General features: G+C 47.8%; 205 protein-coding genes, 3 tRNA genes and 4 rRNA genes (1 of these 212 cut by a window edge). 115 read left to right on the forward strand and 97 right to left on the reverse strand.

All coding sequences use genetic code 11. The annotated features are described in order from the left end of the window. From FCU94_RS02580 to FCU94_RS02595, 4 genes are all read right to left on the reverse strand, one after another. Nucleotides 1–82 (reverse strand): 16S ribosomal RNA (locus FCU94_RS02580); the annotation flags it as partial. A gap of 451 nt (nucleotides 83–533) precedes the next feature. Next, nucleotides 534–1,061 (reverse strand): menaquinone-dependent protoporphyrinogen IX dehydrogenase, encoded by a 528-nt coding sequence (gene hemG / locus FCU94_RS02585; protein ID WP_176287000.1) that lies wholly within the window; start codon nucleotides 1,059–1,061, stop codon nucleotides 534–536. 9 nt (nucleotides 1,062–1,070) lie between these two features. After that, nucleotides 1,071–2,528, reverse strand: coding sequence for a TrkH family potassium uptake protein (locus FCU94_RS02590; RefSeq protein WP_176287001.1), 1,458 nt, complete (start codon nucleotides 2,526–2,528; stop codon nucleotides 1,071–1,073). A 45-nt stretch (nucleotides 2,529–2,573) separates the two neighbouring features. Continuing rightward, nucleotides 2,574–3,197, reverse strand: a complete 624-nt coding sequence (locus FCU94_RS02595; protein WP_176287002.1) for a YigZ family protein — start codon at nucleotides 3,195–3,197, stop codon at nucleotides 2,574–2,576. Between the two features lie 255 nt (nucleotides 3,198–3,452). On the opposite strand from FCU94_RS02595, the gene fadB reads away from it, so the two are divergent. Both fadB and fadA read left to right on the forward strand, forming a co-directional pair. After that, on the forward strand, nucleotides 3,453–5,624 hold the full coding sequence (gene fadB / locus FCU94_RS02600) for a fatty acid oxidation complex subunit alpha FadB (RefSeq protein ID WP_176287003.1): 2,172 nt from the start codon (nucleotides 3,453–3,455) through the stop codon (nucleotides 5,622–5,624). 14 nt (nucleotides 5,625–5,638) lie between these two features. Then, nucleotides 5,639–6,811 carry an acetyl-CoA C-acyltransferase FadA gene (gene fadA, locus FCU94_RS02605; protein WP_176287004.1) on the forward strand — a complete coding sequence of 391 codons (1,173 nt, stop codon included), beginning with the start codon at nucleotides 5,639–5,641 and terminating at the stop codon, nucleotides 6,809–6,811. Between the two features lie 100 nt (nucleotides 6,812–6,911). On the opposite strand, the gene FCU94_RS02610 is transcribed toward fadA, so the two are convergent. Next, nucleotides 6,912–7,688 (reverse strand): transporter substrate-binding domain-containing protein, encoded by a 777-nt coding sequence (locus tag FCU94_RS02610; RefSeq protein WP_176287005.1) that lies wholly within the window; start codon nucleotides 7,686–7,688, stop codon nucleotides 6,912–6,914. Nucleotides 7,689–7,778: 90 nt separating this feature from the next. On the opposite strand from FCU94_RS02610, the gene FCU94_RS02615 reads away from it, so the two are divergent. Next, on the forward strand, nucleotides 7,779–8,519 hold the full coding sequence (locus tag FCU94_RS02615) for an amino acid ABC transporter permease (RefSeq protein ID WP_176287006.1): 741 nt from the start codon (nucleotides 7,779–7,781) through the stop codon (nucleotides 8,517–8,519). Between the two features lie 78 nt (nucleotides 8,520–8,597). On the opposite strand, the gene glmU is transcribed toward FCU94_RS02615, so the two are convergent. The 17 genes from glmU to FCU94_RS02700 all read right to left on the reverse strand — a co-directional run bounded on the left by glmU (nucleotide 8,598) and on the right by FCU94_RS02700 (nucleotide 24,036). Next, complete coding sequence (gene glmU, locus FCU94_RS02620) at nucleotides 8,598–9,959, reverse strand: bifunctional UDP-N-acetylglucosamine diphosphorylase/glucosamine-1-phosphate N-acetyltransferase GlmU (protein ID WP_176287007.1); 1,362 nt, start codon at nucleotides 9,957–9,959, stop codon at nucleotides 8,598–8,600. 146 nt (nucleotides 9,960–10,105) lie between these two features. After that, nucleotides 10,106–10,528, reverse strand: a complete 423-nt coding sequence (locus tag FCU94_RS02625) for a F0F1 ATP synthase subunit epsilon (protein WP_176287008.1) — start codon at nucleotides 10,526–10,528, stop codon at nucleotides 10,106–10,108. Between the two features lie 18 nt (nucleotides 10,529–10,546). After that, nucleotides 10,547–11,950: a F0F1 ATP synthase subunit beta gene (atpD, locus tag FCU94_RS02630; protein ID WP_176287009.1), complete on the reverse strand. Its 1,404-nt coding sequence runs from the start codon at nucleotides 11,948–11,950 to the stop codon at nucleotides 10,547–10,549. Between the two features lie 35 nt (nucleotides 11,951–11,985). Further along, on the reverse strand, nucleotides 11,986–12,852 hold the full coding sequence (gene atpG, locus FCU94_RS02635) for a F0F1 ATP synthase subunit gamma (RefSeq protein ID WP_176287010.1): 867 nt from the start codon (nucleotides 12,850–12,852) through the stop codon (nucleotides 11,986–11,988). A 42-nt stretch (nucleotides 12,853–12,894) separates the two neighbouring features. Further along, the gene (gene atpA, locus FCU94_RS02640) at nucleotides 12,895–14,436 is read right to left on the reverse strand and encodes a F0F1 ATP synthase subunit alpha (protein ID WP_176287011.1); all 1,542 of its coding nucleotides are present in this window, start codon (nucleotides 14,434–14,436) and stop codon (nucleotides 12,895–12,897) included. Between the two features lie 13 nt (nucleotides 14,437–14,449). Continuing rightward, nucleotides 14,450–14,983, reverse strand: coding sequence for a F0F1 ATP synthase subunit delta (gene atpH / locus FCU94_RS02645; RefSeq protein WP_176287012.1), 534 nt, complete (start codon nucleotides 14,981–14,983; stop codon nucleotides 14,450–14,452). A gap of 14 nt (nucleotides 14,984–14,997) precedes the next feature. Continuing rightward, nucleotides 14,998–15,468, reverse strand: a complete 471-nt coding sequence (gene atpF, locus FCU94_RS02650) for a F0F1 ATP synthase subunit B (protein WP_176287013.1) — start codon at nucleotides 15,466–15,468, stop codon at nucleotides 14,998–15,000. 72 nt (nucleotides 15,469–15,540) lie between these two features. After that, nucleotides 15,541–15,798 (reverse strand): F0F1 ATP synthase subunit C, encoded by a 258-nt coding sequence (atpE, locus tag FCU94_RS02655; RefSeq protein WP_000450922.1) that lies wholly within the window; start codon nucleotides 15,796–15,798, stop codon nucleotides 15,541–15,543. Nucleotides 15,799–15,842: 44 nt separating this feature from the next. After that, nucleotides 15,843–16,655 carry a F0F1 ATP synthase subunit A gene (atpB, locus tag FCU94_RS02660; protein WP_176287014.1) on the reverse strand — a complete coding sequence of 271 codons (813 nt, stop codon included), beginning with the start codon at nucleotides 16,653–16,655 and terminating at the stop codon, nucleotides 15,843–15,845. 8 nt (nucleotides 16,656–16,663) lie between these two features. Further along, nucleotides 16,664–17,053 (reverse strand): F0F1 ATP synthase subunit I, encoded by a 390-nt coding sequence (locus FCU94_RS02665; protein WP_176287015.1) that lies wholly within the window; start codon nucleotides 17,051–17,053, stop codon nucleotides 16,664–16,666. A gap of 186 nt (nucleotides 17,054–17,239) precedes the next feature. Further along, the gene (locus tag FCU94_RS02670) at nucleotides 17,240–18,121 is read right to left on the reverse strand and encodes a ParB/RepB/Spo0J family partition protein (protein ID WP_176287016.1); all 882 of its coding nucleotides are present in this window, start codon (nucleotides 18,119–18,121) and stop codon (nucleotides 17,240–17,242) included. Nucleotides 18,122–18,145: 24 nt separating this feature from the next. After that, nucleotides 18,146–18,919 (reverse strand): ParA family protein, encoded by a 774-nt coding sequence (locus tag FCU94_RS02675; protein ID WP_176287017.1) that lies wholly within the window; start codon nucleotides 18,917–18,919, stop codon nucleotides 18,146–18,148. Nucleotides 18,920–18,933: 14 nt separating this feature from the next. Then, nucleotides 18,934–19,566 carry a 16S rRNA (guanine(527)-N(7))-methyltransferase RsmG gene (gene rsmG, locus FCU94_RS02680; protein WP_176287018.1) on the reverse strand — a complete coding sequence of 211 codons (633 nt, stop codon included), beginning with the start codon at nucleotides 19,564–19,566 and terminating at the stop codon, nucleotides 18,934–18,936. After that, on the reverse strand, nucleotides 19,566–21,461 hold the full coding sequence (gene mnmG / locus FCU94_RS02685) for a tRNA uridine-5-carboxymethylaminomethyl(34) synthesis enzyme MnmG (RefSeq protein WP_176287019.1): 1,896 nt from the start codon (nucleotides 21,459–21,461) through the stop codon (nucleotides 19,566–19,568). Before mnmG ends, rsmG begins: the two co-directional genes overlap by 1 nt. A 476-nt stretch (nucleotides 21,462–21,937) precedes the next feature. After that, the gene (gene mioC / locus FCU94_RS02690; protein ID WP_176287020.1) at nucleotides 21,938–22,372 is read right to left on the reverse strand and encodes an FMN-binding protein MioC; all 435 of its coding nucleotides are present in this window, start codon (nucleotides 22,370–22,372) and stop codon (nucleotides 21,938–21,940) included. A 219-nt stretch (nucleotides 22,373–22,591) separates the two neighbouring features. Then, nucleotides 22,592–23,449, reverse strand: coding sequence for a hypothetical protein (locus FCU94_RS02695; protein ID WP_176287021.1), 858 nt, complete (start codon nucleotides 23,447–23,449; stop codon nucleotides 22,592–22,594). Nucleotides 23,450–23,652: 203 nt separating this feature from the next. Then, the gene (locus tag FCU94_RS02700; RefSeq protein WP_114730665.1) at nucleotides 23,653–24,036 is read right to left on the reverse strand and encodes a hypothetical protein; all 384 of its coding nucleotides are present in this window, start codon (nucleotides 24,034–24,036) and stop codon (nucleotides 23,653–23,655) included. A 93-nt stretch (nucleotides 24,037–24,129) separates the two neighbouring features. On the opposite strand from FCU94_RS02700, the gene FCU94_RS02705 reads away from it, so the two are divergent. Beyond that, complete coding sequence (locus tag FCU94_RS02705) at nucleotides 24,130–24,456, forward strand: helix-turn-helix domain-containing protein (RefSeq protein WP_080609421.1); 327 nt, start codon at nucleotides 24,130–24,132, stop codon at nucleotides 24,454–24,456. 135 nt (nucleotides 24,457–24,591) lie between these two features. Here FCU94_RS02705 and FCU94_RS02710 read toward each other — a convergent pair whose 3' ends face one another. The 8 genes from FCU94_RS02710 to FCU94_RS02745 form a co-directional block, all read right to left on the reverse strand. Then, on the reverse strand, nucleotides 24,592–25,290 hold the full coding sequence (locus tag FCU94_RS02710; protein WP_176287593.1) for a hypothetical protein: 699 nt from the start codon (nucleotides 25,288–25,290) through the stop codon (nucleotides 24,592–24,594). A 107-nt stretch (nucleotides 25,291–25,397) separates the two neighbouring features. Then, complete coding sequence (locus FCU94_RS02715) at nucleotides 25,398–25,907, reverse strand: hypothetical protein (protein WP_176287022.1); 510 nt, start codon at nucleotides 25,905–25,907, stop codon at nucleotides 25,398–25,400. Further along, nucleotides 25,907–26,485, reverse strand: coding sequence for a conjugative transfer protein MobI(A/C) (gene mobI, locus FCU94_RS02720; RefSeq protein ID WP_255199222.1), 579 nt, complete (start codon nucleotides 26,483–26,485; stop codon nucleotides 25,907–25,909). The genes FCU94_RS02715 and mobI overlap by 1 nt, the downstream gene beginning before the upstream one ends. Nucleotides 26,486–27,044: 559 nt before the next feature. Next, on the reverse strand, nucleotides 27,045–28,079 hold the full coding sequence (locus tag FCU94_RS02725) for a virulence RhuM family protein (RefSeq protein ID WP_176287023.1): 1,035 nt from the start codon (nucleotides 28,077–28,079) through the stop codon (nucleotides 27,045–27,047). A gap of 376 nt (nucleotides 28,080–28,455) precedes the next feature. Continuing rightward, nucleotides 28,456–29,679, reverse strand: a complete 1,224-nt coding sequence (locus FCU94_RS02730) for a restriction endonuclease subunit S (RefSeq protein ID WP_176287024.1) — start codon at nucleotides 29,677–29,679, stop codon at nucleotides 28,456–28,458. Further along, a complete protein-coding gene (locus FCU94_RS02735) occupies nucleotides 29,672–31,306 on the reverse strand; it encodes an HsdM family class I SAM-dependent methyltransferase (RefSeq protein WP_176287025.1) in 1,635 nt (544 codons plus the stop codon). The genes FCU94_RS02730 and FCU94_RS02735 overlap by 8 nt, the downstream gene beginning before the upstream one ends. 28 nt (nucleotides 31,307–31,334) lie before the next feature. Next, nucleotides 31,335–34,460, reverse strand: coding sequence for a type I restriction endonuclease subunit R (locus FCU94_RS02740; protein ID WP_176287026.1), 3,126 nt, complete (start codon nucleotides 34,458–34,460; stop codon nucleotides 31,335–31,337). A 21-nt stretch (nucleotides 34,461–34,481) separates the two neighbouring features. Then, nucleotides 34,482–34,694, reverse strand: a complete 213-nt coding sequence (locus FCU94_RS02745; RefSeq protein ID WP_176287027.1) for a helix-turn-helix domain-containing protein — start codon at nucleotides 34,692–34,694, stop codon at nucleotides 34,482–34,484. Between the two features lie 437 nt (nucleotides 34,695–35,131). On the opposite strand from FCU94_RS02745, the gene FCU94_RS02750 reads away from it, so the two are divergent. The 3 genes from FCU94_RS02750 to FCU94_RS02760 are packed head-to-tail and all read left to right on the forward strand — an operon-like array spanning nucleotide 35,132 to nucleotide 37,405. Then, a complete protein-coding gene (locus FCU94_RS02750; RefSeq protein WP_023584707.1) occupies nucleotides 35,132–35,323 on the forward strand; it encodes a helix-turn-helix transcriptional regulator in 192 nt (63 codons plus the stop codon). A gap of 12 nt (nucleotides 35,324–35,335) precedes the next feature. Further along, entirely contained in the window at nucleotides 35,336–37,009 is a 1,674-nt protein-coding gene (locus FCU94_RS02755; protein WP_176287028.1) for a DUF927 domain-containing protein, read from the forward strand. Nucleotides 37,010–37,069: 60 nt separating this feature from the next. Beyond that, the gene (locus tag FCU94_RS02760; RefSeq protein ID WP_069505198.1) at nucleotides 37,070–37,405 is read left to right on the forward strand and encodes a helix-turn-helix domain-containing protein; all 336 of its coding nucleotides are present in this window, start codon (nucleotides 37,070–37,072) and stop codon (nucleotides 37,403–37,405) included. 19 nt (nucleotides 37,406–37,424) lie between these two features. On the opposite strand, the gene FCU94_RS02765 is transcribed toward FCU94_RS02760, so the two are convergent. From FCU94_RS02765 to FCU94_RS02805, 9 genes are all read right to left on the reverse strand, one after another. Next, nucleotides 37,425–38,603: a site-specific integrase gene (locus tag FCU94_RS02765; protein WP_176287029.1), complete on the reverse strand. Its 1,179-nt coding sequence runs from the start codon at nucleotides 38,601–38,603 to the stop codon at nucleotides 37,425–37,427. 171 nt (nucleotides 38,604–38,774) lie between these two features. After that, nucleotides 38,775–40,136: a tRNA uridine-5-carboxymethylaminomethyl(34) synthesis GTPase MnmE gene (gene mnmE / locus FCU94_RS02770; RefSeq protein ID WP_176287030.1), complete on the reverse strand. Its 1,362-nt coding sequence runs from the start codon at nucleotides 40,134–40,136 to the stop codon at nucleotides 38,775–38,777. A gap of 121 nt (nucleotides 40,137–40,257) precedes the next feature. Further along, nucleotides 40,258–41,877, reverse strand: a complete 1,620-nt coding sequence (gene yidC, locus FCU94_RS02775; RefSeq protein WP_176287031.1) for a membrane protein insertase YidC — start codon at nucleotides 41,875–41,877, stop codon at nucleotides 40,258–40,260. A gap of 2 nt (nucleotides 41,878–41,879) precedes the next feature. Beyond that, nucleotides 41,880–42,137, reverse strand: a complete 258-nt coding sequence (yidD, locus tag FCU94_RS02780) for a membrane protein insertion efficiency factor YidD (RefSeq protein ID WP_176287032.1) — start codon at nucleotides 42,135–42,137, stop codon at nucleotides 41,880–41,882. Continuing rightward, nucleotides 42,104–42,427 (reverse strand): ribonuclease P protein component, encoded by a 324-nt coding sequence (gene rnpA, locus FCU94_RS02785; RefSeq protein WP_255199223.1) that lies wholly within the window; start codon nucleotides 42,425–42,427, stop codon nucleotides 42,104–42,106. The genes yidD and rnpA overlap by 34 nt, the downstream gene beginning before the upstream one ends. Nucleotides 42,428–42,473: 46 nt before the next feature. After that, nucleotides 42,474–42,608, reverse strand: coding sequence for a 50S ribosomal protein L34 (gene rpmH / locus FCU94_RS02790; protein WP_004735800.1), 135 nt, complete (start codon nucleotides 42,606–42,608; stop codon nucleotides 42,474–42,476). Between the two features lie 230 nt (nucleotides 42,609–42,838). Next, nucleotides 42,839–43,576 (reverse strand): amino acid ABC transporter ATP-binding protein, encoded by a 738-nt coding sequence (locus FCU94_RS02795; RefSeq protein ID WP_176287034.1) that lies wholly within the window; start codon nucleotides 43,574–43,576, stop codon nucleotides 42,839–42,841. Further along, entirely contained in the window at nucleotides 43,573–44,244 is a 672-nt protein-coding gene (locus FCU94_RS02800) for an amino acid ABC transporter permease (RefSeq protein WP_176287035.1), read from the reverse strand. Before FCU94_RS02800 ends, FCU94_RS02795 begins: the two co-directional genes overlap by 4 nt. 113 nt (nucleotides 44,245–44,357) lie before the next feature. Further along, entirely contained in the window at nucleotides 44,358–45,119 is a 762-nt protein-coding gene (locus FCU94_RS02805; protein WP_176287036.1) for an amino acid ABC transporter substrate-binding protein, read from the reverse strand. Nucleotides 45,120–45,526: 407 nt separating this feature from the next. Here FCU94_RS02805 and dnaA point away from each other — a divergent pair, with 407 nt between their 5' ends. The 4 genes from dnaA to gyrB all read left to right on the forward strand — a co-directional run bounded on the left by dnaA (nucleotide 45,527) and on the right by gyrB (nucleotide 51,620). Continuing rightward, a complete protein-coding gene (dnaA, locus tag FCU94_RS02810) occupies nucleotides 45,527–46,933 on the forward strand; it encodes a chromosomal replication initiator protein DnaA (protein WP_176287037.1) in 1,407 nt (468 codons plus the stop codon). 71 nt (nucleotides 46,934–47,004) lie between these two features. After that, on the forward strand, nucleotides 47,005–48,105 hold the full coding sequence (gene dnaN, locus FCU94_RS02815) for a DNA polymerase III subunit beta (RefSeq protein WP_176287038.1): 1,101 nt from the start codon (nucleotides 47,005–47,007) through the stop codon (nucleotides 48,103–48,105). Between the two features lies 1 nt (nucleotide 48,106). After that, on the forward strand, nucleotides 48,107–49,189 hold the full coding sequence (recF, locus tag FCU94_RS02820) for a DNA replication/repair protein RecF (protein ID WP_176287039.1): 1,083 nt from the start codon (nucleotides 48,107–48,109) through the stop codon (nucleotides 49,187–49,189). 13 nt (nucleotides 49,190–49,202) lie between these two features. Next, entirely contained in the window at nucleotides 49,203–51,620 is a 2,418-nt protein-coding gene (gyrB, locus tag FCU94_RS02825) for a DNA topoisomerase (ATP-hydrolyzing) subunit B (protein WP_176287040.1), read from the forward strand. A 266-nt stretch (nucleotides 51,621–51,886) separates the two neighbouring features. On the opposite strand, the gene FCU94_RS02830 is transcribed toward gyrB, so the two are convergent. Further along, on the reverse strand, nucleotides 51,887–52,645 hold the full coding sequence (locus FCU94_RS02830) for a DeoR/GlpR family DNA-binding transcription regulator (RefSeq protein ID WP_176287041.1): 759 nt from the start codon (nucleotides 52,643–52,645) through the stop codon (nucleotides 51,887–51,889). 315 nt (nucleotides 52,646–52,960) lie between these two features. Here FCU94_RS02830 and FCU94_RS02835 point away from each other — a divergent pair, with 315 nt between their 5' ends. From FCU94_RS02835 to FCU94_RS02855, 5 genes are all read left to right on the forward strand, one after another. Continuing rightward, entirely contained in the window at nucleotides 52,961–53,683 is a 723-nt protein-coding gene (locus tag FCU94_RS02835; protein ID WP_176287042.1) for a DeoR/GlpR family DNA-binding transcription regulator, read from the forward strand. A gap of 420 nt (nucleotides 53,684–54,103) precedes the next feature. Then, nucleotides 54,104–55,852 carry an L-fucose isomerase gene (locus FCU94_RS02840; RefSeq protein ID WP_176287043.1) on the forward strand — a complete coding sequence of 583 codons (1,749 nt, stop codon included), beginning with the start codon at nucleotides 54,104–54,106 and terminating at the stop codon, nucleotides 55,850–55,852. 80 nt (nucleotides 55,853–55,932) lie between these two features. Beyond that, nucleotides 55,933–57,381 (forward strand): L-fuculokinase, encoded by a 1,449-nt coding sequence (gene fucK / locus FCU94_RS02845; protein ID WP_176287044.1) that lies wholly within the window; start codon nucleotides 55,933–55,935, stop codon nucleotides 57,379–57,381. A 208-nt stretch (nucleotides 57,382–57,589) separates the two neighbouring features. Continuing rightward, nucleotides 57,590–58,243, forward strand: coding sequence for an L-fuculose-phosphate aldolase (locus FCU94_RS02850; RefSeq protein ID WP_176287045.1), 654 nt, complete (start codon nucleotides 57,590–57,592; stop codon nucleotides 58,241–58,243). 55 nt (nucleotides 58,244–58,298) lie between these two features. Beyond that, nucleotides 58,299–59,450, forward strand: a complete 1,152-nt coding sequence (locus FCU94_RS02855) for an iron-containing alcohol dehydrogenase (RefSeq protein WP_176287046.1) — start codon at nucleotides 58,299–58,301, stop codon at nucleotides 59,448–59,450. A gap of 37 nt (nucleotides 59,451–59,487) precedes the next feature. Here the strand turns inward: FCU94_RS02855 and FCU94_RS02860 are convergent, their stop codons facing one another. Beyond that, nucleotides 59,488–61,545 (reverse strand): polysaccharide lyase family 8 super-sandwich domain-containing protein, encoded by a 2,058-nt coding sequence (locus tag FCU94_RS02860; RefSeq protein WP_176287047.1) that lies wholly within the window; start codon nucleotides 61,543–61,545, stop codon nucleotides 59,488–59,490. A 159-nt stretch (nucleotides 61,546–61,704) separates the two neighbouring features. Then, the gene (locus FCU94_RS02865; protein ID WP_176287048.1) at nucleotides 61,705–63,528 is read right to left on the reverse strand and encodes an alpha-L-fucosidase; all 1,824 of its coding nucleotides are present in this window, start codon (nucleotides 63,526–63,528) and stop codon (nucleotides 61,705–61,707) included. 391 nt (nucleotides 63,529–63,919) lie between these two features. On the opposite strand from FCU94_RS02865, the gene FCU94_RS02870 reads away from it, so the two are divergent. The 3 genes from FCU94_RS02870 (at nucleotide 63,920) to FCU94_RS02880 (ending at nucleotide 69,193) form a co-directional block, all read left to right on the forward strand. Then, nucleotides 63,920–65,791 carry an ABC transporter substrate-binding protein gene (locus FCU94_RS02870; RefSeq protein ID WP_441351736.1) on the forward strand — a complete coding sequence of 624 codons (1,872 nt, stop codon included), beginning with the start codon at nucleotides 63,920–63,922 and terminating at the stop codon, nucleotides 65,789–65,791. Nucleotides 65,792–65,905: 114 nt separating this feature from the next. After that, nucleotides 65,906–68,236: a right-handed parallel beta-helix repeat-containing protein gene (locus FCU94_RS02875; protein ID WP_176287050.1), complete on the forward strand. Its 2,331-nt coding sequence runs from the start codon at nucleotides 65,906–65,908 to the stop codon at nucleotides 68,234–68,236. A gap of 519 nt (nucleotides 68,237–68,755) precedes the next feature. Then, a complete protein-coding gene (locus tag FCU94_RS02880; RefSeq protein WP_176287594.1) occupies nucleotides 68,756–69,193 on the forward strand; it encodes an Hsp20 family protein in 438 nt (145 codons plus the stop codon). A gap of 213 nt (nucleotides 69,194–69,406) precedes the next feature. Here FCU94_RS02880 and FCU94_RS02885 read toward each other — a convergent pair whose 3' ends face one another. The 3 genes from FCU94_RS02885 to glyQ form a co-directional block, all read right to left on the reverse strand. After that, a complete protein-coding gene (locus FCU94_RS02885) occupies nucleotides 69,407–70,657 on the reverse strand; it encodes a valine--pyruvate transaminase (RefSeq protein WP_176287051.1) in 1,251 nt (416 codons plus the stop codon). A gap of 210 nt (nucleotides 70,658–70,867) precedes the next feature. Next, on the reverse strand, nucleotides 70,868–72,934 hold the full coding sequence (gene glyS / locus FCU94_RS02890) for a glycine--tRNA ligase subunit beta (protein ID WP_176287052.1): 2,067 nt from the start codon (nucleotides 72,932–72,934) through the stop codon (nucleotides 70,868–70,870). Between the two features lie 13 nt (nucleotides 72,935–72,947). After that, nucleotides 72,948–73,865, reverse strand: coding sequence for a glycine--tRNA ligase subunit alpha (glyQ, locus tag FCU94_RS02895; RefSeq protein ID WP_176287053.1), 918 nt, complete (start codon nucleotides 73,863–73,865; stop codon nucleotides 72,948–72,950). A 452-nt stretch (nucleotides 73,866–74,317) separates the two neighbouring features. Between glyQ and FCU94_RS02900 the strand changes: the two genes are divergently transcribed. Both FCU94_RS02900 and FCU94_RS02905 read left to right on the forward strand, forming a co-directional pair. After that, complete coding sequence (locus tag FCU94_RS02900) at nucleotides 74,318–74,872, forward strand: TMEM165/GDT1 family protein (RefSeq protein WP_176287054.1); 555 nt, start codon at nucleotides 74,318–74,320, stop codon at nucleotides 74,870–74,872. A 159-nt stretch (nucleotides 74,873–75,031) separates the two neighbouring features. Then, nucleotides 75,032–75,292 carry a hypothetical protein gene (locus FCU94_RS02905; RefSeq protein ID WP_176287055.1) on the forward strand — a complete coding sequence of 87 codons (261 nt, stop codon included), beginning with the start codon at nucleotides 75,032–75,034 and terminating at the stop codon, nucleotides 75,290–75,292. 50 nt (nucleotides 75,293–75,342) lie between these two features. On the opposite strand, the gene tusA is transcribed toward FCU94_RS02905, so the two are convergent. Next, on the reverse strand, nucleotides 75,343–75,591 hold the full coding sequence (gene tusA, locus FCU94_RS02910) for a sulfurtransferase TusA (protein WP_176287056.1): 249 nt from the start codon (nucleotides 75,589–75,591) through the stop codon (nucleotides 75,343–75,345). A 135-nt stretch (nucleotides 75,592–75,726) separates the two neighbouring features. Here tusA and FCU94_RS02915 point away from each other — a divergent pair, with 135 nt between their 5' ends. Together FCU94_RS02915 and FCU94_RS02920 are read left to right on the forward strand one after the other, a co-directional pair. After that, nucleotides 75,727–75,918: a hypothetical protein gene (locus FCU94_RS02915; RefSeq protein ID WP_071985918.1), complete on the forward strand. Its 192-nt coding sequence runs from the start codon at nucleotides 75,727–75,729 to the stop codon at nucleotides 75,916–75,918. A gap of 153 nt (nucleotides 75,919–76,071) precedes the next feature. Then, nucleotides 76,072–77,013 (forward strand): LysR family transcriptional regulator, encoded by a 942-nt coding sequence (locus tag FCU94_RS02920; RefSeq protein ID WP_176287057.1) that lies wholly within the window; start codon nucleotides 76,072–76,074, stop codon nucleotides 77,011–77,013. Between the two features lie 147 nt (nucleotides 77,014–77,160). Here FCU94_RS02920 and acuI read toward each other — a convergent pair whose 3' ends face one another. From acuI to ilvG, 6 genes are all read right to left on the reverse strand, one after another. Next, nucleotides 77,161–78,141, reverse strand: coding sequence for an acrylyl-CoA reductase (NADPH) (gene acuI, locus FCU94_RS02925; protein WP_176287058.1), 981 nt, complete (start codon nucleotides 78,139–78,141; stop codon nucleotides 77,161–77,163). Nucleotides 78,142–78,338: 197 nt separating this feature from the next. Beyond that, nucleotides 78,339–79,868 (reverse strand): threonine ammonia-lyase, biosynthetic, encoded by a 1,530-nt coding sequence (gene ilvA / locus FCU94_RS02930; RefSeq protein WP_176287059.1) that lies wholly within the window; start codon nucleotides 79,866–79,868, stop codon nucleotides 78,339–78,341. A 2-nt stretch (nucleotides 79,869–79,870) separates the two neighbouring features. Then, a complete protein-coding gene (ilvD, locus tag FCU94_RS02935; RefSeq protein ID WP_176287060.1) occupies nucleotides 79,871–81,712 on the reverse strand; it encodes a dihydroxy-acid dehydratase in 1,842 nt (613 codons plus the stop codon). A gap of 31 nt (nucleotides 81,713–81,743) precedes the next feature. Beyond that, complete coding sequence (gene ilvE / locus FCU94_RS02940; RefSeq protein WP_176287061.1) at nucleotides 81,744–82,691, reverse strand: branched-chain-amino-acid transaminase; 948 nt, start codon at nucleotides 82,689–82,691, stop codon at nucleotides 81,744–81,746. A 12-nt stretch (nucleotides 82,692–82,703) separates the two neighbouring features. Then, entirely contained in the window at nucleotides 82,704–82,988 is a 285-nt protein-coding gene (ilvM, locus tag FCU94_RS02945) for an acetolactate synthase 2 small subunit (protein ID WP_176287062.1), read from the reverse strand. A gap of 1 nt (nucleotide 82,989) precedes the next feature. After that, nucleotides 82,990–84,636, reverse strand: coding sequence for an acetolactate synthase 2 catalytic subunit (gene ilvG, locus FCU94_RS02950; RefSeq protein WP_176287063.1), 1,647 nt, complete (start codon nucleotides 84,634–84,636; stop codon nucleotides 82,990–82,992). Between the two features lie 481 nt (nucleotides 84,637–85,117). Here ilvG and FCU94_RS02955 point away from each other — a divergent pair, with 481 nt between their 5' ends. Further along, entirely contained in the window at nucleotides 85,118–86,641 is a 1,524-nt protein-coding gene (locus FCU94_RS02955) for a YifB family Mg chelatase-like AAA ATPase (protein ID WP_176287064.1), read from the forward strand. Nucleotides 86,642–86,669: 28 nt separating this feature from the next. On the opposite strand, the gene FCU94_RS02960 is transcribed toward FCU94_RS02955, so the two are convergent. Then, nucleotides 86,670–87,647, reverse strand: coding sequence for a DUF2860 domain-containing protein (locus FCU94_RS02960; protein ID WP_176287065.1), 978 nt, complete (start codon nucleotides 87,645–87,647; stop codon nucleotides 86,670–86,672). Nucleotides 87,648–87,808: 161 nt separating this feature from the next. Between FCU94_RS02960 and FCU94_RS02965 the strand changes: the two genes are divergently transcribed. Continuing rightward, nucleotides 87,809–88,690 (forward strand): acyltransferase, encoded by an 882-nt coding sequence (locus tag FCU94_RS02965; protein ID WP_176287066.1) that lies wholly within the window; start codon nucleotides 87,809–87,811, stop codon nucleotides 88,688–88,690. A gap of 33 nt (nucleotides 88,691–88,723) precedes the next feature. On the opposite strand, the gene FCU94_RS02970 is transcribed toward FCU94_RS02965, so the two are convergent. The 5 genes from FCU94_RS02970 to FCU94_RS02990 all read right to left on the reverse strand — a co-directional run bounded on the left by FCU94_RS02970 (nucleotide 88,724) and on the right by FCU94_RS02990 (nucleotide 92,592). Then, nucleotides 88,724–89,314: a thiol:disulfide interchange protein DsbA/DsbL gene (locus FCU94_RS02970; RefSeq protein ID WP_176287067.1), complete on the reverse strand. Its 591-nt coding sequence runs from the start codon at nucleotides 89,312–89,314 to the stop codon at nucleotides 88,724–88,726. Nucleotides 89,315–89,343: 29 nt separating this feature from the next. Beyond that, nucleotides 89,344–90,330: a serine/threonine protein kinase gene (locus FCU94_RS02975; RefSeq protein WP_176287595.1), complete on the reverse strand. Its 987-nt coding sequence runs from the start codon at nucleotides 90,328–90,330 to the stop codon at nucleotides 89,344–89,346. Nucleotides 90,331–90,385: 55 nt separating this feature from the next. Next, nucleotides 90,386–91,804 (reverse strand): cytochrome c oxidase accessory protein CcoG, encoded by a 1,419-nt coding sequence (gene ccoG, locus FCU94_RS02980; protein ID WP_176287068.1) that lies wholly within the window; start codon nucleotides 91,802–91,804, stop codon nucleotides 90,386–90,388. 255 nt (nucleotides 91,805–92,059) lie between these two features. Next, nucleotides 92,060–92,326, reverse strand: coding sequence for a YihD family protein (locus tag FCU94_RS02985; RefSeq protein ID WP_176287069.1), 267 nt, complete (start codon nucleotides 92,324–92,326; stop codon nucleotides 92,060–92,062). Between the two features lie 98 nt (nucleotides 92,327–92,424). After that, entirely contained in the window at nucleotides 92,425–92,592 is a 168-nt protein-coding gene (locus FCU94_RS02990; RefSeq protein WP_176287070.1) for a hypothetical protein, read from the reverse strand. Nucleotides 92,593–92,886: 294 nt separating this feature from the next. On the opposite strand from FCU94_RS02990, the gene FCU94_RS02995 reads away from it, so the two are divergent. Then, a complete protein-coding gene (locus FCU94_RS02995) occupies nucleotides 92,887–93,684 on the forward strand; it encodes a sporulation protein (RefSeq protein WP_176287071.1) in 798 nt (265 codons plus the stop codon). Between the two features lie 92 nt (nucleotides 93,685–93,776). After that, entirely contained in the window at nucleotides 93,777–94,430 is a 654-nt protein-coding gene (trhA, locus tag FCU94_RS03000) for a PAQR family membrane homeostasis protein TrhA (RefSeq protein ID WP_176287072.1), read from the forward strand. Here trhA and FCU94_RS03005 read toward each other — a convergent pair. The 6 genes from FCU94_RS03005 to def form a co-directional block, all read right to left on the reverse strand. Beyond that, nucleotides 94,427–94,990, reverse strand: coding sequence for a DUF3157 family protein (locus tag FCU94_RS03005; RefSeq protein ID WP_176287073.1), 564 nt, complete (start codon nucleotides 94,988–94,990; stop codon nucleotides 94,427–94,429). The two genes, trhA and FCU94_RS03005, sit on opposite strands and share 4 nt — an antisense overlap. Before the next feature lie 9 nt (nucleotides 94,991–94,999). After that, complete coding sequence (locus FCU94_RS03010) at nucleotides 95,000–96,445, reverse strand: TrkH family potassium uptake protein (RefSeq protein WP_176287074.1); 1,446 nt, start codon at nucleotides 96,443–96,445, stop codon at nucleotides 95,000–95,002. 9 nt (nucleotides 96,446–96,454) lie between these two features. Beyond that, nucleotides 96,455–97,831, reverse strand: coding sequence for a Trk system potassium transporter TrkA (trkA, locus tag FCU94_RS03015; RefSeq protein ID WP_176287075.1), 1,377 nt, complete (start codon nucleotides 97,829–97,831; stop codon nucleotides 96,455–96,457). Between the two features lie 56 nt (nucleotides 97,832–97,887). Continuing rightward, entirely contained in the window at nucleotides 97,888–99,168 is a 1,281-nt protein-coding gene (gene rsmB / locus FCU94_RS03020) for a 16S rRNA (cytosine(967)-C(5))-methyltransferase RsmB (RefSeq protein WP_176287076.1), read from the reverse strand. Nucleotides 99,169–99,258: 90 nt separating this feature from the next. Then, nucleotides 99,259–100,206, reverse strand: coding sequence for a methionyl-tRNA formyltransferase (gene fmt / locus FCU94_RS03025; RefSeq protein WP_176287077.1), 948 nt, complete (start codon nucleotides 100,204–100,206; stop codon nucleotides 99,259–99,261). A gap of 26 nt (nucleotides 100,207–100,232) precedes the next feature. Beyond that, nucleotides 100,233–100,751, reverse strand: coding sequence for a peptide deformylase (def, locus tag FCU94_RS03030; protein ID WP_217906335.1), 519 nt, complete (start codon nucleotides 100,749–100,751; stop codon nucleotides 100,233–100,235). A gap of 224 nt (nucleotides 100,752–100,975) precedes the next feature. On the opposite strand from def, the gene dprA reads away from it, so the two are divergent. From dprA to FCU94_RS03045, 3 genes are read left to right on the forward strand one after another with little or no spacing between them, the layout of a single operon-like run. After that, nucleotides 100,976–102,085, forward strand: a complete 1,110-nt coding sequence (dprA, locus tag FCU94_RS03035) for a DNA-processing protein DprA (RefSeq protein ID WP_176287079.1) — start codon at nucleotides 100,976–100,978, stop codon at nucleotides 102,083–102,085. A 2-nt stretch (nucleotides 102,086–102,087) separates the two neighbouring features. Further along, nucleotides 102,088–102,567, forward strand: a complete 480-nt coding sequence (locus FCU94_RS03040; protein ID WP_176287080.1) for a DUF494 family protein — start codon at nucleotides 102,088–102,090, stop codon at nucleotides 102,565–102,567. 15 nt (nucleotides 102,568–102,582) lie between these two features. Continuing rightward, entirely contained in the window at nucleotides 102,583–103,167 is a 585-nt protein-coding gene (locus FCU94_RS03045; RefSeq protein ID WP_176287081.1) for a DNA topoisomerase family protein, read from the forward strand. A gap of 49 nt (nucleotides 103,168–103,216) precedes the next feature. Here the strand turns inward: FCU94_RS03045 and FCU94_RS03050 are convergent, their stop codons facing one another. Together FCU94_RS03050 and purE are read right to left on the reverse strand one after the other, a co-directional pair. Beyond that, nucleotides 103,217–104,350 (reverse strand): 5-(carboxyamino)imidazole ribonucleotide synthase, encoded by a 1,134-nt coding sequence (locus FCU94_RS03050; protein ID WP_176287082.1) that lies wholly within the window; start codon nucleotides 104,348–104,350, stop codon nucleotides 103,217–103,219. Nucleotides 104,351–104,354: 4 nt separating this feature from the next. Beyond that, the gene (purE, locus tag FCU94_RS03055; protein WP_176287083.1) at nucleotides 104,355–104,840 is read right to left on the reverse strand and encodes a 5-(carboxyamino)imidazole ribonucleotide mutase; all 486 of its coding nucleotides are present in this window, start codon (nucleotides 104,838–104,840) and stop codon (nucleotides 104,355–104,357) included. 191 nt (nucleotides 104,841–105,031) lie between these two features. On the opposite strand from purE, the gene FCU94_RS03060 reads away from it, so the two are divergent. The 4 genes from FCU94_RS03060 (at nucleotide 105,032) to FCU94_RS03075 (ending at nucleotide 107,708) form a co-directional block, all read left to right on the forward strand. Continuing rightward, complete coding sequence (locus FCU94_RS03060) at nucleotides 105,032–105,589, forward strand: L-threonylcarbamoyladenylate synthase (RefSeq protein WP_176287084.1); 558 nt, start codon at nucleotides 105,032–105,034, stop codon at nucleotides 105,587–105,589. Nucleotides 105,590–105,612: 23 nt separating this feature from the next. Next, complete coding sequence (gene hemF, locus FCU94_RS03065; protein ID WP_176287085.1) at nucleotides 105,613–106,530, forward strand: oxygen-dependent coproporphyrinogen oxidase; 918 nt, start codon at nucleotides 105,613–105,615, stop codon at nucleotides 106,528–106,530. 74 nt (nucleotides 106,531–106,604) lie between these two features. Then, on the forward strand, nucleotides 106,605–107,438 hold the full coding sequence (gene aroE, locus FCU94_RS03070) for a shikimate dehydrogenase (protein WP_176287086.1): 834 nt from the start codon (nucleotides 106,605–106,607) through the stop codon (nucleotides 107,436–107,438). 3 nt (nucleotides 107,439–107,441) lie between these two features. Beyond that, on the forward strand, nucleotides 107,442–107,708 hold the full coding sequence (locus tag FCU94_RS03075; RefSeq protein ID WP_176287087.1) for a DUF1488 domain-containing protein: 267 nt from the start codon (nucleotides 107,442–107,444) through the stop codon (nucleotides 107,706–107,708). On the opposite strand, the gene FCU94_RS03080 is transcribed toward FCU94_RS03075, so the two are convergent. Next, the gene (locus FCU94_RS03080; protein ID WP_176287596.1) at nucleotides 107,698–108,249 is read right to left on the reverse strand and encodes a gamma carbonic anhydrase family protein; all 552 of its coding nucleotides are present in this window, start codon (nucleotides 108,247–108,249) and stop codon (nucleotides 107,698–107,700) included. The two genes, FCU94_RS03075 and FCU94_RS03080, sit on opposite strands and share 11 nt — an antisense overlap. 500 nt (nucleotides 108,250–108,749) lie before the next feature. Here FCU94_RS03080 and FCU94_RS03085 point away from each other — a divergent pair. From FCU94_RS03085 to FCU94_RS03110, 6 genes are all read left to right on the forward strand, one after another. After that, nucleotides 108,750–110,301: ribosomal RNA gene (locus FCU94_RS03085) — 16S ribosomal RNA — on the forward strand. A gap of 90 nt (nucleotides 110,302–110,391) precedes the next feature. Continuing rightward, a tRNA-Glu gene (locus FCU94_RS03090) sits at nucleotides 110,392–110,462 on the forward strand. Between the two features lie 24 nt (nucleotides 110,463–110,486). Further along, nucleotides 110,487–110,562 (forward strand) — tRNA-Ala (locus FCU94_RS03095). A gap of 301 nt (nucleotides 110,563–110,863) precedes the next feature. After that, nucleotides 110,864–113,753: ribosomal RNA gene (locus tag FCU94_RS03100) — 23S ribosomal RNA — on the forward strand. A 91-nt stretch (nucleotides 113,754–113,844) separates the two neighbouring features. After that, nucleotides 113,845–113,960, forward strand: a 5S ribosomal RNA gene (gene rrf / locus FCU94_RS03105). 169 nt (nucleotides 113,961–114,129) lie between these two features. Continuing rightward, nucleotides 114,130–114,206: transfer RNA gene (locus tag FCU94_RS03110), tRNA-Trp, on the forward strand. Nucleotides 114,207–114,583: 377 nt separating this feature from the next. Here the strand turns inward: FCU94_RS03110 and suhB are convergent. Next, nucleotides 114,584–115,387: an inositol-1-monophosphatase gene (gene suhB / locus FCU94_RS03115; RefSeq protein ID WP_176287088.1), complete on the reverse strand. Its 804-nt coding sequence runs from the start codon at nucleotides 115,385–115,387 to the stop codon at nucleotides 114,584–114,586. Nucleotides 115,388–115,564: 177 nt separating this feature from the next. On the opposite strand from suhB, the gene trmJ reads away from it, so the two are divergent. The 12 genes from trmJ to fusA all read left to right on the forward strand — a co-directional run bounded on the left by trmJ (nucleotide 115,565) and on the right by fusA (nucleotide 126,497). Next, entirely contained in the window at nucleotides 115,565–116,296 is a 732-nt protein-coding gene (trmJ, locus tag FCU94_RS03120) for a tRNA (cytosine(32)/uridine(32)-2'-O)-methyltransferase TrmJ (RefSeq protein ID WP_176287089.1), read from the forward strand. Between the two features lie 113 nt (nucleotides 116,297–116,409). Then, entirely contained in the window at nucleotides 116,410–116,916 is a 507-nt protein-coding gene (iscR, locus tag FCU94_RS03125) for a Fe-S cluster assembly transcriptional regulator IscR (RefSeq protein WP_176287090.1), read from the forward strand. A 29-nt stretch (nucleotides 116,917–116,945) separates the two neighbouring features. After that, nucleotides 116,946–118,160, forward strand: coding sequence for an IscS subfamily cysteine desulfurase (locus FCU94_RS03130; RefSeq protein ID WP_176287091.1), 1,215 nt, complete (start codon nucleotides 116,946–116,948; stop codon nucleotides 118,158–118,160). Between the two features lie 49 nt (nucleotides 118,161–118,209). Then, the gene (gene iscU, locus FCU94_RS03135) at nucleotides 118,210–118,590 is read left to right on the forward strand and encodes a Fe-S cluster assembly scaffold IscU (protein ID WP_176287092.1); all 381 of its coding nucleotides are present in this window, start codon (nucleotides 118,210–118,212) and stop codon (nucleotides 118,588–118,590) included. A 69-nt stretch (nucleotides 118,591–118,659) separates the two neighbouring features. Beyond that, a complete protein-coding gene (gene iscA / locus FCU94_RS03140; RefSeq protein WP_176287093.1) occupies nucleotides 118,660–118,983 on the forward strand; it encodes an iron-sulfur cluster assembly protein IscA in 324 nt (107 codons plus the stop codon). Between the two features lie 56 nt (nucleotides 118,984–119,039). Next, complete coding sequence (gene hscB / locus FCU94_RS03145) at nucleotides 119,040–119,555, forward strand: co-chaperone HscB (RefSeq protein ID WP_176287094.1); 516 nt, start codon at nucleotides 119,040–119,042, stop codon at nucleotides 119,553–119,555. Nucleotides 119,556–119,573: 18 nt separating this feature from the next. Next, entirely contained in the window at nucleotides 119,574–121,427 is a 1,854-nt protein-coding gene (gene hscA / locus FCU94_RS03150; RefSeq protein WP_176287095.1) for a Fe-S protein assembly chaperone HscA, read from the forward strand. Nucleotides 121,428–121,438: 11 nt separating this feature from the next. Beyond that, nucleotides 121,439–121,777, forward strand: a complete 339-nt coding sequence (fdx, locus tag FCU94_RS03155) for an ISC system 2Fe-2S type ferredoxin (protein ID WP_176287096.1) — start codon at nucleotides 121,439–121,441, stop codon at nucleotides 121,775–121,777. Between the two features lie 25 nt (nucleotides 121,778–121,802). After that, nucleotides 121,803–121,997 (forward strand): Fe-S cluster assembly protein IscX, encoded by a 195-nt coding sequence (gene iscX / locus FCU94_RS03160; protein ID WP_176287097.1) that lies wholly within the window; start codon nucleotides 121,803–121,805, stop codon nucleotides 121,995–121,997. A gap of 150 nt (nucleotides 121,998–122,147) precedes the next feature. Then, nucleotides 122,148–123,446 carry an aminopeptidase PepB gene (pepB, locus tag FCU94_RS03165; RefSeq protein WP_176287098.1) on the forward strand — a complete coding sequence of 433 codons (1,299 nt, stop codon included), beginning with the start codon at nucleotides 122,148–122,150 and terminating at the stop codon, nucleotides 123,444–123,446. 55 nt (nucleotides 123,447–123,501) lie between these two features. Next, entirely contained in the window at nucleotides 123,502–123,927 is a 426-nt protein-coding gene (gene ndk / locus FCU94_RS03170) for a nucleoside-diphosphate kinase (RefSeq protein ID WP_176287099.1), read from the forward strand. 482 nt (nucleotides 123,928–124,409) lie between these two features. Then, entirely contained in the window at nucleotides 124,410–126,497 is a 2,088-nt protein-coding gene (gene fusA, locus FCU94_RS03175; RefSeq protein WP_176287100.1) for an elongation factor G, read from the forward strand. Between the two features lie 284 nt (nucleotides 126,498–126,781). Here fusA and FCU94_RS03180 read toward each other — a convergent pair whose 3' ends face one another. Further along, entirely contained in the window at nucleotides 126,782–127,714 is a 933-nt protein-coding gene (locus FCU94_RS03180; protein ID WP_176287101.1) for a LysR substrate-binding domain-containing protein, read from the reverse strand. A 97-nt stretch (nucleotides 127,715–127,811) separates the two neighbouring features. Here FCU94_RS03180 and FCU94_RS03185 point away from each other — a divergent pair, with 97 nt between their 5' ends. Beyond that, the gene (locus FCU94_RS03185) at nucleotides 127,812–128,018 is read left to right on the forward strand and encodes a DUF1127 domain-containing protein (protein WP_176287102.1); all 207 of its coding nucleotides are present in this window, start codon (nucleotides 127,812–127,814) and stop codon (nucleotides 128,016–128,018) included. A gap of 13 nt (nucleotides 128,019–128,031) precedes the next feature. Here the strand turns inward: FCU94_RS03185 and FCU94_RS03190 are convergent, their stop codons facing one another. From FCU94_RS03190 to FCU94_RS03200, 3 genes are all read right to left on the reverse strand, one after another. Beyond that, nucleotides 128,032–128,931 carry a LysR substrate-binding domain-containing protein gene (locus tag FCU94_RS03190; protein ID WP_176287103.1) on the reverse strand — a complete coding sequence of 300 codons (900 nt, stop codon included), beginning with the start codon at nucleotides 128,929–128,931 and terminating at the stop codon, nucleotides 128,032–128,034. Between the two features lie 109 nt (nucleotides 128,932–129,040). Then, on the reverse strand, nucleotides 129,041–130,726 hold the full coding sequence (locus FCU94_RS03195; protein ID WP_176287104.1) for an AMP-binding protein: 1,686 nt from the start codon (nucleotides 130,724–130,726) through the stop codon (nucleotides 129,041–129,043). A 126-nt stretch (nucleotides 130,727–130,852) separates the two neighbouring features. After that, nucleotides 130,853–131,590: a helix-turn-helix domain-containing protein gene (locus FCU94_RS03200; protein ID WP_176287105.1), complete on the reverse strand. Its 738-nt coding sequence runs from the start codon at nucleotides 131,588–131,590 to the stop codon at nucleotides 130,853–130,855. A 449-nt stretch (nucleotides 131,591–132,039) separates the two neighbouring features. Here FCU94_RS03200 and FCU94_RS03205 point away from each other — a divergent pair, with 449 nt between their 5' ends. From FCU94_RS03205 to FCU94_RS03275, 15 genes are all read left to right on the forward strand, one after another. Continuing rightward, a complete protein-coding gene (locus FCU94_RS03205; protein ID WP_176287106.1) occupies nucleotides 132,040–132,228 on the forward strand; it encodes a Flp family type IVb pilin in 189 nt (62 codons plus the stop codon). 121 nt (nucleotides 132,229–132,349) lie between these two features. After that, nucleotides 132,350–132,508, forward strand: coding sequence for a Flp family type IVb pilin (locus FCU94_RS03210; protein WP_176287107.1), 159 nt, complete (start codon nucleotides 132,350–132,352; stop codon nucleotides 132,506–132,508). Between the two features lie 22 nt (nucleotides 132,509–132,530). Next, nucleotides 132,531–133,046 (forward strand): prepilin peptidase, encoded by a 516-nt coding sequence (locus FCU94_RS03215; protein ID WP_255199224.1) that lies wholly within the window; start codon nucleotides 132,531–132,533, stop codon nucleotides 133,044–133,046. A gap of 24 nt (nucleotides 133,047–133,070) precedes the next feature. Beyond that, nucleotides 133,071–134,417: an AAA family ATPase gene (locus FCU94_RS03220; protein WP_176287108.1), complete on the forward strand. Its 1,347-nt coding sequence runs from the start codon at nucleotides 133,071–133,073 to the stop codon at nucleotides 134,415–134,417. Next, the gene (cpaB, locus tag FCU94_RS03225; RefSeq protein ID WP_176287109.1) at nucleotides 134,414–135,160 is read left to right on the forward strand and encodes a Flp pilus assembly protein CpaB; all 747 of its coding nucleotides are present in this window, start codon (nucleotides 134,414–134,416) and stop codon (nucleotides 135,158–135,160) included. Before FCU94_RS03220 ends, cpaB begins: the two co-directional genes overlap by 4 nt. An 8-nt stretch (nucleotides 135,161–135,168) precedes the next feature. Then, complete coding sequence (locus FCU94_RS03230; protein WP_176287110.1) at nucleotides 135,169–136,635, forward strand: type II and III secretion system protein family protein; 1,467 nt, start codon at nucleotides 135,169–135,171, stop codon at nucleotides 136,633–136,635. 8 nt (nucleotides 136,636–136,643) lie between these two features. Next, nucleotides 136,644–136,910, forward strand: coding sequence for a hypothetical protein (locus FCU94_RS03235; protein WP_176287111.1), 267 nt, complete (start codon nucleotides 136,644–136,646; stop codon nucleotides 136,908–136,910). Between the two features lie 16 nt (nucleotides 136,911–136,926). Beyond that, nucleotides 136,927–138,171, forward strand: coding sequence for a pilus assembly protein TadG-related protein (locus tag FCU94_RS03240; RefSeq protein ID WP_176287112.1), 1,245 nt, complete (start codon nucleotides 136,927–136,929; stop codon nucleotides 138,169–138,171). Beyond that, nucleotides 138,171–138,626 (forward strand): TadE/TadG family type IV pilus assembly protein, encoded by a 456-nt coding sequence (locus FCU94_RS03245; RefSeq protein WP_176287113.1) that lies wholly within the window; start codon nucleotides 138,171–138,173, stop codon nucleotides 138,624–138,626. The genes FCU94_RS03240 and FCU94_RS03245 overlap by 1 nt, the downstream gene beginning before the upstream one ends. Next, nucleotides 138,623–139,105: a TadE/TadG family type IV pilus assembly protein gene (locus FCU94_RS03250; RefSeq protein ID WP_176287114.1), complete on the forward strand. Its 483-nt coding sequence runs from the start codon at nucleotides 138,623–138,625 to the stop codon at nucleotides 139,103–139,105. Before FCU94_RS03245 ends, FCU94_RS03250 begins: the two co-directional genes overlap by 4 nt. Before the next feature lie 9 nt (nucleotides 139,106–139,114). Next, a complete protein-coding gene (locus FCU94_RS03255; RefSeq protein WP_176287115.1) occupies nucleotides 139,115–140,338 on the forward strand; it encodes an AAA family ATPase in 1,224 nt (407 codons plus the stop codon). Between the two features lie 27 nt (nucleotides 140,339–140,365). Next, nucleotides 140,366–141,841 carry a CpaF family protein gene (locus FCU94_RS03260; RefSeq protein WP_176287116.1) on the forward strand — a complete coding sequence of 492 codons (1,476 nt, stop codon included), beginning with the start codon at nucleotides 140,366–140,368 and terminating at the stop codon, nucleotides 141,839–141,841. Nucleotides 141,842–141,850: 9 nt separating this feature from the next. Beyond that, entirely contained in the window at nucleotides 141,851–142,819 is a 969-nt protein-coding gene (locus FCU94_RS03265; protein WP_176287117.1) for a type II secretion system F family protein, read from the forward strand. A gap of 2 nt (nucleotides 142,820–142,821) precedes the next feature. After that, nucleotides 142,822–143,766, forward strand: coding sequence for a type II secretion system F family protein (locus FCU94_RS03270; protein WP_176287118.1), 945 nt, complete (start codon nucleotides 142,822–142,824; stop codon nucleotides 143,764–143,766). 9 nt (nucleotides 143,767–143,775) lie between these two features. Further along, complete coding sequence (locus FCU94_RS03275) at nucleotides 143,776–144,777, forward strand: tetratricopeptide repeat protein (protein WP_176287119.1); 1,002 nt, start codon at nucleotides 143,776–143,778, stop codon at nucleotides 144,775–144,777. Between the two features lie 52 nt (nucleotides 144,778–144,829). Here FCU94_RS03275 and chrA read toward each other — a convergent pair whose 3' ends face one another. Beyond that, nucleotides 144,830–145,975: a chromate efflux transporter gene (gene chrA, locus FCU94_RS03280; protein WP_176287120.1), complete on the reverse strand. Its 1,146-nt coding sequence runs from the start codon at nucleotides 145,973–145,975 to the stop codon at nucleotides 144,830–144,832. 103 nt (nucleotides 145,976–146,078) lie between these two features. On the opposite strand from chrA, the gene FCU94_RS03285 reads away from it, so the two are divergent. Both FCU94_RS03285 and FCU94_RS03290 read left to right on the forward strand, forming a co-directional pair. After that, nucleotides 146,079–146,987, forward strand: a complete 909-nt coding sequence (locus FCU94_RS03285) for a LysR family transcriptional regulator (RefSeq protein WP_176287121.1) — start codon at nucleotides 146,079–146,081, stop codon at nucleotides 146,985–146,987. A gap of 130 nt (nucleotides 146,988–147,117) precedes the next feature. Next, a complete protein-coding gene (locus FCU94_RS03290; RefSeq protein WP_217906336.1) occupies nucleotides 147,118–147,837 on the forward strand; it encodes a helix-turn-helix domain-containing protein in 720 nt (239 codons plus the stop codon). Here FCU94_RS03290 and FCU94_RS03295 read toward each other — a convergent pair. Further along, nucleotides 147,782–148,690 (reverse strand): DMT family transporter, encoded by a 909-nt coding sequence (locus tag FCU94_RS03295; RefSeq protein WP_176287122.1) that lies wholly within the window; start codon nucleotides 148,688–148,690, stop codon nucleotides 147,782–147,784. The two genes, FCU94_RS03290 and FCU94_RS03295, sit on opposite strands and share 56 nt — an antisense overlap. A gap of 190 nt (nucleotides 148,691–148,880) precedes the next feature. Beyond that, a complete protein-coding gene (locus FCU94_RS03300; RefSeq protein ID WP_176287123.1) occupies nucleotides 148,881–149,798 on the reverse strand; it encodes a LysR family transcriptional regulator in 918 nt (305 codons plus the stop codon). 189 nt (nucleotides 149,799–149,987) lie between these two features. Between FCU94_RS03300 and FCU94_RS03305 the strand changes: the two genes are divergently transcribed. Then, nucleotides 149,988–150,869, forward strand: coding sequence for an aldo/keto reductase (locus tag FCU94_RS03305; RefSeq protein ID WP_176287124.1), 882 nt, complete (start codon nucleotides 149,988–149,990; stop codon nucleotides 150,867–150,869). A gap of 52 nt (nucleotides 150,870–150,921) precedes the next feature. On the opposite strand, the gene FCU94_RS03310 is transcribed toward FCU94_RS03305, so the two are convergent. After that, nucleotides 150,922–151,482 (reverse strand): gamma-glutamylcyclotransferase family protein, encoded by a 561-nt coding sequence (locus FCU94_RS03310; RefSeq protein WP_176287125.1) that lies wholly within the window; start codon nucleotides 151,480–151,482, stop codon nucleotides 150,922–150,924. 242 nt (nucleotides 151,483–151,724) lie between these two features. On the opposite strand from FCU94_RS03310, the gene FCU94_RS03315 reads away from it, so the two are divergent. After that, a complete protein-coding gene (locus FCU94_RS03315; RefSeq protein ID WP_176287126.1) occupies nucleotides 151,725–152,909 on the forward strand; it encodes an NnrS family protein in 1,185 nt (394 codons plus the stop codon). Nucleotides 152,910–152,971: 62 nt separating this feature from the next. Here FCU94_RS03315 and glpD read toward each other — a convergent pair whose 3' ends face one another. The 4 genes from glpD to FCU94_RS03335 form a co-directional block, all read right to left on the reverse strand. Next, nucleotides 152,972–154,525 (reverse strand): glycerol-3-phosphate dehydrogenase, encoded by a 1,554-nt coding sequence (gene glpD / locus FCU94_RS03320; RefSeq protein WP_176287127.1) that lies wholly within the window; start codon nucleotides 154,523–154,525, stop codon nucleotides 152,972–152,974. A 176-nt stretch (nucleotides 154,526–154,701) separates the two neighbouring features. Beyond that, a complete protein-coding gene (locus FCU94_RS03325; protein ID WP_176287128.1) occupies nucleotides 154,702–155,481 on the reverse strand; it encodes a DeoR/GlpR family transcriptional regulator in 780 nt (259 codons plus the stop codon). Between the two features lie 182 nt (nucleotides 155,482–155,663). Further along, a complete protein-coding gene (glpK, locus tag FCU94_RS03330; RefSeq protein WP_176287129.1) occupies nucleotides 155,664–157,184 on the reverse strand; it encodes a glycerol kinase GlpK in 1,521 nt (506 codons plus the stop codon). Nucleotides 157,185–157,465: 281 nt separating this feature from the next. Next, entirely contained in the window at nucleotides 157,466–157,990 is a 525-nt protein-coding gene (locus tag FCU94_RS03335) for a TetR/AcrR family transcriptional regulator (RefSeq protein WP_176287599.1), read from the reverse strand. Between the two features lie 336 nt (nucleotides 157,991–158,326). On the opposite strand from FCU94_RS03335, the gene FCU94_RS03345 reads away from it, so the two are divergent. After that, nucleotides 158,327–158,830: a DUF2867 domain-containing protein gene (locus tag FCU94_RS03345; RefSeq protein WP_176287131.1), complete on the forward strand. Its 504-nt coding sequence runs from the start codon at nucleotides 158,327–158,329 to the stop codon at nucleotides 158,828–158,830. A gap of 58 nt (nucleotides 158,831–158,888) precedes the next feature. Here FCU94_RS03345 and dapD read toward each other — a convergent pair whose 3' ends face one another. Continuing rightward, complete coding sequence (dapD, locus tag FCU94_RS03350; protein WP_176287132.1) at nucleotides 158,889–159,920, reverse strand: 2,3,4,5-tetrahydropyridine-2,6-dicarboxylate N-succinyltransferase; 1,032 nt, start codon at nucleotides 159,918–159,920, stop codon at nucleotides 158,889–158,891. Between the two features lie 329 nt (nucleotides 159,921–160,249). Then, on the reverse strand, nucleotides 160,250–160,861 hold the full coding sequence (locus tag FCU94_RS03355) for a peroxiredoxin C (RefSeq protein WP_176287133.1): 612 nt from the start codon (nucleotides 160,859–160,861) through the stop codon (nucleotides 160,250–160,252). A 199-nt stretch (nucleotides 160,862–161,060) separates the two neighbouring features. Here FCU94_RS03355 and FCU94_RS03360 point away from each other — a divergent pair, with 199 nt between their 5' ends. The 3 genes from FCU94_RS03360 (at nucleotide 161,061) to aceA (ending at nucleotide 165,670) form a co-directional block, all read left to right on the forward strand. Continuing rightward, entirely contained in the window at nucleotides 161,061–161,966 is a 906-nt protein-coding gene (locus FCU94_RS03360; RefSeq protein WP_176287134.1) for a hydrogen peroxide-inducible genes activator, read from the forward strand. Nucleotides 161,967–162,587: 621 nt separating this feature from the next. Continuing rightward, nucleotides 162,588–164,231 carry a malate synthase A gene (gene aceB, locus FCU94_RS03365; RefSeq protein ID WP_176287135.1) on the forward strand — a complete coding sequence of 548 codons (1,644 nt, stop codon included), beginning with the start codon at nucleotides 162,588–162,590 and terminating at the stop codon, nucleotides 164,229–164,231. A gap of 125 nt (nucleotides 164,232–164,356) precedes the next feature. Beyond that, on the forward strand, nucleotides 164,357–165,670 hold the full coding sequence (gene aceA / locus FCU94_RS03370) for an isocitrate lyase (RefSeq protein ID WP_176287136.1): 1,314 nt from the start codon (nucleotides 164,357–164,359) through the stop codon (nucleotides 165,668–165,670). A gap of 120 nt (nucleotides 165,671–165,790) precedes the next feature. Here aceA and FCU94_RS03375 read toward each other — a convergent pair whose 3' ends face one another. Next, a complete protein-coding gene (locus tag FCU94_RS03375; protein ID WP_176287137.1) occupies nucleotides 165,791–167,731 on the reverse strand; it encodes a HAMP domain-containing methyl-accepting chemotaxis protein in 1,941 nt (646 codons plus the stop codon). A gap of 239 nt (nucleotides 167,732–167,970) precedes the next feature. Beyond that, nucleotides 167,971–168,411 carry a CBS domain-containing protein gene (locus FCU94_RS03380; protein ID WP_176287138.1) on the reverse strand — a complete coding sequence of 147 codons (441 nt, stop codon included), beginning with the start codon at nucleotides 168,409–168,411 and terminating at the stop codon, nucleotides 167,971–167,973. Between the two features lie 388 nt (nucleotides 168,412–168,799). Between FCU94_RS03380 and queA the strand changes: the two genes are divergently transcribed. From queA to FCU94_RS03430, 10 genes are all read left to right on the forward strand, one after another. Then, on the forward strand, nucleotides 168,800–169,852 hold the full coding sequence (gene queA / locus FCU94_RS03385; protein ID WP_176287139.1) for a tRNA preQ1(34) S-adenosylmethionine ribosyltransferase-isomerase QueA: 1,053 nt from the start codon (nucleotides 168,800–168,802) through the stop codon (nucleotides 169,850–169,852). 142 nt (nucleotides 169,853–169,994) lie between these two features. Continuing rightward, complete coding sequence (gene tgt, locus FCU94_RS03390) at nucleotides 169,995–171,131, forward strand: tRNA guanosine(34) transglycosylase Tgt (protein ID WP_176287140.1); 1,137 nt, start codon at nucleotides 169,995–169,997, stop codon at nucleotides 171,129–171,131. Between the two features lie 174 nt (nucleotides 171,132–171,305). Further along, complete coding sequence (gene yajC, locus FCU94_RS03395; RefSeq protein WP_176287141.1) at nucleotides 171,306–171,635, forward strand: preprotein translocase subunit YajC; 330 nt, start codon at nucleotides 171,306–171,308, stop codon at nucleotides 171,633–171,635. Nucleotides 171,636–171,656: 21 nt separating this feature from the next. Further along, nucleotides 171,657–173,513: a protein translocase subunit SecD gene (secD, locus tag FCU94_RS03400; protein ID WP_176287142.1), complete on the forward strand. Its 1,857-nt coding sequence runs from the start codon at nucleotides 171,657–171,659 to the stop codon at nucleotides 173,511–173,513. 14 nt (nucleotides 173,514–173,527) lie between these two features. Further along, on the forward strand, nucleotides 173,528–174,475 hold the full coding sequence (gene secF / locus FCU94_RS03405) for a protein translocase subunit SecF (RefSeq protein ID WP_176287143.1): 948 nt from the start codon (nucleotides 173,528–173,530) through the stop codon (nucleotides 174,473–174,475). Between the two features lie 66 nt (nucleotides 174,476–174,541). Beyond that, nucleotides 174,542–175,036, forward strand: a complete 495-nt coding sequence (locus FCU94_RS03410) for a hypothetical protein (protein ID WP_176287144.1) — start codon at nucleotides 174,542–174,544, stop codon at nucleotides 175,034–175,036. Nucleotides 175,037–175,133: 97 nt separating this feature from the next. Beyond that, entirely contained in the window at nucleotides 175,134–175,466 is a 333-nt protein-coding gene (locus tag FCU94_RS03415; protein ID WP_176287145.1) for a DUF1904 domain-containing protein, read from the forward strand. A gap of 41 nt (nucleotides 175,467–175,507) precedes the next feature. Then, on the forward strand, nucleotides 175,508–176,371 hold the full coding sequence (gene mepA / locus FCU94_RS03420) for a penicillin-insensitive murein endopeptidase (RefSeq protein ID WP_176287146.1): 864 nt from the start codon (nucleotides 175,508–175,510) through the stop codon (nucleotides 176,369–176,371). A gap of 307 nt (nucleotides 176,372–176,678) precedes the next feature. Then, a complete protein-coding gene (locus FCU94_RS03425) occupies nucleotides 176,679–178,010 on the forward strand; it encodes a cytochrome ubiquinol oxidase subunit I (RefSeq protein WP_176287147.1) in 1,332 nt (443 codons plus the stop codon). Nucleotides 178,011–178,012: 2 nt separating this feature from the next. Next, nucleotides 178,013–179,005: a cytochrome d ubiquinol oxidase subunit II gene (locus FCU94_RS03430; protein ID WP_176287148.1), complete on the forward strand. Its 993-nt coding sequence runs from the start codon at nucleotides 178,013–178,015 to the stop codon at nucleotides 179,003–179,005. 47 nt (nucleotides 179,006–179,052) lie between these two features. On the opposite strand, the gene FCU94_RS03435 is transcribed toward FCU94_RS03430, so the two are convergent. The 3 genes from FCU94_RS03435 to rdgC all read right to left on the reverse strand — a co-directional run bounded on the left by FCU94_RS03435 (nucleotide 179,053) and on the right by rdgC (nucleotide 181,788). Beyond that, complete coding sequence (locus FCU94_RS03435) at nucleotides 179,053–179,307, reverse strand: YfhL family 4Fe-4S dicluster ferredoxin (protein WP_006959752.1); 255 nt, start codon at nucleotides 179,305–179,307, stop codon at nucleotides 179,053–179,055. A gap of 2 nt (nucleotides 179,308–179,309) precedes the next feature. Next, nucleotides 179,310–180,707 (reverse strand): prephenate-dependent tRNA uridine(34) hydroxylase TrhP, encoded by a 1,398-nt coding sequence (gene trhP / locus FCU94_RS03440; protein WP_176287149.1) that lies wholly within the window; start codon nucleotides 180,705–180,707, stop codon nucleotides 179,310–179,312. Between the two features lie 166 nt (nucleotides 180,708–180,873). Beyond that, the gene (gene rdgC / locus FCU94_RS03445) at nucleotides 180,874–181,788 is read right to left on the reverse strand and encodes a recombination-associated protein RdgC (RefSeq protein ID WP_176287150.1); all 915 of its coding nucleotides are present in this window, start codon (nucleotides 181,786–181,788) and stop codon (nucleotides 180,874–180,876) included. Nucleotides 181,789–181,996: 208 nt separating this feature from the next. On the opposite strand from rdgC, the gene phoB reads away from it, so the two are divergent. The 3 genes from phoB to FCU94_RS03460 are packed head-to-tail and all read left to right on the forward strand — an operon-like array spanning nucleotide 181,997 to nucleotide 184,963. Next, nucleotides 181,997–182,686: a phosphate regulon transcriptional regulator PhoB gene (gene phoB, locus FCU94_RS03450; protein ID WP_176287151.1), complete on the forward strand. Its 690-nt coding sequence runs from the start codon at nucleotides 181,997–181,999 to the stop codon at nucleotides 182,684–182,686. Between the two features lie 28 nt (nucleotides 182,687–182,714). Then, a complete protein-coding gene (gene phoR, locus FCU94_RS03455) occupies nucleotides 182,715–184,013 on the forward strand; it encodes a phosphate regulon sensor histidine kinase PhoR (protein WP_176287152.1) in 1,299 nt (432 codons plus the stop codon). After that, on the forward strand, nucleotides 184,013–184,963 hold the full coding sequence (locus FCU94_RS03460; RefSeq protein ID WP_176287153.1) for a PstS family phosphate ABC transporter substrate-binding protein: 951 nt from the start codon (nucleotides 184,013–184,015) through the stop codon (nucleotides 184,961–184,963). Before phoR ends, FCU94_RS03460 begins: the two co-directional genes overlap by 1 nt. A gap of 6 nt (nucleotides 184,964–184,969) precedes the next feature. Here the strand turns inward: FCU94_RS03460 and ppx are convergent, their stop codons facing one another. Both ppx and ppk1 read right to left on the reverse strand, forming a co-directional pair. After that, nucleotides 184,970–186,469: an exopolyphosphatase gene (ppx, locus tag FCU94_RS03465; RefSeq protein WP_176287154.1), complete on the reverse strand. Its 1,500-nt coding sequence runs from the start codon at nucleotides 186,467–186,469 to the stop codon at nucleotides 184,970–184,972. An 18-nt stretch (nucleotides 186,470–186,487) separates the two neighbouring features. Beyond that, complete coding sequence (gene ppk1, locus FCU94_RS03470) at nucleotides 186,488–188,596, reverse strand: polyphosphate kinase 1 (protein ID WP_176287155.1); 2,109 nt, start codon at nucleotides 188,594–188,596, stop codon at nucleotides 186,488–186,490. A gap of 193 nt (nucleotides 188,597–188,789) precedes the next feature. Between ppk1 and FCU94_RS03475 the strand changes: the two genes are divergently transcribed. The 4 genes from FCU94_RS03475 (at nucleotide 188,790) to phoU (ending at nucleotide 194,260) form a co-directional block, all read left to right on the forward strand. After that, nucleotides 188,790–190,973 (forward strand): ABC transporter permease subunit, encoded by a 2,184-nt coding sequence (locus FCU94_RS03475; protein WP_176287156.1) that lies wholly within the window; start codon nucleotides 188,790–188,792, stop codon nucleotides 190,971–190,973. A 27-nt stretch (nucleotides 190,974–191,000) separates the two neighbouring features. Continuing rightward, complete coding sequence (pstA, locus tag FCU94_RS03480; protein WP_176287157.1) at nucleotides 191,001–192,647, forward strand: phosphate ABC transporter permease PstA; 1,647 nt, start codon at nucleotides 191,001–191,003, stop codon at nucleotides 192,645–192,647. 2 nt (nucleotides 192,648–192,649) lie between these two features. Continuing rightward, nucleotides 192,650–193,468 (forward strand): phosphate ABC transporter ATP-binding protein PstB, encoded by an 819-nt coding sequence (gene pstB / locus FCU94_RS03485; protein ID WP_176287158.1) that lies wholly within the window; start codon nucleotides 192,650–192,652, stop codon nucleotides 193,466–193,468. A 93-nt stretch (nucleotides 193,469–193,561) separates the two neighbouring features. Further along, complete coding sequence (phoU, locus tag FCU94_RS03490; protein WP_176287159.1) at nucleotides 193,562–194,260, forward strand: phosphate signaling complex protein PhoU; 699 nt, start codon at nucleotides 193,562–193,564, stop codon at nucleotides 194,258–194,260. Between the two features lie 12 nt (nucleotides 194,261–194,272). Here phoU and ppk2 read toward each other — a convergent pair whose 3' ends face one another. From ppk2 to FCU94_RS03510, 4 genes are all read right to left on the reverse strand, one after another. Beyond that, the gene (gene ppk2, locus FCU94_RS03495; RefSeq protein ID WP_176287160.1) at nucleotides 194,273–195,055 is read right to left on the reverse strand and encodes a polyphosphate kinase 2; all 783 of its coding nucleotides are present in this window, start codon (nucleotides 195,053–195,055) and stop codon (nucleotides 194,273–194,275) included. A 59-nt stretch (nucleotides 195,056–195,114) separates the two neighbouring features. Next, nucleotides 195,115–195,861 (reverse strand): copper homeostasis protein CutC, encoded by a 747-nt coding sequence (locus tag FCU94_RS03500; RefSeq protein WP_176287161.1) that lies wholly within the window; start codon nucleotides 195,859–195,861, stop codon nucleotides 195,115–195,117. A gap of 140 nt (nucleotides 195,862–196,001) precedes the next feature. Next, the gene (locus tag FCU94_RS03505) at nucleotides 196,002–196,304 is read right to left on the reverse strand and encodes a YebG family protein (RefSeq protein WP_176287162.1); all 303 of its coding nucleotides are present in this window, start codon (nucleotides 196,302–196,304) and stop codon (nucleotides 196,002–196,004) included. Between the two features lie 81 nt (nucleotides 196,305–196,385). Further along, nucleotides 196,386–197,297 (reverse strand): LysR substrate-binding domain-containing protein, encoded by a 912-nt coding sequence (locus FCU94_RS03510; RefSeq protein WP_176287163.1) that lies wholly within the window; start codon nucleotides 197,295–197,297, stop codon nucleotides 196,386–196,388. Nucleotides 197,298–197,401: 104 nt separating this feature from the next. Here FCU94_RS03510 and FCU94_RS03515 point away from each other — a divergent pair, with 104 nt between their 5' ends. Beyond that, on the forward strand, nucleotides 197,402–198,373 hold the full coding sequence (locus tag FCU94_RS03515) for a TDT family transporter (protein ID WP_176287600.1): 972 nt from the start codon (nucleotides 197,402–197,404) through the stop codon (nucleotides 198,371–198,373). Here the strand turns inward: FCU94_RS03515 and FCU94_RS03520 are convergent. Continuing rightward, complete coding sequence (locus FCU94_RS03520; protein WP_176287164.1) at nucleotides 198,365–200,245, reverse strand: sigma-54-dependent Fis family transcriptional regulator; 1,881 nt, start codon at nucleotides 200,243–200,245, stop codon at nucleotides 198,365–198,367. The genes FCU94_RS03515 and FCU94_RS03520 overlap by 9 nt on opposite strands. A gap of 330 nt (nucleotides 200,246–200,575) precedes the next feature. Between FCU94_RS03520 and FCU94_RS03525 the strand changes: the two genes are divergently transcribed. From FCU94_RS03525 to recD, 9 genes are all read left to right on the forward strand, one after another. Then, entirely contained in the window at nucleotides 200,576–201,664 is a 1,089-nt protein-coding gene (locus FCU94_RS03525; protein WP_176287165.1) for an ABC transporter ATP-binding protein, read from the forward strand. Nucleotides 201,665–201,669: 5 nt separating this feature from the next. Then, complete coding sequence (locus FCU94_RS03530) at nucleotides 201,670–202,770, forward strand: ABC transporter ATP-binding protein (RefSeq protein WP_176287166.1); 1,101 nt, start codon at nucleotides 201,670–201,672, stop codon at nucleotides 202,768–202,770. Then, nucleotides 202,770–203,633: a carbohydrate ABC transporter permease gene (locus tag FCU94_RS03535; protein WP_176287167.1), complete on the forward strand. Its 864-nt coding sequence runs from the start codon at nucleotides 202,770–202,772 to the stop codon at nucleotides 203,631–203,633. Before FCU94_RS03530 ends, FCU94_RS03535 begins: the two co-directional genes overlap by 1 nt. Nucleotides 203,634–203,649: 16 nt before the next feature. Beyond that, nucleotides 203,650–204,468 carry a carbohydrate ABC transporter permease gene (locus FCU94_RS03540; protein ID WP_176287601.1) on the forward strand — a complete coding sequence of 273 codons (819 nt, stop codon included), beginning with the start codon at nucleotides 203,650–203,652 and terminating at the stop codon, nucleotides 204,466–204,468. Nucleotides 204,469–204,480: 12 nt separating this feature from the next. Continuing rightward, nucleotides 204,481–204,753, forward strand: a complete 273-nt coding sequence (locus tag FCU94_RS03545; RefSeq protein WP_176287168.1) for a DUF2160 domain-containing protein — start codon at nucleotides 204,481–204,483, stop codon at nucleotides 204,751–204,753. 109 nt (nucleotides 204,754–204,862) lie between these two features. Further along, the gene (locus FCU94_RS03550; protein WP_176287169.1) at nucleotides 204,863–206,581 is read left to right on the forward strand and encodes an ABC transporter substrate-binding protein; all 1,719 of its coding nucleotides are present in this window, start codon (nucleotides 204,863–204,865) and stop codon (nucleotides 206,579–206,581) included. A gap of 167 nt (nucleotides 206,582–206,748) precedes the next feature. After that, complete coding sequence (recC, locus tag FCU94_RS03555; protein WP_176287170.1) at nucleotides 206,749–210,213, forward strand: exodeoxyribonuclease V subunit gamma; 3,465 nt, start codon at nucleotides 206,749–206,751, stop codon at nucleotides 210,211–210,213. Between the two features lie 266 nt (nucleotides 210,214–210,479). Continuing rightward, nucleotides 210,480–214,094, forward strand: a complete 3,615-nt coding sequence (gene recB, locus FCU94_RS03560; protein WP_176287171.1) for an exodeoxyribonuclease V subunit beta — start codon at nucleotides 210,480–210,482, stop codon at nucleotides 214,092–214,094. Between the two features lie 2 nt (nucleotides 214,095–214,096). After that, nucleotides 214,097–216,190 carry an exodeoxyribonuclease V subunit alpha gene (gene recD / locus FCU94_RS03565; RefSeq protein ID WP_176287172.1) on the forward strand — a complete coding sequence of 698 codons (2,094 nt, stop codon included), beginning with the start codon at nucleotides 214,097–214,099 and terminating at the stop codon, nucleotides 216,188–216,190. 26 nt (nucleotides 216,191–216,216) lie between these two features. On the opposite strand, the gene FCU94_RS03570 is transcribed toward recD, so the two are convergent. Together FCU94_RS03570 and argA are read right to left on the reverse strand one after the other, a co-directional pair. Then, complete coding sequence (locus FCU94_RS03570; RefSeq protein WP_176286999.1) at nucleotides 216,217–216,474, reverse strand: hypothetical protein; 258 nt, start codon at nucleotides 216,472–216,474, stop codon at nucleotides 216,217–216,219. Between the two features lie 116 nt (nucleotides 216,475–216,590). Then, nucleotides 216,591–217,928 carry an amino-acid N-acetyltransferase gene (gene argA / locus FCU94_RS03575; RefSeq protein ID WP_176287173.1) on the reverse strand — a complete coding sequence of 446 codons (1,338 nt, stop codon included), beginning with the start codon at nucleotides 217,926–217,928 and terminating at the stop codon, nucleotides 216,591–216,593. 183 nt (nucleotides 217,929–218,111) lie between these two features. Here argA and FCU94_RS03580 point away from each other — a divergent pair, with 183 nt between their 5' ends. The 12 genes from FCU94_RS03580 to FCU94_RS03635 all read left to right on the forward strand — a co-directional run bounded on the left by FCU94_RS03580 (nucleotide 218,112) and on the right by FCU94_RS03635 (nucleotide 230,539). Then, nucleotides 218,112–218,528, forward strand: coding sequence for a DUF2850 domain-containing protein (locus FCU94_RS03580; protein ID WP_176287174.1), 417 nt, complete (start codon nucleotides 218,112–218,114; stop codon nucleotides 218,526–218,528). Nucleotides 218,529–218,615: 87 nt separating this feature from the next. Further along, nucleotides 218,616–219,719 (forward strand): murein transglycosylase A, encoded by a 1,104-nt coding sequence (gene mltA, locus FCU94_RS03585; RefSeq protein ID WP_176287175.1) that lies wholly within the window; start codon nucleotides 218,616–218,618, stop codon nucleotides 219,717–219,719. Nucleotides 219,720–219,787: 68 nt separating this feature from the next. Continuing rightward, nucleotides 219,788–220,597, forward strand: coding sequence for a tRNA cyclic N6-threonylcarbamoyladenosine(37) synthase TcdA (gene tcdA / locus FCU94_RS03590; RefSeq protein WP_176287176.1), 810 nt, complete (start codon nucleotides 219,788–219,790; stop codon nucleotides 220,595–220,597). Between the two features lie 12 nt (nucleotides 220,598–220,609). Then, nucleotides 220,610–221,038 (forward strand): cysteine desulfurase sulfur acceptor subunit CsdE, encoded by a 429-nt coding sequence (gene csdE, locus FCU94_RS03595; RefSeq protein ID WP_176287177.1) that lies wholly within the window; start codon nucleotides 220,610–220,612, stop codon nucleotides 221,036–221,038. A gap of 219 nt (nucleotides 221,039–221,257) precedes the next feature. Next, on the forward strand, nucleotides 221,258–222,385 hold the full coding sequence (locus FCU94_RS03600; protein WP_176287178.1) for a bifunctional tRNA (adenosine(37)-C2)-methyltransferase TrmG/ribosomal RNA large subunit methyltransferase RlmN: 1,128 nt from the start codon (nucleotides 221,258–221,260) through the stop codon (nucleotides 222,383–222,385). A 324-nt stretch (nucleotides 222,386–222,709) separates the two neighbouring features. Beyond that, nucleotides 222,710–223,669 (forward strand): cytoskeleton protein RodZ, encoded by a 960-nt coding sequence (rodZ, locus tag FCU94_RS03605; protein ID WP_176287179.1) that lies wholly within the window; start codon nucleotides 222,710–222,712, stop codon nucleotides 223,667–223,669. A gap of 8 nt (nucleotides 223,670–223,677) precedes the next feature. Then, the gene (gene ispG / locus FCU94_RS03610) at nucleotides 223,678–224,796 is read left to right on the forward strand and encodes a flavodoxin-dependent (E)-4-hydroxy-3-methylbut-2-enyl-diphosphate synthase (RefSeq protein WP_176287180.1); all 1,119 of its coding nucleotides are present in this window, start codon (nucleotides 223,678–223,680) and stop codon (nucleotides 224,794–224,796) included. 45 nt (nucleotides 224,797–224,841) lie between these two features. Further along, nucleotides 224,842–226,110, forward strand: a complete 1,269-nt coding sequence (hisS, locus tag FCU94_RS03615) for a histidine--tRNA ligase (RefSeq protein WP_176287181.1) — start codon at nucleotides 224,842–224,844, stop codon at nucleotides 226,108–226,110. A gap of 60 nt (nucleotides 226,111–226,170) precedes the next feature. Further along, nucleotides 226,171–226,785, forward strand: coding sequence for a YfgM family protein (locus tag FCU94_RS03620; protein ID WP_176287182.1), 615 nt, complete (start codon nucleotides 226,171–226,173; stop codon nucleotides 226,783–226,785). A gap of 9 nt (nucleotides 226,786–226,794) precedes the next feature. Further along, nucleotides 226,795–227,955: an outer membrane protein assembly factor BamB gene (gene bamB, locus FCU94_RS03625; protein ID WP_176287183.1), complete on the forward strand. Its 1,161-nt coding sequence runs from the start codon at nucleotides 226,795–226,797 to the stop codon at nucleotides 227,953–227,955. 165 nt (nucleotides 227,956–228,120) lie between these two features. Next, nucleotides 228,121–229,608, forward strand: a complete 1,488-nt coding sequence (der, locus tag FCU94_RS03630) for a ribosome biogenesis GTPase Der (protein ID WP_176287184.1) — start codon at nucleotides 228,121–228,123, stop codon at nucleotides 229,606–229,608. A 70-nt stretch (nucleotides 229,609–229,678) separates the two neighbouring features. After that, nucleotides 229,679–230,539: an alanyl-tRNA editing protein gene (locus FCU94_RS03635; RefSeq protein ID WP_176287185.1), complete on the forward strand. Its 861-nt coding sequence runs from the start codon at nucleotides 229,679–229,681 to the stop codon at nucleotides 230,537–230,539. A 30-nt stretch (nucleotides 230,540–230,569) separates the two neighbouring features. Here the strand turns inward: FCU94_RS03635 and FCU94_RS03640 are convergent, their stop codons facing one another. Beyond that, a protein-coding gene (locus tag FCU94_RS03640) for a DASS family sodium-coupled anion symporter (RefSeq protein WP_176287186.1) crosses the window boundary here: on the reverse strand, nucleotides 230,570–230,686 show its end. 1,290 nt of this gene lie beyond the right edge of the window; 117 of the gene's 1,407 nt are visible here — the last part of the coding sequence; its start codon lies beyond the right edge, outside the window — the gene reads right to left on this strand; it ends in the stop codon at nucleotides 230,570–230,572.

The raw sequence follows: 230,686 nt of genomic DNA on the forward strand, positions 1-230,686 counted from the left end.
AGACATCTCGTTTCCGCTCGACTTGCATGTGTTAGGCCTGCCGCCAGCGTTCAATCTGAGCCATGATCAAACTCTTCAATTTAAGATTTTGTCGGCTCAATGAATACTGAACATTACATAAAGTAATGTTTGAATTGACTGTGCTGAATCTTTCGATTCAATGGTCACTTCGTTTCATTGAAACCTAATTTGAAGCCTAAGCTTCTAATTGGATTATCATCAACGAGTGCCCACACAGATTGATAGGTTTATATTGTTAAAGAGCTTTCCAGTTGAGCATTGCTCAAGTGGACGGTCATTTTAGCGATATGAAGTTTAGTGTCAACCACTTTTTTCAAACTTTTCCCAAGCGTTTCCACTTGGCTAATTGACCTTGCTAATTGGCTTAACGTTCCTGTTGAAGCGTTGCCGTGTCAGCGAGGGGGCATTATAGAGATCGCAGCTTGCTTGGCAACCTCTTTTTTCATATTTTCCGCAGTTTTTTACTGTTCGATTAAAATTCGTCCTAAAGGACCTATAAAGAGCTTCTTTCTTTATAGATTTTTAAACTTTTCGGTAAATAGAGTGACTTTTTCCCAGTTCGTGTACTCAACTTCTTTCGTGGTATCTGTCTCGCCCCCCGTCATGCTCATTATGAACTTAATCATAGTTTTATCGAACCAATGGTATCGTGGATAATAGAGCGCTCCGGCAAACACACCGATCAGGCCTGGCTGCCAAGGTGACTTTTTAAGAAAAGTTTTAATGTAAGCACTTCCCTCAGGAGTATCTTTCCCTTGCTCTTCTTTTCTAGCCGTCAAATTAACGCAAAAGAAAGCGGCTTTACTGGTTTGTAGCCCAGACAAGTGACGATCAATAAACCGATAGAGCTTTTTGTTAAGATGACCGTAGCGAATGGAAGCGCCAACCAATACTCGGTCATATTGGTTTAAGTCGATGACGTCGACGGTATGTAGATCAACAAACTCGCACTCAAAATCTTGTAACTCTGCTTCTATGTGATGGAAAATTTTCTTTGTTTGCCCTTCGCGTGTTGAATATAGGAATAGCGCTTTAGCCACATCGTCTCCTTAGCTACGCCAAAACGTCGGCGTCAGTAAAATCAGTAGAGTGAAGATTTCTAATCGACCAAAAAGCATGGAAACGATCAGAACCCATTTTGCTTTGTCGTTGATATCACCAAAATGCAGCGCGACTTCACCCAGACCAGGCCCCAAGTTATTTAAAGTGGCCGCAACGGCTGAAAAAGCACTTAACTCATCCATCCCGGTCGCGATTAAACCCAGCATACACACCACAAAGACTAAGGCATACGCCGAGAAGAACCCCCAAACGGCGTCAACCACTCGCTGTGACAGCGCACTGCCTCCGACTTTAATGGTGTAAACCGCACGCGGGTGAACTAGACGCTTCATTTCACGCACGCCTTGTAAGGTGAGTAGTAGGATGCGTATAACCTTCATTCCGCCACCAGTCGAACCCGCGCAACCGCCTATGAAAGAAGAAAACAGCAGCAAAACAGGCAAAAACAACGGCCACTCGGAAAAACCAGTTGTAGTAAATCCTGCGGTAGTAGAGATGGAGACGGTTTGAAACAACGCTTGGTCGAACGCATCATAAACCGACTGATAAGAGTGATGGTTAAGAAGAATAAGAAAACATACGATAAACAGTAGCGCCTGAATAAAGAAGAAAGCACGAAACTCAGGATCTCGCCAATAGTACTTGGGATGTACACCACCGGATGCGAACGCAGCGAAGTGCAACGAGTAGTTACAGGCTGAAATGAGCAAAAAAACCACAGTAATGAGGTTGATGGCGTAACTATCAAAATAGCCCATGCTGGCATCGTGGGTCGAAAATCCCCCAATGGCAATGGTCGAGAAGCTATGACCTATTGCATCAAAAGGCGTCATACCCGCAAGCCAAAATGCAACGGCACAAGCGATGGTTAAACTTAGATAGATATACCACAAGGCTTTCGCCGTTTCAGCGATACGCGGGGTCATCTTTGAATCTTTGACGGGACCTGGGATCTCAGCACGATATAGCTGCATACCACCAATCCCCAATACAGGAAGAATAGCGACTGCGAGTACAATGATCCCCATACCACCAAACCACTGTAAGAACTGGCGATAGAACAGTATCGCTTTAGGCAACTCATCAAGGCCGACAATCACTGTTGCTCCAGTCGTGGTAAGTGCCGAAAATGACTCAAAAAACGCATCGGTTACCGATACATTTGGGTTATCCGCAATCAAAAAAGGCAGAGAGCCAGCACTACCGATAACCGTCCAGAATAGAACAACAATCAGAAAACCATCGCGCGCTTTGAGTTCATGTCGATGGTGGCGATTGGGAAACCAACATACGGCGCCACAAAACAGCAACACGAAAAATGTCGTCACAAAGGGAACACCAGCACCGTCTCGATAGATCAAAGCGACCAACGCAGGGGCTAGCATAGAGACACTAAAAAGGGCGAGTAATAGCCCTACGATACGAATAATTGATCGAAATTGCATGAATAGATTGAATTATGAAGCGTTGCTTCCGACTTCCTGATTATCTTATTGTTTGTCCAATACGGTAACCGCTACCTTAGCACCGCTTTTATTCACTATAGTCTGGGTAAAATCGCTCACATGACGCAATTCAATCTCTACCACTAACTTGACCTGATCACTATAGTCTGCACTAACTTGATCGGCCGAAAACTGCGTTAACAGAGCATGTAAGATTGGCATAAACCCATAGTCTAACTCTAGAAGCAATTGAGTGGTTATTTTTTTCTCAATAGTTTGAAGCGACTTGAGCGCTTGTTGCACTCCACCTCCATACGCTTTAACCAAGCCACCAGTACCAAGTTTGATTCCTCCGGAATATCGGGTCACGACAGCGGTGATCTCCCCAACCCCGCTACCGGAGAGTTGGGCGAGAATCGGCTTCCCCGCGGTCCCAGAAGGCTCACCGTCGTCACTAAATCCCCACTGCATCGAGTCTTGAGGACGACCTGCAACAAACCCCCAGCAATTATGCCGCGCGTCTGCATGGCGTGCTTTTATCTGATCCACAAAAGCTTTTGCCGATTTCACGCCCGGTGTATGAGCAAGATAAGTGATGAAAACACTTTTCTTGATTTCTTCTTCAAATTGAATGGGATGAGCAGGGATAGGATACGGCTGAACGTTCATAATGGGGTGACATTGCGAGTGATGCCGGCAGTGTAACATGAGTACGATTTACTCGTCGCGTAAGATCTGCACAAGCGCACAATGTTAAACACTTGTTTAAAAAATGTATTGAATTTAACCTACAGCAAGTCCAAACTAAAATAACTGGTCTAACCAGAATATAAATATAACCACTTTCCTTTATAACGCAGTGCACTCACTGTTCAGCACTGCGCTATACACACAATCCAAGATTGTATGTCATGGAGATAGACAATGATTTACCAAGCCGAAACCCTACAGGTAAAGGAATTACAAGACGGTATCGCAGAACTTAGCTTTTGTGCTCCGGCTTCTGTGAACAAGCTCGACCTTGCGACGTTAGAGTCTCTCGATAAAGCGCTTGATGCACTCAAAGCACACCGTTCACTGAAAGGACTTCTACTCACTTCCGATAAAGACGCATTTATTGTTGGCGCTGATATTACTGAGTTTCTTGGCCTATTCGCCAAGCCAGAACAAGAGCTCGACCAGTGGTTGCGTTTCGCCAACAGCATCTTTAATAAGCTAGAGGATCTCCCTGTACCCACCGTCTCCGCGCTAAAAGGACATACTCTTGGTGGCGGATGTGAGTGTGTACTTGCTACTGACATACGCGTCGGCGATAAAACCACCAGCATAGGCCTTCCAGAAACCAAGCTGGGCATCATGCCTGGATTTGGTGGTTGTGTTCGCCTACCTCGTGTCCTTGGTGCCGACAGCGCGATGGAAATTATTACTCAAGGCAAAGCCTGCCGCGCTGACGAAGCGTTAAAGATAGGTTTGCTCGACGCCGTAGTAGAAAGCGATACTCTGTACCAGTCTGCATTGACAACACTGCAACAAGCCGTGAATGAACAACTTGATTGGAAAGCACGCCGCCAGCAAAAGACCGCACCGTTATCACTGAGTAAACTCGAGTCGATGATGAGCTTTACCATGGCAAAAGGCCTGGTGGCGCAAAAAGCGGGACCACATTACCCTGCACCGATGACTGCCGTCATCACGATTGAGGAAGGCGCGCGTTTCGCTCGCGATGAAGCGTTAGATATAGAGCGCAAGTACTTTGTAAAGTTAGCCAAATCTGATGAAGCCAAGTCTCTAGTCGGCCTGTTCCTAAATGACCAGTACATTAAAGGCATTGCCAAGAAAGCCGCTAAATCAGCGAATAAAGATACTCAGCGCGCAGCTGTGCTAGGCGCGGGCATCATGGGTGGCGGTATAGCATATCAATCGGCGCTTAAAGGGGTGCCTGTGTTGATGAAAGATATCGCTCAACCATCACTTGATCTTGGTATGACTGAAGCGTCTAAGCTGTTAAACAAACGTCTATCTCGCGGTCGTATCGACGGTTTTAAGATGGCGGGCATTTTGGCGTCCATCACTCCAAGTCTTCATTACGCTGGTATTGAAAACTCTGATGTTATCGTGGAAGCGGTGGTAGAAAACCCGAAAGTTAAAGCTGCGGTTCTGAGCGAGGTAGAGTCACACGTGAGTGAAGAGACAGTGATCACTTCAAACACCTCAACGATTCCAATTAATCTGCTCGCCAAATCACTCAAGCGCCCAGAGAACTTCTGTGGTATGCACTTTTTCAATCCCGTACATCGTATGCCGTTGGTGGAAATCATCCGTGGCGAGCACACCTCTGACGAAACGATCAACCGTGTAGTCGCTTATGCGGCGAAAATGGGTAAATCGCCTATCGTCGTCAATGACTGCCCTGGATTCTTTGTCAACCGAGTACTGTTCCCCTACTTTGGTGGTTTTAGCAAGCTGCTGCGAGATGGTGCAGACTTCACGCACATCGACAAAGTAATGGAACGACAATTTGGCTGGCCAATGGGTCCTGCTTACCTCCTTGACGTGGTAGGAATTGATACTGCTCACCACGCTCAAGATGTGATGGCACAAGGTTTCCCAGAGCGTATGGGTAAACAAGAGCGTGATGCGATTGACGCCCTGTTCGATGCGAATAAATACGGTCAGAAAAACGGTAGCGGCTTCTACAGCTACAGTGTCGACAAGCGCGGTAAGCCAAAGAAAACCTTCTCGGACGACATTATTCCGCTGCTGGCTGAAGTGTGCGCAAACAAACAAGCCTTCGATGACCAAACCATCATTGAACGCATGATGATTCCGATGGTGAACGAAGTGGTACTTTGTCTTGAAGAGAAGATCATTGCAACACCGCAAGAAGCCGATATGGCGCTGGTTTATGGTCTTGGTTTCCCTCCATTCCGTGGTGGCGTATTCCGTTACCTAGACAGTATTGGTATCGCTGAGTTTGTGGCGATGACCAACAAGTACCAGGATCTAGGTGCGATGTATCAAGCTCCACAGTTACTTATTGATATGGCAGCTAAGGGTGACACCTTCTACGGCACTCAACAGCAAGGTTCAATCTAAGGAGAGATTCTAAAATGGCTAATAATAGAAATGTTGTCGTAGTCGATTGTCTACGTACCCCTATGGGTCGCTCTAAAGGTGGGGCTTTTCGTCATACTCGCGCAGAAGACTTATCCGCGCACCTAATGCAGGGCATTTTGGCTCGTAACCCACAAGTGAATCCAAGTGAAATTGAAGACATTTACTGGGGCTGTGTGCAGCAAACGCTAGAGCAAGGCTTTAACGTTGCACGTAATGCCGCGCTACTGGCCGGACTGCCGATAGAAATTGGTGCTGTCACAGTTAACCGTTTGTGTGGCTCATCGATGCAAGCATTACACGACGGTACTCGCGCGATTATGACAGGCGACGCTGAGATCTGTTTAATTGGTGGTGTGGAGCATATGGGCCACGTGCCAATGAATCACGGTGTCGACTTCCACCCTGGTATGTCCAAAAACGTGGCCAAAGCAGCGGGTATGATGGGACTGACTGCAGAAATGCTGGGGAAAATCCACGGCATTAGCCGCGAACAGCAAGATGAGTTCGCCGCACGCTCACACGCTCGCGCACACGCTGCGACCGTAGAAGGGCGCTTTAAAAACGAAATCTTACCGACGGAAGGTCATGCTGCGGACGGGACTCTGTTTACACTCGATCACGACGAAGTGATTCGACCTGAAACAACGGTAGAGGGGTTATCTCAACTTCGTCCAGTGTTTGATCCAGCCAACGGCACCGTTACTGCCGGTACGTCATCAGCACTATCTGATGGTGCATCTGCCATGTTGATCATGAGTGAAAAGAAAGCTAACGAGTTAGGCTTAACGATTCGCGCTCGCATCAAGGGGATGGCTATCGCTGGCTGTGATCCTTCGATTATGGGATACGGTCCGGTTCCAGCGACTCAGAAAGCACTCAAACGAGCAGGGCTTTCGATTGAAGATATGGATGTCGTAGAGCTCAACGAAGCCTTTGCCGCGCAATCCTTACCCTGTGCTAAGGATTTAGGTCTGCTTGAAGTGATGGATGAGAAGGTCAACCTTAACGGTGGCGCCATTGCACTTGGTCACCCACTGGGTTGTTCTGGTTCAAGAATCTCGACCACCTTGATTAACTTAATGGAAGCCAAAGAGGCCAAATACGGACTGGCGACCATGTGTATTGGTCTTGGTCAAGGCATTGCTACTGTGTTTGAGCGTCCGTAGCACAAGCTAAATAGAAGTAAAACGCCAGCCTTGTCGGCTGGCGTTTTTTATCACTTTGTTCGCTTCAATCGATAGAACCAGTTGATTTAAGAGTAAGTAATTACAAACTCTTTAAACCCCATTTTTCTGCAGTCTTTTTAAAGAAACCTTGTGTTTTCTTCAGTTCAACCCAGTGATTAATGTAGTTAATCCAAACTTGGTCATCTTGCGGTAATAGCATAGCGATTGGCGTTGGCTTACGCGGCTCTTTGACAGGCACAATCGCCAGTTGCTTAAATTTTTCCACCAGCGTTGCGGCTTCTACGTTAGAGGTCACGGAGACATCAGCTCGGCGAGCCAACAACTCTTGGAAATCACGAGCCGGTGCTTCAATCACGATATGTTGAGCGGATGGGAAGAATTCTTTGACCATCTTCTCTTGCACGGTACCTAAGGTTGCGGCCACCTTAATATTACTATTATCAAAGTCACTCCAATCGGAGAACTTTGCTAAATCCTTTTTCTGCACCACGGGAACGAAGGCTAAGTAAAAATAGGGCTGACTGTAACCGGCTACTTTAGCGCGAGACATGTTCAATGAAGCGCTGCCAGTGATATCGTACTTATCTGCGGTAACCCCGTTAACGAGCGTTTTCCAATCCGTGGCCACATACTCGACTTCCACCCCAAGGTCTTTCGCCAACTCTTTAGTCACGTCGATATCAAAACCTTTATAACTGTTGCTGGCAGGGTCTTTCATCGTCATCGGGTTCCAATCCCCGGTTGTCCCAACTCGTAATACCCCTTTATCTAAAATCTGATGTAACCGACTGGTTTCTGCCGCCACTTGCCCGACTGACAACAAGCATAATCCAAGCGCTAAGATGAACTTGACCATTTTATCTTCCCTAAAGTTGTTATGTTTATGCCACTTCATTGATAACATAGCAGCAACAGAGGGCGTTTTTTAGTCAATACAAGGATTAATGTGATATTTCGTTACCTATTACTGGTGTCCGTATTATCAATAACCGGGTGCAGTGATTATCAATGGGGCTGGTACGTATTAGACCCAACCACCGAGCAAGGACGGACCAATGTCGAGTTTCTACTCGCTGGTTTTAGTGACACGATTCAAGTGTCCCTGCTTAGCATGTTATTTGCCATGCTGCTGGGATTACTCGTGGCCTTACCTGCCCTATCAACCCATGCTTGGGGACGAATGTTCAACCGAGTCTATGTCGAATCAGTTCGCTCGATTCCAGTGCTGGTATTGTTACTCTGGGTTTACTACGGGATGCCAACCTTATTAGATATCTCGCTGAACCACTTCTGGGCGGGCGTGATCGCGTTAACCTTAGCAGAGAGCGCATTTATGGCAGAGGTGTTCAGAGGGGGAATTCAAGCTATCACACGCGGCCAACACGAAGCTGCCGAATCTCTAGGGTTCAATTATTGGCAGAAGATGCGTTTGGTGATCCTCCCTCAAGCGTTTAGACAAATACTGCCGCCTTTGGGCAATCAATTCGTCTACATCCTCAAGATGAGTTCGCTGGTCAGCGTCATTGGTTTAAGTGACCTGACTCGACGCGCGAATGAGCTTGTTGTGAATGAGTACCTACCGTTAGAAATATATACCTTCCTTGTATTAGAGTACTTAGTGTTGATTCTTGTAGTCTCTCAAGGCGTTCGTTGGCTAGAAAAACGTATCGCGATTCCAAGCCACTAAAAGGAGCTCCTTGTTCTAACATCAGAGACAACAAAGCCGCTGATATTCAGCGGCTTTGTTGTAAAAAGTGATTAGCGCTTACTTCTGTTTTACGGGGCGCTGCCACCCAGAAACTTTCTTCTCTTTCGCGCGAGTAATCACTAACTCACCTTGTGCGACATCTTTGGTCAACGTGGTCCCAGCTCCAATAGTGGCACCATCAGCGATGGTCACAGGTGCAACCAACTGGCTGTCGGACCCAACAAACACATCATCACCAATAATGGTTTTAAACTTATTGGCGCCATCGTAATTACACGTAATGGTTCCCGCACCGATATTGGTACGTTGACCAATCTCAGCATCACCAAGATAGGTTAAATGGTTCGCTTTGGAGCCTTCTCCAATACGGGCATTTTTCACTTCGACGAAGTTACCGACATGTGAATCATTGCGCATCTCAGCCCCAGGACGTAAGCGAGTAAATGGACCTACGGTACACTCTTCACCAACCGTCGCACCTTCAATCACGCTGTAAGGACGAACAATCGTATTGTCGTCGATTTCACAATCTTTCAGTACACAACCTGCGCCAATTACCACGTTATCACCCAAAGTGACATGACCTTCGATAATCACATTGGTATCGATTTCACAATCCATTCCACATTGGAGTTCACCACGTAGATCAAAGCGAGCAGGATCGCGTAGCATCACCCCTTGCTCTAACAGTTTTTGAGCTTGCATTGATTGGAAAGCACGCTCTAAACGTGCGAGTTGAGCACGATCATTCACCCCTTCAACTTCAATAGGATTAACCGGATGAACCGCTTCAACTGCGCGGCCTTCATCGTGAGCGGCGGCAATGACGTCTGTCAGGTAGTATTCTCCCTGAGCGTTATTATTATTTAGCCCAGATAACCAACGCTTAAGATCGCCACCCGTCGCGACCATCACCCCAGTATTGATCTCTTTAATCAACTTCTGTTCATCAGTGGCATCTTTTTGTTCTACGATCGCCACAACCGGACCATTACGACGCACGATACGGCCGTATCCCATTGGGTTATCAAGCACCACAGTCAGCAACGCGATACCACCATTGGGCTGCGCATCAAGCAAGCCTTCGATAGTCTCTTCCGAGATTAACGGTACATCGCCGTAGAGCACTAAAATCTTTTCATCGTCCTCAAACTGAGGCGACGCTTGATCTACCGCGTGGCCAGTACCAAGCTGATCAGCCTGCAGTACCCAGTTGACTGACTCATTACTGAGCTCAGCTTGCATCTGGTCGCCGCCGTGGCCATAGACTAAATGAATGTTTTGCGCGCCCAAACTCTTACAGCTATCAATCACATGCTGAACCATGGGTTTGCCGGCAAGTGTATGCAAAACCTTTGGTTTGTTCGAATACATGCGAGTGCCTTTACCCGCTGCGAGGATCACCGCGCTGAACTTCATAATTAACCTATTGAGATATATTTAAAACTGAGGGGTATTCTAGACACTAATTGGGAATTAGTTAATTGATGGCGGCAAATTTTCGTTAAAAAATAAGCAAAAAGGCGGTCTATCGACCGCCTTTATTACTTGTCACAACGCAGTTATTAACGACGCTGTTTTGTCAGCTCGATAACTCGTAGCTGAGCAATGGCTTTAGCCAGTTCACTAGCCGCTTGAGCGAAGTCCATATCGCCGTGCTGATTTTGAATTGCTTCTTGAGCACGACGTTTCGCTTCTTCTGCCTTAGCTGCGTCCAGTTCATCACCACGAATAGCCGTATCAGCCAGTACAGTCGCTGTACCCGGTTGAACTTCTACCATACCACCAGAAACGTAAATAAATTCCTCGTGGCCGTGTTGCTTCACAAGTCGCACCATACCAGGCGTGATAGCGGTTAGCAGCGGTGTGTGACCATGGAAAATACCAAGTTCACCTTCGCTACCGGTCACCTGAAACGTTTCAACACGACCAGAGAAAATTTTCTTCTCTGCGCTTACTACGTCTAGGTGAAAGGTTATTGCTGCCATATCGCCTCCTAGTTAGCCTTATAGCTTCTTCGCGTTCTCGATTGCATCTTCAATTGCACCACAGTACATGAAGGCTTGCTCTGGAACGTCATCGTAATCACCAGCTAGTAGACCTTTGAAGCCACGTAGAGTCTCTTTTAGAGGTACGTAAACACCAGGGTCGCCAGTAAATACTTCTGCTACGTGGTAAGGCTGAGTTAAGAAACGTTCAATCTTACGTGCACGAGATACGACTTGCTTATCTTCTTCAGATAGCTCGTCCATACCTAGAATCGCGATGATGTCTTTCAGCTCTTTGTAGCGCTGAAGTGTCTGCTGAACGCCACGAGCGATATCGTAGTGCTCCTGACCAACGACTAGAGGATCAAGCATACGAGACGTTGAATCTAGTGGGTCAATCGCTGGGTATAGACCCATAGCAGCGATGTTACGGTTAAGTACAACCGTTGCATCCAAGTGCGCGAACGTGGTTGCTGGAGACGGGTCAGTCAAGTCATCCGCTGGTACGTATACTGCCTGTACAGACGTGATAGAACCTGATTTCGTTGACGTGATACGCTCCTGAAGTACACCCATCTCTTCTGCAAGAGTTGGCTGGTAACCTACCGCTGAAGGCATACGACCTAGCAGTGCTGATACCTCGGTACCTGCAAGTGTGTAACGGTAGATGTTATCAACGAACAGTAGAACGTCACGACCTTCGTCACGGAATTTCTCTGCCATTGTCAGACCAGTCAGTGCAACACGTAGACGGTTGCCTGGTGGCTCGTTCATCTGACCGTAAACCATCGCTACTTTTGATTCTTCAGGCTTCTCAACGTTTACAACGCCCGCTTCCTGCATCTCAAAGTAGAAATCGTTACCTTCACGAGTACGCTCACCTACACCAGCAAACACTGATAGACCAGAGTGCTGAAGTGCGATGTTGTTGATAAGTTCCATCATGTTAACGGTCTTACCTACACCTGCACCACCGAATAGACCGATTTTACCACCCTTAGCGAATGGACAAACTAGGTCGATTACTTTAACGCCAGTCTCTAGTAGAGCGATCTCGTTTGATTGCTCTTCGTAGCTTGGTGCTTCACGGTGGATAGAGTAAGTCTCTTCCGCGCCGATCTCACCACACTCGTCAATTGCGTCACCTAGAACGTTCATGATACGACCTAGGGTCTTAGTACCTACTGGTACTGAAATTGGAGCGCCGGTATTTACAACTTCCACTCCACGACGTAAACCATCAGAGCTACCCATTACGATACAACGAACTACGCCACCGCCTAGCTGTTGTTGAACCTCAAGAACTAGACGCTCTTTTGATTCAGTTACGTTCAAAGCGTCATATACACTTGGTACTTCGCTTTGTGGGAACTCTACGTCGACTACTGCACCGATGATCTGTACGATCTTACCTGTAGCCATCGTTAATCCTCTAAACTATTTCGTTTAACCTAAGCTTAAACCGCTGCCGCACCTGAAACGATTTCAGATAGTTCTTGTGTAATCGCCGCCTGACGGGCTTTGTTGTACACAAGTTCTAAATCGTCAATCAAGTTGCTTGCATTGTCTGTTGCCGCTTTCATAGCAATCATTCGAGCCGCTTGCTCACACGCAAGGTTTTCGACCACACCCTGATAAACCTGAGACTCTATGTAACGCACTAATAGCGTATCCAATAGAGGTTTTGGCTCGGGTTCGTAGATGTAATCCCATGAGTGCTCACGCTGCATCTCTTCACTGTTCGATTTAGGCAAAGGTAGTAATTGATCGATCGTTGGTTCTTGGACCATAGTGTTAACAAACTTGTTAAACACTACATATAAGCGATCCAATTCACCTTCATCGTATTTCTTCAGCATAACGCTGACAGAACCGATCAGGTCTTCAAGACTTGGGTTATCCCCTAAGCCAGATACCTGCGCCGCCACTTTTGCACCGCTGTTGTTAAAGAAAGCCGTTGCTTTTGAACCGATTAATGCCAGTTCAACCTCAGCGCCTTTCTGTTTCCAGCTTTGCATATCAGTGACAGCTTTTTTGAACACGTTAATGTTCAAGCCGCCACATAGGCCACGGTCTGTCGAAACGATGATGTAACCAACACGTTTAGCTTCACGCTCCTCTAGGTATGGATGACGATACTCTAGACTCGCGTTTGCTACGTGACCGATCACTTTACGTATTGTTTCAGCGTATGGACGGGAAGCTTCCATTGCATCTTGAGATCGACGCATTTTTGAAGCTGCTACCATTTCCATCGCTTTCGTAATCTTCTGAGTGCTTTTCACACTACCGATTTTATTACGTATCTCTTTTGCGCCGGCCATCGTTACTCTCCATTAGTTGGTGGCATTACTGCCACCGACCTATTACCAAGTTTGGGTTGCTACGAAGTCGTCAGTCAGCTTCTTAAGCTGTGCTTCAACTTCATCGTTGTATGCACCCGTCTTGTCGATCTCAGCTGCAAATTCAGCGTATTGACCGCGAGCGAACGATAGTAGAGCCGCTTCAAAATCTAGCAGTTTGTTCAGTTCAACATCTGCCAAGTAGCCGCGCTCTGCCGCAAAGATAACTAGCGCTTGGTCAAATACAGACATAGGAGCGTACTGCTTCTGCTTCATCAGTTCTGTTACTTTTTGACCGTGGTCTAGCTGTTTCTTTGTCGCTTCATCAAGGTCAGAAGAGAACTGTGCGAATGCCGCTAGTTCACGGTACTGAGCTAGTGCAGTACGGATACCGCCCGATAGCTTCTTGATGATTTTCGTCTGTGCAGAACCACCAACACGAGATACTGAGATACCAGGGTCAACCGCTGGGCGTACACCCGCGTTGAATAGTTCAGTCTGTAGGAAGATCTGACCGTCGGTAATCGAGATTACGTTTGTCGGTACGAATGCTGAAACGTCACCAGCTTGAGTTTCGATGATAGGTAGTGCAGTTAGAGAACCTGTCTTACCTTTCACTTCACCGTTAGTGAACTTTTCTACGTACTCTTCGCTTACACGAGCTGCACGCTCTAGTAGACGTGAGTGGAGGTAGAAAACGTCACCCGGGAATGCTTCACGACCTGGTGGGCGTTTTAGTAGTAGAGAGATCTGACGGTAAGCGACCGCTTGTTTAGATAGATCATCATAAACAATCAGTGCATCTTCACCGCGATCGCGGAAGTATTCACCCATCGCACAACCTGCATATGGCGCTAGGTATTGTAGCGCAGCAGATTCAGAAGCTGATGCAACAACAACGATAGTGTTTGCTAGCGCGCCGTGCTCTTCTAGTTTGCGAACTACGTTAGCGATAGTCGATGCTTTCTGACCGATAGCTACGTAGATTGAGAAAATACCAGAGTTTTTCTGGTTGATGATTGCATCGATCGCCATCGCTGTTTTACCAGTTTGACGGTCACCGATAACAAGCTCACGTTGACCACGACCGATTGGGATCATTGAGTCAACTGACTTGTAACCAGTTTGTACAGGTTGGTCAACCGATTTACGGTCGATTACACCTGGTGCAATCACTTCAACAGGCGAAGACAGTTTCGCTTCGATTGGACCTTTACCATCGATAGGCTCACCTAGCGTGTTTACTACGCGACCTAGCAATTCTGGACCAACTGGCACTTCAAGAATACGACCAGTACCTGTTACTTTCATGCCTTCCTTAAGGTCAGCATATGGGCCCATTACAACCGCACCAACCGAGTCACGCTCAAGGTTAAGTGCTAGTGCATAACGGCCACCCGGTAATTCAATCATTTCACCTTGCATCACGTCCGCTAGGCCGTGAATGCGAATGATACCATCGCTTACCGATACGATAGTACCTTCATTGCGAGCTTCACTAACAACTTCGAAAGATTCGATACGCTGTTTGATTAGATCGCTAATTTCCGTGGAATTAAGTTGCATGCTCCAATCCCCATTAAGACTGCAATGCATCGCTCAGGCGGCCTAGTTGGCCACGTGCTGAGTTATCGATGACTAAGTCTCCGGCTCTAATAATAACCCCACCAAGTAGGGCCTCATCTACGCTGCAATTCAGCTGGACTTTGCGTTCAAGACGCGTTTCAAGTTTGCTGCTGATGTCTGCTTTTTGCTGGTCAGAAAGCTCTGTCGCTGAAGTCACTTCAACGGTGATTTCTTTCTCGTGCTCTTGCTTAAGTAGCAAGAACTCAGCACATACATCAGGAAGGGCCTGTAGTCGGCCATTCTCAGCCATCACCTTAATCAGGTTTTGACCAAACTCATCAACTTGTTCGCCACATACCGCAACAAATACCTCTGCCAGTTTATCGGCAGATGTTGAGCTTGTTAAAAGCTCATGGATTTGTTCGTTATTGGCAACTTCCGCTGCGAAAGACAACATCAGACCCCATTGGTCGAGTTGGTTTCTTTCAACAGCAAAGTCAAATGCTGCTTTAGCATAGGGGCGTGCGATAGTAGTCATATCAGCCATGTGCGCCCCCAGACTTAAAGTTTTGCAGTAATGTTGTCGAGAAGATCTTTGTGCGCATCTTTATCGATACTACGCTCAAGGATTTTCTCAGCACCAGCTAAAGCCAGAGTTGCAACTTGTTTGCGCAGTTCATCGCGCGCACGGTTGCGTTCAGCTTCTAGTTCCGCTTCAGCTTGAGTAAGGATTTTTTGACGCTCAGATTGCGCTTCCTCACGGGCTTCATCTAGAATTTGAGCTTTACGCTTGTTTGCTTGCTCGATGATCTCAGTTGCTGTGCGCTTTGCTTCTTTCATTTGAGAAGAAGCATTAGCTTGAGCTAGATTCAAGTCTTTCTCAGCTCGTTCCGCCGCTTGAAGGCCGTCAGCGATTTTCTTCTGACGCTCTTCGATTGCGTTCATGATCGGCGGCCATACATACTTCATGCAGAACCACACAAACATTGCGAACGAGATTGCTTGACCTAGCAGAGTTGCGTTCATATTCACAACAGCTACCCCTCTTTATTGGACTTAGTGTTAATCAATGACAAACCGATGTTTGTCTATGAAAAGCAAAGATTAACCAGCTAGTTGACCAACGAATGGGTTTGCGAAAGTAAATAGTAGAGCGATTACGATACCGATCATTGGAACCGCATCCAGTAGACCCGCGATGATGAACATCTTAACTTGTAGCATAGGCGCCATTTCTGGTTGACGTGCAGCACCTTCTAGGAACTTACCACCTAGTACTGCGAAGCCGATTGCAGTACCTACTGCACATAGACCAACGATGATTGCTACTGCGATTGCTGAAAAGCTCAATACAGTTTCCATTACTATCTCCAAATATACTTTTTGACTAATAAGAGTTTAAAAAATTAGTGATCGCTGTCTTCGTGTGCCATTGACATATAAACAATCGTTAGCATCATAAACACGAAGGCCTGAATCGTGATTACCAGAATATGGAAAATCGCCCACGGAAGTGAACCCATCCATTGAAGGAACCATGGTAGCATTGCCGCACAAAGAATGAATACAACCTCACCGGCGAACATGTTACCGAATAGACGCATACCAAGTGACAGAGGTTTCGCCAGTAGCGATACCACTTCAATCAGTAGGTTGAACGGGATCATGGTCCAGTGATTAAATGGATGTAAAGCAAGTTCTTTGGCGAAACCACCTAGACCTTTCACTTTGATGCTGTAGAAAATCATCAGAGCGAATACGCCTATTGCCATTCCCATGGTGATGTTAGCATCAGCAGAAGGTACTATCTTAAGATAAGGAATACCTAGCCAATGCTCTGCTGGGTATGGTAAGAAATCGATAGGCACAAGGTCCATCAAGTTCATTATAAATACCCAACAAAAGATAGTCAGTGCGAGAGGGGCTATCAACGGGTTGCGTCCATGGAACGTATCTTTGACGTTTTCCGCGACAAATTCTACGATCATTTCAACAAAACATTGAAGCTTACCCGGCACACCTACTGTCGATTTCTTAGCTACTTTGTAAAATACTCCTAGGAATATCAAACCAGTGATCCAAGAAAACAACAGGCTATCGATGTGTATGTTCCAGAAACTCGTCTCTTCCGCCACTAACCCCAACTTATAAGTTGAAAGGTGAGTAAGGTGGTGAGTGATGTAACCGGAAGCTGTTAGCGCTTCACCTGGCGCAGCCATAACTCATCCTATTTTTTGTTGTTAATGAATAGCGCTGGCGCAAAGATGTTAATCCCAAGTACCAGCAAATAGGTTAGTTTCAGGGGAACGAGTTCCACCTGCATATACATGTAAGCAACGGAAAAGAGTGCCACTGTGATGAGAATCTTAAGCGCTTCACCCGTGTAGAAGAATGCCGCTACCATTTTGGCAGCTCGAGCTCCTACAAAGAGAAAAGCACACAAGGCAAATACAGCATTAGCGATAACAAAAATGCCACCACCAATTAGCGCTGAAACTCCCCATTCAGTATTTACAGCAATCGCCATTCCTGCTGCCACTAACGTAACCGCGCCGATTTCGATCAACAACAAGCGCTTAGCAAGCTCTCGTCCTGGTCTAGCTAACGCAGCTACCATGTATTCGTACCTCGAGTAAAATCCACAGCTTTACTACCTCTGGGCTGGGAAATTGGCAAAAATTATACGGTCAGAGTGCCTTAATGCAATTAAAAGCCCGCAAAAAGTTACAATTTTGTTTACAAACCGACAACTTTCGCACAAAAATTGTTTTTTTACATAATTGATTGAGATCAATTATCTCATTTAGCTCTCGAGCTTTGCAATTAGTTGCTCTAATTTGTGAGGCTCATCAAGACTAATCGTCACTTTAGACTTTCCGCTAGGGTTACGAACAATAGCAACTTTCCCCCCTAGCATTGCACTCAATTTGTGTGACAATTCTTGTATCTCTGCATCTTGAGGCACATTTTTTTCTTCAACAGCGGGTTGTAAACACTTTTTAACCAACTGTTCCGTCTGACGCACTGTTAAATGCTTCTTAGCGACCTGTCGAGCAACCTCAACTTGCTGCTCACCTTCTAGTGCCAGAAGCGCTCGTGCATGGCCCATATCGAGCTGGCTGGTAGACACCAAACCTTTTACGTCCCCCTCGAGTTGATTGAGACGCAGTAGGTTACTCACTGCGGCGCGCGATTTACCAATCACATCCGCCACCTGTTGATGAGTTAAGCTGAACTCTTCTTGTAAACGATCCAACGCTACCGCTTCTTCGATCACATTCAGATCTTCACGCTGGATATTTTCGATCAACGCCATCGCGATCGCCGCGCGATCTTCAACATTTTTGATCACGCAAGGGACTTGCTTTAAGCCTGCTTTGCGCGCCGCACGCCAACGTCGTTCACCAGCGATAATTTCAAACTTGTCGTGTTCGACCTGGCGAACCACGATCGGCTGAATAATGCCTTGGGATTCAATGGAAGCGGCTAACTCCTCCAAAGCCTCTGGAGACATATCTTTACGTGGTTGATAAACCCCTGACTTAAGGCTATTGATGTTTAGATCAGTCAGCTCACCTTCAGAAGATAGCTGTTGACTCTGGAGCGCAGTATGTTGTTTTTCACGCGCTAACGAACTAGTCGAGAGCAGAGCATCGAGCCCTTTACCTAAACCACGTTTAGACATGAGACGGGATTCCTTTGGTTATCGTTATGCAGGGACTTCTTCGCGGCGAAGCATCTCACCCGCGAGAGCAAGATACGCTTTTGCGCCCGCTGAGTACTTGTCGTAATACATCGCCGGCTTACCGTGACTAGGCGCTTCGGCCAATCGAACATTACGAGGAATAACGGTGCGATACACCTTGTTGCCAAAGTGTTTTTTCAATTGATCAGAAACTTCGTTAGACAGTCTGTTGCGAGGGTCGTACATAGTACGTAACAACCCTTCGATTTTTAGATTTTCGTTAACAACAGCAGCAAGCTTACTGATCGTATCCATCAACGCGGTTAAACCTTCAAGTGCGAAATACTCACACTGCATTGGAACCAACACCGAATCGGCTGCGGCCATAGCGTTGATTGTAAGAAGGTTTAGAGATGGAGGACAATCGATAAAGATGAAATCATAGTTATCACGAACTGAAGCCAACGCGTGTTTGAGGCGCACTTCGCGGGCAAACACTTCCATCAGCTTAATTTCCGCCGCCGTCACATCACCGTTTGCGGCAATCAGGTCATAATTCCCCGATGTGGTACGACAAACGACATCATCAAAAGCCACATCTTCGACTAAAAGTTCGTATGCCGTGGCATCAACTTGATACTTATCGACGCCACTTGCCATAGTGGCATTGCCTTGTGGGTCTAAATCAATCACCAAGACCTTACGCTTGGTCGCAGCCATAGAGGCAGCCAAGTTGATACAAGTTGTTGTCTTACCAACCCCGCCTTTCTGGTTGGCGATCGCTACGATTTTTCCCACAATGAACCTCGCTTTTATTCCTTGCGCGATAAGATTACTAGATGACGCTCACCTTCCAATTGAGGAACATTCAAAGCTTTGATGTCGGTCACACTACACCATTGAGGCAATTGTTCAATCTCACTCTGTGGTAATTGTCCCTTTAGCGCCAAAAAGCGGCCACTAGACGACTTCGGTAAATGGTGACACCACTCGACCATATCGGTCATGGAGGCAAAGGCGCGACTTAGTACACCATCAAACTTGTCTTCAGGTTGATACTCTTCCACTCGGCTTTGGACCGGAGTCACATTTTCAATTTTGAGTTCATGCAGAACCTGTTTAATGAAGCGGATGCGTTTGCCCAAACTATCGAGCAACACAAACTGCTTATTAGGATGCATGATTGACAACGGAATACCTGGCAACCCAGGGCCAGTCCCCACATCAATAAAGCGCTCACCGTCTAAGTGAGCGCTAACAACGATACTGTCCAAAATATGTTTGATCAGCATATCCTGTGGATCGCGAACCGAAGTCAGGTTGTAGGCCTTGTTCCATTTATGCAGCATTTCGACGTAACCCACTAACTGGTCACGTTGCTTCTCAGAAACCGATAAATCAGTTTGAGCGATAAGAGCGTCAAGTTGACTACGTAGCTCAGACATTAAGCTTCCTCACCTTTTTTCAGTAGGCCATGTTTCTTCAAATGCACTAACAAAATCGAAATCGCAGCCGGCGTAATACCCGAAATTCGTGACGCGATACCCAAGCTTTCGGGCTTCGCTTCCGTCAACTTAGCCACGACTTCATTCGATAAACCTTTCACTTGGCTATAGTCGAGATCAGCAGGCAGTTTAGTGTGTTCATGACGTAGAGACTTCTCAATTTCGTCTTGCTGACGCTTAATGTAGCCTTCGTACTTGACTTGGATCTCGACTTGTTCAGCCGCCTGTTGATCTTCTAGCGCAGGGGCAAAGGCGTCGAGTTCCGTCAACTGTGCATAAGTGATCTCAGGGCGACGTAGCAGATCTTCACCGCTGGCTTCGCGTGCCATCGGAGTTTTCAGTAGTTGGTTTAGAGCTTCAATCCCGGCCGATTTAGGATTCATCCAAATCTCTTTTAGGCGCTGACGCTCTTTTTCCATGTTGTCCATTTTTTGGTTAAAGCGCGCCCAACGTTGATCGTCAATCAAACCCAGTTCACGCGCTTGCTCGGTTAAACGCAAATCTGCATTGTCTTCTCGCAGCAGTAAACGGTACTCGGCACGAGATGTGAACATACGGTAGGGTTCTTTGGTCCCCATAGTTGACAAGTCATCGATAAGTACGCCCATGTAAGCTTGGTCACGACGAGGACTCCAGCCTTCTTTGCCTTGGCTGTGCAAACTGGCGTTAAGACCAGCCATCAAACCTTGTGCTGCAGCCTCTTCATATCCCGTCGTACCATTGATCTGTCCGGCAAAGAACAAACCATGAATAAATTTGGTCTCGTAAGTCTGTTTGAGATCACGAGGGTCGAAGAAGTCGTACTCTATCGCATAACCTGGACGGACAATATGCGCGTTCTCGAACCCTTTCATTGAACGAACGATTTGCACTTGAACATCAAATGGTAAGCTAGTGGAAATACCATTCGGGTAAAGTTCGTGTGTATTCAAACCCTCAGGCTCGATAAAGATCTGGTGGCTATTTTTATCCGCAAAGCGCATCACTTTGTCTTCAATTGACGGACAATAGCGCGGACCAATACCTTCAATCACACCGGCATACATTGGGCTACGATCTAGATTATCTCGGATGACATCGTGAGTCTGTTCATTTGTGTGAGTGATATAACACGGGATCTGACGTGGATGTTGCTCTCGTTTGCCCATGAATGAAAATACCGGAGCAGGATCGTCGCCATGCTGGACTTCAAGATGAGTAAAGTCGACGCTGCGAGCATCGATACGTGGCGGTGTTCCCGTTTTTAGACGATCAACTCGAAATGGCAACTCACGTAGACGATCTGCAAGTGCGATCGATGGTGGATCCCCTGCGCGTCCTCCTGAAGAGCTTTCCATCCCAATGTGGATCTTACCACCAAGAAAAGTGCCTACGGTCAGTACCACCGCTTTGGCATGAAAACGCAATCCCATTTGAGTAACGACACCTACAGCACGCTCGTTCTCAACGATCAAATCGTCGACCGATTGTTGGAACAGAGTCAGGTTAGGGGTGTTCTCTAACGCATGTCGGACATAAGCTTTGTACAGTGCACGGTCAGCTTGTGCTCGAGTGGCTCGAACCGCTGGTCCTTTTGATGCGTTTAGGGTACGGAATTGAATACCGGCATGATCGATGGCCTGTGCCATTAACCCACCCATAGCATCCACTTCTTTGACTAAATGTCCCTTACCAATACCGCCAATAGCTGGGTTGCAGGACATTTGACCCAAAGTATCGATGTTGTGAGTCAGTAGAAGTGTTTTTTGCCCTGTACGAGCAGATGCGAGTGCGGCTTCCGTTCCTGCGTGACCGCCACCGACAACGATGACGTCAAAGTTTTCGTGATAAAGCATGAACCGACCTCAGGTATTCAAAACAGAGTTGGATTGAGAAAAAGAGCGTTATTCTACCCTCTTTCCCAGAGAGAGAAAATGCTTTTGACGCTTTTCATTTAAAGAGCTGACTCGCTTATATATATAAGATCTATATATATGATCTTTTATTAGATCTACTATTAGGATCGAGCATTTCTGTGGATAACTAGAAAATGATCAACAAGATCATGGATCTTATTTGGATCATATCATGTGATCTTACCTTGATCATGACGAGGATTAACTGGGATCAAAAACGGTAGTTATTCACAGGGGATCAAAGAGGTCTTAGTTGTTATAGGGATAACTATAGGTTAACCACCGGATAAATGATGCTTTATCCACAGTTCAATTGATTGAAAATTCAGCAAGCGAACAGAAGGGAGAGTTGGAAACTTATTCACATGAGGGGAAAAAGAGGTGATGTGGCCAGTCAACTGACCACATCAGTGGTGCTAAAACTGTTCAATATGTTCAAGTAACCACTCTTGAGCGGCATCTTCGGGTACATCATGAGACAAGACATCAATGGTCAAACAGTCGGTGATTGGGGTGGCACCAATGTCCTCCAGTAGCGCATAAGCGTGCTGGCCTGCTGCGCAAAAAGTGTCGTAGCTCGAATCACCAATCGCAATTACCGCAAAGCGAACGTTGCTCATACGTGGCGGAGTGCTTTGTAGTTGAGTAATAAAAGGTTGAATGTTATCAGGGTACTCGCCAGCACCATGGGTGGAGGTGATGATTAACCAAGTGCCATTGTTGTCGATATCCGCCAAATTGGGCTGGTTATGAATGTGAGTTTCAAAGCCCTTGTCTACCAGAAGATCACTTAAGTGGTCGCCAACGTATTCAGCGCCTCCGAGTGTACTGCCAGTAATAATGTGGATCATAGCGTTTCCTTTTATGATATGAAAAGCGCGACGTAACGCCGCGCTGGTGGATAATTATTTGCCAATACAGAAAGTGAAGTTTCCCATAATAGCTGGCCTCGCGCGACGTCTTGGGGACCGATTGGGGACCAAATTGCAATTTATGGTCAAATTCTTACTTCCCAAGATGACTTCCATCATAGATCAGGATGGGAAAAGTGGGAATGGTGGGAAACAGGATCAGCTTTCACCTTCTTTCTCCTCAGCAACGATAAACAAGAGTGGTTTTCCACTCTCTAGCAGGTAAGGTGCGGTGATCGTCTGTTTACCAAAGTGAATGTTGCCTTTTGCTATATAGATGAAGATCCAATCGGGCAACTTACTACTAATAGCAGCATAAAGTGCATCAGAAGGGATGTCACTATTCTTGCCTGGCGAAACTCTAAACCTCTGGTAGTAGACGTGATGGTTGGATTCAAATGCATAACTTTCCTGTCCATCGTTGACGAAAGACGGTGACATCGTTCTTCTCGGTTCGAAAACTTCAGCGGTGATGTAGCATAGGTTCTGGTTTGTCATACCAGCTTGGTATTTTGGACATTGGTAGTCTGCACTATGGAAGTAGAACTCTATCTTTTGTTCTGAATTGCCATTCGTGCGCTCATAGTGAATAGATTGTTCTTGAAGCACGGTTTCGATGGCTGCGTTGAAGTGGTAGAGCAACTTTTGCTGTGCGTCTCGAGTGGATGTCGCTTCTTGTATAGGCATCCAAGCAATAATGCTGTTTCGCGAAGCGGCATCAGGCTGCTCCAGTAATGACGTTAGCAAACCAAGGCCCAGTCCTTCACTTAACTCAAGTCCCACACCTACTGAAGACGTGAACAACAATGTATTTCCTGCGGCAGCTTTCGCGAGCTTAAATGCTTCAAAGTCTCTCATTGGAATGACTTTGTCTTCTGTTTGGTAGAGCCCACCTGCATGAGCAATGTTATGAGCAGGGCTGTGGCTGTTGTCATATTGGATAGGCGTTGATGTAGAGGCACATCCAGTGAGAAAAATTAGTAACGATAACTGAGTGAACCTAGCCTTCGGTTTCATGAGGAATTTCCTTTTCAAAACAATCTGATTTTGCAGTTATTTATCGGTTGATCACCAAGTTGACTCATTGTGGATAAGCAGGAGATATCTTTTGATCATTAAACTCATCAGTTATTGTTCGGGGGCTTTTGCTATGGATCGTGGATCATTTTGTATTTACGATCCTTTCCTGTAGGGACGAGTGTGATCATCACCTACTCAGATCAATCATTCTTCCAGCCATAAGCATTACCTGCGATATCAAAGTGCCTGTTCTTCATCAACAAACCAGTGCTTGGGTTGATGAGGCGAGGCGTTCGCTTGGAGCAAGACGAGTCATTGAGCGGAATGTTCTGTTGGTGCAAATGCCAGACATGAACAAAGAAATAGGTGAGGGCGGCGGCAGTGGCGAATAGCCAGTTTATATAAAAGAGTACAAACCAAAATAACAACGCGATGTACTTATTTGTGTGGATAACAACCAAAGGCTTATGTAGCCAAATAACGCTTGGGATGGCCATCAACATCACTCCCCAGCTCTGATATACAGTCACTAACGCACCAAGACAAAAAACGCAAAATAGTGCGAACTTTTTTAGTGTTTTCATCTTAGTCTCCATTTTGTGCTTAGTTTTCCTAAGTATACAGGTATAATTAAAACTTAGAAAATCTAAGCATCGTAGGTTGATGATGATTCTCACTTGTCTAAAACAAATCCATTTCCACAGCGCCTTAAACAGGCAAGAAATCGCGTTGGTATCAGCCAGAGGGAGCTTGGTATCCGTTTGGGTATGGACCCAAGTTCAGCGAGTGGCCGTATGAATCATTATGAAAAAGGGCGTCATATGCCCGATATCGGTACGCTACAAAAGCTTGCTCAGGAGCTTGGTGTGCCTGTTGCATTTTTCTTTTCAGATTCCGACAGCTCAGCGGAACTGGCATGTTTGATTGAAAAGCTCAGTGAAACTAAAAAGCAGGCGCTTATTGAGCAGATCAGGCAGGAGCTCGATAAGATCGACCAGTCATAAAGCTATCGCTGTCGTCCTGAATACCAAAATACCCCACCGACTGCGGCGACTGTCAGTAATAAACCTCCCAGCCAAATCCAAAGTTCCATATTCACCTCCTGTAAGTATCTTCTATCTCTATTTAGCTTAGCTTTCCTAAGCATGAATTTCATCGAAAGCATGCGTTACCTGAGAAAAAACCGTCACAACCAATTTGTGCTCCGCTAAGGATGCAATTTGAAAGTAAAGATTGCCTGTAGGGTTGGCCCAAATTTCATGTTGCTCGCTTCCGTAACGGAGTAGCTTTTGGAAACGTGTTCTTGATGACAAAGCCAGTCTTTCTAGATTTGGATGGGAGAGTTGCTTCTGTAAGCTGTGCCACGGATTACGAATATCACCTTGCTTGTGTCTTTGTTGATAGCGTTGCATTGCATGGTTACTGATGGCGATGGTGCCAAGCTTTGCAACCTCAAACGTCGGATAGGGTGAAGCATAAGGTGTAATAATGTCTTTTGTTTCTGAATGAGTGATATCAACAATTTCGTCAGAATAAAGTTTGATACCGGATAGACGGTTGGACAGAAACAGTGCGGCTGCTTTGAGAACTTCATTCTTGGCCGCTAAAATGGTTTCTTTGGTTAGGCTGAGTGCGAGACCTTTACCGCTGTTTGGTACGCGCCCGAATACCTGTTTGTCGAGTAGTAAGAACCTAGCCGCCGTTAACTCTGCTACAGCGCACTGGAACTCACTTTGAGCAATTTGAACCGTAACGATACCGTGATTGTTCAACCCCGTGAACCACGCGACTTCGACGCTTTCAGCATTGATTTTTTCAACCTGAACTTTCAATCTCATCACTGCATTTTCTCCTCACTTTACTACCAGCGTATCATCGATTTTGAAAATGCAAACTGTGGGGAGAAGCTTCATTTCACGGCATGAAGCTTCCTGATTGGATAGAGCTAAATGTGCAGTTTTTTTATCGCTCGCATCGTTTTTCTCACCTGACTAGACAGCTCTCTTATTGGCTTCACACGCTGTTCCAGTTGGTTGATCTGGTCTAGCAAATGAAGATAGAGAAGGATTTCCCAATCCATCGCATGTGAAAAACGACGTAATATCCCATTTGAAACTTCTTGGGTTTCAAGTTCTGGATACCAACCTCCACGAGCGATCACGCGGTGCCACTTGATTTTAGGTAAGCGCTGTTCACTCGTAACAATGAACTCATAGCGAAATGGGTACTCTACGTTGTACTCTTTTGACAAGGCTGTCTTTAGTATATCCATTTGTTTCTTCAGTTCTTTTGCTGCTGCCATCAAGTGCTTTGACTCTGTCGCTACGAAATTAGACAAACCATCGATTCTTTCTGGCAAAGGAACTGGCTCAGGCAGCTTCAACTTGAGATTACTTAACTCAATTTCCTTGTTTAGTTGTGCGATGCCGACGTTGGGCGTGGTTTTCTTAGTCATTATGCTTCTCCATTTTGGGATTTTTGAAAGTGCTCACGAAGCTTGTGAAGTCGTTTTGTACAGATTTGTGCTTTTTGTTTGATGGTGAGGATTTCATGCCGTACTTCGCGGATCAGTGCGAAGGCATCTTCTGTGTACTCAATAAGATCGGATTCCCATTCAGCGTTGGCTTTTGAAAAGCGCCCCGGTGGGTAACGAAAGCCTTTTCCTTTTGATAAATGCTTTGAGCGAACGCGTTGTTCTTTGTTGTTTCGCTGAGACATTTGGTTAGCACTGAGGTACCAGTTGTAGTACCAAGCCGCTTCAAAGCGATGGTTCCGAACCCGAACACGGCAACCGTAGCGGCCAGGTGAGGTTTCCTTATGTGTTCGATGGATTCGCCAAAATTGGTTCGCGTAGCAACTGGCTAAAAACTCAAGCAGATAGGGCTCCTGCATTGCAAAGTTCTCGATATCGGCAATGGCTTTTAGTGATTGGGAAAGCGCGAGTTCAAAGCATTCTGGTTCATTTTCGGGGTGTCGCTGCTGGGCTCGTTGATGCCATTGATAGGCGGCGGAATGTTCATTTAATACAGTCATAGTGGCTCCTTGTTTGTTTTTCTCAAGGTAGCGCAAACGTACGGTTACTTACGCATCTGTAATTGCCCTTTTTGAGCGCATAATTTTCCTCGTGTCCCACCGCTGATTGGGAAGCATGGCAGCGATTCCTCTCCTGGGACCTATCCCTGTGCTCTCCAGATACCTATCTTTGTGGGATGTTGATACGGATTATTTTCGTTGCTTTATTGTTGTGGCGGGGATGTAGGGCGTTGTACTCCAATCATTGTGGGATCTGAGTGTCGATTATTTTTTTGATGGGATTGTGTTGGTAAATTTCTAGATTATTGTGGGATTTGGCCTATTTGTAGTGCATGAGGGCTGATGTACTTTCACATGTGAAAGCCCATGGGGCAGCACGCGGTGGGCTGGAGCAAGAGCGCTTTTGGGTTGTTTTTCGATGTGCTAGTTGTGTGAGATAGCCAGTTGAAATCTCAAAGTGGCTTTTAGGTGGTGTTTTGGCGAGATAAATGACAGACCCGAGAACGATGGTACCGACATTGATATCGGTACCATGGCTGGTTCAACTGAGTTAGTCGCGTTATTTGTCTTTCTTGAGTATTGCCTTGAGAGCTGCAATATTAGCAAGTGCGCCTTCGGCTTCTTTTAAACGGCGGCGTTGCTGGGCAAAGCGGTCAAACTCCAATTTCGCCTTATCATCTGCGTCTTTCTTAGTGATTTTTCCTGCTCCGCTCAACACATCTCTATCATTAAAACTTAAAAACTGATCAAGCTTATCGGCCCAGTCTTGCAAGAACACTTGTTTGCGGCGTAACGCCTGGTCTTCGGCAAAGTCCAACCACATATTGACGATGCGATTGAGCTCTTTGATTTCGTCTTCACGCAGATAGTTTTTGGCGATGGTGACATCGGTCTTACGCACTTCATCGCCTTTATAGCTGGTTAGCCCCATATCTGGCTTATTGGCATCCACACGGCTAGCTATCAGCTCAGCAGCTGTCATGTGCGTACAGGCATAATGCAGCTTGTTCTGAATGGTTTGGAAGAAGAGAGTGGTCTCTTTATTGGAAGGCTCGTAATCGGCTGCCATGGTAAAGATCTCTTTGACTCGCAGATAAACACGACGCTCACTGGCTCGGATATCGCGAATGCGTTCGAGCATTTCATCAAAGTAATCTGGCACAGCAGAGTGACCAACGGGCGGGTTCTTCAAACGCTCGTCATCCATCACGAAGCCTTTGATCAAATACTCTTGTAACAATCGCGTGGCCCATTGGCGAAACTGAGTACCACGCGTCGAACGAACTCGGTACCCTACCGCAAGAATCACCGGGAGACTGTAGTGACGAATGTTGCGTTTTACTTCTCGACCACCCTCTAATTGAACTTGTAAGTAATCCTTACAAGTTGAATTTTGTTCAAGCTCCCCTTCAGAATAGACGGCCTTGATATGCTGAGTGATGGCCTGTGAGCTCACTTGGTAAAGCTCTGCCATTGCAGCTTGAGAAAGCCACAAGGTATCTGACTCAAAGCGGCACTCTACGCGAGTTTTGCCATCTCCACTGGTAAACAGGACAAATTCACCATGCGGAGCTTGGGGGATGTTATCTGTCATTCAATTAACCTTATTGCGTTATTGATGAGTTTTGTCATCTTTAAACCATGATGATTACAGAGCCGATCATGGTGTATTGCTGCTCACTATCTTGTTGGAACGCCGACATCAAACGCTGATTATGGTACCGTCATTAATGTCGGCACCATAACGTAATGCTATGAATTATATCTACTTTTAATTCATGACATGGCTGGACAAATAGCGCTCAATTGTACGTTCACTGATTTCAAACAATTCCATGACTTGTTGCTTAGTGAACACCGCCTCACCATTAAACTGAACACCACCTAATGCGAGGTGTTGCTCTGCTTTTTGCAGAGCTTAACGGTTATTAAGGATGTTTTGTCTGTCATGCAAAGACTCAGTGAGATCTTTAGCCATGCTGAGCCTCCTGTGGTTCAGTGCTTGGTTTTACCGTTACTTGACCGTTCATTAGCATTGGCAGTAGCCAATCACGTAACGAAGCAAGCTCTTTATTCTCTCGCTGTGTTTCTGAGATTTTTTTGAATAATGGATTTAACATACCAACAGCTTTATCTACCGCCCCACCATCTTTCGGCAAAGCAATATCAATGCTCAAAATGTCATCAGGCGAGATTGACGGATAAGAAGACTTGGAAGACTCTGATATTTTTATCAATCTTTGCGTATTAGCCTCATTAGTGAGGTGCAAATAAAACAGTACATTTATTGAGCTGTCTGACTTATGTGAAAGCACTGAGTAACCCGTAGAGGCAACCATGTTTTCAACAGGTTGAGTAATTATCCCGTAATGCAACTGGTTCGGCCTAACAGTCGAATACAGAATATCATTTTTAGAAACAATCATATTTGCTCGGCTGGGTATCTTATCCACCGAAACGACTAAAGGTTGTAGTGTATCTACCACGTTCTTTGTTAGGTTTGCTGTATCTAGGTACTGGATCTCTGAGTACCCATGCTTTTTCCCAAGCTTTTTGGCGTTACACGTTAGGTGTTCGGAAAAAGGACGGACTTCCCACCCCTCAGGAATTTTCCGCTTTAAGGTCTCGCTGTAGACCATCTTGCCACCAGAGGTTTTGTAGGGCTTGCCGTTGGCATCGGGGAAGTCGAACTGCACAAACCAATAGTCGTAGAGTGTCTTCGCCATAGCTTCGAGTTCAGAGTTAATGCGGTTGTTGAGTTCTATTTTTTTATCGATTGCCCTTAACACGCGAGCGATTTCAGCTTGCTCATCACCTGTAACGTCACGAAGATGAATGCCAGTGAGAATGGGCATTGTCAAAAACTTCGTCTGTGACCCCTGCGCTCTTTCACGAAGCCGCTTTAGCTCAAGCTTCAATGCGTAATAGATATAATCTATATTAAAGCCTTCCTTCGCTGTAAGAATATAAGTGCGCTGGTAGGCATTGAATTTTCCTTTGTATCTACTTACATGAAAGTTACCGCGAGCATTATTACCAGCCACAAGAACAACGTCATCATCATAAGCAAAATGATCTATATTGTCTGGGAATTCAGCACATGTAAAAAATGGATATTTCCCACCAGAAACAGCTTGATTGGCATCTAGTTTCCCTGTTGAGATGTTGCAAGCAAGACCTACAGTTTTATCCATGAAACTTTAACCCCGCCAATTGTTTCTTAATCTCAGCTTCCAATTCTAGTGACTGGTTAAATAAGTCATCCAATTTACTATCAAAGCCTTGCATTTTCATGAAAAACTGCTCTGCGGTAATGTCTACATACTCGATCTTGACTTCGAAGTACTGTCCTGCACTGAGGCTGTAATTCTTCGCTGTGATATCGTCGTAGCTGACTGCAACAGAGAAGTCTTCTTCCGTCCACTTGTTGTTGAACACATCGATGATTTGCTGTTCTTCTTCTGGTGTTAGAACCGTCTTCTGATTCTTACCTTCTTTGACCTTTTGCCCCAGATTGGATGCATCAACCAGCACTACTTTGTCTTTGTTACTGTCATCAATAAACAGAATGGAGACGTTGGTACCTGTGGTTGCGAAGATATTGGATGGCATGGATACCACGCCCGCCAGCATCTTGTTATCAACCAAGTACTGTCGGATCTTCTTATCAATGCCAGATTGAGCGGTAATAAACCCTGTTGGCAATACCACCGCTGCTTTTCCACCTGGTTTTAATGAGTAAATAATGTGCTGCAAGAACAATTGGTAGATTTCCATTTTGTCCTTGGCTTTGGCCTTGATTTTTGGAATGCCAGCAAAAAAGCGATCTTTGTTTTCTTTGCTATCCAACTCATCACGAAAATCACTGAAATCCAGCTTAAATGGTGGGTTAGAGACAATGTAATCAAATTTGCGTAAGTCACCATTTTCCTTGTGGTGTGGATGACGAAGAGTGTCACCTTCAATAACGTTAGGGATTGAATGCACTAAGTTGTTCAAAATCAGGTTCAAACGCAGTAGGTTTGATGATTTCTTCGAAATATCCTGGGTGTAGATGCTACAACGCGTTTCACCGATAGCATGAGCGACGTTCATAAGCAGGGTGCCAGAGCCCGCTGATGGGTCATAACAGCTCACATTGCGCACGGTACCTTGTTGGTCTTCAGGCACCAAAATTGCGGCCATAATGCGTGCTACCGCATGAGGGGTGTAGTACTCGGCATATTTACCGCCTGAGTTGCTGTTGTAGTCTTTGATCAGGTATTCAAAGATGGTGGCGTAGAAATCAAACTTCTGGTTAAAGATACGCTCAAAACTAAAATCAACCAGTTTGTTGATGATCGCTTTACAGAAAGCGTCACGCTTGGAAACGGTCACGTTCTCGCTGATGCGGGTAAACAGTTGTACTTTTTCGCCAGTGTCCGTCATTACCGCAAACACATCGTTATTGGTGATGGCGATGTCCATCAAGGTATCATCAAACAGCTGAGCAAAGCCCGGCTTGTCTTGTTGGTTGAACAAGTGACTGATGAAATGATGTGGTTTGAGAAGAGCAGTATCACCGCCCATCTGGACCTGGAGCATTTCGAGATCTTCTTCACTCATTTCAATCAGCGCTTCTTCCCATTTTTCCGCGCTGGCGATTTTTTCGTCTATTTTCTTTGCTTCATAGGCGAACTTATCGTTCAGGAATTTGTACAAAAAGACCTGAGTGATGATCTCAAATTCCCCGGTACTGTTGCCTAATCCATTGGTTGCACAGATGCTTTTCAGGCTATCGATAAGGGCTTTTGTTTTTTCTCTAAATTCGAGTTCGACCATGGTTTGTGTACTGCCTTAGTTGGTGTTCTTACCAGGATTGGCTACCTGTATTAAATTCTTTTAAATATTCTGCTACGACAAGGTGGTTTACATAACGTACTGCTTCCGCATTCAAGGGAATGCTCTGTTGTTTGATAAAGCGGTTATGAACCTTTGGTAGCAGATGCCGCTCAAAATAGCTTTCGTTATCGAGAACGGACGTGTTGTCGAGTACCTGGCTATCGGCGTCTTCTTTGACTCCGAGCAGGGCCTCAAAAATCTTTCTTTCAGAGTCTGTAATGTCACGTCGCTCTTGTTGGCGTTCGTATAAACGCTTGTGTAAACGCGCATATTTAGTGTCACCTAGGTACTTCTGGCGTAATTGGTTATTTTGTCGGTTCAACTCTTTCACTCGTTGGTGAATCTTATTGAGTGCATCGATGTTGGCGATCATTTCATCTTGTGTAACTTCACTGAGATTCTTTTTCTTAAACAATCGCTCTAGTTCATCTTTCAGGTTGATGAATTTCGGGTCTTGTTGGTCAAAGTTACTTGCCAGTGCTTCGCGTGTTTGGCGCAGTGTATTTTTCAGTTTGTCAGCTAGTACAAGTTCTTCTTCGCCAATTTTTGTGAATGTAAAAATCACATCTTCTAAAGCTCTATTGAGCAGATTGCCAATGTCCACGCCATCTTGTATTGAAATCGCAAGATTAAGCATGTCTAGTCTATCGCTGGCAACACGAAACAACACATTGAGCTTGGTGAAATCCAGTTCATCAAGGAAATCGTATTCACCTTGCAGGCGAATAAGGTTATACAGGCTTCGTGCATCAGCTAGGGCATTTTTCAATGCTAAGACAGTTTCTCTGTCTTGTATCTGGCTGATTTGATCACAGAAGGTCTCCATGTTGTCGATATCAAAGCGGAACAACACATCTTTAATGTGTTCTATCTCTTGTTTGATCTCTTCCTGTGATTTGAATAGCTTGGAGTAGCTTTCGATTTCGTCGCCCAGCTCTGACTGTAATTCGTCAAAGTAAGCTTTGTTAGTCGCGTCAAACTCTTTACGTATGTCTGCGAAATCAACCACATAGCCATAACGGAAGTCTTTGTATGTGCGGTTGACGCGTGTCAGTGCTTGTAGCAAGTTATGTTTGCGGATCACGCGGCCAAGGTAGAGTTTCTTCAAGCGTTTAGCATCGAAGCCTGTGAGTAGCATGTTGTAAACAAACAGTAAGTCGATTTTTCCTGCTTTGAAATCTTCAACCCAATCTTTGCGTTCTTGTTTTGTGCCGACATCATGCAAAATCAGCGCAGCATTGCTCACTTTGTGGGCTTGCTTGGCTGGCTCCATGTTCGCTGTTTGAACGTAAGTTGGGTGTGGTTCTGCTACCGATGTTGCTTGTTGAGGTTCCGCACTGTCACAGCTAGTTAGGGGTTTTGAGGCGTACACTGCATTAAACAGCTCAAACATTTTCTTTGCTTGGTCTGAGCTATCGCAAATGATCATACCACCTATGGTTGCGTCATTTAGCATGCCGCGACTCTTTTCGAAGTCGCTGATGATGTAGTCCAGCATTGGCTCAACAAAACTTTGATGTGCGTATATTTCTTTGCGGTCTACATCGCCCATTTTTACTTCAGCTTCTTCCAGCGCTTGCTGAAGCGTCATTTTGTAATTGGTCGCGATCTCTTCACGAATTAAGCGCAGTGTATAGCCGTCGGCAATGGAAGCATTGTAGTAATACTTGTGAATGTAATCGCCAAAAAGAACTCGTGAGTTATAGTCTTCACCCAGTAAGGGCGTACCCGTTAATCCTATCTTGATAGCGTTGGTATCAGACTGAGTCAGGTTGGCTAGAAAGCTACCTTTCGGGTTGTAACTGCGATGAACCTCATCCAGGAAGTAAACGCGTTGGATGGTGACGTTATAGTCTTGCGTTGAAATAACGTCGGGGTCATCTTTAAACTTCTGAATGTTGACGACGGTTATTTCGGCTTTGCCTGAGTGGTTGTGAATCACTTGTGTGGCTTTGATGTCACGTGTGAACGCTTCACGGGAGTTTATGGTATGAACAATCAAGCCGCGTGCAGTGAACTCTCGCTGTGCTTGTTGCAGCAAGTCTAGTCTATCGACGATAAAATAGAACTTTGGAATGATTTCTCGTTTTTGGAAGTAGTCCGTTAAGAACCCAACGTTGTAATAGGTTAACGCAGTTTTACCACTTCCTTGGGTATGCCAAATAATCCCTTTACGAACCCCTTCGCTTAGCTTTCGCTCAATAGCTTTGGTCGCAAACATCTGTGGGTAGCGCATGATGTGTTTTTGCAGGCCATCACTCTCTGATACGTAGACCAATGCATAGCGTAGAACAAAGGACAAACGTTCTTTGCTGAGCAAAGAGGTACAGATTCGGTTGGTTGGGCGGCTGGGTTCTTTGTTGCTCAAAAACTCAGGGTTGCTGCGGATCACTTCTAAGTTGTTGTCTTTGAGTACTGCCAGTTCTTGTTCATCAGTCAGTGGTTTTAAAAGCGCAGTGAGATCTAACACCTCTTCTTCACGAAAGTAGTTAAACACTGGCTTGTCATATGAACTGCTCGCGTAAAACGCACCTTGTACTGGCTCTGGATCACCATCGACGTAGTCCATGTTGTTGGAAAAAATCATGAATTGAGTGATGTTAGCAAAGCGCTTGAATTTCGGGTTTTGAAAACGTTTATTGATGCGTTCTCTTTCCGCGATGATACCGTCTCGGTTGTTAGGCTTTTTCACCTCAATAAACACCAGCGGCATGCCGTTGATTAACAAGATAATGTCAGGACGAAATTCATCGTCTCCGTTCTTGTAGGTTAGCTCAGTAACGACATGGAAGCTGTTGTTGGAAAAGTTCTCGAAATCGATCAGCTTAGTGCCAGATCGAGCCTTCAACTTATTGAAAAAAGCTCGGCCTAAGTCTTCGTTATCCAGAGAGAGTTTCACTTCTTCGAGCAAACGGGCAACGTCATCAGAGGTCATGTCAGGATTTATACGGCTGACCGCTGAGGAGAATAATTCCGGGAAGATATTTGTATCCTTGTCCCAGTGTATTCCTTTCAGGGATAGGTACTCATAACCCAAACGCATGAGATGTAGGATCGTTGGTATTTTTACTCTTGAATCTTCTGTGAAGCTCATATCAGTCCTTCGTTATTGTTTTTATTGATCATTCTCTGGTGACTGTTCTAGGAGCTCACCAACTTGACAATTAAATAGCACGCACAGCCTGTCGATGGCTTCTAAGTCCACTTTTTGTGCTGTTTCTTTGTACAGAAGTGTCACTGTGTTGCGGCTTAAACCCGTTTCACGAATGACATCCGCTATTCTTAATTTGCGCTCTCCCATCAAACGGGCGAGGTGGCATTTGATCATGTGTTCCTATCCATGCAGGCATTCTGAACGTAAGCGCAACTATAACAGAAATGCCAGCCAGCGGTTAAAAATTAGAGTTGAAATGAAATTATTCGAGAGGAGATATAGCTGGTGTTGCTTGTCTACAGGGAGGGATTGCTGAAAACATACTTTCACTTGTGAAAGTGTGGATCTAATCACTATGCGTTAACCATAGTAAACAGCTTGACGTATTAGCGGGTTACTTAACGCATAGCGCTTTGTGGATTGATGAATAACGCTGAAGTAACGCCTAATCACATTACCGCACCATTATCTGCTTCTGTAACCCTAACTAAAGCATTTTACAGGCATATTTTCTGCTCAATCTGCCCATTTTGGGCCTGAGCACCGCGCGCCTTTGCATTGCTCATTCTGCAAACTATTCCTTGATTATCCATTAACTGTCAGGAGTAGTTATGACCGAACAAAAACAATCAAATCAGCTATTAAGCTATCAAGAAGTTTGCAAACTAACGCAACTATCTCAAGCGACGATTCGCCGCTATGTAAAAAACGGTTCCTTTCCTACACCAGTCACACTATCACCTGGCGCTCGAAGTGTGAGATTTCGCCTTGAAGATGTGCAGAAGTGGCTTTTGAGCCTGTGATAGGGAGGTCATATGAAGTTTCGTCATCACCATGATCAACTACAGAATTTCTGCCGTGAGCGAGGTTGGCGTTCGTTGAGCTCTTCGGTCAAGGTTCTTGCTAGAACGCGTTCACCTGATCGGAAGTCAGGGTTCAGTGCTTGTATTGAAATCATCAATATGGACAGACAGACGATCCGAATGATAGTACCTGCCAGAAAGATCATGGGAGGGACCAACTATCAGCTAAGAGATGAATTGTTCGATACCGGTTTTTGGCTGGAGCCTGAGCAAACTGCATGGAGTATGGTCCAGCGCTATTTGCGGGAAGAGCTCAAAGCGGCACAAACGGCCTTTTGTGTCACAAGAACAGGTTGGCATGACAAGGTGTTCGTTACTCCGGAGAAAAGCTTCGGACGGTCAGATGAGTCCTACTATTTTTCTGGTGGTATGGCTGATTCACTCTGTTTGGCTGAAGGGAACTTAGCTGAATGGCAAAGTGAAGTTGGTTCTTTGTTGGTCGGTAATCCTCTGCTCATATTTTCTGTTGGTGTTGCGTTGGCCGCGCCGCTTCTCAAGCCTGTTGGAATGGAAAGTGCGGCATTCCATATCATGGGGCCGTCTTCGTCGGGGAAATCTGTCACATCGTTTGTTGCGGCGTCTGTTTATGCTGATAAGTCTTATATCAAGTCTTGGAAAACAACCGCTAACGGTATTGAGGCGGTTGCATCAGAACATCACGACATGTTGCTTGTGTTAGATGAGCTAGGGTTGTGCTCGGCGGAAGAAGCCAGTTCAGCGGCTTATCAAATTGTAAACGGATGTGGAAAGTTGCGAGCCACGGAGACAGGCGGCCTGGCGAATATTGCCAATTGGCGGACGTTGACATTGAGTAATGGAGAGATTGGCCTGACAGAGCTGATGGAGTCAGCTGGTTATCAAGTGAAAGCAGGTCAGCTCATTCGAGTTATCGAAATTCCTGCCGAAGAGCGTTTCGGTTGTTTTGCGGATCTACACCGATTTTCCTCACCATCTCAGTTTGCTGAGCACTTGGAAAAGCAGACTCAAAAGTACTTTGGCACTTTGTTCACGGCGTGGATGACGCTTATTTCAGATAAGCCCGATCTGGATGTTGTCTTACAGCGTGAAATCGAAACGCTGAGGCAGCATTGGTCTAAAAGCAATTATTCCGGTCAGGTTCATCGGGTATTGAAGCGCTTTGTCTTGGTTGGTGTTGCGTTGTCTGTTGCGTCACGAAACCAGTTAGTGCCATGGACTGAAGAAGAGTCGCTCTATTCCGTATATAGCGTTTTTAGCCGCTGGTTATCTCACAGAGGGCACCAGCATAATCAAGAAACGTATGAGGTGTTGAGTGCTTTGAAACAAGCGATTAGCCATTGGGAAAATAAGCTTCCTGAATTCTGTACAAGCAGACCGTCAAAGTTTGGTTACTGGCGGCAGGATGGTGATGACGTCCAGTGGCTTATCCACAAACAAGAATTTGTTAAGCAGCTACGACTGCGGCGTCAGTATAAGAGTCAATTGAGCCCTTTGATTCATAAAGGGTGGTTTGAAACCAATGAAGATCGTAGGGGAACACTTCGGGTTATCGAAAAGAATAACGGTACTGAGTTTGATCATCGTTTTTTCGCCTTCTGGCCGGAAAAGATCCTCTCTGAGTTGAAGGAGATGGGTATTGATGAATAGTGAATTTCCCAGTTTTCCCACTCTTCCCAGAGATATTCCAATGGGCGAGGAGGTGATACGATGACAACCAACGAGCAAGTTCTTCTTCAATCCATTCTCGCCAAGATCGATCGTGTCGAGCGCGCTGTTCTGGAGCAGCGTTTGCAGCAACAAAAGGTGGAGTTGCTTGGAAAGGATATTCTAACTGTTGATGAATGTGCTGTCTTACTTGGTTTGTCTACAAACCAGCTGTATAAGCTAACGAGCTCAGCAGAGATCCCTTACTTTAAGCTTGGCAAACACCTCCGATTTGAGCGCCAAGCCATCATGAGTTGGGTTGAGGAGCAGCGTGTTTCATCTCGCCATGAGATAGAAAAAAGGGCAGCAAACTATGTCGCCACCACTTCTCGTAAGTAATACCTTCATAGCAGCGGCCTTAGGCCGCTGAATCCTTTCCAGAAGATGTAAAAATATCGGGGAATGTCAGCATGGCTTCCATCCGGCGCTGTTCTATGATATCAGCATAGATCTCGGTTGTTTTAAGTTCGCTATGACCGAGCAATCGAGACACTGAGTAAATATCTACACCTCTGCTCAATTGGATCACGGCAAAGGTATGACGACCACTATGAAATGTAACGTGTTTACTGATTCCAGCAGCTAGGCTCCATCTAAGCAGTTCTACATTCATATAAGAAGAGTATTTCAATCCCTTGAATACGCGCTCGTGTGCCGCTTTTACTGGACCTAAAAGCGATTCTGCGAACTTTGGTAGGTCAAGGTATTGAAGGCTCTTAGCATCGCCGTGAGAGAGTTTGACCTGGTCGAAGATAATTCGCTTGTGATTATTAAATGTCTCTATTTCTGACCAAGTAAGTCGATGGATATCGCACCAACGCATCCCCGTTGCACATGAAAACAAAAACGCACGTTTAAGGACAGGATAGCGACATTCTGTGTGTGCTAACGCGTTAACTTCATCCAGTGTTAAATAAACCCGTTTAGTCGTTTTCGCTTTGATGCTGGTTACTTGTGACAGTGGATTATCACGAATAATGCCTTCACGATGTGCTTCGTTGATCGCCGCTCGAATTTTATTGAAGTAGGAGCTTTGCGTGTTGCGAGACAAAGGCTCATCACTCTTGGTCTTCGCTTCATTGGTCAGGTAATACTTGAACCCATCTAACCAGTCTTTATCCAGCTCATCAAAGCTAAGATCATGTTTCCCGCAGTAGAACAGCAGGTGTTTACGAGCTGACAGCCAGATCGAGTGGTTGGAGGTTGAGGTGGTTTGTTCTTTGATATCAATTTGCCGTTGAAAGTAATCAATGAAGCTAGCTGAACGCTTGGTTCGATCCTCAAAACCATGCTTTTGGGATTGCCACTCAACCAGTCGTTTACTCTTAATGGTTTCGGCGAGAAGTATATGTTCTTTGTTGTGTTGGCGCTGGGTGGGTGTTTTAGGTTTGTCATAGACAAACAGATCTAGCACTTCGTGTTCACGTTTTCGTTGACGAGATCCGTTTGATTTAGTGGTATAACCGTAGTCATAAATGAGACGCAATGTTCGCGTTCCATCTGCTTTAAGTGCCCGTTTTTCAATGAAAATTTTCATGTTTGTCCCCAATTGGTCCCCAATACGGCATTTATCATGTCATTGGGGACCAACTGGGGACTAGATTTGGCAATTAACGGCAACGGATGGAAACAAACGGCAAATGACGATCTAATAAAATCAGTATGTTATCTACCGTTGCTTGCTGTTGTTTTCCGTTATTTGCCCACTTTACTTCCCTATACAGAATGACGAGAAGATTCGACCGAGCAGATCATCGGAGCTAAACTCACCTGTTATCTCACTTAGGTGCTGCTGGGTGATACGTAGCTCCTCTGCTAAGATTTCTCCAGCCATATAGCCTTCAAGCTGTTGCTGGCCGATATCTAGGTGCTGCGCAGCACGCTCAAGGGCCTCCAAATGTCGACGACGTGCCATAAAGCCCCCTTCATTGCCGCCCGCAAAGCCCATACACTCTTTAAGATGAGATCTTAGCGCTTCAACGCCATCGCCAGTCTTGGCTGACAAACGAATGAGCGTTGGATCGTTGACGTGACATATACCAAGATCTTCACCCGTTTGATCGGCTTTATTGCGAATAACCGTCATACCGATATTGTCAGGCAGGCGATCAACAAAGTCTGGCCAGATTTGTTTTGGATCAGTGGCATCGGTTGTGGTGCCATCGACCATAAATAGTACGCGGTCGGCTTGGGCGATCTCATCCCACGCCCGTTCAATACCGATTTTCTCGACTTCGTCAGACGCATCACGCAGACCTGCGGTATCGATAATATGCAAAGGCATTCCATCAATGTGAATGTGTTCACGCAGTACATCGCGGGTGGTACCAGCAATATCGGTCACAATGGCCGACTCTTTACCTGAGAGGGCATTGAGTAGACTGGACTTGCCAGCATTGGGGCGACCTGCGATCACTACTTTCATCCCTTCTCGCATGATGGCGCCCTGGTTTGCTTCACGGCACACGGCGGTAAGGTTGTCGATGATCGCTTGTAGGTCAGCGGCCACTTTGCCATCGGCGAGAAAGTCGATCTCCTCTTCTGGGAAATCAATCGCCGCCTCCACATAGATGCGTAGATGGATCAGCGACTCAACTAGGGTATGGATACGTGACGAGAAAGCGCCTTGTAGTGACTGTAACGCCGACTTGGCCGCTTCTTCAGAGCTGGCATCAATCAGATCGGCAATCGCTTCTGCTTGAGCTAGGTCGAGCTTATCATTGAGAAACGCGCGTTCTGAGAACTCACCTGGACGTGCGGTGCGAATACCGTCAATGGCGACAATACGCTTGATCAGCATATCCATCACCACCGGACCACCATGACCTTGTAGCTCTAACACATCTTCACCGGTGAAAGAGTGTGGGTTAGGGAAATACAGAGCGATACCTTGGTCTATTTGGCTGCCATCTTGCGCGTTGAATGGCAGATACTCAGCGTAACGTGGGCGAAGTGTTTTGCCGGTCACCTCTAACGCGACTTTGGCAGCAAGCGGCCCGGATACGCGAATAATGCCGACGCCACCACGACCGGGTGCGGTGGCTTGAGCAACGATGGTCTCTGTTGTCATAGTTGTGCCTGTTGAATCTTGATGCCACTGTGTGGCGAATAAGTGATGTGATGAATTGTAATCAGCTCAAATAAAAAAGGCGACCTTTTGGCCGCCTTTCGCTGTTATTTCCACTCAGGAATTACTTGCTGTGCAAGCCTTTCTTTTCCAGCGCTTTGTAAATCAAAGTTTGCTGGATTAGGGTCACGATGTTCGATACCAACCAGTATAGAACCAGACCTGAAGGGAAGAACAGGAAGAAGAAGGTAAACATCACCGGCATAAAGGTCATGATCTTCTGCTGCATTGGGTCAGTGACTGTTGTCGGGCTCATCTTTTGGATCAGGAACATTGATGCACCCATCAACAGCGGCAAGATGTAGTATGGGTCTTGCGCTGATAAGTCATGAATCCAACCAAAGAATGGCGAGTGACGCAGCTCGACTGACTCCATCAGTGCCCAGTACAGCGCGATGAAGATTGGCATCTGTAGAATAAGAGGTAAACAGCCACCGAGTGGGTTGACTTTCTCTTTCTTGTACAGCTCCATCATCTCTTGACTCATACGTTGACGGTCATCGCCAATACGTTCACGCATCGCTTGCAGCTTAGGCTGAAGCATACGCATCTTGGCCATCGAAGTGTATTGTGCTTTGGTTAGTGGGTACATGGCACCGCGAACAATGAAGGTCAGACAGATGATTGCCACACCCCAGTTGCTCACAAAGCTCTGGATGAACGACAGCAGAGTATGAAGAGGTTTTGCGATAAACCATAGCCAGCCGTAATCCACCACTAGGTCTAAGTTTGGTGCTACCGCTTCCATTTGATCTTGCAGCTTAGGGCCAACCCAAAGTGTCGCGTGGAACTGCGCATTGTCGCCGTCAGCAATGGTTTTGTTCGGAATGCGAACACCGATGTCACCCAAATTACCAATCACGCGAGTGTATAGGCTAGTGCCTGGCTCGTTGCGAGGAATCCATGCGGTGGCAAAGTAGTGCTGGATCATCGCTGCCCAACCTTGACCGTTGGTCAGGTTCATAGACAGGTTGCGATCTTGCATATCGTCAAAGCTGTATTTCTTATAGCGAGTTTCTTCTGTGGAATAAGCGCCGCCACGATAAGTTGGCATTGTGATGCTACCACCAGCGTCTAGCAGGCTTTGGCGTAAGTGTGCATACATACCAAACGTTGCGTTGTTGCCTGACTTGTTGACGATATCGTATTGAACATCAACCGCGTAGCTGCCACGTTTTACGATGAAAGTCTTGGTGTACTCTAGCCCGTTCGCCGTATATGTCATTGGAATGCGCAGTTCATCTTGACCTTGGGCCAACACAAAGCTGTCAGCGCTTACAGAGTAAGCTGGGCGGTTAGTGCTGCTCAAATCGATGCCTTGAGGGCCGACTAAGCCACTTTGGGCGATAAACTGGTGACCTGCTTCGTTTTTCAAAAGAACGAATGGGTCTGCCGAATCAAGCTCGTTCGAATATTGATTAAGGTCTGCATTAATGACATCGCCGCCCACCGTATCAATCGACAGAGTCAATACATCAGTGGTCACGGTAATCGTTTTTGCAGAAGCTTGTTGCGTTGGAGCTGGATCTAGCTCGTCTGCAAAAGATGGTGCAGGTAGAGTACTGCTTGATTGAGCCTGCTCAACCGGCTGAGGCGTAGGATTCTTTGCAACTTGCCATTGCTGGAACAATAAGAAAGAAACCAGTGCTAGCGCGATTAACAGGATATTACGTTGAGAATCCATCGTTATTTATCTCTGTCTTGTTTCTGGACTGGTGGAACGGGGTCGTAACCCCCTTCATTCAAAGGGTGGCATTTTAATAGACGTTTGCTTGATAACCAACACCCTTTTACAAAACCGTGAGCTTTCAATGCTTCGATGGCATAAGTAGAGCAAGTTGGAGTAAAACGACAACGAGGTCCGATAAGCGGACTAATAAGGCCTTGATAGAGACGGACGAAGCCGATCGCTAACCACGCGAAGGGCGAGACAGGCGCTGCCATAATTTATCAAACAGTTTGAAAATTTCTTCATTACTCAAATCTTGCGCGCTTTTCTTGGCAATAACAACAAAATCTTTATCAGCAAGTTGATGTTGATTGTTACGAAAACTTTCACGGGCAAGGCGCTTAAAACGGTTTCGACCGACAGCGGTTTTGATTTGTTTCTTGGGAACGGCTAAACCTAGTCGAGGGTGAGATAGGCTATTTTTACGAGCAATGATGGTGAAATGAGGTGAGCCAGCTCGATGAGCTTGCTGAAAAACATTTTGATAATGCTCGGGAGTTAACAAGCGTAACTCCCGATTGAACGCGTACGTTTTCAAAATAATCGAGAGATTACTTAGAAAGACGCTTACGGCCTTTTGCACGACGTGCATTGATAGTAGCACGACCGTTCTTAGTAGCCATACGTGCACGGAAACCGTGAGTACGCTTGCGCTTTAGAACTGTAGGTTGAAAAGTGCGTTTCATGATAATTACCTTTACTGATCAGTAGTTTTAGGTCAATGTTAACCCGGCGTGGGTCATAACGTCTTCTTTATATAAAAGAGGAACAAAACCGACGCCTCTCAACAAAGAGGCGGAATTGTAATCACAGTCACACAAAGTGTCAATCTTTGTGCAAACGCTAAATTCCGGCCGAGCGATTATACGGAGTGTGAGTAAAATCTCAAGGATCGATCGATCTTATCTATTGATCTTTACTCAGCGCCCACTTGTCGAAGGAACTTGCGTAAGCGAGGATCTTGTGGATTACCAAAGATATCCTGTGGAGAACCTTGCTCAACAATGTGCCCTTCCGCCATAAAGATCACCCGATCGGCGACCTCTCTAGCAAACTGCATTTCATGCGTGACCACCAGCATCGTTTGGTGTTTAGTGGCTAAGTCTTTCATTAAATTCAGAACTTCTCCCACCCATTCAGGGTCGAGTGCTGATGTCGGCTCGTCAAAAAGCAGCAGTTCTGGTTGAAGTGCCATCGCGCGACCGATACCCACACGCTGCTGTTGACCACCTGAGAGTGCCGCTGGATAACTGTCGCCTTTATCACCCAAGCCGATATCATCCAATATATGCTGAGCGCGTTGTAGGGCGTCTGATTTCTTCCAGCCACGGACAGTGATAAGCCCTTCTGCAATATTTTGCCTTGCGGTCATATGGGCAAACAGGGCGTAGTTTTGAAATACAAAACCAGTCTTACGACGCAGGGCCAGAACTTCGGCTTTGGTGTGTTGTTCACAGTCGACACTGACATCATCAATGGTAATGGCCCCTTTATCGGCACTTTCGAGGAAGTTGACCGTGCGCAATAGGGTCGATTTTCCGGTACCGCTAGAGCCAATAATGACGATGATCTCACCTTGTTTGATGTCGAGATCAATGCCTTTTAGTACTTCTGTTTCGCCAAAGCGCTTTTGAATATTGCTCAGTTTGATCATCGTACATACGCCTTATTGAGTTTTGCTTCCGCCCAAATTTGTACCCGAGTAAGAATAACCACTACGCCCCAGTAGATCAGCGCTACCGCCAAGAAAGCTTCGAAGAAACGGAAGCTCGACGAGGCTTCCATTTGCGCTTTGGCCATAATTTCTGCCACCCCTAAGGTAAACGCCAAAGAGGTCGATTTGATCATGTCGATAAAGTAGTTCATCAGTGATGGCAGAGCGACACGTGTCGCTTGCGGTAGAATCACGCGGCGCATTGCTTGAGTAGTGGTCATCCCTACCGATAAGCTGGCTTCCATTTGACTGCGATCGATACCAATAATGGCAGCGCGAATGCTTTCCGCCATATAAGCGGCAAAGTGCAGGGTTAAACCGATCACGGCTGCGCTAAACGCATCAAGACCGACAAGCCAAGGGAAGATCTGCGGTAAACCGTAATACAACAAAAACAGTTGGACTAACAGCGGCGTGCCGCGAAAGAAGCTGATATAGAGCTGGCTAAGCTGATCGAGTACCGGAACGCGAAAAACGCGAATATTGGCAAGAATCACCGATAGAATCAGTGAGAAGAATAACCCCCAGGTGGCCATCTCCATGGTGGTGCCGAGATACTTGAGCAGTATCGGCATTAGATCCAGCATGTAGTTAAAGTCGAATCCCATAGTCTGTTCCAATATTGAGTAACGGTATAGAAAAGCAAAAACCCACTGCAAAGCATCACAAGCAGTGGGTTGAAAGGTGTTCTATCTAATCAGTGATAGCAAGTATATCGAGATTACTGAGTGATATCAGCACCAAACCATTTTTGCGAAATTTTTTCGAGCGTACCGTCGGCGCGCATTGCTGCTAGAGCTTGGTTAACCTCGGCTTGTAGTCGTTGACCTTTTTCGTTATCAACGAACGGCCACGCGTTTTGAATGGTTTCAAACGGTTGACCTGCAAGTTGCAATGGCAGTCCGGTCTTTTTAATCAGCTCTAGAGCAGAAAGGCGGTCCATGACAAAGGCATCAGCACGGCCAAGCGCCACATCGTGTTCGATACCTGTATCGTAAGTTTTAATATTGATCTTGCCGTCTTTATCGTAGTCACGCAGTAGCTGTTCGAAGTTTGAACCTAGGTTAACCGCGACTGTTTTACCGGCTAGATCTTTGACACCTTTGATGCTGTCATTGCCTTTACGCACGGTAATCTGCGCGCCATCAACCACGTATGGGTCGGCGAATAGGTACTTAGCTTGACGAGCTTCTGTCATGGTGATTTGGTTAGAGATAGTGTCGATGCGACCAGTCTCAAGTAGGCCAAACAGACCAGAGAAGTTAGCCGTTACGTACTCCACTTGGTAATCATTGCGCTTACCAATCTCATCCCATAGGTCAACTTCAAAGCCTTGCAGTTTATCTTGCTGAACAAAAGTGAATGGGAAGTAACGGCCCGACATGCCGACTTTTACTTCAGTTAGGTCAGCCTCTGCTGCCGCTTGAACAGTAGCAGTCGACAGTGCGATGGCTGCCACAGCAGCTTTAATCCAGTTTTTCATATTACAGCTCCAAATTATCTTGGGGATAAATACTACTGTTACTTTGCTTATTTAGATAAATAACTAAGTGCAATAACCTAGACAGTCGAGTAATAAGCTTGAGTAATAATTCGACACTCAATTCCAGAGGCCGATTTTCAATGCTCGATCTTCTTCGTTGAGTCGTTGTCGCGATCATTCATACACAGACTTATCACCAGAATGACGATCCGGGGAAAATTGCCCTAATGTGGATCAAAGTGTGAGTAAAAATGGGGCAGCATGTGGTGATCTCGCGAATAATCTCGAAAATATTGTGAATAACTTGGATCTTATTCACTGGATCGTCGATCATTTGCTGGCGATCTTGGTTATCAACAGGTAAAATTGCCAATCTTTTCCGATCAATAACTTCGAGTGGGGGCACTGTGTCATCTTCGCTTTGGTTGCAATGTTTGCAACAGCTTCAAGAAGAGCTACCAGCAACTGAATTCAGCATGTGGGTTCGTCCGTTACAAGCGGAGCTCAATGACAATACGCTCACACTTTTTGCCCCTAACCGTTTTGTTCTCGATTGGGTACGCGATAAGTACCTCAATAGTATTAATCGACTGTTGCAAGAGTACTGTGGCCACGATATCCCTAGTTTGCGTTTTGAGGTAGGTAGCCGTCCGGTCGAAGCGCCAAAACCGGCGCCCAAGCGTACACCTGCCGATGTCGCGGCAGAGTCGTCTGCGCCTGCTCAGCTGCAAGCACGTAAGCCAGTACACAAAACCTGGGATGACGACGCTCAAGCGCTCGCCGATATTAATCACCGCTCAAACGTTAACCCTAAACATAAGTTCAACAATTTTGTTGAGGGTAAATCGAACCAGCTCGGCTTAGCGGCCGCGCGTCAGGTATCGGACAACCCTGGCTCGGCATACAACCCACTGTTTCTCTATGGTGGCACCGGTTTAGGTAAGACTCACTTGCTGCACGCAGTCGGCAATGCGATTGTGGATAACAAACCGAACGCCAAAGTGGTGTATATGCACTCTGAACGTTTCGTGCAAGACATGGTAAAAGCACTGCAAAACAACGCGATTGAAGAGTTCAAGCGTTACTATCGGAGTGTCGATGCACTGCTTATCGATGATATCCAGTTTTTTGCGAATAAAGAGCGTTCACAAGAAGAGTTCTTCCATACTTTTAACGCTCTGTTAGAAGGCAACCAACAGATCATCCTGACGTCGGACCGTTACCCAAAAGAGATCAATGGTGTCGAAGATCGCCTCAAATCGCGTTTCGGTTGGGGCCTAACGGTGGCGATCGAGCCACCAGAGCTTGAAACACGCGTCGCGATCTTGATGAAAAAAGCCGAAGATCACCAAATTCATCTTGCCGATGAGGTGGCGTTCTTTATCGCTAAACGTCTACGTTCTAATGTTCGTGAGCTGGAAGGTGCGCTTAACCGTGTTATCGCCAATGCCAACTTTACTGGCCGCCCAATCACGATTGATTTTGTGCGTGAAGCGCTGCGTGACCTGTTGGCACTGCAAGAAAAACTGGTCACCATCGACAATATTCAGAAGACAGTGGCCGAGTACTACAAAATCAAGGTGGCCGATCTGCTATCGAAACGCCGCTCGCGCTCTGTAGCACGTCCTCGTCAGCTAGCCATGGCGCTGGCAAAAGAGCTCACCAACCACAGCTTGCCAGAAATTGGTGATGCGTTTGGTGGCCGTGACCATACCACGGTACTGCATGCATGTCGTAAGATTGAGCAGCTACGTGAAGAGAGCCACGACATCAAAGAAGATTACTCGAACCTGATTCGTACGCTTTCTTCTTAATTCGCACTATTTCTTGATTCACAGTATTCTAAGCCTCGAGCAACAATAACGAATTCGGATAAGAGCATCCTATGAAATTTTCTATTGAGCGTAGCCATTTACTGAAACCTCTCCAGCAAGTCTCAGGCGCGTTAGGTGGTCGTCCAACTTTGCCTATTCTTGGCAACCTGCTACTCAAAGTTGAAGACAATGTACTGTCGATGACCGCGACCGACTTAGAAGTCGAATTGATTAGCCGAGTGACGTTGGAAGGTGAATTTGAAGCGGGCACGATAACCGTCCCTTCACGCAAGTTTTTAGATATCTGTCGTGGTCTTCCGGACGACTCAGTGATCACCTTTGTTCTCGAAGGTGACCGTGTTCAGGTTCGCTCGGGGCGTAGTCGTTTTTCTCTGGCGACCTTACCTGCCAACGACTTTCCGAATATCGAAGATTGGCAGAGTGAAGTTGAAATATCGCTGAGCCAAGGTGAATTGCGTGGCTTGATTGAAAAAACTCAGTTTTCGATGGCCAACCAAGATGTGCGTTACTACCTCAATGGTATGCTGTTTGAAATTGATGCTTCGACTCTGCGCAGCGTAGCTACCGATGGCCACCGGATGGCGGTATCGCAAACCGAACTCGGTGCCGATTTTGCCCAAAAGCAGATCATCGTACCGCGTAAAGGTGTCTTAGAGTTGGTTAAACTGCTCGATGCGCCTGAACAGCCAGTTGTGCTGCAGATCGGTAGTTCAAACGTACGTGCCGAAGTCAATAACTATGTGTTTACTTCTAAGCTGGTGGATGGTCGCTTCCCCGATTATCGTCGCGTGATGCCGCAAACGACAACCAAGACTTTGGAAGCGGGATGTGACGAATTGCGTCAAGCCTTTTCTCGAGCAGCCATCTTGTCCAACGAAAAATTCCGCGGTGTGCGCGTCAACTTGGCGGATACCGAAATGCGCATTACCGCCAACAACCCCGAACAGGAAGAAGCGGAAGAGATGCTCGATGTGACCTTTGAAGGTGACCCTATCGAGATTGGTTTCAATGTCAGCTATGTACTTGATGTTCTCAACACCTTGCGTTGTGACAAAGTCCGTGTTTCGATGTCAGATGCGAATGCCAGTGCTTTGATCGAGAACGCCGAGGATGACAGCGCGATGTATGTGGTGATGCCAATTCGACTCTAGCATGCCGCTCTCTCGTCTCATCATTCAGCAATTTAGAAACATTAAAGCCTGTGATATTGAACTATCAACAGGCTTTAACTTTCTTATTGGTCCTAACGGCAGCGGTAAAACCAGCGTGCTTGAAGCGGTTTATCTACTGGGGCATGGTCGCTCGTTTAAAAGTAGTTTGACGGGCCGGGTGATCCAAAACGAGTGCGATGAGCTGTTTGTTCATGGGCGTTTTTTGACCTCGGATCAATTTGAGCTACCAATTGGCATTAATAAGCAGCGTGATGGCTCAACAGAGGTTAAAATAGGCGGTCAATCTGGACAAAAACTGGCGCAATTAGCTCAGGTGTTGCCCTTGCAATTAATTCACCCTGAAGGGTTTGATTTATTGACCGATGGGCCGAAACATCGCCGGGCATTTATCGATTGGGGTGTGTTTCATACCGAATCAGCCTTTTATGATGCATGGGGCCGCTTTAAGCGCCTTAACAAGCAACGCAATGCGCTGCTCAAAACCGCAACTCGCTATCGCGAGCTGAGTTACTGGGACCAAGAGTTGGCCCGTCTAGCGGAAAGCATAAGCCAATGGCGTGCCAGTTATGTTGAGCAGATGACCATCAAGGCTGAAGAGATTTGTCACGCTTTTCTGCCAGAATTTGATATCCAGTTGAAATACTACCGAGGTTGGGACAAGGAGACGCCATATCAGGCGCTGCTTGAAAAAAATTTCGAGCGTGATCAGGCATTGGGGTACACCTTTAGTGGGCCAAACAAAGCCGATTTGCGCATTAAAGTGAATGGAACACCTGTTGAAGACGTTCTATCACGTGGCCAGTTAAAATTGATGGTCTGTGCATTGCGCGTGGCGCAGGGACAGCACCTGACAGAGATGACTGGCAAGCAATGTATCTACTTAATTGATGACTTTGCATCAGAATTAGATAGCCAACGTCGCAAGCGTCTTGCTGACTGCTTGAAACAGACGGGGGCTCAAGTTTTTGTAAGTTCTATTACTGACAGTCAGATCGCAGATATGCGAGATGAAAATGGCAGGATGTTCCATGTGGAACATGGCACAATAGAACAAAATATATAGCGGAAGATAACTCATGTCTGAAAATTACGATTCATCGAGTATTAAAGTACTAAAGGGTCTGGATGCGGTTCGTAAGCGTCCTGGTATGTACATCGGCGACACGGATGATGGCACCGGTCTGCACCACATGGTTTTTGAGGTGGTGGATAACTCAATTGATGAAGCGTTGGCGGGTCACTGTACAGATATCGTCGTCACTATTCATGAGGATAATTCAGTTTCAGTTCGCGATGATGGTCGTGGTATTCCGACTGAAATCCACTCAGAAGAGAACGTTTCTGCTGCCGAAGTGATCATGACGGTTCTGCACGCCGGTGGTAAGTTCGACGATAACTCATACAAGGTGTCGGGCGGTTTGCACGGAGTGGGGGTTTCGGTGGTCAACGCACTGTCAAAACAGGTTACACTGACCATTCACCGCGGCGGTAAAATCCACACTCAAACCTACCACCATGGTGAGCCGCAAGCGCCACTGACGGTGATTGGCGAAACGGATCAAACGGGTACCGAAATTCGCTTCTGGCCGAGTGAAGAGACCTTCTCTAACACTGAGTTTCATTACGATATTCTCGCCAAGCGCCTACGTGAGCTCTCTTTCCTAAACTCTGGTGTATCAATTAAGCTGCGCGATGAGCGTGAAGAAGATAAGCATGACCACTTCATGTACGAAGGCGGTATTCAAGCTTTTGTTGATCACCTGAACACCAATAAAACGCCGATCATCGAGAAAGTGTTCCACTTCAACTCAGAGCGTGAAGACGGGATTGCAGTTGAAGTTGCCATGCAGTGGAACGATGGTTACCAAGAGAATATCTTCTGTTTCACTAACAACATTCCACAGCGTGATGGTGGTACCCACCTGGCGGGTTTCCGTGCAGCACTGACTCGTACCTTAAACTCGTTCATGGACAAAGAAGGTTTCTCGAAGAAAGCGAAAACTGCCACTTCTGGCGATGATGCGCGTGAAGGCCTGACGGCAGTTATTTCGGTAAAAGTGCCTGATCCTAAATTCTCAAGCCAAACTAAAGACAAACTGGTCTCTTCTGAAGTGAAGTCTGCGGTGGAGTCGGCAATGGGCGAGAAGCTGTCTGAGTTCCTTGTTGAGCACCCAACCGAAGCAAAAATTGTTTGTACTAAGATCATTGATGCAGCCCGTGCTCGTGACGCCGCGCGTAAAGCGCGTGAAATGACACGTCGTAAAGGCGCGTTAGATCTAGCAGGCCTGCCTGGTAAACTGGCAGATTGTCAGGAAAAAGACCCAGCACTGTCTGAACTCTACATAGTGGAGGGTGACTCGGCAGGCGGCTCCGCAAAACAAGGTCGTAACCGTAAGAACCAAGCGATTCTGCCACTGAAAGGTAAAATCCTTAACGTAGAGAAAGCGCGCTTCGATAAGATGCTCTCTTCTCAAGAAGTGGCAACGCTTATCACAGCACTTGGCTGTGGTATCGGTCGTGACGAGTACAACCCAGATAAACTGCGTTACCACAACATCATCATCATGACCGATGCCGATGTCGATGGTTCGCATATTCGTACGCTACTGTTGACCTTCTTCTACCGTCAAATGCCTGAGCTTATCGAGCGTGGCTACGTGTATATTGCTCAGCCACCGCTTTACAAAGTGAAGAAAGGCAAACAAGAGCAGTACATTAAAGACGAAGAGGCGATGAACCAATACCAAGTTTCTCTTGCACTCGATAACGCCGCGTTGCATGTGAACGCTGAAGCGCCAGCACTGGCGGGCGAAGCGCTTGAGAAACTGGTTCAGCAATACAATGCTGGGATTAAGCTGGCGGATCGCATGAGTCGACGTTACCCGAAAGCCATGATGCACGAGCTGATTTACTCGCCGCGTTTGACTGCTGAGCAGTGCAATGATGCGGCAGCGGTTGAAGCTTGGACCAAGCAGCTGGTGGAACAATTGAACGCCAAAGAAGTGGGCGCGAGCCAATACAGTTTTGAGGTGGAGCAGCACGCAGAGCTTGGCCTAAACCTACCTAAGATTATTGTTCGCACCCATGGTGTGACTCACGAGTACGCACTGAGCATCGACTTCATCAACTCAAAAGAGTACGCCAAGCTGGCAGACCTTGCAGAGGCGTTAGATGGGTTACTGGAAGAAGGCGCGTACATCAAGCGTGGTGAGCGTACCCTACCAGTGGCAAGCTTTGCCCAAGCGTTAGAGTGGCTAGTGAAAGAATCGATGCGTGGCCTAAGCCGTCAGCGCTACAAAGGTTTGGGTGAGATGAACCCAGATCAGCTTTGGGAAACCACCATGGACCCAGAAACACGTCGTATGATGCAGGTAACAATCGAAGATGCGGTTGGCGCAGACCAACTGTTCACGACCTTAATGGGTGACCAAGTTGAGCCGCGTCGTAACTTTATCGAAGAGAACGCACTGAAAGTGGCTAACTTGGATGTTTAGATGACTCACTGTTTGTCATCTTTTCCGAAACATGGCCATTAAAGACGCAGATCGTTTGATAAGATTGATAAACGGATAGTGTTTAGATACAACCAGGACCGAGCGTAGAAACGTTCGGTCTTTTTTTGTATGCCGAACGGAGCGAATCATCTAGTAGATGAGAGTCGCCAATGCAGCATAGAGCAGTAAGACGCTGTCAGAAGGTATCTAAAACGGTGTCATCGATGATACAGAGCGGCCTTATAGTCGGGACGCTGATTATTGATTCATCGCTGGTCATCAATGATTAACACGCCTTTGTCGTCTAATGTGTCTCGAATGCCCTTGGGTAAGCGCTGCTCGGCGATCAGAACGTCAATATCACTGATGTTAGCGAACGAAACTAAATGTTTTCGATGTAATTTGTTGCTGTCGATGAGCAGCACCACCTGATCTGCGCTAGCCATTAATCGACGTTTTAATGCGGCGTTGTTTTCATTGGAGTCCCAAATCACACCATTGTCATCTAGGGCGCTACATGAAATAAACGCAATATCCATTTGAATTCTCGCCAGCATCATTTCCGCTATCGAGCCAAAGAAGGTTCGGTATTTATTGCAATAGCTACCACCCGTTGCGATCACCTCAACGAGCTCGTTATTAGCCAGTGTGTCGATGACAGGTAGCGCAGGGGTAACCACAGTACAAGGTGTGTTAGACAGTGTTTTCGCCAACTGTAAAGTCGTTGAACTGGCATCGATTCCTATCACCATATCTTCTTGCAGCAGCTTAAACGCTCTACAGGCAATGTTGCGCTTCTCCTGGACCTGAATCCTCTGACGAACGTTTAACGGTGCACCCACGTCTGACACGGTATTGCGTTTTGCCCCACCATGCACACGGCATAACAAGCCTTGTCGATCGAGGTGTTTGAGATCGCGACGAATGGTTTCTACGGAGCTGTTCAACGCCTTTGCCAACGCCCCGACAGTAACGAATTCATGCTGATTGAGCCACTCAAGAATGGACTGATGACGAGATTTCATCCTCGGTTTCCTAACAAGGTTGATCAGCGCTTAGGTTTGACGAGATAGCGTGACGTGTAAAGCACGGGGACAGTTCAATTGCGATAGATGTGATTTTTATCAATTAATCCCAGTCAAAACAGTGCCCGTTTTGGTCAGAAGTCGGAGTTTTCGGTCAACGGACTTGTTCAAAGCGGCTTACAAAATCACCACTTTTGTCGTTTTTATGCGCTTTAATCGCCGGTTTTGCCCACTTTAGATATCGATCTTGACGCAGATCTATTTCTATATCTGCCGAGCATTAACACTGTGATTAAGCATAAGCGGAGAGAGAAGATGAAAGTGCAATTGCGGCAAGGGCAAATACTGGCACAGTTAAAAAAGTTTGGTCAGGTTAGCGTCATGGATTTAGTTCAAAGCTTAAACGTGAGTCCTGAGACCATACGTCGTGATTTAGCGAGCATGGAAAAACGTGGCGAACTGAGTCGAGTGCATGGTGGCGCTGTGATTCGCGATCTGCGTGATGAAGGACGCTCATTTAATGCTCGAGCCGGAGTAAATAGCACGGAGAAAAAGCAGCTGGTCGAGCAAGTGTTGAGTCATGTTTATCAAGATATGGTCATTGGGTTGGATGCCAGCAGCAGCAGTTGGTGGGTCGCTCAATCCATGCCTGATATTCGCTGTACTGTGATCACCAACTCCCTCAACAACATCACCGCTTTAGCGGCCAAAAAGCACGTGAGTTGTATTATGTTGGGCGGTGTCTACTCCGACAAGTACAAAGCCTTTTACGGCATGCTGACGCGCAATAATTTGCACAATTTATCCCTCGACCTCGCTGTTATTTCTTGTGAGGGCTTTGATATACACAGCGGCCTATGGGATTCCAATGAACAAAATCGCGATATCAAATCGGCGCTCATTCACGCTTCGACCAAAACGATCTTGCTCGCTGATGCCAGCAAGCAAAAAAAGCGCAGTGTGATAAAAATTTGTGATTACGACGATATTGATATTGTGATCAGCCACCAGGGGTTATCTAGCGGCGCTCAGTCATGATGGATAAACGGTCAATATTCTATGAGTTCGTCACCACTTTGACTCAGGTGCCACACAAAATGACCGATTATTTGTGCCCGATTTCACCCTTCATCGAATCGGAGCGCGCCTTATAAGCAAGCATGATTGAGATCACACACAAGCGACAGCCTTTTATTGATAGTGTTCTTAGTTGTTAAGGTTGAAAAGTTCGATCCTCATCAATAGAGAAAGTCGCCCTTTATAACCTGTTTGTCACTGGCATTGTGAATCCTCTTTATTTTATTACGCCATGTTTTAGAGCGGATTCAAATGTTCAGGGACAGTTGCTCAATCATGGTTATTTTAGGTCGTGCCGCTTATGAGGTGGCTGACCAGAACCACTTAGGCCTTGAAGACCACAAGATAGGGCAATCACCCCACAGATTAAGAGAAGTTAACATGAGTCATTTAGTAAAAATTGGTATTCGTCCAACTATCGACGGTCGTCAAATGGGCGTTCGAGAGTCGTTAGAGCAACAAACAATGGACATGGCGAAACGCGCGGCTACGTTTATTGAAGAGAATATTCGTCACACTTGCGGCACTCCTGTGGAGTGTGTGATAGCGGACAGCACCATTGGTGGTGTGTGTGAATCGGCCGCAACGGCTGAAAAGTTTAAGCGCGAGAATGTCGGCCTAGTGTTAACGGTGACGCCATGTTGGTGTTATGGCACCGAAACCATCGATATGGATCCTCATACACCGAAAGCTATTTGGGGTTTTAACGGTACTGAGCGTCCGGGGGCTGTTTATCTTGCGGCGGCGATGGCGGCTCACTCACAGGTCGGATTACCCGCGTTTTCGATTTACGGTCAAGACGTCCAAGATGCGGGTGACGAGAGCATTCCAACAGATGTGCAAGATAAAATCTTGCGTTTTTGTCGTGCGGGTCTCGCGGTTGCTACGATGCGCGGCAAGTCATATCTGTCTATGGGCTCAGTCTCTATGGGGATTGCAGGTTCAGTGGTGAATCCTGAGTTCTTCCAAAAATACCTAGGTATGCGCAATGAATACGTCGACATGATTGAAATCAAGCGTCGTATCGATCGCGAAGTGTACGACAAAGAAGAGTTTCAACTTGCCATGTCGTGGGTGAAGAAGTATTGCCAAGAGGGTAAAGATTACAACAACACCCCATTTAGCGAAGAGCGCAAAGCACAAGATTGGGCAACGGTCGTTAAAATGACGATGATCATGCGTGACCTAATGCAAGGCAACCCCAAGTTGGCGGAGCTAGGCTTTGCTGAAGAAGCCAAGGGACACAATGCGATCTTGGGTGGCTTCCAAGGTCAGCGTCATTGGACCGATCATTTACCCAACGGTGATTTCTCTGAAGCGATTCTCAACTCGTCGTTTGACTGGAATGGCGTTCGTGCACCGATTTGTGTGGCAACCGAGAACGACGCCCTCAACGGTGTAAACATGATGTTTGGTCAACTGTTAACCGCTGAAGCGCAAGTGTTTCACGATGTGCGTACCTACTGGTCGCAAGATGCCGTTGAACGTGTGACGGGCATTCGACCAGAGAGTGGTTTTCTCCATTTAGTGAACTCAGGCTCGGCTGCGTTAGACGGGGCTGGCAAAGCACGCGATGGGCAAGGGCAACCGACAATGAAACCTCATTGGGAACTGACGCAACAAGAAGTGGAAGCCTCCTTGGCGGCGACTAAGTGGTGTCCGGCAATTGAAGAGTACTTCCGCGGGGGTGGTTTCTCTTCTCAGTTCTTAACTGACGGGAATATGAAGTTCACTATGCACCGAATCAACATGATTGCGGGGCTGGGGCCAGTACTGCAAATTGCGGAAGGCCATTCTATTGAACTGCCAGAAGAGGTGCACCACATTCTGAATGAGCGTACTAACGCAACTTGGCCGACGACATGGTTTGTGCCGAGACTGACTGGCGAGGGCGCGTTTAGATCTGTTTACGACGTGATGGCGAATTGGGGCGCGAACCATTGTGTGATCACGTCGGGTCATGTTGGTGCTGACTTAATTTCGCTCGCATCTATGCTGCGTATACCGGTGGCCATGCACAACGTTGCGAGCAAAGACGTGTTCCGACCTCATACTTGGTCAGCCTTTGGCCAAGATATTGAAGGTCAAGATTATAGAGCGTGTCAAAACTTCGGTCCTATCTACAAGTAACTGACGATTCGTCCTAGTTACACACAGTCATAAAATTAATTGCCCGTTTTCAATCGGCGGGCTTTATGAGGAGTATTTCCATGTCTCTTGTCATCATTCTCGATTGTGGTGCAACCAACGTGCGAGCTATCGCCGTGGACCGACAAGGTGCCATTGTTGCGTCGCACTACATCGCGAATGAAACAATACAAAATGGCACGCAACACGTTTGGGACTACCAACAGATTTGGCACAAGCTAGTGGAATGTTGCCACAAGGTGACGGCGCAAATTAATGCCCGAGATATTGTTGCGGTGTCGGTAACCACCTTTGGTGTTGATGGGGCCCCGTTTGATAAAAATGGTCAGCAGATTTATCCCATTATTTCTTGGAAATGTTCAAGAACAGCGGCGGTTATGGAACAAGTTGCTTCTGAGCTGGACCGAAGCGCTCTATACCAGGCCAACGGGGTGGGAGACTACTCATTCAACACCTTGTTTAAGTTGAAATGGTTGAAGGATAACGAGCCCGATATTTACCAACGCATGGATAAATGGGTCTTTATCTCTTCGATGATTACCCATCAATTGACAGGGCGCTGGACGACCGATCGCACCATGGCGGGCACGTCTATGATGACCGACTTAGATACCAAGGATTGGCACCTGCCGACGCTCGATTACCTCGGCTTAAGCCAAGACCATTTTCCACCAATGATTGATGCGGGCGATATTGTCGGGTGGATTGATCAAGAGGCGGCGTCTCTATTGGGCGTTCCTGAGCATACTCCGGTGGTGTCGGCAGGTCACGATACCCAATTTGCCTTGTTTGGCTCAGGGGTACTCGAAAACCAACCCTTCTTAAGTTCGGGGACGTGGGAAATTCTGATGGCTCGCGCACCGCGTCCAACATTAAGAGCCGAATACTTACGCCAAGGATTAACCACAGAGCTTGATGCCAAAAATGGGCTCTACAATCCAGCGATTCAGTGGCTATCCAGTGCCGTGATGGAGTGGGTCTGTAACACGTTGTTTAGCGATATACAGCGAGACGAAAGCAAGTACGAGGTGATGATTGCCGAGGGGAGTGCGGCGCCAGTCGGTTGTAATGGCACCCGCTTTGTCCCTGACTTTTTATTGGATGCTGAAAATCGAGGCAAGGGGCAATTGAGTGGCTTGTCTATCAATACCACGCGCGGTGAGATCTATCGCGCGGCTCTTGAAGGTTTAGCGTTTCAGTTAGCCGACAGCCTATCTACTTTAGCTGACATTAGCCAATTTGAAGCTGACGGCCTCATGGTGGTGGGGGGGGGCTCGAAGAATGTGTTGTGGAATCAAATTCGAGCCGATGTACTGGGCATACCCATGTGTATTGTTGACCAGCCCGAATCGACAGTCATAGGCGCGGCCATGTATGCATTCAAGGGGGCGGGCGTTTATCGTGATGCGGAGCAAGCGCAGCAAGCCATGAAACCATCGTACACGGTTGTGCGCCCAACAGAGCAGCAGGCGCTCTATCAATCGATGCTCCAGGAGCGACATCACACTTAACACTATTACTCAGTAACTCGCCCAGAGCGATTGGTCACATTCGGCCAAGTGACGTGTGGTGAAGAAAGCTAAATTGGCGTGAGTACAGGCGGTGATGTCAGCGCTATCAGCACGTTGAATGTTGCTTTGCCGTGGCACTTACCGGCCAAAGCGCAAAGTATGGAAGCAGTATTTTGAAAAGGCGTTACGCCAGTTTTAGGAAAAAAAGATGTCAGTAGAAAGATCCGAGTTATCTGAAGAAATTATCGAAACCTGTCTTGAAATGAACCGACTGGGTCTGAACCAAGGCACGGCGGGCAATGTGTCAGTCCGTTACCAAAACGGCATGTTGATCACGCCAACAGGGATCGAATACGACAAGTTAACGCCAGAGCAGATTGTATTTGTTAGCGATGATGGCGAATTTGAAGACGGTAAAATTCCCTCGAGTGAATGGGCGTTTCATATGACCTGTTACCAAGCAAGAGAAGATTGTTTTGCCGTGGTTCACAATCATGCGATCAACAGCGCGGCGGTTTCGATTCTTAACCGTTCAATCCCAGCTATTCACTATATGGTTGCCGCATCGGGGACAAACGAAATTCCTTGTGTTCCTTACGCGACGTTTGGCAGCCCTGAGTTGGCGAGGTATGTCGAGCAGGGCATTAAGCAAAGTAAGTCCATCTTACTGCAACATCACGGCATGATTACGGTGGGAGAAAACCTTAAAAAAGCTTTGTGGTTAGCCCATGAAACGGAAGTTCTGGCTGACTTGTACCTCAAGTGCTTGTCGGTACAAGCCGAAGTGCCCGTGTTGCCTAAATCAGAAATGGACCACGTGTTAGAAAAGTTCAAAACCTATGGTTTGCGTGTCGAAAAATAATCTTGTTCAGCCTGCTAAATAGCGGGCTTTTTTAAACTTTGACTTCGAGGTATTTATGTCTACTTTCGCCTTAAATCTTCCCAAGCTGACGCTGTCAGGCGTTGGCTCGGTGGCGGAATCGGTCGCTGTTTTGGAGCAGCAACCGATCAAAAAACCATTAATTGTTACTGATAAAAACCTGATAGACCTTGGCGTGTTGGAGTCGCTATATCAAGCATTAGATGAAAAAGGATTTGAGTACAAAACCTTTGATGCTGTGACGCCAAACCCAACGGCAAGTCTTGTGCGTGCGGGGGTTGAGTTCTTTCAAGAGCATCAGTGTGATGCTTTTATTGCGGTCGGCGGTGGTAGCCCTATCGATTGTGCTAAAGCCATCCGCATTATGACCACCAATAGTGGTGATATTTGTGATTACAATGGGGTGGGCTTGGTGAAAAATCCCGGCCATTTTTTCATCGCCATTAATACCACTGCCGGTACAGCCGCAGAAATGACCTCTAATTCTGTAATTACCGATGAAAAACACCAAGTCAAAATGGTATTAGTCGATGCCAAACAGATACCTGATGTGGCGGTGAATGACCCTTCACTCATGATCGACTTGCCCGCAGCGGTCACCGCCGCAACCGGGATGGATGCGTTGACTCACGCCATTGAATCTATTGTTACTCCGGGTGCACATCGATTAACTCTACCAACGGCCCTAGAGGCGGTCAGGTTAATCACTCAATGGTTGCCTGAGGCCGTAAAGGATGGCAGCAATATTGACGCACGGGCCAGTTTGGCCGACGCACAGTTCTTGGCTGGGATGTCGTTTAACTCAGCCGGTCTCGGTGCGGTGCATGCTTTGGCTCATCAACCGGGCGCGACCCACAACCTAGCGCATGGCGTCTGCAATGCCATTTTGCTGCCGATTGTTTCAGAGTTCAATGCGCAAACCGAACCGAAGGCGTATCGCGCCGTTGCGGAAGCGATGGGGGGTGATACCTCTCGACTGGACGATCAACAAGCGGCAGAGTTGGCGATAACACTCATTCGCAAGTTATCACAGCAAGTGGGGATCCCTTCAGGGTTTGCTGAACTCGGTATTCAGCCGTCAGATATTGATGGATGGGTTCAAAAAGCACTGGATGACGTGTGTATGGGGGGCAACCCGCGTCCATTAAATGCACAGCAGGTGAACGCGCTCTACCTTGCGAGTTTATAGCCTGTCGATAAAGAAGCGAGCCATTTGGCTCGCTGGTTTACTTGACTCTTTCCATGGCCACGGTTTGGCCTAGCAGCGATGTATCACCCGAGGGGTATGCGTGGTACATCGTTGTGTCTTTTTGCTGTGTCACGTGAACCCGTACGGGTTTATTCCCTTCTCCTGGCGTGCTGAACCACATTTGACCATTGGCTTGGTCATACATGATGAAGCCTGCGCCCTCGATATAAATGGATAGTGAGTCGGTGATATCGATCTGCTGCGCCGTGTGGCAAACAAGCAATAAGCGGCGAGTTTGAGTATCCCACACCCATTGGGCGCTCTCAGTATTACTGACGGTAAATCGTCGATTTTCAATCAGCTGGTGCGTGATCTGCGAATCAAAGCTTACCGCGTAGGCGTAACGTGATTGATCCTTTATTACCAGCGTCATCACACGTTGTTCGACCGTTTCTTTGTCATCATTGGCGTTAATGCTGTGCCAGCTACCTGTTTGAGTCTCAATCTTGAGCTCAGCTTGGCTATCGTCGAGTAATAGGTAGTTCACTCCATCGTGTAACAAGTGCTGATGGACGGGGTGCTGGTCAAGGGGGGCGTCGACTTTATGCCCATCCACCAGACAGTGTTCGGTGGCCAAACATTGATTAATCGTGGTGCAAAGGGGCTCTGGGTGAGAAAGATTAACGCCGAGCGCGATCATCACTTCATCGATCACAAACCAGGTTTTTAGCCCCGTAAGTTTGCTTCCGTCGGGCAGCAAAACGTCGAGCTGCATGGTTGAGCCTCCGCCTAATGGCGTCGTCAACCCGCCTACCCAATGACTCTCGGGTTGCTCAATAGTTCCCCATTCGGCGGGTTGCCAGGTTTTGTTGGGGGCGGTGACTCCGGGAATTTTACGCCAATCCCAAGCCGGGAAAATTCCATGGTATTCGTTACCGTGACAGGCAATCTGGGTACTACCAAACCCTAACCAGTAGCCCTTTAGATTTTCTAAGTTACCAGATTCAGTGGGTTTGGTTCGGCTTGAGTTCATTTTAATACCAATAAAGCCGTGTCCGGTTTGCCAACTAGAATAATCGCTTCGCCAGAAGTGCTTAAAGCCTTTCAGTGGCGAGGCTCCCCCCGCTAAATGGTCGAGTTGTTGGTCAAGGTGTAACTGATGCTCTGGCAGCATGGATGCTAAGTATTGGAGGTGTTTTCGCGTGTTGTGATGGGCACGCGCAGGGCGGGCTATTCCGCGACCGAGTACATTAAAGTCAATCGTGTCTCGGTAGTTCATCCAACTAAACCCTTCGGTCATCAATTGGTAAAGCACTCGCACTTTTTGGGCCGAAAACTGCCAAGGGGATTGATGTGCTAGAAATGCGACCAGCAATGTTTTACTTAAAAACGCTTCCGCGTAGCCACCCATATAAAGCTGAGCGCCGTGTTGATGAAAAGAAAAATCGGGTTGTATGCCTTCGTCAACACTGACAAAAATACTGCTTTCAATCTCTTTGAGCGCGCTTGCGACTATGTCGGTGTTGTTGGTTGCTATGCCAGTGAGCAAAAATGCATAGGCAATATCTACCCGATTCGCTCCAGTTTTGAAGGTTTGGGCCAGTTGTTGGCTCAATGACTGATTTAAGGTTTGTGGATTAATTTGGGGTAAGTAACGAGATAGCAAACATACAATGTGCCCTGCCATTTGTGGTAGCCCGACATCATTCCACCACCAACTTTGAGAGGGCTTGACGATGTGAGCGCAATAGCCAATGGCTCTCTCAATACAGCGCTCGCTTTGCTGAGTGGGTGACAATACGTGATGTTTAAGCAGTTGCAAAAGGCGAGAGTAGTGTGCAAAAGCGGGCCATAATGCGCCACTGACAGGCAAGTACTCGATGTCTCGCCATTTTCCTTGGGTATTTTGCAGAGCGATGCAATCGACTAAGGAAAAGTCCGCTTCAGACTGTGACAGTAATTCGCGACACAATTTGCCATTAAGCTCATCAATCGCACTGTGCATCGCCGCTTTTTGCGTATTGGTGTCAAACGAGCCTTTGGCTGGTAATCGCTCGGAGTGTGGTGTGTTCTTCTCTTGGATAGTCTTCACCATCGGTTTTCCTATTGATAAATCCCCTTACTATCGGGAGGTGCGGGTGTTCATGCCTCTCCACTCCTGCCATTCGCCGCTGGTGGCAATATCGCCTGCGCCTAGGTTAAGACTTCTTATCCTTTGAGTGCGGCGCAGGCATACTTGCACGTTACGGTGGGGTTAGTGGCTGGCGCGTCTTGGTCGGATCAATAGGTAATCTAGATTCACGACTTGGTCACCGTATTTGGCGTAGTGATCAATACCAAGGTTGAAGCCGGATAGGGTTAATTGATACTCACCGGCTTGGGAGAACTCTAGCTCACCCAATTCGCTGACCACGGTTTTCCAAGGGATTTGCGTATCGTTGTGTAAGATGGCATCAGGATTGAGTGAAAAATCCAGCGTTTGATCACCACACGCAATCGACCCCGTTTTTCCGTAGTGCTCCCAACCTGGCGTTTTATGATGTCGAGACTCTAAGCTGGCTAAGTCGACACAGTAACGGCCGGGTTGATTGACGGTGAAGGTCCAGTGGTAGACGGGCGACTCAGAATGGTTTGTCGTGACGTTTAAGGCATCTAAACGTACTTTGTGCAAGCGATCTTGCGCCACTCGATGGTTTAAACTTAACTCCCCCTCGTATTGCAGTTTGAGTACGGTTGGACCTTGGTTGAAATTGCACTCTCGGTGCAATGTAATGGTCGTGGTCATACTGTCGTCATCGTCGTTCCTTTGTAGGACCGCGAGGTGCTGTGAAGCCAGGCTACCCGAGAGTTCGCTGATAGCGATCACCGAGTTATTGAGCTGATGAAGCTGAATCTGGTTGTGTTCTGGCGAGCGCTGTAAAATCAGATACAGAGTACGCTGTGTTGGATCGTGAGTGACGACTCCCCAGTTGAATCCAGTCGAAAATGGTGAGGCTTCTGTATCGATGACCGCGGATTGGTTGATGTCCATCCATTGGCCCATTTCACTTAGTATTTCGGTCATTTCGATTGGAACTTGACCTTCGGGCGTTAAGGTAACATTGAGCAGAAAGTTGCCGCCGCGGCTTACGCTGCAGCACAATTGGTTGATCAACGAGTTTGCTGACTTTGGATTGAGATCAGAGCGGCTGTAGCCCCAATTGTCATTGGTGGTTGAGATACCTTCCCAAAAGTAGGGTTTAACGGGCAGTGGCTCCATGTAGTTGTCGTGACCCGTTTTGATGTCCCAATCTACTTGGTGCTCTAACTTATCACTGGTTACTCGGCTGTTCACAACCGTGTGAGGTTGAATGTCGCGAATGGATTCCATTAGCTGGGTCACTTGCTCGACATGGTGAGCGTCAGGGGCAATGTCAAACCCACCCATGTCAAACCACAATGAGCACAGATCACCGTAGTCGCTTAACAGCTCTTTGACCTGAGGCAGGCATTTGTTTTGCCAATACGCTTGATAGCCGTTTTGCTCCCATTGGTCTTGTTGATGGTCCCAATTGTTCGGCGCCAAGCTGTAGGCGGTAGGGTGGTGCCAATCAATGGCATGAGAGTAATAGAAACCCAAATCTAAGTCTTGCTGACGACAAGCTTGCTCGATTTCTTTGAGTGGGTCACGAGCAAATGGGGTTTGTTGATGGATGTTAAAATCATCGACTTGGCTGTGATACATGGCAAAACCATCGTGGTGCTTGGCGGTGATCACCAAATAGTTCATACCCGCTTGTTTCGCCATCTCCACTAAGGCGTTGGCATTGAACTTGTGTGGATTAAAGGTGCGCGCATAGTCTTGGTAAGTCGCCATCGGGATCTTGGCTGAGTAGGGCAACCACTCACTGATGATGTCGTAATACTTACCTTGATAAAAACCGGCTAAGTTCTGATGACAATACAATCCCCAGTGAACAAACATACCAAAGGTATTGCTTTTCCATCGTGCCAAGCCCTCGGATGAGACACCGGTAAAATTGTCTCTGTCATTGTCGTGTGTATTGCTGCTCTCGCCTGCGAGTTCACCTACTGTCATACCTAACTTCCTTTAAAAATAAAACGATGGTTCATTTTAAAATTTAAGGGAGGATTGAGCCTTTCTCTCTAAGTTGTCTGTGAATTTGTTCACGAAATCCAACCGTCTAAGCAAGGAAGCGCAATACGAGATTGCCCGTTTTGGCGGCAACGAGGAAGAATCGGGCGTGGGCAAAGCGGTAATAAGTGTGATCCAGTTAAAGCTTGGGTGGTTTCTCTGAGAATACAATCACAGTTTCCAGCTAGGAGTCGCATGAGAATAATCTACGCAAATAAAATGAAATCTCTTTTTGAATTAAAAGAAACGAATTTTTACCTATAATATGGACGTGAAACGCCTGGAGAGATTTATGCGTAGTTTAAAAGTTATTGCTCAGCTTTCTGCTGTTGCAATGGGAATCTCATTGTCATTGCCAGCGAATGCTGCTGTTTATAATGAAGCGCCAATGCTGAAAGATTTGGTTTCGAAGGGGCAACTCCCTTCGGTAGAAAAGCGATTGCCTTCTGAACCATTTGTACTTAAACCCATTGAAAGCATTGGTCAATACGGTGGCCAATTAAAATTATTGGGGATGAAAAAAGATAATGGCCATCGCATGCGTCTTTTGAAGTACGACAACCTGTTTAACTTTAACCGCAGCTATACGGGCATTGAACCCAATATTGCCACCGGTTATGAAGTGAACCAAGACTTAACCGAATATACGCTTTCGTTGCGCGAAGGCATGAAGTGGTCTGATGGTCACCCATTTGGTGCCCATGACATTAAATTCTACATAGACCTGATGAATCGTGCCGATTGGTCGGGAAATCGTCCGTTTTTTGCTCGTTCAGTTGGGGATGCGAGCGCTGAAGTGATCAATGATCACACGGTAAAAATTACACTGAGCAAACCCGATGGGATGTTTTTACGCAAACTGGCCAACACAGACGGCTCCAATATTGTTCAGTTCCCTAAACACTATTGTGAACAGTTTATTCCTGAGTTTAACGAGCAAGCAGAAGCAAACGCGAAATCTGCTGGCTTTGACAACTGGCAGCAATACTTCCAAACCAAGTGTCGTGCTATCTACTTTATGGAAAGCCACACTAACCCTGATCGTCCAACCATTAATGCTTGGAAAGTCAAAGTAGTACCAGGGCCAGATACTCAATACGCGACATGGGAACGCAATCCGTATTACTTCATGGTCGATACGGACGGCAATCAACTCCCTTACTTGGATGAAGTGTACTTCTCATACTCTGAGAATAAAGAAGAATTGGTGCTGCGCGCGGCAGCGGGTGAAACTGACTTCCAAACACGTCACATTGGTGTGGCCATGTACCGTCCAATGATGATGGAGAACCAAGAAAAAGGTGGTTATCGCTATGAGTTTCGTCCAACGACTGCCGCTACGGCGATGACACTACCGTTTAACCAAACCTCCAAAGACCCGGTCAAGCGAGAGCTGTTTAGAAACAAAGATTTCCGCGTGGCTTTATCACACGCGATCGATCGTGAAGCGATCTCGGAAACCATGTACGCAGGTGCGGTTGCGCCGCTACAATCGGCACCTTCAGAGAAATCCAATTTCTTTGATAAGGAGTTCATGACGCAGTACACCGAGTACGATGTCGAAAAAGCGAATCAAATGCTTGATCAAATTGGTTTATCTAAGAGAGACAGCGAAGGCTACCGCTTGGATAAAACGGGTAAACGACTCAGAATCGATGCTGCCGTCGCCCAGCGTTATGTCGGTGAGCAGACTGACATTCTAGAAATGGTCAAACGTGACTGGGCTAAAGTGGGCGTGTTCTTTGATATTAAGATTGTCGAAAACTCCTACTTAGGCACCCTGATGCTGTCTAATGGCTACGATATGCTGCCTGGCGCGGGTGGGGCGAGTGTTGGTCTGTTGGATACCTTCCGTGATTACGGCGTGCAAAACCCGTCTTCCACTTGGGGAATTGGTTACTACTACTGGATGACAGACCCAAATCACGTAGATGCAGTCGAGCCACCAGCTCACGTCAAAAAGCAAATCGAACTATACCGAGAAATGGGTAAAACGGCTTCGCAAGAAGAGCACAATAAGTTGATGGGTGAAATACTCAAAATCAGCAAAGAGCACTTTTACCAAATTGGAACCGTGGCCGCGTTGGATGAAGGTGTGATCATCAAAAACAACGTCAGAAATGCCGATACCATGGTACCGAACTCTTACGGTATTGCCTCTCCTGGCCCAATGAGAACGGCTCAGTTGTGGAAAGAACAGCAATAGGCTAAGACCGAGTCATACAAAGAGATATCCAGGATTCTGGGTATCTCTTTTTTTCATATACTTCCCTGAACCACTAAAGGGAAGGTTGTTTTTATTTTCATGTAAGCAAGTTGTATGTTTGAAGGTTTATCTGACGCAGGTTTAAGTAATTGCATTTCCATCCCAGTGTGTCGCTCAGCAAAGAAAGACGAAAACAGTATTATTGAAGCGTTACAAAAAGCGCAGCAGCTTAAAGGTAAAGGCCAACCCGTTGTCATTGACTTAGGCAGTGGTGTTTATGAAATTAACACGCCTATTGTATTAGATGAGAGCTTTTCTGGCTGTGAAGGCTCCCCCATCATTCTTCGTTCTAATGATCCGCAAAATCCCGCTGTCTTATCGGGCTCAGTGAGCTGCGAGTTACACTGGGAACGCTACGATGAAAACATCATTAGAGCTAAGCTCAATGGTGAAAGCTTCGAGCGATTTTTTGTCAATGATGAACCACAGATTCGAGCTAGATATCCGAATTTTGATAACAATGAGTCAATTTATAACGGCTATTCAAAAGATGCTCTTGAGCCGTCGCGCATTTCATCTTGGCGTCACCCCAAAGGCGGCGTTATCCACGCTCAGCATGCAAGTCGCTGGGGAGGTATGCACTATGAGATTATTGGAAAGAATAGTGAAGGAGAACTGATTACTCGTGGTGGCTGGCAAAACAACCGCCCTTCACCAATGCATCGAGAGTTTCTTTTCGTCGAGAATATCTTTGAAGAGCTCGATAGTGAAGGGGAATGGTATTTTGATTCACAAGAGTGTTGGCTATATTTTTATCCCCCACAAAACCTCGATATATCCAAAGCGACGTTTTCTGTCTCTAGAGTGGATCGCCTATTTGAGCTGCGAGGAAAAGAAGCAAGTCCTGTACAAAATCTTGTCATAGAGAACATTCAGTTAAAGAATACTGGCTATTCATTCATGGCGACTGATGAACCGTTATTGCGCGGGGATTGGTGTATTCATCGCGGCGGGGCCATATTGATAGAAAATGCAAAACACTGCCAAATAAACAACTGCGATTTTCACAATATTGGTGGCAATGCGATCACTTTAAGCCGTTATTGTCGTCATATATCCGTTAGAGGCAATCGAATTGAACACATTGGGGCGGGGGGCATCAATGTGATTGGTGACCCTAGAGCGGTGCGCTCGCCCTGTTTTTCATACAGTGATTTTATAGCGTTGGATAAGCTTGATTATACTCCAGGCCCCAAAGCGGACTGTTACCCCAAACACTGCACAGTTGAACAGAACCTTATCCATGATATTGGTTTAGTTGAAAAGCAAGTCGCGGGTGTTCAACTCTCCATGTGTTCCCATATTACGGTTAAAAATAACAGTATCTATCGAGTTCCACGGGCCGGTATTAACGTCAATGACGGTACCTGGGGTGGGCATGTTATCGAGCACAATGACGTCTTTGATACCGTGTTAGAAACACATGACCATGGTGCATTTAACGGCTGGGGAAGAGACAGGTTTTGGCAAGCGGATATCGATGAAACCGGCCAACGGATCAAGGATTGTCCCGATATCTGGCAACTGGATGCGGTCGATACCATTACCATAAGAAATAACCGTTTTCAGTGTGACCACGGTTGGGATATCGACCTGGATGACGGTTGCTCAAACTATGATATTTATAACAATATTACCTTGTCTGGCGGTATTAAGTTAAGAGAAGGTATGCGCAGACGTGTCTATAACAATATATTGTTGAACTCAGGTTTTCACCCTCATGTTTGGTTTGAAAATAGCGAAGATGTATTTGAACGAAATATCGTGGTGGAGCCACATCAAGATATTCGGTTAAAAAGTTGGGGAAGCTGTGTTGACTATAACTTTTTTACCGATGAACAATCGCTGTTAAAAATGAAGGACAAAGGTGTCGACTTAAACTCCATCTCAGGCGATCCACTTTTTTTAACGTTAGATAACCAAACGATAGCGATCTCAGACAGTTCTCCAGTGTATCAACTGGGCTTCAATCGTTTCGATTATAATGATTTTGGGGTGACGTTACCTAGGTTGTCTGGTTTGGCTGAAAAACCAGTATTTGCTGATATTGATTTGAGAAGCAGTGCTGTGGATTTGTCTCAAGGTTATGATTATCTGGATGCCAAGTGTAAGAACGTAGAAACGATGGGCGAACTCTCTTCGCTCGGACTCGAAGACTTATCAGGGGTCATTGTTTTAGACTTTAGTTTGTACAGCAAGTGGAATAAGGTTGGGTTTCGAAAAGGAGATGTGATCCTAAGAGCCAATACGCCTTTTGAAAGTACCAAAATCGGTAATATTCAAGATTTAATTCACTGCTTGGAAAATGAGTCTTGGCAACAGCAAGATGTCACTTTGTCTGTTTTTAGAAATCAAAACGAAATACGCTTGAATTGGTTGGGCTAAATTTCGAGTTATCGGCAAGTCATCATTCACTTGCGTGAGTGTGAAGTCTTTTGACAATAAGATAGACAAGTAAACTATTCTGATAGCGTATGATCATCCCCGCCAATTTTGTTGGTGGGGATTTTTTCGTTGGCGCAAGATCGCTCTGGAGAATGAGATGGTTGAAGGTAGGAGGCGATGATTCTAGCGCGGTGAATCTGTTTAATGCATTGAAAAAATAAAATAAAAAAATTTTAAGCGATTCCCTTGAAAGGTTTTTGCTCAATCCACATATCTATTGGTGAAGGGGAAAGCTGTCTTGCTCACGAGAGAAGAAACAGACCTCTGGAATCGCTGAACAGGCATCGCTCACTAGAGGATGACCTTGCAGGCACACAATTGAACTTGATTCGACACTAGGTCCCAGAGTGAACAGAACCCGAGGAGTAGTGAACGAATCCCTTAGTCGGCAACGGTCTATACCAGATAGATCGGCGCAAACTCACGGCTAAGACTATTGCTTATTAAGAGGATAGCATGATGAGAACTGTAGATTTCACTCCACTTTACCGCAACGCAATTGGCTTCGATCGTCTATTGAACATGATGGAAGCAAACACATCGAAGAACTCTTCTGGCGGTTACCCTCCCTACAATATCGAGCAAAAAGACGAGAACCACTACCGTATTACCATGGCAGTAGCGGGCTTTGCTGAAGAGCAACTCGATCTAACTCAGAAAGAAAACACTCTGATTGTTAAAGGTGAGCGCAAAGCAGAAGAAGAGAAGCAATACGTTTACCAAGGTATTGCCGAGCGTGATTTCGAACGCAAGTTCCAGTTGGCAGACTACGTCAAAGTCGTGGGCGCTAGCATGGAAAATGGTCTGTTACACATAGACCTAGAGCGCGAAATCCCAGAAGCGATGCAGCCACGTAAAATTGCGATTAACGGCAGCAAGCTTATTGAAAGCAAATAAGCGTCTCAATTCGCTAGTGAGATAAAGAGTGAAAGAGCACCCTTACCTTGAAAAAGGCGGTGCTCTTTTTTTGTATCTATCTTTATAGGGTAGGCATGACCTGTGTAGCGATTGTGGCAAGTATGCGCAGACATTGCGCTAGTGCTTATTCCTAGTAGCGAATCTTGTTCAAGCGACTTGGAAAGCAATCGCAGTTCAGGTCATAACTAGGTGTTAACCTTGTTGGTACGCCTTTTCGACTTCTTCCGCAATTATCTTGATGCCTTTTTGCATCATCTCGTCATCTTGAACATAGTTCATACGCAGGCATTGGTGGGCGTGCTCCCAATCGTCCGCTTGACCGATAAAGAAGTACTCGCCAGGTACAATCAACACGCCACGTGCTTTTAAGCGTTGGTAAAGCTCCATCGTGGTGATGGGCAGTTCATCGAACCAAAGCCACAAGAAAATGGCTCCCTCTGGTTTATGAATACGAAAGCGTTTGTCGGTAATCGCTTCTTGCAGTAATTGAACCGCACGTTGAGACTTGTGTTGATAGAACGGCTTGATCACCGTCGAACTAAGTTCTAACAGGTCGCCCTTTTCAATCATACGATTCGCCATCGCAGGGCCTAAACTACCTGGCGCTAAGCTAATAATACCGTTCATGTTGGTCATCGCTTGAGTGATGGCTTCACTGGCAATCACAATACCGCAACGCACACCTGGTAAACCCAGTTTTGACAAGCTCATACACAGGATGGTGTTCTCATTCCAGAAGGGTTCAACGTCTTCAAAGATAATATTGGGAAACGGGAGGCCGTAGGCGTTGTCGATGATCAGTGGAATGTTGTTTTCGCGCGCCAATCTATCAAGCTTGTGGATTTCTTCGTCAGTCAGCACGTTACCCGTTGGGTTGGTTGGACGAGAAGCACAGATCGCCGCGACCGATTCATCCACGGTTAGCTGTTCAAAATCGACATGGTATTTAAACAGGCCGTTTTCGAGCAGTTCTATGTCAGGATGGTAGGAAACAAAAATATTTTCATCGATACCCGCATCGCCATAGCCGATATATTCAGGGGCGAGCGGTAACAAAATTTTCTTATGTGAGCCATCTGGTTGCTGGCCCGCGAGTAAGTTGAACAGGTAGAAAAAGCCACTTTGACTGCCATTGGTCAGGCTGATGTTCTTCTCGCTGATGTTCCAACCGTAGGTCTCTTTGAGCAATTGAGCGAGTGCTTTAACAAATGTATTTTTGCCTTGAGGACCATCGTAATTGGCCATCGCGGCCACGAGTTCGCCACTCGCGAGCATCTCTTCACTGGTTTGGTGGAAGTAGTCGAGCATGGCCGGAATTGCGGCTGGGTTGCCGCCTCCAAGCATGATGGCACCCGGAGTGCGAAGACCATCATTTAAGTCATCCATCAACTGAGTGATACCTGAATACTGATTAAACTTTTCACCAAACTTAGAAAACTGCATTACTTGTTATACCTAATTCATTGTTGTCATTGCTTTAATATAGAGAACGACCAGTGCGTGGCTGATCAATAGAGTAATCCTTGAACATACCTTAATGAGTTGGCGACGAAAAGCACTAAATCTGTGCAACAGATAAAACAAAGCCCAACTCCGAGGAGTTGGGCTTGAACGAGAGTCTTTTTGATTGTGACTGACTGCTCAGGTAGGGCGTTACTTCTGCAGCAGAGAAATATCAGCAATCTGTAAGAACAGGTTACGCAGGTTATTAAGTAGCGTGAGACGGTTGTTCTTCAGAGCTTCGTCATCTGCCATCACCATAACGTTATCGAAGAAGGCATCAACAGGCTCACGTAGACCCGCTAGCTTGCTCAGCGCTTCTTGGTAGTTACCTGTTGCGAACGCTGGCTCTAGCGCTTCTGTCATCACTTCAACGCTTTCAGCGAGTGCTTTTTCTGCGTCTTCTTGAAGAAGGGCAAGGTCGATCTCTGCGGCCAGTTCTCCATCAAATTTCGCTAGAATGTTACCCACACGCTTGTTCGCTGCAGCTAGGGCTTCTGCGGCTTCTAGCTCGCGGAAGTGAGAGACCGCTTTCACGCGCTGATCGAAGTCTGCAGGTTTGGTTGGACGGTTAGCCAGTACTGCTTGGATGATATCCACGCTGAAGCCTTCGTCTTTGTACCATGCGTTGAAACGACCAAGCATAAATTCAATCACGTCGTTCTCTACGTTTTCGTTAGTTAGCTTAGTACCAAACTGAACCTTAGCTTCACGAATTAGGTCAACGAGGTCTAGATTGTAGCCGTTTTCAACGATAATGCGCAGAACACCTAATGACGCACGACGAAGTGCAAACGGGTCAGAGCCCTTAGGTGCTTGGCCGATACCAAAGATACCAACGATCGTATCTAGCTTATCTGCCATAGCGACTGCAGAAGAGATACCTGTGCTTGGTAGCTCATCGCCAGCAAAGCGAGGCATGTACTGTTCGTAAAGTGCGAGTGCAACTTCTTGGTCTTCACCGTCGTGTGTGGCGTAGTGCATACCCATGACACCCTGAGTATCGGTAAACTCGAACACCATAGAGGTCATTAGGTCACATTTAGCCAGTAGGCCCGCGCGAGTTGCTTTCTCGACGTCAGCGTCAATTTGTTTAGCAATGTAGCCAGAGAGTGCCGTAATGCGGTCTGTTTTGTCTTTGATCGTACCAAGCTGCTTCTGGAAGATGGCTTGCTCGAGTTCAGGCAGACGGTCGATAAGCGGACGCTTACGGTCAGTGTTGAAGAAGAACTCTGCATCCGCTAGACGTGGACGAACGACCTTCTCGTTCCCTTCGATAACGTAGCGAGGCTCTTTTGACTCGATGTTAGAAACGAAAATGAAGTTCGGTAGCAACTTGTTGTTTTCGTCATACACTGGGAAGTACTTCTGGTCACCTTTCATGGTGTAAACCAAAGCTTCAGAAGGTACTTTTAGGAACTCTTCTTCAAACTTCGCAGTAAGAACCACTGGCCACTCAACCAGAGAGGTCACTTCTTCCACGAGGTCATCTTCTAGGTCCGCCACACCGCCAACCGCTGCCGCGGCTTTTTGCGAGTCAGCAAGGATGATCGCTTTACGCGCTTCGTAATCGGCCATGACTTTACCGCGCTCTTCTAGGATCGCTGGGTATTGCTCGGCAGAATCGATAGTGAACTCTTGTTCACCCATAAAGCGGTGACCACGGATAGTGCGGCTTGATGCAACGCCTAGGATCTCACCTTCGATAAGGTCAGCGCCCATCAGCATGGTGAGCGTTTTAACCGGGCGAATAAATTGCGTGGTTTTGTTACCCCAACGCATTGGCTTAGCGATAGGTAGGTTGCCTAGTGCTTTCGCTGCAAGATCAACGATGATTTCAGAGGTTGGCTGACCTTTGACTTCCTGTTTGAACAGTAGCCATTCGCCTTTGTCCGTCACTAGACGCTCTGCTTGTTCAACTGTGATGCCGTTACCACGCGCCCAGCCTTGCGCGGCTTTAGTCGCGTTACCGTCAGCATCGAAGGCCACAGAAACCGCAGGACCGCGCTTTTCAACTACTTTGTCCGCTTGACCTTCAGCTAGCGCTGAAACCTTAAGGGCGAGACGACGCGGAGCCGCGTACCATTTCACGCCTTGGTGCGCTAGGTCTGCGCCTTTTAGTTCCGCTTCGAAGTTTGCTGCGAACGCTTCTGCTAGAGTGCGAAGTTGCGTTGGTGGAAGCTCTTCTGTGCCTAGCTCGATTAGAAATTCTTTTGCCATGTTACTCTACCCCTTACGCTTGTTCTTTTTTACACATTGGGAAGCCAAGTGCTTCACGCGATGCGTAGTATGCTTCTGCAACGGCTTTAGTCAGGTTGCGGATGCGCAGGATATAACGTTGGCGCTCTGTTACAGAGATCGCTTTGCGTGCGTCTAGGAGGTTGAATGCGTGACCTGCTTTAAGGATGCGCTCGTAAGCGGGCAGTGGCAGTGGTTTCTCAAGCTCAAGCAACTCTTTACACTCTTTTTCACACTGTTCGAAGAAGCCAAATAGGAAATCAACGTCTGCGTGCTCAAAGTTGTAGGTGGATTGCTCTACTTCATTCTGGTGGAAGATATCACCGTAAGTGACGTTAGAGCCGTCTGGTGCGACGTTCCATACTAGGTCGTAAACCGAGTCGACTTCTTGGATGTACATCGCTAGACGTTCGATACCGTAAGTGATCTCACCGGTAACTGGTTTACACTCAAGGCCGCCCACTTGTTGGAAGTAAGTGAACTGAGTCACTTCCATGCCGTTTAGCCACACTTCCCAACCAAGACCCCATGCGCCTAGTGTTGGGTTTTCCCAGTTGTCTTCTACGAAACGAATATCGTGAACAAGTGGGTCAATACCAAGAACTTCAAGGGAGCCAAGGTACAACTCTTGAATATTGTCTGGAGACGGTTTTAGCGCTACTTGGAACTGATAGTAGTGCTGAAGACGGTTAGGGTTTTCACCATAACGGCCATCGGTCGGGCGACGTGAAGGTTGTACGTAAGCGGTCGACATTGGCTCTGGGCCAAGTGCACGTAGACAGGTCATTGGGTGAGACGTGCCCGCACCTACTTCCATATCTAGCGGTTGAACAATGGTACAACCATTCTGTGCCCAGTAATCCTGCAGCGCGAGGATCATTCCCTGGAAGGTTTTGATATCGTATTTTTGCATAGTAATTCGCGCAATTCTTTAAGTAAAAGTTGTGTCTAAAATAGAGAAAAAATAACAATCAAGTATAACGAGATATTCGCCTTGGGAGTAGGGCTAATCTTGATTAATTGCTAGGCAAAAATCTCCTTTAATAGAAATTTTTTGCCTTATGCCCCTCATTTTTCTTAAAAGAGAGTAAATCTGTACTTTAGCACTTGAGCTATGCGCGCGAGACGGATAAAATCTCGTCGTCTTTGGGGAGTAGCTTACTGAATTATCAACACTGGGATAATCGGTTCGTTCGTCAACATAATTGATGCCAAATCATCATGGCGTTCGAGACAAAGTGCGACACGACACAACAATAATGTCGCTTTGTTTAGCAAGACCTTAGACAAATCATCACGAACCGGGGCGGGGCGTGAGGTTTGTCTTTGGTTAAAATAATAATCCCTGCCTCTCAAGAGCAAGTCGTGAGCGTTTTAGCTATCTCTATCACTACCGTCGCTTTGGCGGAAATTGGTGATAAAACTCAACTGTTGTCACTCTTATTAGCCAGTCGGTACCGCAAACCTATTCCGATCATCGCGGCTATTTTCTTAGCAACCCTTGCCAACCATGCTTTAGCGGCGTGGCTCGGTGTGGTGGTGGCTGACTACTTATCGCCTGAAATTTTACAATGGGTGCTGGTGGTGAGTTTTGTCGCCATGGCGGCTTGGGTTCTGATCCCAGATAAACTGGATGACGATGAACAGATTTCAAATCGAGGTCCGTTTATTGCTAGCTTCATTGCGTTTTTTGTCGCTGAGATTGGCGATAAAACTCAGATTGCGACCTCAATTCTGGGCGCACAATACGCAGACGCCCTGACCATGGTCGTGTTGGGAACAACGATAGGAATGCTGCTAGCGAATGTCCCTGTGGTGGTGATTGGAAAACTGTCTGCAGAAAAACTGCCGCTCGCTTTAATCCGAAAAATCACCGCGCTAGTGTTTGTCGCACTGGCGATTGGCGCTGCACTGTTTTAGTTGCCTTGATAGATAATCGGCGAAAACAGAATAAGTTAGATGCGGTTGCCTAATGAGAGGTTGGCTTAAAGATTCACTCTGAGACGTGATCGCTGACCTATTCGCGTTTTAATCACCGTGCTAACGTAACACTGTGAATGATAGCGAGAGGGCAAGCTTATGCTTACACGTTATATGGGGATGACCCCACGCAGTCAAAGTTACTTGTTCACTTTTGGTTTGGCTCTATGCCTATTGGCGATGGTGCTCACCGATATGTGGTTACCGATTGTCGCTGGGTCATTTATTTTGACAGGATTAACCGTCGAGGCCTGGATCCGCGTTGAGCACATTATTCCTATGCACGACGAAATGCGGGCAATGCAAAAGCAGATCGCGAAGCTGCAATCGGAAATACGAACACTAGAATATGATGAATAAACAAACGGCAGCCTCAAGGCTGCCGTTTTTCTTGCTCAATTAGAATGGCACTAGGCCATCCCTTTCTTAATTAGATATTGGTACGGCAGTTGGTCGGTTTGTGAATCGACCAATTGGTGATCCATAAAGCGACAGAAACTAGGAATGTCGCGAGTAGTCGATGGGTCATCGGCCGTAACCAGCAGTATCTCACCGTCTTGCATATTGCGGATTGTCTTCCTGACCATCATTACTGGCTCTGGGCAGCGAAGTCCTTGCGCCTCGAGCGTTTGATTTGCCTGCTCTGGATTGAATGTCATGGTCGTGTCTTTGGTTACTCAATGAGGCCTAGATAATACCCGCGAAGAAAAAATATTCAATAACCCCTTGGCAAAGTGATCATTTTGTTTTAACTTAGTTAACAAGTTGGTAACATTTGAATCGGGAGGGCGAATATGTTGACGGCTTTAGATCGACTCACTATCTATTCGGTGCTGTGTTTTATCTCATTTTGCGCTCTTGTTTTACGTTCACCAGCAGAATCATCGTCGTTTATGCCATTGCTTGGTATGGGTGCGACGGTGGTAGGGATTTGGCTCGAGATGCATCGCTGGCCGAGCGCATCTGAAGAGCAAGAAAACGGCTAGCAGACCTTCCAACTGTTTCCGTTTTTGACACTACGCTTAACTACATTCCGACACTATCCCCAGTTTTCTTGGGCTTCCCCGCTGAAAAGCGGGATTTTTTTTGCCTGAAAAAGGTACAATCAGTCCATATCTTGGTAAATAACATGGTTAGATGTGGAACTAGAAGATATTTATCGACGCGATCTCAATTTGTTAGTCGCTCTGCGAGTATTGATTGAAGAGTGCAGTGTCAGCAAGGCCGCACTGCGACTCAACTTGAGCCAGTCTGCGATGAGCCGGGTGCTGGGGCGCCTACGTGAGTTACTCCATGACCCGCTATTTACCAGGCAGGGCCAGCATTTGATACCCACCGAGAAAGCGCTCGAGATTGACCAGCACTTAGGCGAGCCGTTGGAGTCGCTGCGACTGCTTCTTTCCCCGGTTGAGTTTGAACCCAGGCTCTGCGATCAAACCTTCACCATCGCGACCACCGATTACGCGATGCAAACCATCTTGCCGTTTGCCCTACCACGGATCTATCAAGAAGCGCCTAACGTTTCGTTTAACTTTTTACCCCTTCAACACGATAGTCTTTCTGATCAATTAACCTATCAGGGCGCTGATTTGGCGATTTGCCGTCCTATTGGTCCGGTTGAACCATTGCGTAGCGAGATTCTCGGTCGGGTGGGTGTGTTATGTTTGCTATCAAAACAGCATCCATTGGCTGATGCGAAGATGAGCCTAGCCGATTACCTCACTTATCCGCATGCCATGATAGCCATCAGTGACGGGGTGAAAGCGCTCATTGAAGGTGCTCTTACTGGCAAGCCCAAGCGAAAAATGGTGCTACGCGCCTACCACTTAGAAGCGGCGCTGGCGATTGTCGATACCATGCCGATTATTATTACCGTACCTGCAGATTTAGCTTACCTGGTCGCTGAGCGTTATGACTTAGTCATAAAGCCGTTGCCGTTCCAGTTTACGCCGTTTGATTATTCAATGATTTGGCACCCTCGTTGTGAGCATTCGCCTGCCCAGGAATGGCTCCGAGGTATTGTGAAAGAAGAGTGTGGCCGCTTGATTGCCAAGCGGATTGAGGATATTGGGTTAGATTGACTTATTAAGCGGCTGCGTTTTATATAACCTGAATTAACATTGCTTGCCAAGTCGCTTGAGAGTCGCGACTCTTGCTGACAAGTGTAGAGCTATTTGTGCGCATACTTGTCCGCAATGTCAACACAGGTTATTTCTGCTGAGGCTAATCTACAGCTTAATCACCACGCGCCCCGTCACTTGGCCATTAGTGATGTCTTCAGCGTATTTTGGTGCTTCGGCTAGTTCTACTTCAGTACAGGCTTGCTCGAAGTAGCGCTCTGGTAGCAGTTCAACCAATTTTTCCCACGCCTCAATACGTTTTTCTGTTGGGCACATCACTGAGTCGACACCTTGCAAACGAACGTTACGCAGAATAAATGGCATTACGGTGGTTGGTAGGTCGAAGCCGCCCGCCAGACCACAAGCAGCGACAACGCTATTGTAATCCATCTGTGCGAGTACTTTCGCCAGTACTTTGCTGCCGACGGTATCCACCGCGCCTGCCCAAACTTGTTTTTCAAGCGGGCGTGCTGGCTCTTCCAACTCCACGCGGTCGATAATGCGGCTTGCACCAAGCTTTTCGAGCAGTGGACCATTTTGTTCAACCCGACCTGTCACTGCTGCCACTTTGTAGCCTAGTACGGATAGCAGCGTTACCGCCACTGAGCCCACACCACCGCTGGCACCCGTGACTAGGATTTCTCCATCTTCTGGTTTTACGCCACCGTCAACAATGGCTTGAACACACAGCATTGCCGTAAAGCCTGCAGTGCCGACCATCATGGCTTTTTTGCTATCTAGCCCTTTTGGTAGTGGGACTAACCAGTCGGCTTTTAGGCGAGCACGCTGCGCCATACCGCCCCAATGATTTTCACCCACGCCCCAACCTGTCAGTACGACTTTATCGCCCGCTTTGTAGCGATCATCTTCAGAGTTGATTACCGTACCCGCCAAATCGATACCCGGTACCATAGGGAAGTGACGGATAATTTTGCCTTTGCCTGTGATGGCTAAACCATCTTTGTAGTTTAGAGATGAGTAATCGACCTCTATCAGGACGTCACCTTCTGGCAGTTGCGCTTCATCGATCTGTTCGATAGTCGCGATAGTACGTTTGTCTTCTTGGTTTAGGATCAGTGCGTTAAACATAGGTGGTCTCCACAGATAGAGCAGCAATTGAAAAACTGGTTATGAGTGTAGACCCAAAAAAGGTATGACAAAAATGAAACTTTAGCATTATATCTATGCGTATCACGCATTTTGGCCAAAGTTTAAAATGCAGCAGCGTGCAATAGGGATTAAGAAAAGAACCAGCCCTTAAACCAATAGGTTAAGGGCTTGATGAATTATGAAAGGAAAAACTGGTACGATGGATTGTCGGTTTCATCTTTACACTGGTAACCCAGCTCACGCAAATGCGCCGAGAAGCGGGATAAATCGGATTCATCCAGCTCAAAGCCACACAGTACGCGACCGTAATCAGCACCATGGTTACGGTAGTTGAACAAACTGATATTCCAGTGAGTGCCAAGTGTACTTAAGAACTTAAGTAGTGCGCCCGGGTACTCGGGGAACTCAAAGCTGTACAAACGCTCTTTGAGTGGCTTGGAAGGTTTACCGCCGATCATGTAGCGCACATGCAGCTTTGCCATTTCATCGTCGGAGAGATCAACCACAGGGTAGCCGCCGTCACGTAAGTCATGAATGATATGGTCAAGTTCGTCCTGACCACCTTGCAGACGTACGCCGACAAAGATGTTTGCTAGAGCGTCATCGTTATAACGGTAGTTGAATTCGGTCACCGCTCGGCCACCTATCAGATTGCAGAACTCAAAGAAAGCGCCTTGGCGCTCAGGGATAGTGACAGCCAGCAAGCCTTCACGTTTTTCACCTAGCTCACAACGCTCTGAAACATAACGCAAACCGTGGAAGTTAGTATTGGCGCCAGAGAGAACCGTACCGAGATTTTTATCCTTCAGCTCATTCTGTTCAGCGTATTTCTTCAAACCCGCCAGGGCGAGGGCGCCGGATGGTTCAGCAATCGCACGGGTATCTTCAAAGATATCTTTCACCGCGGCGCAGATCTCATCGCTCGAAACCGAGATATGACCATCAATGTATTTTTGGCATAAACGGAAGGTCTCTTCACCGATACGCTTAACCGCAACACCATCAGCGAACATGCTGACTTGGTCAAGAACCACAGGTTCGCCAGCATCGAGGGCGGCTTTTAAACAGGCCGAGTCTTCTGGCTCAACCGCGATTACTTTGATTTCTGGCATTAGCTGTTTCACCAGCACTGCAACGCCAGCAGCGAGGCCGCCACCGCCAACCGGGACAAAAATATAGTCGAGGTGACCATTTTGCTGCAACATCTCCATACCGATGGTGCCTTGCCCTGCGATTACCAGTGGATGATCGAATGGTGGTACAAAGGTGTAGCCATATTCGGCAGATAATCGTTCTGCTTCGGCTTTGGCTTCATCAAAGTTGCTACCGTGCAGCACCACGTTGCCGCCAAATCCGCGTACCGCTTCGACTTTAATGTCAGGTGTGGTTTTAGGCATCACAATAGTGGTTTTTATCCCGAGCTTAGTGCCCGATAGTGCCATCCCTTGCGCATGGTTCCCCGCTGAGGCTGCTATCACGCCCGCCGCTTTTTGTTCCTCGGTTAGGCTTGCCACCATGTTATAGGCGCCGCGCAGCTTAAACGAGTGAACCGGCTGGCGGTCTTCACGTTTGATTTGTACGTTGTTGCCAATACGTGCTGCGAGGCGAGGCATCTCTTGAAGTGGCGTAACGGTTGCCACTTCGTAGACTGGGGCTCTTAAGATCTGGCGCAGGTAATCTGCGCCAGTTTGTTTGGTCAGAGTCATCTCTAGCCCTCTAGCTTAGATTTGTCTCGTACTGCGCCTTTGTCTGCACTGGTTGCCATACTTGCGTACGCTTTGAGTGCAAATGAAACTTCACGTTGACGATCAACGGGCTTCCAGCCCATCTCGTCTTGTTTAGCGCGGCGCTCAGCCAGTTCTTGTTCAGACACTTGCAGTGAGATTGAACGGTTTGGAATGTCGATAGCGATCATATCGCCTTGTTTCACCAAACCAATTGCACCGCCATTTGCCGCTTCTGGTGAAGCATGACCAATCGATAAGCCCGAGGTACCACCAGAGAAACGCCCATCAGTCAGCAGTGCACACTCTTTGCCTAGGCCCATAGATTTTAGGTAAGTGGTTGGATAGAGCATTTCTTGCATACCCGGGCCACCTTTTGGCCCTTCGTAGCGGATCACAACCACATCGCCCGCTTTCACTTTGCCGCCTAAAATGCCTTCCACCGCGTCTTCTTGGCTTTCAAATACCACCGCAGGTCCGGTGAATTTGTGGATGCTTTCATCTACCCCTGCGGTCTTAACGATACAGCCATCAAGGGCGATATTGCCTGAAAGTACCGCGAGACCACCCTCTTGCGAGAACGCGTTGTCGATTGAACGGATACATCCTTCAGCGCGGTCATCATCCAGGCGATCCCAACGACAGTCTTGTGAAAACGCTTTGGTGGTTCGAATTCCCGCAGGACCTGCACGGAAGAATTTCAGTACGTCTTCATCTTCAGTTTGGATGATGTCGTACTTGGCTAGCTGCTCTTTCATTGAAAGACCCAATACGGTGCGCGCTTCATTGTGTAGTAGGCCTGCGCGGTCGAGTTCACCTAAGATAGCCATCACACCACCCGCGCGGTGGACGTCTTCCATGTGGTACTTCTGAGTCGAAGGCGCCACTTTACACAGGTGTGGCACTTTGCGAGAGAGGCGATCGATATCTTCCATATCGAAATCGATTTCACCTTCTTGCGCGGCTGCCAGTAGGTGCAAAATGGTGTTGGTTGAGCCGCCCATGGCGATGTCTAGTGCCATGGCATTTTCAAACGCATCGAACGTGGCGATGTTGCGCGGTAGCGCAGATTCGTCCTCTTGCTCGTAGTAACGCTTAGTCAGTTCCACGATGCGTCGACCTGCATTTAGGAACAACTGCTCACGGTCGGCGTGTGTTGCTAGCATGGAGCCGTTGCCTGGCTGAGAAAGGCCGAGCGCTTCAGTGAGACAGTTCATCGAGTTGGCGGTGAACATGCCTGAACACGAGCCACAAGTCGGACAGGCACTACGCTCAATTTGCTCACTCTGTTCGTCTGAGACTTTCGGGTCGGCGCCTTGGATCATGGCATCAACCAAGTCGAGTTTGATGAGTTGGTCAGAAAGCTTGGTTTTCCCCGCCTCCATCGGACCGCCAGAAACAAAGATCACTGGGATGTTGAGGCGCATTGAGGCCATTAACATTCCTGGAGTGATTTTGTCACAGTTGGAGATACACACCATGGCATCGGCGCAGTGGGCATTAACCATGTACTCAACCGAGTCGGCAATAAGCTCTCGTGACGGCAGCGAGTACAACATGCCGCCGTGGCCCATTGCGATACCATCATCAACCGCGATGGTGTTAAATTCTTTGGCGATCCCGCCGGCTTTTTCGATTTCGCTTGCCACCAGTTGCCCCATATCTTTCAAGTGAACATGACCTGGAACAAACTGGGTGAATGAGTTAACGACCGCGATGATGGGTTTACCGAAATCTTCGTCTTTTACGCCCGTGGCGCGCCATAAAGCGCGCGCACCGGCCATATTGCGTCCATGTGTTGTGGTTGCTGATCTGTATTTTGGCATTGTGTGACTTCCTATATTTGCCGGTGCTTTTTTAAGCTTTGTCTGCGTCTTGCGGGTAAACGTAATCGAGCCAACCCCATTTGTCTTCGGTGGTGCCATTGAATAGGCCGAAGTAAGCTTCTTGGAGCTCTTTGGTGATTGGGCCACGCTTACCGCTGCCGACTTCAATTTTATCGATAGTAGCAACAGGAACGACCTCTGCTGCAGTACCTGTCATAAAGACTTCGTCGGCTAGGTAGAGTGCTTCACGGGCAATGTTAGCTTCACGTACTTCGTAGCCGCGGTCACGAGCGATGGTCATGATGGAATCACGAGTGATGCCCGGCAGGATGGCGCTGGTGGCTGGTGGTGTGGTGATGACGCCATCTTTAATCACAAAGATGTTCTCGCCTGCACCTTCAGAGAGGTAACCATCCACACTGAGTGCGATACCTTCATCGTATCCGTGACGACGGGCTTCACCACCAACGAGGAGTGACGATAGGTAGTTACCACCGGCTTTTGCCGCAGTAGGGATAGTGTTTGGCGCCGCGCGATTCCAGCTAGAGATCATCGCATCCACGCCTTGTTCTAGGGCTTCTTCACCTAAGTAAGAGCCCCAAGGGAAAGCCGCAATAATCAGTTCCATCTCTGTATCTGCTGGAGGGCACACCCCTAGACCGACATTACCAACAAAACCCCGCGGACGAATGTAGGCGCTATTGAGTTTGTTTTGACGGATTGTTTCGCGGGTCGCTTCCATGATCTCTTCTACAGTGTATGGGATAGGGAAACGATAAATTTTCGCGGAATCTTTTAGACGCTTTGCGTGCTCTAGATGGCGGAAGACAATTGGCCCTTTTGGTGTGTTGTAGCAACGTACACCTTCAAATACTGACGTCCCGTAGTGCATTGCGTGAGTCAAAACGTGTACGTTTGCCTCTGCCCAAGGAACCATTTCACCATTAAACCAAATGTAGTCTGCTGTTTTTGTAGCCATTTATTGCCTTCCTTATGCACATATTCTTTGTTGTAGATTGTTATTTGGGAGTTCGTCACGAGCGATTTGCGTGACTTCAACAGTGCGCACATCCCATAGCTTCTCAATTTGATTCGTCAGGAATGAGATTGGGCGATCGCTGTCGACAATGATTTCAACGCTGGCAATTTTACTTTCGTGATTCTGAGTGCCAGCTACCTGCTTGACCACAAATCCACGATGACGCACAACGCGAAGAACACGCTCTAACAGTACCGGTTTATCGTCAGCTTTAATGTCGATTAAGTATCTTTCCATGTTAGGTGTTCTCCAGCATGTCATTGTTTGATGCACCTGGTGGTACAAGTGGCCATACGTTTTCTTCTTCATCGATTAAAACATGAAGTAAGTATGACGTGTTACTTTCTAGCATTTCTTTCAGTGCAGGCTCAACTTCTTCTTTCTTGGTGATGGTTTTCCCAGGAATATCAAAAGCTTTTGCTAGCATGACGAAATCAGGGTTGTCATCCAAAATGGTTTCACTGTGGCGTCCATCAAAGAACAGCGATTGCCACTGACGAACCATACCCAAGCGTTGGTTATTGAGCAGAACGATTTTCACTGGGATTTGACGACGCTTGAGTGTCCCCAGTTCTTGCACGTTCATCATAAATGAACCATCGCCGGTAATAAGAATAGATTGGTCATTAGGGCGAGCCACAGCCGCGCCCATGGCGGCTGGTAAACCAAAGCCCATAGTACCGAGGCCTGCCGACGTGATGAAGTTTTGTGGATCGCGAGGCTGAATGTGTTGTGCTGCCCACATCTGGTGCTGGCCAACGTCGGTGGAAACGATCGAGCTATCTGGCATCAAATCAGATAATTGTTTGAGAAGGCCTGGTGCGTAGATTAGATCGCCCGGGTGGTCGTAGCGCCACTTAAATCCGCTACGTAAGCTTTCACTGTGTTTTACCCAAGGGGTAATGTCTTGAGTGAGCTCTAAATGGGGAAGGATCGCCGGAATCTCACCGCGCACTGGTGCATTTGCAGTGCGCAGTTTGTGGATTTCTGCTGCATCGATATCGATATGAATGACTTTGGCGTTGGGCGCAAAGGTATCGAGTTTACCTGTGACTCGGTCATCGAAACGGGCACCCACCGCGATCAATAGGTCACACTCTTGTACCACCAAGTTCGCCGCTTTGGTGCCGTGCATGCCGAGCATGCCTAAATAGTGAGGGTCGTGGCGCTCAATGGTGCCTAAGCCTTTCAGTGTGCTGACGGAAGGCATTGGGTTTAGGCGCAGAAACTCACGCACTGCGTCCGTTGCGTGGCCAAGTTGAACTCCGCCACCGACATAAAGAACCGGGCGAGAGCTTTGTGAGAGGAGCGCCTGAGCGTTGGCGATCGCATCCTGGCTGGCGACAGGCATAGTTGGTGGAGTAAAAGGTGGCAATACATCCACTGGCGCCTGACCAAGCTGAACATCTTTAGCGATATCGACAATCACCGGGCCAGGACGGCCTGTTTTCGCCACTTCGAACGCTTCAGCCAGAGTGGGAGCGAGGTCATTAATGTCAGTGACTAAGTAGCTGTGTTTAGTACAGGAGAGTGACATACCGATCACATCCATTTCTTGGAAAGCGTCGGTACCGATGTGGGAGCTGGCCACCTGACCTGTTATCGCCACAAGGGGGATGGAATCCATAAAGGCATCGGCCAGACCGGTAACTAAGTTGGTGGCTCCAGGGCCTGAGGTCGCCATGCAGACCGCGACATCTTGTGTTGCGCGCGCCATGCCGATAGCGGCCATGGCAGCGCCTTGTTCGTGACGGCAGAGAATGTGCTCAACGCCACCATCATAAAGGGCATCATAGATAGGCATGATCGCCCCGCCAGGGTAACCGAAAACGGTTTTAATTCCTTGTTGGTGAAGTGCCGCTACGACTAATTCGGCTCCAGTCATCGTGCACCTCCTCGGCTTTCCCTAGTTTGATTTTTTGTTGTGTTGCACGTCATGTGCGCTCCCATTCTTCCTGTCTGCTCTTGGTTTTCTTGAGCTTGGTTATCTATGTCAGCCAAATTTTTCAGCGTACTAATTGTAAAAAACCCCCGGACTTTTCAGTGCGGGGGTTTTTTCTATTCTGTGGTTATCTTTCGCCCACTAGACCCCGCGCGGTGTCAATAATGACCACGATAATCAGGGCAATCAGTGCGTTGAAGCGGGCGTTGATATTCATTGTTATTTCTTGTGTTGTTTTTGCCAAATAAGGCATGAAATTGTTTGCGTCTCTAGTGGTAACACACAATTCCGTTAAATGACAAGAAAAAAGTCATTCTTTTTTCACATTCTCTAAGCATCTGAGCAAGCTATATAACAACCTTGATAACAAAATAAATGAACTATCAAGGGGATAAATAATGTTCAACGATAAGATGATTTCACTATGGGGCTAGCGGTGATCCACAGTCGTGCTTGTGTCGGTGTCGAAGCGCCCTCGGTGACGGTGGAAGTGCATATCAGTAATGGTATGCCAGGCTTTACCTTAGTCGGCTTGCCTGAAACCACGGTAAAAGAGTCGCGCGATCGGGTGCGCAGCGCCATCATCAACTCTCGTTTTGAGTTTCCCGCCAAGCGCATAACGGTTAACTTGGCGCCCGCAGACTTACCCAAGGAAGGCGGACGTTTCGATTTGCCGATCGCACTTGGCATTTTAGCCGCGTCCGAACAAGTGCCTTTGAGTGAGTTACAACACCAAGAGTTTATTGGCGAGCTGGCGTTGTCAGGAGAGTTGCGCCGAGTTAAGGGCGTATTGCCTGCAGCGCTCGCGGCCAATGATGCTAAGCGGCAACTGGTGGTTCCGATGGAAAACAGTGGTCAAGCGGCGTTGGTCGGGCGCGATAGACATAAATCAGCACAGAGTTTGTTGGAGGTGTGTGCCGATTTAGCCGGTCAGCAGCGCTTGGGCCTACACGCCAGTAACATGCCCGAGAAGACCTCTCCGGCCTCGCGTGACTTACAAGATATTATCGGTCAACAGCAGGGCAAACGAGCGCTAGAGATCGCGGCGGCGGGCAACCATAACTTGCTATTTTTAGGTCCGCCAGGAACAGGCAAAACTATGCTCGCATCGAGGCTGTGCGACTTACTGCCTGAAATGAGCGATCAAGAAGCGTTGGAAACGGCTTCAGTGGCATCGCTGACGCAGCAAGAGATCAATGAACACAATTGGAAATCGCGCCCGTTTCGCGCGCCACACCATTCCAGTTCGATGGCGGCGTTAGTGGGCGGAGGTTCGATTCCTCGACCGGGGGAAATTTCTCTAGCACATAACGGTTTGCTGTTTCTCGATGAGATGCCGGAGTTTGAACGCAAAGTGCTGGATTCATTACGTGAACCGCTTGAGTCGGGGGAAATTATTATTTCTCGCGCCCAGGGTAAAACCCGCTTTCCCGCTCGATTTCAACTAATCGGCGCGCTTAACCCTAGCCCTACCGGTTATTATGAAGGCAATCAGTCACGGGTTAATCCACAAAATATATTGCGCTATTTAAGTCGTTTGTCGGGGCCATTGTTGGATCGGTTTGATATGTCATTGGAGATCCCCGCGCTTCCTAAAGGGACACTCGCGGAAGGTGGCGATAGAGGCGAGTCGACCCGAGTGGTTCGGCAGCGAGTATTGATTGCGCGAGAAAAGATGCTCTCTCGCGCGAATAAGGTCAATGCCTTACTTGGTAGCCGTGAGATTGAAACCTATTGTCCATTACATAAACAGGATGCAGAGTTTCTGGAGAATGCACTGCACCGCTTAGGCTTGTCGATTCGTGCTTACCATCGCATCATTAAGGTCGCCCGAACCATTGCCGACTTAGAGGACTGCGCCGACATCGAGCGTCATCATTTAGCAGAAGCACTCGGCTATCGCTCGATGGATAGATTGTTGCGTCAACTGACAGCGCAAGCGGTATAACCAAGCCCGCCTTAGCGGGCTAGTGTGATCAGAACTTTAGATTGATACCGCCAGACAGAATAAGCTGGTCGGTGTCATAGAACTGAATATTCGAGTCTGTCTGGCCATAACCTGCGAACGAGATAAACGACAGGTTGCGCCACCCCATCAACTGCTGGTATTCGTAGGCGGCGAACACACTCATGTCGCTGTCATCGCGAGTGAGATTGTACACCGGGTGGGCAGCGTCATAGCTGCGGTCGGTGTAACTAGCGGTGAGCGCTAATTGATGACGTCCGTAGCGCTGAAATAGCGACAGCTCACCACTCACCGAGCGATGGCTATTGGCCTCACCTTTTGCGTCTGATTCGATATAAGTGAGCGATGGAATGAGGAAAGTCGCACGATTAAGGAACAGACGAAAACTGCCTTTGAAATACAGTTTATCCGCGTTGCGATCGAGTAGGGTAGCGTTGTAGCCAGAATCAAGCCCAGAGCGCTCGTCTTCAATCTCTTTTTTGGCAATCGCGGTGTCTAAGGTAAAGCCCGAACCGCCAATATTGGACAGTTTGAGTCGATACGCATTGCCTTGTTCGTCGGTAACGCGGCGTGGTGAACCAACCAAAAAGGGATCTGCCCAAGTCTCACCAGACAGTACAGTGGGGAGGTACGAGACATCGATGACCGTTCCGTTCGCCAACTGCTGCTTAAACCCTAGTTCGAGCGCTAACGTGCCTATTGCGATATCTTCACGCGATGTCCCCGCATAGACCTGTTTATCCAGCCCCTGACCAAAGGTAAAGGCGATACTGCCAAGCGGAAGCGGCAGAAAGTTACTGTCACTTTGTGCTTTTTGGTTATTGTCGCTAATGGTGGCGTTGTTATCGGTATTGAAGTTGGAGCTGGAAGAGATATAGCCCGCACTCAGTGAGAGTTCGCCACTCAAGCCCGAAGAGTCTGATAGCTGGGCGAAAGCGAGTGGGCTAAATAGTATCGCAAGTGCATAAGCGATCGGTTTGGTTGGCATATCAATTCTCCCTGGTGACCTATTTGACTAGGTGCGACAAACTACTCTGACCATCGCGAGACTAGTTTTAAACTTCGCATTGGCTTGTATACTTACACGCTATTTGATTCTTCATGGTGAAGAGTTGGTTAAATTTCTAATAAGTCTCACTTTTAAGCGATATGTTGGCACATTTACTCCTAATTCTGAATGTTTGTTTGGTCCTGATTAACTCGGCAGTGTGCTCGATCGCAATTTGCTTGGTCGCGGTGATCAAGGCGTTGATGCCTGGGAATGGGCTCAAATCTCGCGCTACTCAATTAGCGAACCAGATAATGTGGCTGTGGGCGACCATAAATGCCGCGATTTTACACCTCTCTAATCGGGTCGAATGGGATGTGCAAGGTGGTGATGAGTTGAGAAAGGATGGTTGGTATCTGATGATCAGCAACCATTTAAGTTGGACAGATATTGTGGTGTTGTGTTGCGTGTTTAAAGATCGTATCCCGATGCCGAAATTTTTTCTTAAACAGCAGTTGTTGTATGTTCCCTTTATTGGCATGGCCTGTTGGGCTTTGGATATGCCTTTCATGCGCCGCTATCCGCGTGAGTACTTACTTCGCCACCCTGAAAAGCGTGGTCAAGACTTAGCAACCACACGCCGCTCATGCGCTAAGTTTAAGCATACCCCAACCACAGTCGTGAATTACGTAGAGGGAACGCGTTTTACCGAGGACAAGCAGCGCAAGAGTAACGCGGGTTACCAGCACCTACTACAACCTAAAACCGGCGGGATTGCTTACACCTTGGCGGCGATGGGAGAGCAGTTTGATAACATTATTGATGTGACCTTAGCCTATCCGGAGAACACCAATAAACCGTTTAAAGATATGTTAATGGGGCGCATGACAAGCATTGTGGTGCGCACTCAAGTGTTACCGGTCGATGAGAAAGTTCAGGGCGATTATTTCAATGACAAACCTTACAAAAGGCAGTTTCAACAATGGCTCGGTGGGCTTTGGCAGGAGAAAGACAGGCAGCTTAAAGCGATTTATAAACGCTAGGGGGAGCGTGCGCTCCCCCTATGCTTAAGTGGTTTACTTTTTCAGTAAAAAGTCGACGATTTGATAAAATTCGTCAGCTGAGCGAGCCTGCACTAGGTAACGGTTGTTGACCACGACAGACGGCACGCCTTGAATGCCTGACTCTTTGAACTTCTTATCAAAGCGGCGAACCATGGAATCAACAGCAAAGCCGTTGAATGCACCGTCAAATTTCTTGGCGTCTACCCCTTCATCAATAAAGATTTGGCGTAGCTCTTCGTCGTTCTTGGGCGCTTTTTTCATGTTGTGGATACGATTGAACATCACCGTTGACATCTTATCTTCCACTTTCAATGACACCATAGTCGCATAAGCTTTACTCATCGATAGACCCATGTTGCCGCCCATAAAAGAGACATGGTTTTTCTGCAGTTTCACTCCGTCAGGTAGTTTGGTTTTCAAGTTTTTGATCAACGGCTCGAAGCTATAGCAATGAGGGCAGTAGAACGAAAAGAACTCGGTGACGGTTGGCTTTTTCGACGGTTCAAGGTCGAGAACTTGATAGTGTTCACCTTCTTTAAACTGCGCTGCGTGAGCAGCGAAGCTCAGCATAAGGGTGATGACAAGTGTAAACAGCTTCTTCATTATATTTTTACTCCATTGATTCGGCTTTGTTACCACTGGGGCATTAAGGACAAATGGGGCTCGCTGAGCGCCGATATCTGCTCTTTGAATCCAAGTACCTGACTCTCCCAATATTTTGGATCATTAAACCAAGGGAAGGCGATAGGAAATGCAGGATCGTGCCACCTTTTTGCTAACCATGCCATATAGTGCACCATTCGTAGACCGCGTAAAGGCTCAATTAGTTTCAATTGTTTAACATCAAACTCACAAAATTCTTGGTAGGCGTCTAAAATCGTATCCAGTTGCGCCAGTTTGTCATGGCGCTCTCCGTTCAATAGCATCCATAAATCTTGGATAGCGGGGCCATTACGCGCATCGTCAAGATCGACAAACATCGGCCCATCTCGCCAAAGAATATTGCCTGGATGACAATCACCGTGTAAACGAATGGTGGCGAAATCGGGTTGCCAATGATGTTCGAGCGATGTGATCAGTAGGTCGAGGTCGTTAAAAAACGCGTTTTCTAGGTGGGTCGGAATGAACGATGACTGTTCGAGCAGCTTACGTGGTTGATACACGTACTCTTCCAGCCCAATAGTGGGACGATGTTGGAAGGTCTGTTTTGCACCGACTTTATGAATTCGGCCCAGAAAGCGGCCCACACCTTCAAGTTGGTTGAAGTTGTCGACTTCAAATTGTCGCCCACCGACACTGGCAAATAGGGCAAAGAGATAACCTTGGTAGTAATGTAAGGTGGCGCCATTGATGCGAACTGGCGGTGCGACCGGGATCTCTGACTCAATCAGCTCTAAGGTAAAGTCATGTTCTTCCTGTATTTGCGCACGACTCCAGCGTTCTGGTCGGTAGAACTTGACCACGTAGCGCTGACGCTCTTCATCACTAAATTGGTAGACTCGGTTTTCATAGCTGTTAAGAGCCAGAAAACCGGATTCGGCCCGAATGCCAATGCTTTCGAGGGCATACCACATGAAGTCTGGGGTTAAAGCATCAAAGTTAAAAGCGTGTTGTGTCATAAAATAAAAGGGGTTCATTGCTGAACCCCTTTCCATACTTGTGAGTAGATTGCGCTTAGAGTTTCTTGATAAAGCGGCTTTCTACTTCAATAGTGAAGTCTTGGCTATCGGAGAGTATAAACTGAATTGTCGAAACCGGAGAGCTAAGATTATCTGGATTCACCCCTAAACTCATCGGTAAGTTGAGCACTTCACCTGGCGCTACTTGGATGGTTTGTTTGCCGTACCATGAAACATCGCTGAGCCCTTCAACACTGAGACGATACTCTTGTGCCTGCTGAGTTTTGTTGATGACTTTGAGCGTGTAGGTATTCTCTATCTCCCCCAGGCCATTGACTCTAAATAGCTGGTTGCGATCGCGCAGGACGCTTAAACCGGCTGGGTCAACACTGGCGACTTGGACAAAGAACAGGCCGATCATAACTAGCAACACGGCGCCATAGCCGAGCAGTTTGGGGCGTGCGACTTTGGTATGTTTGCCAGACAAGCGATGTTCGGTGGTGTAGCTGATCAGCCCCTTTTCGTAGCCCATCCGCTCCATGGTGTTGTCACAGGCATCGATACAGGCACCACAGTTGATGCACTCGTATTGAAGGCCATCGCGAATATCAATCCCGGTAGGGCACACCTGCACACACAAATCACAGTCGATACAATCCCCAAGGCCTAATGCTTTCGGATCGGCTTTGCGCGATCGTGGGCCGCGAGTTTCACCGCGCTTGGTATTGTAACCGACGATGAAGGTGTCTTTATCGAACATCGCGGATTGGAAGCGGGCGTAAGGACACATGTGAACACACATAATTGAGCGCATCCAACCGGCATTGGCATAGGTACAACCGGCAAAAAACAGCACCCAAAATACCGGCCAGAACTCGGCATCTAAGGTAAAGAAGTCGACGACCAGGTCTTTCATTGGCACAAAGTAACCCACGAAAGTAAAACCCGTGGCCAGCGCGATTGCCCACCAAGCGAGGTGTTTGGCGGTTTTGCGCATCGCCAAGTTGGCGGTGAGTTTGCTCGAGTCTTGTTTGCGGCGTTTATTGGCACTGCCTTCTAGCTTTTCTTCAAACCAGATGTACATAAAGGTCCACACAGTTTGCGGGCATAGGTAGCCACACCAGACTCGCCCTAAGAAAGTGGTGAGAAAGAAGAGACCAAAGGCCGCAATCATAAATAGCAGTGCCAGCAAGGTTAAATCTTGTGGGTAGAGTGTGGTACCGAAAAAGTTAAATTGCTGATTGCCGATATCAAGCAAAATCGCTTGGCGTTCGCCATATGGGATCCATGGCACCATACCAAACAGCACCAGTAGAAACCAACCGCCATAACGGCGCAGCGTTTGGAATGTGCCTTTGCTTTCGCGAACGTAGATTCGATTGCTAGGGTTAAACCTATCCCCTTTGTTTTTGTGAGTTTTGGGGTTAAAGGTTTTGGGAGTCACATCTTTGATATCAATTTTATCCCGACTCATTGCGCTTCCTTTTAAGGCTAAGTGGCGAGATTTGTATTGTTCTCGCTCGATATTTTGGTGATTTAATATTTTAGTAACTTCTTATGGACGGCGATTATATACCCGATAACAAATTTATTTCTTTAAGGCTATCAACCTTTAACAACAAAGTGCACAACAGTTCTATAAATAAATCGCCTAACAGTTTTCTGCTGTGATACGCAGTGGGCATAAAAAAAGCGACACATCGGTCGCTCTCGAAACTGGACTGCGCGGCTAGTCAATCAGACCACGGGCGCGCAAAATCGCCGTTTTGAAGTCGTCTTCTTGGTCTTTCTTTAGCCCTGGAATCATCTCATCTTTATCACTATTACGCATTTTAAGGTGATAAATCAGAACATCATCAGTTAAATCCTCCAAGTTTCCTTGGTAGCCCGCCTCCTGGGCCAGTTTGACGATAAACTGAAGCAGATTCATCTGTTGCTCTTTTTGCCACTCTGGTTCAAGTAGCTCGAGCAGTTCTTCAATTCGATGGCATTTCATCGGCTTTCTCCACATTTTTTATAATGATTTGTCGCCAAAGGTATCAAATTGAGTCTTGGAAGGTAAGAAAAAAGCGCAGTGAGTACTGCGCTTTTTAATTATGCTGCTTGAACAACCTTGGTTGTAGCTGTAGCCATGACGGCTGCTTTTTCGACCAAAGTCATTGCCGGAGCAGATTTTTTTGCCGTTGGAGCGGCGACAAAGCCACTGCGACGGCGCATCGCACTGCGGTTAGTGTGCGAAAACCTGACTGCTGTTGGGCGCATTAAGTTACCTAACTGTCAGGCATATCCATTGCCAATGTAATGGCCTAATTAACTATGAGTTGAGCTTCATCGCTGAAGTTTGGCTCTTTCTGGCTTACGCCAATCCAAATAATTAATCAGGGTTATCGATATGCACGCATATCAATAAATAGATTAGCACTAACAGTTTGACTGGTCGATAAATAATCGATTGCAATCCACTACAATTATGTGAACAAGTCACTAGTCGTGTTACCGTGATGCAGATTAGTATGGACATCTCTAGATTGTCTCGTTGATGCCATGGAGGTATGTATGTCGTTATTCAAAAAAACCTTGGCGAGTTTTGGGATAGGTTCTGCAAAAGTTGATTCCGTATTGCAGCAAGAAGTGCTGTATCCGGGGCAAAAGGTCAATATCACTATTCATGTTTATGGCGGTTCGACTGAACAAGAGATCGATAACATCGATCTTAAGCTCTACTGTCGATACATCAAAGAGGTCCCTGCCGACCATGACAAGAACCAACATCACTCAAGCCGAATGCGTCGAGTACCCGAAAACTATGTGCTAGCTAAGTGGTCGCTACCTTATGCATTTACCATCAAGCCTGGCGAGACACGCGATTTCAACGTCGAGCTCGATGTACCGTGGAACACCCCAGTCACCGTGGGTGATTCTAAAGTGTGGCTGGAAACTGGGCTAGATATTGCGATGGCCAAAGATCCAACTGACACGGATATTTTGACCGTGCGACCGGATGCGCTTCTCGATGGGATTTTTGCTGCGCTGGAAGAGCAAGGGTTGCGCATTCGTCAGGTGGAGTGTGAAGAAGTCGACGGGTTTGCCTTACCGTTTGTCCAGGAGTTTGAGTTTGTGCCGACCACCGGGCCTTTTCATGGTCGCTGGCGGGAGTTGGAGGTTGTCGCTTATCGCAGCGATGAAGAATTGCAGATGTGGTTTGAAATAGATCGCCATCGCGAAGGGGCAAAGGGCATGCTCGCAAGCCTGCTTGGCATCGGCCAGCTTAAACGTCAATTGGCGATTCCATTGCATACTTCTGCACAAGAGGCTGGCCAACAAGTCCTCGCATACCTCGACCAGCACTCTTAACCAAAACTTAACTAGTTTCAGCTTACAAGTGTAAGCTTAATGTGCCATACTCTTGAGTCATTATTCTAAATTTGACTCGGAGTATGGTGTTGATGTCTGCTACCCCTTCCCCTCAGTACAGTGCCAAAGAAGAGTTTGCCAATACACTGACCCACGCTATTGGGATGGTAATGAGTATTGTTGGCCTGATTTTGTTATTGATGAAGTCGGCTCAACACGACGCCGATGCGTTGACCATCACCAGTATGGCCATCTACGGGGCGAGCATGATCGTGCTATTTCTGGCCTCCACCTTGTATCACGCGATACCTCATCAGAGAGCCAAACGTGCATTAAAGACGTTTGATCACTGTGCGATCTACTTATTGATAGCGGGCAGTTACACCCCGTTTCTTCTGGTGAGTTTACGTACTCCACTCGCAATGGGGCTAATGGCGGTGATCTGGGGTATCGCGCTGTTTGGCATCATCATGAAGCTGGCGTTTGTCTATCGTTTTAAAAAGCTTTCGCTTGCGACTTACTTGATCATGGGCTGGTTGTCATTGATTGTGGTGTATCAACTGGCGATCACCTTGTCGATTGGGGGGCTAACCTTGTTGGCGCTAGGTGGCGTGGTCTACTCGCTAGGGGTTATCTTTTACGTCGCCAAGCGCATCCCATATAACCATGCGATTTGGCACGGATTTGTTTTGGCTGGGTGCGCTTGCCACTTCTTGGCTATTTATCTGTTTGTCGAGCCCGTTTAACGAGTTTCAACTTTGATGATTTTTGCCTTGATTTGATACTGCTCGGCGCGCGCCACATCCCATGTGATCGTTTTACCTTCGACCGCTTGTTGTGGGCGTAAGTAAGTATCGGCAAGGCGCTTAATGGAAGTCCACACTGAGACAGTCTGCGTTGCTAGAACTTTGCCCGCCATATCCATTAACGCCAACTCAAGGTCGACTAACACGACCGACTGTGTACTTTGATTGGTCAGCGATGTCTCAATCACTAGCTGCCCCGATAGGTACTGGGCTGAGCGTAAAAGCAGATCCACACCAGAGTCAGAAAGTTGCATGACTGGCTTTTGACTACCGAGGGTAACAACGCTATCCACCTGTCGATTGATCACAGGAATGGTGGCCACAGGTTTCACCGGGATAGTTGCCGTGGAGTTTGACTCCTTTTCTTGCGCCTCGATAACGTATTGCCAGGTGAAGTCATCGTGAAGCTGAACTTGGCGTCCATCATCAAGCGTGATTGTTTGTGTCGCACAGGCCATGCCGCTGAGTAGCAGACATGAAAGTCCAAAGGTTATTTTCATATTGATTCCTTAACGTCGCCAGAAGGCCGGGAAGAAGAGCACTAGTAAGGTTAAGATCTCTAGTCGTCCCATTAACATCCCCAAACTGAGTAACCATTTTGCCGCATCGGGCAGTGGCGCAAAGTTACCCGTCGGGCCAATCACACTGCCCATTCCTGGGCCGACATTCGCGACCGCGGTAATGGAGCCGGAAATGCTGGTGATAGGGTCGAGCCCCATCGCACTCAAGCCTCCTGCAATCGCAATAATGGTGATGAAGAAAGTTAAGCCGAAAGCCACCACCGAACGGACAATATCATCGTTGACCGGGCGGTGATTGTAGCGTTGAACAAACACGCCGGAAGGGTGGATCAGCTTCATCATCTGTTTGTTGAGTAGCGTCACCGCGATTTGAAAACGGAAAATCTTAATCCCGCCAGAGGTTGAACCGGAACAAGCGCCAGCCATCATCAAGAAGGCAAACAGCGTGGTCGGCAGCGCGCCCCAAGCGGTGAAGTCTTCGAGGCCAAACCCGGTTGTCGTGACCACCGAAACGATGTTGAACATGGATACTCGCAGTGCATCGAGTAGCGTATAGCCATCACGAATGACTAACCATCCGGCAATAATGATACTTGAAGTGAGGAACAGGTAGCTAAAACCGCGCACCTGAGCATCGTTGACCAGTTCATTGAGTCTGCGTTTGCGAATGGCGGCGACAAACAGTAGAAATGGCAAGCCACCGAGAAACATAAAAAGCGTAGCAACCCAGTGAGCACCGTTGGAAAAATGGTTCATTGAACCATCTGAAGTGGAATAGCCACCCGTGGATAGGGTGGTAAAGGCGTGGTTTATCGCTTCAAACAGGTTCATGCCTGTCAGTATATAGCCACCAATACACAGGCCGGTGAGAGCTAAATAAACCGCGACGATATTTTTGGCAACCGTTTTGGCTCTTGGGCTGCTTTTATCTGACCAATCTGATGATTCAGTGTGGAACAGCTTCATACCACCGACGTTGAGCATTGGAAGTACAGCCACCGCCATGACGATAAAGCCAATGCCGCCAAGCCATTGCAAGATAGAACGCCACAGTAGAATACTCGGGGCCATGTTATCGAGCCCACTGAGCACGGTAGAGCCTGTAGTGGTAATGCCAGACATGGTTTCAAAATAGGCGTCGGTAAAGCTGATGTGGTTGATAAATACAAAGGGCAGCGCGGCGAACGCGCTGGCGATGGTCCATACCAAACTCGTGATCAGGAACATGTCTCTAACACTGAGCTTGAACGCTTTGGTGCGGCCAATGGTCAAGCAGATGAACGCCGCTAAATGGGTGATTAGCACCGCTTGACCAAACTCAAGAAAGCCGGATGTACCTGTGACAAATGCCACTATGGTAGGTACATACATAAACAGTGCCAGCTTAGAGAGCACCAGCCCTATAACAAACAGTACCGGGCGCAAGTTAACCATAGCGTTGCCTTAGAGGAAAAATGGACTCGGCTGGAACAGCGCTTCGACGTCGGGTACGTACTTTTTATCGACCAAGAACATCACTACGTGGTCATCTTGCTCAATGACAGTCCGGTCATGGGCAATCAGCACTTCGTCGCCGCGAACAATCGCCCCTATGGTTGTCCCTGGCGGTAGCTTGATGTCGCCAATCGCGCGGCCAACTACCTTGGATGTGGTCTCATCACCGTGGGCAATCGCCTCGATCGCTTCTGCCGCGCCGCGGCGCAGTGATGACACATTGACGATATCAGCGCGGCGAACGTGCGTCAGCAATGCTGAGATAGTAGCTTGCTGCGGCGAAATGGCCACATCGATCACGCCACCTTGCACGAGATCGACATAAGCGCCGCGTTGGATTAACACCATCACTTTTTTGGCGCCCATACGCTTGGCGAGCATCGCCGACATGATGTTGGTTTCATCTTCGTTGGTTAGGGCGATAAACACATCGACTTGATCGATGTTTTCCTCGGTTAACAGCTCTTGGTCTGCGGCATCTCCACAGAAAACAATGGTGTTTTCTAGCTCTTCGGATAGCTTTTCGGCGCGTTGATAGCTGCGTTCAATCAGTTTGACGCTGTAAGAGTGTTCAAGGCGACGAGCGAGACTGGCACCGATATTTCCCCCGCCGACGATCATAATGCGCCGATAAGGTTTTTCGAGGCGTTGCAGCTCACTCATGACCGAACGAATATGGTTACTGGCGGCAACAAAGAACACTTCATCATCGGCTTCAATGACCGTCGTACCTTGTGGCCGAATTGGTCGGCCTTGACGGAAGATAGCCGCGACGCGAGTATCGATATGCGGCATGTGTTCGCGCAGAGCGGACAGCGCATTGCCGACGAGCGGGCCTCCATAATAGGCTTTCACTGCGACTAAGCTGACTTTTTGCTCGGCAAAGCTGACGACTTGCAGGGCACCTGGGTATTGAATCAAACGCTCGATATAGCTGGTGACTAGCTCTTCAGGTGCGATTAAGTGGTCAACTGGAACTGCGCCAGATTGAAACAGCGCTTCTTTTTCGGCTAGGTATTGTGGTGAGCGAATTCGAGCGATTCGGTTGGGTGTGTTAAACAGAGAGAAGGCGACCTGACACGCGGCCATGTTGGTTTCATCCATGTTGGTCACCGCGACCAGCATATCGGCATCTTGGGCTCCCGCTTCACGAAGCACATCTGGGTGGCTGGCATAGCCGTTGACGACTCGAAGGTCATACTTGTCTTGCAGTTCACGTAAGCGGTCGCTATCACGGTCAACGATAGTGATATCGTTATTTTCACCGACTAGGTTTTCTGCCAATGTGCCGCCAACCTGACCTGCACCAAGAATGATGATTTTCATAGCGTTTTCTCGTTTAACTACTTAAAAAGGCGACAGGAGCACTGCCGCCATATCACTTACGCGTTCTTCGTTAGGATGGCGTAATAGAAACCATCCATATCCTCTTCGCCAGGTAAGATTTGGCGTCCAGGGTTATCGACGTCTGAACCTTGTAATTGAGCGTCTGGGGTGCGGGCAAGGAAAGCTTTTACTTGCTCTTTGTTTTCCTGAGGCGTAATCGAACAGGTCGCATACACTAGAGTGCCCCCTGGCTTCAGTTGCAGCCACATCGCATCCAGAATTTCGCTTTGTAGCTCAGCCAGTGCATTTATGTCATCAGCGCGACGTAACCATTTAATGTCCGGGTGACGACGGATAACCCCGGTCGCTGAACAAGGCGCATCAAGTAGAATGCGATCAAATTGCTCGCCTTGCCACCAATCTTGTGGATTTCGTGCGTCACCGCAAATCACTTTGGCCTTGAGGTTCAAACGCTGCAAGTTCTCGTGAACTCGTTTGAGTCGACTATCGTCGCAATCAATCGCTACCACATCACAGCCCTGAGTGCGCTCTAAAATATGGGCGGTTTTTCCGCCCGGCGCTGCGCAGCAATCCAATATTAGATCGCTATCTTGAGGCGTTAGGTAGTTGATGGATAACTGAGCGGCGGCGTCTTGCACCGATACCCAACCTTTTTCAAAGCCTGGTAATTGAGTCACGTCGCACGGGGCGGCCAATTTTACGGCGTCTTTGGCTTCGCTATGAGTCGTGTTATCAATGTTTTCATTTTTAAGTAATTCTAGGTACTCATCGCGCGAGTGGTGCTGATGGTTTACGCGCAGCCACATTGGTGCTTTGCTGTTATTCGCTTCGACAATGCTTTGCCATTGCTCTGGGTAGCTTTGCTGCAGAAGCTTAAGTAGCCAGCTTGGATGACCGTATTTTCCGGCATTATGGCTCACGGCCAAAGCGTCTAACTCTTCTTGATTACGCTGGTAGTTACGTAGCACGGCGTTGATCAAGCCACGTAGGCGCGGACCTTTCAGGGTTTTAGTGCCCTCAACGGTTTCACCCACGGCAGCGTGCGCCGGAATACGCATAAAACTAAGTTGGTAGATACCCACCAGAATCAGGTGGTGGAAGACACGTTGCTTACCTTTTAGCGGTTTATCCATTAACTCGTTGGCAATTGACTCTAAGCGCGGTAAGTAACGCAGTGCGCCATAGCAAATCTCTTGCAGCAGTGCATGGTCACGAGGTTTGATGGTTTGTTGAGCCGCAGGAAGTGCGTTGGAAAGAGAGTGACCCTTATCGACCACTTGGAATAGGACGTTGGCTGCAGCAGCGCGAACATTCATATTGAGTACCTTAATGGTGCGAGAGCATCTCTGCCCTCGAAAAGTTCGTAAATAGTGAGCCTGCACCAAATGGTCAGGCTCGAACGGGGATTAGCTAAGTACGCTACCCACTTCAAACCAGCTTGCACGAGAGTTGAGAATATCTTGTACAGGCATCGCTTTTTTCCCTGGGATTTGTAGCTGCTCTAAGACCAATACACCATTACCAGTAGCGACATAGATACCAGATTTATCAGCTTGCAAAATGGTGCCAGCAGGCTTAGCTGAAGTTTGCTCTTCAACACGGCTTTGCCAAACTTTGATGCTGTTCTCTGCTGCTTCAAAGTGGCTCATTGGCCATGGGTTGAAAGCGCGAACACAGCGTTCAATGTGGGCTGCGTCGTCACTCCAGTTAATACGTGCTTCTTCTTTGCTTAGTTTCTTCGCGTAGTTGGCGAGTTCGTCATCTTGTTTTTCTGCTACCGCTGTACCATTAGCGATGTCTGTCAGACATTCAACCAAGGCTTGTGGGCCAAGCTCAGCAAGCTTTTCATACATGGATGCGCTCGTGTCCGTCGCGTCAATCGGCAGGGTGGCAATTTTCAGCATATCGCCTGTATCAAGGCCGATATCCATCTGCATGATAGTGACGCCCGTTTCTTGATCACCTGCCCAGATAGAGCGTTGGATCGGTGCCGCGCCGCGCCAGCGTGGAAGGATAGAACCGTGGACATTAATACAACCAAGTCTAGGTGTGTCGAGCACGGCTTGAGGGAGAAGCAGGCCGTAAGCCACCACCACCATCAGATCGGCATTGAGGTCTGCCAACTCTTGTTTCGTATCATCCGATTTGAAGTTTTCTGGTTGGTATACCGGAATGTCATGCTCAACAGCGATATTTTTTACCGGGCTTGCTGTCAGCTTTTTACCTCGACCTGCAGGACGATCTGGTTGGGTATAAACGGCAATAATCTCGTGCTCCGAAGACAACAACGCCGCCAAGTGACGGGCGGCGAAATCCGGAGTACCAGCAAAAACAATTTTCAAAGGTTTGCTCAAGGTACCTTCCTTCTATTGGTTAGCGGTTACGCTTTGGCGTTTTTCTCATTGAAGCGTTTGATCTTAGCCAGCTTGTCTTGGATGCGTTTACGCTTTAGCGGTGAAAGGTAATCGACAAACAATTTGCCTTCTAAGTGGTCGAGCTCGTGCTGAACACAAATCGCGAGCAAATCATCGGCTTCAAATGTGAACGCTTCGCCATCACGATTGAGCGCTTTGACCGTCACTTCTGCAGCACGTGGCACGAGTGCGCGTGCGCCAGGAACAGACAAACAGCCTTCTTCAATGCCATCTTCACCGCGTTTTTCGATGATTTCTGGGTTGATCAGAACCATAGGTTGGTCACGTGTCTCGGAGATATCGATCACCACGATGCGTTGGTGGACATCCACTTGAGTTGCGGCTAGGCCAATACCTTCTTCGTCGTACATGGTTTCAATCATGTCATCGACTAATTTTTGAATCTCAGGAGTCACCTTTTCTACCGGTTTTGCCACCGTGCGTAGGCGATCGTCTGGGAATGTTAATACTTGTAATACAGACATATACACTCGAAATGTTGAACTGTGCTGGATCAGGATAAACCTCGTTGGCTCAATTCTAGACATTTTAGACGCCAAATGACAGCATCAAAACGTTTTTTGAACGGCCTGTGTTTCAGATTCATCCTTCTGTTCGATAGAGTAAATGGCGACCATTGTCAGTAAATGTGGTCCGGTGAAATTTGGCATTGGCTCTCTCCGCTCTAATCACTGGTGTCCAATCGTTTATGTTTGCACAACCTCTTGCCGCCTGGCTTGCGCTTTATTTTACGCCCGGCATCGGCCCCAAAACGTTTCACAAACTGCTTGCTCACGACTCCCCTGTCAATATTGTTACGGCGACATCGACGGCGATGCAAGCGCTGGGTTTGACGATTAAACAGAGAGAATTTTTGCGTCATCGGGCGTTATCAGAGGTGGAACCGTGTTTGGAGTGGCAGCAAGCCGCCTCTGCGCATCGCATTTTACTGCACACCGATAGCGGCTATCCGCAGCAATTGCGTCAAGTGTCGGCCGCACCTGCCGTGTTATTTGTCAAGGGTAAGGTTGAGGCGCTGTCATTGCCTCAATTGGCCATCGTCGGCAGCCGAAATGCGAGCCTTGATGCGCTTAATAGTGCACGCGGTTTTGCAAAGGCGCTGGTGGAGCAACAATTGGCGGTAACCAGTGGATTGGCATTGGGAGTAGATGGTTATGCTCATGATGGCGCTTTGCAAGCCGCAGGATCAACCTTGGCGGTGCTAGGCTGCGGGCTTAACCACCTTTATCCAGCGCGTCATCGTGACCTAGCTGAGCGAATTGTCGCTGGTGGCGGGGCGCTCATTTCCGAGTTTCATCCCAACGCTAAGCCCAAAGCCGATCACTTTCCACGCCGCAACCGGATCATCAGTGGTTTGTCGCTTGGGGTGTTGGTGGTCGAGGCGGCGCAAAAGAGCGGCTCGTTGATCACGGCGCGCTATGCCCTTGAACAAGGCCGAGAGGTATTTGCGTTGCCTGGTTCGATACACAACCCGCAAGCAACGGGTTGTAACCTTTTGATTAAACAGGGTGCCTGCTTAGTGCTTAGCGTCGAAGACATCTTAAATGAACTGCACTCGCTACTCGATTGGTCAAGTCAAACGCAACTGCCGCTTTTTGAACAAGAAATAGCGACCAAACAACAATTGCCATTTGCTTCACTGTTAGCTAACGTAGGAAGTAAGGCTACACCAGTTGATATTCTTGCAAACAGGACCAATATACCTGTGCAGGAAGTCATGATGCAGCTCTTGGAGCTTGAGCTCCTAGGGCATGTTGTTGCAGTTACCGGTGGCTATATTCGTAAGGGGAGGGGCTAGCTATGATGATGGATATCCTAATGTATCTATTCGAGACTTACATCCATAGCGATGCAGAGTTACAGGTCAATCAAGATGAGCTAGAAGAAGAGCTTCTTCGCGCTGGTTTTCATCAAAAAGACATTTATAAAGCCCTTGTCTGGCTAGAAGAGTTAGCGGCACTGCAGCAAAGTGAAACCCACTCTGCGATTTCAGTCTGCAGCGCTTCAAACTCGACACGTATTTACACCGCGAAAGAGTGTGAACGTTTGAGCATTGAATGTCGCGGCTTTTTGACTTTTCTCGAGCAAGTGAACGTGTTAAGCACAGAAACGCGAGAAATGGTCATCGATCGTATTATGGGCTTAGAAACGGACGAATTTGAGCTCGATGACCTCAAGTGGATCGTACTGATGGTGCTGTTTAATGTGCCTGGTAATGAAAATGCTTATACGCTAATGGAAGAGCTGTTGTATACCAAGGAACAAGGTATTCTGCACTAATCCTCAAGAGTCGATATGAGTAACAAAATAGACAGTCAACTGTTCTCGGCCCATGAACATGCTTTGGAACATCAAGCTTGTCCTAAGTGTCAGCAAGAGCAACGCAACGGCGAACTTCACCTTCGTCATGGCAAACATGGCCCTTTCTTAGGCTGTGATCAGTACCCTACGTGTGATTACATTAAGCCTTTGCACCAAAATGATGGCCACATCATCAAGGAGCTTGGTGTTGCCTGTCCAGAATGTGGCAATGAGTTGGTGTTACGTCAGGGACGTTATGGGATGTTTATTGGTTGTAGTCACTATCCCGAGTGTCATCATATCGAATCGCTGGATCAGCCTAAGCAAGAACAGCAGCAACCAGAGCATCATCTTTGCCCAGAGTGCGTTAAAGGTCATTTGGTCGAGCGTAAAACCCGCTTTGGTAAGGTTTTCTATGCCTGCGATAACTACCCTAAATGCAAGTTTGCGGTTAATCAACCGCCAATTGCAGGTCAATGTGAGAAGTGTGGTTTTCCACTGTTAGTTGAGAAGAAGCTAGCCAGTGGCGTCAAAAGGCAGTGCGCTGATCGTAAGTGTCATCACCTTCAACAAGATTAAAAAAACGGCGCATCGAGCGCCGTTTTGCTATTGATATCAATGAACTGAATTATTCGACAAAGTTGGCTGAAAACTCATGAACAGCAGGGAATGCCTCTTTGTCTAACACATCAGCGAGCGCACACAGTTTGCGTTGCAATTCACCGCTGTAATCGCCACACACATTGATATGCCCCATCTTGCGACCAGCACGTTTCTCTTTGCCGTACCAGTGAAGATGAACACCATCCATTGCCAGTATTTCTTCAGGTAAGCTGTCTTCGCCTAGGATGTTGATCATAGAGGTTTCGCGAATCAGTTTGGTGCTGCCCAATGGCAAACCACAAACGGCGCGCAGGTGGTTTTCGAACTGACAAGTTTCCGCGCCTTGCTGAGTCCAGTGACCTGAGTTGTGGACCCGTGGTGCAATCTCATTAACCAGTAAAGTGCCATCGACATCAAAAAACTCCAGCGCTAACACGCCCACATAGTCGAGTCGCTCAGCGACTGCTGCAAACATCGCTTTAGCTTGTGCTTGCAGCTCGGTATCAGAAATCGCTGTTGAAAGCGTCAGCACACCATTGGTATGAATGTTTTCTGCTAGCGGGTAGACAGCGATGTCTCCGTTTTTTGCTCGAGCCCCAACGAGAGACACTTCACGGTTAAAGGGCACAAACTCTTCGGCAACGATGGCCTGCGTGTCGCTAGCAGCAATACAGTCGGCCATTTCAGCCCAGATAGTGTCTGCTTGAGCGGCATCTTTGAGTCGCCATTGCCCTTTGCCATCGTAACCACCCAAGGCACTTTTTAATACCATAGGAATGCCGACATGTTTGATCGCAAGGTCGAAATCTTCTCGGTTTTTAATCACCGCGTATTTAGCGTTGCGAACACCGGCCTGGTCGAGGAGGTATTTCTCGATACGGCGATCGCCCCCGGCTTTGATGGCCTCGCTTGATGGTCGGAACTTACCGCTTTGCTCACATACATCGAGGATGTCATGAGGGATATGCTCAAATTCCGCCGTGATCACATCGGCTTGCTCGATGGCGTTATCCAGACCGTGGCCAATCACGGCTTGTGTGAGTGGATGAACAATCGTTTCGCTGCCGACATCGTAGGCTGAAATCTCAATGTTAAGAGGGGCGCCAGCTAGCGACATCATGCGTGCCAGTTGGCCTGCGCCTAACACTAAAACATGCATCAACTTAGTCCTCTGCTGGATTTGGGTTAGCGAGAACCGTTTCCGTTTGCTCGGCGCGGAACGCTTCAACTTTCGCCATGATAGCTTCATCATGAGTGCCCAGAATTTGCGCCGCCAGAATACCCGCGTTCGCCGCGCCTGCTTCACCGATCGCTAGAGTGCCTACTGCGATACCTTTTGGCATCTGAACAATAGAATAAAGCGAATCCAGACCACTTAGTGCGCGAGATTGAACGGGAACGCCAAGGACAGGTAGCGATGTAAAGGCTGCGGCCATGCCCGGCAAGTGCGCAGCGCCGCCAGCGCCAGCGATAATCACTTTTAGGCCACGTTCTTTGGCGCTGGTCGCGTAGTCGGCAAGCAGTTGAGGGGTACGGTGCGCTGAGACCACTTTGGTTTCGTATTCGACTCCAAATTTATCTAGCATTTCCGCGGCTAGTTTCATGGTTGGCCAATCTGATTTTGAACCCATGATGATCCCGACTTTCATCTCAAACTCCTTCAAAGCTGCTTAAATTGGATGAGCAATTGGTTTGCTGCGCATTATACGGGTAAATTAAGCTTAAGCAAACGTTTGCGCTGGGTTTGTCGTTGAATGATGAGGGCGTAAGCTAGAAGCCTTCGCGATCGATGGAATTTGTTTGTAGACTAGTCAAAACAGGACACGACAGGAAGCTTTGGTTGGACAACTTTAACCAAGCGCTACAGGCGCTACAACAGGGTGAGGTGATCGCCTACCCAACGGAAGGGGTGTTTGGCCTTGGGTGCGATCCAGACAACCCAGATGCCATCAAAAAGTTACTGGAAATCAAACAGCGCTCGGTGGATAAGGGTTTAATCTTAATCGCGGCGAATTATCAGCAATTAAAGCCGTATATCGATGAGCAGTCCTTGAGTGCCGACCAGCTCGATGCGATAAAACGTGATTGGCCTGGCCCGATAACTTGGGTAGTGCCTTGCAGCGACAAGGTATCGATTTGGGTGCGTGGTCAACACGATTCGGTTGCGGTGCGTGTGACGGATCATCCTTTAGTACAAAAGATGTGTAATGCCTTTGCAAAGCCGTTAACCTCTACCAGCGCAAACCTAGCCGGTCTTCCACCTTGCGCGACAGCAGAGCAGGTGCATCAGCAGTTGGGTCCTTACTTGGCTGCTGTGCTAGAAGGGCAAACTGGTGGTCGAATTAAGCCGAGTGAAATTCGTGATGCCAGAACCTCACAAGTATTAAGACAGGGATAACCCTGCGTAGTAAAGGAAATCGTATGTCAGCGATAGATAAGCAAGCGGTCAAGCAGTTCTTGATGACGCTACAAGATTCAATTTGTCATCAACTCGAACAAATAGACGGCCAAGCCCAATTTGTTGAAGATGCATGGCATCGAGAACCTGGCGAAAAATTGGGTGGCGGTGGTCGAACGCGAGTCATGAAAGATGGGGCGGTCTTTGAGCAAGGAGGAGTTAACTTCTCTCATGTGCAAGGTAAAGAGATGCCGGCATCAGCGACGGCACATCGGCCCGAGCTCGCCGGACGTCGTTTCGAAGCGATGGGCGTTTCTTTGGTGATGCACCCTAACAACCCTTATGTGCCAACTTCACACGCCAATGTGCGCTTCTTTATTGCAGAAAAAGAGGGCGAGGAACCCATTTGGTGGTTTGGTGGTGGTTTTGACCTCACCCCTTTTTATCCGTTTGAAGAGGACGCACAGTATTGGCATAACACAGCCAAAGAAGTGTGTGCGCCTTTTGGCTGTGAGGTTTATCCAGAACACAAAGCTTGGTGTGACCGCTACTTCTATCTTCCCCACCGTGATGAGACGCGTGGAGTCGGCGGGTTATTCTTTGATGATCTCAATCAATGGCCATTTGACAAGTGTTTTGACTATATTAAAGCAGTAGGTGAAGGTTACACCCAAGCCTATTTGCCGATAGTGGAGCGTCGCAAAGAGACCGCATACGGTGAACGTGAACGTCAGTTCCAGTTGTATCGCCGAGGTCGTTACGTTGAATTTAACTTAGTCTATGACCGTGGCACCCTATTTGGCCTACAAAGTGGTGGGCGTACTGAGTCGATTCTGATGTCGATGCCACCTCTAGCGCGCTGGGAATACGCATATCACGCTGAGCCGGGCTCACCGGAAGCAGAGCTCTATGATCACTACCTCAAACCAAGAGAGTGGTAAGGCTTTCTTCCTCGTGTAGATAGTGATAGGGTCAACTCAATTGAGTTGGCCTTTTTATTTCTCCAGGTATGGATATGACACAGCAAATAGATCGTTACGCCGTTTTTGGTAATCCCATCGCCCACAGCAAATCGCCTTTCATCCATACCCTATTTGCTCGTCAGACAAACCAGCCTCTCATCTATACCGCGGAACTCGCGCCAATTGGAGAGTTTACCAGCGCAGCCAAAGCGTTTTTTGCCGATGGTGGTAAAGGTTGTAATGTGACAGTACCGTTCAAAGAGGATGCCTACCAATTTGCTACGCGACTCACCGAGCGAGCGCAATTGGCTGGAGCGGTAAACACATTAAAAAAACTCGATGATGGTGAAATTATTGGTGATAACACCGATGGCGAAGGGCTGGTACAGGACTTACTGCAATATCAAGTACCACTTAAAGGTGCGCGCATCCTTGTGATTGGGGCTGGTGGTGCGGCTCGAGGGGGGTTAAAACCTTTGATCGACCAGCAGCCAAGCGAAATCATCATTACCAATCGAACGCTCGCAAAAGCCCATCAATTACAAGAGCTGTTTTCACCATATGGAAAGGTTCGTTCAATTGCGATGTCGGAGGTTCACGATGGCTTTGATGTGGTGATCAATTCCACATCGGCGAGCTTGAGCGGCGAGTTGCCAGCGATTTCAGCCAACATCTTTACTCCACAGACTTATGCCTACGACATGATGTATGGCGCTGGCAAGACAGCCTTTAATCAATGGGCTTTAGATAATAAAGTAGCGGCGGCCTACGATGGTTTAGGCATGTTAGTCGGCCAAGCCGCGGAAAGTTTTCTGTTGTGGCGCGGGTTGAGGCCGGGCACTAAACAGATTTTGCGCGAACTGCGTAAGAATTTAGAAGGGATGTAAACCTTGAATCAATCTATCCTGTTCCCAGATATACAGGCTTGGCAGGCAGAGTCTCAAGTCATAAGCTTTCCAGCCCAGCAAAGTGGCGCACTGATCGAGTGTATCGTCTCTAAACGAGCGTTGGAAAAACTGTCTGGGCAAACCGTTAGCGATGAACAGCAAGCTCTGGCGGTGTTTGCTCAATACCGCTTTGATCTTGAGGAGCTTGCTGAAGGTTTGATAGAGGACGAAGAGTACAATAGCTTAGGCCAAATAGAAGTTATGGCTTGATGTCTTTCACCTGGTGAAGATAGTCCTCTTTATTCTGCACATAGTTATCGGCGGATTTCTGTAAGAATGCGCGCTCTGTATCATTCAAGGGGCGTGCTTGTTTGACTGGGCTGCCCACATAAAGATAGCCACTCTCTAATACTTTGCCTGGTAGGATTAAACTACCAGCACCTACCATGACCTCCTCTTCTATCACAGCGGCGTCGAGGACTATCGCGCCCATCCCAACCAGTACACGATCATGAATAGTGCACCCGTGTAACATGACTTTGTGGCCAATGGTGACATCGTTGCCGATAATAAGCGGGTAGCCTTGGGGATTTTCAGCATTTTTATGGGTAACGTGCAAAACCGAGCCATCTTGAACGTTAGTGCGCTCACCGATATGAATATGGTTCACATCGCCGCGAGCAGCGACCAGGGGCCAAATACTCGAATCGTCGCCAATCTTAATATCTCCAACCAACACCGAACTACTATCTATATAGACGCGTTCACCTAGTTGTGGCTTTATACCTTTGTAACTGCGTAAAGAGGTCATCATTTTTCCTTGTCCTAGAGGAGAATTGCCATAATAAGGCTATAAAAGTGGCAAAAACAGGTGGTTTTGAATAGAAAATACACAAACAATAAAAAAATCAAAAAAAACACCAAAAAGGGCTTGCCAATGTGATGTCGATCTCTATAACCAACCGTCTATAATGCGCTCCCACTGACACGGCAGATGCTACAAGGCTTCAGCAATTGTCAGCGAGGTGAAAAACTACTAAAAAATAAATTTGAAAAAGTGTTTGACTCTTCAAATTAACTCGCTAGAATTCACCTCCGCTTTGAGAGAAAAGCTTCTCGAAAAGCAATGTTCTTTAACAATATAAACCTATCAATCTGTGTGGGCACTCGTTGATGATAATCCAAATAGTTTCTTCGGAAACAATTTAGGTTTCAATGAAACGAAGTGACCATTGAGTCGAAAGATTCAGCACAGTCAATTCAAACATTACTTTATGTAATGTTCAGTATTCATTGAGCCGACAAAATCTTAAATTGAAGAGTTTGATCATGGCTCAGATTGAACGCTGGCGGCAGGCCTAACACATGCAAGTCGAGCGGAAACGAGTTAACTGAACCTTCGGGGAACGTTAACGGCGTCGAGCGGCGGACGGGTGAGTAATGCCTGGGAAATTGCCCTGATGTGGGGGATAACCATTGGAAACGATGGCTAATACCGCATAATAGCTTCGGCTCAAAGAGGGGGACCTTCGGGCCTCTCGCGTCAGGATATGCCCAGGTGGGATTAGCTAGTTGGTGAGGTAAGGGCTCACCAAGGCGACGATCCCTAGCTGGTCTGAGAGGATGATCAGCCACACTGGAACTGAGACACGGTCCAGACTCCTACGGGAGGCAGCAGTGGGGAATATTGCACAATGGGCGCAAGCCTGATGCAGCCATGCCGCGTGTATGAAGAAGGCCTTCGGGTTGTAAAGTACTTTCAGCAGTGAGGAAGGTTCATGCGTTAATAGCGTATGGATTTGACGTTAGCTGCAGAAGAAGCACCGGCTAACTCCGTGCCAGCAGCCGCGGTAATACGGAGGGTGCGAGCGTTAATCGGAATTACTGGGCGTAAAGCGCATGCAGGTGGTTTGTTAAGTCAGATGTGAAAGCCCGGGGCTCAACCTCGGAATTGCATTTGAAACTGGCAGACTAGAGTACTGTAGAGGGGGGTAGAATTTCAGGTGTAGCGGTGAAATGCGTAGAGATCTGAAGGAATACCAGTGGCGAAGGCGGCCCCCTGGACAGATACTGACACTCAGATGCGAAAGCGTGGGGAGCAAACAGGATTAGATACCCTGGTAGTCCACGCCGTAAACGATGTCTACTTGGAGGTTGTGGCCTTGAGCCGTGGCTTTCGGAGCTAACGCGTTAAGTAGACCGCCTGGGGAGTACGGTCGCAAGATTAAAACTCAAATGAATTGACGGGGGCCCGCACAAGCGGTGGAGCATGTGGTTTAATTCGATGCAACGCGAAGAACCTTACCTACTCTTGACATCCAGAGAACTTTCCAGAGATGGATTGGTGCCTTCGGGAACTCTGAGACAGGTGCTGCATGGCTGTCGTCAGCTCGTGTTGTGAAATGTTGGGTTAAGTCCCGCAACGAGCGCAACCCTTATCCTTGTTTGCCAGCACTTCGGGTGGGAACTCCAGGGAGACTGCCGGTGATAAACCGGAGGAAGGTGGGGACGACGTCAAGTCATCATGGCCCTTACGAGTAGGGCTACACACGTGCTACAATGGCGCATACAGAGGGCGGCCAACTTGCGAGAGTGAGCGAATCCCAAAAAGTGCGTCGTAGTCCGGATCGGAGTCTGCAACTCGACTCCGTGAAGTCGGAATCGCTAGTAATCGTGGATCAGAATGCCACGGTGAATACGTTCCCGGGCCTTGTACACACCGCCCGTCACACCATGGGAGTGGGCTGCAAAAGAAGTGGGTAGTTTAACCTTCGGGGGGACGCTCACCACTTTGTGGTTCATGACTGGGGTGAAGTCGTAACAAGGTAGCCCTAGGGGAACCTGGGGCTGGATCACCTCCTTATACGATGATTATTGCGATGAGTGTTCACACAGATTGATGTGTTTATACACGTTAAGAGACGATACTGGGTCTGTAGCTCAGGTTTATTGTCCCGTTCGTCTAGAGGCCTAGGACACCGCCCTTTCACGGCGGTAACAGGGGTTCGACTCCCCTAAGGGGATTGGCACACAGTATCAACACCTGATGGGGCTATAGCTCAGCTGGGAGAGCGCCTGCCTTGCACGCAGGAGGTCAGCAGTTCGATCCTGCTTAGCTCCACCATCTTTAAGTGTTCTTGAAATAGAATCTTTAAAAATGGTTCTTAAATGAATCTAGCTCTTTAACAATTTGGAAAGCTGACGAATAACAACAATCCCCATCTCTTTGAGATGCGTTGTTATTCAATTAAAAGTTCTCAAATCCTAACTCTATGAATTAGGTACCAACACACATTCAAGTGTTCTTGGAAAGCACCACAATTTATTGTGATGTTTATATTTGAGTCCGGCAAAATCGTGTCTGCACATGTATAAAAATGCAGACAACTTTGGTTGTTTGACGTAAAGACCCTTTGGGGTTGTATGGTTAAGTGACTAAGCGTACACGGTGGATGCCTTGGCAGTCAGAGGCGATGAAAGACGTAGTAACTTGCGATAAGCCCAGATTAGGTAGTAACAACCATTTGAGTCTGGGATTTCTGAATGGGGAAACCCACTAGCATAAGCTAGTACTGTTAACTGAATACATAGGTTAACAGGGCGAACCGGGGGAACTGAAACATCTAAGTACCCCGAGGAAAAGAAATCAACCGAGATTCCGAAAGTAGCGGCGAGCGAAATTGGACTAGCCCTTAAGCTTTTAATGAGACAGGTGAAGCCTCTGGAAAGTGGCGCGATACAGGGTGATAGCCCCGTAACCGACATCTCATCATCAGTGAAATCGAGTAGGGCGGGACACGTGATATCCTGTCTGAATATGGGGGGACCATCCTCCAAGGCTAAATACTACTGACTGACCGATAGTGAACCAGTACCGTGAGGGAAAGGCGAAAAGAACCCCTGTGAGGGGAGTGAAATAGAACCTGAAACCGTGTACGTACAAGCAGTAGGAGCAGGCTTGTCCTGTGACTGCGTACCTTTTGTATAATGGGTCAGCGACTTATATTCAGTAGCAAGGTTAACCATCTAGGGGAGCCGTAGAGAAATCGAGTCTTAACTGGGCGTCGAGTTGCTGGATATAGACCCGAAACCAGGTGATCTAGCCATGGGCAGGTTGAAGGTTGAGTAACATCAACTGGAGGACCGAACCGACTAATGTTGAAAAATTAGCGGATGACTTGTGGCTAGGGGTGAAAGGCCAATCAAACCTGGAGATAGCTGGTTCTCCCCGAAATCTATTTAGGTAGAGCCTCGGACGAATACTACTGGGGGTAGAGCACTGTTAAGGCTAGGGGGTCATCCCGACTTACCAACCCTTTGCAAACTCCGAATACCAGTAAGTACTATCCGGGAGACACACGGCGGGTGCTAACGTCCGTCGTGGAGAGGGAAACAACCCAGACCGCCAGCTAAGGTCCCAAATTATAGCTAAGTGGGAAACGATGTGGGAAGGCTTAGACAGCTAGGATGTTGGCTTAGAAGCAGCCATCATTTAAAGAAAGCGTAATAGCTCACTAGTCGAGTCGGCCTGCGCGGAAGATGTAACGGGGCTAAGCTATAAACCGAAGCTGCGGCAATGCGATTTATCGTATTGGGTAGGGGAGCGTTCTGTAAGCCGTTGAAGGTGAGTTGTAAAGCTTGCTGGAGGTATCAGAAGTGCGAATGCTGACATGAGTAACGATAAAGGGGGTGAAAAACCTCCTCGCCGGAAGACCAAGGGTTCCTGTCCAACGTTAATCGGGGCAGGGTAAGTCGACCCCTAAGGCGAGGCCGAAAGGCGTAGTCGATGGGAAACGGGTTAATATTCCCGTACTTCTTACAATTGCGATGGGGGGACGGAGAAGGCTAGGTGGGCCTGGCGACGGTTGTCCAGGTTCAAGTGCGTAGGCTTGAGAGTTAGGTAAATCCGGCTCTCTTTAAGGCTGAGACACGATGTCGAGCAACTACGGATGTGAAGTCATTGATGCCATGCTTCCAGGAAAAGCCTCTAAGCTTCAGATTGTAAGGAATCGTACCCCAAACCGACACAGGTGGTCGGGTAGAGAATACCAAGGCGCTTGAGAGAACTCGGGTGAAGGAACTAGGCAAAATGGTACCGTAACTTCGGGAGAAGGTACGCTTCTGACGGTGAAGTCCCTCGCGGATGGAGCTATCGGAAGTCGCAGATACCAGGTGGCTGCAACTGTTTATTAAAAACACAGCACTGTGCAAAATCGTAAGATGACGTATACGGTGTGACGCCTGCCCGGTGCCGGAAGGTTAATTGATGGGGTTAGACGTAAGTCGAAGCTCTTGATCGAAGCCCCGGTAAACGGCGGCCGTAACTATAACGGTCCTAAGGTAGCGAAATTCCTTGTCGGGTAAGTTCCGACCTGCACGAATGGCGTAATGATGGCCACGCTGTCTCCACCCGAGACTCAGTGAAATTGAAATCGCTGTGAAGATGCAGTGTACCCGCGGCTAGACGGAAAGACCCCGTGAACCTTTACTACAGCTTGGCACTGAACATTGACCCTACATGTGTAGGATAGGTGGGAGGCTTTGAAGACGGTACGCCAGTATCGTTGGAGCCGTCCTTGAAATACCACCCTTGTAGTGTTGATGTTCTAACTTAGACCCGTTATCCGGGTTGAGGACAGTGCCTGGTGGGTAGTTTGACTGGGGCGGTCTCCTCCCAAAGAGTAACGGAGGAGCACGAAGGTGGGCTAATCACGGTTGGACATCGTGAGGTTAGTGCAATGGCATAAGCCCGCTTGACTGCGAGAATGACAATTCGAGCAGGTGCGAAAGCAGGTCATAGTGATCCGGTGGTTCTGTATGGAAGGGCCATCGCTCAACGGATAAAAGGTACTCCGGGGATAACAGGCTGATACCGCCCAAGAGTTCATATCGACGGCGGTGTTTGGCACCTCGATGTCGGCTCATCACATCCTGGGGCTGAAGTCGGTCCCAAGGGTATGGCTGTTCGCCATTTAAAGTGGTACGCGAGCTGGGTTTAGAACGTCGTGAGACAGTTCGGTCCCTATCTGCCGTGGGCGTTGGAAGATTGAAGGGGGCTGCTCCTAGTACGAGAGGACCGGAGTGGACGAACCTCTGGTGTTCGGGTTGTGTCGCCAGACGCATTGCCCGGTAGCTAAGTTCGGAATCGATAAGCGCTGAAAGCATCTAAGCGCGAAGCGAGCCCTGAGATGAGTCTTCCCTGACTCCTTGAGAGTCCTAAAGGGTTGTTCGAGACTAGAACGTTGATAGGCAGGGTGTGTAAGCGTTGTGAGGCGTTGAGCTAACCTGTACTAATTGCCCGTGAGGCTTAACCATACAACACCCAAAGGGTTTTGATGGACTCAAAGCAAGAACAGATTTGAATGTGTAGAGAACACAATAACAGCTTTCCGAATTAAAGAATTTGCTTGGCGACCATAGCGATTTGGACCCACCTGATTCCATGCCGAACTCAGAAGTGAAACGAATTAGCGCCGATGGTAGTGTGGGGCTTCCCCATGTGAGAGTAGGACATCGCCAGGCTTTAATTTTGACTTTGTCTACGATGTAGACAAGTCACCATAAATCTTTAAGTTTTCTTAGAGGTAGATGTTGACTTACTGAGTCAATCGCGTATTATACGCGTCCTGCCTTTCGAGTCCCGTCCACTCCGCCACTTATTCAGACAAAGTTAAGTCTTTAAAACAACTACAGGGGTGTAGCTCCAATTGGCAGAGCAGCGGATTCCAAATCCGCGTGTTGGGAGTTCGAATCTCTCCACCCCTGCCATATTAAAAAGGCTCTAGTCGAAAGACTAGAGCCTTTTGCTTTCTGACTACTCAATATTCTCAAACGGTTATCTGTAAAATATTTGAACTTCGTTGATATTCAAACAAAGCTAATGCTGGCTCTTGGCAACAAGTTTCGTTGAGTCGAGCTACTGTTGCCACAATGAAAAATGTCTGACCCAGAAGGTAGGGTTCTCGAAAAGACGCTCTCAACCCCTCGATACGTATACTCGTCGCATTTCATTACAGCATGATAATTTAGACCAGCAAGCAGTTGGTTTACCACCAAGAGCTGTGTACATACTTTACCAAATTAGTCGTATAAAAAAGCCCACTCTTAGTAGAGTGGGCTTGAATCAGCTGTGACGGAGCTTAGTCTTATTTTAAAATAGCGTCGTTACTATTTTCACGAATGTTTTTTAGAATACCTTTGACACCGCGTGCGCTAGAAGCCACTACATTACCCGACTTCATATATTCAGTACCGCCAGCAAAGTCAGTCACGATAGCGCCAGCTTCACGAGCAATCAGTTCACCAGCAGCGATGTCCCAAGGTTTTAGACCAAGCTCAAAGAAACCATCAACGCGGCCAGCAGCCAGGTAACATAGGTCTAGAGCAGCAGAACCAGTGCGACGGAAGTCTGCACAATCTACAAATAGAGAAGACATAATCTTGAAGTAAGACTCAGAGTGTTGCTTCTGCTTGTATGGGAAACCTGTTGCCAGAACTGTGCCTTGAAGGTCTTTTAGCTGCTTAACGCGGATACGAGCATTGTTTAACTGAGCACCAGCTCCACGCTGCGCAGTGAATAGCTCGTTTAGCATTGGGTCATATACACACGCAACTTCAGTTTTGCCTTTAATGCGAACTGCGATAGATACAGAGAAGTGTGGCAAACCTTTTACAAAGTTTGTTGTGCCATCCAGTGGGTCGATGATCCATTGAACGTCTTGGTCTTTACCTTCGATGACGCCATTTTCTTCAGCAACGATAGAGTGATCAGGGTAAGACGCCTTGATCGTATCGATGATGATAGTTTCCGCTTCTTTGTCTACGTTAGTAACAAAGTCATTCGTGCCTTTCTGAGTAGATTCGATCTTCTCAGCATTTTCTAAAGATTTAGCAATATGGTTGCCAGCTTTTCGTGCAGCACGAATAGCGATATTAAGCATTGGATGCATACTAATTTCCCAACGGATGTTAAAGAACAGAAAAACGGGCGGCAGTATACCAGATTACTAGTTAAATGGAAGTGGTTAATTTTTGTGCTTTCGGTTTTTTAGTCTCGAGGGTCTGACCATTTTACTCAGGTATATGATACTATCTTGCAGCTTCAATTTTAGTGTTAGGATTTTATCATGCTCGACAACGTCAAAGTGGTCCTAGTTGGGACTTCACACTCCGGAAATATTGGCTCTGCAGCGCGTGCCATGAAAGTGATGGGGTTGACGAATATGATATTGGTCGATCCGCAGTGTCACGTTGACGAGCAAACTATCGCTTTAGCCTCCGGGGCTGCGGATATTGCTGAGAACGCCACAATCGTCAATAGCCTGGCAGAAGCTGTCGCTGACTGCTCGCTTGTGGTTGGCTCTAGTGCTCGCTCACGTACTCTAGAATGGCCGATGCTTGAGCCTAGAGCGTGTGGTGTTAAGTTTGTTGAAGAGGGTCAGAGCAGTTCCGTCGCCTTGGTGTTTGGAAGAGAACGTACAGGCCTGACTAACGATGAACTGCAAACATGTCATTATCATGTCTGTATTCCTGCTAATCCAGAATATAGCTCTTTGAATTTAGCAATGGCGGTGCAAACCCTAAGCTATGAAATACGTGTAGCGTATCTCGAGTCTCAACAGAGTCAATACGTGCCATCGGAACCGCTTGAGTACCCACGGCATAAAGAACTCGAATTGTTCTTCCAGCATCTTGAAAATGTGGCTAAGAAGACCCAATTCATTAATGATGAGCAACCCGGAAAAGTGATGAATAAGCTCCGTCGCTTATTCAGTCGTGCTCGCCCAGAAGCACAAGAGTTAAACATCCTGCGTGGTATTTTGACATCGGTAGAGAAGCGCATCGCCGATAAAAAATAACCTTTTTCGTGAAGTGGTTAAATACCTGACTATTTTAGTCAATTAAATACTTGACCATTTTGGTCGGGTATGTAAAAATTCCTACCACATTAACGATGTGGATATGGTGTTATATGAGACTTACATCTAAAGGAAGATATGCAGTGACAGCCATGTTAGATGTGGCTCTACACTCACAACAAAGCCCTGTACCTCTCGCTGACATTTCAGAACGTCAGGGGATTTCACTATCTTACCTAGAACAGCTTTTTTCTAAGTTACGTAAAGCTGGTCTAGTGAGCAGTGTGCGTGGACCAGGCGGTGGTTACCGTCTAGGTGAAGACGCACACTCAATCGCAATTGGTACTGTGATCGCCGCGGTGGATGAGTCTGTTGACGCCACTAAGTGTAACGGTAAAGGAGACTGCCAAGGTGGTTCTCGATGCCTAACACATACACTATGGCGCGATTTAAGTTCACGTATCAGTGACTTCTTGAATAACATTACACTCGGCGAGTTAATGAAAGACAACGAAGTACTAGAGATTTCTGATCGACAAGACCTCGAGCTTGTCGTGAACAATGGGTTCGCTAATAAAAATACTCACACCGCACCCATCGGTGTGAACGTCCGCTCTTAAGCGGTCTGCCTGTTACATTGGAGTAGAGAATGAAACTGCCTATTTATCTAGATTATTCAGCGACCTGTCCAGTTGATCCACGTGTGGCTGAAAAAATGGTTCAGTACATGACTATGGATGGTACGTTTGGTAACCCAGCGTCACGTTCACATCGTTACGGCTGGCAGGCAGAAGAAGCGGTTGATACAGCCCGTGAGCAGATTGCTGACTTGCTCAATGCCGATCCACGCGAGATCGTATTTACGTCTGGAGCCACAGAGTCTGACAACTTAGCGATTAAAGGTGCTGCACACTTTTACTCGAAGAAAGGCAAGCACGTTATCACTTGCAAAACTGAACACAAAGCAGTACTCGACCCTTGTCGTCAGCTTGAACGTGAAGGTTTTGAAGTCACTTACCTTGAGCCAGAATCGAATGGTCTAATTGACCTTAATAAGCTAAAAGAAGCTATGCGTGAAGACACCGTTCTTGTCTCTATTATGCATGTAAACAACGAGATTGGTGTTATCCAAGATATCGCTTCGATTGGTGAACTGTGTCGTGACAATAAGGTCGTGTTCCACGTTGATGCTGCCCAGTCTGCAGGTAAACTTCCTATCGATGTTCAAGAGATGAAAGTTGACTTAATTTCACTTTCTGCGCACAAAGCATACGGTCCTAAAGGCATCGGTGCTCTTTACGTTCGTCGCAAGCCTCGCATTCGTCTAGAAGCACAAATGCACGGTGGTGGTCACGAGCGAGGTTTCCGCTCAGGCACACTAGCGACTCACCAAATTGTAGGTATGGGTGAAGCCTTCCGCATCGCTAAAGAAGATATGCAGAAAGACTTCGACCACGCACTTGCCCTTCGCAACCGTCTATTAGACGGTGTCAAAGACCTAGAAGCGGTCACTGTTAATGGTGACTTAGAGCAGCGTGTGCCGCATAACTTGAACGTGAGCTTTGCTTTTGTTGAAGGTGAGTCACTGCTGATGTCACTTAAAGACCTCGCCGTATCTTCTGGCAGTGCCTGTACTTCAGCAAGCCTTGAGCCTTCATACGTTTTACGAGCTCTTGGTTTAGATGACGAACTAGCGCATAGCTCGGTCCGCTTCTCTTTTGGTCGCTTTACCACTGAAGAAGAGATCGACTACGCAATTGAACAAATTCGTACTGCAGTGATTAAACTGCGAGACATGTCTCCTCTATGGGATATGTACAAAGAGGGAATCGACCTAAGCACTGTTGAGTGGGCTCACCACTAATAGCGCGTCTGGTTCCAAGGATATAAATAGAGGATTCGAGGTAAATATCATGGCATATAGCGAAAAAGTAATTGATCACTACGAGAACCCACGTAACGTTGGTTCATTTGATAAAGAAGATCCAAATGTCGGGAGTGGTATGGTTGGTGCTCCTGCGTGTGGTGATGTGATGAAACTGCAAATCAAGGTAACGCCAGAAGGCATTATTGAAGATGCAAAATTCAAAACCTACGGTTGTGGTAGCGCGATTGCTTCAAGCTCACTGGTTACCGAGTGGGTGAAAGGTAAAAGCATTGACGACGCAGCGGCAATCAAAAATTCAGAAATTGCTGAAGAGCTTGAGCTTCCACCTGTAAAAGTTCACTGTTCAATTCTTGCGGAAGACGCAATAAAAGCAGCCGTTGCTGACTACAAGAAAAAACACCAATAATAAGTAATCTGTATATAATGGGAGCCTTGTTCTCCCATTTCATTCGCAAAAGACAAACTAAGGTGCAGTATGGCCATCACAATGACAGAAGCCGCGGCAAGTCGCGTTAAATCATTCCTAGATAACCGAGGGAAAGGTATCGGTTTACGCTTGGGTGTAAAGACGACGGGCTGTTCTGGTATGGCTTATGTTCTCGAGTTTGTCGATGAGTTAAACGAAGAAGATCAAGTTTTCGAACACGAAGGCGTCAAAGTCATTATCGACCAGAAAAGCTTAGTTTATCTCGATGGTACTGAGCTTGATTACGTGAAAGAAGGCTTGAATGAAGGGTTTGAGTTTAATAACCCAAATGCCAAGAGCGAATGTGGTTGTGGTGAGAGCTTCAACGTTTAATTGATAGCACCAGTGGGCTTCGGCCTGCTGGTAGATTACCAAGGACCGAATTCAGCATGAATTACTTTGAATTATTTGGGCTACCAAGTCAGTTTTCGCTGGATGGTAGCCTTCTTTCTTCTCAGTTCCGTCAATTGCAGATGCAGTTTCATCCGGATAAGTTTGCAAGTGCCTCAGAGCGTGATCGTTTGATGGCGGTGCAGAAAGCGGCACAGATTAACGATGCTTATCAAACACTAAGAAACCCGGTTGCGCGAGCTGAGTATTTGCTGGCTGAACACGGTGTAGACATTCGTGGTGAACAGCAAACCATGCAAGATCCGATGTTTCTGATGCAACAGATGGAGCTGCGTGAAGAGCTAGAAGAGATCACTTCGAGTGCCGAACCAGACACAGCGTTGTTCGATTTTGAAGCCAAAGTATCCAAGATGTATAAACAGCACCTTGTAGATGTTGAAAAAGATTTAGATCGAGCAGATTGGCCGCAAGCGGCAGATCGAGTGCGCAAACTAAAATTTATTGCCAAATTAAAACATGAAATCGAGTTAGCGGAAGAGAAGCTCCTCGGCTAGAGAACAACAAGGGTCACCATGGCATTACTTCAAATTGCAGAACCGGGCCAGAGCTCGGCGCCACATGAGCACAAACTTGCAGTCGGTATCGATTTAGGTACAACCAACTCTTTGGTTGCTTCTGTGCGTAGTGGTGATGCTGCTACTTTAAAAGATCAACAGGGTCAGAGCATACTGCCTTCCGTCGTCCACTATTCAGAGCAACAGCCTATTGTTGGCGAGCGTGCTAAAGCGAAAGCAGAAACAGATCCTGAGAATACGATCATTTCAGTTAAGCGTCTGTTGGGGCGTTCTTTGAATGACATCCAAACCCGTTACCCTAACCTCCCTTACCAGTTCACCACTAGTAAAAGTGGGTTGCCAGTTATCCAAACTGCCGACGGAGCGAAGAACCCAATCGAAGTGTCTGCAGATATTTTACGTGCTTTGGGCCAGCGTGCCGAACAGACTTTAGGGGGAGAACTTGCTGGCGCTGTGATTACGGTTCCCGCCTACTTTGACGACGCCCAGCGTGCAGGAACTAAAGACGCAGCAAAACTCGCGGGTTTGCATGTTCTACGCTTATTGAACGAGCCGACTGCCGCAGCGATTGCCTACGGACTTGATTCTGGTCAAGAGGGCGTGATTGCAGTTTACGACTTGGGCGGCGGGACTTTTGATATCTCGATTTTGCGCTTGTCAAAGGGGGTATTCGAGGTGCTCGCGACGGGCGGTGACTCAGCTTTAGGCGGTGACGACTTTGATCACTTATTGGCAGACTTCTTGATTGAAAAATCGGGAGTAGCAGTCCCGCTCACTGCAGAGCAACACCGTATCGTTGTTAATGTCGCAACCAAAACCAAAATAGCGTTTTCTGAGCAAGATAATGTTGATGTAGACGTATTGGGTTGGTCGGGTAAAGTGTCTCGCCAGGAGTTCGAAGAGCTCATTCGCCCGTTGGTTAAGAAAACACTGTTCTCTTGTCGCCGTGCGTTGAAAGATGCAGATGTCGATGCAGAAGACGTGTTAGAAGTCGTGATGGTTGGTGGTTCCACGCGTACCTTACTGGTACGTGAAATGGTCGGTGATTTCTTTGGCCGCACTCCATTGACGAGCATTAATCCTGACGAAGTAGTCGCTATCGGTGCTGGTATTCAGGCCGATATCTTGGTGGGCAATAAGCCCGACTCGGAGATGTTATTACTCGATGTGATCCCGCTATCTCTTGGCATTGAAACTATGGGGGGGCTGGTCGAAAAAATCGTGCCGCGTAATACCACTATCCCCGTCGCTCGAGCGCAAGAGTTTACCACCTTCAAGGACGGTCAAACAGCGATGAGTGTTCATGTCGTTCAAGGTGAGCGTGAAATGGTTGATGATTGTCGTTCACTCGCGCGCTTTTCACTCAAAGGCATTCCGGCCATGGCGGCGGGAGCTGCGCATATTCGTGTCACTTACCAAGTGGATGCCGATGGGTTGCTTTCTGTCACGGCGATGGAAAAAAGCACGGGTGTTCAGTCTGAGATCCAAGTCAAGCCTTCCTATGGATTGAGCGACGATGAGGTGGCAAACATGCTGCGTGATTCGATGACTCATGCCAAAGAAGATATGCAAGCGAGAGCCCTAGCAGAACAGCGTGTAGAAGCTGATCGTGTAATTGAAGGCTTGATAGCGGCCATGCAAGCTGATGGTGATGATTTGCTGTCAGAGGACGAAAGAGCGAGGCTGCTAAAAGTGATTGAAGCACTGATTGAGCTGCGCAATGGTGATGATGCAGATGCAATCGAACAAGGCATCAAAGACACGGACAAAGCAAGCCAAGACTTTGCATCGCGCCGTATGGATAAATCGATTCGAGCTGCGCTGGCAGGTCAATCAGTCAATGATATTTAAGAGATAAAGTTATGCCAAAGATTATTGTTTTGCCGCACGAAGATCTATGCCCTGAAGGTGCTGTACTAGAGGCACAATCTGGCGAAACTGTGCTTGATGTGGCACTGAAAAACGGTATTGGAATTGAGCACGCTTGTGAGAAGTCATGTGCGTGTACCACTTGTCACGTGGTGATTCGCGAAGGCTTTGATTCTCTTGAGGAGAGCGATGAGCTTGAAGATGACATGCTAGACAAAGCTTGGGGACTAGAACCAGAGTCTCGTTTAGGCTGCCAGGCAAAAGTGACCGATGAAGACCTGGTTGTAGAAATTCCTAAATATACGCTAAACCACGCATCAGAAGATCATTAATTATTGGATAGAAAGGAAGGGAGCAATGAAGTGGACTGATTCACGAGACATCGCAATTGAGTTGTGTGACAAATTCCCAGACGTAGATCCAAAAAACGTGCGTTTTACCGACCTGCACCAGTGGATTACAGAGCTTGAAGAGTTTGACGATGAGCCAAATCGTTCCAATGAAAAAATTCTAGAAGCGGTGATTTTGTGTTGGATGGATGAAATGGACTAATCCTCGCGGGGAAAACCATCTTAGTTAACAAAAATTAGCAAAAAAAGCGGACCTTATGGTCCGTTTTTTTATCAATGTCACTTTAAAGTGTTAACATTCTGCTGTGAATAGAAAAGGCGTAGGCAGCGCCAGCAAAGACAAGGAGTAACCATGTCTACACAGATGTCAGTATTTCTAAGCCAATCCCCAGCAGCACCTCAATGGGGGGAGAAGGCAATTCTCTCTTTTTCAGATAATAGCGCGACTGTTCATTTGGCGGACAGCCATGACTTGGGCGCGATTCAACGTGCTGCTCGAAAGCTTGATACCCAAGGTATTGTGAGGGTTTCTTTGCAAGGCCAGGAGTGGGACCTTGAAACAATTTGGGCTTTTCACCAAGGCTACCGTGGGCCGAAAAAGACCAACACCATGGAGTGGCCATCACTGGCTGAAGCGGAGCAATCAGAATTACACGCACGCATAAAAGCGACTGACTTCACCCGCGATATTATTAACAAACCGGCAGAAGAAGTTGCGCCTCGTCAACTGGCCACGATGGCTGCTGAGTTTATCAAGTCTGTCGCACCAGAAGGGACAGTCACCGCTCGCATCGTTAAAGACAAAGACCTGCTTACAGAAGGGTGGCAAGGCATTTATGCGGTAGGTCGAGGTTCAGAACGCACTTCGGCAATGCTTCAGTTAGATTTCAACCCGACGGGTGATGAAAATGCACCTGTGTTTGCCTGTCTAGTAGGTAAAGGGATCACTTTTGACTCTGGCGGCTACAGCATTAAACCGTCAAACTTCATGACTGCGATGAAAGCGGATATGGGCGGTTCAGGTACGATTACAGGTGGCTTAGGCTTAGCGATTATGCGCGGGCTCAACAAGCGAGTGAAACTGATTTTATGCTGCGCAGAAAACATGATTTCTGGTCGAGCTCTCAAATTGGGCGATATTATCACCTATAAGAATGGTAAAACCGTTGAGATTATGAATACTGATGCCGAAGGGCGTTTGGTTCTGGCTGACGGGCTGCTTTACGCCAGTGAACAGAAACCAGAGCTAATCATCGACTGTGCTACTTTAACTGGTGCAGCGAAGAACGCACTCGGCAACGATTATCACGCCTTGATGAGCTTTGATGATGAGCTGTCTCATCAAGCGCTTACTGCTGCCAACCAGGAAAAAGAAGGGCTGTGGCCCCTTCCGTTGGCGGATTTCCATCGTGGGATGTTACCTTCAAATTTTGCCGACTTGTCTAACATCAGTAGTGGTGATTATTCACCAGGTGCAAGCACTGCTGCCGCCTTCTTATCTTACTTCGTTGAAGACTACAAAAAAGGTTGGTTGCACTTCGATTGCGCTGCGACCTATCGCAAAGGGCCGACTGATAAATGGGCAGCTGGTGCTACAGGCGTCGGCGTACGAACCTTAGCTGGTCTATTACTTCAACAAGCTGAAAAATAAATTTAAGAGGCCATAGAGCCTCTTCCATTAAAACAATAAACGAAAGGATACCCTTATGGCTCTAGAAAGAACGTTTTCTATTGTTAAGCCTGACGCAGTAGAACGTAACCTTATTGGCGAGATCTATCACCGTATTGAAAAGGCTGGATTGCGTATTATCGCCGCTAAAATGGTGCATTTGACTGAAGAGCAAGCCAGTGGTTTTTACGCAGAACATGAAGGGAAAGAGTTTTTCCCTGCATTAAAAGAGTACATGACATCAGGACCTGTGATGGTTCAAGTACTGGAAGGTGAGGATGCAATCGCACGTTACCGCGAACTTATGGGCAAAACCAACCCGGAACAAGCGGCGTGCGGTACGATTCGTGCTGATTATGCGCTCAGTATGCGCCACAACTCAGTTCACGGCTCAGATAGCCCTGAATCTGCAGCTCGAGAAATTGAGTTCTTTTTCCCGAGCTCGGAAATCTGTCCTCGCTAGTCAGCTCTCATACAGCGTTCCATGATATGAAGCCAGTGACTGAGTTGCTGGCTTTATTTATGACAGTTTGATGAGCGACAACTCAAGCTTATCCGGCGAGAGTGTTGGGTGCTGGACAAAAAGTCTGCTATCATCTTCGGTTTATTGGCTGCAAAAAAGATAGTCCAGTATTAGCACTAGATAATATTTGGGTAGTTCGACCTTTCGGAGCAAGTAGCAGCTGTTATTATGCTGAGCTAAAGATTTCCTTGTTACAACGTTCAAAATGAAGGTAATAAGGAACATAAATTAGCCGCGAGCCAAGCAATATCGTCTATTATTTATGCGTAAATTTTAAGCACGACACACGCTTTTGCCTATCCTTAACTAGTGGCAAATCAAAGCGAAAATTTTTTTAACATACGGCGCTTGCAAGGGTATCAGTCTTGACAGATTGTGATATACTCTGCGCGCAATTTATACCTTATAAACAGAGTAAGACAATGGCAGATTTATCAAAGTACAGAAACATTGGTATTTTCGCGCACGTTGATGCGGGTAAAACTACCACCACTGAGCGTATCCTTAAGCTTACTGGTAAAATCCACAAAACTGGTGAAGTACACGACGGTGAGTCTACGACTGACTTCATGGAACAGGAAGCTGAGCGTGGTATTACTATCCAGTCTGCTGCGGTAACTTGTGAGTGGAATGGCCACCGCCTAAACGTTATCGATACTCCGGGACACGTTGACTTTACAGTAGAAGTATACCGTTCACTTAAAGTTCTTGACGGTGGTATCGGTGTATTCTGTGGTTCTGGTGGTGTTGAACCTCAGTCAGAAACAAACTGGCGTTACGCGAACGATTCAGAAGTTGCTCGTCTGATTTTCGTAAACAAACTAGACCGCATGGGTGCTGACTTCTTCAACGTTGTTGACCAAGTGAAGAACGTACTAGGTGCAAACCCACTAGTTATGACTCTGCCAATCGGTCGTGAAGACGATTTCGTTGGTGTTGTAGACGTTCTAAACCGCCAAGCTTACGTTTGGGATGACACAGGTCTTCCAGAGAACTACGAAATCAAAGAAGTTCCAGCTGACATGGTTGATGACCTAGAAGCATACCGTGAAGAGCTTGTTGAGACTGCTGTAGAGCAAGACGACGACCTAATGGAAGCTTACATGGAAGGCGAAGAGCCAACTATCGAGCAGCTAAAAGCTTGTATCCGTAAAGGTACACGTGAGCTAGCGTTCTTCCCAACGTTCTGTGGTTCTGCATTCAAAAACAAAGGTATGCAGCTTATCCTTGACGCTGTTGTAGATTACCTACCAGCGCCAAACGAAGTTGATCCTCAGCCTCTAACAGATCCAGAAACTGGTGAGCCAACTGGCGAAGTTGCAACTGTATCTGCTGATGAGCCACTTAAAGCGCTAGCATTCAAGATCATGGATGACCGTTTTGGCGCACTAACATTCGTACGTATCTACTCTGGCCGTCTGAAGAAAGGTGACACTATCCTTAACTCAGCAACGGGCAAAACAGAGCGTATCGGCCGTATGTGTGAGATGCAAGCGGACGAGCGTAACGAGCTAACTGAAGCTCAAGCGGGCGACATCATCGCTATCGTAGGTATGAAGAACGTTCAAACTGGTCACACTTTATGTGATCCTAAGCATGAATGTACTCTAGAAGCTATGATCTTCCCAGAACCAGTAATCTCTATCGCTGTTTCTCCGAAAGACAAAGGTTCTACAGAGAAAATGGGTATTGCGATCGGTAAGATGGTTGCAGAAGATCCATCATTCCAAGTTGAGACTGACGAAGACTCAGGCGAAACTATCCTGAAAGGTATGGGTGAACTTCACCTAGACATCAAGGTAGACATCCTTAAGCGTACTTATGGCGTTGAGCTTGAAGTAGGTGCTCCACAGGTAGCTTACCGTGAAACTATCACTCAAGCAGTTGAAGATAGCTACACGCACAAGAAGCAGTCTGGTGGTTCTGGTCAGTTCGGTAAGATCGACTACCGTATCAAACCAGGTGAGCCAAACTCTGGCTTCACGTTCAAATCAACGGTTGTTGGTGGTAACGTACCTAAAGAATTCTGGCCTGCAGTAGAGAAAGGCTTCGAATCTATGATGGCTACTGGTGTTCTAGCTGGTTTCCCAACTCTAGACGTAGAAGTTGAGCTATTCGACGGTGGCTTCCACGCAGTTGACTCTTCAGCAATCGCTTACGAAATCGCAGCTAAAGGTGCATTCCGTCAGTCTATGCCTAAAGCGGGTGCACAGCTTCTTGAGCCAATCATGAAAGTTGACGTATTCACTCCAGAAGACAACGTTGGTGACGTAATCGGTGACCTTAACCGTCGTCGTGGTATGATCAAAGACCAACAAGCTGGTACTACAGGTGTTCGTATTAAAGCAGACGTTCCTCTATCAGAAATGTTTGGCTACATCGGTCACCTACGTACTATCACTTCTGGTCGTGGCCAGTTCTCTATGGAGTTCGGTCAATACGCACCTTGTCCAGCAAACGTTGCTGAGCAAGTTATCGCAGAAGTTAAAGAGCGTGAAGCTAAGAAGTAATTCTTGCTTTAGCTAGATAGCTTTAAAAGCCCTAGTCGAAAGACTGGGGCTTTTTTGTTGCGGAGAACGGGAACGGACTTCGTCCTATAGTGCGCTGTGCTACGAGAGTCTCGCCCTTCTGCAATTATTGGTGTCATTCCGTAGAGTGACGAAGGAGCGAGTAGGGAATCTCATTTAGTATCCGGTTTTCTTCGAGAGATCCCCCAGTTCACTCGTTCCTTGCTCTTGGGGATGACAAAACTTCAGCACAGCAAATCATCCCGATTCCTGACTCCCGCTCTGGCTCATCTCGGACTGCGGCTATCAATAATCTCCAAACCTAAATGATCGAGCTTCTGGCACTCCTTGGCTTGGTTAAAAATCCATTCACAGAAGCGTTTGATTTTCTCTCTTTTAAAGTAGGCACGTGGCGCACATAGGAAATAGTTGTAGTCGGTACGCTGCGCTAGATTACCGATTCTAACTAGTTTTCCTTCATCAATGTAACGTTGAGCTAAGGTATGTTTGGCGAGTGCGACGCCTTGAACGGCTAAAGCGCCTTCCAACACAAAGTGGGAGCCGTTGTATTTAAGTGTTGGCTTAGAGGCTTTATGACCCACATTGTTAAGCCAAATTCCCCAGTCAAGATCTCGCCAATAATCTTCAATCAAGTCCGCGCCTGTTAGGTCGCTGAGTTCGTATATACCGTGTTGCTCTTGGTAGATGGGGTGACAAACGGGATAGAGCAACTCTTCAATAAGTAATTCTGAAGTGATGTTTGGATAATCCCCAGGTCCATATCGAATACACAAATCGAGACTAGAGTTTTGAAAATCAGCCAGTTCGCTGGTGGGCTCAATCATCAGTTCAAGATCTGGGTTTTGCTGTCTAAAGTGGCCAATCCTCGGTACTAACCAGTGCTGGGCAAAGGAAGGTAATGTCGAAATGGACAGCTGGTTAGGGTTCGGATCTTGGTTGATTTGTCGAATACCGCGATGAAGATGCTCAAAGCCTCGTTGCGTTTGATCATAGAGTATCTCCCCCTCCATGGTTAGCGTGACTTTACGATGCTGCCTCAAGAACAGCTCCGCACCTAAGAAGTCTTCCAGTTGACGTATCTGTTGGCTAATGGCTGCAGCGGTGACATAGAGCTCTTGGGCTGCCAGTTTGAAGCTGCCCAGCCTCGCTGCGGTATAAAAGTAATAAATGCCCTGCAAAGGTGGTAATCGATCTTTCACTTTAGTTTTCCTTAACTGAAGGTCAATTTGTATCGTTTGAGCAAGATAGGTTCATGGTTAATTATTTAATCATTAAATGCAAGAGAGGAGAGAAACCATGGAAACTTCAGAATATGGCTACAAACAAAAATTATCTGATACTTTAGTTTGGGATAAAAAAATCTTAACTATATTGAAGCGTTGGTGGAGAAATTATCACACTCGTCAGCAGTTGGAAAATTTGCCAGATCATCTTCTTGATGATCTTGGACTAACGAAAGAGCAATCGCATGAAGAAAGCATTCGACGATTTTGGGATGAGTAATCCGCAAAAAGAGTTACTCTGCAATTTCACTATGTAGCCAGTTGGCAAAGGCTGAGATTCTTTGCCTGCGAGGGGACTCGTTGTCATAAAAGAGATTAAATTGAATGCCGGGAATCATGCCAATATCAAAAGGTTTGATCAGCAAACCTCGTTCAACATAATCACTGGCGAGAGAGTCAGAGGCCAAACAAGCGCCATGACCCGCCATTACCGCATTCATGGCGTGATCGAAGGTACTGACATCCATCCATTGAACGGACTCCTTGTTCATTGAAACACCTGCTTGAGCGAACCAAGTTTGCCAAGGATAGCCGCCTGATTCGTAATGAATTAACCAAGTATTGAGTAATTGTTTCGGCTCCGACAGGCCAATACTGTCTGCAAGGCGTGGAGAGCAAAAGGGATAAATGCTCTCTTCAAATAGACACTCCTTGTGAAGCTGTTGTCCGCTTGGTGTATCAAGGGCTTCACCTTGCCATATCGCGACGTCGGCATCGCCCTGTTTTAAGTTCGGAGCATCACAACTGGTAATGATGCGAATTGGGACATTTGGGTGTTGAGTCGAAAATTTCCACAAGCGTGGCAATAACCAGCGGGAGGCGAAGGAGGGCGTAGAGCTAACGCACAGCAGGCCTTCAATCGGTTCATTTTGTATCTGATTGAGACCGCTGACAATCGATTCAAATCCTTGAGACACATGGATAAACAAAGTCTTACCTTGCTCTGTAAGGCGCATTTCTCGTCCGTCACGCATAAACAGCTTGCAGCCCAATCCCTCTTCGAGTTGACGAATTTTTTGGCTCACCGCGGCTTGACTGATACAAAGTTCATCGGCCGCTCGACTGTAGCTATTAAGTCGAGCGGCAACTTCAAAGTAACGTAATCCCGCTAAATGATGCAGCCTTGCATCCATATCCATGTCCCAATGATTTTCAAGGTGAAAGCATCATAATCCCTTTAGAGCAAAAGAAAAAGGAGAGCATGGTTAGGCTCTCCTTTGTCTTGATGAGTGTTCTAGGGCTCTACTCCTCCCAAACGACCAGTTGACCTTTTGGCCAGTTATGGCCTACATCATGATATTTTTGCTCTAAAACATGGCGTTTGATCTTTAATGTCGGAGTAAGAATCCCGTTTTCAATCGTCCACGGGTCTTTGATCATTAGTACCCCTTTGATTTGTTCATGCGACTCAAGCTCGGCATTCATACGCGCGATCACTTTCTTTGTCGTTCTTTCGTAACGAGCTCGATCGAAATGAGGGAAATCATGTGGCACCACTAGTAGGATGGGGGCGGGCAAGCCGAGTCCGATTAAGCACATCATTTCAACGCGGCTATATTCGAACAGTTTTTTCTCAATCGGGACTGGTGCGACGAATTTGCCTTTCGCTGTTTTAAAGGTATCTTTTTTGCGTCCTTGAATGGTTAGATATCCCTCACTGTCGATTGCGCCAATATCCCCCGTGTGTAGCCAGCCTTCGGAGTCAAATGATTCTTGCGTCGCGATATCATTTTTGTAGTAACCCGAAAACATGCCTTTACTGCGTACCATGATCTCGTCATCAGCGGCTATTTTAAGCTCGATACCGGGGCCAGCATTCCCGACGCTGCCGATTTTATCGCCTCTAAAGGGATAGTTTAACGTGCTGTAGGCGAACGACTCTGTCATCCCCCACGCTTCGGTGATGTTTAAACCCACACTGTGATACCACTCAAGTAGCGCTGGTGAAACTGGCGCAGAACCACAGCCTAGTACTCTGGCTTTATCTAACCCTAACCCTTCGGCGAGTTTCTTTTTAATCAGGGAGTTAACCAAAGGAATCTTAAGCAGTAAGTTGAGCTTCTTAGGCGGTAATTTGTCTTGAATTCGTTGTTGGAACAGTGTCCAAAGGCGTGGGACAGAAATAAATAAAGTGGGCCTTTGCATTTTGACATCTTCAATGAAGGTATCGAGTGATTCTGGAAAGGCGGTCTCTACCCCCCCCATGATTGACGAGCCAAAGATATACACTCGCTCGGTGATGTGCGCCAGTGGTAAGTATGAGAATAAGCGGTCTTCTTCTTCAATACCAATATGATTGATGAGCTGTTGTGCCGACCAACAAAATGCCCCATAAGTGAGCATCGCGCCTTTAGGAAGCCCTGAGGTGCCCGAGGTATAAACAATAGACATGAGTTTATCGTCATAGTGTTCAGGCCGAGCTTCACTCGGTTCTGCCGATGCAATCAGATCGGTATATTGATGCTGACAACGCGGCGCAGAATCGTAGGGAAGGGCAATGGTGATCACTTCTGCAATACTGTCGATTACTTGCTGTGTGGCAGTGGCATCATCGAGTTTACCAGCAATCATTGCCTTGCTTTCACTATGAGTTAAACAGTATTCGATAGTGTCGGCTCCCGCGGTAGGGAAAATGGGCACGCTAACAAAATCTCCTAGCATCATAGCGAGATCACAAATAAACCACTCGGCACAGTTTTTTGAGATCAGGGCAACTTTGTCACCGGGCTTAACGCCTAAGTTGTTGAGCGCAGAAACCAACTTCAGTGCCTGGTCCGCGACTTGTGCGTAGGTAAACTCGACGTGTTGACGGTTGATGGTTTGTTTGAGGTAAACCTGGTTTGGGCGTTCCGCTGCCCATTTCAGGATCATCTCGTTAGGTGGGGGGAGAGCACAGGTTGGTTTGCTCAACTCGTTAGGCTGAATCATTCTCTAACTCCGTGTTATTGGCAAATGTTATATTTATTGTTAATAGAATGTTAACTCTAACACGCTCACTAAAAGGGATGAAAGCATTAATCGTCAGTTTGCGCTCATCTTGTGACCATGACATCGTTAGTGTAGTTGACGGTAAGTGGCAGGGCTAATTCCGGTTTTCTTTTTGAAAATACGTGAAAAGTATGAGACATCGTTATACCCACACTGAAAAGCGATAAATGAGATCTTCTCTTTTTTGTCGCTCACCAGTAATTGTTTGGCTAACGCGATGCGCTTTAAGGTTAAATAGTCGCGAAAACGGACGCCAATTGTTTTATGGAAAAACTTGGAAAAATAGGTAACAGAATAATGACAATACTCGGCCACATCTTCTTCGCGTATTGTGCGTGATAGGTTTTTTTCTATGTACCTCAACATCTCGACCAAATCTTTGCTGACGTGTTTATTCGCGTGATTTTGGGTCAGTTTGTGAATGTCTAAGATCTCTTGATGCTGAGTAAACTGATAAATGACTTGCTTATTCAGTTCTTCCACCCAAAGGTGCATATCGTCTGTCTGTACGTTAAAAGTAGCAAACACCACCTCTAGCTCGTCAAATTCGGTGGGAAGTGGAGCGGTATGAAGGACGACTAGGTGTTTATCTAAGTTCTGACACAACTTGATGGCAGTAAGAAATAGCGAGTGGAAGGCTGTTTCGTAGAAAAAAAAACAAAAATGGATGTCAGGCTCACTCAGAACAGAGACATCATAGCCGTAATCGAGCAAATGAAAGTGCTCTTCTAAGTTGCGCACCATATCTTTAGGTACGTAGGTGATAGATTGACCAAGCCAATAGCCTTTATGAAGTACATCCACGCTAGATTCTAAGCCTCGTAAGTTCGAGTTGAGTGATAGGTACAACTTTCAGCTTAGACATAGAAGTCGAAAGGCAGCAAGCTTGCTATTGAGTTTGCTTATAGTTTGGTTGGTTATTATTTGAACTAATGTCTCGTTTTTCTTCTTCTTGGTTTTTGTCAAGTCTTATAAATAAGACATGTAGAAGTTATCTGTTATCGTGCAAAAAGAGTAGCACGTCATTCATTTAGTGCATTGATAAAAAGAAGTTTTTACATCGGCTACCAGTTAGAGTATTTATTTCAAAATAAGATCTTGGTCAATGTTTTTGATTGCTTAGGCCGTAGTTTCACTGTTTATATGCCAAAAAAGTCCTAACAATGGTTAAAAAAGTCCTAACCATTGTCGCTCGATATCTCTAAATTTATCAATAAGCGCACAGCTTAATGAACTTTGGAAGGAGACACATCATGAGCAAGCTAATTAAAAACATCACTACTTTTATGCAAGATGAAGAAGGGTTGACTGTGGTTGAGTACGTAGTTGGCGCCGGCCTGATTGTTATCGCACTTGCTGCTGTATTTGACAACTTAGGTACGCTACTACAAGGCGAGCTAGACACCATCTTTGATGCAGCACCTGCAGCTGACGCTGGATAATAAACTGCCAGATAATAATTGATATTAATGTAAGCATTTTATCAATCCCCCGACTATTATTGAATTAGGCTTGTAAATCTAAACCTTAGTTTTACAAGCCTAACTGCTTTTAGGGGGATATATGAGTGGATTAGTTAGCGTAAAGAATTTTCTCGCCGATGAAAGTGGCTTGACCGTCGTAGAGTATGTGGTCGGGGCTGGTTTGATGGTGATTGTTTTCACGGGAGTATTTGCAGCATTCAGTGATTCATTGACCTCTGAGTTGGGCACTATTTTCTAGTTTGGTGCGAAAGAGGTGAGCTATGATGAACTATCTGATTTGGTTAGGTTTTATAGCCATAGCCATCAATGATGCAAAAGAGCACCGCATTCCTAACTCTTTCCTTCTCGTCGTACTCTCAGTTTGCCTCGTCAATGTGCTTTTCCAGCCTCACCCGCTTGACGGGTTAATCACCGCTTTGTCAGGCGGCTTGGCGTTGTTTTTTTGTGCTCTTTTACTCCACTTTGCGCGGGTTATGGCGCCTGGCGATGTTAAGTTGCTCGGCGTGGTTGGGTTTTGGCTCGGTTGGGGGAGTTTATTGCCTGCATCGGCTTGGATCGGCTTTGCAAGTGTTGTGGTTGGGTTGTTATACGCAGCGCTGAATAGGGTAATTACTGGCGCATCAATCAAAGAATTATTGACTAAATATTCCCTTATGGCTGCTTACGGCAGTCAAACGAACGCTTTGGTGGCAGGTAAAGACGCTTCTGAACACAAGTTGCGTATGCCATTTGCACCGGTGGTGGTGATGGGGCTTGCTCTTTTTCACTACTTCTAAACCAAGAGATGACAAGGAGTCATTATGGTTCAGTCGACCGCTCCAATTAAGCACAGAGTGGAACTAACGCCACAGGCTGATGCCCCCGCTGTGCCAACCTCTTTTGATGCGCTAGGTATTCCAAGAGCCGTGCTTGAGAACCTACTTGTTAAGCAGCTTGCAGCCTACCCTAAGTCAGACATCTTGCAATTGACAAAACTCATGTGCATCAATAGCCATATGATTGAAGAAATGTTGGGAGACTTGAGGTCGAAGTCCTTAGTTGAAGTGTTTCAGGCTCAAAGTGCTGGGTATCAATCTGTCAGTTCAGGGCATGTTCGTTATGGGCTGTCAGAGCAAGGGATGCAAGAGGCCGATGTCGCGTTTGCCAAAGATGCCTATTTAGGGCCAGCGCCAGTGTCATTGACCGATTACGACGCTATGGTCAAAGCTCAGGACGTGCGGGCACAGATGGTAAATCGCCAAGATGTCACCTATGCATTAAATGAGGTTCTGGGCGCCGAACGTATGATTGGTAGTCTGGGGCCTGCGATTAATTCCGGACGCGCACTGCTCCTTTACGGCGATGCGGGTACAGGTAAAACCTTTGTTGCCACGCGTATTCTCAACTCACTCAATACCTCGGTCTATATCCCTTACGCTGTTTATGCCGCGGGGAACATCATCAAGGTGTTCTCCCCCCAGCACCATAAACGTGTAACCAGTGGGGAAATCCAATCTATCACGTTTAAAGAGCAGTTTGACCGCCGTTGGTGCTTATGCGAGCGGCCAAGTATCCAGGTTGGCGGGGAGCTCACCATGGATATGCTGGAGGTGAACCACAGCGAACATAACCGCGTGTGGATGGCGCCGCTGCAAATGATGGCCAACAACGGCATATTCATTATCGATGACTTAGGTCGTCAGACCATGCCAGTTGCGACGTTGCTCAATCGTTGGATAGTGCCAATGGAGTACTTTTACGATTATTTATCGTTACCTAACGGGCAGCAAATCACTATTCCATTTATACTCACATTAGCCTTCTCTACGAACTTGGATCCAGAAAAGATCAGTGACCCCGCGTTTTTACGTCGATTAGGCTACAAAATTCAATTTGGTCCTTTGTTGGAAACGGAGTATCGCCAGCTATGGGACAAGCTCTCTCAAGGGAGAAGTTTGCAACTCGCAGAGGGCTGTTTTTCTACCTTGCTCGCGTTACATCAGCAGCACAGTGTAGGGTTTTATCCTTGTATTCCCAAAGATTTGGTGGGTATTAGCCGCGATATCATCGTTTTCGAGGAAGCAGAGCCAGTCATTACCTCCGAAATCATCAACCGAGCTTGGGAAGTCTACTTTACAGCGGATGGTAAAGGTGGAGGTGCTCGATGAGTCGAAGCCAAATTATCTTATTATTCTTACTCTCTATCGCTTTTGGTCTGGGGGCCGTTTTCTTTGCCAAGCAGTGGATGGATCGGCAAATAACCCCACAAACAGAAGTTGAAGTGGTTGAGCGTGAACCCGTGCTGGTGGCTGCGCAAGAGATCCCCTCTGGAACCATTATCGAACAACAGCATGTCAGCCCTAAACTGCTCGAAGTGGCTTGGCGAGATGAGAGTCAGTTCTCGTCTGAAGAAGCACTGGTTGGGCAAGTCGCGGCTACCACGATTTATCCAGGAGAAATCATTACTCAAAATCGTCTCGCCAACTCCGGCGAGGGCTCAACGTTAGCTGCGCTGATTCCGGAAGATAAACGCGCGGTGACCATTCGAGTCAATGATGTTATTGGCGTGGCGGGCTTTCTTTTGCCCGGGAATCGGGTCGATGTTTTGAACACGATTAGTTATAGCCGTACGTCAGCAAGAACCCTGACCGTTTTGAAAAACATCAAAGTGCTTGCCGTAGACCAAACGGCCAGAACGGCTGAAAACAAACCGATAATTGTTCGAGCGGTGACACTTGAAGTTTCACCTAATGAAGCGGAAAAACTATTGTCGGCGCGCAGTAAAGGGGAAATCCAGCTGACACTACGAAATCCTCATGCGGAAGAAGAAAAAGTCGTCAAAAGATACGTTGCTCCTAGTGTCACCATCTTAAAAGGCACTGAGAAGAGCAGTATTAGAGTCAAGGATTGAGGTGACCTATGCGCAAGATTATTGTTTTTATCATGTTTTTGTTTGTTTTTAGCCTAACATCTCAGGCCGCCACTCAGTCTGGTAAGTTGGTTAAAGTCCCTCATCATAAATCGACTCACGTTACTTTGGCGGGGAAAGCGAAACGCGTTTCTCTCGGCGACCCAGACGTGCTTGATATCGTTATGCTCAAATCTGATGAGGTGTTTTTGATTGGTAAGAAACTGGGCTCGACTAACTTGATGGCTTGGGACAGTCGCGGGCGGCTCATTGAATCGATCAATATTGAAGTCACTCACGATCTCAACAGTTTAAAGGCCAAGCTGTATGAGTTTTTACCGAATGAATCCATTAATGTGCACAGCGCACAAAATCGGTTGATTTTAAGCGGTCAAGTGAGTCATCAGTCGGCGATGAATATCGCACTTCGAGTCGCCGAGACCTATTCGGCTGGTCAAGAAGCGGACAAAGAAAACAAATCGTTAAGTGAGCAAGTGCAGAAAACCGGGGTGATCAACCTAATGACGATTGGCGGTGCTCAGCAGGTGATGCTGGAAGTGACGGTTGCCGAAGTGCAGCGCAGCTTAGTGAGAAAATTTGACGCCAACTTCCACTTCTTTCAACAGAACGGGAACTTTGGTTGGGGTGGCACTTCCGGTGGGGGCGTCATTGATGATCTTGCCAGTGGTGCGATAGGGCCTATTTTCAACGCACCAAGTATTGATAGCACGGGTCTGCTTGGAACCTTTATCGATAGCAATACGTTGTTTACCTTTGCTCTTGATATCGCCAAACAAAATGGTACCGCTAAAGTTCTCGCCGAACCCAATTTAACCTCGCTCAGTGGTTCGAAAGCGGAGTTTTTGGCTGGGGGGGAGTTTCCCATTCCGGTACCTGATGAAAATGGTATCACCATTGAATATAAAGAGTATGGGGTGGGGTTGAAGTTCATTCCCACGGTTCTATCCGATCAGAAAATCAATTTGAACCTTGCCGTGGATGTGAGTGAAATCGCGAATACCTCGTCACTCACCCTTGCGCCCGGAAGTACCAATAGCACCTACGTTATCCCTCCGATTACTCGTCGCAGCGCCTCTTCAACTCTTGAACTCGCCGATGGGCAGACGATTGGGATTGCGGGGTTGATTAGCGAAAATGTACGTGATGTCGTCAATGAAATGCCCGGTTTTAGTGACATTCCAATCCTAGGCCAGTTGTTTAACAGTCAAGAGTATATTTCAGGCGAGACCGAGTTGGTGATTTTAGTTACCCCTCGATTAGCAAGGCCTGTCGATCGCAGAAAAGTGACGCTGCCTACTGATTTCTATGTCGAACCCAATGATTTTGAATACTACTTGCTTGGACGCGGTGCCTATATCGCCTCGCCTAGCGTTACTCAAGCCCCAAGCACCGAAGAGCCGACATATGTCGATCGCAGCAAAGGTGGTACTGAAGGCACATTTGGGCACAGTTTGTAGGGGGAAATATGAAGCACAATTTTATCGTAATCCTAACCGTTGCATCAGCTCTATTGCTGGTGGGCTGTGTCAATAATGCTGAGAGGCTTGGCACTCATGTCGCTCAGTTAAGGGCGGAACAAACATACAATCCGAGCGCAACGCAAGATAACCTTGGCGTGGTGCCATCAGGCAGTGGTGAACGAATGGAAGGCGCCTATCAAATCTATACGGGTAAACAAAACTCAGAGTTGAAAGGCACCGATAGTCAATTCTTAGAGGGGTTCAGTAACTAAACCTCAAGGAGCTACTATGAATCGGATGCAAAGTGGTCGAGTGTTGCGTCGGCAGAAAGGGTTGGTTTTAGTATTGGTAACGGCAGCCATGTTTGCTCTGATAGGGGTCGCGGCGTTATCTATCGACGTCAATCACGCCTTGATGAACAAATCTCGACTGCAAAATAGTGCCGATGCGGCTGCATTGGCCGCTGCTGTTGTGATTGATGGCGATGGCTCGACTGCGGATGCCACCACCGCAGCTAACACTACGGTCACCAATATTGCGAACGCCTCGGGCAATGGTGAACTCTCCTTTCCGGCAGGGGCTATTTTGGTTCAGTTTACCAATGACCCGCAAAGTTTCCCGTCGCCTCCACAAACGCAAAGTGCGGGCTTTAATGCCGACCAAGATACCTTTGTGCGAGTGATCATCAGCAACTACCAGTTAGAGAACTACTTTGCGGATTGGCTTGGCGTCGATAAAGCGTTGAATGTTTCGGCTGCCGCTGGTCCAAGTCCCAGCGCCCCTGCGGTGAACGTTGTTCCCATGGCGGTATGCCAAGATGAAAGCGCCGCGGGGAGTCAAGGCTACGATACCGGTAAATTGTATGCGCTCAAGATTGCCGACCTCAACCAGACCGAAATGGGGGCGGGTAACTATCAGCTACTCGACTTTGGTTCAGGGGCTGATACCGTTCGAACTGCGTTGGCAGGCGGATTTGAAGGTCGCGTTGGCATCGGTGATATCGTAACCACAAAACCAGGCAACACGGTGGGCCCGGTTGGGCAAGGCTTAAACACTCGCTTTGGTAACTACAGTGGTGGGGGGTTATCGGAAACCGATTACCCGACAGATGTCTACGTCAAAGAGCCAGTAAGAAAAGCAACCTTAGATAACGACGGGAATTTGGTTTACGACGACACATCGGGCGCAGGTGGAGAGGCATGGAGCTATGCCGATTATCAAGCCGCGATGCCCTGCACCGGGGATAGTGCCTGCCGCATTAACGACGGCGGACAATATGACCGACGTATTTTGGTCATTCCAATTGTTGACTGTTCTGGTGCATCAGGAGGGACCAGTAGTTTTACCGTAACTGCATTGGGTTGCTTTTTTATGTTGCAACAAGCGCCGACCTCGAACAGCGGCAAAGAAGCGGTATTTGGTGAGTTTCTTCATGATTGCTCTGCCTATGGCGGGACGCCGGGGCAAAACTCTGATTCTGAAGGCCCTTATTTGATCGTGCTTTACGAGGACCCAGACAGGAGGGAGTCGTAATGAGTAAGCCAATCATTAACGGCTCGCGTAGCCGGCAACACGGCTTAGCTGCGGTTGAGATGCTGATTACCGTGCCAATACTGGTCGCAATTTTGCTGGCCATTACCGAGTTCGGCCATGCTTTTATTCAGTACAACACGTTAAATAAAATGGCACAAAATGGCGTTAGGCACGCCACGGCGGATATTTTGGGAACGGGCAGTACCGTGCCTTGTAATAACGCAACAACTGTCTCCGATACCATCAACGTTGTACTTTATGGTCGAACCTCGGCAGTCAATGCCACCCCGATTATGGAGGGCGTGACCGCAGAGGATGTCACCATGAGCTGTGCGGGCAAATACGTGACGATTACCGTTAACCATCAATATATCCCGATTATTGATGCTATCTCTTCGAGTACCTCGTTTGACGTCCCTTTAATCGCCTCGGCAGTAATGAGGACTGAGCCATGAAAAAACAGCAAGGCGTAACCATCATCGAATTTACATTAATCGCGACCGCACTGATGTTAATTATTTTCTCGGTCATTGAAGTGGGGCGTTATGTCTATTCGTTGCAAACCATCAACGACGTTACCCGGGTGGCAGCACGTTTGGCGGCGGTGTGTCGCGTTGAAGATCGCAATGATATCCCTGCGCTCGCGATTCCCGATTATGCGCCAGGAGGGCTGACAGCAAACAACATAGTTGTCGACTATTTAGACGCCGACGGAAATGTTGTGACCGGAACTCTGACAGATGACGATGTCTTTTCTACAATTAGATATGTAAGAGCACGAATCGTTAATTTTAGTTATCAATTCACAGGGTTATTAAGCTTCGTCAACTTGACGGGGGTATTAGCAGTTCCCGACTTTGAAACGATTCGACCACGAGAAAATTTAGGCCACCACCGACGCTCAGATGGAACTGAGAGCAGCTCGGACTGTTAGGAGAACAAAATGGGAGAGGCTGTGCCGATAGCGCCAAGTGGGGATGCCCCGATCAGATTGAAAACCAACCTTACCATTTGGGTATTCTACTCCTCGGATGCGTTTCATCTTCATATTAGCCACGAGTTGTCTAAATGTTTGAGCATTAGCTATGAGATGATCTCTTTTCATGGCTTAGTGGTGGCGAATTTAGCCCATTTTTCTCCCCCTGATCTCATTTTTGTCGAAACTGGGCCCAATTGGGCGCAAAAAATTGTCGAGTTGCAACACTATGAAGCGCCGGACATCCATCAAGACAATCATGAAGCGTCGTTGATTGTTTTTGGCAATGAAAACGACAATGGCGCTTTAAAAATAGCGTTGAGAATTGGCGCAGCCGATTTTGTTTCCAACACGGCGCAAATCGACGATCTCATCCCGCTACTAAAAAATGTGGCAGAAGAGAAAGTGGCGAGCCGAAATTTAGGTGACTTGTTGGTATTTATGAACACGAAGGGAGGCTCCGGAGCCTCGACGATTGCGCTCAATTCTGCGATCAAAATGGCCAGCCAATATCCAGAGCAAGTACTGCTGCTTGATCTCGATCTTCAGTTTGGGGTGGTGAACGATTATCTCAGTATTCAACCGACCTACAGCATGACGGATGCGTTGGCAAACGTGTCTGACCTTGACGAAGTCGCACTCAGTACCTTTGTCACTAAGCATAAATCGGGGCTGCATGTTTTATCCTTTAAGCGCGAAAACAGCCACGAGAACTACGAGAAAGCCAAGCACTTAAACAAGCTGCTTCCTCTGTTAAGGGAGCATTATCCTTATGTGATCGTCGATCTCTCACGGGGACTAGACCGCTTGTTTGCTCCTGTGTTGGCTCCCGCGACTAAGATTTTTTTAATCGCACAGCAAAACCTCGTTGCGATAAAAAATACCACGCAAATGATGAAGTTGTTGTCGTTTGAGTTTGGTCTGAACAAAGAACAGATGGAAGTGGTGATTAACCGCTATGAGAAACGTCAATCGATTCGGCTCAAAGACATTCAAGGGACCTTGGGAGACCTACCAGTTCACACGGTGCCCAATGAGTTTAAGGTAGCCCTAGAGAGCGCCAATTTGGGCAAACCCTTCATTGAGAGTAAGAAAAGCAGTTCCATTGCAAAATCGATTGTCCGGTTTGTTCAGTGTTTAACTCCTGAGCCTGAAACCAAGAAAAGTTGGTTGCAACGACTATTTTCATAATTCTAATAAGAGGTGAAGAGAGCGAGCATGTTTTTCAAACGTAAAAACTTAAATCCTGAACTACAGGAAAAGGTGGCTGCCTCTGAGCGCCAACAGCAAGCCTCTTATGACGAGTCAGAGAGCTCTGAGTCATCAAGTCCATCATCCGAAGTTCAGGCGAGTGCTTTGAAAGAAAGGAAGAAAATTGAGACGGATGCGAAGGACAAAGCGGTCGAAGAGACTCGCAAGCAGTTAACGCATGAGCAAGAAGTCAAACACTATTATCATCAGAGGCTACTTGAAACATTAGACCTTGGACTTTTGGCAAGCCTCGAGCCTGAGCGAGCGAAAGCGGATCTCCATGATGCCATCATCCAATTGATGGCAGATGACCAGACCCATGCGCTCAGCGCTGAAGGTCGTAAGCGTGTTATCCAACAGATCGAAGATGAAGTGTTTGGGTTAGGTCCCCTCGAGCCGTTACTGCATGACGCCACGGTATCCGATATTTTGGTCAATGGACCTAAACACGTATTTGTTGAGCGTCGCGGTAAACTTGAACTAACGCCCTATACGTTTTTAGATGAGCGCCATTTGCGTAATATTATTGACCGCATTGTGAGCCAAGTGGGTCGTCGTATTGATGAAGCGTCGCCGATGGTCGATGCACGTCTTGCTGACGGCTCTCGGGTCAATGCCATTATTCCCCCTCTCGCGCTTGATGGCTCATCGGTGTCCATTCGTCGTTTCGCCGTCGAAAAGCTGAACATGGATAACTTACTTGACTTTAACTCGCTCTCTCCGGAAATGGCAAAGTTTGTCGAAGCGGCGGTGAGGGGCGCGCTGAATGTGTTGATCTCAGGGGGAACCGGCTCGGGTAAAACAACGACTCTGAACATCTTCTCTAACTTTATTCCCTCCGATGACCGTATCGTCACGATAGAAGACTCGGCAGAGCTACAACTCCAACAACCACACGTGGTACGCCTCGAAACAAGGCCTGCCAACTTGGAGGGGAAGGGGGAAATAACCCAGCGAGACTTGGTGAAAAACTCATTACGGATGAGACCAGATCGTATCGTACTTGGTGAGGTGCGCGGCGCAGAAGCGGTCGACATGTTGGCGGCAATGAACACGGGCCACGATGGCTCATTGGCGACGATACATGCCAATACACCGCGTGATGCGTTATCTCGGGTGGAGAACATGTTTGCAATGGCAGGGTGGAACATGTCGGCAAAAAACTTACGTTCCCAGATTGCGTCGGCAATACATCTGGTGGTGCAGATGGAACGCCAAGAAGATGGTAAGCGCAGAATGGTAAGTATTTGTGAAATTAACGGTATGGAAGGTGAAATCATCACCATGTCGGAGTTGTTTCGCTTTCACCGACAAGGGATGGATGAAGAGGGCAATGTGATTGGTTACTACACCGCCACAGGGGTTGTTCCTCAATGTCATGACCAACTGGCCAAAAAAGGCATGCCTCTCCCGTTTGACATTTTTAATGAGACCTACTCATAAGGGGGAGTTATGCAGCAGGATGCGACGTTATTTTTTGTGCTGCTTTTTTTTGCAGTGGTGTTTATTTCCCAGGCGCTGATCCTCCCGGCGGCCGGCAGTAAAGCCAAGCATAAAGAGCTCTCGCAGCGACTCAAAGAATCGCAAACCAACTTAGACGAAGAAGCACGCTCATTGCTTCATGATCACTACATGAAGAGCCTTACTCCCCTCGACCGCCGCTTGGTCAAGTTTGAGCTCTTTTCCTCTCTTAAGAAGCTTATTGAACTATCGGGGTATGATTGGAGCTTAAGTCAAACCTTGACCATCTCTTTTATTTCATCACTGCTGCTGTTTTTTGCTGCCCTTTTGCTTGGCCAGCCGATCTATGTCGGCATTGTGGCAGCGCTAGGGGTGTGGTTTATTCTCTATTTTTGGCTCAATAAAAAGATTTCAGATCGCCTGTCAGCATTTGAGGAGCAACTGCCCGAAGCGCTAGACATTATGCGCCGCATGCTACAAGCAGGTCAGCCTGTTACTCAGGCGTTTAATGAAGTGGGATCCGAGATGCCAGCGCCTATTGGCGTTGAGTTTAAAAACACCTTTAACTTGTTGAACTATGGCTATGATATGCGCCTTGCGATCATGCAGATGGCTGAGCGCACGCCAACGGTGTCGATGTTAGCGTTCTCCAGTGCAGTACTTTTACAGAAAGAGACGGGCGGCAACTTATCAGAAAATTTAGAGAAGGTGTCACGTGTGCTAAGGGCACGTTTTAAGTTGCAGCGCAAAATCAAAACCTTGTCGGCGGAGAGCCGTTTGTCGGCATGGATCTTAGTGTTGTCTCCTTTTATTTTGTTTGTGTTCCTTTCGTTTATCAATCCCGAGTATGTTGAGCCTCTTTACACAGACCCTCGGGGGATGGACTTAGTGAGCGCCGGTATCGTGAGTCTTTTTATTGGCTCGATGTGGATACGCAAAATCATTAATTTTGAGGTGTAATTATGCAAGACCTCATTCAACTTCTTAATGAGTTACAGCTTGACGAACAAACCGCGTTTTTGGGTTTGATCTTAATTGCTTCGGTGTTGATTATCTTTACATCGTTTCTGCTGTTATTGAGCTCCAAGTCGCCGTTGACCCACAAGCTGGAAGAGATTCGCAAAAGCAGTGGGAGTGAAAGGCTGAAGAAGAGTAGCCGCTTAGACCATACGCTAGAGTCACTCGCTCCTGTGATGCAGCCTTCGAACAGCAAAGAGACGGAGTCGATTCGCTCGCAACTGATGCATGCGGGTTATCATGATGCCAATGCAGTGACGATCTTTTATGCGTTTAAAGGGCTCACTGTGTTGATCGGCCTTGCCATCGCCGCGGCTATTTACTTCTTTCTGCCCGATCTATCTCAGCGCAATTTAGTGATGCTGCTGAGTGTGGGGATTGGGCTATTTGTGCCCAATTTTATCTTGAAACTAATGGTTGATAAACGGCAATCCAGAATTCGCGGCGGCGTGCCCGATGCGCTAGATTTGCTGGTGGTGTGTACTGAATCAGGCTTGGGCTTTAGCGCGGCATTGCGACGTGTAGCCGATGAGTTGATGATCTCCCATCCAGACTTTGCTGATGAGCTCGATACTGTATGTGCCAAAATTAAAGCTGGGGTAGAGATGTCGGATGCGTTTAATGATTTGGTGGATAGAACTGGGGTGAAAGAGATTGCGGGGTTGGTCACTATGTTATCCCATGCATCTCGGATCGGCGGTAGCTTGTCGCAAACATTACGTGAGTACACGGAAGATTTTCGTGATAAGCGTAACCAAGAGGTCGAAGAAATCGCGGCAAAAATTCCGACTAAAATGATATTCCCACTGTTGTTATTTATTTGGCCCTGTTTCTTTATCGTAGCGCTCGGCCCATCTATGTTGTCCCTAACTGCGACGTTGGGAAAATAAGGAAAGCTTATGAATGGATTACGTTATTGTCTCTTACTGGTGGTAGTGGTGGCGCTTTCGGCTTGTTCAAGCACTGAGCCAAAACTGGACATCTCACTCTATGATGGAAAGCCCATTGATACGCTCTCATTCGATGAACCACCTAAAACGGAGCAAGAAGCCATTATGCGCGGCGACAGTGCCTTGAGTAGTGGCAATATGGATTTAGCGCTGTATGAGTATATTCGCTCACTCGCTTTTGAAAATGGACAGTTTAGAGATAAAGCCTTGTTCAACATTGGCCGGATTCATCAGTCACGGGATAACTTAGCGTTAGCAGAAAAAGCCTATCTAATCGCTATCGATGAAAACCCTAACAATGTGAGTGTGTTAGAGCAGATGGGGATGTTGTACAGTCGCAATGGCGATCTTGCCCAAGGAAAGAGCTATTTCCTGCGCGCGGTTAATGCCGATCAATTGCGATTGTTGCAATCCACAACGTTAAACAGTGATGATCTTGCGAGCGTTGAGTCGGTCGCTCAGCTCAAGGTCGATCAGTATTCACCACAATATGCCTATATGGGATTAGGCGTAGTCGCCGACCTCGATAAGCAGCATTCGCTGGCACAGGCATTTTATAAACACGCTTTGAGTATTGAACCTAATTCGGTGAAAACCTTAACCAACGTTGGCTACTCATTTTATATGGATGGCGATTACCGTAAGGCACAACGCTTTATCTTACAAGCGTTAGACAAAGATCCTGATAATGAAAAAGCACTGAATAATCTGGCGTTGATCTACTTAGCCAAAGGAGAGGTTAATCGAGCCTTGAGTGTATTTACTCAGCATATGGATAAGCCCGAAGCGTTAAATAACGTGGGCTATTTCCTCACGCTACAAGGCAAACCTGAGCAAGCGATCCCGTATCTTCAGCAGGCGATTAGTGCTAAGCCGACGTATTACAAAGTCGCCAATGAAAATCTCGAAAAAGCGCTTTCTATGGTGAGAGAAGCCGACAATGGGCAATAGTCATGGCTAACAAAAGGAGAGCACAGTGTGCTCTCCTTTTGGTTTGTATGGATTAAAGTAGATAACCACTGATGAGACCGGCAGCCATGAAGAAGGCGACCATAGCAATAATGGGCAGTTTAAGCTGCTTCAACAGATAAAACCCGATAAGTACCAATGCGATATCTAATGGAGCGGTGACGGCGCTAATAAACACGGGTTGGTAAAGTGCCGCCAATAACAAACCGACAACCGCAGCGTTGACACCATTTACCGCCCCAGACACGCGTGGCCTTTGGGCCAATGATTGCCAGTTTTGGAGAACGCCGAGGAGTAGCAAAAAACCGGGAATAAACACCGCTAAGGTGGCCAATAGTGCGCCCCAGATTGGGGTCTTAGGCAACAGTTCGTAGCCAATGTAAGTAGCGAAGGTGAACATTGGGCCAGGAACCGCTTGAGCCGCGGCATAACCGGTTAGGAAGGCATCTTGGCTGAGTTGGTCGCCGACAATATTTTGCAATAGCGGCAGGACCACGTGTCCACCACCAAATACTAAGCTACCCGCTTGATAGAAGTCATTAAACAACTGTAGTTGGGGAGCCAGCTGAGCGGCTACTGGCAGCCCCAATAACAGAGTGACAAACAGCATCAATGGAACCAGCGCGGGCTTAAAAGGTTTAGGACTCTGGTCGTGGGTTTCAGCTAAGCGTTGGCTGCCGATGAGCGCGGCAATCAGCAGTACCGCCATCTGAGTTGCAATCCCCGGGATTAACAGCAGTGCGACTGCAGTTATAAGACACAATGTCACCGATAGCGTCTGCTTACAGAAGTTTTTGTACATGCCCCAAGTTGCGTCTGCGACCACCACGACAGCCAGTAGCTTAAGGCCATGAACAAGATTTTGGAACGCACTGGTTTCGGTCACTTGGCTACTGACGACGGCCAACATCAGCATGATCAACACAGAGGGAAGCGTAAAGCCAAGAAACGCCATGCACGCCCCAACTAATCCCCCTCTTTTGTATCCGAGCGCAAATCCCACTTGGCTCGAGCCCGGCCCTGGTAAAAACTGGCTTAACGCCACTATCTGCGCGTATTCTCTATCGTCGAGCCATTTTAGCTTCTCGACAAACGTGTTGCGGAAGTAGCCAATGTGGGCCGCCGGGCCCCCAAAGCTAATCCATCCTAACCAGAAAAAAGTTCTAAAAATCGCAAACATGTCTCGCGCTTAATTGAATAAAATATGCCGATAATTTACGCAATGAGATAGAATGACTCAAATTAATAGTGTTGATATTAACTATGAATGAAATGGGATTTAGGTGAAGGAATTTAACTGGAAAGGGGTGGATCTGAACTTGCTGGTGGCATTCCAAGCATTGTTTCAAACCAACAGTGTCAGTCTTGCCGCGCAGCGCTGCTTTGTTAGCCAGAGCGCGATGAGTCATACTCTGCAGAGAATGCGAGTTCTGTTTGATGATCCGTTGTTTGATCGTGTCGGTACGTCAATGGAGCCGACTCAACGTGCGCAAGATATTGCGCCAGTGATTGATCAACTTTTGGCGAGCATCAAGTATGAGTTGCTGATAAAGAAACACTTTTCGGCCGTTGAGTACGCAGGGGTGTGGAAAATTGGTTTAACCGATTATGCCGAGCAGCTCTTTGCGCCTATGCTGTATGATTCAATTAAACAAGCATCGCCAAACTCACAGGTGAGCTTTTTCAATGTCAATCGCAGCAATTACGTTGAGATAGTCGAGCAAGAAGAACTCGATGTGGTGATCGGCAGTATTGATAATGTGAATCGACGTTTCCTGAGCCAGCACCTCTACACTGAGCAGCATCTATGTTTGTTTGACCCGAACACCATTCATCATGGCGAAGCAATGACACTGGACGAGTTTGTCAGCTATGAGCACGCGTTAGTGAGCCCTGATGGGCGACTGCAAACACAAGTTGATCAGCGTTTGCATAAGCTTGGTTATGAACGTCGGGTTGGGGTGGCCTCACGTAACTTTTTAACCATACGTCGCTTACTGATAGGTCGGCCGCTGTTATGCATTGTACCGAAGCGATTTGCCGAAATGGAACGCGATACTCACGCCTTTATGGCCATATCACCGCCGATAGCGATTCCTGACTTTGATATTAGCTTGCTGTTTCTCAAGGCTCATCAACATGAAGAAAAAAGCCTCTGGATAAGACAGCAAGTGATGGCGGTGGTGAGCTGAAGCGTGGTCCACAAGCGACTGACCGCTGAGGATTGAACCATGGATAACGGTGTCATCACCCATATTGAGTTTACCGAGTGACACTAAGTATCGAATATGTCTCTAATACATTGACAGCAAGGAGGGTTACTTGAGTCGAAAAATTACCGTTCGGTCATACAGCCGCAGTTCGAGCGGACATAGTCATCGCCACCACCAGGTGCTGTTACCGTTGCGAGGCTTTATCGACCTGAGCTTAGATGGTGTCGCTTCCACAGTTTCATATGGCGATTGTGTCGTGATTGTCGCGGGTTGTTACCATGAATTTCGCGCTCGAGAGGATTTTCGTTTCTTGGTCATTGATGTGGAAGAGCTGCCCAACAAGTTGCTGAGTTTGTCTTCCCCAATTTTGGCTCTGGATGCCGCGACACACCAGTATGTCGCCTTTATCGAACAGCAGTTGCAGCAGGCAATTAGCGACGAGTTAGAGAGCCACATGCTGACCCTGTTGTTTCGCTTACTGAGTGACCAATGCACCAGTTGTAAAATGGATGCTAGGATCAAACATGTTGTCCAGTTTCTCAATCAAGATGTTCAGCAGACTCCAAGTATCGCGCAACTTGCTCAGTTGGCTTGTTTGAGTCAATCACAGTTTAAGCTACTGTTTACCAAGCAATTAGGGGTAAGTCCACTTAAGTACCTGGTTGATCTCAAGATGAAAAAAGCACAGGCTTTGTTGATCAACAGCGATATGCCAATCAGTCGTATCGCTGAGGAGGTCGGGTTTAGTAACCCTTCCTCCTTTAGCCGCAGTTTTAATGCTCACCTTGGTCAAGCGCCAAAAGCTTATCGCGCGCGGGAGAAGTCTTAGGTTGGCGTCGATATAACACAATACACATCGCGACAATGAAAGTGCCACACAAGGTTAATGCGCTGATTGATGTGCCAAATATCCAATGATCAAACAGATAGGTAAAAATCGGAATGGCGTAGAACAGTACACTTACTTGATCTGCGCTGTTTCTCTTGATCATGGTCATCAATAAAAGCAGTGCGCCCACAGAAACCACACCACTCATCCATAACAAAGAAAACACCAGTTCTGGTTGCCACATTACCTGCCATCCAGTCGCAAAGCTTAACAGAGTAAATACCAAACAGGACAGCAGGCATTGGTAGAACATGGCGGGCAAAGGAGCAATTTCAACCTTAGCTTGCTTGATGGTGCCAAACGTCAGTGACAGTAAAGCCAGAACTGCCCAAGCAAGCCCTTTCCAGCCGACATTGGTTAAATCTTGTGCACCAAAAATAGCCACCGATAAGCCGACGAAGCCACCGAGAAGTAGCATCAGTTTAGAACGACTGAGTTTGTGTTGAGTACACAGCGGTGTCAGTAACGGTTGCAAGCCAAGGACTAAAGTGACTAACCCTGGCGCTAAGCCCGCGTCAATAGCCAGAATGTAGCTCGCGAGGTAACTCACTTGGAGTAGCAGCCCGACTTGCAATACTAGACGAAGTTGAGTGCGATTGGGTTTCTTCCATACCTGACCCGTTAGCGTTTTGGCTACCAATACAATCAGGGTGATACAGAGCAAGGAGAGGAGTGCTCTTAGAGCCAAAAAGCTCCACTGGGACGAAAACTGCAAACCCAACTTTACGACCACCGCGCCACTACTCCACATCACCAGAAATAGCACTGGTGCAAGGAAATCTAACTTAAACATTTTTATAACCCTTGTTATCTAAAGCGTTAGGAGAGAAGTGGCGGCCGCTCACTAGGGGTAACACTATAGCGTGAGCGCGAGGATAAAAATGATCCCAAAAGACGGTTTTTAATTCATATAGGTCGAAGATGAAATCGAGTTATAGAAAATAACAAGGGGTTAAACGAGCCCTGTAATGCGGAAGGGATGCTCAAACGGAGTCGGGCGTTTGGCGATTGTCGAGTCGTAAAAACCATTGTTGCATGAAGTCGACGAACGCGGTGAGTTTAGTACTGCGGCGTAATTGTGGTGGGTAGATAAGATAGATATGACTTTGAGCCAATTGATAGTCAGCAAGCAGCCTAACCAAACGGCCACTTTGCAGTGAGGGTTCGACTAAATAACAGGGCATTTTGATGATCCCTTGACCGTTTTCGGCTGCCCTGAGTAGTAACAAGTTATCACTAATGTACAAGTTGCTGCTGGTGGGAACGGTTTGCGCTTGAGCCTGTTTTTCAAACTGCCAGTCGCGTAAGTGAGGGTCACATAAACAGTTGTGCTCTATCAGATCTTTGGGATGTTGAGGTACCCCGTATTGGGCCAGATAGTCGGGTGAAGCGCAGCAGATATGCTGATAAGGCATCAGTTTTTTGGCCACCATATTCTCGGGTGGGGTATTGGTGGCCCGAATCGCGAGATCAAAATGGCTCTTGGTGAGATCTTCGCGTTGGTAACCAATATCGAGGTCGAATTCAATCTGTGGGTGCTGGCGTTGAAAGGCAGCACAGATATCGATAAGAAACCGGTGGCTGAAAATGGTCGGAGCGGTAATGCTGAGTACGCCTGTGACATCACTCTTGGTATGTTCGAGCTCTTTTTCTAGCTCAACAATCGAGGCGTTGATGGTGTGCATTTTACTCAGGATCTTCTCACCTGCAGCGGTTAAGCGCACACTGCGAGTGGAACGGATTAACAGGCTGGTTTCCAATTCTTGCTCTAACTGACTAATCTGTGATGAGAGGTAGCTGCGAGAAATCCCTAAGCTTTCTGCCGCTTTTGAGAAGCTTAACTGTTTAGCGACTTCTCCAAACAGGGCGTAGCGCTCGAAGCGCTTGTGTTTTTTCTGCATTGAATCTGCTCTCATACCGACCGATAGTGTGAGTATATCGTTCAATATAGAAAATTAAATGGCGTTTATTGTTCTCTATAACGAATTATCTTTTCGTTTTCGCTGGGTTAATCCCCCTGCTTTGAGTGAGTATACTGAAGTCAGTTTATGGGGTGGCGCATGGCGCTGCACAAACCAAAAAGGTTCATTATGCAAAAATCACATCCGGTATTTTCCCCTCTGATCCAAGGTTATTGGCGTATGGCTGAGTGGGGAATGACCACTCAGCAACAGCACACCTTCCTCAAACAACACCTAGAAATGGGAATCACCACCGTTGATCACGCGCCCGTGTATGGCCCGGACTCTGCGTGTGAGCGTATGTTCGGTGAAGTGCTTGCCTTAGACAGCAGCCTACGTGACCAGATTGAGATCGTTTCAAAATGTGGTATCTACCGAGGTGAACATCCTCAAGTCAACCACTACAACAGCGGTAAAGAGGCGATTGTAAAATCTGTCGATGAGTCATTATCTCGTCTGCAAACCGATCATTTAGATGTGTTGCTTTTGCATCGTCCAGATTTATTGATGGATGCCGATGAAGCGGCCGATGCGTTCACGCAACTGAAAGCTGCGGGCAAGGTGAAGCACTTTGGTGTATCCAACTTTACGCCTAGTCAGTTTGAGTTGCTGCAATCTCGATGGGCCGAGCCACTTGTTACTAACCAAGTTGAGATTAACCCGGTCAACTTGCAAGTCACAGAAGATGGAACACTCGACCAATTACAACGTCTGCGTATCGCGCCAATGGCGTGGTCATGTTTAGCTGGCGGACGTATCTTTAGCGATAACAGCGAACAAATGCTGCGCCTTCGCCAAACGCTTGAGCAGGTGAAGGAAGAGATCGGTGCAAGTTCTATCGATCAAGTTATCTTTGCTTGGGTACTGCGTTTGCCAGCGAAACCCGTGCCTATTGTCGGCAGTGGCAATATTGAGAGAGTTCGAACTGCAGTTGGCGCACTGGAGCTGAGTTTATCGCAAGAGCAGTGGTATCGTATTTGGGTGGCGTCGAAAGGACATGGTGTCGCGTAGAGCGTTAACAAAAAAGGCATGCTGAGCATGCCTTTTTGCTATGAGTGACGGATTACGACCTAGCAACAGAGACCAAGGCATCGATGGCGGCATGGTGCTGGGGTGAAACTCCGGCTAGGTTGCCATATTTGGGCTGGTGACGGTCATTTTCTAACGGGAAATGCCAGCCAACCGTGTGCTCAACAAACTGTTTAGCGAACTGCTCTGAGATCTCCAAACACCCCGCGAGTACAGTGTCGACATAGGTTTGCATGATGGGGCTGAGTGAACAAGGAGGCTCGGGGTTGTCTTTAATATAGACCCATACTGTGTCTTGCCGAGTAAGCGCAAGAGGCGTATCAAGTTGTTGCGCGTTAATGACGACTCGGTGATAACCGCGCTCACGACGATCAAATTCTGCTAGCCCTTGTTCATCGACTTCCAGCACTACTCCATTAACTTGTCCCTGACCTTTATCGACCACCAAAGGGGAAAGGATATAGCTGTCATCCACTTTACCCCAGTAACGCGTAAACCCATGGGCGGTGGAAGGAACGGCGGTAGACGTTTGTCCGGTTAGTTGACGTGATGCCGAGTTCATCAGGCTACCGTAACCAAAAATATACTGAGCCATTCTCTCTCCTTGTTCGCGGTATTAATGGTAACGATAAGCTAACAGTTTTGTGGTGAAATGGAAGGGGTAAAAAGAGCACTAAAATGTCTTTTTGACACGTTTTAATTGAGTCTTTATGACTCGCGTTTGTGTGGTTTTTATTTTTAGTTATTTAAAATCAATCAGTTGGAGGTTGGAATGTTTCTTGCGAAACAGGGAGCGGTAATTTTCTTGTCAAGTATTACACTGTTTAGGAGTTTTTCGTGCTCAATATCACTGACACCCGTATCGAACAAGCGATTCCACCACTGCTGCGTTTGGGATTTCGGCCTTTCTTTTTGCTCGGTGCCTTATATGCCCCGTTAGCGGTCATTGCATGGATATGGATGCTGCAGCACGGTCAACCTAGCGCGCTGCAAGTCCCCGCTTTATGGTGGCATGTTCACGAAATGTTGTTTGGCTTTGCGATGGCGATAGTGGTGGGTTTCGTGTTAACGGCAGTGCAGAACTGGACGGGTATCAATGGGACTAAGCGCTATCGATTGGCCTGTTTGGTTGGGTTATGGCTGGCGCCGCGTCTCCTCCTATGGACGCCAGTTCCTTTATGGATCACCGCATCGTTAGAGGCCTTGTTTATCGCCTTTGCCGCGTTTGAAGTGGCGAGTCGAGTGATTAAAGCGAAAGGCTGGCGTAATCTTTTTTTTGTTCCACTTTTTCTGCTGGCGATGGCGGCGAACTTTGCCAGCTATGCAACGATCAAAGGTCTGCCACCATTCCCATCCTCCGCCGTTTGGCAAGCGATGTTATGGTGGTTTACTTTACTGCTCTCTGTGATGGGCGCGAGAGTGATTCCGTTTTTTACCGCCAGACGGTTTGATTTTGCGAAACCGCAGCCTTTAATTTGGCTCGATTGGTGTGCCAATGTCCCGTTGGTTGGCTTGTTTGTGTTGTGCTTTTTTCCAGTGACTTTTGCTCAAGTTGGCTCTGGATTGATGCTAGTTGCGGGGGCAGCGCAATTGATACGCTTGCTGCGCTGGAAACCGTGGCGCACCTTGAGTGAACCTTTGGTGTGGTCACTGCATCTGACCTATTTATGCATTCCGCTGAGCTTATTGCTGCGAGGGGCGCTTGGTCAAACGTTCGCCAGCCATAACATGTTGCATTTGTTTGCGATTGGCGGGTTGGGAGGAGTGATACTCGCGATGATTGCACGCGTGACCATGGGGCACACCGGACGCGCTATTTATCAAGGGCCAAACATGAGTGCGGCGTTTATCGCTCTCTTTGCTGCTGCCGTGGTGCGCAGTATCGCTGTCGCTTGGCTACCGCAGTACTTTGTCCAGTGGGTAGCGCTCAGCGGGCTACTTTGGGTACTCGCTTTTACTCTCTATTTGTTCCATTTTGCGCCCATGTTACTCAAACCGCGTATTGATGGACACCCGGGATAGCGCGTCGAAAAAAGGCTTGGTGGTCACCAAGCCTTTGCTGACATTCGCTGCTTGGCGATGCGCTAACTCACTTGAGACAGTTTCACCGGGTCATGCTCTTGCTTGCTCGCTAAGTAGTCCGCTAGGGATTGTTGTTCTTCGCTTGAAAGATATAGACCTAGTTTGGTTCGACGCCAAATGAGATCGTCTAGAGTACGTACCATTTCATGCTCAACCAGATAATCGACTTCTCGTTGATAGACGCCGTGTGCTGAGCGTGAGAACTCTTTCCCCATCTCTTGCTGGTTGCTCACGTTGGCGAGTAACTGCCAAGTGTAAGTACCAAATTGGGTGACGTATCTCAGTATTAATGCTTGAGGAAGCCATGGGTAATTTGCGTGGATCATTTCTGCTAGTTGTTCGCGTGTACAACTGAAGTTGCCCCCAGGCAGTGCGTGATCCGCTGTCCACGTATTGCCCATATGAGAAAGATATGGCTTTAGCTTGGCCAGTGCTGCTTCACCAAGCTTACGGTAGGTCGTTAACTTGCCGCCAAAAATGGATAACAATGGCGCTTGGTCGAGTTCTGCTTCCAGTTCAAGCGTGTAGTCGCGTGTGATGGCTTGAGGCGAATCGGACTCATCATCGCACAATGGGCGAACACCACTGTAGCTCCACACCACATCCTCATTGCTGAGTTGTTTAACAAAGTGCTGATTTACGATGTCGAGTAAATAGTCGATTTCGTTTTGATCAATAGCGACTTTACGTGGATCGCCCTGATATTCGACATCGGTGGTCCCTATGATCGAGAAGCGATCCAAGTATGGAATCATAAATACGATGCGATGGTCTTGATTTTGTAGAATGTAGGCTTGTGGCTCATCATGAATGCGCGGCACGACAATATGTGAGCCTTTGATCAAGCGAATATTGCGTGGTGAAGCCTGCTCGAGACCGTCGTCAAAGAACTGTTTCACCCAAGGGCCAGCAGCGTTTACCAGAGCTTTGGCTTTGCGAGTAAATTGCTCGCCTGTAATGGCATCTTTTATCGAAACGTGCCAAATATCGCCGACGCGACGGGCATTCTCTACGCGGCAATAGTTACGAATCTCTGCGCCGTTTTCTTGCGCTGCGAGTACGTTGAGTAACACCAAGCGTGCGTCATCAACCCAGCAATCTGAGTATTCGAATCCTTTTTTCATTTCTGGTTTCAGCAAGCCTGATTGGCTCAGATCAATTCCTTCACTGGCAGGCAGTGTGGTTCGCTTTCCTAAGTGATCGTACAGGAACAAGCCACAGCGAATCATCCATGCTGGGCGCAAGAAAGGTCGGTGTGGCAAGCGAAAACGCATTGGCTGGGCGACGTGAGGTGCTTTCTTTAAAAGCACCTCTCGCTCTGCCAGTGCTTCTGAGACCAAACGAAACTCATAGTGTTCTAGGTAACGTAATCCACCGTGGATCAACTTCGAGCTTGCGGATGACGTTGCAGAAGCAAAGTCTTGCGCTTCAAAGAGTCCGACGGAAAGACCTCTTCCCGCTGCATCCGCTGCGATTCCCGCGCCATTAATACCACCACCAATGATGATCAAATCGAAAGTTTTGTCTGTATTTACTGCGTTTGAACTGATACCCATAAAAATCCATGATCCTATTTTGAGCGAACGAGCATTTTTGAACTGGGTATAATCCTATAATAGCTTTCGTTTTGGATCACTATTTATTTTCGTTTATGAGCGTTTGTGTGGTTTGAGCATAAAAAAACCTCTATATGAACATAGAGGTTGGTTGTTTGTTGTCAGTAAGTAACTATTTAGCGTACTTGAGTCTTGTCGATGACTTGCAGAGGAATAGAGTGTTCACTCAAGATAGACAGAATCTGTTTTGGTGGTTGTTGGTCGGTGAAAAGCATATGCAGTTGGGAGATATTCCCTAATTTCACCATAGCATTGCGGCCAAATTTTGAGTGATCGACGGCAAGAAACACGCGACGACTGTTCTCAATGATCGCCTGTTTTACTCTCACTTCGTGATAATCAAAGTCGAGTAGTGAGCCGTCAAAGTCGATACCACTAATTCCTAAGATACCGAAGTCGAGGCGAAATTGTTTAATAAAGTCGAGCGTGGCTTCACCGACAATACCGCCATCGCGATTGCGTACTTCGCCACCGGCTAAGATCACTTTAAACTCTGGGTTGGCAAGCAAAATAGTCGCAACATTGATGTTGTTCGTGACGACGCGCAGTTGTTTATGGTGCTTACAAAGCGCACGTGCGATCGCTTCTGGTGTTGTGCCAATATCAATGAACAAGGTCGCGCCGTCGGGAATATGCTTGGCCACTTCTTCGGCAATGACATCTTTTTCATTAAAGTTCATGCTTTTACGGGTGCTGTAAGAGGTATTCTCTGAACTCAATGGGATAGTCGCACCGCCATGATAGCGACGAATTTTGTTATCATCTGCTAACTCGTTCAGGTCGCGACGTATGGTTTGCGGGCTAACATTAAACTTCTCTACCAGTTCGTCGGTACTGACATAGCCCTGCTTCTGGACTAACGCGATAATCTGCTGGTGGCGTGGAATCTGTTTCACTAAATACTCCCTAGTTAAGCACGATAAATGCTCATAACACCAAATTCGAAAATAAATATGCTCAGTATTGTGCGCGAATTAGCGCGTTGTGAGAAGCCAGTATCGAGTGGAATCGGTGGCATGACGCAAAAAGAGCGCGATACACGCGCTCTTTTTGCATTGGAATGAGTCTGTGGGCTTGATTACTCGTCGTCTTCGCTGTGCATCTCGGCCCAGACTTGCGCACACTTGACCGCGCGCTTCCAGCCTTTATAGCGACGGTTGCGCTTCTCTTCGTCTTGGTGGGGGTCAAAGGTTCGGTCGAGTTGCGCTTTGTTTTTTAGCTCATCAATACTAGCCCAGTAACCGACAGCGAGGCCGGCGAGGTAGGCGGCGCCAAGCGCGGTGACTTCGGTGACTTGTGGTCGCAGCACTTGTGTATCGAGTACGTCGGATTGAAACTGCATTAAAAAGTTGTTGGCAACCGCGCCGCCGTCGACACGTAAGTTGGCAAGCTTAATTCCGGAGTCTGCTTGCATTGCGTCAAGCACATCACGAGTCTGATAGGCGATGCCCTCTAGTGTAGCACGAATGATGTGATTAGCGCTGACTCCGCGAGTGAGCCCAACAATGGTTCCACGCGCCCAAGCGTCCCAATAAGGGGCACCTAAGCCGGTAAAGGCAGGCACCACATACACACCATTTGACGTGTCGACCTTGGTCGCGAAGTATTCCGAGTCTTTCGCATCGGCCAGCAGTTTCATCTCATCGCGTAACCACTGGATCGCGGCACCGCCCATAAAGACCGCCCCTTCGAGCGCGTAAGAGGGCTCTCCATTTCGGCCACAGGCAAGAGTCGTCAGCAGCCCATGGGTCGAGGTCACTTTCTCTTGCCCGGTGTTCATCAATAGAAAACAACCCGTACCATAGGTGTTTTTGGCTTGACCTGCTTCGACACACATCTGACCATATAACGCGGCTTGTTGGTCTCCGGCAATCCCAGCGATCGGGATGCGAGTGCCGCCTTTACCGCCAATATTGGTTTGACCATACACTTCCGACGATCGTTTGACTTCAGGCATCATCGACGCTGGAATGCCGAGTTCATCGAGCAGTTTTTGATCCCAACATAAATCATTGATATTGAATAACATGGTCCGTGAGGCGTTGGTATAGTCGGTGACATGCACTCGGCCTTGTGTCATCTTCCATACCAACCATGTATCCACGGTTCCAAATAGCAGTTTTCCCGCTTCAGCGTCTTCACGGGCGCCGTCGACATTATCTAAAATCCATTTCACTTTGGTGCCAGAGAAATATGGGTCGAGCAATAAGCCAGTATTTTCGCGCACATACTCCTCTAACCCGCGCGCCTTAAGCTGTTCACACATCTCTGCAGTACGTCGGCACTGCCATACAATGGCGTTGTAAACAGGTTTTCCGGTCTCTTTATTCCAGACTATTGTGGTTTCACGTTGGTTGGTAATGCCGATAGCAGCAAGTTGGTCACTGCTGATCCCCGATTTGGCCAGAGTTTCGATCAGGGTAGAGCTTTGTGTTGCCCAGATTTCTAGGGGATCATGCTCGACCCACCCTGACTGAGGATAGATTTGAGTGAATTCACGTTGCGAGATGCTAACAATGTTTGCATCGTGATCCAGTATCACCGCGCGAGAGCTTGTTGTTCCTTGGTCTAGGGCAACAATGTACTTTTGCTCAGTCATGGTAAGAATCCTTTTGTTTCATTATTACTATTTTAGCTAATCTTGGCTTGCTTATCGTTTGAGCGCGGTTGAGCGAATTCGATGTCTGGTAGCAGCTGATTGGTGTAGTCCCTATTTACACCGTTTAATTTTGCACAAATAGCCACACTCGAAAATAAACGAACATTAAAAATGAGTGTTTGAGCATAAAAATGTCAATGAAATGTTATCCAGAGGCGCGAGGTGAGATGAAACATCGCCAAAATGGAAAAGCGGTGTGTTCGAAAGCCGATTATGGATTGTTAAGACTCGCCCAGTAACACGCGATATTTGTACTCAAGCTCTTCCAGCGCAAGCTGCATATCAGGCACCTCTTTGCTTAAGTGACTGATCAGAGTCATGAAGTAACAATCTAGGATCACTGGCATTTTATTGATCACTGAAGCGGGAAGGATAGTGGTTTCAAACAGAGACTGGTTGAATGATTGGTAGTAATCCATGTCCCAGATTACTTCTTTAAGTAATGCTCGGCTGAGATTGATATTCGCAAAGTAATAGCCGTAGTAAGTTCGCGCTAACTGCATGCCTAGCTCAAGAGCATCCTGAGAAGGTGAGTTTAATGCTTGCTGTGAAAGATCTGCCAGTTGGCTCAACATACCTTCACGCAGAATCGCTAGTTTGGTGTCAAAGTGGCTGAATACTGTGCCGTCAGCAACCCCAGCATGCCGAGCTATCTGACGAGTTGATGTTTCTTGATAACCTTGAGTTTCAAATAGTTGCCATGCAGCGGTGAGAATTTTTTGTCTTGTTTGTTCTCGTTTACTCATCATTGTCTCAGCTTTAAACCTTATCTGAGAATCATACGCTTTGGCAGATAATTTGACAAACTGAGCGCGCTCATTTATAAAACTGAGCGCGCTCATTTATAAAATTGAGCGTGCTCATTTTTAATAAATATTAAGGCTTGCTATGGAAAGTATAATTCGAACTCCCATCATTCAGTTATGTCGTTGGCTGATATTCATCCCTGGGCTTTTTTGTTTCTCTTACCTGCTACGGCCGTTGCTTATGCTGATCTTAATTTCTGGCGCATTGGCGTTTTTAGCCGTTATTGGCGGTAAAGAAGTACGAAGTGCACTAAAACAGATGATCAAGGAGTTGATATGAGTAAGGTGGTTTGTGGAGGAGTGCCTGCCCATAGCCAACTCAGTGGTCGTCAAAGCAAACGAGGCTTTAGCGACAGCCTGAGCTTTTCATTTGACGATCCGAACCTTAGTCCAGCGCAAGTGTATGTGAATATATTTGCTCAGTTGCCAGCTGTTGTTACCGCTATGATGGCTTTGAGAAACCGGCTTGTACGGCCGTTAGGCTTTGCCGTTTCGTCTGAGCCAGAGGTACTGAGCGTAGAGCTGTTGGAGCAAGGGAAATCGGCCGGACTTCATCAGGTCGAGTGGCTATCCGATGAGGAAATAATATGCACTTCACAGGACAGACATATGCAGGTGAGCTTGTCGTTACTCAAAAGTGGTGCAGGTCAGTTTACCTTATCGACTTTGGTGAAGACCTACACTTGGATAGGCTACATTTATCTACTGGTGATTATTCCTTTTCACAAAGTGATTGCATTAGCGAGCGTTCGCAGCGCGCTAAAACGAGCGGAAAGCTAATCAGGTGGAAACAAAAAAGCCGAGCAACAGTGCCCGGCTTAATCCATTTCGGCTGTGGTTAGTTGTTGCTGTGTAGCTCTGAGTTCAGTTCTACCGCAGACTTGTTAGCCAGACATTCGATTTGACCTGTCACTGAGTTGCGACGGAACAGTAGGTCAGATACGCCAGCCAGATCACGTGCTTTAACCACTTCCACTTCTTGGCCTGATGAATCTAGCATGCGCACTTTAGAACCAGCCGTTACATATAGTCCAGATTCAACAGTACAACGATCGCCTAGAGGGAAACCAAGACCTGCGTTGGCACCTAGCAGTGAGTTTTCACCGATAGAGACAACAACGGTACCGCCGCCTGATAGAGTACCCATAATCGATGCGCCGCCGCCGATGTCAGAGCCGTCGCCCACAACAACACCTGCAGAGATACGACCTTCAACCATGCTTACGCCAGTAGTACCTGCGTTGAAGTTGATGAAACCTTCGTGCATAACCGTTGTGCCCTCGCCAACATGTGCGCCAAGACGTACGCGAGAGGTGTCAGCAATACGAATGCCAGCAGGAACCACGTAATCAACCATTTTTGGAAACTTGTCTACACAGTCTACAGAGAGTGAGCGACCAGCAAGACGTGCTTCAATCTGACGCTCAGCTAGTTCTGGCAGATCGATAGGACCTTCGTTAGTCCATGCGATGTTGTGCAGTAGACCGAAGATACCGTCAAGTACAGTGCCGTGCGGTTGAACCAGACGGTTAGAGATAAGTTGTAGCTTAAGGAAACCTTCAGCAACTGAAGCTGGTTTTTCGTCACTAGCCAGAACAACAAGCACTAGAGGCTGAGAAGACTCAGCGGCTTTAGCGGCAAAAGAAGCGTTGGCTACATCACCATTAGCTTCAAATGCACCAGCTAGTTCAGCGCTTTGAGCAGCAGATATTTCGATAGCTTGGTTACCTTGCTCGTAACCAGCAACTTTAGCTACAGCTTCAACCAGTGCGTCTGCTGGGTTAAGAACTGGGTTAGGGAAAAATGCTTCAATGATTTTTCCATCACGGTTTTTGGTCGCCGTACCAAAGGCGAGAGAAAAGTAAGCCATGTTAAATCTCCATGTTGGGATACGTCTCGACAGAGCTTGCTTGCTCGGTCGTAAATTTAGTTGAGTTCATCATAGTGACAGCCAAGGCGAGTTTAAAGAGGCAATGACCAGAACGTCCGGAGGATGATACGCCTTGTCTTTTTATCGACACTTTGTCTTTTCAACTACACCTATGTGCACAAGCGGGAATAAAAAGAGCCCGAAGCATGACTTCGGGCTCTTGATTAGGACTTTACTTAACACTGATTGGCGCTGCGCTTTTCGCGCTTATTACTTTATAGATTTACCAACCATTCATACCCGTTGAGCGTTGGGTATGAGTTAGGCAATTACTTTTTGCCTAGGTCTGATGAGTGCTCAGATAGGAACGCGGCAACACCTTTTGGTGAAGCGTCCATACCTGCTTTACCTTCTTCCCATTGTGCAGGACATACTTCGCCGTGCTTTTGGTGGAAGTTTAGTGCATCAACCATGCGTAGCATTTCGTCGATGTTACGACCTAGAGGTAGATCGTTCACTACTTGGTGACGAACTAGACCGTCTTCGTCGATTAGGAATGAACCACGGAACGCAACGCCAGCTTCTGGGTGCTCAACGTCGTACGCTTTGCAGATTTCGTGTTTAACGTCAGCAACAAGAGGGTACTTAACTTGACCGATACCGCCATCTTCGATAGCTGTGTTACGCCATGCGTTGTGAGAGAATTGAGAATCGATAGATACACCGATAACTTCTACGCCTTTCGCTTTGAAGTCTTCGAAACGGTTGTCGAATGCGATTAGCTCAGAAGGGCAAACGAAAGTGAAATCTAGTGGGTAGAAGAAAACAACCGCTTTCTTACCTTTAGTGAACTCTGCAAAGTTGAAGTTATCAACGATTTCACCATTACCTAGAACAGCTGCAGCAGTAAAATCTGGGGCTTGACGACCTACTAGTACCATTTTTTTGCTCCTAAAATATATAATTAGTTCCAAACCAGCGTATAGGGCGCGGGTTCGGTCCGTGTTTGTACGAGACAAACTATAGTACACATTGTAGTATGTAAAAAAGCGAATTAAATAGATTAAGTTAATCGAAAAAAGCGATAAGTTTGGTTTTATTATCTTGGTCAATATCTAACCACGAGTAATCGATAGTTCTATGAATAAGTGGCCTAGCCTCAAACAGTTACACTACTTGATCACCCTTTATGAAACCCGCCATTTTAGCGATGCCGCCGAAAAATGTTTTGTCAGTCAGTCGACCTTAAGTAAAGGTATCCAGAACCTCGAAGAGTTGATTGGGTGTCCGCTTTACGAGAAAAAAGACAAAAAAAGTCCACTGGTATTTACCCAAGCGGGGGAAATGGTGGTGCAGCATGGGCGCGAATTGTTGGCCAAAGGGCAAGATTTGGTCGAGTTGGGTCGTTTGTGTCAAGGCGACGAGATGGAAGGGCAGTTGCGAGTAGGGTGTATTCCTACTATTGCTCCGTTTTTGTTGTGCGACTTGGTGCAAGAGGTCAATCAACGCTTTCCGCAGTTGAACTTACTATTAAGAGAAGACACGACGACCAACTTATTGGATGCTTTGCGCCATGGCGAGCTCGACGTTTTGATTTTGGCGCTGCCGGTCGATATTGGCTCTATGGACAGCCGAATTGTCGGCAGTGACCCGTTTCGAATGATCATCAGTCAAAATCAAGCGGATGCGATCCGCACACCAATAAGATATGCCGACTTGCCAAATGAGTTTGTGTTTTTGCTTGAGAAGGAGCACTGCTTGACTGAACATGCGGTCTCTGCCTGCCAACTGACCGATAAAGAGAAGATTAATCCATTCTCTGCCACCAGTTTACATACCTTAGTCCAGATGGTCGCCAACGGCATGGGTACCACCTTTATTCCTCAAATGGCGATTGATCACGGCTTGCTCGACAACCAAAACCTGGTCGTCATCGATGCACCTGGTCGCCAAGCGCATCGTCATATCGGCTTGGTTTGGCGACCTAGCTCCTCTCGCGTGAATACTTTTAACCAGCTTGCAGATGTGGTTTCAACCCTACTTTAGCGATAAGTCGTACTTTCCTCACTGCCAAATACCGCTAAAAGCACACTAGTTTTAGTGTGCTTTTTAGCATTTTATGCTGACGGTAAAGTTTAACTTGTAAAATTTCACAACTTATTTTTGATGAAGCTTTCATTAAATTGTGAAATTTCACACTGTGAATTTTACAGTTCTCATTTTTCTCTCTGTTTGATCTCTACTCAACTCATCATCGGCTTGGCAGTAGCCAGCAGGGATCATTTGCGAAAGCATCATATCAAACGCTTGTTTGAAACGGTTTCACAAACCAAATTTCACTGTAATTAAATTACGTAACTAGTTACGTTTTGGTGATCGAAATCAAGGCTTTATCGCTGGCGGAATAAAACTTTGAATTTAACGTTTTGTTTACTTTAGTACTTTTACTCTACTCAATGTTGGTATAGCTTAAATGCATGCCTAGTAAGACTTATGTCTAGATTGTAAAGCTTGCTGAGCTCGGTCAATCTAAAGCTCAAGTCAGTGATGGACCGTATGAAACATCAATCAATGGCAATGTGTGATTGTTGTTTGATAGTTACAAATGTAACTGGTCGTTATCCAAAGTAGCCGATGTCATTAGCATGGATAGTTAAGGAAGAAATTATGCTTACCAACACGCCAGACAGAGAAAATACCAACCAAGCCCAAGAAACCTTCCATACCGAAGGCCAGCTTGATGTCACTGGTTCTCTTTCACCAGAGCATCAAACCATTTTCCCTGTTGAAGCCCAAACCTTTTTGTCTCTGTTGTGTGGCAAGTTTGCCCAGCGTGTTGATGAGCTACTGGCAGTGCGAGAAGAAAAACAGGCGCGCATTGACGCTGGTGCATTGCCAGACTTTCTCGAGGAGACACGAGATATCCGCGAAGGTAGCTGGAAAATTCAAGGTATTCCACAAGATTTGCAAGACCGACGCGTTGAAATTACCGGCCCGACCGACCGAAAAATGGTAATCAATGCACTGAATGCCAATGTGAAAGTGTTCATGGCTGACTTTGAAGATTCGATGTCGCCCGCCTGGGACAAAGTCCTAGATGGACAAATTAACCTGCGCGACGCGGTAAACGGAACCATCAGTTACACCAATCCGGCGAATGGCAAGCATTACCAACTCGAGGATGACCCTGCGGTCTTGATTTGTCGCGTGCGTGGTCTGCATCTTAAAGAGAAACACGTCACTTATAATGGCCAGATCATCCCAGGCGCTCTGTTCGACTTCGCTCTTTATTTCTACAACAACTACGCGAATTTGCTTAAAAAGGGCAGCGGACCGTACTTCTACATTCCCAAACTGCAATCACACCATGAAGCGCAGTGGTGGAGTGAAGTGTTCCACTTCACGGAAGATTACTTTGGCCTTGATACCGGCACGATAAAAGCCACAGTGTTGATTGAAACGCTCCCTGCTGTATTTGAGATGGATGAAATTCTGTTCTCACTCAAAGAACACATCGTCGGGTTAAATTGTGGTCGCTGGGACTATATTTTCAGCTACATCAAAACTTTGAAGAAACACGCTGACCGTGTTCTTCCTGACCGTCAGGTCGTGACAATGGACAAGCCGTTCCTAAACGCTTACTCGCGTTTGCTTGTCCGCACCTGTCACAAGCGAGGCGCTTTCGCGATGGGAGGGATGGCCGCCTTTATCCCCGCGAAAGACCCGCAGACCAACCAGCAAGTGCTCGATAAGGTGAACAAAGATAAAACGCTAGAAGCGAGCAACGGACATGACGGTACTTGGGTTGCGCACCCAGGCTTGGCAGATACTGCGATGGCTGTGTTCGATCAAGCATTAGGTCAGCGTAGTAACCAGCTCAATGTATCGCGAGAGCAAGATGCGCCCGTTACCGCCGCGGATCTGCTTGCCCCTTGTGATGGTGACATTACCGAACAAGGGATGCGCCATAACATTCGCGTGGCGTTGCAATACATCGAAGCATGGATCTCAGGCAATGGCTGTGTGCCCATTTATGGCTTGATGGAAGATGCTGCGACAGCCGAGATCTCTCGCGCTTCTATATGGCAATGGATCCAACACGGCAAAGCGCTCGACAATGGTCAAACCGTGACCAAGGCCCTGTTTGAGCAATACCTTGCACAAGAGATCGAAGTGGTCAAACAAGAGGTGGGTGAAGCCCGCTATCAGGCCGGTCGATTTGAACAAGCGGCCGAACTTATGGCCAAGCTCACCACCAGTGATGAGCTGACCAATTTCTTAACCGTACCCGGTTACGACTACTTGGACTAATAGATATTAACTCCACAACCTAACAATAACGTGAAAGCGAACCGGCAGAGCAGGATGTACTGCCGTTAGCGACAAAAATTCAAAGCGCAGCACAACAAAGCGCTCATCAACAGAGGGATAGACCGATGACTAACTTAACTCGCCGCCAACAAATCGAAGCTCTAGAAAAAGATTGGGCAACCAATCCACGCTGGAAACAAGTAAAACGCCCTTACACTGCAGAAGAAGTGGTAGAGTTGCGTGGCTCTATGGTTCCGGCTAACACCATCGCCCAGCGCGGTGCGGACAAGCTGTGGTCACTGGTCAACGGTAGCGCAAAAAAAGGCTACGTTAACTGTCTAGGTGCACTGACGGGTGGTCAAGCGGTCCAGCAAGCAAAAGCGGGTATCGAAGCGATTTATCTTTCAGGCTGGCAGGTCGCGGCAGATAACAACACTGCGTCAACCATGTACCCAGACCAATCTCTGTACCCAGTGGATTCAGTGCCATCTGTGGTTAAGCGAATCAACAACTCTTTCCGTCGTGCTGACCAAATTCAGTGGTCTTCTGGTAAGTCTCCAGAAGATGAAGGCGGTATCGACTATTTCCTCCCTATCGTGGCAGATGCGGAAGCGGGTTTTGGTGGCGTTCTCAACGCCTACGAGCTGATGAAGTCTATGATCGATGCAGGTGCTGCAGGGGTTCACTTTGAAGACCAGTTAGCGTCAGTGAAAAAATGTGGTCACATGGGCGGTAAAGTACTGGTTCCAACTCAAGAAGCCGTGCAAAAGCTGGTAGCAGCGCGACTTGCAGCCGACGTTGCAGGCACGACTACCTTGGTGATTGCGCGTACTGACGCCAATGCCGCAGACTTGCTTACCTCTGACTGTGACCCATACGATAAAGACTTCATCGTTGGTGAGCGCACGCAAGAAGGTTTCTACCGCGTGCGTGCGGGGATCGACCAAGCGATTTCTCGTGGCCTAGCGTATGCGCCATATGCAGACCTAATTTGGTGTGAAACCGCAACGCCTTGTTTGGAAGAAGCGCGTAAGTTTGCTGAAGCGATTCACGCCGAGTACCCAGATCAGCTATTGGCGTACAACTGTTCACCATCATTTAACTGGGAGAAGAACCTAGACGCGGACACTATTGCTAAGTTCCAGCAAGAGCTTTCTGATATGGGCTATAAATACCAGTTCATCACGTTGGCGGGTATCCATAACATGTGGTTCAACATGTTTGAGCTTGCGCACGACTACGCCCAAGGGGAAGGCATGCGCCACTACGTAGAGAAAGTTCAGCGTCCTGAGTTCCAAGCGGCTGAGAAAGGCTACACCTTCGTTGCGCACCAACAAGAGGTTGGTACTGGTTACTTCGACAAAATGACCAACACTATTCAAGGTGGGAGCTCGTCAGTAACCGCGCTCACCGGCTCAACTGAAGAGGACCAATTTTAATCCCTAGACCCAGTGTGAGTCAGTTAAAATGCAGGCTTTAGCTGACTCACCATTGGGAAGTGGTATTCTGTTTAGGCATAAACTTTGACATGCTTTTGAGCGGCGCAGGCCGCTCTTTTTTTATAGTTTAAAAAAGCTGAGTAGTTCTTTTTGTCTTTCTGCAAGGGAAGAGAGCTCTTCACTGGCCTTTTTACTCTGCTGAATTCCCGCCACATTTTGATGCACCAGGTCGAACGTTTGCGAGACGTTTTGGGAAATGTCTTGCGTTACCCCTGACTGTTCTTCAGACGCGGTCGCGACTTGAGTATTCATATCGGAGATCAACTGAACAGAGTGAGTGATAGAGGAGAAAGCGGCCCGTAATTGCGTGCTGTAATTGCGTGAGTCTTCGGTCAATACGAGGTTGGACTGCATAAAGTCGTTGGCATCTTTGGCCTGTGCTTGCAACTTGGAAATGATGTCTTGAATATCGACCGTTGATTGTTGGGTTTTAGCGGCCAAAGATCGCACCTCGTCGGCGACGACGGCAAAACCGCGTCCTTGTTCACCAGCACGAGCTGCCTCAATCGCTGCGTTAAGAGCAAGCAAGTTGGTTTGTTCTGAAATGGAGTTGATCACCTCCACTACCGTGCCTATTTCGACCGAGTATTCTTGTAGTTGGTGAACAATTTTCGAGGTTTCATCCACCGACTTGATCACTTTCTCTGAAATGTTATCGGAAGAATCAAGCGCGCTGGCACCCTCTGATACTTTCGAAGTGGCGTCACTGGCTGAGCTCTCGGCGTGGGCGGCATTTTGGCTAACTTCACTCGCGGTGCTCGAGAGTTCGTTGATCGCGGTGGCGATTTGTTCGACTTGACTCAGCTCATTTTGTGCATTGGCTTCGGTGTCACTCATCACCGCCGTTAACTCAACAGACGCTGACGAGACATTATCTGAAATCTGATGAAAGCCATCGATGATGCGACGTAGCTCTTGGCGCATTTGCAAGATATTCGCGTAGATACCACTCTCGTTCCCTGTCACGTCAATCTGAGTAGATAGATCTCCCTTCGCCACTTGCTCGACCACGGCCTGAATAACGGTCGGTTCTCCTCCCACGGCTTTCAGCACATTTCGATAAATGAGGTACGCGATGATAAGCCCAGTGATGACGACAAAAATTGCCAACAAAATCATGGTAGTTTGCGCAGAAGAGAAGCGATCGACCATTTGCGGGCCGACTTCATCTTGTTGATTTTTGGTCGCCAATTTGAGTTGCTCGATAGATTGAGCCATCGAGCCACCAAGCACATCCAATGTCCCCTTGATGATCTCATTTCGCTCGGCAATGGTTTGTACCACTTGAGCAAACGTTGCTTGGTAGTCGGAAAACGCTTGGCCAAAGTCCTTAAAATGCCCCAACTGCTGTGTCGACATGAGTTGAGATTCGACCGTTTCAGCGGCCGCTAATACCTCGATGAACTCTTTGTTGGCACGTTCAGCGTCAGATTGCTGATTAGTGGTGAGGTATTGAGACGCGTATAGGCGACCCAGCATTAAGTGCTGTTGCAAGTTGCCTGCGCTGACCGCAACCTCGAGATCATCTTCATTGGCCGCTCCTTGCATAATATCACTCACCTCTTTACGCATGGTAAGACCGAGCGGGGTGAGCGTTTGTTCGACCAATTGATTGCGTTGTTCAACCAAGGCTACCACTTGATTAAAGCCTTGCTCATATTGAACAAGTTGGTCCGCTATTTGTGAGAGCTGTGTGCGCTGTGAAGTGGAAACGCTGCCGTCCATTGCTTGCTGAATAAGTTGTTTTGAGGTGCTGATTCGGCGACTTAGCTCTTGTTTGCTGTTGTTGTCATGGTCACGAATGTATTTCAGCGCGGCCAAGCGAGCTTCAAGAATGTTCGCTTGTACGCGGCCAGTTGCCACACTTGTGATAGCTAACTCCCGATAAGTGTTGAAGCCTTGGCTGGATTGATAAAAGCGCAGTGCCGCAATCGTAGACATGATCAAAATAAGGGCAAGAATAACCCCAAACCCCATGGTGAGTAATTTTCGTAGACTCATAGCGACAGACCTATTTTCAGTGGATATTATCTTTCTGATGTTTTTATCACTAAGTCTAGTTGGGATTTTTACGTGAGTGGCACTTTCTGCCAACTGTATGATGACCGAGCATCAAAAGACCAGGTGACGTGGCACAGAGATGGGCTATCGGGTTGAGTATGTCTGGTAAGCTATGGCGTGGTTGAACAGCGACCACGCCATAGCTCGTCAAAATAGAGAAACGTTACGCCATCTGAAGGCTATTCAATTTCTTCAGGCTCTGATTCTTCTTCGAGTTCAAGTAAGTTAATGGCGATGGCAACAAAGTCACTGTCGGTAATGATGCCGACCAGTTCCCCCTTGTCTACCACAGGTAAACAGCCCACCTTATGCTTTTGCATGTAAATGGCGCTTTCTTTAAGCCCCGCTTGAGGTGCGACGGTCATCACGCCGGTTTTCATCACGTCATAGAGGGGAGTGTTAAGGGTAAAAGTTTGGTTTTCTGGAATGTTTTGTAAGCTAGACTCTTGAGCGGCCAACACATCTCTTTGTGATACCACGCCAAGAAGTTGCTTGTTCGCATCAACGATGGGGACGTGTCGAATATCGAGCGCTTCCATCATGCTTTTGGCATCGGCGAGATTGTGATAGCGAAGAAGCGTATGCGGGGTACGCGTCATCATGTCTTCTACCTTGATCATGGCGGCCTCCTAGTTTTGACGAACATAGCCTCTGGTTCATGTATTGAGCATGATGGTCAACCTTGGGGGACAACCAATAGATTGCAGAGGCTCATTGGTAAATATAGTCATTTTTAACCCTCGATATTGGGAGCAGGTTGGATTTTTATCTCGAATTATCAAAAATCAGTCGTAAAATATGACCGGCTTAACGCCCATGTGCTTTGTTTGGTGTGTCCAAAAGTTGCGCCGAGCAAATTGTATCTGATTATAATAATTCGGATCTCTTTTCTTGCTATTGCCTCGCTGGGGAATATACTAGTCGGCTGCAAAAAACTCGTCGTCTGTTTGTGACAGAATCAGCTCGACTGCCATCACGACTAAGAAACCACGACTTAAGATTAGTAACATGCAAGTATCCGATTTCCACTTTGATTTACCCGACGAGCTGATTGCTCGTTACCCTCAGCCAGAACGCACTGCCAGCCGTTTGCTTCAGATGGATGGTAACAGCGGGGAACTGGTTGATGGCACATTTACCGATGTCCTTGACCAAGTTCAACCTGGCGATTTAGTGGTTTTCAATAATACTCGCGTGATTCCAGCGCGACTGTTTGGCCGCAAAGCGTCGGGGGGCAAGTTAGAAGTGTTGGTTGAGCGAGTGCTAGACGATAAAAGTATTCTGGCTCACGTTCGTTGTTCCAAGTCACCAAAGCCGGGCACTACAATTTTCGTTGGTGAAAACGACGAGTATAGTGCTGAAATGGTGGCACGACATGACGCGTTGTTTGAGTTGAAGTTCAACTCAGAACAAAACGTTCTTTCGGTATTGGAAGAGATTGGCCATATGCCACTTCCACCGTATATCGACCGTCCAGATGAAGATTCCGATAAAGAGCGCTATCAAACGGTTTATAATCAAAAGCCGGGAGCGGTTGCGGCGCCAACAGCAGGTTTGCACTTTGACGAGCAGCTACTGGCAAAAATCCAAGCCAAAGGGGCCGAGTTTGCCTATGTGACTTTGCACGTTGGCGCGGGCACCTTTCAGCCAGTGAAAGTCGATACGATCACCGATCACCACATGCATGCAGAATATGTTGAAGTACCACAAGAAGTGGTCGATGCGATCAAAGCAACTAAGCAGCGAGGTGGTAGAATTATCGCGGTAGGCACGACGTCGGTACGCTCTTTGGAGAGTGCGGCGCAAGACGCGATAAAAAAAGGCACAGAGTTGGTTCCTTTCTTTGGTGATACAGAAATCTTTATTTTTCCAGGTTACGACTATCAGTTAGTCGACTGTTTGATTACCAACTTTCACTTACCAGAATCGACCCTGATTATGTTGGTGAGTGCCTTTGCTGGTTACGAAAATACCATGAATGCGTACAAACATGCTGTCGAGAACAAGTACCGTTTCTTCTCGTATGGCGACGCCATGTTCATCAAAAAGAAAACGGTATAATTGAAAAGTTTACGAGTGCTAGCAGCAAGCTAGGAAGTAGGGTAGAAGGCTATCTTATCTCTCGCACGGAAGGCGACCACTCCCTAATGGGGTATCACCCCGAACATATCGTCAGACTGTTTCTCTGACAACCGGAGGCTTCGTGAAGTTAAAATTCGATCTTAAGAAAAAAGACGGTGTAGCGCGTCGTGGTCAACTGACCTTCGAGCGTGGCACAGTGCAAACGCCAGCATTCATGCCAGTAGGTACTTACGGTACGGTTAAAGGTATGACGCCAGAAGAAGTGAAAGGCACAGGTGCTGAAATTCTGCTCGGTAACACATTCCACCTATGGTTACGTCCTGGCCAGGAAATCATGAAAATGCACGGTGATCTGCACGATTTTATGAACTGGCATGGCCCTATCTTGACCGATTCAGGCGGTTTCCAAGTCTTCAGTTTGGGTAAGATGCGTACCATTACTGAGCAAGGTGTTCACTTCCGTAATCCGGTAAACGGTGACAAGATTTTTATGGACGCCGAAAAGTCGATGGAAATCCAAAAAGACCTTGGTTCTGATATTGTGATGATCTTCGACGAGTGTACGCCATACCCAGCGACCCACGATGAAGCGAAAAAATCGATGGAAATGTCTCTACGTTGGGCACAACGTTCACGTGATCACTTCGATAAACTAGAAAACCCTAACAACCTATTTGGTATCGTTCAGGGCGGGGTTTACGAAGACTTACGTGATGTGTCGGTTAAAGGCCTGACTGAAATCGGATTTGATGGCTACGCGGTTGGCGGCTTAGCGGTCGGTGAACCTAAAGAAGACATGCATCGGATTCTTGAGCACACCTGCCCACAGTTACCGGAAGACAAACCACGTTACCTAATGGGTGTAGGTAAGCCTGAAGACTTAGTCGAAGGTGTTCGCCGTGGTATCGATATGTTTGACTGTGTCATGCCAACGCGCAACGCGCGTAACGGTCACCTATTTGTGACTGGCGGTGTGATCAAGATCCGTAATGCGAAACACAAAACAGACACAACCGCACTGGATCCACACTGTGACTGTTACACTTGCCAAAACTACTCTAAGTCGTACCTTCACCACCTAGAGCGTTGTAACGAAATCCTGGGTGCTCGTCTTAATACGATTCACAACCTCCGTTACTACCAGCGCTTAATGGAAAGCATCCGTAGTGCGATTGATGAAGATCGTTTTGATGAGTTCGTCAAAGAGTTTTATGAACGTCGTGGCCGCGAAGTGCCGCCACTGGCGAAAGAGCAGTAAGACATAGATTTAATGAATTAAAGCCTTTGGCGTTGCGCCAAAGGCTTTTGCTAATAAAGTAGGCAAACGCAAGCTAATTTTGAGAGAGCGATCGCTATTGGTCACACTTAAGCTTGAAACTAAATCGCGAATGCCCAACTTGGATATTAATAAATAATAATAGAGGATATTTTAATGTTTATTTCTCAAGCTCATGCAGCAGCAGAAGGTGCACCAGCTGGCGGCGGTTTTGAAATGCTGATCATGCTAGGTATGTTTGCGGTGATCTTCTACTTCATGATCTACCGTCCACAAGCTAAACGCGTCAAAGAGCACAAGAGCCTAATGGCGTCGATGGGCAAAGGTGATGAAGTGCTTACTAGCGGTGGTCTAGTGGGTAAAATCACTAAGATCTCTGAAGAGAACGACTACATCTCTATCGAGCTAAACACCAATAACGAAGTTGTTATCAAGAAAGACTTTGTTACCGCAGTGCTACCAAAGGGTACGCTGAAATCTTTATAAAACAGCTTAAGGATCCTCGCTGTGCTTAACCGCTATCCGTTGTGGAAGTATTTGATGGTGGTGTTTATCATCGCTATCGCGGCATTGTATGCACTTCCAAATATCTACGGTGAAGATCCGGCCATTCAAGTTACAGGGGCGCGTGGCGCCTCTGTAGATATGTCGACGCTGGATTCTGTCACTCAAGCTCTTGATAAACAGGGCTTATCTCATAAATCCATTGCTTTAGAAAATGGATCCATTCTTGTTCGCTTCAATGACACTGATACTCAAATCAGTGCGCGTGATGTCATTAGTGAAGCGATGGGTAACGATAAAATTGTTGCTCTCAACCTTGCACCGTCAACGCCAGACTGGCTTGAATCTCTTGGTGCGGCGCCTATGAAGCTTGGTCTTGACCTTCGTGGTGGTGTTCACTTCTTAATGGAAGTGGATATGGACGCCGCGATGGAGAAGCTCGTTGGACAGCAAGAAGAAGCCTTCCGCAGTGAATTGCGTGAAGAAAAAATTCGTTATCGTGCGATTCGTCCTTCAGGCAAAGATGCGGTTGAAGTGTTGTTGCGTAATGAAGAGCAACTTGCTGACGCTCAGCGCATTCTAGAGCAAAATCACCCTGATATGATTTTCGTTGATTCGGCTTCAGAGGGGCGTTTTGCGCTTACGGCGACCTTTACTGAGCAGCGCTTAGCTGAAATTCGCAACTACGCGGTCGAACAGAACATTACCATTCTGCGCAATCGTGTGAACGAACTGGGTGTGGCAGAACCTCTGGTTCAACGTCAGGGCGCAAGCCGTATCGTAGTTGAGCTGCCGGGTGTTCAAGACACGGCACGTGCGAAAGAAATTCTCGGTGCAACCGCCACACTAGAGTTCCGCGAAGTCGATTCTAAAGCTGACCTTGCCGCAGCAGCCAGTGGCCGCGCGCCAGCGGGCAGTGAAATCAAGCAAGATCGCGATGGTCGCCCAGTTGTGCTTAAGAAGCGTGTCATTCTAGGCGGTTCAAGCATCACTGATGCCAGCTCCAGTGTCGATGAGTACGGTCGCCCGCAAGTTAACATCTCACTCGATAGTGAAGGTGGTAACAAGATGTCGGCTTTCTCTCGCCAAAACATTGGTAAGCTGATGGCAACGGTGTTTGCCGAGTACAAAGACAGTGGTCGTAAAACACCAGAAGGCCGTGTGATCCTGACTAAGCACGAAGAAGTGATCAACCAGGCAACGATTCAATCGGCGTTGGGGCGTAACTTCCGTATTACCGGGATTGACTCTGCGGCTGAAGCGCATAATTTGGCACTTCTACTTCGTGCGGGTGCCCTAATCGCGCCGATCTCGATTGTAGAAGAACGTACGATTGGTCCTTCAATGGGTCAGCAGAATATCGATATGGGTATTCAAGCGATGATTTGGGGTATGGTAGCCGTAATGCTGTTTACTCTGATGTACTACCGTAAGTTTGGTTTGATCGCTAACGTCGCGCTAATGGCGAACCTAGTGCTCATCATCGGTGTGATGTCGATGATCCCTGGTGCCACCATGACGCTGCCAGGTATTGCCGGTATCGTGCTGACGGTCGGTATGGCGGTCGATGCTAACGTACTGATCTTCGAGCGTATCCGTGAAGAGCTTCGTGATGGTCGCAGCCCTCAGCAAGCGATTCACCAAGGTTACGCTAACGCATTCAGTACTATCGCCGATGCCAACATCACCACGCTTATTACTGCAATTATCCTATTTGCAGTGGGTACGGGGGCGATCAAAGGCTTCGCCGTGACACTGTCTATCGGTATTTTAACCTCTATGTTTACCGCTATTGTCGGAACACGTTGTATCGTGAACTTGGCATACGGTGGTAAGCGCATCAACAAACTGTCGATCTAAGGCTAGGAATTAGTATGTTTCAGATTCTAAAAGCAGAAAAAACGATCGACTTTATGCGTTGGTCGAAGCTGGCATTTGTGTTCTCAATTTTAATGATTGGTGCGTCAATCTTTACTCTATCCACTAAGTGGTTGAACTGGGGTCTAGATTTCACAGGCGGTACCTTGATTGAAGTGGGTTTTGAACAGCCAGCAAACCTTGAAGATATTCGTGGTGCACTTGAAGCCAAAGGCTTTGGCGACGCAACGGTACAGAACTTCGGTAGTGCTCGTGACGTCATGGTTCGCCTGCGTCCTCGTGATGATGTTGCTGGGGAGACCTTGGGCAACCAAATCCTCAATGCCATCAAGGATGGAACGGGTGAGAGCGTAGAGATGCGCCGGATCGAGTTCGTCGGCCCTAACGTAGGTGATGAGCTGACAGAAGCGGGCGGCCTTGCCATCTTAGTCTCGCTCATCTGTATTTTGCTCTACGTGTCAGTGCGCTTTGAGTGGCGCCTTGCTGCGGGTGCCGTATTGGCCTTGACTCACGACGTGATCATCACGCTTGGCGTGTTCTCGATGATGCAGATTGAAGTCGATCTGACTATCGTTGCTGCTTTGCTGACGGTTGTCGGTTACTCGCTCAACGATACCATTGTTGTGTTTGACCGTATCCGTGAAAACTTCCGTAAGATGCGCAAAGGTGAACCGGCTGAGATCATGAACAGCTCAATTACTCAAACATTGAGCCGTACCTTGATTACCTCGGGCACCACCTTGTTCGTTGTGATCGCCTTGTTCACACAGGGCGGCGCCATGATTCACGGTTTTGCTACCGCGCTACTGCTCGGTATTACGGTGGGTACTTACTCGTCAATCTATGTCGCTTCGGCGCTAGCATTGAAACTGGGGATTACCAAAGAGCACCTAATGCCACCTCAAGTAGAAAAAGAAGGTGCAGAGTTCGACGAGATGCCATAAGGCCGTTGAGTGATAGTGAAAGCCGCTGGAAACAGCGGCTTTGTTGTTTGTGTGGGAGGAAATAGGTTGCGCTATCTTTTTGGGCTGCTGATGTTATTCAGTTCATCTCTCTCGGCTCAGAGTGTGTGGTTAGCCACTGAGCCAAGCGCGATGCGCCGCAGTATCGTGTCGAGTTGGTCTGAGTGTCCCGAGCAGCGTTGGTGCCAGGACATGGTGACTTACTATCAAGAACTTCTTTATGCACAAGCGGAACTAACACCACATCGGCTTGAGGTTGTGCTGATTGGTGAGTTTACATCGCATCGATTATCACAGCTTCAACTTAACTTGCGCCGTGATGGCTTCGAACTGGTTAAAGTCGAGTTTGGACAACAAGTGTTTGATGTTGCAGAGGCTTTGCAAACCATGCCAGCTGTCGAAGTGGATAAAGCGCTGATCGTATTTATTAATCAATATCGCCAATCCACGCAGCGCGTTCTTACTTGGCATGCAAGTTTTGGTCGGGCGCTGCTGCATAGTGATGGCGAGCTAATCACACTCCAGTTTGATTATTCACAGTGAGAGCTTTTTCGCTAAATCCTGACTTTCCGGCGAGTCACACGAGACTTTATACGCCAAGTTGTTATCATGACCAAAACACAACAATAGGAAGCCAGTTATGCCTCATTTACGTTTTCGCGCTGTTGAGCCGCAAACCGTACAAACCCTATCCGCTCCTCTGATCGACCAGCTGCAGCCACATATGGATTGCCCGCGTGAAGACTTTACGTTTGAGTATGTCTACACCACTTTTTATCACGAAGGCGAAGTCTGCGCCGCGTATCCCTTTGTTGAGGTGTTGTGGTTTGACCGTGGTCAAGAGACGCAAGATACAGTGGCGCAAATTATCACTCAGCAAGTGCGCGCTGTGATTGGTGAAGATGTCGATGTGGCGGTGATTTTTACGGCTCTGAATGCAAGCAGCTACTATGATAATGGTGAGCACTATTAAGCTTGCCTGCGGATAACGGTTAGAGTCACAAAGGAGTGGATATGGACCTGCGTAATTTTTTGACCTTGTTGGTTTCAGTTGCGCTCTGTTTGGTGACTCTTACTGCCCACGCTACACAGTGGGAACAAGTGACACATCCTTCTCCTCACCTCCCTCAAGCGATCGGCAGCTATGCCAATGGATGTTTAACTGGTGCTGAGGCGTTGCCCCTTGAAGGCGATGGTTATCAAGTTCTGCGCCGAGAGCGCGCGCGTTATTTTGGTCACCCCAATGCGATCAGCTTTGTTCAATCACTCGCTAAGTTGGCCCACTACCAGCTCAATGTTAGTTTGTTAATTGGCGATCTCTCTCTACCGCAAGGAGGGCGTTTTTCATCTGGGCACTCTAGCCATCAGACGGGGCTTGATATTGATATCTGGCTACGCTTGGCTGAACACCCTTTATCAGAGCAACAGTTGGCACGTCCAGAACCATTAAGCGTGGTGGATGTAGAACAATACCGGTTGCTCAACACTCGCTGGCAGTCGAGCCATTTTGAGCTGGTTAAACTGGCCGCAAGCGATGAGCAAGTCGCGCGGATATTTGTTCACCCGGTGATTAAGCAACAGTTGTGCGACAGTGAACTCAGCGGTGACCGCGCGTGGCTACGTAAAATTCGCCCTTGGTGGGGGCACCATTATCATATGCACGTTCGTCTCAAGTGTCCGGCTAATAATTCAGCCTGTCGTCCACAAGCTGAGCCACCCGCGGGCGATGGGTGCGGATCAGAGCTCGCCAGCTGGAAGCCACAGCCTAAGCCTAGCAACCTCAAACCAGCCGCGAATCCTGCTAAAAAGCGAGTTAAAATCATGCCAAAGCAGTGCTTAGAACTGTTGCAACTTACTCAACGCTCGCCAACTCGTTAGCCTGGCAGGTTAAATTGATGTAATTTTATTTCATTTTAAGCGAGTGGAAAGTGAGGATATTTCGAAATGGCCTTTTTTGTCGCTTATTGGCTATATTTACCGCTATTTTCTAACTTTTAGATACACTTATCTCAATATAGATGCCTCTGCTATACGCCTTTTGAGTGTTAAAATTGATGTAAATCAATTTTCTATTTGAGCGCTCAGCGCGATACCTGTGTGAAGTAATCCAAAGTTCGTTGTTTTACGTAATTTAATTACATCATTTACGCGCTCTCTAGAGCCCTAGAGTGTTTGAGGACGTAGCATGCTAGACACCCTTATCCTGTCGCGAATTCAGTTCGCGGCTAATATCAGTTTTCATATCCTTTTTCCCACCATCACCATTGCGCTCGCATGGATGTTGGTGTTTTTCAAATGGCGCTATAACCGTTCGCAAGCTCCCGTTTGGCTAGACGTGTACTACTTTTGGGTCAAGGTGTTTGCCTTGACGTTTGCACTAGGGGTCGTGTCCGGGATCACCATGAGTTTCCAGTTTGGCACCAACTGGCCAGGGTTTATGGAGCGAGTGGGCAACGTGGCCGGGCCGTTACTCGGTTATGAGGTGATGACGGCGTTCTTTATGGAGGCGACGTTTCTTGGCGTGATGTTATTTGGCCGCGGCCGCGTGCCAGACTGGTTTCACACCCTAGCGACGGTATTGGTGGCCGTGGGAACCACTATGTCCGCTTTTTGGATCTTAGTCCTCAATAGTTGGATGCATACCCCGAGTGGGTACGAGGTTATTGACGGTATTGTGCATGTCACCAGTTGGAAAGAGGTGATCTTAAATCCTTCACTGCCGTACCGTTTCGCGCATACTTTATTGGCCTCTGCACTAACCGCGAGTTTCTTAATTGCTGGTGTCAGCGCCTATCAATCGCTCAAACAGCCCGGCCACCGCGCTGCAAAACTTGGCCTTAAGGTCGCGCTATTTGCCGCTGCGGGTTTTATTCCGCTGCAGATTTTAGTCGGTGACTTGCACGGCTTAAATACGCTTGAACACCAACCCGCCAAAATCGCGGCGATGGAGGGGGTTTGGCAGACAGAGCAGGGCGCACCTTTACTACTATTTGCTTGGCCAAACGAAGCAACACGCAGCAACGATTTTGCTCTGGGGATCCCCAAACTGGCAAGCTTGATTTTAACCCATGATCTTGATGGTGAAATCCTCGGCCTCAATCAGTTTGCCCCTGACCATCCACCAGTGAAGCCACTGTTTTTTGGTTTTCGCATCATGGTTGGCGTGGGAGTGTTGATGTTGTTGGTCAGCTGGTTTGGTGCGTGGCGCTTTGTTCGTCGCCAATCTTTGCCTAAGCCTTATCTATACACGGTTGTCGCGATGACCTTCTCCGGTTGGCTAGCGACGCTCGCCGGCTGGTATGTGACTGAAATCGGTCGTCAACCTTGGCTGGTGAGTGGTGTACTACGCACCGTTGATGTAGTGACTCCAGTCGCCCCATCTAATGTGATGATTTCACTGACCATGTATTTGGTTATCTACGCGGTACTGCTGGTGGCTTATATCCACACCTTGTTCTATTTGGCGCGCAAAGACGTTGCAGCTCACCAAGCGCCGGTTCAAACTCAAGAGGCATAACCATGTTTGATTACCTACCAGAAATCTATTTGTTACTCCTAGGCTTTTCTGTATTCATGTATGCGGTACTGGATGGTTACGATCTCGGCGTGGGGATGCTGCTGCCGAGCAACAACGAGCAGCAACGTGACCGTATGATTGCGTCGATAGGCCCATTTTGGGATGCCAACGAAACGTGGTTGGTATTGGCGGTTGGCATCTTACTGATCGCTTTCCCCACCGCCCATAGTTTGATTTTGACTGAGCTCTATCTGCCGACAGCGCTGATGTTGATTGCGTTAATTATGCGTGGTGTGGCGTTCGACTTTCGTGCCAAAGCGGTATCGGATCATAAAGATCGCTGGGATCTCTGTTTCAAAGCCGGGTCGTTTTTGGCGTCGCTCACGCAAGGTTATATGGTTGGGCGCTATATCATGGGCTTTGAACACAGCAGCGAGGCGTATGGCTTTGCCTTGTTAAGTGCTTTATGCGTCGCAGCGGCTTACGTCTATATTGGCGGCGCTTGGCTGGTGCTGAAAACCGAAGGTGAGTTGCAAATCCGCGCTGCGCGCTGGTCACGTCGAGCCGGTTGGCTCGCAGCATTAGGGATTTTGGTTGTGAGTCTTGTCAACCCTTGGGTCAATGAGCAGGTCGCACAGCGCTGGTTTAGTTTCCCAGAAATACTGCTGCTCGCACCTATCCCTCTGATTGTTCTCGCCACCATTTATCTCGTCGATCGTTATTTGCGTCAAGTCCCGATGATCAACGACCTCGGTGTCCGCTGGCCATTCTTTGGCGTTACTGTGATTTTTGCTCTCAGCTTCCTTGGCTTAGCGTACAGTTTTTTCCCAGAGGTGGTACCGGGCATAATGACAGCGAAAGAGGCGGCGTCTTCTTCTGCAACTTTGATGATTGTCGGGTATGGGGTGATGATAGTGATGCCGATGATTTTGCTTTACACCTTCGCGGTGTATCGAATCTTTAAGGGGAAAGCGACGGAGTTGAGCTACAAGTAAACATCAGATACGAAAACGCCGCTCAATGATGAGCGGCGTTTTATCTATTAAGCTAAGCCCTGAATAATAACGAACTTCTCTAGCAATTCTTCTTCAGTCTCAACGTGGTTAGGGTCAGTAATGATACATTTAGTAATCGGACACACTGACTGACACGTTGGCTTCTCGTAGTGACCTTTACACTCAGTGCAGAGATCGGGATCGATCTCGAAGATAGTGTCACCCATAGTAATTGCACCATTTGGGCATTCAGGATCACACATATCACAGTTGATGCACTTGTCAGTGATCAGTAAAGCCATGCTTATTTACCTGTTGGGTTACGGGTATCCTGACCTGAGTTTAGGTTACGCATCAATAGGCCGTATTCTAGGTCCATATCTTGTGGTACAGGAATGAAAACGAAGTGGCCGTTCCCTTTTGCGTCTTCGATAGCTTCTGACTTACGGTTTTCCATCGCTTCTAGCGTGAAGATGACGTTGCCTTTTGGCGTCATCAGCTCAAGGCTGTCGCCGACAACGAACTTGTTCTTGACTTCGACTTCCGCCAGATCGCCACGGCGTTTACCGGTAAACTCACCGACAAATTGTTGAGCGTCAGATATCGAGTAACCGTAGTCGTAGTTTTGGTACGCATCGTGTGTGTGACGACGTAGGAAGCCTTCTGTATAACCGCGGTGCGCTAGGCTTTCTAGCGTCGTCATTAGGCTTTCATCAAAAGGTTTGCCTGCCACGGCATCATCAATCGCTTTACGGTAAACCTGAGCAGTACGCGCGCAGTAGTAGAATGACTTAGTACGGCCTTCGATTTTCAGCGAGTGAACCCCCATCTTAGTCAGACGCTCAACGTGCTGGATAGCGCGTAGGTCTTTCGAGTTCATGATGTAAGTGCCGTGCTCATCTTCGTAAGCCGCCATCTTCTCTTCTGGACGGTGCGCTTCAGAAAGTAGCACCACTTCATCCGTTGGTTTGCCACGACCGATAGTGGTTTCAGGGCGTTCTTCTTGAACCTCTACTGCTTGAGCTTCTGTTGGATCGAATTTCTCTACGATGTCGCCAGTGTCGTTCTCTTTGCCTTGTTCAACTTTGTATTCCCAACGACAAGCGTTGGTGCAGGTACCTTGGTTAGGGTCACGTTTGTTGATGTAGCCAGACAGTAGGCAGCGGCCAGAGTAAGCCATACATAAAGCGCCGTGAACGAAGACTTCAAGTTCAGTCTCAGGGCAGTGCTGACGAATCTCTTCGATCTCTTCTAGAGAAAGCTCACGAGAAACAATCACACGCTCCACGCCATTTGCCGCCCAGAACTTAACCGTTGCCCAGTTGACTGCGTTCGCCTGTACAGACAGGTGAATTGGCATTTCAGGAAACGCTTCGCGAACCATCATGATTAGACCAGGGTCAGACATGATCAGTGCATCAGGGCCCATCTCTACAACCGGTTTAAGGTCACGGATGAAGGTTTTTAGCTTGGAGTTGTGCGGTTGGATGTTACAAACCACGTAAAGCTTTTTGCCTAGGGCATGTGCTTCGTCGATACCGATTTTTAGGTTTTCGTGGTTGAACTCGTTGTTACGTACGCGAAGGCTGTAACGAGGCTGGCCTGCGTATACCGCGTCTGCGCCGTAGGCAAATGCGTAACGCATGTTTTTAAGGCTACCTGCCGGTGACAGTAGCTCAGGGACGAATGCTTTCTCAGTCATGTGTAATTCTCTTAAATCTGATCTCAAGTCAGGCCCATTCCACCTTATGGAATAGGGGGCGCAAATTTTACGTCAAAATGTGACTTGTGACTAGGGAAAAGTCCATGACTAAGATGAGGGAATTCAAAAGCAGGTGCCCGACGGGTCGAGCACCTTAAAAGAGAGGCTACGCGTTTGGGTGAGGTAGGCCGCCTAGGCATTCATATAAGTTTGGTAAGAAGGCACTGAATTCACCGCACATGAGCGAGAAGTCGGCGTCGAAGCGTGCGGCTTGATCTTCGCGAGGAATATCGTCGTTCTGATCTTTCAGTTCATCAGAGAACTTTAGGCGCTTAATACTGCCATCTTCCGCCAAAATAAACTCGATACGCTCTTGCCACCAAATTGCCAGCTTGGTCACCATTTTATCGGCTTCGATATGGCTACGAATTTCGTCGGCTGTCAGCTCTTGCTTCTTACAACGGATCACACCGCCCTCTTCAAGCACGGATTTAAGCTCGGCTTCATCAAGCATCTCGATACCAACAGGCGTTTCACCCGTTTTCACCCATTCGGTCAGTGTGGTTTCAATCGCTTTTTCAGGGATGGCGGGAACAACGGGTAGGCTGCCCATGGTTTTGCGCAGCAGGGCCAATACGTCTTCGGCTTTTTTATAGCTGCTGGCATCGACCAGAATAAAGCCCTCTTTGGGTAGGATGAGCACGTAAGTATGGTTGCTACGGCTAAATGCACGCGGCAGAAGATCCATCACGATATCTTCTTTGAGCGTGTCTTTTTCTTTCTTCTTCAGTGGACGACCTTCTTGAAGTTCCAAGGCGTCCACTTTCGCGTTCAATGACTCTTTGATCACAGACGCAGGCAACATTTTCTCTTCTTTTTTGGCGCAGATCAGAATGCGGTCTTCTGATACATGGGTCATCATATCGCCATGTTTACCCATCGCCGTGACCCAGCCAAATTTCTGCTTATCTTGGCTACCACAAGGGGTAAAACGAAACTCCTGCAGCTGTTTTTCTAATTGGTCTGCATTGAATTCAATATCACGGTTAAATCGATAAACCAGACAGTTTTTAAACCACATACTCTTTCTCTATACCTAAAGTTTGGGGGCTCATGATAAAGACTTTTTGTCGGCTTGTCTTACTGGAAACACGCAATAGTGGGATGAAAGTTATATGAAAATTTGTTTTCAAAGGTCACAAAAGTGTCATAATTGCTAGTGATAATGCTTAGCGTTGCACAAGGGCAGATGGCCCTAAATAACTCAACTCACACAAGGTTATTTGATTATGTCTAGAAGGATTCTAGTGGTTGAAGACGAAGCGCCAATCCGTGAAATGTTGTGCTTTGTTTTGGAACAGAAAGGTTACCAAGCGGTTGAAGCAGAAGACTACGACAGTGCGGTAACAAAACTGGCTGAACCCTTCCCTGATCTAGTGTTGCTAGATTGGATGTTGCCTGGCGGCAGCGGTATTAATTTTATCAAACATATGAAACGTGAAGAGCTGACCCGTAATATTCCGGTGGTGATGCTGACGGCGCGTGGTGAAGAAGAAGATAAAGTCCGTGGCCTGGAAGTCGGTGCGGATGACTACATCACCAAGCCTTTCTCACCGAAAGAGTTAGTGGCGCGCCTTAAAGCGGTGATCCGCCGCGTGACCCCGACAGCGCTTGAAGATGTAATTGATGTGCAAGGGTTGAAGCTTGACCCAGTGTCTCATCGAGTCACGGCGAATAATGAGCCGTTGGACATGGGGCCGACCGAGTTTAAGATGCTGCACTTCTTTATGACCCACCAAGAGCGTGTGTATAGCCGTGAGCAACTCCTAAACAACGTATGGGGCACTAATGTGTATGTCGAGGACCGAACGGTCGATGTGCATATACGTCGTCTACGTAAAGCACTTGAAGCCGCGGGACACGACAAGCTTATTCAAACGGTACGTGGCGCGGGTTACCGTTTCTCAACTAAAGCGTAGTCGGGCGACAACACAAGCGGAGAGGTAAGTGGTAGAACGGTTAACTTGGAAGAAGCTAGCCTGGGAGCTGGCTTTTTTTTACACCCCATGGGTGATTGTCGGTTGGATTTTCGGATATATGCCGTGGCTGCTTTTAGCGGCCACGGTTTTGCAGCTTGTGTGGCATTTGCACAACCAGATGCGTTTGTCTGCTTGGCTGTGGGACGAAAAACGCTTAACTCCGCCATCTGGCAGCGGTAACTGGGAGTCGCTGTTTAACGGTATTTACCGTCTGCAGCAGCGTCAGCGTAAAAAGCGCAAAGAGCTAACCAACTTAATTCGTCGCTTTCGCAACGGTGCCGAATCGCTGCCCGATGCGGTGGTGGTCTTTCGTGGCGAGGGGAATATTGTTTGGTGTAACAAGCTCGCCCAGCACTTACTCGGTTTTAAATGGCCCGATGACTCAGGGCAACCCATCTCGAATTTGATTCGTACGCCAGATTTCATCAAATACCTGAACAAACAAAACTTTTCTGAACCACTTGAAATGCGTTCACCACTCAATGTCGAGCGGATGCTGGAACTGCGGATCGTGCCCTATACCGAAGGTGAACACCTTATGGTGGTGCGCGATGTGAGCCAGCTAAAGCAACTTGAGGGAATGCGTCGTAACTTTTTTGCCAACGTGTCCCACGAGTTACGTACGCCGATGACGGTGCTGCAAGGCTACCTTGAGATGACCGAAGACCCAGATATGGTGGTCGGTCCGATGTGGACAAAAGCGCATGGCGTAATGACCGAACAGCTCAATCGGATGAACAGTTTGGTCAATCAGTTATTGACCCTATCTAAAATTGAAGCAGCGCCGATGCACGAGCTGGACGAGGTGGTGAATGTGCCGGCTATGCTCGAAGTGCTAGAAAAAGAGGCGCTCAGTTTGAGTGGGGATGCCGAGCACAAATTGAGGTTCGATGTCGATACGAAACTGCGTGTGCTAGGCGATGATGATCAGTTGCGCAGTGCGATTTCTAATCTGGTCTATAACGCGGTCAAATATACGCCCGCAGGGGCCGATATTCGCGTGCGCTGGTATCAAAGTGCCCAAGGCGCTCACCTTGAAGTGGAAGATAGTGGTGATGGCATTGAGCCACAACACTTGCACCGCTTAACTGAGCGCTTCTATCGAGTCGACAAAGCGCGTTCACGCGATACTGGCGGCAGTGGTTTGGGGCTTGCTATCGTTAAACATGCTTTGTCTCACCATGACTCCCACCTAGAAATACACAGCGAAGTGGGGGTAGGCAGCAAGTTCTCGTTTGTGCTCCCCTCTCGTTTGGTGGTGAAGTGATGAGAATGATACTCACCCTAGTGGTATGGTTGGCCGCCTGTTCGGCGTATGCACAACAAGCACTTGAGCCTTACCAAAAAGTCCCTGGCATTACCGGCAATATCACCAGTATTGGTTCGGACACTCTGGCAGGCATGACGACCTTGTGGGTCGAAGAGTTCAAACATCTCTACCCAAGCGTTAATGGTCAGGTGCAAGCGTCTGGGTCTTCAACGGCTCCTCCCGCGCTGACGGAGCGTACCGCGCAATTTGGCCCAATGAGCCGACCTATGCGTAATCGTGAAATTGAAGCCTTTGAGCGTGAACACGGTTATAAGCCGACCGCTTTGAGAGTGGCGATCGATGCCATTGGCATTTTTGTTCATAGAGACAATCCAATTCAAGGGCTCAACTTTACTCAGCTTGATAGCATTTTCTCGGCCACATTGCGTTGTGGTTCCACTGAGCCGATAGAAACTTGGTCAGACTTAGGTCTTGACTATCAATGGGCGAGGCGAGGTATTCAGCTTTTTGGTCGCAATTCGGTGTCGGGCACTTATGGCTATTTTAAAAAACACGCTCTATGTGGCGGCGATTTCAAAAATAGTGTGAATGAGCAGCCGGGGTCGGCCTCTGTGGTGCAGTCAGTTGGTTCATCAATTAACACGATTGGCTATTCCGGCGTCGGTTATCAAGTCTCTGATGTGAAGTTGTTGCCCATTGCTAAACAAGGCAATAATTTTATTGAAGCGAGTCAGCGCAATATCTTAACAGGTGAGTACCCACTATCGCGCTATCTCTATGTCTACGTGAACAAGCATCCACTTAAACCGCTGCGCCCCATTGAGCGCGAGTTCATTCGCTTTATTTTTTCTCGCCAAGGCCAAGCGTTAGTCGCCAAAGATGGTTATGTTGCCATCTCGCCACAAATTGCTCAGAGCGAGTTAGCTAAGGTCGGTATTGCCGATTAGGGATGGTTAAAAATCGAGTTGCCAGCCCACGCTTTGCCAATACTCCTGCTCAGTCAGCAGATCCGCATGAAGCAGTTTGTTGTTCTCTAACCATTGGACGTCATCGCAAGTAAGTGCCCACTTATCACCGTCAATGGTTAGGCTCGGTGTGTCGATGGGGGCGTCGTTGCGCTGTCCGTTGAGCACAATGGCGATGCGTAGGATCCGTATCAAATTAATCACGTCATCTTTGTCATACAGGCTAAACGACTCCATTTCATTGAGCTTGAGGGCTTTGCGCTGGAATCGAACCAGCATCGCCAGTACCCGCTGTTGCTCGCGGTTAAAGCCGGGCATATAGGTATGGCGAAGTATGTAGGCCGAGTGGCGATGGAAGGCTTGCAGGCTAATGCTGAGCCCAACCTCGTGCAGTAGGGCGCTCCACTCAAGTAAGTCAACCAGCTGTGAGTTTTTCTTGATCCCAACATCTTTGTGGATTTGTTGGAACAACTCACGCGCATGACCTTTGATTTTAGCCGCGTGGTCTAAATCAACTAAGTGCTTAGTCGCCAGATTCTCTGTTGTGCGCATACGGATATCAGAGCGTTTGAAGCTGTCTTCCATCTCAAACAGTAACCCTTCGCGCAACGCCCCTTCAGAAAAGTGCAAATGGTCAATGTTTAAGCTGGTCATGATCGCATGCAAAATAGCGACACCAGCGGCAAAGACAGGTTTTCGTTCGGCAGTGAGTCCGCTCAGTTCAATGTCGTCAATGGTGCTCCACTCGCACAACTTGGTGACCAACTTATCTAACCGCTTTGCCGTGATCAATCCATCGTCATAGCCAAGGCCGATTAACACTTCGCTGATGGCTTTGATCGTGCCAGACGAGCCAAAGGCGATATCCCAGCCCTTTTTTTTGTAGCGATGGGCAATGGACTCCAACCTTTGCTCTGCTGCTAGTGTGGCTTTAGCAAAGTTCTTTTTTGATAGTTTTCCGTTGGCAAAGTGCGCTTGAGTATAGCTGACGCAGCCCATCTGCTTGCTATTGATGAGCTCTGGTTCAAAGCCGCGGCCGATAATCATTTCGGTACTGCCACCGCCGATATCAATCACCAGTTTAGAGTCAGACTCTGGTTGAGTATGGGCAACGCCGAGATAAATGAGGCGCGCCTCTTCAACGCCGGGAATGATCTCAATCGGGAAGGGTAAGACTTCGCGCGCTCGTTGTAAAAAAATATGCGAGTTATTGGCTTGGCGCAAAGTATGGGTGGCAGCAATGCGGACATTTTGTTCGTCAAACCCCTGTAAGCGCTCGGCAAACATGGCTAAGCATTCGAGGCCGCGTTCAATAGACGCATTGTCGAGGTTTTTTTGCCCATCTAAGCCAGAGGCGAGCCGCACGCGTTGTTTGTGGCGACTGATCAATTGTAAATCTTGCTCGACGACGCGAGCGACCACCATATGGAAGCTATTTGACCCTAAGTCGATAGCGGCGACATCACGAATTTCCGCAGTTTGATTCATAGCTCCAACCTAAATTAGTCACTGCTCTTGCTGTTGATTTGATAGCAGCTGTTTGCGCTTTTGATTCTTAGTGTGTTTTTCCACATTTTTAAGATAGTCGTAAATCGCAATTTGTGAGCGAACTTTCTTACGATTACCACGCGGGACATAGCTGTTGCTCATCTCTTTATCGATCCATCTGGCTTTTACTGTATCGGTAAAGTGGATGTTAATGATATCAATAATGCGCTGTTTAAGACGTGGGTCACGAACTGGAGCGGCCACTTCAATGCGGTAATCGAGGTTGCGAGTCATCCAATCCGCCGATGAAATATACACCGCAGGGTCGCCGTCATTATGGGCAATGATCACCCTTGGGTGTTCTAAAAATCGGTCAACAATACTAATGATCTTAATATTGTCACTGACACCTTCGATGCCTGGCACTAACGAGCACATGCCGCGAATGATCATTTTGATTTCAACACCAGAGGCACTTGCCCCGTAAAGCTTATTGACTAACCCTTTGTCTACCAAGTTATTCACTTTTACCGTTAAAGCGGCTTTTTTCCCCAGTTTTGCATTGGCGATTTCGTTGTCGATCAGGCGATAGAGCTGCTTGCGAGAGTTACGTGGTGAAACAATTAAATGGTTAAAGCGCGCCGGGCGATAAGGGTTCTCGATGTAGCCGAATACATTGCGCACTTCGCGAGTAAGGTCAGGGTCGGCAGTGAGTAACGAAAAGTCGGTATAGATGCGTGCCGTTTTCTCATGAAAGTTACCGGTGCCAATATGGGCGTAGTCGACGATATCTTCGCCTTCACGGCGACTGATCAACAGAAGTTTGGAGTGAATCTTCATACCGGGCGCACCAAACACGACTTCAACCCCCGCTTCGGTGAGCACGCGTGACCACTCGATATTGGCTTCTTCATCAAAGCGTGCTTGCAGTTCGACCACTACGGTGACGTTTTTACCATTGTGGACTGCGTCAATAAGTGAGTTCATCAAGCGTGAGTCTTTGGCGACGCGATAAATATTGATTTTGATCCGCAACACTTTGGGGTCAAACGAGGCCTGACGAACCAGTTCGCTGATGTGCTCGAACGTATGGTACGGATAGTAAAGCAGAATATCTTGGGCGCGAATGGCGTCGAACTTGTTGGCAAAACCGTCAAAGTCCGCACATTGCATCGGCGGCAGAGGTTTGTTCTCCAGGTAGTCTCTGCCCATATTAGGGAAAGTGATAAAGTCTTTAAAATTGTGATAGCGCGCGCCTGGGATCAAGCTGTCGTAGTTTGAAATCTGCAGTTTGTCACACAAGAAACTCAACATCTCTTGCGGCATATCTCGTTGATAAACAAAGCGTACGGGCATCGCTGTTAAACGTTGGCTCAAACCTTCAGACATCTGTTCAAGTAAGCTGTGTTCAACCTCGTGGCTCAAGTCATACTCGGCGTCGCGTGTCATTTTCATCGCGTAGCCGTTGAGCTCGTCGTAGTCGAAGAAACCGCGAAACAGCTCGTCTAAACAGTAACGAATGATGTTATCGAGCAGAATGATGGTTTTACGTCGTTTACCTTTCTGTTCGGGTACGGTAACGAATCGTGGTAGGTGGTCGGTTGGGATCTCGATAAGGGCATATTGGTTGTGCTCTTGGTGTTTGAGTTCAACCGCGATATAGGCGTACTCATCTTTTAGGAACTCAAGTACGTCGATATCATCACGCATCAGCAGCGGGGTGATGTGCGGCAGCACTTCGCGGCGAAAATACTTGATCACCCATTTCTGTTGCGGCTCGCTCAACTGGGTTTCATTGACCAAGAAAATGCGTCTGCGTGCCATTTCGCGGATCAGTTCGCTGTACAACTCGTCAAACCGTTCGTTGAGCTTGAGCGCTTTGGTCTGCATTTTGGTTAACAAGTGCTTAGAGTTGTCGTTGCCACCACGCTCTTGGTTGATCAGAATACGTCGTTTGACATCGGCAAATCTTACCTTGTAGAACTCATCTAAATTATTGGAAAATATACCAAGAAATCGAATCCTTTCGATTAACGGAACCTGCTTATCTGCCGCCTCTTGCAACACCCTTTCATTGAAAGACAGCCAACTTAGCTCTTTTTCGATATACAGTTTTTCTGTACTCATCTCATACTCCAATCCTTGGTTTGAAGATATCGAGTTCACCCCGTACCTGTGGGCTAGCAACTTAAGGTCTTTGTATGACACTTTTATTGCATTTTTTTATTGCATTGATTTCAGTTGTTTATTGCGATCTGTAATATAATTGTCACCTAATAGAAATATTATACCCTCGGACGAAAATAGGTAAGCGAAACAGATGACCAAAGCAGAATTCTCATTGCGAGAGCGAGACCGTAAACGACTGATCAAAGATAGATTGGTTCGTCTTGCCGTTTCTGCTGGAGGCGTCGGAGTGCTGGCCGCGCTGGTGCTGATCTTTGTTTACTTGGCCATTATGGTGTTACCACTGTTTAGCGATGCGAAGATTACCCCGAACATTCACACGCAAAAGGTATCGACGTCGCAAGTGATTGCCGCTGGAGTGGATGACTACGGTGAGCATGCCTTTCTTATTTCAAACCAGGGCTATATCGATTTTTGGTCACTGACATCGGGCAGTCCTCAGCCGGTTGTTCGCCATCAAATCGCAACAGAAAATCGCTTGTTCGCGCGCACGGTGGCTGCTGATGGATGGTTTGGCTTTGCAACGCCAAACGGCGAAGTGACCTTGGTTAAGCCTCAACTGACTACAGTCCTGAAAAAGAGTCACCGCCACTTTTCCCCCCAGCTTTCTCAATCCCAAGCCTCATTTGGATTAGAGCGTTCAGATGGTCTGCTTAAGCAGTTTGCTTTTGCGCAGCGCGGTGGTTTGACACTCGCTGGTTGGTATCAAGATGGCCGCGTGATGGTACGTTGGCAGCAGGGAGAGCAGGTTCACAGTTTTACTTTTGCCGAGCCCATTGAACAGCTTGACCAGATGTTATTAACTCCCGACGGCGAGACGCTCTATCTCAGAATAGGCTCTGAGTTGGTGATTGCCAAAAAGCTGGCCCAAAGTTTTACTGTGCGCGAAGTGGTCGACCTCAGTCAAGGTCGCCAGCAACACAGCGTAGAACACCTTGACTTGTTATCGGGCGCCTACTCGCTACTGGTGACGCATCAAGATGGGCTGGTCTCTCAATGGTTCGACGTCCTGAGTCAAAGTGAGCGTTCACTGACTCAAATTCGACAGTTCAAGCTCGCCTCTCAGTTGCGGTTCTTGTTGCCAGATACGTATCGGAAAGGTTTTTACAGTTTCTACGTTAATGGCACGGTACAGAGCCATTACACCACCAGTGAAAAATTGGTCATATTTGAGCGCGCGTATCAACAAGCGCCCTCTATTGCCGCGATGTCGAACAACGAGTCCTTTTTAGTCGCGCTCAACGGCAATCAATTAAGTGTTGCGGCGGTTGACAATCCATTTCCTGAAGTATCGCTTTCATCGCTGTGGCAGAAGGTGTGGTACGAAAGCTACCCAGAGCCACAATATGTTTGGCAAACCACCTCGGCGAGTGATGAATTTGAGGCCAAATTTAGCTTAGTACCCATCGCGTTTGGTACCTTAAAAGCGGCGATGTTTGCCATGTTATTTGCTGTACCTGTGGCGGTGTTAGGGGCGATTTATACCGCCTATTTTATGACGCCGCGTATGCGACGAGTGGTTAAGCCGTCAATCGAGTTAATGGAAGCGTTGCCGACCGTCATCATTGGATTTTTAGCGGGGTTATGGTTTGCGCCGATTGTCGAAAGCCATTTGGCCGCTGTTGCTGCCCTGATGCTGTTTTTACCTCTATCTACCATAGCTATCGGGCTGGTTTGGCACCTATTGCCGAATTATTGGACGGGGCGATTCAACAATGGGTGGCACGCCGCCATCTTGATGCCGGGTATTGTGCTCGTGAGCATGGTGATTCTATCGCAAAGCGCCAATATCGAGGCGTTATTGTTTGCTGGTGATGTCCGAGTCTATTTGGCTGAGTATGGTATCGACTTTGATCAGCGCAATGCGTTAGTGGTGGGCTTTGCGATGGGCTTTGCCGTGATCCCGACCATCTTTACTATCGCAGAGGACGCGATTTTCTCTGTGCCGAAACATCTTTCAGACGGCTCGTTAGCGCTTGGGGCGACTCAGTGGCAGACGCTGATTCATGTGGTGCTATTGACCGCCAGTCCGGGCATTTTCTCTGCGATTATGATGGGGCTTGGGCGTGCGGTGGGAGAGACGATGATCGTTCTCATGGCGACGGGCAATACGCCGATCCTAGACTGGAATATTTTAGAGGGAATGCGCACCTTGTCGGCCACGATTGCCGTTGAAATGCCAGAGTCTGAAGTCGGCAGCTCGCATTACCGGATTCTGTTTTTAGCAGCACTGCTGCTACTGATGTTTACTTTTGCAGTTAACTCGGTCGCTGAATGGGTTCGTCAGCGACTACGCGATAAATATCGTTCACTGTAATAGGGTTATAAGTAGGAATGATTCAACGTGTTTAAGTGGTTAAAATCAGGGTCTCCATGGATATGGCTAACCGGTGGCGCGGTCAGTATCAGCTTACTATCTGTGCTCGGACTTCTGCTGCTTATCGGTTGGAAAGGACTTTCTTACTTTTGGCCTGCGCCGCTGTACCAGTGGCAAACCGATCAAGGTCAAACCTTGGTGGGGCAAATCTACGCCAAAGAGTCTATTCCCATTAGTCATTTTCGCGAAATGGATATGGACTTGCCTGCCGATGTGATCGAACGCGGCTTAGTCGAACGTGTGAGGATCAAGGTCGCGAATCGAGACCTCTACGCAGCGGATTTCATCTCTTTGCTCGAAGTAAATTTATTGCCACCCACACAACCTAAACACTGGGCAGTGATTGAACGCAGTCGTGATGGTGATTTCTTTGGCCAGCCGGTAGGATACCGCCTTGCGAATGGTCAGTTCAGCAAAGACTTCGCCCCTTTACTTGAGCAAGGTCTGGCTTTGACAGAACGAGTCAACCAACAAATTGACGACCTTATCGAAGGTGATATCCGTACGATTACTGCGCAAGCGAGACGTCTCGAACAAGAGAAGCGTAAACGTCAATTAAATGGGCGCTTAGATGACGCCTTTAGCCAACTCTATCTCGAGCAAAGTGAGCAATATCGGCAAGCTTTGATTGAGGCAGAGGCGACGCTTGATGCGCTGCGAGAGCAATTGAGCGAACAAGGTTTGTTGGTCGAAGATATGACGGGCCAACAAGTGACTATTCCACTCAGTCAAATTCTAGATATCTGGTATCCCAACCAGATGAGTGTAGGCGAAAAATTAATGCGCTGGAGCGTGCAGGCGTGGAAGTTTTTGTCTGATGATCCGCGCGAGTCTAACTCTGAAGGGGGCGTCTTTCCAGCCATGTTTGGCACTGTCCTGTTAGTGTTGATCATGTCTGTGGTGGTGATGCCTTTGGGCGTGGTCGCCGCCGTCTACTTGCACGAGTATGCAGGCAACAATGCGTTTACCCGTATGATTCGCGTTGCTGTGATCAACTTAGCGGGTGTACCGTCCATCGTTTATGGCGTGTTTGGTTTAGGCTTTTTTGTTTATACCTTAGGTGGGTCAATCGATGCGCTGTTCTATCAGGATCAGTTGCCCGCACCAACCTTTGGAACCCCAGGTCTACTTTGGTCTGCATTAACTTTAGCGGTATTGACCCTCCCGGTCGTCATCGTTGCCACTGAAGAGGGCTTAACGCGCATCCCTAGCTCGGTTCGCCATGGCTCATTAGCTTTGGGGGCGACTCAGTTTGAAACTATGTGGCGAATTGTATTGCCGATGGCCAGCCCAGCGATGATTACCGGTTTAATTTTGGCGATCGCCCGTGCGGCGGGGGAAGTCGCTCCCTTGATGCTGGTGGGGGCGGTGAAGTTGGCCTCGAGCTTGCCCATTGACAGTCAGTTTCCCTTCTTGCATCTTGAACGTAAGTTTATGCATTTGGGCTTTCATATTTATGATGTTGGTTTTCAAACCACCAATATTGAAGCCGCCAGACCGTTGGTTTATGCGACGTCATTTTTGTTGGTGACTGTCATTGTTGGGCTCAACTTAACCGCGATCAGTATTCGTAACAACTTACGCGAAAAATACCGAACACTAGGACAAGATTAAGCATGTTTTCTGTCAATCAAACACTCGGCTATCAAGCGCCACTCGACGTTAACAATCTTAGCGATGAGCAAACGGCTATTGCGATTGAAGGGCTTAACCTGTTCTATCAAAACAGCCAAGCCCTGAACGACATTTCGATGCGTATTCCCAAAGGGCAAGTAACCGCCTTTATCGGCCCTTCAGGCTGCGGTAAGTCGACGCTACTGCGCTGTATCAATCGCATGAACGATTTGGTGGAAGGGTGTCGTGTTCAAGGCAAGGTCAAGCTGCATGGCAAAAATGTTTATCACCCTAAGGTGGATGTCGCGACGCTGCGTCGCCGAGTGGGCATGGTGTTTCAGCGTCCCAACCCCTTTCCTAAGTCGATTTATGAAAATGTCGTTTATGGCTTGCGTTTGCAAGGGGTCAATAACAGCCGTGCGCTGGATGATGCGGTGGAGCGTTCATTGCGCGCTTCAGCCTTGTGGGATGAAGTGAAAGACCGGTTGCACGAAAACGCCTTTGGCCTGTCTGGTGGTCAGCAGCAGCGCTTGGTGATTGCCCGTGCAATTGCGATTGAACCGGAAGTATTGCTGCTCGATGAGCCTACCTCGGCACTGGACCCAATTTCGACCTTGACGATCGAAGAGCTGATCAACGAGCTGAAAACCAAATATACCGTGGTGATTGTGACGCACAATATGCAACAAGCGGCGCGAGTGAGTGACCATACGGCCTTTATTCACATGGGGAAGTTGATCGAGTACTCAGATACCGATTCTATTTTTACTTCGCCATTGAAAAAGCAGACTGAAGACTATATCACAGGAAGATACGGCTAAGTCTCTTGTCACAGAGCGCCGTTCCATCTGCGTAATGTCTCTCGTTGCGCTAATCTTTTACTATTGTTGATAACAAAGAGAACGCCCTCCCTTATGAATTTTGGACGCCACATTTCAGGTCAGTTTAATGTCGAACTCGAAGCCATTCGTACTCACGTACTGACGATGGGGGGCTTGGTTGAGCAGCAGCTATCCTTTGCCATGCAAGCGCTACACAAAGACGACATCGAATTGGCGAGAAAAGTGGTGCGTGACGACCATAAAGTCAACGCGATGGAAGTCTCGATAGACGAAGCGTGCACGCGAATTATTGCTAAGCGTCAGCCGACGGCAAAAGATTTGCGCCTGATTATGGCAATCATTAAGACCATCACTGATCTTGAGCGTATCGGTGATGTCGCGACCAAAATTGCTTACGTGGCGATTGAAAGCCCGTCATCGAAAGAGCGCCAGTTTCAAGTTTCTCTCGAACCTTTGTGTCGTCAAGCGATCAGCATGCTGCACCAAGTGCTGGATGCGTTTGCGCGCATGGACGTTGACGCCGCCGCTGAAGTGTACAAGCTGGATGATAAAATTGATGCGGAGTACGAGGCCGTCATCCGCCAGTTGATGACCTATATGATGGAAGACCCGAAGAATATTCCCAATATCCTTCAGGTGATGTGGTCAGCGCGCGCTATTGAGCGGGTTGGTGACCGCTGCCAAAACATCTGTGAATACATCATCTACTTTGTCAAAGGCAAAGACGTGCGCCACTTAGGCGAACAGAGTATTGATGATGCCTTGCGCTAGCGACGCAAAGGGTTAGTACTTCTCGGGAACGAAGGTTTGATCATCCATCGGCTTGCGAATATAGCCCTCTTTGTTGATCTCAGGTAGTGCTATATCTGGGTAGCTGATCTCTTGATAGTCAATTTGGCTTAACAGGTGGCTAATACAGTTTAGCCGAGCACGCTTTTTATCATCGGACGGCACCACCCACCACGGGCACTGTTTGGTGTCGGTATAGGCAAACATTTTATCTTTCGCTTCCGAGTATTCCGCCCAGCGGTTGCGCGACTCCAGATCCATAGGGCTAAACTTCCAGCGTTTGATTGGCGTATTAATTCGGCCTAGGAAACGCTTTTCTTGCTCTTCATCAGAGACGGAAAACCAGTACTTAATCAAGGTGATGCCAGAGCGCTGTAACATGCGTTCAAACTCAGGGCATGAATGCAAAAATTCTTCGTATTGCTCGTCGCTACAAAACCCCATCACTTTCTCTACGCCCGCTCGGTTATACCAACTGCGGTCAAACAGCACCATTTCACCCGCGGAGGGTAGGTGTGCCACATAGCGTTGAAAGTACCACTGGGTTTTCTCTTTTTCTGTTGGTGCTGGCAGTGCCGCGACGCGACAGACACGGGGGTTGAGTTTCTCGGTAATGCGTTTTATCACCCCACCTTTACCCGCAGCGTCGCGACCTTCAAAGATCACCACCACCTTAAGACCTTGATGTTTGACCCACTCTTGTAGCTTAACCAGTTCTATTTGCAGGCGCTCGAGCTCTTGCTCATAGAACTGTTTATCTAGTTTGTTCTTAGCCATAACGCACTCCTTTGTTATCAAAAGGTTAGCATTAGACGCGGCGTAAGAGGGGATTAATCCTAAGAACTGAGAGCTTTTACTACCTTTTCAATCGCTTGACTGCTAGTGACCGGGATCAGGTAATCGTCGATATTTTGATTGCCCATTTTGGCCTGATTATTCAGAGTTTTCATCTTGCTGGGGCGAGTGGATTTTCCAGATAGGTGGACTTCTCTGACATGGGTCTGCGTCACAATTGATTGCACGTTGTCGGCTGTGAGTCCGGCACCAGCCATAATGGATACGCGACCATCTGCGAGATCGACCATCTGTTTTAGCACCTCAGCGCCTTGTTCTGCACTTGCCGCTAGCCCTGAAGTAAGAACACGTTCACAACCTAATGAAATAACGTGTTCAATCGCTTCTGACCAGTCGACACACTGGTCGATAGCACGGTGAAAAGTGATGCCTAGATCGTACAATTGCGCTTTGTCGGCCAGTTGCTGAGCGAGTGACATATCGATATGACCTTGCTCGGTCAACACGCCAAACACGACCCCTTGCAGCCCAGCTTCAGCAGCCGCTTCGATATCGAGTAGCATGGCATCAATATCACCTTGATCATAAACAAAATCCCCCTGACGAGGGCGGATCATAGCGTAGACCGGGAGCGGCGAAATCTGGCCTGCTTTTTTCATTAGACCGAAGCTTGGCGTGAGACCGCCTAACGCCAGTGATGAGCAGAGTTCAATTCGGCTTGCGCCCCCTTGGATTGCGAGATGAAGAGACTCGAGGTTATCTACACAGACTTCGATATGATATTTCATGGCAGTGGCTCACTTGGGAATGTGCGCTTATTTTAGCAGCGTCTTAGTAAGATATTAGGGTAAATGTGAGCAATTTCTCTTCCCCAAAAACACGAAACCTCAGCGCTAGGCTGAGGTTTCTCGATCTTAATTAGCAGAGATCACGCTGCGTCGTCTTGGGCTTCTTCGCTCGCTTCAACAGCTTCAACCTTTTTGGGCTTCTTTGGTGCTGGCTTGCGTTTAGCGCCTAAGGCGAAAAGCACTTCATCTTTGTTTTGTGCTAGGAACATCGCTAAGTCTTCTTGCTTGCCTTCATCTTCTAGCAATTCACTTTTACCTAGTAGCTCAAAAAGCTCATCTGCCATATCGAGCATTTTGTCATATGCGTCAGCTTCCGCTTTAGAGGTAAAAGTCATTTTCTCTTCTCCGTTGCGTTCTACCACGTACTTGACGATTACAGCCATGGTTGGTCCTCTAACTCAAATTGTTGAATGTGTTTACTGTCTTTTTATACAGTTTTTGCCCGGTTAAGTCTAGGTGGCGGGTCAATTCTGCGACTTAAGTGGCGAGTCTTTACGCCATTGGTGACAGTATTGGATAAAAGATTTTAGCAGCGGACTCTGATATTTCTCCTTGTGCACCAGCAACCAATAGCGACGTTTCATGTCGAGCGAGAGTTTCAGCTCGACCACTCGGCCATCATTGAGTGCTGGCTGGGCGGCAAGTTTAGACAAGCAAGCGAGTCCCAGTCCTGCGGAAACGCTATTGATTAAGGCCTCGGTGGTATTGAGTTGGAACGCTTCGTGCCAGTGCTCGATTCGTGGTGCGACGACGCGTAAGAAAAACTCCCGTGAGCCAGAGCCTGGTTCGCGTAAGATCCATTCGCTGTGTTCCAAATCTCCCATCGTAAATGGCTTGCTGAGCAGTGAAGAGTCTGGTGAGCAGACCACACACATTTCATCTTGGCTGAAAGGGTGGGAGGTAAGCTGTGGATGGAGGGTCTTTCCCTCAATTAGGGCTAAATCAAGCTCATAATCGACCAGTTTTTGACAGATTAACGCCGAGTTAGAGATAAGCAGGCTCTGTGCATGGTGTTGAGTGTCGCGGCGAAAATCGCTCAGTAAATACGGCGCGACTTGATTGCCAATGGTGTCGCTGGCGCCGATACGCAGCTGACCCGATAGAGCTTGGTCGCTATCGAACAATTGCTCAATAGTGTGTGCTCGTTCGATCAGTTCATCCGCCAAAGGCAGGAGTTTTTGTCCCTCTTGATTGAGGATGAGGCGATTATTTACTCGATCAAACAGCGAGTGACCTATCTGCTTTTCCAGCTCTGAGAGCGCCATACTCACCGCTGCCTTGGAGAGAAATAAAGCCTCAGAGGCCGCAGTCAGGGTGTCGTGCTGGGTGATTGTAATAAACACTTTGAGCTGCTTGAGCGAGATGTTTGATGCCATAACCTTTGTTCAGATTGTCTTAACGAGTGTTCTAAATAATTAGATAGTTACGAACGAATAGCAAGCGTAAACTACCGCTACTGAAATAACGGTGTGAGGCAATGATGATCAAAACAGCAAAAGCAAAAGTGATGGGAGCACCGACGCCAATGGCGGGCTTAGCGCTCGGGATCGCCAGTTTAGGTTGGTGTTGGGAGAACGCTGCGCAGTTTAACGGCTATGCGCAGTGGGCTGGGGCAGTGATTGCGAGCGTATTACTGCTGGTGTTAGCGACTAAGTTTCTATTCCACAGCCACCTACTGCGCGAAGATCTTGCTCACCCCGTTGTGGGCAGTGTGGTCCCCACCTTTGCGATGGCAACCATGATTGTTTCAAACTCGTTAGGTCACTTTATCCCTTTAGCGGGTGATCTGTTATGGCTAGTCGCGGTTGGGTTGCATATTGTGTTCCTAGTTAGCTTTGCTTATCACCGCATGCAGGCGTTTGAGCTGCACCATATGCTGCCGAGTTGGTTTGTCCCTCCAGTAGGCATCATTGTTGCGGACGTCTCTTTCTCGGCAAATCCAGCGTTAACAGGCGTCGCGCAGGGGGCCTTGATATTTGGCATGTTGGCCTATGCCGTGATGCTACCTATGATGATCTACCGTTTATTGTTTGCTCACGAGATCCCTGATGCCGCGAAACCGACCATGGCGATCATGGCGGCGCCAGCCAGTCTGTCACTTGCGGGTTATCTGACCGTGGCTACTGAACCTTCGCCAGTGATCATTGGCCTGCTGTTTGGGATTGCCATCTTAATGACAGCAGTTATCTACCTGGCGTTTATTAAACTACTCAGACTGCCATTTAGCCCAGGTTATGCGGCGTTTACTTTTCCTCTGGTGATTGGTTCAACGGCACTGTTTAAGCTCAGTGCCTGGATGGAGAGCGTCGATGTGGCCAATGAGTACGTCATTCAAATCCATTGGCTTGCTGGTTTTGAGCTTATGGTCGCCACTGTGGTGGTGGGCTATGTCGCGCTGCGCTATGCCACATTTTACAGTGGTGCTGATCGACGAGTCTGTTCGCTAACGTAGTCCTTGCTCTCTGAGTCGCTTATACACGGTATTACGACTGATGTTTAACGCCTTGGCGGTGGCCGAGACATTGCGGCCGTTTTGTTCATACACATCTAGCCACGACAGGTCATCGTTTGGCTCGCGTTTGGCTGTTTTGGCCGGTGCTATTTGGGGCAATCCCTGTGCTTGTTCGGTTGAAGGCGAGATCAACGGTTGGTGCGCCAAGTCCTGCAGAAAGTCATCCGGCAGATGCTCAACTTGAATCGTGTCGTTGCCAGCCATGGCTAACGCGATTTGAATTACACTGACCATTTGACGAATATTGCCAGGCCAAGGATGGGCCTTGAACATCGACAAGACTTCCATGCTGATTCTTGGTTGCTGATCCTGTTGCGCATACTTAGCCAACAGGTAGCTGACTAGCGCATCGATGTCGCTACGCTCTCGTAGCGTTGGGAGCGAAAGATTGAGTCCAGTGACTCGATAATAAAGGTCTTGGCGAAATGTGCCGCGCTCCACGTCTTGCTTTAATTGACGGTTGGTTGCTGATACCAGTTTAAAATCCACCGGATAAGAAGTGGTTGAGCCAAGCGGTGTGACCTGACGTTCTTGTAACACTCTGAGCAGCCGCGCTTGAACGTTCAGCGGCATATCCCCCAATTCATCAAGAAACAAGGTGCCTTTGTCGGCTTTTCGGATAAGGCCGATATAGCCTTTGTTACTGGCTCCGGTAAAGGCGCCTTTTTCGTAGCCAAACAACTCAGACTCCACCAGTTCAGCTGGAATCGCCGCACAGTTGACCGCGATCATCGGCGCATGTTTACGTTCGCTCGACAGATGTAGCGCATTAACAAACACCTCTTTGCCCACGCCAGTTTCACCGTGGATCAAAATTGGGATGTCGGTGTTTAGAATGCGGCTGGCTTGGTTGATGGCTTTGGCCAGTTTGGGGTCGCCCATGTTGAGGCGCTCCAAATCCAGTGGTGCTTGTACCTGTTGATCGGGCTTGTGAATACTCGATTGACGATAATCGAGTTGTCGCCCCTGTGGCCGTTTTGGTGGCGTAATGAGTGAATAGAAGTTAAAGCCCGCATGGCTGGTAATAGCGGCTGGCGTAAATGGAGGATGAGAGAGCAGTTGGTCAAGTTTGAGGTCAAAAATGTGCTCGATACGCTGCAAGGCCAAATCCTGACCTAGCACGATTTCAGCGCGGCGATTGGCCGAGACGATCACGCCTTGCTGATTGAATACCAATAGTGACGACCACTGGCTATCAATATTTTCAGCAGAAGTGTTGAACCATAACAGGTAGTGGTCTGATTGAAACTTAGACGCGATCAACTGGTTTTCAATGGCTTGCGACATCAGTTTTACCATGCCGAGCGTGTGCGCGGTTGGCATGTAAGCATCGCTGGAGATGGAAAGCACGCCCGCCATTTTGCGCTCAGCATCAAACAATGGGGCCGCAGACCCCGTCATAAACCGATTGGAGGTAAGAAAGTGTTCATCGTGAAATACCTGCACAATCGAGCCTGTTTCCAGCGCAGTACCTATCGCATTGGTGCCGATCAATCCCTCTTGCCAATGGACGCCGTTTTGGAACACGTCTGGCTGGCGTTGAGAGAAAAATCGCTGCTCCCCCCAACTGTTCAGCACCTGGCCTTGTGGGTTGGCTAGAGTGATCAGGCAATTACTGTTGGCCAACAAACTGTCGTAAAAAGGCAGCACTTTCTGTTGGGTCGTCGTCAGCAGACCCGAGTGCTCTTCCAGCGTGAGGTCGAACGCGTGGCCGGATTCCATTTCGATGATCGGATGGCTGTGATGAACCAGCCCTGCGTCTCGGCAGCGTTGCCAAGATTGTTTGATGATTGATTGGTGTTTGTTGTCCATAGCGTTGTTCAGTGGCAGCGATAAGTTGTTTTTAAGTAATTATTCTAATTGTTCGTATGTGAACGTTATTGTTCATAAACGCTCAATTAACATATCACCATGCTGAACAGTTTGAACACATTTTGTTAACAAGTGTTAACCCGATCTCATCGGCGAAATCATCAGTAATATCGGTATCTTATTGAGGTTTTAGTCACCCTAACCTTATGTTTAAAGGCTTGGTGAACCATTCTGTAAAATATTTGTTAACAAAATGACATCTTGGCACGACTCTCGCTCTATTGAGCAATATCGAAACAAAATGATTATTCGAATGGTAAGGAGTCATTAGTGTCATTAACACTTGAGCAGGTAAGCAAATACGTTGACGGAGAGATGCATATCTCTGACGTTAACCTCACCTTTGAGCCTGGGTCGTTCAATGTGTTGCTTGGGCGAACATTGGCGGGTAAGACCTCTTTGATGCGGCTCATTGCTGGGTTGGATCGTCCTACTTCAGGAAGAATATGGGTCAACGGTATCGATGTGACTGGCGTATCGGTGCGCGAACGCAACATCTCTATGGTCTACCAGCAATTCATCAACTACCCGAATTTAACGGTATTTGAAAACGTCGCGTCTCCCTTGCGTTTAGCGGGTATGGCGGAAAAAGAGATTCAGGAACGAGTGCATGCCACGGCTGAAATGTTGCGTATTACCGAGCATTTGAAAAAGCATCCATTGGAGCTTTCTGGTGGTCAGCAGCAGCGTACGGCCATGGCGCGCGCCTTGGTCAAAGATGCGGAGATCATCTTGTTTGATGAACCGCTGGTCAACCTCGACTACAAGTTACGCGAAGAGCTGCGCCAAGAGATGCGTGAGCTGTTCCAGACCCGACATACCATTGCTATTTATGCCACTACTGAGCCCAATGAAGCGCTCGCACTCGGCGGGACCACCACCATCTTACACGAGGGCAAGGTGATCCAGTCTGGGCCGACCGCTGCGGTTTATCACCATCCAGATAATGTCGATTCAGCCACGCTGTTTAGTGAGCCGCCGATTAATTTGATCTCAGGTGACATTACCGACAATGAAGTGACCTTTGATCAGAGCGCCCATTTCCCACTCAATCAGTCACTGAGCAAACTAGCCAAAGGCGAGTATCAATTCGGCATCCGCCCTAGCCACCTTAGCTTACTGCCTAAAAATGACGATGACGTCGAGCTGACGGTGCAAGTGGAAGTGGCCGAAATCAGTGGTTCGGAAACGTTTCTCCATGTGCGTAATGCTCATTTGGATATGGTGCTGCATTTACCCGGCGTACACAGCTATGACGTCGATGAGACGATCAAAATCTATATTCCAATCCACAAATTCTATGTCTTCGGTATGGATAGCAACCTTATTCATGCCCCGATTCGTGATGTTAGGGGATAGCGTTCATGGTTCAAATAACACTTAATTCACTGGCTCACACCTATGATAAAAAGCCAACGACGGCCTCCACTTATGCCATCAAAGAGATGAATCACGTGTGGAAGCAAGGCGGCGCTTACGCACTGCTTGGGCCTTCGGGGTGTGGTAAGTCGACCTTGCTTAACATTATTTCTGGACTGATGAGCCCGTCTCAGGGTGATGTGATGTTTGACGATGTTCGCGTTAATGAACTTCGTCCGCAAGATCGCAATATTGCACAGGTTTTCCAGTTTCCTGTTATCTACGACACCATGACGGTGTACGATAATCTGGCGTTTCCACTGCGCAATATGAAAGTACATAAAGCCAAAATCCACTCTAAGGTGACGGAAATCGCCGAGATTTTGGAGCTGACCAATGTGCTATCGAAGAAAGCGCAGCATCTCACGGCTGATGAGAAACAGAAAGTGTCGATGGGACGCGGACTGGTGCGTGACGATGTGTCGGCGATTTTGTTTGATGAGCCACTGACGGTCATCGATCCACAACTGAAATGGAAGCTGCGCCGCAAGCTGAAGCAGATCCACCAGCAGTTCAATATCACTATGGTCTACGTGACTCACGACCAGCTCGAAGCCTCGACCTTCGCCGATGAAATTGCGGTGATGTACAACGGGCAGATCGTGCAGTTTGGTACCCCGCGTGAGCTGTTTGAGCGGCCCAATCACACCTTTGTCGGCTACTTCATCGGCAGCCCGGGCATGAACTTGCTCGAGGTGTCGCCCACAGACAATGGCGTGCAGTTTGATGGTGTTGAAGTGCCATTGTCCGAAGCCTATCGCCATGCCATTGCCAATGCCGCAAGCCAAAACATCAAAATCGGTATCCGCCCAGAGTTTGTCCATGTGTGGGAGAAGGGCCACGACTCGGCGCTGCTGTGTGATGTGTTGCACGTCGAAGACTTGGGCACTTACAAAATCGTTACCTTGAAACTCGGTAATCAAGAGATCAAAGCGCGCCTTCAGGAGGATCAAGTGGTGCCACAACATCAAGCTTACATCAGCTTCCCAGAGCAATGGACCATGCTGTATGTCGATGAATTCCTTGTCAATGTGGGAGAAGAGTGATGGATAAAGTTGCCAATAACCGCGCTTGGTTTTTAGTGCTGCCAGTATTTGCGCTGGTGGCGTTCAGTGCCATCGTGCCGCTGATGACGGTGGTGAACTACTCACTACAAGATATTTTTGATGCCAATACTGCCTATTTTGTCGGTACAGAATGGTATCGCGAAACGCTCAATGATGAACGGCTGCACGGCGCGCTGCTGCGTCAGTTTGGTTTTACCTTCACCATTTTGCTGATTGAAGTGCCGCTGGGGATCATTGTCGCGCTCACCATGCCGACCAAAGGCAAATGGTCTGCCTTCTGCCTGATTGTACTGGCGATTCCTCTGCTGATCCCGCTTAACGTGGTTGGCACCATTTGGCAGATTTTTGGCCGCGCTGACATCGGCTTGTTCGGTTGGGCGCTAAATGGAATGGGGGTTGACTACAACTACGCAGGCAACCCGATTGATGCTTGGTTGACGGTGATTTTGATGGATGTTTGGCACTGGACATCGTTGATTGCGCTGCTGTGCTACTCAGGCTTGCGCGCCATTCCCGATGCCTACTACCAAGCGGCGAATATCGATCGAGCGTCGACTTGGTCAATCATTCGCTATATCCAACTGCCGAAGCTTAAGAGCGTATTGCTGATCGGTATTCTGATCCGCTTTATGGATAGTTTCATGATCTACACCGAACCGTTCGTATTGACCGGTGGCGGACCCGGTAACTCCACCACCTTCCTCAGTCAGACGCTAACTAAGATGGCGATTGGCCAGTTTGATATCGGCCCTGCAGCGGCGTTCTCTATCATCTATTTCTTGATCATCCTCTTGGTGAGCTGGGTGTTCTACACCGCAATGACCCACGGTGAAAATAAGTAAGGAAACAACCATGGCGATGACAAAATCTAAATACACACGCTACACCCAGATTGTTGGTCTGGCTCTGTACATTGTCTGCTTGATGCTGCCGATTTACTGGCTGATCAACATGTCGTTTAAAGAAAACCAAGAGATATTGGGCGGACTGAGCTTTTTCCCAGAAACTTGGACCTTTAAGAACTACGCAACCATTTTCTCCGACTCAAGCTGGTATATGGGCTACGTCAACTCGATCATCTATGTAGTCATGAACATGGTGATCACCTTAACCGTTGCTTTACCTGCCGCTTATGCGTTCTCGCGTTTTAAGTTTGTCGGCGATAAGCATCTGTTTTTCTGGCTGCTGACTAACCGTATGGCGCCGCCCGCGGTGTTCCTGTTGCCATTCTTCCAGCTTTATTCTTCGGTCGGTCTGTTTGATACCCATATTGCGGTCGCACTGGCGCACTGTTTGTTTAACGTGCCACTGGCGGTATGGATTCTGGAAGGGTTCATGTCGAGTGTTCCCCGCGAAATCGATGAAACCGCTTATATCGATGGTTACAGCTTTCCTAAGTTTTTCATCAAAATCTTTTTGCCGATGATCCGTTCGGGGATTGGGGTCTCGGCTTTTTTCTGCTTCATGTTCAGTTGGGTCGAACTACTGCTCGCTCGTACTTTGACCTCGGTTGATGCCAAACCGATTTCAGCGGTGATGACTCGTACCGTCAGTGCGTCAGGTATTGATTGGGGAGTATTGGCGGCAGCAGGTGTGCTGACCATTCTACCGGGCATTTTAGTTATTTGGTTTGTAAGAAACCACGTCGCGAAAGGTTTCGCGTTAGGTCGAGTTTAAGGAGACATCATCATGGCTTGGATGGCATGGACTACCCCTTCAGCGCTGTTTTTTCTCGGGATTGCGCTGATTCTATTGACGATGACGATTCGTGAAATTCGTACGCCGTGTATCGAGCGGAAAGGGTTTCTTCCGATCACCACCACGCGTGGCGATCGGTTATTTATCGGCTTATTGAGCTCGGCTTATATCCATCTTGGATTTGTCGGGTTTTCTGAGCTGACAATTTGGGTGCCATTTACCTTATCGGTCATTTGGCTGGGTACAGTTTTGAAATGGGGATAACAACAACGTAACGACATACCCACCCCTCGATAGCAAGACGTCATCGAAATGGGGTGAGTGATACCAATAACGTATTAGACAGAATACTCACAACTGGAGTTAGACAAGAATGAAAAAGGATATCAAAAAGTCTTACCTTGCTCGTAGCTTAGCCTTGAGCTTTGCTTTAGCTGCCATCTCACCCGCTGCGCTTGCCGATATGGCTGCAGCGAAAAAATGGATGAGTGAAGAGTTCACTCCATCGACGCTTTCTACCGAAGAGCAAGCGCAAGAGATGCAATGGTTTATCGATGCAGCGAAACCCTTCCAAGGTATGGAAATCAATGTGGCTTCGGAGACGATCACCACTCATGAGTACGAGGCCAAAGTCTTGGCTCAAGCGTTTTATGAGATCACCGGCATTAAAGTCAACCATGACTTGATTCAAGAAGGTGATGTGGTTGAGAAACTGCAAACTCAGATGCAGACTGGGCGCAATATTTACGACGGTTACATTAACGATTCTGACTTAATTGGTACCCATGTTCGTTACGGAAAAGTCGTCCCTATCTCAGACTTTATTGAAGGGGAAGGGAAAAGCGTGACTAACCCTTACCTTGATCTGCCTGATTTTATCGGGTTGGACTTTACCACGGGTCCCGATGGCAAAATCTATCAACTGCCGGATCAGCAGTTTGCTAACTTGTACTGGTTCCGTGCCGACTGGTTTGAGCGCGAAGACCTTAAAGCGAAGTTCAAACAAGAGTACGGCTATGAGCTAGGGGTACCACTTAACTGGTCGGCGTATGAAGATATCGCTGAGTTCTTTACCGACAAAGTGAAAACCATTGATGGTGAGCCAGTCTACGGCCATATGGATTACGGTAAGAAAGATCCGTCTCTGGGTTGGCGTTTCACCGATTCTTGGTTCTCGATGGCAGGCGCTGGCGACAAGGGTATCCCTAATGGTCTACCTGTCGACGAGTGGGGCATTCGTATTGAAGGCTGTAAGCCAGTGGGCTCCGATGTTGCTCGTGGCGGCGCGACCAATGGTCCAGCAGCCGTATATGCGACAACCAAGTACGTCGATTGGCTAAAACAGTATGCACCACCAGAAGCTCAAGGTATGACCTTTGGTGAAGCAGGTCCGGTTCCAGCGCAAGGTTCTATCGCTCAGCAAATTTTCTGGTACACCGCCTTTACTGCCGATATGACCAAGCCAGGCCTACCGGTTGTCAACGAAGATGGCACTCCAAAATGGCGTATGGCACCGTCGCCACGTGGCCCATACTGGGAAGATGGCATGAAACTCGGTTATCAAGACGCGGGTTCTTGGACATTCTTAAACAGTACTCCACTTGACCGTCGTCAAGCGGCTTGGCTCTACGCGCAGTTTGTCGTGTCTAAGTCGGTCAGTTTGAAGAAGACGTTGGTTGGCTTAACGCCAATTCGTGAGTCGGATATCAATTCTCAAGCGATGACAGACGTTGCGCCTAAGCTTGGCGGTTTAGTCGAGTTCTACCGCAGTGATGCGCGTAAGCAGTGGACGCCAACGGGCACCAATGTGCCAGATTACCCGAAACTGGCGCAGCTTTGGTGGCAATACGTGTCTGAAGCGGCGAGTGGCGAGAAAACCCCTCAAGAAGCGCTTGATGGTTTGGCGCAGGCACAAGACCGCGTGATGCAGCGTTTGGAACGAAGTGGTGCGCAAGGCGACTGTGGACCACAGCTCAATCCGAAGAAAGATCGTGAATACTGGCTATCACAACCCGGTGCGCCTAAAGCGAAACTGGCCAACGAGAAGCCACAGGGTAAAACGATTGCTTATAAAGATCTGATCGCTCAATAAGGTTTTATTCGCTTATTCGACGATTGATCCCTCTACCCGCTCTTGCCTGTCGAAGGCTTGAGCGGGTATTTTGATTCGAGCCAAATCATGGGCTTATATCACTCTCGAAATTGCTCTGCTTATGCTAATCTCAACCTCAATTACTGCGAGATAAGTGTGAGTGCATTGTGTTTACTGTCTATCATTCCAACCAAGTTGATGTCTTAAAGTCGCTGCTTGTTGAGCTCGTGCGTCTCAATCCGCTAGAAAATCCGTTTGAAAAAGAGCAGATCTTGGTGCAAAGCCCAGGTATGTCTCAGTGGCTGAAAATGGAACTCGCGAAAGAGTTTGGCGTGGCTGCGAACATTGACTTCCCTCTGCCCGCGACCTTTATTTGGAACATGTTCACTGAAGTCTTGCCCGATGTGCCTAAACGCAGTGCATTCAACAAAGAATCAATGAGTTGGAAGTTGATGCACATCTTGCCTGGGCTGTTGAATCAAGCTGAGTTCGAGCCGTTAAAGCGCTACCTAGAGCGAGATGAAGACAACTCCAAGTTGTATCAACTGTCAGAGAAAATTGCCGACATCTTTGATGGCTATTTGGTGTATCGCCCTGAGTGGATCGCGAGTTGGGAAGCGGGGCAACAAGTGGCGGAGTTACAAGACGAACACCCATGGCAGCCGATTCTATGGCAAGCACTTTACGACCATACCGTGGCGCTGGGTCAGTCGCCTTATCATCGTGCCAACCTTTATGAACATTTCATCGATACGTTGGAGAGCTATCAGGGCAATTTTGACCATCTACCGAAGCGTCTGTTTGTGTTCGGCATTACCTCTTTGCCACCACGTTATATGGATGCGCTAAAAGCGATTGGTGAGCACATTGACGTTCACTTGATGTTTACCAACCCTTGTCGTTATTACTGGGGTGAAGTGCGAGACCGAAAATTCCTAGCGCGCTTGGCAGCCAAACATCGTCAGCACAGAGTGTGGCATCAAGACCACTCTGAGGCGCAGGGAGAAAGTCAGCAGTTGAAAGGCAGCGTGGAAGAGAATCTACTTGATGAATTGCATACCGATGCCGTCGGCAATAGCTTACTCGCCTCTATGGGTAAGCTTGGCCGCGATAACATGTACTTGCTGTCCCAGCTTGATAGCCACGAAATAGAAGCCTTTGTTGATATTGAACGTGACTCTCTGCTGCACCAGTTACAAGCCGATATTCTTAACCTTGAAGAGCACCAAGACGACCGCCAACTCGATAGCAGCACTCACAAACAACCTGTCGAGCTGGGAGACCGTTCACTGACGTTGCACGCGTGTCATAGCCCGATGCGCGAAGTGGAGGTGCTCCACGACCAGTTACTCGCCATGTTTGACGCGGATCCGAGTTTGAAACCTCGTGACATCATAGTCATGGTGGCCGACATCAACGCCTACAGTCCCGCTATCCAAGCGGTATTTGGTAATGCACCAGGTGAGCGTTTTATCCCATACTCCATTTCAGACCGCACCGCCGATCAAGAGAGCCCAATCCTCAACGCATTTATGCAGTTGGTCGACTTACCCAATACCCGCTGCTTAGCCTCAGAACTGCTAGAGCTGTTGGAAACACCAGCCATATTGGCCCGGTTCGAGATCAGTGAAGAGGAGTTTGTGCTCGCCAAGCAGTGGGTCGAAGAGTCAGGGATACGTTGGGGGCTAAATAGTGACACTTGCCGTGAGTTCGATCTTCCCGAAAATAACCACAATACCTGGCAGTTTGGCATTGAACGTATGTTACTGGGCTACGCCATGCCAGAGACGGCGGGTTTGTTTGACTCTCCGCATGGGCAACTCGCTCCGTACAATCAGGTTCAAGGGCTTGGGGCCGAGCTTGCGGGGAAACTCGCGCACTTTATTCAGACCATTCGCGACTATCGTCAACGTGTGGCCCAAACGCAGAGCATTGATGTTTGGCGCGAGGTGTTAACTCAATTGTTGGACGATATCTTCGCGGTCGAGTTGGAGGGGGAGGCGGCGCTGAAGTCAATTCGTGACACCTTAGCCAACCTCAAGCAGCAACTGAGCGATGCCGCGTTCGAGCAGCCACTTGCGCCTGCGATTGTGCGTCAATATTTGCAAGATAAACTGTCTGGCACCCGCGTCAGTCAACGTTTTCTTGCTGGGCAAGTCAACTTCTGTACTTTAATGCCGATGCGCTCAATTCCCTTTCGTACCGTGTGTCTGCTCGGGATGAACGATGGGGTCTATCCTCGCTCGATGCCGCCAGAAGGGTTTGATTTGATGAATGGCCGCACACGACCTGGTGACCGTTCGCGTCGAGACGACGACCGTTACCTGTTTCTGGAAGCGTTATTGTCTGCGCAGCAGACGCTCTATATCAGTTATGTGGGCCGCTCGATTCAAGACAATACCGAGCGGGTGCCGTCTGTGTTGGTGTCGGAGTTAGTTGAGTACTGCCAGCAAAACTATTGCTTACTCGGTGAGCAAGATAAACCCGCGGACGAGTCGGGCGATGCGCTGGTCGCCAGTTTAGTGACGCACCATCCGATGGTACCGTTTAGTGAGCAAGCCTTTAGCGGCGATCGCCCGAGTTACGCCAAAGAGTGGCTGCCCGCGGCCAATCGACTGGGTCAGCAAAGTGGCGATTTCAACCGCGAATTAGAAGACTATTTACTTGACGCGACCTTCCCACTCGAGCTCGATTTGGTTGAGTTGCAACGCTTTTGGCGCTTACCGGTGCAGTATTTCTTTAATCGTCGACTTAAAGTGACGTTTGAACCGCCGCTGCCTGTGATGCAGGATGAAGAACCTTTCGTTCTGGGTGGCCTCGAGAGCTACCAAATGCGTGATGCGCTACTCAACGAACTACTTAAACAGCAGCAGTTGGGCCAGCAGCAGATACAAGTGGCGATTGAACGTTTTGTCCAGCAGCAACGCGCGCAGGGTAAGTTGCCCGTCGGTGCATTTGGTGACATCGAGTTTGAGACCAACCGAGTTCAGGCCGAACAGTTGCTGGAGAAAATTGGTTTTGTCTGCCAAGCCAGCCAAGATGATCTCGAAGTTAAACTCAGTTTTGAGCCGTTTGGCGACGGAAAACCAGTGCAGCTCGTTGGTTGGTTAACTCAGTTCTATCAGTCGGGTTTGGTGCGTTTTCGCAGTGGTCAATTGCGCTCACAAGACTATCTTGCCGCTTGGATTGACCATCTCGCTATGGCGGCAATGGGCATCCATCGACCCACGCATATGATAGGCTACGATCGTAAAGAGGGGGCGATACATATGATTTACCCGGCGCTCGACGATGCAGCGCAAGCGCACACTTGGTTGGCGGAGCTAATCAGCTTGTTCTATCAGGGCATGACACAGCCGTTGGCGTATTTCCCCAAAACAGCGTTGGCCAATATTGAAGCGGGGTTTAGCCGTGGACATTGGGCTGACAACGAAGAGAAAGCGTTGAAGAAAATGGCCGACACCTTTAATGATGGCTATCTGTCAATGGGTGAAGGAAACAATGCCTATATCGCACGTATTTGGCCAAGTTGGGATGAGGCGCTGGCAGCAGACGTGCGACGCCTTAGCCAGAAGATCATGGAAACGCCACGGTTGATGATGCAAACCAGCGCAGAGGCGAGTAAGTCGTAATATGGGAAAGTAGGTGGCCGCCAGTAAATCATTATTGTGTAGGGCGTTTGCTGTACGGCCACAGGTCAGAGGGACCATGATTCGGTGGGTTTATTGCAAGATCACTTACTCAACACATGGCGGGCATACTATCGGCTCGCTGTGGCGCGCGCCGTGAGAAAGATCCCATAACCACCTAACGTTTTATCGTTTGATATTAATAACTAACGTTTTAAAGTCTGGATCACATTCAGTATCCAGCTTTTCAGTAAAAAGGCATATTTTTTATGACATCGGCGGCTTCAGTTACCCCTCTCGATACAATGACGTTCCCCCTCCATGGCGCGCGATTAATTGAAGCGTCAGCAGGGACAGGGAAAACATTCACGATTGCCGGGTTATACCTCAGATTGTTATTGGGTCATGGTAGTGAACAGACTCAGCATCACGCCCCCTTGTCCGTCGACCAGATCTTAGTCGTGACCTTTACTGAAGCGGCAACCGCTGAACTGCGAGACCGAATTCGAGCTCGTATTCACGATGCGCGCTTGGCTTTTGCACGTGGTCAAAGTCAAGACCCTGTCATTGTCCCCTTGCTTGAACAGGTCGCCGATCATAAACAAGCGGCCGAGGTATTACTGCAAGCTGAACGTCAGATGGATGAAGCCGCGGTCTACACCATCCACGGTTTTTGTCAGCGGATGCTGACCCAAAATGCGTTTGAATCAGGCAGCCGTTTCAACAATGAATTTGTTACCGATGAGAGTCATTTAAAAGCCCAAGTGGTGGCAGATTATTGGCGACGGAACTTTTATCCGCTGCCGCATCACTTGGCGGGAGAAGTACGCCGGTTATGGAGCTCGCCTGCCGCGCTGCTGGCAGAGATCTCCCGCTATATGACCGGCTCGCCAATTGGTTTATCGGTGGCGCCAATGAGTGGCAGCTTGGCCGACTTGCATCAGCAGAACTTGCAACGGATTGATGCGCTCAAAGCGAGCTGGCGCGCTCAGCAAGACGAGCTTTTAGATTTGATCAGCGACTCGGACATCAATAAGCGCAGCTATAGCAAAAAGTCTTTGCCCACGTGGCTTGAAGCGGTGAATCAGTGGGCGGCATTAGAGAGCGTCAGTTATGAGTATCCAGAGCAGTTGGCCAAGTTTGCTCAGTCTGCGCTTGACGAGAAAACGCCTAAAGGAAATCCACCTCAGTTACCTTTGTTTGAGCAAATTGATGCGTTTGTCGCCCAGCCGATAAGCCTCAAAGCGCCACTGCTCGCACATGCGATTGAACATTGCCGCGCTTTGTTAGCTGAGGCGAAACAGCGTAAGCAATGGTTATCGTTTGATGATTTGCTGACTCAACTGTCGGCGGCGATTGACAGTGACGCTAGTCAACAACTGGCTGAGCGTATTCGCACCCTTTATCCGGTGGCGATGATCGACGAGTTTCAAGACACCGACCCGTTGCAGTACAGTATTTTTAGTCGTATCTACTTAGACCACCCTCAATGTGGTCTATTTATGATTGGTGATCCCAAACAGGCGATCTACGCGTTTCGTGGCGCCGATATATTTACCTATATTAAAGCGCGCAATCAGGTCAGCTCTCATTTCACTCTTGGTACCAACTGGCGATCCAGTGCCGATATGGTCGCGGCGGTGAACCAAGTATTTGCGTCGCCGCAGAGCCCGTTTATTTATGATCAAGATATTCCATTTTTACCGGTAAACCACAGCCCGAAAGCAGAGCAGCGCATTTGGACTATGGCAGGCCAAAAGCAGCCTGCCTTGACCTACTGGTTACAAGCGGCTGACGATAAGCCTTTAGCGAAAGGCGAGTACTTGGCCGCCATGGCTCAAGCGACAGCGGATCAGATCCATACAATTTTGGACGCAGCGCAAAATGAACAGGCGCATTTCAGCAGCGACAAACAGCAGCGTCCGATCCGAGCTGGGGATATCGCCGTGCTAGTGCGCACCGGGAGCGAAGGGCGCTTGGTCAAGCAAGCGCTAGCTGACCAAGGTATCGCCAGCGTTTATCTTTCTAACCGCGATAGTGTGTTCACCTCTGCCATCGCTAATGATCTTCAGCGTTTGCTTCAGGCCGTGCTGACACCAGAAAACGACCGCGCTCTGCGCGCGAGTCTTGCGTCTGAAATCTTTGCCCTCGACGCGGGTCGCTTAGATACTCTCAATAATGATGAGAACGAATGGGAAGCGGCCATCAACGAGTTTAAGGAGTATCGTAAGCTTTGGTCACAGCGCGGCGTTCTGCCGATGCTACGCAGTGTGATGAGTAAGCGTCATATCGCGGAGCGATTACTCGCCGAACCAGGCGGGGAACGTCAATTGACAGACTTGATGCATATTGGTGAGCTGCTGCAGCAAGCCAGCATTGAACTCGATAGCGACCATGGCTTACTGCGCTGGTTAGCGCAAGCCATCAATGATGCTGAAAACGGACTTGGCGGTAACGAAGATCAAATTCAGCGTTTGGAGTCTGAACGTCACTTAGTGCAGATTGTTACTATTCATAAGTCAAAAGGTTTAGAGTATGACTTAGTCTTTCTGCCATTTGTTTTCAGCTACCGAGAGGCCGCTGAGGCCAAATATTACGACGCGGACAAGGATCAAACCATTCTCGATATTACCGCACAAAAAACGGCGTTAGCCGCCGCTGATAAAGAGCGTTTGGCTGAAGACTTGCGCTTAATTTATGTGGCTTTGACCCGTGCGGTGTATGGTTGCTTTGTCGGAGCTGCGCCACTGCGCAATGGCCGTTCAAGTAAAGAGCCAACCGGGGCTCATCTTAGTGCGATGGGGTATCTGCTGCAAAATGGTCAGCAAGGCGGGATAGCAGATTTGACCGCCGCACTTGAAGCGCAAACCCGGCAATTAGACTGCATGACTTTGTGCGACTTACCAGAGGTGCACCAGCAGCCTCTGACGGTCATCGAAAGCACGCAGCAAGCCCTAAGCGCCGCCCAGTTGACACAAACGATCGATCGCAGTTGGCGCATGACCAGTTATTCAGGGCTGATTAAACAAGGCCAGCAGCATACTGATGGGCTAACAGATTTACTCCATCTCGATATCGATTCTTCCGATGAGCAAGATCAGCAAGCCGATAGTGAGCCGCAAGCTTCTATCTTTACTTTTCCGCGCGGCGCACGGCCAGGGACTTTTTTGCATACCCTGTTTGAAGAGGTCGAGTTTACTCAGCCCGCGACGAGTGAAGATAATAGCGCGACCATTCGCAAGTTGATGGAAGATGAACAGCTCGACCCTGACTGGCTGCCAATTTTACAGCAGCTAGTCGACACCGTACTCAACACACCGCTGGATGGTAAACAACTGCGGCTTAAGGACAAAACCCCACAGCAGCGTCTGGTTGAGATGGAGTTTATGCTGCCGATTGAAGTACTGTCGGCGCCTGCACTTAATCGTGTGATTCAGCGACATGACCCGTTATCTGCCAAAGCGGGGGATCTTGGCTTTCATACCGTGCATGGCATGTTGAAAGGGTTTATCGATTTAGTCTTCGAGCATCAGGGTAAGTATTACGTGCTGGATTGGAAATCAAACCACTTGGGCGATGAAGTCAGTTTCTATCATGGAGACGCGCTTAAAGCGTCGATGGCCGATCACCGTTACGATCTTCAATATCAACTCTATGCGTTAGCATTGCACCGTTTTTTACGTAGCCGTCTGGCCAATTACGATTACCAACAACATTTTGGTGGTGTTTACTATCTGTTTTTACGCGGGATGGATGGCGAAAGTGATCATGGTATTTTTACCGCTAAACCGAGTTTAGAGTTGTTAACTGATATGGACAGATTGGTCGACGGTTTACCGATAGAAGAAAAACACAATAGTGCTGGTCAGATGGAGCTGCTTTAGAGATGGATAGACTGATTGCGACCTTGCATCAATTGGCAAGCAAAGGGCAGATTCGCCAACTGGATTGCCAGTTTGCTCGCTTTATTGAAGCACAAACACACGATAGTCAATTGGCGTTTATTGCTGGTGTGGTGAGCAGCGAGCTCGGTAAAGGGCATATCTGTTTGCCGCTGTTCGATGAGCATGGGAACTCGGTCGATTTAGCCGCCAAGCTGGGTTTGTTTTCACAAGCTGCCAGCGAGTTAAACCAACAGTTATTAGGGATCGACTGGCCTGCGCTGCTGAAAAGCAGCGCGATGGTAGGCAGCAATGGCGAGCCTGTACCACTTGTTTTTGATGGCAAGCGGCTCTATTTGCATCGCTACTGGCACTACGAAGTGGTGGTCGCAGAGCGGTTAAATAGCTTTGGGTTACCCATGATCCTTACGCCACCAGAGCTGCACAAGCTGTCGCAGTTACTTGACCACCTGTTTGCTCGTAACTATCGCTATCTATTTGAAGATATTAGTAAATCTATCGAATCTGGTACCAGTTCACCAGGACTAAGACAGCGAATGGTTTGTGACCACCTCGATGTGGTTGCCGAGCAAAGTTTGGAGTGGCCTACCATAGACCAAACGCTTTGCGCGGCGAAAAGTATCGCGGATCTCACCCCATTGGATGAATGGGTACCTAGCGCTGCTTGCATCAATTGGCAAAAAGTGGCGGCGGCCGTGGCGTTAACACGGCGCTTTGCGGTGATCTCGGGGGGGCCGGGTACAGGTAAAACTACCACAGTGACCAAACTGCTCGCCGCTTTGATTGAACAAGCTCAGAGCCACAACACGTTACCGACCATTAAATTGGTGGCCCCGACAGGCAAAGCAGCGGCGCGCTTGACGGAGTCAATTGGTAAAGCGGTTGCTGCCTTGCCGGTGAGCCCTGAGCTTAAACAAGCTATTCCCACTGACGCCAGCACCTTACACCGTTTGCTCGGGGCCATTCCTAACAGCGCAGAGTTTCGTCATCAGCGAGACAACCCCTTACACTTGGATATTTTGGTGGTCGATGAGGCATCTATGATCGATTTACCTATGATGTATAAATTGATCGATGCATTGCCAAAACACGCGCGATTGATCTTGCTCGGAGATAAAGACCAGCTAGCGTCGGTCGAAGCTGGCGCGGTGCTCGGGGATATCTGCTCTTTTAATGCATTCGGCTACAGTCAAACGCATGCCAGTCAGCTTGCGCGATTGACGGGCTTTGACACATTAGCGAACAACCAGCAAGGGCAAGCGAGCATTGCCGACAGCCTATGCATGTTGAAAAAAAGCTATCGCTTTGACGCGCGTTCGGGGATTGGCCAGTTGGCCCAAGCCGTCAACTCGGGCAGTACGCTTAAAGTGGATGCGGTTTGGCAGCGCGACTTTGCTGACATCGCAAAATTTCCCATCGACAGTCAGCACTATAACCAGATGATTCAAACCATGGTGGGTGAATATCGCGGTTATTTACAACGTTTGTCTCAAGCGCCAGATGGAGAATCGGAAACCCTCGCCGAGCGGGCAAAATCGGCTCTCGATCTGTTTGCTCAGTGCCGATTGCTATGTGCCGTTCGCGAAGGGGATTTTGGCGTCAGCGGGCTCAATCAACGAACCGAACGTGGACTGGCGGCACGGAAACTTATCCAAACACAAGATGAGCTTTGGTACCACGGCAGGCCAGTGATGGTCACCAGAAATGACCATGGGCTAGGGCTGTATAACGGTGATATCGGTTTGTGTGTGTATGATGCTTCGCTCGATAAGCTGAAGGTCTTTTTTGAGCTGCCAGATGGCAGTGTGAAAGCGGTCTTACCGAGTCGGGTACCGGAACATGAAACAGCTTACGCCATGACGATTCACAAGTCGCAAGGCAGTGAATTTGACCATACCTTGATGATCTTACCCCCCGATTTTACCCCTCTGCTAACGCGTGAGCTGATCTACACGGGCATAACTCGTGCGAAAAATCGATTAACGCTGTTTGTTGATGAACGAGTATTGAAGCGTGGTATCAAGGTGCGCACTGAGAGAGCAAGCGGATTAATAGAAAGGTTACGAGATAGCAGATGACCTTCCGTGGTCGCCTGTTAGAGTGATTAAAGTGCGGTAGAGAAAGAGATACTGCGGATGCGGTATTTCTCTTGGTAGTTCAATATGAACGCTTTTAAGCCTTCTGTAACTGGGAAAACGCAGTGTACGTCGAGATCTTCTAGTAGTTCGTTGTCTGCCATATCCCAAAAACTCTGCACAGAGTTACAGATAATTTTTTTCATCAATAGTTTGCTCTTAGTAACGTCGTTAGTAACCTCAAGCAATCCTTGCAGCTTAACCGATTGGTTAAGTTGAGAACTCAATCCTAGCTCCTCATAATCAGAGGAGCTCGAATTTTAACCAATTTAAATTATGAAATAAAGCGACTATTTAAGAAAATTAATGCAACAAGATCTCATAAGTGAGATAACTCATTGAGCTATAACTCAAGTGAGAGGATTTTTGACTTACGCTGGTAGTTATAGAGGTTCTGTTTATGCGCTGGGAGGAAATCGACTCCCATCTCATGAAATCCTTGCTCTCTAAACCAGTGCAAACTATGGGTGGTGAGTACGAAAATCTGCTCAATGCCTTGTGCTTTTGACTGCAAACGCATGTGATTAAGCAATAATAGCCCACGGTTACCATCGCGATACTCAGGATGAATAGCCACACAAGCCATCTCGGCCATGCGTTCTTCGGGGTATGGGTAAAGGGCCGCGCAGCCGATGATCAGTCCGTCTTTTTCGATGATCGTAAACTGGTGGATCTCTTGTTCGAGTTGTTCACGAGAGCGTCGCACTAACACGCCATGTTGCTCTAACGGCTGAATTAAGTCGAGTATGCCGCCAATGTCATCGATATCCGCGACACGAACTTGTTCTGAGCTCGCCTTGACCACTTGGGTACCAATACCGTCAAGAGAGAACAGTTCTTGGATCAAGGCTCCATCGACCTTGTAACTAACCAAGTGACTGCGAGGCACACCTGCTCGACAGGCCGCCGTCGCCGCGCGCAGAAAGCGTAGCGTTCCCGATGAGTTCTCACAGCCGTTACTGCTGCTGTTTTCTAGCTCTGCTAAAATCTTTTCCGCTTCTTTAGGAAACAGTTCTGCAAACACTTCCCCATTCTCATCGATAATGCCTTGCTCCGAGCAGAAGCCGATCAGCTTGTCTGCCTTAAGTTTGATCGCGACCTGGGTTGCGACTTCTTCTGATAGCAAATTAAATGACTCACCAGTAACAGAGCTGGCGATAGGCCCGAGTAAAACGATAGAGCCTTGGTCGAGCATGCGATTGATACCTTGGGTATCGATTCGACGAATTTTACCGCTATGACAGTAATCGACACCGTCATCGACCCCAAGTGGTTGAGAAATAATAAAATTACCGCTAACGACATTCAGCTGAGTACCTGCCATTGGGGTGTTACTCAAGCTCATTGACAGTTGGGCTGTAATCGCTAACTGCAACTGTCCCGCGGCTTGCATGACATAGTTGAGGCAGGTTTCATCGGTTACGCGCACCCCTTTATGATACGGACTCGCGTATTGATTCTGCTCTAATAGATGATTGATTTGTGGCCGCGCTCCATGAACGAGCACAATTTTAACCCCCAAGCTATGAAGTAAAGCTAGATCGCTGATAATATTGGAAAAATTTCCGTCCGCGAACGCCTCTCCGCCGAGCATGATGACCATGATTTTATCGCGGTGAGCATTGACGTAAGGTGCCGATTGTCTGAAGCCTTTTACAAGAGCGGTACTTCTTAGTTTCACAGTAACAACCAATGATGAATTTATATGTGGATATACTGCAATTTTATTCCGTTGTGAACAAGTATTTTTTCATTGAAGTATCGTTCGTGGCAGCGCAGATAAACGGCGCTTAGTGAAGATTTAGACAAAACAAACTCGCGCAAATCCCATCGTTAGTTAACAATTACTCAATAAGTAGGTGAAATGACCAGTCGTTTATTGGAAACAAACAGAGTGAATAGCTTGAACCATCGAAATCGGAAAACGGTTGAGCGAGTCATTGTGATTGGTGCACTGTTGGCAGCGATCGCTTCGCTGTTGCTCGTCAGTCAACTGTATGATGTTTACTTAGAAAAAGTCTATCCCAAGTCGAAGATGTACGGGACTTGGGTAGAGCAGGACGTTGCAGCTTATAGCCGTGAGAGTTTTGTGCTCAGTGCTGCTGGTGTCACGGTCAATGGTGGGGTCATTGATACCCATTTTAGCTGGGACGGTTCTTATCTGGAATATCAGGTCGGCGACAATACTCGCCGTTTCAAAGTACTAGATGAACAACTGACCCAGATCCAACTGGTTTCGCAGCCGCATTATCAACCGATTTATCGTTTGTCAGAAAAATAAAAAGATCACATTCGTTAACCACTGATATATTGCGAATTCTAGGTAAGTTTGTCATCCTCATTGCATCGCTCAATAAGGATCTATCTCGTGTTTAAAAAATACCTCCCACTTGTCGCGGCCAGCGTTCTGTTCGGCTGCGCTCAACCGACCGACCGCGCGCAACAATATGGTGATCAAGAGTTCGCATCAATTTTGAATAAATCATCACTTGTTGAGTCGGATAAACCGAGAGATTTTACTGAGTTTCACCGTCAAGCAGAGCAAGTAGTGACGAACTCACCATCGATGGCAAAAATCTACCAACCTTTGTATGAAAAACTCAATGAATGGGTGCTTCAAAGCGGTGAACCGACAGAACTCGCTGCTTACGGTATTCAAGCGGCGCAATTAGGGGGGGGAGACAAACGAGGCAACGTGTTATTTACCGGTTACTTCTCGCCAGTGATGGAACTGCGCCACGAACCGAACGAAAGGTTTAAATACCCTGTGTATGCAAAACCCGATTGTGAGATGGATTGCCCGACTCGAGCCCAGATTTATAATGGTGCACTCGACGGGCTCGGCTTGGAGCTGGGGTACGCGGCGAATCTGATCGATCCGTTTTTGATGGAAGTGCAGGGCAGTGGCTTTGTCCATTTTGAAGATGACGACACACTTGAGTATTTTGCTTATGGTGGTAAGAACAATAAAGCCTATGTCAGTATCGGCCGAGTATTGATCGAACGCGACTTAGTCCCACGAGAGAAAATGTCGATGAAGGCGATCAAAGAGTGGGTGCTAGCCAACGATGAATCGACAGTGAGAGAACTGCTAGAGCAAAACCCATCGTTTGTTTTCTTTGAGCCCCGAGCCGATGCGCCAGTGACCGGGTCTGCCGGCATTCCGCTATTAGCTATGGCTTCTGTCGCTGGTGACCGCTCTATTTTTCCTATGGGCACGCCAATTTTAGCTGAAGTCCCTTTGCTTAATCCCGATGGCACTTGGAGTGGAGCCCATCAACTGCGTTTACTGATCGTATTAGATACAGGTGGGGCGGTAAAACAGAACCACCTCGATCTCTATCACGGGATGGGGCCACGGGCGGGTACCGAGGCGGGCCACTATAAACATTTTGGCCGAGTTTGGAAGTTAGGGCTCGAAGAGAGTCCGACTCAAGCGCCTTGGGCGTTGCCGCCGGAGAAGTTGCAATAGCCTAGACATTTTTCTCAAGAGTGCGTATAAATCGCACTCTTTGTTTTTACACCCTGCGGACAATCGATATGCGCGAATTAGACACTCCTGCTTCTGAACACTACAACCAACGATTTGGTGGTACGCGCCGCCTTTATGGTCACAGTGAAGTTGACATTCTGCGCGCGGCGCACGTGTGCGTGATTGGTATCGGTGGCGTGGGTTCATGGGCGGTTGAAGCTCTGGCGCGCACCGGAGTGGGTGAACTGACCTTGATCGATATGGATGATGTTTGTGTGACCAACATTAACCGCCAAATCCATGCGATGTCTGGAACGGTGGGACAAAGCAAAATTGAGGTGATGGCCGAGCGGGTTAAGTTGATCAACCCGGAGTGCAAAGTGAACCTAATCGACGACTTTATTACTCCAGACAATCAGCATCTGTACCTATCCAAAGAGTATGATTATGTGCTGGATGCGATTGATAGCGTCAAGGCGAAAGCGTCGCTGCTGGCCTATTGTCGGAGTAACAAAATCAAAGTGATCACCACGGGCGGCGCGGGCGGACAAGTTGACCCGACTCAAATCAAGGTCGCGGATCTCACCAAAACCATCCAAGATCCTTTGGCGAAAAAGATTAAAGATACCTTGCGTCGTCATCATAACTTTCCAACTAACCCAGCGCGTAAGTTTGGCATCGACTGTGTATTTTCGACTGAGCAGCTTAAGTATCCGCAACCTGATGGTAGCGTATGTGGGATGAAGTCGAGCGCGGAAGGACCGAAACGCATGGATTGCGCCAGTGGTTTTGGCGCTGCTACCGTAGTCACGGCGACCTTTGGGTTTGTCGCGGTGTCACGCATTGTAGAAAAACTGATTCAAAAGTATCGCAACTAGTTGGAGAGTAATATGTCGCCTTTTCCTCAATCACCGTTTGGTCAAGACATTGATGCAGAGCAGATAGTGCAAACCATGCAAGCACTGCGTGGATGGGAAGACCGCTATCGCCAAGTCATCCAGTGGGGAAAAAAGCTGCCAGTGATGCCTGAGTCGCTAAAATCGGCACAAGTGACAGTGTCAGGTTGTGAGAGCCAGGTATGGTTAGTGAGCCAACGAGTGGGTGAGGTTTGGTACTTTTGCGCTGACTCCGACGCGCGCATTGTGCGGGGTTTGATCGCATTAGTGATGGCGGCGTTTGATGGTAAAACCCGCGAGCAGATCCAAGCGTTTAACGTGGATGATTATTTTGCTCAGCTTGGCCTGATTGAACACTTAAGCCCCTCACGTGGCAATGGGTTAAAAGCCATTGTCGATCAAATCAAACGTACAGCGAGCTAGTTCCCATCAGAGACTAGCTGATCGCCGATTTCTACCGACTGATTCAGCACTTCAAGCGCTTACGCCTCGTCATCCACGGGGTGTATGTTTTCTGTATAAAAAATAACCACTGCGATATTAACGCCTTAACAAATACAGGGCTTTACAACGCTTGTTGTCCCTGCATAAAGGCTGTACAATTCGCGCCCTTAATTAATGTTCCGTCGTTTGAGAGGCCACATGACCACTGAAAAAATCAATCTACTCGACTTTGATCGCCAAGGTATGCGTCAATTTTTTGCTGAGGAGCTCGGCGAAAAGGCATTCCGTGCCGACCAAGTAATGAAGTGGATCTACCATTTCGGTGTCGATAACTTCGATAACATGACCAATATTAATAAAAAGTTACGTGAGAAGCTGCAACACCGTTGTGAGATAAAAGCGCCGACAGTGGCCGAGGCTCAACACTCTTCGGACGGTACCATTAAGTGGGCGATGAAGGTCGGTGACCAAGATGTGGAAACCGTGTATATCCCAGAAGATGACCGCGCGACCTTGTGTGTTTCCTCTCAGGTAGGGTGTGCTCTGGAGTGTAAATTCTGCTCTACGGCGCAGCAGGGTTTCAACCGTAATTTGAAAGTGTCGGAAATCATCGGGCAAGTTTGGCGTGCAGCACGTGAAATCGGTCTCGAGAAAGAGACTGGCCGTCGCCCGATCACTAATGTGGTGATGATGGGCATGGGTGAGCCGCTACTGAACATGAAAAACCTCATTCCTGCACTTGAGATCATGTTGGATGACTTAGGCTTTGGTCTGTCTAAGCGTCGTGTGACGGTGTCGACCTCTGGTGTTGTTTCAGGCTTGGATCAAATGACAGGCAAGATTGATGTCGCGCTGGCGATTTCTTTGCATGCTCCGAACGACAAGCTACGCAGCGAAATTATGCCGATCAACGACCGTTGGGATATCCAAGACTTTTTGGCATCTGTGCGTCGTTATATTGCGTCATCGAACGCAAACCGAGGCAAAGTGACCGTTGAGTACGTATTGCTTGACCATGTCAATGACGATATGCAGCACGCTCGTGAGCTGGCGGAGCTGATGAAAGATACTCCGTGTAAGATTAACTTGATTCCGTTTAACCCTTACCCTGGTTCGCCATACAAGAAGCCAAGTAACTCACGTATTGACCGTTTCCAGAAAACCTTGATGCAATATGAACATACGGTCACTGTACGTAAGACCCGTGGCGATGATATTGATGCGGCCTGTGGACAGTTGGTTGGTGATGTGATTGACCGTACTAAACGTACCGCAACGATCAGAGCCGCCAAAGGTGAGACGATTGAAGTTAAAGCGGTTTCATAAGCTTTATTCGATTTATACCCAAGCCAGAGCCTAGCTCTGGCTTTTTTGTTACATCTTGCCGCGATCTCTCTGTCAAAATAGTGAAAAACCTTGAGCTGACTGTAAATTATCCACTTTCACTATGTTGTTTCATCTATGATATCTATTAGAATGGAAGGTTAGCGCTTTAGAGATATTTCTCTGTATTTGAGTGGAGCGTGTTTTTTTGCATCGTATGAGGAGTTTTCCTCGATTTTATCGACTTTGGTTTTTCGGCATATACCAACAAAGAATAATTAAGCCCAAAATTAACCAAGGCTATTGAACAAGAGATTTATTATAGTCATGACAGCTGAACAACAAGTCCAACCCAGCGAAGACAACGTAGAACAACCACAAGCCGGCACTATTCTCAAGCAACAACGTGAGGCGCTTGGTCTGACACAAAAGCAGATTGCAGACCGTCTTAGATTGCGCCTGTCAATTATTCAAAGCATTGAAAATAACGATTTCGCACTGGATCAGGTGGCGACCTTTACTCGTGGCTATCTTCGCTCGTATGCCAAAGCCGTCAATCTAAATGAAGCTTTGGTTCTTTCAGCGCTAGAAGGCTGTCAAGAAGCCGAACCGAAAGAGCAGCCGATGAAAAGCTTTTCACGCAAAACCAAACGTGAGCAGCATGACAGTCGCATCATGACCTTAACTTGGGGCATTTTTGCCGTCATCTTGGGGATTTCTTCGGTGTGGTGGTGGCAAAACCAAGACGTCGACATGGTGGATCTCACCACGGCTACTGAGCAAGAGCAGCAGTTAGAGCAAGAGGCGCAACCAGAACTCGACTTTACCACTTTAGCGGATAGCGAGTCAGAACTTGTGGCTGAGCAACCAAGCTTGACCGATGAACAAGCGGCTGAAGCCCCGATGGATCAAACCGATGATGAAACGCCAACAGCAGAAACCATTATCATAGAAGAGACCGCGGCCGTACAAACGCTAGACAACATAGAGCCACCAACGGTAGAAGAGGTGGTAGAACCTCAAACTGTGGTTGAACAACCTGCCGTTGCGACTAATCTATTGCAGATGTCATTTACTGACGACTGCTGGATCCAAGTAAAAGACGCGAGCGGTAAAACGTTATCGACGGGCGTTAAGAAGCCTGGCCAAGAACTGAACCTTCAGGGTGAACTGCCTTACAGCGTGATTTTAGGAGCGCCCGAAAACGTTTCAATGACATTAGCGAGTGAACCTGTCGACCTTTCTGGGTATACTTCGGGCAAAGTAGCAAGATTCAACTTACCTTAGACATTACTATGCAACACGAATCTCCGATCAAACGTCGCCCATCGACTCGTATCTACGTGGGCGATGTACCTATTGGTGACGGCGCCCCTATAGCGGTGCAGTCAATGACCAACACACGTACAACAGACGTTGCGGCGACTGTTGCGCAGATCAAATCACTGGAAAATGTGGGTGCAGATATCGTCCGTGTCTCTGTACCGACCATGGACGCTGCTGAAGCGTTCAAACAGATCAAACAGCAAGTCAATATCCCGCTAGTGGCGGATATTCACTTTGACTATCGTATCGCGTTAAAAGTGGCAGAATACGGCGTCGACTGTTTGCGTATTAACCCGGGTAACATCGGTAACGAAGAGCGTATTCGCGCAGTGGTCGATTGTGCTCGCGACAAAAATATTCCGATTCGTATTGGTGTCAACGGTGGCTCGCTGGAGAAAGATATCCAGATGAAATATGGCGAACCGACACCAGAAGCTCTTGTAGAATCAGCGATGCGTCATGTCGATATTTTAGATCGCCTTAACTTCGATCAGTTTAAAGTGAGCGTGAAAGCGTCGGATGTCTTTTTGGCGGTCGACTCGTACCGTCTACTGGCTAAAAAGATCGATCAACCCCTGCACTTAGGCATCACTGAAGCGGGCGGTGCGCGCGCAGGCGCAGTGAAATCATCGGTTGGCCTAGGCATGCTGCTAGCTGAAGGGATTGGCGATACGCTACGTATCTCACTCGCCGCCAACCCGGTGGAAGAGATCAAAGTCGGCTTCGATATTTTGAAGTCTTTGCGCATCCGCTCACGCGGCATCAACTTTATTGCCTGCCCAAGTTGTTCACGCCAAGAATTTGATGTGATCGGCACTGTCAACGCGCTTGAAGAGCGCCTTGAAGACATCATTACTCCGATGGATGTGTCGATTATCGGTTGTGTGGTCAATGGTCCCGGCGAGGCGGAAGTCTCTCATCTAGGTTTAGCGGGCAGTAATAAGAAGAGCGCTTTCTACGAAGACGGTAAGCGTCAAAAAGAGCGTTTCGACAATCAAGACTTGGTCGCTCAGTTAGAGGCTAAGATTCGCGCCAAAGCAGCAGTGATGGATGAGCAGAACCGCATCAACATCAAAGTGCAAGGTTAATCTCAACCAAGATTACGGTAAGTAATTAACATTACGGTAAATATTGTGGCAAAAACAATTCAAGCAATTCGAGGCATGAACGATTGCCTCCCAACTCAATCTCCACTGTGGCAGAAACTCGAAAACACGGTAAAAAACGTGATTAGCGCATACGGTTACAATGAAGTGCGCATGCCGATTGTTGAAGAAACAAATCTGTTCAGTCGTGCTGTTGGTGAAGAGACCGATGTGGTTTCAAAAGAGATGTACACCTTCGATGATCGCAATGGCGACAGTTTAACCTTGCGCCCTGAGGGGACGGCAGGTTGTGTACGTTCATGTATTCAAAATAGCCTTATCAACCGTGACGAACAGCGTCTTTGGTACATGGGGCCGATGTTCCGCCACGAGCGTCCACAAAAAGGTCGATACCGTCAGTTCCACCAGTGTGGGGTAGAGGTGTTTGGTCTCAATGGTCCAGACGTTGACGCAGAGCTTATCATGATGACAGCCCGCCTATGGCGCGAGCTGGGTATCGATCAGCACGTCCGTTTAGAGCTCAATTCAATTGGTTCTGTCGAAGACCGCGCGGATTATCGTACCGCTTTGGTTGCTTTCTTAGAAAAACATGTCGACATTCTCGACGATGACTCAAAGCGTCGTATGCACACTAACCCTCTGCGCGTACTTGATACCAAGAACCCAGAGATCCAAGCCGTTCTTGGTGACGCACCACGTCTGTCTGACTACCTGGGCGAAGAGTCAAAGCAACATTTTGCTGGCTTGTGTGAACTTCTTGATGCGGCAGGTATCGAATACACAGTTAACCAGCGACTGGTGCGTGGTTTAGATTATTACAACCGTACCGTTTTTGAATGGATTACAGAGAGCCTTGGCGCTCAAGGTACCGTTTGTGGTGGTGGGCGTTACGACGGCTTGGTAGAGCAACTCGGCGGAAAAGCAACGCCCGCGGTGGGCTTTGCCATGGGCTTAGAGCGTTTGGTCTTGATGCTCGAAACGTTAGAGCTTACCGAAGTACGTCGCAGCGTCGATGTGTACATGGTCACCGCTGGGGAAGGCACCATGATGGCAGGCATGAAGCTGGCAGAGTCATTACGTGAGCAAGTTCCAGGGCTTCGTGTTATGAACCACTTTGGTGGCGGCAACTTTAAGAAGCAGTTTAAGCGTGCTGACAAAGTCGGGGCCGCAGTGGCACTTGTGCTAGGTGAGAACGAAGTGGCCGATGGTACGGTTGTGCTTAAAGATCTCATTGGTGGTAGCCAAGACACGTTCAGTCAAAACGACGTTATGGCCAAGCTCTCAGAGCTGGTTTAATTATTTATCAAATATCTCAGTGGTGATGACAGTCACCACTTTGGCTTAAGAGGACAGGAAGTGGAACTCTACGATACTGAAGAACAACAAGTAGAAGCGATCAAAGATTGGTGGAAAGAGAACGGCAAAGCGGTGATCTTTGGTGCCGTTGTTGGTCTGGGTGGTCTATTTGGTTGGCGTTACTATCAAGACTCAGTGATTGCCGCTCAAGAAGCCGCCTCTGAAAGTTATACTCAAGCGGTACAGCAACTTGCCGAGCAAGGCGCGAGTGCGGAGTCGGGAGTACAGACTTTTATTGAAGCGAATAAAGAGACTGAATATGCCACACTGGCCGCGCTTCAGTTGGCCAAAGTCCAAGTAGAGGCAGGCAATCTTGACGAAGCCGTGGCTCAGCTTGAGTGGGCAAAAAGTTCGACGCAAGACACTGCACTGGCTGCCGTTATCAATTATCGTCTCGCTCGTGTTAAAGCGGAGCAAGGGGAGTTCGACAGTGCTATCGCACAACTGGCTAACATTGACGATCAAAGTTGGGCCGGTCGAGTGGCTGAGCTCAAAGGTGATATCTTGCTGCGCAAAGGAGATGAGCAGGGCGCGTACGCCGCTTACACCGAATCGCAGCAGTCAGGTGATGCGAGCCAAACGCTGCAGCTTAAATTGGATGATCTAGCCAAGTAAGGGCACTGGATGAAGAATTTGCTTAAAAAAGCCCTTGCAAGCGCAATATGTATCGGTGTGTTGGCCGGGTGTGCCAGCGAAGAAGATACCGTTATCATGGCGCCAGTGCCTCAAGTTAGTAGTGAATTTACCCCCACGAGTCAGTGGAGCAATTCAGTGGGTAATGGCGTCGGTCAGTATTACTCCAAGTTAACGCCTGAGTATGCCTATGATAAGGTCTTTGTTGCCAGCCGAGATGGCATGGTCAAGGCGCTTGACCCTCAAAATGGCACCCTCATTTGGCAAGCAGATGTTGAAGGGGATGTCTCTGCCCGACTATCAGGTGGTATCACGGCAGGCTACGGACAAATCTTTATTGGTAGCGAAAATGGGCACGTGTTCGCTTTCGATCAAGAAACCGGTGAGCTGAACTGGCAAGCAAAAGTGGATGGCGAAGTTCTGGCCGCACCCGCGACCGATAGCAATTTGGTTATCATTCACACCAACAAAGGTATTTTGCTGGCTCTAGACCAAGTGACTGGCGAGTCTAAATGGACGATTAGTACTGAAGTGCCAAACTTAACATTGCGTGGCAACAGCGCTCCCGTTACCGCTTCAGGTGGTGTGTTCTGGGGAACAGCAAATGGACGTTTGGCCGCAGCGATTGTTGAGCGTGGTCAGTTGATCTGGCAGCAACCTATCGGCAAACCGCAGGGCGCGACTGAAATTGACCGTTTGGTTGACGTCGATGCTTCCCCTCTGATTCTTGGAAGTTCGCTGTATATCGTTGGTTACAACGGTCAGTTGACTGCCATTGATTTGCGCTCGGGTAAGCCTGCGTGGAAACGCAATTACTCGTCAGCCTCCGATTTGGCGAGTGATGCCAGTCGTCTTTATGTCGTCACAGAGAACGATCATCTGATCGCTGTTGATGCTCGTAGCGGCACTGAACTGTGGAATAATGATCAATTAGAAAACCGTTTAGTCACATCGCCAGTGATTATCGACTCTTATTTGGTGGTCGGTGATAGTGAAGGCTATTTGTACTGGCTTGAGCGTGATAGCGGTGATTTTGTTTCGATGCAGCAAGTTGACTCAAGTGGTTTTGCTGTCGGGCCGCTACCACTCGAAGACGGTTATGTGCTGATCACTCGCGATGGCGATGTAAAGAAACTAACGATTAACGAGTAATCGTGTGATATAATTCACATTCGGCTCCTAGCTGGCAACAGTTGGGAGCCGTTTGTTCGTTTTAGACCCAAAGTAACATGTGGTTATAGGTAAAGTGCTCAGCAATGACATAGTTTGAGTGGTTACCTATAACTACATAAAGAAAAGAATATTGTAGAGGTTGTTATGGTACCTGTTGTTGCGCTTGTTGGGCGTCCAAATGTTGGTAAGTCGACATTGTTTAACCGACTGACTCGTACTCGCGACGCATTGGTTGCGGATTTCCCAGGCTTAACTCGTGACCGTAAGTACGGCCAAGCCAAGCTTGGTGAACATGAATTTATCGTTATCGATACCGGTGGTATTGATGGCACCGAAGAAGGTGTCGAGACCAAAATGGCAGAGCAGTCACTGGCCGCTATCGACGAGGCAGATGTGGTTCTGTTTATGGTCGATGGGCGCGCTGGCCTGACACCGTCAGATATCGCTATCGCCAGCCACCTGCGTAAAATCGAAAAACCTTCGATGCTGGTGGTGAACAAAGTCGACGGTATTGACGCTGATGCAGCCTCGGCTGATTTTTGGCAACTCGGTGTTGAAAACATGTACCAAATTGCCGCAGCTCATGGCCGAGGCGTTGGCGCATTGATCGACCGCGCACTGAACCCTTTTGCCGAGAAAATGGCGGAGGAAGCCAACGGCGAAATCGAAGACTTAACCGAATTCGAAGATGGCGAAGAAGAGAAGTTAGAATACAGTGAAGAAGAGGCGGAAGCTGAGTTTAAGCGTTTGCAAGATCAACCGATCAAGCTGGCGATTATTGGCCGTCCGAACGTGGGGAAATCGACACTCACAAACCGCATCTTAGGTGAAGAGCGTGTCGTTGTTTATGATATGCCGGGCACCACACGTGATTCTATCTATATACCGATGGAACGCGATGGGCGTGAATATGTACTGATTGATACCGCCGGTGTACGTCGTCGTAAGCGCATTAACGAAACCGTAGAGAAGTTCTCGGTGGTTAAAACGTTAAAAGCGGTAGAGGATGCCAACGTTGTTCTTTTGGTCATTGATGCACGCGAAAATATCTCCGATCAAGATTTGAGCCTACTTGGCTTTGCTCTTAATGCTGGTCGCTCTATCGTTATTGCGGTCAATAAGTGGGATGGCTTGGATATGGACGTCAAAGAGCACGTTAAGAAAGAGCTCGACCGTCGTTTGGGTTTTGTTGATTTCGCCCGTATTCACTTTATTTCTGCTTTACATGGCACGGGTGTGGGTCACCTGTTTGAGTCGGTTCAAGAGGCGTACAAGTCAGCGACGACTCGCGTTGGAACCTCTGTACTCACCCGTATTATGAAGATGGCGACCGAAGATCACCAACCACCTTTGGTTCGTGGTCGCCGTGTGAAACTGAAATATGCGCACGCAGGGGGATACAACCCACCGATCGTGGTTATTCATGGTAACCAAGTGAACGAACTCCCAGATTCGTATAAACGTTATCTGATGAACTACTTCCGTAAGTCATTGGAAATCATGGGAACACCAATCCGAATTCAGTTCCAAAACAGCGATAACCCATTTGAGGGTAAATCGAACAAGATGACATTGTCTCAAGAGCGTAAACGTAAACGCTTGATGGGGATGATGAAAAATCGTAAAAAGTAACGCCTGTTTCAATGCACACTAGAGTTAAAGCGCCGATATCATATCGGCGCTTTTTTTAAGGAACAACATCATGAATCCGACCATCATTCGTTTTTGTCACGCAACATGGCAACTTCAATCACACGTTCAGCGAGTAGAGCTAGGCAGTGATTTTCTTTATGTCGTGACAGAACAAACGCCTTTTCATCCCGTCAGTCACATTTGGCCAGACCATCCGGCGGACCAAGGATATCTCAATGGTCATGCTGTACTTGATTGCCAAGTCGGTGCGGTCGAGTTGGTCAGTGGTGAGCTCTACGTTGGAAAGGCGATTCCGGTAAAACGAGACGAGCCTGGTTGGGTATTTGTTGTGGTGCATTGCCTAGCAAAAGAGGTCGATGGTATTGATGTGCGACAGCACGTTGAGCTGGTGGTGGATAAAGCGCATCAGCAGGCGTTGAGCCGCGGGCATAGTGCAGGGCATTTGGCCTATTTGGCACTCAATAAGGTGCTTGTCGAGCAGCAATACTGGCGTAAAGACGCCGAGCGCAAAGATCCTCACGGCTACTATGATTTTAACAGTTACGCACAGGTCACCAGTTTTGTTACGCCAGAACGATGCACTGACACCTATCGCTTGGGGAAAACACTGCGCAAACGAGGCCTAAACAGCGGTGATATGTTGGCTAATCTGAGCGATATAGAGCACAAGGTGAATGCACAGCTTTGTCAATGGTTAGCCTTGTCGGCCGCGATTGAAATAGAGTGTCATGGTGAAAGCCTCACCGATTCACGTTATTGGCAGTGCGATCTAGGGGAAGGAGCGGTGGCGATCATCCCGTGCGGTGGTACACACGCACAAAGCTTAAGTGAGTTTGCCACAATAGAGGTCACACTCACTCAGCTTGACGAACAACATATCGAGATGCTGACTCTGGTGCGTCCACAATAAAATCAAAGCCCGCCGAAGCGGGCTTTATTGTTACCACATTCCGAGAATTTTCCACCAGGCACCGCCAATGAAGAAAAATACAGGAATGACGATGAGTGAAAAGACAAAACCAATCTTCCACCAGTTTTGTAACGAGAGGAAGCCAGC

Origin of the sequence: Vibrio sp. JPW-9-11-11, from assembly GCF_013369335.1 — a bacterium.
Classification (GTDB): Bacteria; Pseudomonadota; Gammaproteobacteria; order Enterobacterales; family Vibrionaceae; genus Vibrio.

Bases quoted from the DNA above. Each gene is read 5' to 3' on its own strand.
- FCU94_RS02975 (WP_176287595.1), bottom strand. From the start codon at position 90,330: ATGACACAACACGCTTTTAACTTTGATGCTTTAACCCCAGACTTCATG.
- recF (WP_176287039.1), top strand. From the start codon at position 48,107: ATGCCGCTCTCTCGTCTCATCATTCAGCAATTTAGAAACATTAAAGCC.
- FCU94_RS03305 (WP_176287124.1), top strand. From the start codon at position 149,988: ATGCAAAAATCACATCCGGTATTTTCCCCTCTGATCCAAGGTTATTGG.
- mioC (WP_176287020.1), bottom strand. From the start codon at position 22,372: ATGATCCACATTATTACTGGCAGTACACTCGGAGGCGCTGAATACGTT.
- FCU94_RS03205 (WP_176287106.1), top strand. From the start codon at position 132,040: ATGAGCAAGCTAATTAAAAACATCACTACTTTTATGCAAGATGAAGAA.
- bamB (WP_176287183.1), top strand. From the start codon at position 226,795: ATGAAGAATTTGCTTAAAAAAGCCCTTGCAAGCGCAATATGTATCGGT.
- fadB (WP_176287003.1), top strand. From the start codon at position 3,453: ATGATTTACCAAGCCGAAACCCTACAGGTAAAGGAATTACAAGACGGT.
- FCU94_RS03475 (WP_176287156.1), top strand. From the start codon at position 188,790: ATGACCAAAGCAGAATTCTCATTGCGAGAGCGAGACCGTAAACGACTG.
- secF (WP_176287143.1), top strand. From the start codon at position 173,528: ATGTTTCAGATTCTAAAAGCAGAAAAAACGATCGACTTTATGCGTTGG.
- FCU94_RS03535 (WP_176287167.1), top strand. From the start codon at position 202,770: ATGGATAAAGTTGCCAATAACCGCGCTTGGTTTTTAGTGCTGCCAGTA.
- atpG (WP_176287010.1), bottom strand. From the start codon at position 12,852: ATGGCCGGCGCAAAAGAGATACGTAATAAAATCGGTAGTGTGAAAAGC.
- glpK (WP_176287129.1), bottom strand. From the start codon at position 157,184: ATGACTGAGCAAAAGTACATTGTTGCCCTAGACCAAGGAACAACAAGC.
- iscX (WP_176287097.1), top strand. From the start codon at position 121,803: ATGAAGTGGACTGATTCACGAGACATCGCAATTGAGTTGTGTGACAAA.
- acuI (WP_176287058.1), bottom strand. From the start codon at position 78,141: ATGTTTAACGCACTGATCCTAAACCAAGAAGACAAACGTACTATCGCG.
- csdE (WP_176287177.1), top strand. From the start codon at position 220,610: ATGTCGCCTTTTCCTCAATCACCGTTTGGTCAAGACATTGATGCAGAG.
- FCU94_RS03545 (WP_176287168.1), top strand. From the start codon at position 204,481: ATGGCTTGGATGGCATGGACTACCCCTTCAGCGCTGTTTTTTCTCGGG.
- tusA (WP_176287056.1), bottom strand. From the start codon at position 75,591: ATGACATTCAATCCAGAGCAGGCAAATCAAACGCTCGAGGCGCAAGGA.
- FCU94_RS03215 (WP_255199224.1), top strand. From the start codon at position 132,531: ATGATGAACTATCTGATTTGGTTAGGTTTTATAGCCATAGCCATCAAT.
- FCU94_RS03270 (WP_176287118.1), top strand. From the start codon at position 142,822: ATGCAAGACCTCATTCAACTTCTTAATGAGTTACAGCTTGACGAACAA.
- der (WP_176287184.1), top strand. From the start codon at position 228,121: ATGGTACCTGTTGTTGCGCTTGTTGGGCGTCCAAATGTTGGTAAGTCG.
- ilvG (WP_176287063.1), bottom strand. From the start codon at position 84,636: ATGACTGGAGCCGAATTAGTCGTAGCGGCACTTCACCAACAAGGAATT.
- ppk2 (WP_176287160.1), bottom strand. From the start codon at position 195,055: ATGGCTAAGAACAAACTAGATAAACAGTTCTATGAGCAAGAGCTCGAG.
- chrA (WP_176287120.1), bottom strand. From the start codon at position 145,975: ATGTTTGCGATTTTTAGAACTTTTTTCTGGTTAGGATGGATTAGCTTT.
- atpE (WP_000450922.1), bottom strand. From the start codon at position 15,798: ATGGAAACTGTATTGAGCTTTTCAGCAATCGCAGTAGCAATCATCGTT.
- FCU94_RS02880 (WP_176287594.1), top strand. From the start codon at position 68,756: ATGAGAACTGTAGATTTCACTCCACTTTACCGCAACGCAATTGGCTTC.
- FCU94_RS03515 (WP_176287600.1), top strand. From the start codon at position 197,402: ATGATCAAAACAGCAAAAGCAAAAGTGATGGGAGCACCGACGCCAATG.
- iscR (WP_176287090.1), top strand. From the start codon at position 116,410: ATGAGACTTACATCTAAAGGAAGATATGCAGTGACAGCCATGTTAGAT.
- recD (WP_176287172.1), top strand. From the start codon at position 214,097: ATGGATAGACTGATTGCGACCTTGCATCAATTGGCAAGCAAAGGGCAG.
- yajC (WP_176287141.1), top strand. From the start codon at position 171,306: ATGTTTATTTCTCAAGCTCATGCAGCAGCAGAAGGTGCACCAGCTGGC.
- FCU94_RS03335 (WP_176287599.1), bottom strand. From the start codon at position 157,990: ATGAGTAAACGAGAACAAACAAGACAAAAAATTCTCACCGCTGCATGG.
- FCU94_RS03355 (WP_176287133.1), bottom strand. From the start codon at position 160,861: ATGGTACTAGTAGGTCGTCAAGCCCCAGATTTTACTGCTGCAGCTGTT.
- FCU94_RS02665 (WP_176287015.1), bottom strand. From the start codon at position 17,053: ATGGTAGCTGCGTTAGCTAGACCAGGACGAGAGCTTGCTAAGCGCTTG.
- atpD (WP_176287009.1), bottom strand. From the start codon at position 11,950: ATGGCTACAGGTAAGATCGTACAGATCATCGGTGCAGTAGTCGACGTA.
- FCU94_RS02905 (WP_176287055.1), top strand. From the start codon at position 75,032: ATGCTTACACGTTATATGGGGATGACCCCACGCAGTCAAAGTTACTTG.
- mobI (WP_255199222.1), bottom strand. From the start codon at position 26,485: ATGACTGTATTAAATGAACATTCCGCCGCCTATCAATGGCATCAACGA.
- fadA (WP_176287004.1), top strand. From the start codon at position 5,639: ATGGCTAATAATAGAAATGTTGTCGTAGTCGATTGTCTACGTACCCCT.
- aceA (WP_176287136.1), top strand. From the start codon at position 164,357: ATGACTAACTTAACTCGCCGCCAACAAATCGAAGCTCTAGAAAAAGAT.
- glpD (WP_176287127.1), bottom strand. From the start codon at position 154,525: ATGGGTATCAGTTCAAACGCAGTAAATACAGACAAAACTTTCGATTTG.
- FCU94_RS03005 (WP_176287073.1), bottom strand. From the start codon at position 94,990: ATGAAAATAACCTTTGGACTTTCATGTCTGCTACTCAGCGGCATGGCC.
- FCU94_RS02875 (WP_176287050.1), top strand. From the start codon at position 65,906: ATGTTTGAAGGTTTATCTGACGCAGGTTTAAGTAATTGCATTTCCATC.
- hscA (WP_176287095.1), top strand. From the start codon at position 119,574: ATGGCATTACTTCAAATTGCAGAACCGGGCCAGAGCTCGGCGCCACAT.
- FCU94_RS03295 (WP_176287122.1), bottom strand. From the start codon at position 148,690: ATGTTTAAGTTAGATTTCCTTGCACCAGTGCTATTTCTGGTGATGTGG.
- def (WP_217906335.1), bottom strand. From the start codon at position 100,751: ATGTCTGTATTACAAGTATTAACATTCCCAGACGATCGCCTACGCACG.
- yidC (WP_176287031.1), bottom strand. From the start codon at position 41,877: ATGGATTCTCAACGTAATATCCTGTTAATCGCGCTAGCACTGGTTTCT.
- FCU94_RS02805 (WP_176287036.1), bottom strand. From the start codon at position 45,119: ATGAAAAACTGGATTAAAGCTGCTGTGGCAGCCATCGCACTGTCGACT.
- FCU94_RS02765 (WP_176287029.1), bottom strand. From the start codon at position 38,603: ATGAAAATTTTCATTGAAAAACGGGCACTTAAAGCAGATGGAACGCGA.
- FCU94_RS02735 (WP_176287025.1), bottom strand. From the start codon at position 31,306: ATGGTCGAACTCGAATTTAGAGAAAAAACAAAAGCCCTTATCGATAGC.
- suhB (WP_176287088.1), bottom strand. From the start codon at position 115,387: ATGCATCCAATGCTTAATATCGCTATTCGTGCTGCACGAAAAGCTGGC.
- trmJ (WP_176287089.1), top strand. From the start codon at position 115,565: ATGCTCGACAACGTCAAAGTGGTCCTAGTTGGGACTTCACACTCCGGA.
- FCU94_RS03235 (WP_176287111.1), top strand. From the start codon at position 136,644: ATGAAGCACAATTTTATCGTAATCCTAACCGTTGCATCAGCTCTATTG.
- FCU94_RS03190 (WP_176287103.1), bottom strand. From the start codon at position 128,931: ATGGATGCAAGGCTGCATCATTTAGCGGGATTACGTTACTTTGAAGTT.
- FCU94_RS03505 (WP_176287162.1), bottom strand. From the start codon at position 196,304: ATGGCTGTAATCGTCAAGTACGTGGTAGAACGCAACGGAGAAGAGAAA.
- rpmH (WP_004735800.1), bottom strand. From the start codon at position 42,608: ATGAAACGCACTTTTCAACCTACAGTTCTAAAGCGCAAGCGTACTCAC.
- cpaB (WP_176287109.1), top strand. From the start codon at position 134,414: ATGAGTCGAAGCCAAATTATCTTATTATTCTTACTCTCTATCGCTTTT.
- FCU94_RS03460 (WP_176287153.1), top strand. From the start codon at position 184,013: ATGAGAATGATACTCACCCTAGTGGTATGGTTGGCCGCCTGTTCGGCG.
- FCU94_RS02750 (WP_023584707.1), top strand. From the start codon at position 35,132: ATGACCGAACAAAAACAATCAAATCAGCTATTAAGCTATCAAGAAGTT.
- FCU94_RS03240 (WP_176287112.1), top strand. From the start codon at position 136,927: ATGAATCGGATGCAAAGTGGTCGAGTGTTGCGTCGGCAGAAAGGGTTG.
- FCU94_RS02745 (WP_176287027.1), bottom strand. From the start codon at position 34,694: ATGATCAAATGCCACCTCGCCCGTTTGATGGGAGAGCGCAAATTAAGA.
- FCU94_RS03185 (WP_176287102.1), top strand. From the start codon at position 127,812: ATGGAAACTTCAGAATATGGCTACAAACAAAAATTATCTGATACTTTA.
- FCU94_RS03195 (WP_176287104.1), bottom strand. From the start codon at position 130,726: ATGATTCAGCCTAACGAGTTGAGCAAACCAACCTGTGCTCTCCCCCCA.
- FCU94_RS03550 (WP_176287169.1), top strand. From the start codon at position 204,863: ATGAAAAAGGATATCAAAAAGTCTTACCTTGCTCGTAGCTTAGCCTTG.
- FCU94_RS03540 (WP_176287601.1), top strand. From the start codon at position 203,650: ATGACAAAATCTAAATACACACGCTACACCCAGATTGTTGGTCTGGCT.
- FCU94_RS03245 (WP_176287113.1), top strand. From the start codon at position 138,171: ATGAGTAAGCCAATCATTAACGGCTCGCGTAGCCGGCAACACGGCTTA.
- ilvE (WP_176287061.1), bottom strand. From the start codon at position 82,691: ATGGCTACAAAAACAGCAGACTACATTTGGTTTAATGGTGAAATGGTT.
- trkA (WP_176287075.1), bottom strand. From the start codon at position 97,831: ATGAAAATCATCATTCTTGGTGCAGGTCAGGTTGGCGGCACATTGGCA.
- glmU (WP_176287007.1), bottom strand. From the start codon at position 9,959: ATGAAGTTCAGCGCGGTGATCCTCGCAGCGGGTAAAGGCACTCGCATG.
- FCU94_RS03430 (WP_176287148.1), top strand. From the start codon at position 178,013: ATGTTTGATTACCTACCAGAAATCTATTTGTTACTCCTAGGCTTTTCT.
- FCU94_RS02970 (WP_176287067.1), bottom strand. From the start codon at position 89,314: ATGAAGAAGCTGTTTACACTTGTCATCACCCTTATGCTGAGCTTCGCT.
- FCU94_RS02885 (WP_176287051.1), bottom strand. From the start codon at position 70,657: ATGCAGTTTTCTAAGTTTGGTGAAAAGTTTAATCAGTATTCAGGTATC.
- FCU94_RS03265 (WP_176287117.1), top strand. From the start codon at position 141,851: ATGCAGCAGGATGCGACGTTATTTTTTGTGCTGCTTTTTTTTGCAGTG.
- dnaN (WP_176287038.1), top strand. From the start codon at position 47,005: ATGAAATTTTCTATTGAGCGTAGCCATTTACTGAAACCTCTCCAGCAA.
- FCU94_RS03255 (WP_176287115.1), top strand. From the start codon at position 139,115: ATGGGAGAGGCTGTGCCGATAGCGCCAAGTGGGGATGCCCCGATCAGA.
- FCU94_RS03345 (WP_176287131.1), top strand. From the start codon at position 158,327: ATGAGTAAGGTGGTTTGTGGAGGAGTGCCTGCCCATAGCCAACTCAGT.
- ccoG (WP_176287068.1), bottom strand. From the start codon at position 91,804: ATGAGTCGGGATAAAATTGATATCAAAGATGTGACTCCCAAAACCTTT.
- pepB (WP_176287098.1), top strand. From the start codon at position 122,148: ATGTCTACACAGATGTCAGTATTTCTAAGCCAATCCCCAGCAGCACCT.
- FCU94_RS03300 (WP_176287123.1), bottom strand. From the start codon at position 149,798: ATGCAGAAAAAACACAAGCGCTTCGAGCGCTACGCCCTGTTTGGAGAA.
- FCU94_RS02915 (WP_071985918.1), top strand. From the start codon at position 75,727: ATGTTGACGGCTTTAGATCGACTCACTATCTATTCGGTGCTGTGTTTT.
- glyS (WP_176287052.1), bottom strand. From the start codon at position 72,934: ATGGCAAAAGAATTTCTAATCGAGCTAGGCACAGAAGAGCTTCCACCA.
- FCU94_RS03425 (WP_176287147.1), top strand. From the start codon at position 176,679: ATGCTAGACACCCTTATCCTGTCGCGAATTCAGTTCGCGGCTAATATC.
- ilvM (WP_176287062.1), bottom strand. From the start codon at position 82,988: ATGGAAAGATACTTAATCGACATTAAAGCTGACGATAAACCGGTACTG.
- iscU (WP_176287092.1), top strand. From the start codon at position 118,210: ATGGCATATAGCGAAAAAGTAATTGATCACTACGAGAACCCACGTAAC.
- FCU94_RS03220 (WP_176287108.1), top strand. From the start codon at position 133,071: ATGGTTCAGTCGACCGCTCCAATTAAGCACAGAGTGGAACTAACGCCA.
- phoU (WP_176287159.1), top strand. From the start codon at position 193,562: ATGAATTTTGGACGCCACATTTCAGGTCAGTTTAATGTCGAACTCGAA.
- gyrB (WP_176287040.1), top strand. From the start codon at position 49,203: ATGTCTGAAAATTACGATTCATCGAGTATTAAAGTACTAAAGGGTCTG.
- FCU94_RS02990 (WP_176287070.1), bottom strand. From the start codon at position 92,592: ATGCGCCCAACAGCAGTCAGGTTTTCGCACACTAACCGCAGTGCGATG.
- FCU94_RS03210 (WP_176287107.1), top strand. From the start codon at position 132,350: ATGAGTGGATTAGTTAGCGTAAAGAATTTTCTCGCCGATGAAAGTGGC.
- dprA (WP_176287079.1), top strand. From the start codon at position 100,976: ATGTTTGCACAACCTCTTGCCGCCTGGCTTGCGCTTTATTTTACGCCC.
- FCU94_RS02860 (WP_176287047.1), bottom strand. From the start codon at position 61,545: ATGGTGAAGACTATCCAAGAGAAGAACACACCACACTCCGAGCGATTA.
- fdx (WP_176287096.1), top strand. From the start codon at position 121,439: ATGCCAAAGATTATTGTTTTGCCGCACGAAGATCTATGCCCTGAAGGT.
- FCU94_RS02760 (WP_069505198.1), top strand. From the start codon at position 37,070: ATGACAACCAACGAGCAAGTTCTTCTTCAATCCATTCTCGCCAAGATC.
- FCU94_RS03045 (WP_176287081.1), top strand. From the start codon at position 102,583: ATGAGTAACAAAATAGACAGTCAACTGTTCTCGGCCCATGAACATGCT.
- rsmG (WP_176287018.1), bottom strand. From the start codon at position 19,566: ATGTCTGAGCTACGTAGTCAACTTGACGCTCTTATCGCTCAAACTGAT.
- FCU94_RS02830 (WP_176287041.1), bottom strand. From the start codon at position 52,645: ATGAAATCTCGTCATCAGTCCATTCTTGAGTGGCTCAATCAGCATGAA.
- FCU94_RS03375 (WP_176287137.1), bottom strand. From the start codon at position 167,731: ATGAGTCTACGAAAATTACTCACCATGGGGTTTGGGGTTATTCTTGCC.
- rsmB (WP_176287076.1), bottom strand. From the start codon at position 99,168: ATGAATGTTCGCGCTGCTGCAGCCAACGTCCTATTCCAAGTGGTCGAT.
- atpA (WP_176287011.1), bottom strand. From the start codon at position 14,436: ATGCAACTTAATTCCACGGAAATTAGCGATCTAATCAAACAGCGTATC.
- rodZ (WP_176287179.1), top strand. From the start codon at position 222,710: ATGACAGCTGAACAACAAGTCCAACCCAGCGAAGACAACGTAGAACAA.
- ndk (WP_176287099.1), top strand. From the start codon at position 123,502: ATGGCTCTAGAAAGAACGTTTTCTATTGTTAAGCCTGACGCAGTAGAA.
- FCU94_RS02755 (WP_176287028.1), top strand. From the start codon at position 35,336: ATGAAGTTTCGTCATCACCATGATCAACTACAGAATTTCTGCCGTGAG.
- FCU94_RS02995 (WP_176287071.1), top strand. From the start codon at position 92,887: ATGTCGTTATTCAAAAAAACCTTGGCGAGTTTTGGGATAGGTTCTGCA.
- FCU94_RS02955 (WP_176287064.1), top strand. From the start codon at position 85,118: ATGGGGCTAGCGGTGATCCACAGTCGTGCTTGTGTCGGTGTCGAAGCG.
- purE (WP_176287083.1), bottom strand. From the start codon at position 104,840: ATGAAAGTCGGGATCATCATGGGTTCAAAATCAGATTGGCCAACCATG.
- yidD (WP_176287032.1), bottom strand. From the start codon at position 42,137: ATGGCAGCGCCTGTCTCGCCCTTCGCGTGGTTAGCGATCGGCTTCGTC.
- FCU94_RS02850 (WP_176287045.1), top strand. From the start codon at position 57,590: ATGTCAGTAGAAAGATCCGAGTTATCTGAAGAAATTATCGAAACCTGT.
- pstB (WP_176287158.1), top strand. From the start codon at position 192,650: ATGTTTTCTGTCAATCAAACACTCGGCTATCAAGCGCCACTCGACGTT.
- FCU94_RS02960 (WP_176287065.1), bottom strand. From the start codon at position 87,647: ATGCCAACCAAACCGATCGCTTATGCACTTGCGATACTATTTAGCCCA.
- queA (WP_176287139.1), top strand. From the start codon at position 168,800: ATGCAAGTATCCGATTTCCACTTTGATTTACCCGACGAGCTGATTGCT.
- FCU94_RS02670 (WP_176287016.1), bottom strand. From the start codon at position 18,121: ATGTCTAAACGTGGTTTAGGTAAAGGGCTCGATGCTCTGCTCTCGACT.
- iscA (WP_176287093.1), top strand. From the start codon at position 118,660: ATGGCCATCACAATGACAGAAGCCGCGGCAAGTCGCGTTAAATCATTC.
- FCU94_RS03600 (WP_176287178.1), top strand. From the start codon at position 221,258: ATGACCACTGAAAAAATCAATCTACTCGACTTTGATCGCCAAGGTATG.
- recB (WP_176287171.1), top strand. From the start codon at position 210,480: ATGACATCGGCGGCTTCAGTTACCCCTCTCGATACAATGACGTTCCCC.
- FCU94_RS03580 (WP_176287174.1), top strand. From the start codon at position 218,112: ATGACCAGTCGTTTATTGGAAACAAACAGAGTGAATAGCTTGAACCAT.
- rdgC (WP_176287150.1), bottom strand. From the start codon at position 181,788: ATGTGGTTTAAAAACTGTCTGGTTTATCGATTTAACCGTGATATTGAA.
- FCU94_RS03520 (WP_176287164.1), bottom strand. From the start codon at position 200,245: ATGGACAACAAACACCAATCAATCATCAAACAATCTTGGCAACGCTGC.
- ilvA (WP_176287059.1), bottom strand. From the start codon at position 79,868: ATGACTCTGACCAAACAAACTGGCGCAGATTACCTGCGCCAGATCTTA.
- FCU94_RS03275 (WP_176287119.1), top strand. From the start codon at position 143,776: ATGAATGGATTACGTTATTGTCTCTTACTGGTGGTAGTGGTGGCGCTT.
- FCU94_RS02715 (WP_176287022.1), bottom strand. From the start codon at position 25,907: ATGACTAAGAAAACCACGCCCAACGTCGGCATCGCACAACTAAACAAG.
- FCU94_RS02985 (WP_176287069.1), bottom strand. From the start codon at position 92,326: ATGAAATGCCATCGAATTGAAGAACTGCTCGAGCTACTTGAACCAGAG.
- FCU94_RS02710 (WP_176287593.1), bottom strand. From the start codon at position 25,290: ATGAGATTGAAAGTTCAGGTTGAAAAAATCAATGCTGAAAGCGTCGAA.
- FCU94_RS03310 (WP_176287125.1), bottom strand. From the start codon at position 151,482: ATGGCTCAGTATATTTTTGGTTACGGTAGCCTGATGAACTCGGCATCA.
- FCU94_RS03230 (WP_176287110.1), top strand. From the start codon at position 135,169: ATGCGCAAGATTATTGTTTTTATCATGTTTTTGTTTGTTTTTAGCCTA.
- FCU94_RS03080 (WP_176287596.1), bottom strand. From the start codon at position 108,249: ATGACCTCTTTACGCAGTTACAAAGGTATAAAGCCACAACTAGGTGAA.
- aroE (WP_176287086.1), top strand. From the start codon at position 106,605: ATGACACAGCAAATAGATCGTTACGCCGTTTTTGGTAATCCCATCGCC.
- FCU94_RS03260 (WP_176287116.1), top strand. From the start codon at position 140,366: ATGTTTTTCAAACGTAAAAACTTAAATCCTGAACTACAGGAAAAGGTG.
- FCU94_RS03530 (WP_176287166.1), top strand. From the start codon at position 201,670: ATGGTTCAAATAACACTTAATTCACTGGCTCACACCTATGATAAAAAG.
- FCU94_RS02725 (WP_176287023.1), bottom strand. From the start codon at position 28,079: ATGACAGATAACATCCCCCAAGCTCCGCATGGTGAATTTGTCCTGTTT.
- FCU94_RS03635 (WP_176287185.1), top strand. From the start codon at position 229,679: ATGAATCCGACCATCATTCGTTTTTGTCACGCAACATGGCAACTTCAA.
- mnmG (WP_176287019.1), bottom strand. From the start codon at position 21,461: ATGCTTTATCACGAAAACTTTGACGTCATCGTTGTCGGTGGCGGTCAC.
- FCU94_RS02840 (WP_176287043.1), top strand. From the start codon at position 54,104: ATGAGTCATTTAGTAAAAATTGGTATTCGTCCAACTATCGACGGTCGT.
- FCU94_RS02610 (WP_176287005.1), bottom strand. From the start codon at position 7,688: ATGGTCAAGTTCATCTTAGCGCTTGGATTATGCTTGTTGTCAGTCGGG.
- FCU94_RS03510 (WP_176287163.1), bottom strand. From the start codon at position 197,297: ATGGCATCAAACATCTCGCTCAAGCAGCTCAAAGTGTTTATTACAATC.
- FCU94_RS02740 (WP_176287026.1), bottom strand. From the start codon at position 34,460: ATGAGCTTCACAGAAGATTCAAGAGTAAAAATACCAACGATCCTACAT.
- trhA (WP_176287072.1), top strand. From the start codon at position 93,777: ATGTCTGCTACCCCTTCCCCTCAGTACAGTGCCAAAGAAGAGTTTGCC.
- dapD (WP_176287132.1), bottom strand. From the start codon at position 159,920: ATGGCTTACTTTTCTCTCGCCTTTGGTACGGCGACCAAAAACCGTGAT.
- atpH (WP_176287012.1), bottom strand. From the start codon at position 14,983: ATGGCTGATATGACTACTATCGCACGCCCCTATGCTAAAGCAGCATTT.
- FCU94_RS02800 (WP_176287035.1), bottom strand. From the start codon at position 44,244: ATGGGATTCGACTTTAACTACATGCTGGATCTAATGCCGATACTGCTC.
- FCU94_RS02870 (WP_441351736.1), top strand. From the start codon at position 63,920: ATGGGAATCTCATTGTCATTGCCAGCGAATGCTGCTGTTTATAATGAA.
- mepA (WP_176287146.1), top strand. From the start codon at position 175,508: ATGGACCTGCGTAATTTTTTGACCTTGTTGGTTTCAGTTGCGCTCTGT.
- fucK (WP_176287044.1), top strand. From the start codon at position 55,933: ATGTCTCTTGTCATCATTCTCGATTGTGGTGCAACCAACGTGCGAGCT.
- hscB (WP_176287094.1), top strand. From the start codon at position 119,040: ATGAATTACTTTGAATTATTTGGGCTACCAAGTCAGTTTTCGCTGGAT.
- glyQ (WP_176287053.1), bottom strand. From the start codon at position 73,865: ATGCAAAAATACGATATCAAAACCTTCCAGGGAATGATCCTCGCGCTG.
- ppx (WP_176287154.1), bottom strand. From the start codon at position 186,469: ATGAATCAAACTGCGGAAATTCGTGATGTCGCCGCTATCGACTTAGGG.
- FCU94_RS02865 (WP_176287048.1), bottom strand. From the start codon at position 63,528: ATGACAGTAGGTGAACTCGCAGGCGAGAGCAGCAATACACACGACAAT.
- aceB (WP_176287135.1), top strand. From the start codon at position 162,588: ATGCTTACCAACACGCCAGACAGAGAAAATACCAACCAAGCCCAAGAA.
- FCU94_RS02625 (WP_176287008.1), bottom strand. From the start codon at position 10,528: ATGGCAGCAATAACCTTTCACCTAGACGTAGTAAGCGCAGAGAAGAAA.
- FCU94_RS02795 (WP_176287034.1), bottom strand. From the start codon at position 43,576: ATGATCAAACTGAGCAATATTCAAAAGCGCTTTGGCGAAACAGAAGTA.
- FCU94_RS02855 (WP_176287046.1), top strand. From the start codon at position 58,299: ATGTCTACTTTCGCCTTAAATCTTCCCAAGCTGACGCTGTCAGGCGTT.
- FCU94_RS02700 (WP_114730665.1), bottom strand. From the start codon at position 24,036: ATGAAAACACTAAAAAAGTTCGCACTATTTTGCGTTTTTTGTCTTGGT.
- FCU94_RS02835 (WP_176287042.1), top strand. From the start codon at position 52,961: ATGAAAGTGCAATTGCGGCAAGGGCAAATACTGGCACAGTTAAAAAAG.
- mnmE (WP_176287030.1), bottom strand. From the start codon at position 40,136: ATGACAACAGAGACCATCGTTGCTCAAGCCACCGCACCCGGTCGTGGT.
- FCU94_RS03040 (WP_176287080.1), top strand. From the start codon at position 102,088: ATGATGATGGATATCCTAATGTATCTATTCGAGACTTACATCCATAGC.
- FCU94_RS03010 (WP_176287074.1), bottom strand. From the start codon at position 96,445: ATGGTTAACTTGCGCCCGGTACTGTTTGTTATAGGGCTGGTGCTCTCT.
- FCU94_RS03500 (WP_176287161.1), bottom strand. From the start codon at position 195,861: ATGAAATATCATATCGAAGTCTGTGTAGATAACCTCGAGTCTCTTCAT.
- FCU94_RS02595 (WP_176287002.1), bottom strand. From the start codon at position 3,197: ATGAACGTTCAGCCGTATCCTATCCCTGCTCATCCCATTCAATTTGAA.
- hemF (WP_176287085.1), top strand. From the start codon at position 105,613: ATGTCAGCGATAGATAAGCAAGCGGTCAAGCAGTTCTTGATGACGCTA.
- atpB (WP_176287014.1), bottom strand. From the start codon at position 16,655: ATGGCTGCGCCAGGTGAAGCGCTAACAGCTTCCGGTTACATCACTCAC.
- trhP (WP_176287149.1), bottom strand. From the start codon at position 180,707: ATGACTGAGAAAGCATTCGTCCCTGAGCTACTGTCACCGGCAGGTAGC.
- FCU94_RS02695 (WP_176287021.1), bottom strand. From the start codon at position 23,449: ATGAAACCGAAGGCTAGGTTCACTCAGTTATCGTTACTAATTTTTCTC.
- FCU94_RS02590 (WP_176287001.1), bottom strand. From the start codon at position 2,528: ATGCAATTTCGATCAATTATTCGTATCGTAGGGCTATTACTCGCCCTT.
- FCU94_RS03415 (WP_176287145.1), top strand. From the start codon at position 175,134: ATGCCTCATTTACGTTTTCGCGCTGTTGAGCCGCAAACCGTACAAACC.
- FCU94_RS03360 (WP_176287134.1), top strand. From the start codon at position 161,061: ATGAATAAGTGGCCTAGCCTCAAACAGTTACACTACTTGATCACCCTT.
- FCU94_RS02730 (WP_176287024.1), bottom strand. From the start codon at position 29,679: ATGGATAAAACTGTAGGTCTTGCTTGCAACATCTCAACAGGGAAACTA.
- FCU94_RS03130 (WP_176287091.1), top strand. From the start codon at position 116,946: ATGAAACTGCCTATTTATCTAGATTATTCAGCGACCTGTCCAGTTGAT.
- phoB (WP_176287151.1), top strand. From the start codon at position 181,997: ATGTCTAGAAGGATTCTAGTGGTTGAAGACGAAGCGCCAATCCGTGAA.
- FCU94_RS03380 (WP_176287138.1), bottom strand. From the start codon at position 168,411: ATGATCAAGGTAGAAGACATGATGACGCGTACCCCGCATACGCTTCTT.
- ilvD (WP_176287060.1), bottom strand. From the start codon at position 81,712: ATGCCAAAATACAGATCAGCAACCACAACACATGGACGCAATATGGCC.
- FCU94_RS03250 (WP_176287114.1), top strand. From the start codon at position 138,623: ATGAAAAAACAGCAAGGCGTAACCATCATCGAATTTACATTAATCGCG.
- FCU94_RS02965 (WP_176287066.1), top strand. From the start codon at position 87,809: ATGTTGGCACATTTACTCCTAATTCTGAATGTTTGTTTGGTCCTGATT.
- FCU94_RS03435 (WP_006959752.1), bottom strand. From the start codon at position 179,307: ATGGCTTTACTGATCACTGACAAGTGCATCAACTGTGATATGTGTGAT.
- ispG (WP_176287180.1), top strand. From the start codon at position 223,678: ATGCAACACGAATCTCCGATCAAACGTCGCCCATCGACTCGTATCTAC.
- tcdA (WP_176287176.1), top strand. From the start codon at position 219,788: ATGCGCGAATTAGACACTCCTGCTTCTGAACACTACAACCAACGATTT.
- fusA (WP_176287100.1), top strand. From the start codon at position 124,410: ATGGCAGATTTATCAAAGTACAGAAACATTGGTATTTTCGCGCACGTT.
- FCU94_RS03050 (WP_176287082.1), bottom strand. From the start codon at position 104,350: ATGCATGTTTTAGTGTTAGGCGCAGGCCAACTGGCACGCATGATGTCG.
- ppk1 (WP_176287155.1), bottom strand. From the start codon at position 188,596: ATGAGTACAGAAAAACTGTATATCGAAAAAGAGCTAAGTTGGCTGTCT.